This window comes from Rhizobium sp. G187 (genome assembly GCF_051549525.1).
In the GTDB taxonomy this organism is placed as follows: domain Bacteria; phylum Pseudomonadota; class Alphaproteobacteria; order Rhizobiales; family Rhizobiaceae; genus Allorhizobium.
Genome location: NZ_JBPUGM010000002.1, coordinates 729,087 through 934,932, shown reverse-complemented (window position 1 = coordinate 934,932; position 205,846 = coordinate 729,087). Strand labels below are relative to the sequence as shown.

Below are 205,846 nucleotides of genomic sequence, written 5' to 3'. Positions count from 1 at the left end.
GGCAATATCACTCCCAGCGAGTTCGCAATGAAAATGGCTATGGAAAAACAGGCCGCATGAGGCCAGATTGAAAATCCAAGACTCTCTCGAAAACTGGAGGGAAATTGGGTCTCAGGTCATTGAGGCACATCGATTTCTGGAATCTAACGAGCAGTTCGGAAAGATCGTGGTGAGCCTGTGACGGTTATTCACGATGTTGATGAATGAGCCTCTGTTACCGAAGCTCGGTTGGCTTGCACGGCAGCAAGCCATCTGGATTTCTGTATCTCATAAAGTGGTGCCCCAGACCCTCCATTCCGTTAGGCCCTACTCCAGCCGCGAACCTCGGGGCAGCTGATGTCCGCGACTGGCGCAAACCAGATACCAACACGCCTCACTCCGGCAACAACACACTCGCCAAATCCAGCGGCGCCGCGAAGGGCTCATACCCCGTGCCGCCCTCGCGCCGCAGCTTGCCGTCGATCATCAGATGCGCATGGCCGTGGATCTGGGACCAGACCAGTTGCTCGACGGACGCCCTGCCCTCCGGCGTATCCAGCTTCATGCGTTTTGCCACCGGAGCAGAGATTTCCTCCAGCACGGCGTGGGCGGCGTTGGCGGGCGGGCCCAGTGCTGGATCGTCCCAGTCGAGGCGGTTGGCGGTGAACATCAGACGGAAGAGATGCGGGCGGGACGTGGCGAAGGCGAGATAACCGCGAGAGGCAGCCCGCAATTGTTCGGCCGGATCATCAGGCACTGCCGCCATGGCGCTGCGCATCGAGGCGGCAAACAGGCGAAACCCCTCGACGGCAAAGGCTGTCATCAGGTGGCGCAACGACGGAAAGTGATGCTCGGGGGCGGCATGGGATACGCCCACGCGTGCCGCCAGCTTGCGCAGCGTCAGGCCCTCGAGGCCGCCCTCCTCTAGCATCGCGAGCCCGGTTTCGATCAGAGCCTGGCGCAAGTCGCCATGGTGATAGGATTTCTGTTTCGCCATACCCCTGCTTACCCCCTCCCGAACCTCTCTGTCAAAGCCATCTTGACATTGCCAAGTTTTCCTTCACTCTTAATCTTGTCACTGTCAGGATGAGGTTTTGATGTCCCACGATCAGGTATTTTCCCTGGCCAGCAGCACCGCCATGGTTGGCTGGCTCATGCTTATTCTCCTGCCCCGCTGGCCGGTGCTGATCGCCTTCCTCCGCTATGGCCTGATCGGCGCGTTATCGCTCACCTATGCCGTGCTGATCTTTGTCTATTTCTCCCGCGTCGAGGGCGGTGGCTTTGGGTCGATCGCCGAGGTGCGGGCGCTCTTCATGAGCGATCCCGTTCTGGTGGCCGGCTGGGTGCATTATCTCGCCTTCGATCTCTTCATCGGCACCTGGATTGCCGCTGAGGCCGACAAGCGCGGTTACAACAGGCTGCTGCAGGTGCCGGTGCTGATCGCCACCTTCATGTTCGGTCCGCTCGGCCTCCTGCTCTTTTGTCTCACCCGCGCCTTAGAGGCGGCGCTGACCCTGCGAAAGGTCTGATCGATGACCATGCTCTTCAATGACAGTGTTGCGCTGTCCCCAGCGCCGGACCTAACAACTGCCGAGCAAAGAACCCGCCGCGTGCTGGTGGTCGGGATTGGTTTGTCTGTGGCACTCGCCTTTCCCAGCCTGATCGCGCTTGGCCTCGACGACCGATTGATCAACGACATCACGGTATGGAGCAAGCCGCTGAAGTTCCAGGCCTCGCTCGCCATCATGCTCGCAACGCTGCTTCTCCTCCTACCGCTGATCAACGGACGGACGCGGGCCGGATGGGGCGTCTTTCTGGCAAGCCTCGTCGCTACGATCACGGCCAATGGTGAAGTCTTTTACATCACCCTGCAGGCAGCCCGCGGGCGGGCCTCGCATTTCAATGACGCAACGTCGCTTGAGGCCACGGCCTATAGCGTGATGGGTGTGGGGGCCGCGCTGCTTGTGCTGTCGAGCCTCGTGATCGGGGTCTACATTCTGCGCCGCCCGAACTCAGATGCGCCCGCCGGCCTGCGGCTCGGCGGTGGCTGGGGCCTCGTACTCGGCAGCCTCGCAACGCTCGTCACCGCCTTTGCGCTCGGCGGCGGTCAGATCGATGGTCCCGGCCATTGGGTGGGCGGCATCAAGACGGATCTCGGCGGCCTGCCGCTGTTCGGCTGGTCGCGCACGGGGGGTGATCTGCGCGTGCCGCATTTCTTTGCCACCCACATCATGCAGGCATTGCCGATCCTCGGTCTGGTCTTGGATCGGGTCGCGCCCCGCTTCGCCAGACTCGGCATCGCACTCGGCGCCGTTTTTTCCGTTGCGGTGGTCGTCGCCACCTTCGCGCAAGCGGTGCAGGGGCGACCGTTCCTCTAACGACGAATTCGGCGCGCGTGGCGGCCGGCGTCAATTTTGGCCTGTCGCCTGCGCGCAATCGGGACTAGAAGTCGGTGTCCGCGACGCCACCGACTCACACGCACGCCTCCGCCGCGGCCAGCAGGCCCCCATGCATGATATCCGCCCCCTCATTCCGCTGCTCGTCACCGCCGGCATTCTGATTGGCGGCAACGGCCTTCAGGGCACGTTCGTCTCCCTGCGCGGCATCGAGGAGGGTTTCAGCACCTCCGTGATCGGCATGGTCGGGACCGGTTATTTCCTCGGCTTCGTCATCGGCTGCGTCTATGTCACCAAGATCATGCGGGCGATCGGCCATATCCGCACCTTCTCGGCCCTGGCGGCGATCGCCTCGGCCGCATCGATCATGATGCTTTTGGTGATCGACCCGATTTCCTGGTTCCTCATGCGCCTCGCCCAAGGCATCTGTTTTGCCGGTCTCTTTGCGGTGGTCGAAAGCTGGCTGAATGCCCGCGTCGACAATTCGACGCGGGCGCGCACGCTCTCCGTCTACCGTTTCGTCGACCTTGGCTCAGTGACGGCCGCGCAGTACATGATCCCCCTTTTCGGGGTCAGCGGCGTCGATCTCTTCGCCATCATCGCCATGGCCCTATCGCTGTCGCTCGTGCCGATTTCCTTTGCCGACAAGTCGAGCCCGGCGCCACCCAAGGATGTGAAATTCGACATCCGGGTTCTCTGGTCCGTATCACCGCTCGCCACAGTTGGCTGCATCATCATCGGACTGACCAATTCGAGCTTCCGCTCGCTCGGGCCGATTTATGCAGATGGCATAGGCATGTCGGTGACCTCGATCGCCACCTTCATGAGCGTCGGCATCTTTGCCGGCATCGTGCTGCAATATCCGCTCGGGCATTATTCGGACAAGCTCGACCGACGCGTGATCATCCTTTTCGCCACGCTCGGCGCACTTCTCGCGTCCCTCTTCCTCGCTTTCTTTGCCGGCAATGGAGAGATCGCCAATTTCATCGGCATCTTCGCTTTTGGCGCCTTCGCGCTGCCGCTCTATTCGCTCTGTTCGGCCCATGCCAACGATCATGCCGCCCCCGGCCAGCATGCACTGGTGTCGGCCGGCACCCTGTTCTTCTGGTCTGTTGGTGCTGTGGTCGGCCCTCTGATCGCATCCTTCCTGATGGACGCCTTTGGGCCGCACGCTCTCTTCGCCTATGTCATCGTCGTCCTCGCCTTCTTCGCCGCCTATACCATCGCCCGCATCACCATCCGGGATGCCGTGCCGACGGAGAAGCGGCGGATGCGCTTCCGCAGTCTGCTGCGAACCTCCACCTATTTCAGCAGGCTTGCGACACCGCCCTCGGAGAAGGATGGCGACTGACCGCAGGCATCATGGCCGATGCCTGCGCTGCGACAGCATGACGCCAAACCTCTATTGTCGATGCGGCGCGTCAACTTTAAAAGCAGGCGATCGAAACAGAGGTCATGGCCGTGCCAACCATCTCCCGTCGCACGCTTCTCAAGTCAGCCGCCGTTCTCGGCACCTATGGGGCCGGGCTTGCGGCCATGCCGCGCCTGTCTCAGGCGCTCGCATCGACGCCGATCGGCCTTGAAGCCAGCATCGCCGATACGATGCTCGACGGCAAACAGCCGACCCGAAACGTCATGCGCTATGCCCTTTCCGGCGAGGCCACAGCCGATCCCTCCCCGCCGATCCTCAGGGTCAAACGTGGCGAAACCTTCCGGGCCAAGCTGATCAACCGGCTTGACGAGCCAACCACGGTGCATTGGCACGGTATCCGGCTGCCGAATGCGCAGGATGGCGTGCCCTTCGTGTCGCAGCCTTATGTCTATCCGGGCGATAGCTATGACTACGCGTTTGCTCCACCGGATGCCGGCACCTTCTGGTACCATCCGCATTGCAACACACTGACCCAGATGGGCAGCGGTCTAACCGGCATGATGGTGGTCGAGGATGATGCCGATCCTGTGTTTGACGCGGAACTTGCGCTCAACCTTCGCGATTTCCGGCTCGGCAGCGATGGACAATTCATCGCGCCGTTCAAGCCGCGCGATGCCGCAAAGACCGGGACCTTCGGGACACTGCGCACAGCAAACTGGACACCGGAACCGGTCTATGACGTTCCGGCCGGCGGGCTCGTCAGGCTGCGCATTCTCGCGTCCGATGTCACGCGCATCTACAATTTGCGGCTTTCCGGCGCCGATGCGGAGATCATCGCCATTGACGGACATCCGGTGCCCAGCCGCATGCCACTCGACATGACGGTGGTGGCACCCGGCCAGCGGCTCGATCTGGCGCTTCGGGTCGCAGACCAGGAGGGCGCCGTGATGGCTCTCGAGGATGTGCGTCCCTCGACGCCCAAGACGGTCGCAAGCCTGCGCGCTGTGGGCTCGTCACTCAAGAGAGATTTGAGAGACTTGGGGCCGCTGGCTGAAAATGCAGGCGTCGATATCGATGTGAAAACCGCAACCCAAATCCCGCTTCTGCTCAGCGCGACGGCCGAAAACACCGCACGGGATTCCATCTGCGGTTCCATCGGCTTTTCCTTCTGGGCGATCAACAAGGTGCCTTATCCCGGCGATACGCCCGATCCGACCGCCCCGATCGCCGAGTTGAAGCTGGGCCAAAGCTATATCCTCAATGTCGAGAACGTCACGCCGCATGCCCATCCGATCCATCTGCACGGGATGAACTTCAAGGCGATCGCCTCCAACAAACGGGAAGTCCCGCCGCTCGTCTCCGACACTTTCCTTGTGCTGCCGGACGAAAAGGTCCAGCTTGCGCTGGTGGCCGACAACCCGGGCGACTGGGTGTTTCACTGCCACATCATCGAACACCAGAAGACCGGCATGACCGGCTATTTCAGGGTCACATAATATGAGCCTTACCGAGACCATGCGCATCCATCAGCCCTATCCAGGCATTTTCGCCTATTATGACGGGCGGATTGCCGGCAAGCGCCTGCATTCGGACGCACCGAACTGGCTTGACGACGGCGCCTATGGGCTCGGTGTCGCGAGTTATGCCATCGTCTCCGGTGCCGAAGCGCTGGTTTATGACACCCATATCTCGCTGGACCACGCCCAGGCCATCCGCGATCATCTGGCAAGCCTTGGGGTGACCGCGATCCGCGTCGTGCTCAGCCACTGGCACACCGATCACGTCGCCGGCAATGCAGGCTTTGCCGATTGCCCGATCCTGTCGAACAAGCTGACCTTCGAAACGCTCCAACGGAAGCGCGCCGTGCTCGAAGCCAAGGATCCGCCGATCCGGCCAGTCATCATGCCGACGGAGACATTCGAGGGAGAGACGATGCTGACGGTGGGCGCCATCAATGTTCGCCTTCTGCAATTCGATATCCATAGCGCTGACGGCACCGTGCTCCTGCTGCCGCATCTCGGCGTGCTTCTGGCCGGCGATACGCTGGAAGACACCGTTACCTATATTTCCGAGCCCGAACATACAGGGCGGCACATCGCGGAACTCGACCGGCTCGCCACACTCAACGTGACGCGTATCCTGCCCAATCATGGCGCTGAAGATGTGATCGCTGCCGGCGGCTACCTGCCCTCGCTGATCACCGCCACCCGCGACTATCTCAAGCGCCTGCTTGCACGACTGAACGATCCGGCACTGTCCGACGAGAGCCTTGAAAGCTTCGTGGCGGCAGACATTGCCTCTGGAGCCATCCACTATTTCGCCCCCTATGAAACCGTCCACAGCCAGAACATCGCCGTGCTGCGGGGCGCTGAACCCGACGAATAAGGGGTATTTGGCCCTGGAAAGGCCGGGTTAGCGGCTCGTTTGCTGCGCCATCAACTTGACAAGGCAGATCAGAAGGGAAACTAAGGTTGATCGTAGTTTTTCCATGACCGAGCCGAAATGATCGAAACCACTGCCGCGCTTGAGGAGGCTTGCCGCCTTCTCGCACAATCCGATTTCATCACGATCGACACGGAATTCCTCCGCGAAACGACCTTCTGGCCTGAACTCTGCCTGATCCAGATGGCGAGTCCGGAGCATGAATTCATCGTCGACCCCATGGCCAAGGGCATCGAGCTCACCTCGTTCTTCGAGCTGATGGCCAATCCGGCGGTGGTCAAGGTGTTCCATGCCGCCCGCCAGGACATCGAAATCATCTTCCACCTCGGCAATCTGATCCCGCATCCGATCTTCGACACGCAGGTCGCCGCGATGGTTTGCGGTTTCGGGGACTCTGTCTCCTACGACCAGCTCGTGCAGAAGGTGAAGAACGTCCATATCGACAAGACATCGCGCTTTACCGACTGGAGCCGTCGTCCGCTGTCTGAAAAGCAGCTTGATTACGCGCTGGCAGACGTCACCCATTTGCGCGACGTCTATGCCAAGCTGAAGGCCCAGCTGGAAGCCGAAGGCCGAGCCGAGTGGCTGACCGAGGAAATGGCTGTCCTCGAATCGCGCGACACTTATGACCTGCATCCCGACCAGGCCTGGCAGCGACTGAAGATGCGGTTGCGCAAGCCGACGGAACTTGCCGTCATGCAATACGTTACCGCCTGGCGCGAACGCGAGGCGCGTTCGCGCAACGTGCCGCGCTCGCGCGTGCTGAAGGACGACGCGATCTATGAGATCGCCCAGCAGCAGCCGAAGGACACGGAAGCGCTCGGCCGCCTGCGCACCGTTCCGAAGGGGTGGGAGCGCTCGTCGTCGGGTGCCGCCATCGTTGAGCAGGTCAATGCCGCTCTCGCCTTGCCAAAGTCGGACATGCCCCATCTCCAACGCCATTCCCATGCCCCCGAAGGCACGCAGTCGGCCGTCGAGCTTCTCAAGGTGCTCTTGCGTCTCACTTCCGAAAAGCATGGTGTCGCGGCCAAGGTGATCGCCAATAGCGAGGATCTGGAAAAGATCGCAGCCGAAGGCGAGACAGCCGAAGTGGCTGCTCTCCAGGGCTGGCGCAAGGAGTTGTTCGGTGATCTGGCGCTGAAGCTGATCTCCGGCGGCGTCGGCCTTCGCTTCGTCGACAAGCGCGTCGAAGCCGTGGAGTTCTGATCCGTGCCGGCGCTCACCCTGCGCCGCGCGACGGAGGCGGATATTCCGTTCGTCATGGAGACGGAGCGGCTGCCGGGCTATGAGCGCTTCATCGGGCGCTACAGCTTCGCTGAGCACAATACCCAACTGGCGGATCCATCCTTTGCCTATCTGATCGGCGTCGGCGACAAGGGCGATCCTGTTGGATTCGTCATTCTGATGGATCTCTCAGGCCATGGTGGAAACGCTTGTGTGAAGCGGATTGCTGTCTCAAGTCCCGAGAAGGGCATCGGCTTCCCTCTTCTGAGCGGCGCTGTGGATTTTGCTTTCAACAACTCGGATGCTCACCGGCTCTGGCTCGATGTGATCAGCGGAAACGACCGCGCCGAGGCCGTCTATCGAAAAGTCGGCTTCCTCCGCGAAGGGGTCATGCGCGAAGCGGCTGTTCTTCCGGATGGGAGCCGTAAAGACTTCATCCTCATGTCCCTCCTCCGCCCGGAATGGGCCGCAAGAAATCTCTGAGGCTCTCCAATGGAACTGCCCGCCGCCCTCCGCGCCGCCGTCGATCAGGAGCTTTCGGGGGCGCCGCTGGAGACGCTTGCCAAGGCGAGTGCGCTGCTCTCCGACCGCTATCGCCGGGAAGTGCGCGACGGTCGTTTTCATATCGATGATGCGCTGGCAGCCAAGGCCTATCTCGCGACACGCATGCCGGCGACCTATGCGGCCGTGCGCGCCGCCCTTGCCATGGTCGAGGAGATCTGTCCGGACTTTCAGCCGGAAAGTCAGATCGATCTCGGCTCCGGTCCCGGTACTGCCCTTTGGGCAGCCGCTGACGCCTTTGACAGCCTGAAGACGGCCGAGATGATCGAGGCGAGCGGGGCCATTCGCAGCGTCGGGGAAAAACTGTCCAAGGCAAGCCCGGTCAAAAGCCGCTGGCAAAGTGGCGACGTCACGCTCAAGCTTCCAATGCTGCCGAAAGCCGATCTGGTGACGCTTGCCTATGTGCTGGACGAATTGCCGCCGGCAACGATTGCCGCCGTCACGGACAAGCTCTGGGCGCTGACCAATGGGATGCTGGTGATCGTTGAGCCCGGGACACCGGCCGGCTGGCAACGTATTCTTGCCGTCCGAGACAGGCTTCGGGCGCTCGGCGCGCATCTCGCTGCCCCTTGCACGCATGGGCAGGACTGTCCGATCGCAGCACCCGACTGGTGCCACTTCTCAAGACGTGTGGCACGCTCGCGTGTGCATCGGCTGGCCAAGGGTGCCGAAGTGCCATGGGAGGATGAAAAATACATCTTCATCGCGGCCTCGCGTGAACCGGTCGCGCATTCGAGTTCCCGGATCCTCGCCCCGCCGCGCGTCAACGGGGGCGTCGGACGGGCCAAGCTCTGTCGTCCGGGCGGAACTGTGGATGAAATCACGCTCAGCAAGCGCGACGGCGAGGCCTTCAAGCAATTGCGCCGGGCCGACTGGGGCGATCTTCTCGATGGAGGAGAGACGCCGTGACCTTGAACCTCACGCCAGACCTTGCCTCACGGTTCGCCCGGATCGCCCTTGGCCATGTCACGCGTGAATATCCGAACCATATCCTCCATGGTCTTGACGGTCCTGAGGACGCGCAAACACCGTCGCAGCTGCATCCGATCTTCTACGGCAGTTATGACTGGCACTCCTGCGTGCATGGCTACTGGATGCTGGCGCGGCTCATTCGTCTTTTCCCGTCGCTGCCGGAAGCCGACGCGGTGCGTCACCTTTTCAACCGGATGCTGGTCGCGGACAAGGTGGCGGGGGAATGCGCCTATTTCGACCGGCCGATGGCCCGCGGCTATGAACGGCCCTATGGCTGGGCTTGGTTGCTGAAGCTCGCGGCTGAACTTGACGGACATGAAACGGCAGACTGGAGCGCGGCACTCGCGCCCCTGACCGAACGGATCGTCGCGCGCTTTTGCGATTTTCTGCCGCTTGCCACCTATCCGGTCCGCACCGGCACGCATTACAATACGGCCTTCGCCCTGCGTCTGGCGGCGGACTATGCAAGTGCCACCGGCGATGCCGGTCTCTTCGAACTCCTGTTGCAGACGGCGCTTCGCTGGTATGGCGCCGACACACACTGCCCGGCATGGGGTGAGCCCTCAGGCGACGACTTCCTGTCGCCGGCCCTCATCGAGGCGGAAAGCATGCGCCGGCTGATGCCGCCCAAGGCCTTTACCGCGTGGTTCGATGCCTTCCTGCCGGATATCTCCCGGCATGAACCGCGTACCCTGTTTCACCCCGCCCGCGTCTCCGACCGTTCCGACGGCAAGATTGCCCATCTCGACGGGCTAAACCTCAGCCGTGCCTGGTGCTGGAAGGCGCTGGCCGATGCCCTGCCGGAGGGTGACGCCAGGCGAGGCCCCATGCTCGACGCCTCGGAGCACCATCTGGCGATCGGGCTTGATCACGTTTCAGGCGACTACATGGGCGAACACTGGCTTGCGAGCTTTGCGGTTCTGGCACTGACGGAGAAAAACGGATGAACGGACCAGTCGTCGACATATCCGGCCATGAGCTGGTTCCGGGTACTGCCGAGGGACCGCTTCTCTACAGCGATGTGCCCTTGAGCTTCTGGGGTGGCGTCGAGCCTGTTACCGGCGAAGTGATCGACCGGCATCATCCCTTGAGCGGGCGAAGATTGGCCGGACAGGTGCTGGCCATTCCCAGCAGCCGTGGCTCCTGTTCCGGCAGCGGCGTAATCCTCGAGCTCATCCTCAACGGACAGGGCCCGGCCGCCATCCTGCTGGAGCGCCCCGAAGCCATCATCACGCTTGGCGTCATTGTTGCGGAAGAGGTGTTTGGGCAGTCGATCCCGGTTCACTGTCTGGGCACAGAGGCGTTTCGCTCTCTGGCCGGCACGACGCATGTCCGGGTTCCTGGAACCACCGCCGCCCTGCCCGCCTTCACGACAAGCCAGATCACGCTGACGGACGGAGATCGCGCCATGCTTGATGGCAGGCATGGCGATGCGGCGCAGGTCGCGATGCGGATCGTGCTGCGGATGGCGGCGATTGAGGGCGCGAGCGAACTCATCGACATCAGCCAGGCCCATATAGACGGCTGCATCTACACTGGACCCGGCGGGCTCGCCTTTGCCGAACGGCTGCGTGACCTCGGTGGCAAGGTCGCCGTCCCGACGACGCTCAATGCGATCTCCGTCGACCAGAAGCGCTGGCGGGCCCAAGGGATCGAGACGGGTTTCGGCGAAGCGGCCAGCCGGTTGGCGGATGCCTATGTCAACATGGGTGCGGCCCCGAGTTTCACCTGCGCGCCTTACCTGCTAGAGACCGCGCCAAAGCGCGACGAACAGATCGTCTGGGCGGAATCGAACGCCGTGGTCTATGCCAACAGCGTGCTGGGTGCGCGCACGATGAAATATCCCGACTATCTGGATATCTGCATCGCACTCACGGGGCGTGCACCCAAAGCCGGCTGCCATCTCGACACCGAGCGGCAACCGAAGCTCCGCATCAGCCTGCCTCAGCTTCCGGCGGTCGATGACAGCTTCTATCCGCTTCTCGGCTATCTCACCGGCCTGCTTGCTGCCGACGACATCCCGGTCATCGACGGTATCGGCCATCTGGCACCCGACAGCGACGACTTGAAAGCCTATGGAGCCGCCTTCGCGACGACCTCAGGCGCGCCGATGTTTCACATCGCGGGCGTCACGCCTGAGGCAAAGGATGCGGAAGATTTCCGTTCGCTGGCACTTCGGGAAGTTGTCGTCACCCATGCCGAACTCCGGCAGGCCTGGGCTGAGTTGAACGGGGCTGATACCGGCCCGGTGGATCTGATCTCGCTCGGCAATCCGCATTTTTCGGTAACGGAAATCGCAAGTCTCGCCGGGCTCTGCACCGGCAGAACGAAGCATCCGGATGTGGCGATTATCGTGACCTGCGGCCGCTGGACCCTCGAAGCAGCGACCCGGGCCGGTCACGTGGCAGCGCTCGAAGGTTTCGGCGTGCAGTTCGTCACGGACACCTGCTGGTGCATGATTGTCGAGCCGCTGATCCCGCACCAGGTGAAGACAATCATGACCAATTCCGGCAAATATGCCCATTACGGCCCGGGGCTGACCGGCAGAAGTCTGCGCTTCGGCAGTCTTGCGGCCTGCGTCGAGGCGGCCGTCTCGGGACAGGACGCGGGGGCCATACCAGGCTGGATCACCTGACCGGTTGATCGTTACCGAAACGTCACCGAACGGAAATCTAGCCGACATGAACGAGGCTTAAAGGCCAGCGGGTTCCTCCTTCATCCAAGGTGCCCCGATGAAAAAATTGCTTCTGACTTCCGTATCCCTTTGCCTTCTCGCGTCCACATCTGCCATGGCCGAGGACAAGGCCTTTGCCGCCAAGCTCGTTTCGCACGCCATTTTGCCGGCCAACACGATCATCGCAGCGCCGGCCGATGTGCCCCAGCACCTGAAGACCGCTGGCAAGTTCACCACGCCGGACCGCAAGCGTACAGATGCACTCGGCACCGTTCCCGGCAAGGACGGCGTTCGCGAGACGGGCCTGAAGATGCCGTTCGACGGTCAGGCGATGCAGGGCTTTTCCGGCATCAAGACCATGGCAGACGGCACGTTCTGGAGCCTCTCCGACAACGGTTTCGGGTCTAAGGCCACATCCTCCGATTCCATGCTGATGCTGCATCATATCAAGTTCAATTGGGATGCCGGCAAGGTCGAGCCGATCACCACGCTCTTCCTCACCGACCCCGACAAGAAGGCTCCCTTCCCGATCGTCATGGAAGGCTCGGACCAGCGATACCTCACCGGCGCCGATTTCGATGTCGAGTCGATCCAGCCGGTTGCGGACGGTTTCTGGGTTGGTGAAGAATTCGGCCCCTATCTCCTGAAGTTCTCGATGGACGGCAAGCTGACCGACGTCATCGCCACCAAGGTCGGTGAGACCGAGGTCAAGTCGCCTGACAATGCAACGCTTGTCGTGCCCGCCAACCCGACCGCCAAGATGCCGGTTTTCAACCTCAAGCGCTCCGGCGGGTATGAAGGCCTTGCGCTGTCGAAGGATGGCAGCAAGCTTTACGGCCTGCTCGAAGGCCCGCTCTATCTCGAAGACGGCTCGGTCGAAAAAGCAGATGGCCTGACGGCCCTGCGCATCGTCGAACTGGATGTCGCGTCCAAGGCCTGGACCGGAAAGAGCTGGCTCTATCCGCTGTCGGAAGGCGGCGAGGCGATCGGCGATTTTAACATGATCGACGAGACGACGGCACTGGTCATCGAGCGCGACAATGGAGCCGGTACCGCAGACAAGGCTTGCGCCGATCCGAAGGCCCCGGCCCCCGACTGCTTTGCCGTCCCGGCCAAGCACAAGCGCATCTACAAGATCGAGATGACGCAAGAAAACGCGGGCAAGGCCGTTCGCAAGATCGGCTTCATCGATCTGATGAAGATCGAAGATCCCGACAACAAGAAGCGCCAGGGCGGCGGCGAAGGCTACTACGACATGCCTTTCGTCACGATCGAGAATGTCGATGTGATAGATGCCACGCATATCGTCGTCGGCAACGACAACAACCTGCCCTTCTCGGCCGGTCGCGCACTTGATAAGGCGGACGACAACGAGTTCGTTTTGCTCGAAGTGAGCGAGTTCCTCGCGGCTAAGTAAGCGAAGGCCTGAAGCGAAGAGAGCGGGCAGTGCCCGCTCTCCCAAACCAGCAATCCGAAAGATTGCAAGGCACCAGATAAACGCCCAAGGGTTGCTTCCGATCCAGTTCCTCCCTAGCATCCCGCTTCTCGCGATATCGGGATGGTTTGATGAAATGGCTGCTATTTGTCGGGATACTTTTCTTGAGCGCGTGTACGGCACGGGCGGAAGACACTCAGATCCTGGAGATTGCGGACCGCAGCAATCAGTGGGGCGTGCGATGGTCACTCAGGCGTTTTCCTGACTTCGCGGCGTGCCACGACAAAAGCTCTCCGAGGCAGAATGACCTCATCTGGAGAAAACTGATCTGGACGTCGGATTACTGGACCTGTTTTTATCATCTGATGACCCGGCTGGGTTCAGAAGAGAACCTCAGGGCCTGGCTTCTGCAATTCGATTTGAGCCTCAGTGTCTTTCCGGCACGATATTCTGCGCCAGATGAGAGAAGGTTATACTTCTCATGCCGACACCGAGAAAATAAATGCCCTCTGAATTGGCGGATCATTAATTTTCAGTTTTTTGGACTAGATGTCATCTACGCGATGGATGTCGATTACACCTATTTAGACAATAAGCTCAGCGAGCTGCGAATTGGCTACCTCATCAAATAAACGAGGCTATCTCGCTTTCGGCACGTCCATAGGGCAGAATGGCTCCGCCTTCCTCAGTGTCCCAAATCCAGCGTCACGCTCTATCCGCGCGCGGCGGACACCGCCATTGCCAGCGATACAAACAGCAAGACCTTCATCCGCCGCCCCTATTCCGCTGCCTTGACGAGCTCGACGCGGCGATTGAGAGCCCGTCCCGTCTCGGTCTCGTTGCTCGCCACCGGGGCTGCCATGCCCGCGCCGAATGCCTTCAACCGCCCGCTCGCAATGCCATATTCTTTCACCAGCACGGACACCACGGCTTCGGCCCGGCGTGTGGAGAGATCCACGTTATAGTCGAACCCGCCCTTGTAGTCGGTGTGCCCGGTGACGACGACGTTGAGCGCGCCACTGGCTTTCAGGAACTTGCCGATTTCGTCGAGTGTCGGGCGCGAATCTGGCCGGATGGTCGCCTTGTCGAAATCGAAGAGGATACCATAGAGCGCGACGCGGCCCTCCGTCTCGATCGCCTTCTGCATGGCCGACGCATCGATAAACACGATCTTGTCGCCCTCCATCGGCTGCGTCTCGACAACATCGACCAGAACCTCCGGCGTATCGCCGAACTGGCCGACATAGATACCTGCATAGACATCACCTTCCCCGCGCTTGAGGACGGCTGCCGTGTATACAACGTCTGAAGGGCCGGAGTGGATCTTGCCAGATCCCATCGGACTTTCGTCGTTCAGAGCGAAATAGAGCTCTGTACCGTTCATGTCGGAGCACTCACCAGCGCGGCACTGGAAAAGGATGTCAAACCCTTTGGACTTGATCGAATCCTGCAGGTTGCGGGCGACTTCCAGAGCTGCGCGGCCACGGGGAGCATCGTATTTCAGCCGGAAAGCCTTGCCGGAGACTTTGATCGTGTTTGCATCGTTGAGCCGCTTATTGCCAGACGCGCGGACATCCGCTCCCTTGATCGGCTTGGTAAGGAGGCGTTCCTCCTCGTATTCCTTCGTCAGATAGACCTGCAGGGTCGATCCCTCGTAGCGACCGATCAGGGGATGGTCCTGACCGCCAGCCACATCCTTCGCCAAGGCGATAGCGCCGAGTGGCATGGCCAGCAATGCGGCCATCATGACTGCCTTGATACCTGTCCAGAAAAACACGCGCGTATGTGTGCTTGCGATCGCCACGACCAATCTCCCCAACGAAAGCTCAGACTTGCTGGACTTTTGTAGCGAAGCATCTGACGGACGGCAATCGTCACGGATCACGCTTCATTGGGTGCAATCTATCCGCGCTTTCGGCCGTGAGCGGCGCCTCACTCGAATACAAACGCCAACCGTTTACCGGTGAGTTTGGAGAGCTGCATCAAGCGTCCGTCCAGGCGTTCGCCAGCGAAATCGTGATAGGCCTTCGGCACGACGAATTCGAGGTCGAGATCGGGATTGTCCGAGCGACGGAAGGTGAGGTTGTGGACCACGCCCGGCATCGAGGCCGAGAACAGATAGACGACACGCAGCATGCCGCCGACGAGCTTTGCGCGGTCGAGCAGGCGCTCCGTGGCAATTGTGGCCAGCGAGCCGGTCTGCCCGTCGTCATGCAGGCCTTCGAAACGGTAGTAGTTTGTCAGCGCGATAAAGGCGCGGCCCGGATGGGTGATGCCGACGAAGGAGGAGTGGGCGATCACGTTCAGCGCCTGCAGGCCCCGGTAATCGGGATGGGCGCGCCAGCTGATATCGGCAAGCAGGCAGGCGGCCTGGCGATAGCGGCTTTCCTCTTCCGTCTCGACGATATCGAAGAAGGGCATCATCCGGCCGGTCCAGTCGGCCAGTTCCCGGGCGTGCTCGGGCGAGCGCGCACGCAAAATTGCCAATTCGTCGGCTGCTTCGACCAGCGGATCGAGGGCCTGCTCTTCCTCGAGCAGCAGCGAGTAGAGATAGCCTTCGCGCACGCCTTGGGCGGAAAAGCAGACGCTCTTCGGCTTCATTGCCTCGATGACTTCGCGAAGGGCGACGGCACCATAGGGGATCAGACTGCGGCGGTTTTTCGAAATCGTCGACCAGGCGGGATCGCGGGCATTGGCGCCGGAAATGATCTCGTCGAGGAAGAAGGCAATCTCGTCGAAAGGCAGTTCATAGCCCTGCATCATGTGCAGCGGATATTTGCGGATTTCCATGTGCAGTTTGGCGATGTTGCGCCAGGTGCCGCCGACCGCATAGAAGGTGCGCCCCTCACCGTTTTTGAGCAGCGAGGCTCCGGCGACAAGCTTCTTTGCCAAAGTACGTGCCTTGGGCAGCGCACCTTCCGCCGTTTCGGAGAGCCGGATGCCGCCGAGCGGCATGGTGATGCCCTGGCCGAAGGACTTGCCCTTGATATCGATCAGTTCCAGCGAGCCCCCGCCGAGGTCACCGGCAATGCCGTCCGCGTCGTGGAAGCCGCTGATGATACCAAGCGCCGAATAGCGGGCCTCTTCCTCACCGGTCAGGACCAGAACCTCGTGGCCGAGGATCTTTTCTGCGCGGGCGATGAAATCGGGACCGTTGGAGGCCTCGCGTGCGGCAGCGGTGGCCAGCACATACATGCGGGTCGCCTGAGCCTGGTTGGAAAGGGCACGGAAGCGACGCAGGGCCACAAGCGCGCGCTCAACACCCTCCTCGTCCATGCGGCCGGTGGAGGCGACGCCCTTGCCGAGGCCACACAGGACCTTTTCATTGAAAAGGACGGTCGGCGCCCGCGACAGCCCCTCGTAGATCACCAGACGGATCGAGTTAGAACCGATATCGACAACGGAAACAGGGGCGATGCCGGGTAGGCGCCCCTGGGCTTCAGATCTTGTCATGAGGTACCAGTGTTATCTGTTTCTGCCGGAAATCAGACCGGCAATAAGTTTCGGTGCGCTGGACTTCAGGGCTTCTCCACGGCCGGACAGGCTGGGATTGGTCATGAAATACTGCTGCGCGTTGAAAGGTTCCTCACCTTGTCGCACTTCCATGCGGCGAGACGTGCCGTCGGCCAATATCTCGTAGCTCTGTTGATTGTCAATCAGGTTGCCGAGCATGATTTGTGAGAGCACCTGTTCATGCACCGTCGGATTGATCAGCGGTACCAGTGTCTCGACGCGGCGGTCGAGATTGCGCGGCATCATGTCGGCCGAGCCGATATAGACGAGCGCCTTTTCCGAAGGCAGGCGATGGCCGTTGCCAAAGCAGAAGATTCGGCTGTGCTCAAGGAAGCGACCGACAATGGACTTGACGCGAATATTGTCGGACAGGCCGGGAACGCGCGGGCGCAGACAGCAGATGCCGCGAATGACGAGGTCGATCTCGACCCCTGCCCGGCTTGCTTCATACAGGGCATCGATGATCTCGGGATCGACCAGCGAGTTCATCTTCATCCAGATGCCCGCCGGGCGACCAGCCTTGGCATGCTCGGTCTCCTCACGGATATGCTTAAGAATGCGCGGGCGCAGCGTATAGGGCGACACTGCGAGCTTCATGCTTTCTTCCGGCTCGCCATAGCCTGTGATGAAGTTGAAGACATTCGCCATGTCATGGGCGATCTTCGGGTTGCAGGTGAAGAAGGACAGGTCGGTATAGATCTTCGCGGTGACCGGGTGATAGTTGCCGGTGCCGAGATGGCAGTAGGTGCGAAGCTTGCCGTCCTCGCGCCGCACGACCATCGACATCTTGGCATGTGTCTTGAGCTCGATGAAGCCGAAGACGACCTGCACGCCGGCGCGTTCGAGGTCGCGTGCCCAGCGGATGTTGGCTTCCTCGTCGAAGCGTGCCTTAAGCTCAACAAGCGCGGTCACCGACTTGCCGGCTTCCGCCGCATCGATCAGGGCACGGACGATCGGGCTATCGTTCGACGTTCGGTAAAGCGTCTGCTTGATCGCCAGCACGTCCGGATCGCGAGCGGCCTGCAGCAGGAACTGCACGACGACGTCGAAGCTCTCATAGGGGTGGTGGACGATCATGTCCTTTTCGCGGATCGCGGCCAGGCAATCGCCCGCATGTTCGCGGACCCGCTCGGGGAAGCGGGCATTGTACTGCTCGAAGCGCAAATCGTCGCGCGGCGCCTTGGTAATTTCCGAGATCGTGTTGAGTGCGAGAAGACCCGGCAGCACGGCCACACGGTTGTCGGCGACGCCGAGTTCATGGACCACGAACTGGCGAAGCGCGAGCGGCATCTCGCTGTCTACCTCGATGCGGATCACCGAGCCACGGCGGCGGCGCTTCAAGGCCGTTTCGAAGAAGCGCACCAGATCTTCGGCTTCTTCTTCCACTTCGATATCGCTGTCGCGGATGATGCGGAAGGTGCCAAAGCCCTTCACCTCATAGCCGGGGTAAAGCCGGTTGATGAAGAGGCCGACGGCATCTTCCAGCGTGATGTAGCGGATCGTCGCGCCTTCGTCCGGCAGGCGAATGAAGCGATCGAGGGCCGGCGGCAGGCGCAGAAGAGCCGTCATCGGTTCGCCGGTGCGGCTGGAGCAGAGCTGCAGGCCCATGGAGAAGCCGAGGTTCGGAATAAAGGGGAACGGATGAGCCGGATCGATGGACAGCGGGGTGAGGACCGGGAAGATCGATTCCTCGAAAGTCGTCTCGAGCCAGGTCCGGTCAACGTCGGACAGGGCAGCCGGGCGAACAATCAGGATCTCTTCCTGCCCCAGATACTGTTGCAACACGGCCAGCGACGCCTGCTGCTCCATCTGCAGATTGTCGATTTCCTTCAGGATGTCGTCGAGCTGCTCAGCCGGCGTCTTGCCATCGGGGCTCTTGATGACGATGCCCTGGCGCACCTGTCCTTCGAGACCAGCAACGCGGACCATGAAGAATTCGTCGAGGTTGGCGGCCGAGATCGACAGGAAGCGAACCCGTTCCAGCAGAGGATGGGCGGTGTTCAGCGTTTCTTCGAGGACCCGGCGATTGAATTGCAGCCAGGAGAACTCGCGATTGATGAAGCGGGCTGGACTGAGCATCATGTCCTCGGCGGCCAACGCTTCCATGCCTGTTTCGCCGCTGGTGTCGATCGCCGACTGATCCATGATTCTCCGCCCCTTATTGTGTTTCCGCCGATTATAACAATTCGACGACAGATCTGTGACACTCACTCCCGGACTTGCGCCGTCTCCAGTGTCTCCAGCACTTCCGCTGCCAGCCCACGCGTGATCTTCACGCGCCGAGCCAGCGCCAGCTTGTCCATTCGATCAACCACGATCTGTGCCGCCGAGAAGGACCGTTCCATCCGCTGTACGATATAGCTGACAATCTTGTCGTCGATGTAAAGCTGCCGGTCGGCAAAAAGCTTCGTGATCAGCTGGCCGAGAAGATCCTCGTCCGGCGTGCCGATCTCGACGACGGTTGCCGCTTTCAGCCGGGAGGCCAGGTCTGGCAGAGCTACATTCCAGGATGGCGGGAAGCTGCGCGAGGTGATCAAAAGCGTCGTGCCGTGCTGGCGGACCGCATTGATGACGTGGAAGAGCTCCACCTCGTCGAAGCCGGCGCGGTCGGCATCCTCCAGCAGAACTGGGCCTTCCGCGGCCCGTTCGGAGGCGCCCTCGCCGGGCCGGGCGATGATGGTCGTGGCGTCCGCCGTATCGCGGTAAATCTGGGCCAGATGCGATTTTCCAGAGCCGGCGGGACCAGTCAGGATCACGACCGGCGAAGGCCAGGCCGGCCAGGCATCGACCAGCGACACGGCTGCTGCCAGGCGCTCCGACACCAAAAGATCGTCGCGGCCGCTGGCTGCACCATGCTCGAAAACGAGCGGCAGTTGTTCGGCGGCATTGCGCCGCCCGGCGATCTTCTTGGCCTCAGTCATTCACTTCTCGATGGCTTGGGATGGGATCTCACTGACAACGGGCTTCGTCGGCAAGGACAGATCGAGCGTCGTGCCGTAGTAGAGATCGCTGTCAAGATACCGCGATAGGGCAAAGCGCACAAGGACGCCGACGGCGGCTGCGGCCGGGACGGCGACAAGGACGCCGACAAAGCCGAAGAGGGCACCGAAGGCAAAGAGGGCAAACATCAGCCAGACCGGGTGCAGGCCAACGCTCTTGCCGACCAGCTTCGGCTGCAGGATGTTACCCTCCAGAAACTGACCGAGGAAGAAGATGCCGGCAATCACGCCGATCCAGATAAAATCGGGCCAGAACTGAACCAGAGCCACACCGACAGCGAGAAGCAGACCCACAGTCGAGCCGACATAGGGAATGAAGCTGATCATGCCGGTAAAGAAGCCGATCAAAAGACCGAAGTTGAGGCCGGCGACCGAGAGCGCGATTGCATAGAAGACGCCGAGGATAAGGCAGAGCGAGCCCTGACCGCGGACAAATCCAGCAATCGTGTTGTCGAGTTCCGTCGCCAGGCGGCGGACCGTTGCCAGCTGGTTGCGAGGAACCCAGCTGTCGACCTTCTCGATCATGCGGTCCCAATCGAGCAGCAGATAGAAGGCGACGACGGGCGTCACGACGAGCAGCGAGGCAATGTCGAGGAGCGCCTTGCCGGAATTCCAGATCTGCGCAATCAGCGTGCCGATGAAGCTGACGCCTTCGCTGATATAGCGCGAAAAATTCTGCCGGATCGTTTCCATCTGGCCATCCACCCAGTCGGGCAGCCATGCGGCATTCGAGGTCGCGATAAAGGTCTGCAGCTGCGAGACATAACCCGGCACGCGGATGATGAAATCGTTGAGCTGGCTGGCAAGGATCGGGATGATGATCATCAGCGAGAGCACGAAGACGATGATGAAGGAGGCGAGGATCAGGATCGTTGCCATCAATCGGCTGAGGCCCAGTCGCTCCAGCCGGTCCGCCACCGGATCCAGAAAATAGGCGAGCGCCATGCCCGCGATGAACGGCAGCAGCACCGAGCTGAACATCATCAGGAAGAGTACAAAGATGGCAAGGAAAGCAACCCAGAACAGCGCCTGGCGCCGAAGACCAATTGCACTGATATTGTGAGCCATGTCCGTCTCCGTCTTCCGTTTCGGGCTTTGCCAGATGCGCGGGCGCGACGCATGTCGCGGACTAGGAGATAGGTTACGCGCAAAGCCCAGGTCAAGAACGCGCGACGGTGCAATCGTGCGATGCACAATCAAAGACCGATATTGCCCGGGAAATCGTGGGGTTTGGCGGCTCCGCGCTTGCATATCGAGGCTCTTCATGCAATGGCCAGCCGAACTCTCTCAGGATCGGAGGCAGGCATGAGCCAGGCTGGCAAGAACGGGTTGACCTATAGCGATGCGGGCGTCGACATCGATGCCGGCAACCTGATGGTCGAGAAGATCAAGCCGGCTGTGAAGTCGACCCGTCGTCCCGGTGCGGATGGCGAGATCGGCGGCTTCGGCGGGCTCTTCGACCTCAAGGCTGCGGGCTTCAAGGATCCGATCCTGGTTGCCGCCAATGACGGCGTCGGCACCAAGCTGAAGATCGCCATCGACGCCGATATTCACGACACCGTCGGCATCGACCTTGTTGCCATGTGCGTCAACGATCTCGTGGTGCAGGGTGCCGAGCCCCTGCTCTTCCTCGACTATTTCGCCACTGGCAAGCTCGATCCCGACCAGGGTGCAGCGATCGTTCAGGGCATTGCTGCCGGCTGCCGCGAGGCGGGCTGCGCGCTGATCGGCGGCGAGACCGCGGAAATGCCGGGCATGTATTCCAAGGGTGACTACGATCTTGCAGGCTTTGCCGTGGGGGCTGCCGAGCGCGGCGAATTGCTGCCATCAGGCGATATCGCCGAAGGCGATGTGATCCTCGGGCTTTCCTCCTCCGGCGTTCATTCCAACGGCTTTTCGCTGGTGCGCAAGATTGTCGAGATCTCTGGCCTTGCCTGGGATGCACCGGCTCCGTTTGCCGAGGGACAGTCGCTCGGTGCAGCACTGCTGACCCCGACCCGCATCTACGTGAAGCCGCTTCTGAAGGCGATCAAGGAAACCAAGGCGTTGAAGGCGCTTGCCCATATCACCGGCGGCGGGTTTCCGGAAAACATTCCGCGCGTGCTGCCGAAGCATCTCGCCGCCGAGATCGATCTTTCGTCCTTCCAGGTTCCGGCCGTCTTTTCCTGGCTCGCCAAGACCGGCGGCGTTGCCCAGAACGAGATGCTGCGCACCTTCAACTGCGGCATCGGCATGATCGTCGTTGTTTCCGCCGAGAAGGTCGAAGAGGTGACGACGGCGCTCGAAGCCGAAGGTGAGACTGTTGCCCGCCTTGGCCGCATGATTGCCCGCGAAGAGGGTGACCATGGCGTAACCTACAAGGGCACGCTCGCCCTATGACGGCGCGGCGCAAACGCGTCGTCGCCTTTATCTCGGGCGGCGGATCGAACATGCTGGCGCTGGCGAGAGCCTGCGAGGCTGCCGGGTATCCGGCCGAAATCGTCGCCGTTTTCTCTGACAAGCCGGATGCCGGCGGGCTTGCCAAGGCAGCCGGTCTTGGCATTCCGACATTCGTGTTCGAACGCAAGGCCTATGGCTCGAAAGCCGAACATGAAGCCGCGATCCTGGATGCCCTCGCCGGCATTGCCCCCGACCTGATCTGTCTGGCCGGCTATATGCGGCTTCTCTCCGGCGATTTCATCCGCGCCCATGAGGGCAAGATCCTCAATATCCACCCTTCCCTTCTGCCGCTCTTTCCGGGGCTCCACACCCATCAGCGTGCACTGGACGCCGGCATGAAGGTTGCGGGCTGCACCGTGCATTTCGTAACGGAAGGCATGGACGAGGGTCCGGTGATTGCCCAGTCCGTGGTACCGGTGCTGATTGACGACACAGCAGATAGCCTTGCTGCGCGCGTGCTCACCGTCGAGCACAAGACCTATGCGCTGGCGCTGAAGTTGGTCGCTGCGGGGCATGTAACGATGCGCGCCGATGGCAGCGTCGAGCGGCTGGCCTCCGAGACAAATGCAGATGCCACACTGATCAGTGGCTGATGGATCGCCGATACTAAAAAACGACCTGCGCCACCGCCTGGCAGCGAAGTATTAACCATAAACATGCAACCGTGGCGATTATCGTCAAAAGCGGTTGAGCTCATGTCTTTGGTCAGAAAACAATTCCCCGGCGTCTTGGGCGCTGCCTTGCTGTTTGCCTCGCATTCCTCTTCCTCGGCCTTGGCCCAGGATGCGTTTTACGGCCAAAGCCCAGCGGCCGATTCCACAGTTCGCTTCTTTGCCGGTGTGGGCATGGCCAACATCAAGGCCGGCGAATATGTCTATGACGGCGACTACAAGGTCAGCCAACTTGACTGGAAAAGTAAGGGCGTCAAAACGGGCACAGTCGGTGCCGAACTCGACCTCGGCGATAACTGGCGGTTGAAGGGGCGGCTCGATATCGGGCTTGGCGGTGACGGCCACATGGTCGATCGCGACTGGATGGACACCAGCATTGACGACTGGACGCATCAGTCCATCCACCCGGATACGGGGCTCGACCGGTACGTCAACCTCCTGATTGAAGCCGACAGATCTCTTGTCGACACTGGCAGCACACAGCTTGCCCTCGGCGGCGGCCTTGGCTTTACCGATGTCAAATGGACGGCCCGCGGCGGCAGCTACATCTACACGACCGGCAGCTTGCACGACACGGTGGGCAATTTCCCGGATGGCGAAAAGGGCATCAGCTACGAACAGCGCATTCCGACGCTTTTCCTTTCGGCGAATGCCGAACAGAACCTCGGTCGTTTCACCCTCTCCGGCACCATGCGCGGCGGCGCCAGCATCGGCTTCAAGGGTATCGACGATCACTGGATGCGCGACCTGCGCTTTACCGACGAGATCCTGTTTGCACCGATGGTCGGCGCCACTGTCACCGCAGACTATCAGCTGCTGGCCAGCACCTCGCTCTATGTGTCAGGCGATTTCCAGAAGATCTTCACGGCACGCGGCGATACGACCGAACGGGACACCACGAATGGTGCCACGGCCGAATATGAAGGCGCAGCCAAGGCTGATTTTCAATCAGTCGCGGTCTCCGTCGGCGTCAAAGGCCACTTCTGACCTCAGCGAGGGACGTTCAGGGCCGTCCATTGCAACAGCATGATCGTCTTGGCATCGACGATCTTCCCGGCCTCGATCATCGCCACCGCATCGACAAAGGCGATCTCGACAATCTCGAGATCTTCCTTTTCCTCCTCCAGTCCGCCACCTGCAGCGACGCGGTCGGCATCGGTGACGGCCGCGTAGAAGCCATGCAGTTTTTCGGTGACGGAGCCGGGCGACATGAATGACGCGAAGGCGGGCCTGGCGGCAGCGATCCGGTAGCCGGTCTCTTCCATCGCCTCGCGGATCACGGCCTGCTCAGGCGTCTCGCCTGCATCAATGAAGCCAGCGGGTACTTCGAGCAGATAGGGATAGTCCCCCATGAGATGCACGGGTATGCGCAATTGGCGCACCAGCGTCACCGTGTTGCGCTCGGTATTGTGCAGAAGGATGCCGGCGGCCTCGCGGCGATCGAAAACTTCCCAGGACAGGCGATGGGGCGCCCTACCCTCGCGGAAGAAATCGAAGGTGATGCCGCGCAGGTGGCTCCATCCCTTGAATAGCGTCTTGTCTTCCAAGATCGCGATCCGGGCCTTGTCAAATATACTCATGTTTTAAGCTTTTCTCATCCAAACCGTGTTGTCGTGGAAGGCAGCACCGCCATGGGGCGCAGCCGGGTCGCCACCGGTCAGGACATTGATGCCTTCGCCATCGAGGTGGGACTTGTTCGGCCACAGACCTTCGGCGACGAGTACGCCCGGCTTCACGGCATCGGTGATCTTGGCGTGGATGCGCAGATCGCCGCGCGCATTGCCCAAGCGAACGATGTCGCCATCGGCGAGCCCAAGCTGGGTGGCATCGGCGGGGCTCACCATGACCTCCGGTCGACCTTCCTTATCCCGTGAGGTCTTGGTTTCGGCAAAGGTGGAGTTGAGGAAGTTGCGCGCCGGCGATGTGGCAAGCCGGAAGGGATGTTCGGCATCGGCGACCTCGATCAGATCGACCTGATCGGGATAGACCGGCAGGGATTTCACCGGGCCAAGCGAACCGAGCTTGGCTGGCGGCTTGTTCGGTGCTGGCGTATTCTCCCAGTCCGGCTTGAAGCGGAACTTTCCATCGGGATGGGCGAAGCCGTTGAGGTAGTGGGCATCCTCGAAAGCCGGCTGGCAGTCGAGCCACTTGTCCTCGATCAGCGTGTCGAAATCCGGCTTGCCGCTGATATAGAGCATGTGGTCGATATGCTGGCGCTCCGTCTTGCCGAAGCCTGGACGATCGGCAATGCCAAGGCGTTTCGCCAGTTCCTCGATAACGAAAAGATTGGTGCGTACCAAGGGCGGCGCATCGACGAGCTTCGGTCCGAGCAGGATATGGCTCTGGCCGCCGCCGCGATAGATGTCGTCGTGTTCGACAAACATGGTGGCGGGAAGGACGATGTCTGCAATGTCAGCCGTCTCGGTCATGAACTGCTCGTGCACGGCTACAAAAAGGTCATCGCGCAGAAAACCCCGTTTCACCAACCGCTGTTCGGGCGCGACATTCACTGGATTGGTGTTCTGGATGATCATCGCGGTGACGGGGCCGCGATGGCGCAGCGCCTCGGCGTCGCCTGTCAACACACGGCCGATCTGCGACTGGTCGAGCATGCGGATCTCAGGGTCGACCATGGCCGTACCCATTAGCTGCGCTTTGTTCAGCTGGAAGATATCGCTGTTCGAATGGAAGGCACCGCCGCCTTCATATTGCCAGGACCCGAGCACGGTGGCGAGCGACAGGGCCGCATGCATGGAGACCGCACCGTTGCGGCTGCGGGTAAAGCCATAACCGAGACGGAAGAACGTCTTCTTCGTCTGGCCGACGAGGCGAGCAAAAGCCTCGATCTCCTCGACAGACAGACCCGTGATGGAAGACGCCCATTCCGGCGTCTTGTCCTTCAGATGCGCTTCGAGCCCTGCCGGATCGTCTGAAAATTTCGCCATATAAGCGCGGTCGGCATAGCCATCCCGGAAGGCGACATGCATGGCGGCGCAGGCGAGCGCCGCATCCGTGCCGGGCTTGAGGATCAGGGCCATGTCGGCCTGCTTCATCGTCGGATTGTCATAGATGTCGACGACGACGATCTTTGCGCCACGGTCTTTCCGCGCCTTGATCGCATGGGTCATGACATTGACCTGGGTGGCCACCGCATTGGTGCCCCAGATCACGACGCAATCGGAGACCGCCATTTCGCGCGGGTCCGGGCCGCGCAGCGTGCCGGTGCCCATGACATAGCCGGTCCAGGCCATGTTGGTGCAGATCGTGCCGAAGAAGCCGGAGTATTTCTTGGCGTGGCGCAGACGCTCTATCGAGTCGCGCTGCACGAGGCCCATGGTGCCGGCATAGAAGTAGGGCCAGACGGCTTCAGAGCCATGGGCCTGTTCGGCCTTGACGAAGGCATCGGCAATCTCATCGAGGGCAGCTTCCCAGGTGACATCCTGCCACTGCCCCGCGCCCTTGGCCCCAGCGCGCCGTACCGGCTTCATCAGGCGATCCGGGTGGTAGAGCCGCTCGGCATAGCGCGCGACCTTGGCGCAGATGACGCCAGCGGTGTAGCTGTTCTCAGTCGCGCCGCGCATACGGCCAATGCGGCCGTCCTCGGTGAGTTCGACGTCGAGGGCGCAGGTGGATGGACAGTCATGCGGACAGGCCGTATGACCGACCGACCGGTTTCGGATGGGGCTCTGGATGTTCATGGCGCTTGTTATAGGCCATGGCCCTGAGGGTCAAAAGCCCCATTCGAACAAATCATCACTGCCATCGGATCCGCTCATGAATTATCGCCACATCTATCACGCGGGCAATTTTGCCGATGTCTTGAAGCATCTCGTGCTGTCGCGGCTGATCGTTTACCTGCAACAGAAGGACAAGGCGTTCCGCGTGCTCGATACCCATGCGGGGATCGGGCTCTACGACCTTTCCTCCGGCGAAGCACAGAAGACCGGCGAATGGCTGGAGGGCATCGCCAAGGTCATCGATGCGGAGCTGCCGGAAAAGGTCGCGCAGATCATGGCGCCCTATCTGGATGCCGTGAAGGCGCTGAACCCGGATCGCGCGCCCGGCGGCGCGATCACGCTCTATCCCGGCTCGCCGAAGCTTGCGCGCGACCTCTTCCGTCCGCAGGACAGGCTTTCGGCGATGGAACTGCATCCGGACGATTCGCGCGCGCTCTCGCGGCTGTTCGAAGGCGATTTCCAGGTGCGCGTGACCGAACTCGACGGCTGGCTGACCTTGAACGCGCATCTGCCGCCGAAGGAAAAGCGCGGCATCGTGCTCGTTGATCCGCCCTTCGAGAAGGAGGGCGAATATGAGCGGCTGGTGGATGGCCTTGCCAAGGCGCATCGCCGCTTCGGCAATGGTGTCTTCTGCCTTTGGTACCCGATCAAGAAGGGCGCGCCGATCAAGGAATTCCATGAGGCCCTGCAGGCGCTTGAGATCCCGAAGATGCTCTGCGCCGAATTGCATGTGAAAAGCGACCGTGATCAGACCGGCTTGTCCGGCACCGGCCTCATCGTGGTCAACCCGCCCTTCACTCTCAAGGACGAGATGCATCTGGCCTTGCCCGAGCTGAAGCGATTGATGGCGCAGGATCGCTATGCCTCGCATCGCTGCTTCTGGCTGCGCGGCGAAGACTGAAGTGGGGACACAGATGAGACGCTATGCCGGCTTCGTCGCCCTCGGACTGATGATGGTGATGGCACTGGCCTACAGCCTGTTTCCGACCGCCCCCAACTCGAACAGCGATCAAACAACAGCAGCGGCGCCGCGTCCAAATAGTCCTGCACCAACGGCAAACACGAATAGCAGCGCTGGAAACCCTTCGTCCCAGCCCAGTTCCCCGGCTTCGGCTTCGAGTTCGGATTTCGACTTCTATGTGTTGGCCCTGTCCTGGTCGCCGACATTTTGTCTCGGAGAGGCCGCCGGGCGTAATCGCGAGCAATGCGGAGAGGGCAAAAACTTCGGCTTTGTGGTCCATGGGCTTTGGCCGCAATATGAGCGCGGCTATCCGGAAAGCTGCCCGACCGACGAAGGAGACCGGGTCCCGACGTCGCTTGGTCGCACAGTGATGGACATCATGCCGAGCATGGGGCTGATCGGCCATCAATGGCGCAAACACGGGAGCTGCTCCGGCCTTCGCATGGAAGATTACTTCAAGCTCGTCCGGCAAGCCTCTGAGATTGTGAAGGTTCCCGCCCAATTTTCGCGTCCTGGCGTCCAGACTCGGCTCTCCCCGCAAACGGTCGAAACCGCCTTCATCCGCAGCAATCCGGGCCTCACCCGCTCGGCAGTCGCCGTGACCTGTGATAGGGACAGAATCGATGAAGTGCGGATCTGTCTCGATAGGTCTCTTGCCTTTCGCGCCTGCCAGGAAGTCGACCGAAACAGCTGTCGACGCGCTGATTTAACCGTGCCGCCCATTCGCTGATCCGCCTCGAGAGCCACAGGAACCCGATCATGAAGCTGCTCTTCGCGCCCGCCTCGCCCTACTCCTCCAAAGTTCGCATGGCCGCTCGCCATCTCGGCATCGACCTTGAGGAAATTCGGGTCAACACTGCAGACAATCCGCCGGAATTGGTGGACAACAATCCACTCGGCAAAATCCCGACCCTGATCACCGATGAAGGCCAGGCGATTTTCGATAGCCGAGCCATCATGCAATATCTGCACCGCCTGTCGGACAAGGGCCTCTATCCGAAGAAGGACGAGAAGCGGACGGAGGCAGACGTACTGGAAGCGCTCGCCGACGGGATCTGCGATTGCCTTCTCGCCATTGTGTACGAAAAGCGTTTTCGGCCGCCGGAATTGGTCAGCCAGGACGTGATCGACCGGCAATGGGCCAAGATCAATCGCGGCCTCGATCATCTCGACCGGAATCTCCCGAAACTGGGCAAGAAGCTCAATGGCGGCCACTTTGCGCTGGCCGCCATGCTTGGTTACCTGATGCTGCGCTTTCCCGGCGAATGGGAAAACGGCCGGACCGCGCTTACCGAATGGCCGGCGAAATTCGTCAAGCGTTTCGAGCCCTACCCTGCCCTTCGCCCGAAGGCCTGAGCATTTCTTCTGTCGAAAACGAAAAAAGCCGGGTTTAGAACCCGGCTTTGTTCATTTCGGTCGATCAATCAGATCAGAACTTTACGCCCATACCGACCTTGACGGAGTGGTCGTCGAAGCCCTTGGAGATGGTCGAGCCACCGAGGTTGAAGTCGCGCTTCTGGTAGTCGCTGTAGCGGTACTCCACGCGAGCCGTGATGTTGTCAGTGACGAAGGTTTCAACACCGGCGCCGACCGTGTAACCGGCTGCCAGCTTCTCGTCGTTGCTGCCGCCGCCTTCGAGTTCGTGGTTGGCAACAGCCACACCAGCCGTACCGTAGACGAGAACCGGGTTCAGGTCGTAACCAACGCGGCCGCGGACCGAGCCGTTGACGCCCTGGGTGCCCTTGAGGCTACCGACGCCAACTGCCGAACCAGCAGAACCATCTTCACCGGCGTAGCTGATGTCGGCTTCGCCACCGTAAACGATCGAACCGCTCTGCATGTTGTAACCGCCATAGACGGTGCCGCCGAGGCCATTGGCGTCGCGACCATCGTTCGAGCCGGTGAACTTGCCGAACTCATAAGTGGCAGCGCCACCGACATAGGCGCCGGACCAATCGCCTGCCGGAGCGGAATAGGATTCGGTTGCGGCCGGAGCTTCCGGAGCTTCGTAGATGGCGTCAGCGGCCTGGGCGCCCTGGAACGCTGCGAAAGTGGTTGCCGATGCCAGAAGCACGATCTTGAGAGTGCGCATTTTAGTCTCCTTATCAGTTCGCGGCCGCTCTTAATGCGAACCAACGGCGGCCTGAACGTTGATTGGTAATCCGGTCCGTTCGGATTGTAGATATGAACTCGAATTGAGGAATAGAAAGAGCATAATTGTGAAAACTTTGTGGCAAATTGAGTGCAAATTGAAGATGTTGTCATTTAGACACAAACTATTTGTTAACCTTAACGATTCCTTACTTTCTATACTATAGTTAGTTGGAAATATTACATCCAGCAGCTCCTCCCCTGAACAGAAGCCTCACAGGTGTTTCGATAGAGAATGCTTGCCGGTTCGCCATTGCTGCCCATATACGCCCAGCTGAACACGGAAATTTTCAAGGTTAACGCCATGCAGAAACCACCACACAGGACGGTCCTGGTCACCGGCGCCGCAAAACGACTTGGACGGGCCATTGCGGAAGACTTGGCGCATGCCGGCTTCTCTGTTGCACTGCACGCGAATGGATCGATCGGAGAAGCAGAGGTCGCTGCCCGGGACTTGCGGGCGGCAGGCTGCAATGCGATCGCACTGTCCGCCGATCTCAGTAACATTTCCGAGATCGACACCCTGGTCAGTGAGGCGGCGGCCCAACTTGGGCCGATCGGTGTGCTGGTCAACAATGCTTCGGTCTTCGAGGAAGATGATGCCTACAGCTTTGACGCCGAGCTTTTCGACCGGCACTTCGCCGTCCATGTGCGCGCACCGGCGGCGCTGGGTGCCGCCTTCATGCGGCAGATTGGCGAGGACGGCTCTGGCCTGATCGTCAATATCATCGACCAGCGCGTGCTGGCCCTGAAGCCGACCTTCTTTTCCTACACGCTTTCCAAATCGACGCTCTGGACGGCGACGCGCACAATGGCGCAGGCTTTCTCGCCCCGCGTCCGGGTCAATGCGATCGGCCCCGGACCCAGCCTCATTTCGGAGCGGCAGCGGCCGGAGGACTTTCAGGCGCAAGTCGACAGCCTGCCGCTGAAGCGGGGGCCTTCACTTGCGGAATTCGGGCAGACGATCCGCTTTCTTTTTGACACACCGTCGATCACCGGCCAAATGATCGCCCTAGATGGAGGCCAACATCTGATTTGGGCCGGTCAGGAGATCAATGAATGAGTGGAGGAAAGCTGCCGGATGGCGGCATACTCTATGATGGAACGGAAGAGGACGACGAGGACACAGTTCTCGACGTCGAGCCCGCGCGTGCCGGCATTGAAATCGACTGGCACGAGGACGGACTGGACGAAACGGGCCTGACGGGTGCCGACCTCATCGCCGAGTTCGTCAAACGCCTGCCGAATGCGCCTGGCGTATACCGCATGCTGAACAAGGATGGCGAAGTCATGTATGTCGGCAAGGCGCGCAGCCTGAAAAAACGCGTCAGCAATTATGCGCAAGGCCGGGTGCACTCCAACCGGCTGTCGCGCATGGTGCGCGATACCGTGCATATGGAGTTCGTCACGACCCGCACCGAGGTCGAAGCGCTGCTGCTTGAAGCCAATTTGATCAAGCGTCTGCGGCCCCGCTTCAATGTGCTTCTGCGTGACGACAAGAGCTTTCCCTATATCCTGATCACCGGTGACAGCCGGTCGCCGGCAATCTACAAGCATCGCGGCGCCCGCGCCCGCAAGGGCGATTACTTCGGCCCCTTCGCCTCGGCCAGCGCCGTCGGCCGCACGATCAATTCGCTGCAGCGCGCCTTTCTTCTGCGCACCTGCACCGACAGTGTGTTTGAAAGCCGCACCCGGCCCTGCTTGCTTTATCAAATCAAGCGTTGTTCCGGCCCCTGCACGCATGAAATCAGCGACCAGGACTATGCAGGCCTCGTGCGAGAGGCCAAGGACTTCCTTTCGGGCAAGAGCCAGAACGTCAAGGAAGCCATGGCGCGCACCATGAACGAAGCGGCAGAAGAGCTGGACTTCGAGCGCGCCGCCGTATTCCGCGACCGGCTTGCCGGCCTTTCCCATGTGCAGAGCCATCAGGGCATCAACCCGGCGGGCGTCGAAGAGGCGGATGTCTTTGCCATCCACCACGAGGGCGGACTGTCCTGCATTCAGGTCTTCTTCTTCCGCGCCAGCCAGAACTGGGGCAACCAAGCCTATTTCCCCAAGGCCGATCCCCAACTGACGGCGGCGGAAGTGCTCAATTCCTTCCTGGCGCAGTTCTATGACGACAAGCCGGTGCCACGGCTGATCCTGCTGTCAGAAGAGGTCGAGGAGCAGGAGTTGCTGGCGACGGCCTTGACCGAGAAGGCGGGTCACAAGGTTTCGATCTCCGTTCCGCAGCGCGGCGAGAAAAAGGACCTGCTCGATCACGTCAACGCCAATGCGCGCGAGGCGCATGGCCGCAAGCTGGCGGAAACCGCATCGCAATCGCGCCTGCTGGCAGGGCTCGCAGAGACCTTTGCCCTGCCCTATGTGCCGCGCCGGATCGAGATCTACGATAACTCGCATATCATGGGCACGAATGCCGTCGGCGGCATGGTGGTCGCGGGGCCGGAGGGCTTCGTGAAGGGGCAGTATCGCAAGTTCAACATCAAATCGACCGACATCACGCCCGGCGACGATTTTGGCATGATGCGGGAAGTCATGACACGGCGCTTCTCCCGCCTGCTCAAGGAAGAGGGCAAGCCGGATCGCAGTGTTACGCCTGACGATAGCGCCGATACTGCCTTCCCCGCCTGGCCAGATGTGATCCTGATCGATGGTGGCCAGGGGCAGATGTCCGCCGTGCGCAAGATCCTCGATGAACTCGACATCACCGACAGCGTGATTGCCATCGGTGTTGCCAAGGGCGTCGACCGTGATGCCGGGCGCGAGCGCTTTTTCGTCGCCGGCAAACCCGACTTCACGCTGCCGCCGCGCGATCCCGTGCTCTACTTCATCCAGCGCATGCGGGACGAGGCACACCGGTTTGCAATCGGCTCGCATCGGGCACGGCGCAAGAAGGAGATGGTGAAAAATCCGCTCGACGAGATTTCCGGCATCGGGCCTACGCGCAAGCGGGCGCTTTTGCAGCACTTCGGCACGGCGAAAGCCGTCTCCCGAGCCGCCATCAGCGATCTCATGGCGGTTGAGGGGATTTCGGAGGCCGTTGCCCGCCTGATCTACAACCATTTCCACGAGAACGCGTCGAATTGACGAAAATCCCCCGCCTCGATTCCTGACGTGATATCAGGGGATTTGCAAAACACGAGTTGACGACCCCGCCTATCACTCTCATCTAATGACAGGCAGTTCACAAAGACAGGTCACCATGGCTTCGCGCGCATACAACATTCCCAATCTGCTCACTTACGCCCGCATCCTCGCCGTGCCGTTGATCGTGCTGTGCTTCTTTATCGAGGGCCGGCTGGAATCCTCCGACTTCGCTCGTTGGGCAGGGCTTGCCATCTTCATCGTCGCCTCGATCACCGACTATCTCGACGGCTATCTGGCGCGGATCTGGAATCAGACCTCGAATATCGGCCGAATGCTCGACCCGATCGCCGACAAGTTGCTGATCGCCTCCGTCCTCTTGCTGATGGCGGCCGATGGCACGATCGCCGGCTGGTCGCTCTGGGCGGCCATCACCATTCTGTGCCGCGAGATCCTCGTCTCGGGTCTGCGCGAATATCTGGCGGCCCTCAAGGTCAGCGTACCGGTCACGCAGATCGCCAAGTGGAAGACGGCCGCGCAAATGTTCGCGCTCGCCTTCCTGCTGGCCGGTCCGGCGGGTGACAAGGTTCTGCCCTACACGACCGAGGTCGGCATGACACTGCTTTGGATTGCGGCGATCCTGACCATCTATACCGGCTATGATTACTTCCGCGCCGGCGCCAAGCATATGGTGGACTGAGATGGTGACGCTCGTCTATTTCGCCTGGGTCCGCGAGCGGATCGGCAAAGGCGAGGAGGACATCGACCTGCCCGACAGCGTGAAGACGGCGGGCGACCTGATCGCCCATCTCGCCACGCTCGGGGAAGACTATGCGGAGGCGTTGCGCGTGCCGAACGCCATTCGCGTGGCGGTCAACCAGGAACATGTCGAGCACCATGAGAGCATCGCCGGTGCCCGCGAGATCGGCATATTCCCGCCGATGACGGGCGGCTGAGCCGAACTTACGGGCCCGATCCGGGCGGAGACAGGTCGATGAACGCTGCCGAACCGATCATTCGCGTCCAGTCGGAGGATTTTGATCCGGCTGCGGAGAGCCTCGCACTCACATCGGGCCGGAAAGATATCGGCGCGCTCGTCTCCTTTGTCGGCCTCTGCCGTGATGAGGCAGGAACCCTTTCAGCGCTTGAGCTCGAGCATTATCCCGGGATGGCCGAGGCGGAAATGCGGCGGATCGCCGAGATTGCGATATCCCGCTTCTCGCTTCTTGGTCTCACCGCCATTCACCGCCACGGCCGCATCGAAGCCGGCGGGCAGATCGTGCTGGTTATTGCCGCTGCGCCCCATCGTCAGGCGGCCTTTGACGGGGCCAATTTCGTCATGGATTTTCTCAAGACATCCGCCCCCTTCTGGAAGAAGGAACACGGGCTGGACGGCCAGTCTCGCGACTGGGTCGCTGCCAAGGATGCCGACGACAGCGCAAGGGACCGATGGATCACGGAATGATCCGCTCGCGCCGCGTCACAACTAGCAGGACGACGAGACCCGAGAGCAGGACAGCGTCCCGCCAGATCATCGGGCCATAGGCGCTCCACAGCGTTTCGGCGAAGCCGACTGCCGCGCCGCCAGCTGCCGAACGCAGCGGTCGCGAATATCCGCCAACCGCGGCGACAAGAACAACCTTCAGCCCGAAGACCAGCCCCGCTCCAAAATCCATCGTACCGTAGAGGACTGTGGCGGAGAGACCGCCGACCGCTGCGATTGCAGTTGCTGCCATCAACGAGAGAACGAAGACCCGATCGACCGCGACGCCGCAAAGGCGTGCGGCCAGCGGGTCCTGGCTGACGGCCTGCCACAGCCGCCCTACCCGACTGGTTGACAGCATGACCTGTCCAAGCGCCAGAACGGCGAGCATGATGGCGACATGCAGGACCTGAAGATACGTCAGGCCGAGCGACGTCCCCTCCACCGCTCCGAGCGCGAACACGTCCTGTCCCAGCGGCGGCAGCCAGAGACTGCGCGTTTCAAGCGCCAGGCGCGCGCCTTCCGACAAAAGGATCATCACGGCAAGCGAGGCCACGATGATGGCGTTCGGTGACTGTCGGGAGAGCGGCCGAACGACATGCCGCGCAACCCATGCCCCGGCAAGCATGGCATAGAGGAAACCTGCGGCGAGACCGAGTGCGAGGGCCGCCGGCAGGATCAGGTAGAGGCGGTTCCATCCATAGTCGAAGAAGAGAAGGCAGATTTGCCCGGCAAAGGCAGTGAAGGCGCCGAAGGCTATATCGGGTCTATGGGTCACGCCAAAGGCCAACGCATAGCCAAAGGCCAGGCAGGCATAGAGGCTGGCAACCGGCAGCGCATTCAGAAGCTGTTGCAGCAGATAGGCCATCAATCCCTCCCTCGACTTTTATAACTGACAAAAGCGCTTTTACCAGTTATATTTGATCAATGACCTTCTCATGGACCCCTCACCGCTTCGCAGGCGGCGCGCTGGCGCTCGATGTGGCCAATAGCGTCATCCTGCGGCATGATCCGGGGGCGCGGCGCGATCGCTTCGCTGTGCCGACGCAACTTTCGGATTTTGCCGAGGCGGCAAGCCATCTCTGTGCCGAACACACCAGGTTCGGGCCCTTCCTGCCGCTTCTGGTCGGAAACGAGCCGCTCTTTCTGCATCTGCGCGAGGCGATCGACGCTTACTTCCGGTCGCGCATTCTGGAGGGCGAGGACCGGCAGAAGCTGGCGGCTCTGCTGGAGGCCATCGCTTCGGCGCTGCGTGCATCGCCAACAGACAGCCACCTTGACGCAGCGACAGCCCGATCGGCGCTCGGGCTGATCTGCGAACCCGAGCCGGAGCGTGTGAAAATCTGCGGCAATTGCGGCTGGTTGTTCATCGACCGCAGCAAGAACCGCAGCCGCAGCTGGTGCGACATGGCCGTCTGCGGCAACCGGGTCAAGGCCAACCGGCACTATCACCGCCGCAAAGGAGATGCTGCGCCATGAAGGCCGTGTGTGGGGGAATGCTCCTGATCGTGATGTTGACCGTCTTTCCGGCCTGTCAGCGGGAAGATGCAGTCGAACCGCTGAAGTTAAGCGGCAAGGTGTTCATCTTTAATTATCGGATCGCGCAGGCAACTTATGTCCTCACGCTCGCCCGCAATGGTCCGCTGCCCGATCCGAGCTATGTGGAGGCACGTTATGAAAACCCGGCTGGCGGCGCGGCGCTCATCACCCGCAGTCAGATTTTTCCCTTCTGGGACAAGATCTCGCTGGAAAGTCCCCCTGTGCATTGCGTGGTCAAGGGACGGCCTTATGCGGTATCGATCCGGGTGACCGACGGCCAGAACGTAACGCTGCAAGAGATCGAAACCACCCTCACCTCGACCCTCGACCAGAGCCTGCTTCCGGGCAAACCGCTGGTCATCGGGCCGGTCTATACGCCCAATCCGGAGGTCTATAATTCGGAAGGCGAAGCTGACTATGCACAGGAAGATTGCCGGACAGGCGCGCCTGCCAACAAGTGAAGCCTGTCAGCTCCTCGCGACACGGAACCTGCCGGGCATGAAAAAACCGGAGCCTTTCGACCCCGGTTCTTGTTATGCATCAGTCACTTGAGCCATCGGGCTCAAATCTTGATTCAGCCGACGATTTCGGTGTCGGAGAACCAGTACTTGATTTCTTCGGCAGCGGTTTCCGGAGCGTCCGAACCGTGAACCGAGTTCTCGCCGATGGAGAGAGCGTGGGTCTTGCGGATGGTGCCTTCCTCAGCGTTGGCCGGGTTGGTCGCGCCCATGATTTCGCGGTTCTTCAGGATGGCGTTTTCGCCTTCGAGAACCTGAACGACGGTCGGGCCCGACGTCATGCCTTCAACCAGTTCGCCGAAGAAAGGGCGATCCTTGTGGACTGCGTAGAAGCCTTCAGCTTCGCGGGTCGACATCCAGACGCGCTTGGAAGCAACGACCCGCAGGCCGGCGTCTTCAAGCATCTTGGTGATTGCGCCCGTGAGGTTGCGCTTCGTTGCATCCGGCTTGATCATCGAGAAGGTGCGTTCAATCGCCATCTGTCTCATCCTTGTTTGTGTCATCGGGAAAGTGGGCGGTATCTAACCGCCCCGAATCACGAAGACAAGAGGGGTCCGGCAATTTCACCGGGCCGTCACAAATGGGTCAGGCAATCTGGCGGGCAGCCTGATCGTGCAGATCGAGCAAGTGGCCGAACCAGATCGAGACCGGGTCATCGGATGCGAGATGGATCGACCCTGTCGTGATGCGCAGCCATTGCAGGGCGCCGAAGACGATGTAGTCGGCAAACAGGGGCGTGTCGCCGCCGATGAAGGGCTGATGGGCGAGCATATGGCGCAGGGGCTGGAGGTGTGCTGGCCAGGCCGCAATCGCCGTTTCGCGATCAGCTGCGAAATCCTCCAGCGTCCGTCCCAGTCGTTGCTCCCGGCTCTTTCGGAAATAGTCCTGATCGACGGGCGCCAGCATGGCGTGAATGTCGGGAAGTGCGATCCGCGTGATGGCCGGATGCACGATTTGCTGTGCATAGCCTTCAACCAGGCGGGCCGCTGCCCGGCCACCTTCCCCGCGAAACAGGCTCGGGGCCTCAGGATAGGCGTCTTCGAGATAGAGTGCGATCGCAAAGCTGTCGGAGACGAGGTGCTGGTCGTCGCGCAGGATCGGCACCGTGCGCGATACTCCCTCCTCTACAGCTGGGATGGCAGTGAACGCGAGCGGGCGCTCCTCGAAATCCAGGCCCTTGTGGCGCAGTGCCATCACCACCTTCCAGCAATGGGGTGAAAAGGGCCGCGTCTCGTCGACGCCGCAGAGGGAATAGAGGGTGATCGCCATATTTGGTCTCCGACTGGATCGAAAGCCGGATGATGGCCGAGAGAGCGGGCGGGGACAATTCAGGAGATTTGATGGATATCGCACTGAAACGCGCGGTCCAGCTGCCCGAGGTCTGCGCCAATGCTCACACCACAGACGACAACGGCCCCGACCGCTTGCGCAATCGGGGCCGTTCCAACAGGCAACGATCAGGCGACGCGAGCGAAGGTCTGCGTGCCGTTCGAGAGATTGAACATGGCCATCAGCTTTTCCAGCTGCTGCGCCTCGTTGGAGAGCTGCTGGGCTGCACCGGAGGATTCCTCAACCATGGCTGCGTTCTGCTGGGTGTTGCGGTCGATATGGCCGATTGCCGAGTCGATTTCGGTAAGACCCGTCGATTGGTCACGCGCACCGGCAACAATCTTGCCGACCTCTCCGCTGATCGAATTGACCTCGTCAGCGATGGTGCGCAGGGCCTCACCGGCCTGGTCGACAAGCGCCACACCGTGCTTTACCTGATCCGCCGAGGAATTGATCAGCTGCTTGATTTCCTTGGCTGCCTGCGCAGAGCGCTGAGCAAGCTCGCGGACTTCCTGAGCGACGACAGCAAAGCCCTTGCCCGCTTCACCAGCACGAGCAGCCTCGACACCAGCATTCAGCGCCAGAAGATTGGTCTGGAATGCAATCTCATCGATGACAGAGATGATCTGGCTGATTTCCTGAGACGACGATTCAATGCGGCTCATGGCCTCAACGGCATCGGTCACGATCGTACCCGACCGCTGCGCGCCCTGGCGCGCATGATCGACCAGTTTGCCAACATTGTCGGCGATACCAGCCGTATCGCGGACCGTCTTCATCATGATCGTCAGCGCACTCGCCGTTTCCTCGACAAAGGCGGCCTGGCGTTCTGTCCGTTCGGACAATTGACCGCTGGCTGACGTGATCTGGGCCGAGCCATGCTGCACAACATGCACCGCACCACGGACCTGGGACACGACGCGCTCAAGATTTTGCAGCGAGGCATTGAACGAGATACGCAACGCGTCGAGCGCGTCCGGGAAGGCGGTCTCGATCCGGCAGGATAGATCTCCTGCCGCGAGGCGAGCGAGGGCTGCATCAAGCGTCTGGACCACGACGCGCGTTGCTTCTGCCTGGCGTGCCTTTTCTTCTTCTCGCTTGTCCCGCTCCCGGGCCGCGGCCAGATCAGAGGCCCGAACCTGTTCAGACATCTCACGGGTCGAGCGCTCTGCAGCCGTCGCAGCGGCCACGGCCTCTTCCGATGCGACGAAGGCGGTAACAACCGCATGGACCAGTGCAATCAGCACTGCACTCTGCAGGATCAGGACGACCGCATGCAAAAGGACACGGCTGAAATCGGATTCCCCAGGGAAGACCGCTGCCGGCAACAGGAAGTAAATGACCGTGTGGTGGAGTGCGACCAGGCCCGCGTAGCCAACGATCGCACGCCAGTCGATCCAAATCGCGCAGATGGCCAAGGTTGCGAAGAAATACATGTGGATGTCGATCTGAAGCGGCGAGCCTTCGAAGGCCAGCACGAGCAACGCGACCATGGCTGCCTGCCCCATCGAGGTTACAAGGCGCGTCGTCGGCCCGGTCCGGTCACGCAGCCAGATCATGGTCGAGAGACCGACAATCGCTGCACCAGCAACGAGGGCCATAAGATCCATGCCAGCCTCGCGCAAACCCAGACGAGCGGCCAGCAGCGCCAGATTCACCCATAGGAGCGAGATGATGGCCGTTCCGGCCCAACCACGAAGTTTCGCCAGTGCATTCATTTCAGGTCTCCTTCGCGCAACCGAGCGCGAGTCGATGATTAAGAACAAGTATCGCCCCGGCCCCGCGCAGTCGCTCGGCGAAGGTCAATTCGGGGGAATAGGCAACGGATATCCAGGGCAAGCGTCCGCTCCAGACAAAGCTTCCCCCGGCTTGTGCGATCGTCTGCATGTTGGCTGCAGCGCCACCATCAGGCGATGTGATCACCATGACGAACCGCCCCGTGGGCCGCGCGTAAACTGTGGTCACAAGAGAGAAGAACAGGAGCAACGCCGCAAAAACGATCTTCAGATCGAGCGGAGATGCGTCGGGTCTATGTCCACAATCTGCCATGTCTGATGATCTGCGATGTCCGTTCCAGATGCCTGTGTAGCATCACTTTTATTTCATTTTTTCTAATTTATCGTTAAGTTGCAGGTCGATAAGCCAGATCAATAGAAACGAGCATCGAAGGAGTTATTCATTAACTGTCGAAGGGGAAATTGCGCATCAGCGGCAGTGGGTTAACCCGATTTCAAAGGCGATGTGATCATCATTGTCGCAAAGAGCAAAAAGGGATTTTCGAAGTATGACGCAGGAAGGCGCAACATCGCCGGTCGGAGGCGGACGGCAAGGCGGAGCAGACCGGCTACACCGTGTGGCCGGCTTCATGGCGAAACACCAGATCGAGGGCCTGCCGCGAAACTTCGAGCTCATTCATGAAGCCCTTTACGGCCGCAATCCGCCACTGGCGCGCGAACTTGCGGCACTGGGCAATACCATTACCCAGACAGCCCTCGACCAGATCGGCCTGAAGCATCATGTGCTCGGCCATTGCGGGCTTGCGGAGAAAAAGCTGCACAGCCAGGCGATCGCGACACTGCGGCGGATCGAGGAGAAAATCTCCCTCGGCATCATGCAGAAAATGGCCTATGCACGCGGACTGGAAACCATTCAGCATTCCGTGCGTGAAGATAGCGCTCGCAGTGTTTCCGAACTGATCGAAGAGCTGGAATTCCTTGAAGTCGCGACCCGCGACTTGCTGTCGGCCGAAACCGAGATCGAACAGGTGCTGCGCGGCGGTATCGAGGAACTCAACACCAACAACCGCACTGTCGAGGCTGCCCGCAGCCTCACCACACGCGACCGGCTGACGGGCCTGCCGAACCGGCTGTCGCTGGTCAACCGGCTTGAAGCGCTGTTCGAGACCGGTGTTGCCGGGGTCTCGACCGCTCTGATCCTCGTCGACATCAACGATTTTCGCCAGATCAACCAGCAATATGGCGAGGAAGCCGGAAACCGAATCCTGAAGCGCCTGGCGTCAATCTTCCGCAAGACGATCAAGAAGCATGATTTTGTCGCCCGTTCCGGTGGAGACGAATTCGCCTTCCTGTTCAGCGACGTCACGTCGAAAGACGCCTATGCGATTGCAGAGCGACTGCATGCCGCTGTCGAGGACAATCTCGTCTTTGCCGCCGAGCATAAGGGCGGACAGACATCGCTTGAGCTCTCGATCGGCTTTGCCATGAGTGACGACGCGGATTACGCCATGCAGATGATCGCCTGCGCGGAGGCAGCCCTTGCCGTGGCGCATGGTAATACGCGTCAGCCGATCGCCGGCTACAAGGGTGAGAAGAACAGCCAGGCGGCCAGACCCGCCGCCTGACGCCGCTGGAGCTCGAAGGAAGACATCCGGCGCAGAAGAGCCCTGATGAATTCACCGGTTTCAACCCCTATTGAATGTTCCGCCGGTTGAGCGAGCTCGCAAGAGGTCTCGCCCCTTGAAAGCGTCGCGGCTTTCGGCCAAAAGCCAGAGCCATGATCACCATCAACGATATCTCCGCCCGCATTGCCGGACGCCTCCTCATCGACCACGCGACCGTCTCGCTGCCGAGCGGCACCAAGGCAGGCCTCGTCGGCAAGAACGGGGCCGGCAAGTCGACCCTGTTCCGGATCATCACCGGCGACCTCTCCGCTGAGAGCGGCAATGTTGCGATCCCGAAGAATGCCCGGATCGGCCAGGTGGCTCAGGAAGCGCCGGGCACCGAGGACTCGCTGATCTCCATCGTGCTGGCGGCCGACAAGGAACGCGCCGCCCTGCTCGCTGAAGCGGAAACCGCGACCGATCCTAACCGCATCGCCGAGATCCAGACCCGGCTTGCCGATATCGGCGCCCATTCGGCAGAGGCGCGGGCGGCCACAATCCTGTCAGGCCTCGGCTTCGACCACGAGGCGCAGCTTCGTCCCGCCTCCTCCTTCTCCGGCGGCTGGCGCATGCGCGTGGCGCTGGCGGCCGTTCTGTTTTCCGAGCCAGACCTACTTCTGCTCGACGAACCGACCAACTATCTCGACCTTGAGGGCACGCTCTGGCTTGAAGATTACGTGCGCCGCTATCCTCATACCGTCATCATCATCAGCCATGACCGCGATCTGCTGAACACCGCCGTCAATTCGATCATCCATCTCGACCAGAAGAAGCTCACGCTTTATCGCGGCGGCTATGACAGCTTCGAGCGGCAAAAGGCCGAAAACGACGAGTTGCAGACCAAGGCCAAGGCGAAGAATGATGCGGCGCGCAAACATCTGCAGAGCTTCATCGACCGCTTCCGTGCCAAGGCGACCAAGGCCAAGCAGGCACAGAGCCGCATCAAGGCGCTGGAGCGCATGGGCACGGTTGCTGCGGTGATCGAAGACCACATCAATCCAATCACCTTCCCGAAGCCGGAAAAGCAGCCCGCCTCCCCTATCGTTGCGGTGTCGGGCGGCCTGGTCGGCTATGAACCGGGCAAACCCATCCTGAAGAATCTCAATCTGCGGATCGACAATGACGACCGGATCGCGCTTCTCGGCTCGAACGGCAATGGCAAGTCGACCTTCGCCAAATTCATCTCCGGACGCCTCGAAGCGCAAGGGGGACAGCTGAAGACGGCTTCGAGCCTGAAGATCGGCTTCTTCGCCCAGCACCAGCTGGATGACCTGATCCCGAACGAAAGCCCCGTCGACCACGTTCGTCGGCTGATGCCGCTGGAGCCGGAAGCCAAGGTGCGGGCCCGCGTCGCGCAAATGGGCTTGGCGACAGAGAAAATGGAGACAGCGGCCAAGGATCTCTCGGGTGGCGAAAAAGCCCGCCTTCTGATGGGCCTTGCGGCCTTCCACGCGCCGAACCTGCTCATCCTCGACGAGCCGACCAACCATCTCGATATCGACAGCCGCAAGGCACTCATCGAGGCGCTGAACGACTATGAAGGCGCCGTCATCCTGATCTCTCATGACCGCCACCTGATCGAAGCGACGGTCGACCGGCTGTGGCTGGTCAACAACGGCACGGTCACCAGCTTCGATGGTGACATGGAAGAGTATCGAAACCTGATCATCGCGTCGGCCAGGCGGCCGGTGGAAAAGAGCAAGGACGATGCAGGTGCCGAGACCGTCAACAAGGCAGAGCAACGTAAAGCTGCTGCCGAGAAGCGTGCCAGCTTCGCGCCACTGAAGAAAAAGATCAATGAAATCGAACTTTTGACGAAAAAGCTGGAGACATTGATTCAAGCGCTCGACAGGGAACTTGCCGATCCTGCCTTGTATGAGAAGGCCCCTGCCAAGGCCGCGGAGAAGGCGAAGCAGCGTGGCGAGGCTGCGGCCAAGCTCTCTGCTGCAGAGGAGCAATGGCTTGAGCTTTCCGCCGAGTATGAAGATGCGATGTCAGGGTGAAACCGTCTGGCTCGGCGAAATCAAGAAGCCTGAAAAAGCAACCAATACGCGATAACTTGTAAAGACCCCTGCGATAAATCCGCTGCGTCTCCGTCGTTTCTGCTGAATATCAGCAAGAAATATTGAATATTCATGGTATCTTTCGAAACCATGGCGAGCATTTTAGTAAAATTTTAAGTCCAGACCCACATCATCGACGCGAGTTTCTTCGTCGCTGCAATTCAGGGTTCGTTCAGGCGTGCGCAACAAAGCACGCCAACAATCCCATTCATTACTGCTCCAAGCCCCGACCGGACACCTGTTTTGGCGGTCTGGAAGCGCAAGCGAGTGAGCGACGAAGACAAAAGGATGCAAGCCGCCGTGGCAATGGAGCTACGGCTCTCGCTTACCGAGGCCAGCAACATGAGGTTGCCGCCCGTTTGATCGGAATACTCGGAATGTTGAAGAACTCCCTGTCCATCAAAGCCTCCCTTCTTGGCGCCTATCTTGCTCTCGTTTCTCTTCTCGTCATCCAGGGCGGGTTCGGGATCTGGTCAATGAACGGCGTGTTCTACAATGTCGAAGGCTTGGCAAAGACGTCGGTGCCGGCCATCGACATCACCAATCGCCTGAACATCTCGATTGCCAATCTGAGAGGTCTGCAGACTCGCCATATTCTCAGCACCACGCCGGAAGCCCTGAAGGCGGCCGATGAAGCCGTCGCCAAGGAAGTTTCGAAGCTGCAAACGCGGATGGCCCGCTATGAGGCGATGATCAGCCTGCCCGAGGAGCGCCCTGCATTCGAAGGGTTCAAGCGCAGCGCCGAAGCCTATATCGCAGCAGGAGATCGAATGCTCGCCCTTTCCCGCTCTGGCGACAAGGCGGCGGCGTCCGCTCTGCTCACCGGAGAGATGGTACTTGCCTATGACGAGATGGATGCGCATGCGGACACCTTCCGCGACGCGAATGTTGCCGCGGCCGATGCCATGTATGAAGCCAGCGCGTCGAGTTTCCATGTCTCGCTGCTCAGCAATGTCGCCTTGCTGTTTGCCGGTGTCATGGCAGGCATTGCCGCCATGGTGTTCGTCTCCCGCGATGTGACGAAGCCAATCGAGCGGATTACCCGGGTTATGGCGAAGCTCGCTCGGAGTGAGTTCGAGACCGACATCGCCTATCTCGACCGACAGAATGAAATCGGAGACATGGCGCGGGCCGTCGATGTCTTCAAACAGAACGGGCTCAGGGTGCGAGAGATGAACGCGCAGGAGCACCGTATGAAGCAGCGCTGCGACGAGTTGCAACAGAGCATTGGCGAAGTCTGCGCGGCGGCCATCGCCGGTGATTTCTCGCGGCGGATCGAGCGTGATTTCGAGTTTCCCGACCTCAACGCCTTTGCATCCTCGATGAACGAACTTGTTCGCTCCATAGGGTCGGGTCTCGCCGAAACCCGCAGGGTCGTCGCCTCCCTGTCCGAAGGGGATTTGACCGATGCCATGCGCGGTGATTTCCAGGGTGCGTTTGCCGAGCTGCAAGGGAACGTGAATGGCACGATGCAGGTGCTGAAGACGGTTGTCGCTGAAGTCCGGACGTCCATCGAACAAATTCAATCCGGCTCTGGCGAACTGCGTTTTGCATCCGACGATCTGGCCAAGCGGACCGAGCAACAGGCCGCAGCCCTTGAGGAAACCTCGTCGGCACTCGAAGAAATCACAGCAGCCGTCAAGCAATCAACGTCCACGGCACTGGAAGCCACCAGGATGGTGGACGAGGCACGACGCAGCTCCGAGCAATCGAGTGCGGTGGTGCAGGATGCGGTTGCCGCCATGGGCCGCATCGAGCAAGCCTCCGGCGAAATCGGCAAGATCATCAACGTGATCGACGAAATCGCTTTCCAGACCAACCTGCTTGCACTCAATGCAGGCGTCGAGGCCGCCCGTGCCGGCGAAGCGGGCAAAGGCTTTGCGGTCGTTGCTCAGGAGGTGCGCGAGCTTGCCCAGCGATCGGCGGGTGCGGCGAAGGATATCAAGTCTCTCGTGACACGGTCGGGAGAGGAAGTCGGGATCGGCGTTCGGCTCGTGACGGCCACAGGCGAGGCCTTGGCCAGCATCCGCGACCACGTGATGCACATCAACGAGTCCGTCTACCAGATCGCCGCAGCGGCCAAGGAGCAGTCCCACAAGCTTCAGGAAGTCAACACGGCGGTGGGGCAGATGGATCATGTGACACAGCGCAACGCCGCTATGGTCGAGGAGACCACCGCTGCCACCAACCGCCTTGCCGACGACGCCGTCAACCTTACCCGGTTGATTAGCCATTTCCACCTTGATCAGGCCGACAAGCGGGCGGCCTCACCAGGGCCTGGTTCTCGAAATATGACGCCCCCACGCGATGCGCAGCGAATGGCCTCCGTCGCCTGACGTTGTGAGACGTCAACCAAAAGGGGCTGCGCCCGGCGCAGCCCCTTTCCTTTGTCAGGCTTTTTTCTCCCACCGCCCTTCGGGCGACTGCTGCCAGTATGTGAGCTTGTGGCCCTCGCCTTTCAACTTCTTCCATTGCGCCCGGGCTGCATCCAGCTGAACCGCATCGTATCCGTCAAAGACAAAAACAACGCGCTCATAATCCAACGCCTCGGGTGGCTCGGCGCCATCGACGAGGAAACGGACCGTGGCACCGTTCGGATTGTCCTGTGAGACGGTGAGCAACACTGGCTGGCGGTCTGCCATCGCCCCCTCTTCCGTGCCATGCGGCAGGAAGCTGTCGTCGCGAAACGTCCACAAATGCGCATCCAGCGCATCGCGCCGCTCGATCTCACGGGTCTGCACCGCAACCTTCCAGCCACGCTCGACGCTCTTCTCCAAAAGCGGCGGAAGCGCGTCTTCGAGTTTCGACTCGGTCAAATGGTAGAAGAGGACTTCCGCCATGCAGCACTCCTCGCCCTGTCTCAGGCCTCGTAATTGGCACGCACGAGTTCGTCGAGAAGGCGCACGCCATAGCCTGAGCCCCAGGACTGGTTGATCTCGTCGCTTGGCGAGCCCATGGCTGTGCCGGCGATGTCGAGATGCGCCCAGGGCGTATCCTTGACGAAGCGCTTGAGGAACTGGGCAGCCGTGATCGAGCCGGCATGACGGCCGCCGGTGTTCTTCATGTCGGCGAACTTCGAGTCGATCATCTTGTCGTAGTCTTTGCCGAGCGGCATGCGCCAGAGACGTTCGTTTGTCGAAAGTCCCGCCGCAAGCAGCTTCTCGGATAGGGCATCGTCATTCGAAAACAGGCCGGCATGGAGATTGCCGAGGGCCACGAGAATGGCGCCGGTCAGCGTTGCCAGATCGATCATGAAGGCGGGTTCGAAGCGATCGTTGCAATACCAGAGCGCGTCGCAGAGCACGAGGCGACCCTCGGCATCGGTGTTGATGACCTCAATCGTCTGACCGGACATGGATGTCACGATGTCGCCGGGACGTTGGGCGTTTCCGTCCGGCATGTTTTCAACGAGGCCGATGATGCCAATCGCGTTGACCTTGGCCTTGCGGGCGGCAAGCACATGCATGAGGCCGGTGACCGCGGCAGCGCCACCCATATCACCCTTCATGTCTTCCATGCCGCCGGCCGGCTTGATCGAGATGCCGCCAGTGTCGAAGACGACGCCCTTGCCGATGAACGCCACCGGCTTTTCCTTGGCCTTGCCCCCCTTCCACTGCATGACCACCAGACGCGGCGGTCGCACCGATCCTTGCGAGACACCGAGAAGCGCCCCCATGCCGAGCTTCTTCATCTCCTTCTCGGTCAGGATCTCGATTTCGACACCGAGCTTTTCCAGTTCCTTGGCCTTCGCGGCGAACTCGACCGGTCCGAGCACATTGGCAGGCTCGTTGACGAGGTCACGGGCAATCACAACGCCTTCGGCGACGGCCTGGGCATCGGCAAAGGCCTTCTTGGCCGCCGACGCTTCTGCCGTCACGATCGTGACCTTGACGGTCTTGGCATCCTTCTTGTCGTCCTCATCCACCTTCTTGTCGGTCTTGTAGCGGTCGAACTTGTAGCTGCGCAGGATCATTCCAAGGGCAAAATCCGCAACTGCCTTGGGGGAAACCTCGGTGCCGGGGACATCAAGGAAGATCGTGACGGTGTCGGCGCGTTTCAGCTGAGCTGCCGCGGCGCCGCCAGCTTTCAGCCAGTCATGGCCCGACAAGGCTTCCGCCTTGCCAAGGCCAAGCACCAGAATGCGATCAGCCGGCGATCCATGCGGGGCGAGGATATCGAGGACTGCCATCGACTTTCCCGTAAATTTTGCGATCCCGGCTGCGCGGTCGTAGACATCGGCAGGGTCAACCTCGGCCAGGCCGGAGGGCTTGTCTTCACCCGAGCACTTCAGAAGAACGGCAAGCCCACCGGATACGGCGTGAGACTTTGCGAAGGACAGGGCGAGTTTGACAGACATAAGCTCTCCAATGAAACTGCAGATCATGCGGAACGTGGCGCGATCATGGCCTTTTCAGTGGCGATAGCAAGGCTCGGTCCGGTTTTCCACCGTAGCGTCGGCAGGTTGGAGGCCCTTCGATCCGCGATCGCCGCATTGCGGCAAGCGTCCGCCATACGAGATCAAAGCCCCTCTCGGCGCCATCCGGGAAGAGCATTCAAAGAGCGTGTCAGATTTATCGCGTTAAGCAAAAACTGTGCTGATCAATCACGAGAAAAAGGCTGCCACCGGTCGCCAAATCGCCGCAAGCATCGTAGAGAAGGACCAACCTCGAGCCCTCCCACCGGAGATCAGGCCGCCCGGGAAACTGTATGAAGATACTCGAAAAATACATTGTGAAGCGTGTCCTGCTGATGTTCCTCACGGCTCTTCTGCCGGTGCTGGCCATCATCTGGACGACGCAGGTTCTGCAGCGAATCAACCTCGTGACGGACAGCGGCCAATCAGTTGGCTCGTTCATGATCCTCGCGACGATGATCCTGCCGACCCTCGTCTCGACGGTTCTGCCATTCGCGCTGGTTATTGGCGTGACGCAGACCCTGACGACGATGAACAATGATTCCGAACTGGCCGTGATTGATGCGGCGGGCGCCCCGCGCAGCATCATCAACAGGCCGCTGATCACGCTCGGCGTGGTTCTCAGTGTCTTCACCTTCGGCATGGTCGGGTTTGTCGAACCGGCAATGCGCGTCAGCGTGCGCGACATGATCGCGACGGCCTATGCCGATCTTCTGTCCTCCGTCATCGAGGAACGCAGCTTTCGCCAGGTGGAGCCCGGGCTCTATGTGCAGATCACCGAACGCCAGGCCGGACGCGGACTGAAGGGTCTGTTGATCGCGGATTCTCGCGATCCGGAATCCGAACTGATTTATTACGCGCGGGAAGGCGCCGTCGAAGAAGACGGCAAGGCGCTCGTGATGCAGGATGGCGAAGTGCAGCGTAAGGCACCGAATGGCGATGTTACCGTCATTCGGTTCGATTCCTACGCTTTCGATCTATCTGAACTGTCCGAGGAACGTGGCCAGGCCCGTTACGGAGCCAAGGACCGCGATCTCGGCTTTCTGCTCGATCCGGACCCGCTGGATGAACAATATCGCCGCAAGCCGGGCGACTATCGGGCGGAACTGCACAGACGCCTAAGCAGCAGCCTGTTTCCGGCCGTCTTCATCCTGATCTCGCTGGTCATCTGTGGAGACGCGCGTTCGCATCGGGAAGCCCGATTGCATCCGATGGCGCTGACGCTGGTGCTCGCGCTGGGTGTCTTCTGGATGTCGAATTATGCGACGTCGCTCGCCGAAGATTCAGCCAGCTTCGTTCTGGTTCAGTACGCCATCCCGATTTCCGCCGGCATCATATCCTTCATCTTTCTCCGGCTGAACAAGAGACCGCAGCTGCCGCGCTTCCTCACGGAAGGCGTTGCCCGCGCCTTTGCATCGATGCGCAAACGCATCGACCCAGATGCGGGGCATGCGACATGATCCGGACCCTCGGCCTCTATTTCTTCCGTCGCTACATCACGATGATGGCCTGGTTCCTAGTCGGTGTGGTCTGCATCACGTTTCTGATCGACTTTACCGAGACGTCGTCGCGCTATGCCGATCTGCCCGGTTACACGGTCACAGGCGTGCTTTATCTCACGGCGCTTCGGCTGCCGCTGATCCTGCAGCAAACCATTCCCTTCATCGGCTTGTTTGTCGGCATGGCAACGCTGATCGGGCTGAACCGCAAGTCCGAACTCGTCGTGGCGCGTGCCGCCGGCATTTCAGTCTGGCAGTTCATGGCACCCTTCCTGATCGGCGCCATTCTGGTTGGTCTTGCGACCACACTGGTGATCAATCCGCTTGCGGCCTGGGGCAAGCGCCAGGGCACGGAAGTCGAGGCCAGCTGGCGTGAGACTGCCGGTCGAACCAAACCGGCACCGATTCCGTGGCTGCGACAATCGAGCGGGACGACAGATGTCGCCATCGGCGCCCGGTCCGTGCTTGAAGACGGCGCGCTTCTGGTTGAACCGGTGCTCCTGCACTTCGATCCGGATGGCCGGATTGCCCTGAGGCAGGACGCGCGGTCGGCAAAGTTGGAAGATGGTTACTGGAACCTTACCGACGTTCTCGAGACGCGGCCCGGCGAGATCCAGACGCGACTTCCCGAGGCGAAGGTTCCGACCAACCTCAATGCCGAGTTCGTACAGCAGCGACTGGTGCAGCCAGAGAGCGTTGCTTTTTATGATCTTTTTAACAAAATCGAAGTGGCTCGCTCCTTTGGCGTGTCCACTTATGCACTCGAAACGCAGTTTCATTCCCTTTTGTCACTGCCATTTCTGATGGTGGCAATGACACTCATCGCTGCAACCGTTTCGCTGAAATTTAGCCGTATCAACCAATCCCGGTCGGTTATTCTCGGTGGAATCCTGTCTGGCTTCGTGCTTTATGTTGTCACGGTGCTGGTCAGGGCATTCGGAAGCAGCGGTGTGATGCCGCCCTATATTGCAGCATGGGTACCAGTTGTCGTAGCCATGGCATTGGGGGCAACGATTCTGCTTCACAAGGAGGACGGTTAGTGGCGGTAAGTGACCGCAGGAATATCAGGCGGCTCTCGGTAGCCTTGCTGACCAGTGTTGCGGTGTGCGCCTTGTCGCTCACTGCCCCTGCAGCATTTGCCCAGACCGCTCAGCAGTCCCCTGTAAGTGCTGATGTTTCTGAAGATGCAAAGCTGCTTCTGGCAGCCAATGAACTCGTCTACGATCGCGACGCCGAGCGCGTGATCGCCAATGGCGCAGTGCAAATCAATTACGGCGGTTACCAGATGGTGGCGCGCCAGGTCGTTTACGACCAGAAGACCGGCCGAGTGACCGCGGCCGGGAATATCGAACTTGTCGAGCCGACGGGTAACCGCGTCTATGCGGATTCCCTCGATGTTACCGACAACTTCTCGGACGGATTCCTGCGCGCCCTGCGCATCGAAACCAATGACAATACCCGTCTCGTGGCGGAATCGGCCGAGCGCGTCGGCGGCACCCAGATGATCCTGCACAAGGGCGTCTACACAGCCTGCCTACCCTGCGCGGAAAATCCGTCGAAGCCGCCAATCTGGCAGGTCAAGGCCGAGCGCGTCATCCAGGATGGCGAGAAAAAAACGATCCGCCTGGAAAAGGCACGTTTCGAACTCTTCGGCCATTCGATCGCAACGCTGCCTTTCGTCGTGGTGCCGGATAATACGGTGAAGCGGAAGTCCGGCTTCCTGTTTCCTGAATTCCGCTCCGCTGAGAAACTCGGTTTCGGCATTGCGGTTCCCTACTATGTTGCCATTGCGCCCGACCGGGATGCGACGATCACGGCGACCGGTTACACCAGCCAGGGCGTATTGCTCGAAGGCGAGGTCCGTCAGCGCTTTGAGAAGGGCGATGCCAATATTCGTGTCGCCGGCATCAGCCAGATGGATACGGAAGGCTTTACCGCTGGCACCAGCGATGCCGACCAGGATTTCCGCGGCATGATCGCCACCAAGGGCGACTTCAAGATCAATTCGCGCTGGGCGTTTGGCTGGGACGTGATGTTCCAGTCGGACAACAATTTCGCACGTACATATGGCATCGAAGATCACAGCAGTTCGACCAATACCAACGTCGTCTATTTGACTGGTGTCGGCGAGCGGAATTTCTTCGACATGCGCGGCTACTATTTCGACATCCAGGATGCCGATCTGAACAGCGAAGCCGAAAAGAAGCAGGCAACGGTCCTGCCGACGATCGACTACAGCTACTACGCGCCTGAACTGGTTGCCGGCGGCCAGCTCTCCGGCACGCTCAACTTCACGTCGCTGTCGCGCTTCTCGTCCGCAGGGCTTTCCGGCCTCAAGGGCAATATGAACCGCCTGACGGGCGAAGTTGAATGGCAGCGGACCTATGACGCGCCGGGCGGCTTGCAGATCACGCCGCTGCTCGCCGCGCGCGGCGATGCCTACGGGCTTTCGATGGATGCGCCGGGCAGCTATTCCGGTGACTTCACCTCGAACGACGCCCCGACCCGGCACATGCTGACGGCCGGTGTTGAAGCACGCTATCCCTGGCTGATCACAGCCGGCAACAGCACCCATATCATCGAACCGATTGCGCAGATCTACATGCGCAATGACGAGGTTTTGGCCGGCGGCCTGCCGAACGAAGACGCACAAAGCATGGTCTTTGATGCGACCAATCTCTTCGATCGCGACAAGTTCTCGGGCTTCGACCGCGTCGAAGGTGGTACGCGTGCCAATGTCGGCATGCGCTACACCGGCAGCTTCGACAACGGCATCGGCCTGCGTGCCATTGTCGGTCAGTCCTATCATCTGGCGGGTCAGAACTCCTATGCGACGGACGACCTGGTTTATGCAGGCGCCTATTCGGGTCTGGAAACAGATGTCTCCGACTATGTCGCCATGGCCGGGATCGACCTTCCGATGGGAATTTCTGCCAGCGCAAGTGTCCGGCTGGACGAAAAGACACTCGAAGTCCAGCGCACAGATATCGGCGCGTCCTATTCGACGAACCGCATGACGACGAGCCTGACCTTTACCCAGGTTGCGGCCCAGCCTGACTATGGCTTCGATGAGGACAACCAGACCGTCAGCAGCAAGTCTACCGTGAAGCTGAACGAAACCTGGTCGGTGTTCGGCTCGGTCAATTACGATATCGACGCCAACAGCTTCAACCGCCGCAGCGTCGGCATTTCCTACGAAGACGAGTGCACGACATTCTCGATCGGTTACACCGACAAGTACGATCCGAATGCCGAAACCGCCAACGACTGGACCATCGGCGGCAAGCTGGTATTCCGGACGCTTGGCGAAATCAATTTGAGCGATACATCGTTCGAATGACCTCGTCCGCATCGTCGGGCCATTGTTTCGCCGCACGGATTGTGCAATCCGTGCGGCGGTTTTAATACTACGACATGACGACGTCCGCCGGCGCCACAGCCGGTCGAAGGGAGGATTTCAGATGGCTGAAGCAAAAAATGGCTCGCGTTCCGCACTCGCTGGACTGATCGCATTGGCCTTGCTGAGCGCACCGATTGCGGTTGAAGCGCCTGCTCTGGCCGCCACCTCCGTTGTCGCCGTTGTCAACAAGACGGCCATCACCAGTGGCGATGTGTCCCGCCGTGTGGCCTTCCTCAAGCTCCAGCGCCGCAATGGCAACCTGCAGAAGCTTGCAAAGGAGCAGCTCGTTGAGGAGGCGCTGAAGCGCGAAGAGATCGCCCGTATCGGCATGTCCGTTTCGACTGCCGAAGTGGATCAGTCCTTCGAGCGCTTCGCCTCGTCGAACAAGATGACGGCCAAGCAGCTGAACGGCATTCTCGACCAGGCGGGCGTCGGCGCTGCCCACTTCAAGTCCTTCATCGCCATTTCCATGAGCTGGCCAAGGCTGGTCAGTGCCCGTTATGGCGCCGGCTCGCGCGGCAAGATGTCGAACCAGGATCTCGTGACGCGCCTTCTGGAGAACAAGCAGAAGCCGGTGACGACAGAATACTTCCTGAAGCAGGTCATCTTCGTGGTACCGGCCTCCAAGAAGGGCATTGCCGGCAAGCGCAAGTCGGAGGCGGAAAAGTCCCGCGCGTCTTTCCCCGGTTGCGATCAGGCGATGGAATTTGCCAAGAACTACCGCGATGTCTCGATCCGCAATCTCGGCCGCGTGATGGAACCGGAACTGCCGCCGGAATGGAAGCCACTGATCGAAAAGGCGAATGGTGGCACGACCGGCACGCGCGTCACTGACCGTGGCGTCGAATATCTGGCCATCTGCAACCAGCGCCAGGTTTCCGACGACGTGGCGGCTGAAATGGTGTTCCGTGCCGAAGACCTCGGCAAGGAGGAACAGGGCGGCGAGAACCCGAACTCCAAGAAATATCTCGAAGAACTGCGCGCCAAAGCCCAGATCGTCCTGCAGTGATCGGGGGAATGTCCTCCGAATGAGCAACGCCCTTCCCCTCGCCCTCACCCAGGGTGACCCCGCAGGCATAGGGCCTGATGTAACGCTTCGTGCGTGGCAGAGGCGTAAGGAGCTTTCGCTTCCGCCCTTCATCGTAATTGGTGATCCTGAAGTGCTTCGCGTGCGCGCCCGCATGCTGGATATGGTCGTACCCGTCAGCGAGACGGATTTCGCCCATGCATCTGAAGTCTTTCAGTCAGCGCTTCCCGTGTTGCCGGTTCCGGCCGGTGTCGCGGTTCTCGCAGGAGAGCCGCATGTCGCTTATGCGCGGGGGACGATCGCATCCATCGAGAAGGCCGTTTCTGCCTGCTTCGATGGCGATGTGCGCGCAGTGGTGACCAATCCGATTGCCAAGTCGGTCCTCTACGAAGCCGGTTTCCAGTTCCCCGGACATACGGAGTTTCTCGCAGACCTCGCGGCTCGCAGAACAGGGAAACCCGTGGTGCCCGTGATGATGTTGGCGGGTCCGAAGTTGCGTGCCGTGCCCGTGACCATCCATATTCCGATCCGGGACGTACCGGCTGCCCTGTCAGCCGATCTGATTGTCCAGACATGCCGGATCGTCGCCAGGGACCTGAAGGACCGCTTTGGTCTTGCTGCACCCAGGCTGGCAGTTGCCGGGCTCAATCCGCATGCCGGCGAAGGCGGTGCGATCGGCTCCGAAGACGCGTCCATCATCCATCCTGCCATCCGACGCGTCCGCGACGAGGGCATCGATGCGTTTGGTCCGCTGCCGGCCGACACCATGTTCCACGACGACGCCCGCAGCCGATACGATGTGGCCATCTGCATGTATCACGATCAGGCCCTGATCCCTGCCAAGGCGCTGGGTTTCGACGACAGCGTCAATGTCACGCTTGGCCTGCCCTTCGTCAGGACTTCGCCGGATCACGGCACCGCTTTCGGCATTGCCGGGAGCGGGCTTGCCAAAGAAGACAGCCTCGTTGCGGCGCTGCGCATGGCCGACCAGATGACAACGCAGGCGGTGGAGACCTGATGGCCGCTCTTGATGGACTGCCGCCGCTGCGAGACGTGATCGCGCGTCATGGTCTGGACGCCAAAAAGGCGCTCGGCCAGAACTTCCTGCTCGACCTCAACCTGACGCAGAAGGTCGCCCGCACCGCCGGATCGCTTGAGGACACCGTTGTCTTCGAGGTCGGTCCCGGCCCTGGCGGTCTGACCCGCGCAATTCTCGCACTTGGCGCAAAGAAGGTCATCGCCGTCGAGCGCGATCCGCGCTGCCTGCCGGCACTGGCCGAGATCGAAGCACATTACCCCGGCCGCCTTGAAGTCATCGAGGGCGACGCGCTGAAGACCGACTTCGAAACGCTTGCCGAGGGTCGACCTGTCAAGATCATCGCCAACCTGCCATACAATGTCGGGACGCAACTGCTGGTGAACTGGCTCTCGCCCCGGCAATGGCCACCCTTCTGGCAATCGCTGACGCTGATGTTCCAGAAGGAAGTAGGCCAGAGGATCGTGGCTGGCGAGGATGACAATCATTATGGCCGCCTGGGCGTGCTCTGCGGCTGGCGCACCGAAGCCTATATGGCCTTCGACATCCCACCGCAGGCCTTCACCCCGCCGCCGAAGGTAACCTCAACGGTGGTCCATCTCGTGCCGCGGGCGACGCCAATGCCCTGCGATCAGGACAAGCTGGAGCGCATCACCCATGCCGCCTTCGGGCAGAGGCGAAAGATGCTCAGGCAAAGCCTGAAACCGGTTGGCGGCGAGGCGCTCCTGGCCAAGGCCGAAATTGATCCGCAGCGACGGGCCGAGACGCTCAGCGTCGAGGAATTCGTTCGGCTCGCCAACCTCATCTGACGGCAGTCTCCGAACGCTCATCCCGGCGCCAGCCGACCCCACTTTCGGCCTCCAACCAGCGCGCAAGCTGCGCCGTTGGCGACGATTCGTTCGCGGCAATCAACCAGTAGCCACGATCGGGAACCTCGACCTCAGCACCGGCCACGACCAGCAGACCGGCCTCGAGCAGTTGGTCGACGACACCCAGCCAGCCAAGCGCCACGCCCTGACCGCCGAGGGCTGCCTGGATCACCATGGAATAGGTATTGAACCGCAGGTCGCCGGCGGCATGCCCAAGGTTTCCACCAATCCCGCTTTCAGCCACATAGGCTGGCCAGTCGAGCCAGGGCGACGATGGGTCGGCGTCAAGGTGTATGCGCGGGACCATATCCAGGTCATCGGAAACACCTAGCTGCAGACGTGCCCTTATCGACGGGGCGCAGACCGGCACGACCTTTTCCGGCATCAGCAGCTTGGCGCCTTCCTCGAAAGTGGATCGGTGGCCGAAGGCAACGGCCACATCCGCCGTGTCGCGCCAGTGGCTACCCAGCCGTTGCGACGCAACGATCTGGAGGTCAACATCCGGATTCTGCGCCCGGAACGCCTGCATGCGCGGAATGAGCCACAATCCCGAGAAGGCATAGTCGGTGGTCAGGCGAACTGCCGGACGGCGGCGGGCCGCCTTGATCGCCCGCTCCAACCCGTCGACCTCTTCAACCGTCCGTATGGCGACAGCCAGCAAGCGGCGGCCATCTTCTGTGAAGCGGACACCCCGATGCAGACGCAACAAAAGGGCGCAACCGAAACGCTGCTCCAGCGTCCTGATCTGGTAACTCACAGCAGGCTGACTGAGGCCCATGGCCTCGGCTGCGGCCGACAAGGATCCACGCCGGTCCACTTCAACCAGCAACCGCATCCAGCCAAGATCGACAGGCGCATCAGACATAAGACTGACTTATACCAAGCATCAAAATTCTCCGACTTCACAGGTGATACCTTGCGAATTTCAATAAGCATAACCAATAGCATTAGAGAGGGGAACAGCATGACCGGGACAACAACAAGGCCAGCCACCTGGCTGACGGGCATTGTCGCCATCACCATGACGGCGCTGAGCAGCTCCGTCGCGCTGGCTGACGATGCTGCGAGCTGCAAGGCGATCCGCCTCTCCGATCCCGGCTGGACCGATATCACCGCCACCAATGCCGTTGCTGCAGTTCTGCTTGAAGCGCTCGGCTACGAGCCGGAGGTCAAGACGCTCTCAGTGCCAATCGGCTACCAGTCGATGAAAAACGGCGAGATCGATGTGTTCCTCGGCAACTGGATGCCGGCCCAGCAGGCCTTTATCGACGATCTCAACGCCGCCAAGGCTGTCGAGGTGGTGACGAAGAACCTTGTCGGCGCAAAGTTCACGCTCGCGGTTCCAACCGTGACGGCCGACAAGGGCATCAAGGACTTTGCCGATCTCGCGGCCCATGCAGACGAATTTGATTCCAAGATCTACGGCATCGAGCCCGGTGCTCCGGCCAATGCCAACATACAGAAGATGATCGATGCCGGCGAATTTGGGCTCAAGGGCTGGGAGCTGGTGGAGTCGGGTGAACAGGCCATGTTGGCCCAGGTGGAACGGGCTTCCAAGGAGGGCAAAGGCGTCGTCTTTCTCGCCTGGGCACCGCATCCGATGAACGAGCGCTTCAAGCTCACCTATCTTTCGGGCGGCGACGCCTATTTCGGCGCCAACTTCGGCGGTGCTGAAGTCTATACATTGGCGCGCACGGGCTGGAGCGAAAGCTGCCCGAATGCCGCGAGCCTGTTCAAACACTTGACCTTCGATGTCAGCATGGAAAATGTGCTGATGGGCGAGATCCTCGGCGGCAAGGATGCCAAGGAAGCTGCGTCCACCTGGCTGAAGGCCAATCCCGCCGTGCTCGACGGCTGGCTGAGCGGCGTGAAGACGCTTGACGGCCAGCCCGGCGAGGCAGCGGTCAAGACCGCCCTCGGGCTGTGAAAGGTAATCTCCCATGACACGTCCCAATATCCTGATCCTGATGGTGGACCAGTTCAACGGCACCCTCTTCCCGGATGGTCCGGCAGACTTTCTGCATGCGCCGCATCTTAAGGCCCTGGCGAAGCGTTCCGTGCGCTTTGCCAATACCTATACGGCAAGCCCGCTCTGCGCTCCTGCACGCGCATCCTTCATGTCGGGGCAGTTGCCGAGTCGCACGCGCGTCTATGACAACGCGGCGGAGTTCGCCTCCGACATTCCAACCTTTGCGCACCACCTGAGAGCCGCCGGTTACCAGACCAGCCTGTCCGGCAAGATGCATTTCGTCGGCCCGGATCAGCTGCACGGTTTCGAGGAGCGGTTGACCACGGACATCTATCCGGCCGATTTCGGCTGGACGCCGGACTATCGCAAGCCCGGCGAGCGCATCGACTGGTGGTATCACAATCTGGGCTCCGTCACCGGCGCAGGGGTAGCCGAGATCACCAACCAGATGGAGTATGATGACGAGGTCGCCTACAACGCCACCCGTCGGCTCTACGACCTGTCACGCGGCCAGGACGAGCGTCCGTGGTGCATGACGGTGAGTTTCACCCATCCGCACGACCCTTATGTCGCGCGGCGCAAATATTGGGATCTCTACGAGGACTGCCCGGCGCTTGAACCCTCTGTTCCCGCCATCCCCTATGATGAGCAGGATCCCCATTCGAAGCGCCTGATGGACGCCTGTGACCACACGGCATTCAACATTACCGACGAGAACATTCGCCGGGCCCGGCAGGGCTATTTCGCCAATGTTTCCTATGTCGACGACAAGATCGGCGAGATCCTCGACGTTCTCGAACGCACAAGAATGGCCGACAACACGGTAATCCTGTTCGTCTCCGATCATGGTGACATGCTGGGTGAGCGCGGATTGTGGTTCAAGATGAACTTCCTCGAAGGCTCGGCCCGCGTGCCGTTGTTGCTTTGTGTGCCGGGGCTCGAAGGCCGGTTGGTGACCACGCCGGTATCGACGCTCGATATCACGCCGACGGTTGCTGGCCTGGCCGGTATCGACATCACCACACTTGCACCATGGACCGATGGCGAGGACCTCATGCCGCTCGCCACGGGCACCGGCGGGCGCGGGATCGTGCCGATGGAATATGCGGCGGAAGGCACGGTCAGCCCGATGGTGGGCTTGCGGGACCAGCGTTACAAGCTGACGCTTTGCGAAGCCGATCCACCGATCCTGGTCGATCTCGAAGCCGACCCCTATGAGACGACCAATCTTGCAACCGATCCGGCCGCATTGCCGATCTTCGAACGCCTGTCCGATCTTGCCGCCGAACGCTGGAACCTCGCCCAGTTCGATGCTGCCGTACGGGAAAGCCAGGCGCGGCGTCATGTGGTCTACAAGGCGCTCAGAAATGGCGCCTACTTCCCCTGGGACTACCAGCCCCTGCAAAAGGCGTCGGAACGCTATATGCGCAACCACATGGATCTCAACGTGCTCGAAGAGAACCAGCGCTTCCCGCGGGGGGAATAGTTCGTGACAAAACAATCCCGCCGATCCACGATCGGCGGGATATTAGCATGCGAAGAGGCGCTGGGGATTTTACGCAGCAGACCGGATGCGCCGCGCTGGGCTTGCGCGGAACATATCGACCTGTTGGTTCAGGCGGTTTACCTCGACGCCCAGTGAATGCGTTGCAGCATTGGCCTCCTCAACCATGGCCGCATTCAGCTGTGTCATCTGATCCATCTGATCTATCGCGGTACTGATCTCGGTGATCGAGGTCGCCTGATCACGGGACGAGGAGACGATGGCGCTTACCTGATCCTTGATAGTCGAAACGTTCGCACCGATGGATTGAATAGCCTGACCCGTCTGGCCGACCAGTGCCACGCCGACCTGCACCTCCTGTGCAGAGCGTTGGATCAACGCCTTGATCTCGCGTGCTGCAGTCGCGGAGCGCTGAGCCAATTCGCGCACTTCCTGGGCAACAACCGCGAAGCCCTTTCCAGCCTCGCCAGCGCGGGCCGCTTCAACACCTGCGTTGAGGGCCAGCAAGTTCGTCTGGAAGGCGATCTCGTCGATAACGCCGATAATCTGACCTACCTGATCAGACGAACGCTCGATCTGCGTTATGGCCTCGACCGCATTGCTGACAACCGCTTCGGTTCGCTTTGCATCGGACATTGCAGTGTCGACGAGATTACCGACCGTCTCTGCCCGGACAACTGAATCCTTGAGCGTCGCCGAGACGCCGGCGAGCGATGCAGACGCCTCCTCCAGCGCTGCAGCCTGGCGCTCGGTTCGCTGAGCCAGATCGTCTGCAGCCTGACCAAGCTCATTCGAGCCGCTGTGAATGGCTTCCGAGCTGGAGCTGATCTCAGCCATGGCTGCGTGAAGTTTTTCCATAGAGTCATTGAAATCTGAACGGAGACGGTCGAGATCCCCGGCAAAGATCTGTTCGATCCGGTATGTCGTCTCACCACCAGCCAGAGCCGACAGGCCCTGCCCCAAGGCTTGCACCGCGGCGGCAATCTCGGCCGCACGCCGGGCCTGTTCGCGCTCCCCCTCGATCTCCGCCTCGCGGGCCGCCGCCTGCTTGCTCAGTTCCTGCTGGCGGTCGAACTCAGCTTTTTCCTGCGTATTGACGATGCATTGGTAGATCGCGCGGCCCATGCGGCCAATCTCGTCGCGCCCCCCAGATTGATCGAGACGAACATTCATATCGTTGGCAGCAAGGCGTTCCACAGTATCAGTGAGGATCTTCAGTGGGCGGGCGATGGTGTAGGACATTGAGCTGGCGAGAAGGGCAACGACGACAAGGCCGGCCAGGATCGAAGATGAGATCACGATCAAACTGTTTAGCTGCGTCCGTGCGGCCTCTGTTGCAGAGCTGACAATTTCGGCCAGCAATACATCTTCAACGCGCTTGAGCCGGTCGATGCGTTTCGTCGTTGCAGCAAACCAGTCCGGTGCGCTCAACGAAGTCAGGTCTGCACCTGCACCGCCTGAAATCAAGCCGTTGCGCATCTGTTCAATGACGGCGGGGTCATCGTCGTTCAAAATGCCGCTGAGCAGAATGCGATCGTCCTCCCGAACGAGCTTCAAGGCTTGCGACATGAGCGAGGACTGAGCTCCATGCATGCCGCTAAAAGCCAGGAATCGCTTTGGGTCACTTTTACCAGCGCTTATGAAACCATTTCCGGTGCCCCGCTCCTGCCCGGCCAATTCCTTGGCGTTGAGAAAAAGATTGTAAGCAACCAGCCGACCGGCATCACCTTCGGAGGCACTGCTCAGTGAGTGCGTACGGGATACGTCGATCAGGCCCGAGACCACACCCGTGAAATAGGAAAAGGAAGCCCGACCCTCAATTTTCAAGCCGTCAATATCCGCTCGGATCAGCGTGATTTTGCCAAGCGCATCCTTGGTCTGTGCAATCGAGGTCTGTTCCACTACTCCCCGAGACGAGACACCTGCCAATGCTTCCGGGAGCTTGGCACCCATCTCGTCCACCTTCATACGCGCCGCGCGGAGAGGCTCGGCGCCCCGCTGGCCCTTTGAGCCGAGGAAACCAGCAGAAAGTCCCCGCTCCACCTGCAAAGCGTGGATCAAATCACCCAATACACCGATGTCGCTTGCGACCTGCACCAATTGGTGGGCGGACACATATCGATCATGGGTGGCACTAATCTGAGTGGTTGCGAAAACGGCCACGGCCGCCAGCGGCGCCATCAGCGCAGCCATCAACCTCCACTTTACCGAGATATCTGTGATCCGCATTTCACCCCCACCGGCAGCAATCTTGAGTTACAAGAGAGCCAACGCTACAAGGAGGCGATTAATTTTAGCTAAAACTTAGTCATCTTATTGGTGCAGCGAAGCACGCTTCAACCATTCAGGCAATGAGCCCGTCGACGAAGTCGAACATGCCGTGGCGGCGGTCGCGCCTCAAGCGCTCGGCCTTCACAATCGACTGCACCGCATCAAAGGCCGAGTTCAGGTCGTCGTTGACGATGACGTAATCATATTCCCGCCAGTGCTGGATTTCAGAGCGCGAGTTATTGAGGCGGGTCTGGATGACCTCCTCGGTATCCTCGGCGCGCCGGTGCAGGCGCGACTGGAGTTCAGCCATGGTCGGCGGCAGGATGAATATCGAGACGACGTCGGCCGACATCTTTTCCTGCAATTGCTGGGCACCCTGCCAATCAATGTCGAAGAGCATGTCGCGGCCCTCGCCCATCGCGGTTTCAACCGCTTCCCGAGGCGTGCCATAGAAATTGCCGTGAACCTCAGCCCATTCCAGCAGCGAGTCGCTGTCCCGCAGGCGTTCGAACTCGCGCTGCGAGACGAAATGATAGTGCACACCCTCGATCTCGCTCTGGCGCCGCTGGCGCGTGGTAACGCTGACCGAAAGGCTGATCTCCGGATCTCTGTCCATCAGGGTCCTGGCAATCGTCGACTTGCCCGCACCGGAGGGCGAGGAGATGACCAGCATCAGGCCGCGTCTGGCGATGGTGACGCGCGAGGAAGTCGAAGGGGCCATGGACTACTCCAGATTCTGAACCTGTTCGCGGAACTGATCGATGACGACCTTCAACTCGATCCCGGCGGCCGTTACCGCAACCGAAGTCGATTTGGAACAGATAGTGTTTGCTTCGCGGTTAAATTCCTGCGCCAAGAAATCGAGTTTGCGCCCGATTGGCCCGCCTGCCGCGATCAAATCGCGAGCGGCGATGACATGCGCCTTCAGCCGGTCGATTTCCTCGCGCAGATCGGCCTTGGTCGCCAGAAGAGCGATTTCCTGATGCAGGCGATCACGGTCGAGGCCGGCCGCGCCATCCATCAGGCTTGCGACCTGCGCTTCAAGCCGGCGTCCGATCTCTTCTGGGCGTCGAGCCGGATCGGCCTCAATCTGCGAGGCCAATTCCTCGATCCGGCTGATGTGATCTGACAGGATACGACCAAGGGCAACACCTTCGCTCTGACGCATAGCCACCATGGCATCAGCGGCGGCCGAAAGTCCGCCCAGAATGTCTGCGTCACGGGCGGCAATTGCCTCGGCATCATCCGTTGCCTCTCGCAGATCCACCAGTCCACGAATGGAGAGGAGCGAGTCGAGGCGCATGGGCGCCGGATCGACAAGCTCGGGACCGAGCGTCTCGCGCAGGGCGAGGACGGCATCAAGCGCATCGCGGTTCAGAACCGCTTCGACGCGGTTCTCGCTGACAGTCACGGTCAGGCCGACCTGCAGATTTCCACGGCTCAACCCCGCGCCCAGAAGACGGCGAAGATCAGCCTCGAGATGTTCATGGCCCTGCGGCAGACGGGACCGGATATCAAGTCCCTTGCCGTTCACCGAACGCAGCTCCCAGGCCCAGCGGTAGCGACCCGACGAGCCTTCGACGCGGGCAAAGCCCGTCATGGATTGCAATGTCATGCCCCAGTCCCTTCCCCGGACCTTTAGTTGCTTGTGCCGGGATCGACCTCGGGTGCGACATCGAGCGTGGCTGGCGGCGTCTGCGCACGCTCGGCCTCCAGCTTGCGCCAGCGACGAACATTGGCATTGTGCTCTTCCAATGTCGACGCGAAAGCATGTCCACCGCTGCCATCGGCGACAAAATAGATGTCGTCGGTCTTCCACGGGTGAGCGACGGCTTCAAGGGCGGCGCGGCCGGGATTGGCGATCGGACCAGGCGGCAGGCCGCGGATCACATAGGTGTTGTACGGCGTTTCCTTCTTGATGTCGGACTGGTAGATCGGGCGATCGGCCGGTTTGCCTTCGCCGCCGAACAGCCCGTAGATGATCGTCGGATCGGATTGCAGGCGCATCTTCTTGTTCAGGCGATTGATGAAGACGGAAGCGACATGGGCGCGTTCGTCATCCTTGCCGGTCTCCTTCTCGACGATGGAGGCGAGCGTAACAAACTCCTCCTTTGTCTTCACCGGCAGGTCCGGATCGCGCTTCTCCCAGATCTGATCAATCAGCTTCTGTTGCGCTGCCTGCATCTGGGCGACGATCTCGGCGCGCTTGGTACCACGGCTGAACTTGTAGGTGTCGGGACGAAGGCTGCCTTCCGGCGGCATGGTCGCCGGCATTTCGCCCTCAAGAACAGGATCCTGGCTCAAGCGCTGGAACATCTGGTTGACGGTCAGGCCTTCCGGGAATGACACGGTGTAGAGGATGGACTTGCCGGATTCGAGCAGCTCGGTGATATCCTTCATCGAGGCCCCGGCTTTGATCTCATATTCACCGGCCTTCAGCGTCTGGCCTTCCTGAAGATAGGTGGCCGTGACGTATCGATAGACGCGGGCGTCGGAGACGATGCCGTTGCGCTCAAGATTGTTGGCAATCTCGGCGAGACCGGCACCGGTGCGCACGACAAAGCTGCTATTGGCCGTTGTCGGACCCGGGCGCTGATAGGCATCCATGGCGTAATAGAACACGGCCACGGCGACCACGAAAACGAAGACGACAATCGTCATCAGGAAGTTCAGGAAGATCACCAGCTGGCTCCGCGCCTTGCGGGAACGGCGCGGTGGCTGCGGCACCCGCTCCGGACGCAGAACGTCGGCCGGCGATTTCGGGATGAGAGGCCCTTTTGCGGCCTCGCCGTCTCGGCCGAAGGGGATACCTTGGTTCTGGCTGCTGCCATTCGGGATATTGTCGGTCACCGGCAATCCTACTTGATTTGGCTGTCGCGGCTGTTTCGGTCAGCAATGCGGCAAAAATCCGGGCCGGCACGTTCACACAAACGCCGGACGGAGACTGTTTTTCTAGCCGTAACAACGGGGGCCGGGCAAGTGCGCGGTGCCAAGCATCCAAAGCTCAGCACCCCGCCCCGGCCTATCCGTCAATCCTCGTAGCGCTTCAGGACCAGCGAGGCATTCGTGCCGCCAAATCCGAAGGAATTTGACAGGGCAACACGGATGTCACGCTTGCGCGCCGTATGCGGCACGAGGTCGATCTTGGTTTCGACATCCGGATTGTCGAGGTTCAGCGTCGGCGGTGCAACGCCGTCGCGGATCGCGAGGGCGGAGAAGATCGCTTCCACGGCTCCGGCAGCCCCGAGAAGGTGGCCGATGGCCGACTTGGTGGACGACATCGAAATCTTCGACGCGTGTTCACCGACCAGCCGTTCGACCGCACCGAGTTCGATCGTGTCGGCCATGGTCGAGGTGCCATGCGCGTTGATGTAGTCGATATCGCCTGCCGTCAGACCTGCGCGCTTCAGCGCCATGGTCATGCAGCGGAACGCACCGTCGCCATCTTCCGACGGGGCGGTGATGTGGAAGGCGTCGCCCGAGAGGCCGTAGCCGACGATTTCGGCATAGATCTTGGCGCCGCGCGCCTTGGCATGCTCGAGTTCTTCCAGAACGACAATACCGGCGCCCTCGCCCATGACGAAGCCGTCGCGATCCTTGTCATAGGGGCGCGATGCAGCGGTCGGATCGTCGTTGCGGGCAGTCGACAGCGCGCGGCAAGCGGCAAAACCGGCAAGCGAGATGCGGCTGATCGGGGATTCCGTGCCGCCTGCGACCATGACATCGGCATCGCCGAGGCCGATCAGGCGGGCCGCGTCACCAATGGCATGCGCGCCGGTCGAGCAGGCGGTGACGACGGAATGGTTCGGACCGCGCAGCTTGTGTCGGATCGACACCTGGCCGGAGGCAAGGTTGATCAGGCGGCCGGGAATGAAGAACGGCGACAGGCGGCGTGGGCCCTTGTCACGCAGGATATGACCCGCCTCGACAATGCCTTCAAGACCGCCGATGCCCGAGCCGATCAGAACGCCGGTGGCGCACTGGTCGTCATCGGTCTTCGGCTCCCAGCCAGCATCCTTGAGCGCCATGTCGGCAGCCGCGATCGCGTAGATGATGAAGGCATCGACCTTGCGCTGCTCCTTCAACTCCATCCAGTCGTCGGCGCTATAAGCGCCTTCGCCTTCGGTAGGGATGCGGCAGGCGATCTTTGCAGGCAGGTCGTCCACCTCGAACTCGGTGACGAGGCGGGCGCCGCTCTGACCAGCCAGCAAACGCTGCCAGGTCAGTTCCGTGCCACAGCCGAGAGGAGATACCATGCCGGTACCGGTGATAACGACACGTCTCATCGTTCGTAGCCCACCCTGCAGTTGTCGGCCTCGCTCGGCCGGTTCATATGGTCATTATACAAGAAGGCCCGCATGAAGCGGGCCCAAGCGGACAGGACGGGCAAAGCCCGCCTTCCACAAACTCTCGATCGATCAGGCCTGAGCCTTCTCGATGAACTTTACAGCGTCGCCGACGGTCAGGATCGAGTCAGCAGCGTCGTCCGGGATTTCAACGCCGAACTCTTCTTCGAAGGCCATGACCAGTTCGACCGTGTCGAGCGAATCCGCGCCCAGATCGTCGATGAAGCTCGCGCCTTCGACAACCTTTTCAGCGTCAACGCCGAGATGATCAACTACAATTTTCTTCACGCGTTCTGCGATATCGCTCATGTCGGTAACCTCGACCTTCTTAATCTCAGAGGGAGCCATAATGGCTGCCCTACCCTGCATTCAACCGGCGAACGTCAAGCGTCCCCACCAGCAAACCCGTTCAGCTCAACCTCAGAGCGGTTTATGCAAACAAAAGCATAAACTTCGGCTCATGCGATGGAGCGACTGCTCACAGTCATGGCCCGCTTAACACGGTTTAAGCGCGCCGCAAAGCCAGAAATTCAACCCGTCCCATTGGTCAACATCCTTCTGTGACAGGCGTCTTTCCGGCCTTGTGATCAGATCATCGCCATGCCGCCATTCACATGCAGCGTCTGGCCAGTAACATAACCCGCTTCGTCGGAGGCGAGATAGAGGACAGCGGCCGCAATATCCGATCCCGCGCCCATGCGCTTCATCGGAATTGCACCCATGATTGCATCCTTCTGCTTGTCGTTCAGCTTGCCGGTCATGGCGCTTTCGATAAAGCCCGGCGCCACGCAGTTGACCGTCACGTTGCGGGTGGCGATTTCCTGGGCGAGCGACTTGGAAAGACCGATCATGCCGGCCTTGGAGGCGCAGTAATTGGTCTGACCCGGATTGCCGGTGACGCCGACGATCGAGGTGATGTTGATGATGCGGCCATGACGGCGACGCATCATCGGATGGGTCAGTTCGCGCGTCAGGCGGAAAACCGACGTGAGGTTCACTTCGAGAACCGCATCCCAGTCCTCGTCCGACATACGGACGAACAGGCCGTCCTTGGTGATGCCAGCATTGTTGACGAGAATATCGACGCCGCCGAGTTCGGCCTCCGCCTTCTCGCCAAGCGCCTTGACTTCGGCGCGGTCAGCCAGGTTGGCCGGGAAGATGTGGACGCGGTCGCCGAGTTCGGCGGCCAGCGCTTCAAGCTTTTCGACGCGCGTGCCGTGCAGGCCGACGATGGCACCCTGCTTGTGCAGCAGGCGGGCGATCTCTTCACCGAGGCCTCCAGTGGCACCGGTCACGAGGGCCTTGCGGCCGGTCAGGTCAAACATGATGGTTTTCCTTGTTCAACGTTGGCGGCGTTCAGCCGTTCAGAGCGGCAATTGCCGCGTCGATATCGGCAGGGCCATTGACGGCCACGCCGGCGATATTCTTGTCGATGCGGCGGGCAAGCCCCGTCAGCACCTTGCCGGCCCCGATCTCGTAGAGGGTCGTGACGCCATTGGCACCGAACCACTCGACAGTTTCGCGCCAGCGCACCTGACCGGTCACCTGCTCGACGAGCAGATTGGCGATTTCGCTGGCGGAGGTCACAGGCTCGGCCCGCACATTGGCGATCAACGGCACGGTAGGATCGCGCTTCTCGACCGTGGAGAGAGCCTCGCGCATCGCGTCAGCGGCAGGGCCCATCAGCGCCGAATGGAACGGCGCAGAGACTGGCAGCATGATGGCGCGCTTGGCGCCCTTTTCGGTGGCGAGTGCTGCCGCCTTTTCGACGGCTGCCTTGCCGCCCGAAATCACCAGCTGGCCACCGCCATTGTCGTTGGCGATCTGGCAGGGACCGACGGCGGAGGCTTCAAGGCAGATTGCCTGGACGTCGCCGTGCTCCAGACCGATGATCGCCGCCATCGCGCCTTCACCGACCGGAACGGCCGCCTGCATGGCATTGCCACGGATGCGCAGGAGACGTGCGGTGTCAGCAATCGAGAAAGTGCCGGCGGCGCAGAGTGCCGAGTATTCGCCGAGCGAATGTCCTGCAACGAAGGAGACCTTGGACTTCAGATCGAGGCCCTTGGCTTCGAGAACGCGGATCACGGCCATCGACACGGCCATCAAGGCCGGCTGGGCGTTCGCGGTCAGTGTCAGCGTTTCCTCTGGGCCATTCCACATGATGTCCGAAAGCTTCTGGCCGAGGGCTGCGTCGACCTCTTCGAACACGGCGCGGGCCTCAGCGAAACTGTCGGCAAGATCCTTGCCCATGCCGACGGCCTGACTGCCCTGGCCGGGAAAAGTGAATGCAACTGTCATGGGATCATCGTCCTTCCCTAGCTTTTTCGTCTTCAAGTTCACGATCTGCAGCGGGAGTCAAGGGTTGCGACCGATGAAGCGCCGCCCCTTTCAACACCAAAATGAACCCGGCCCTGTCGCGGATCAGGCCGCCAAACGGGAACGAGCAACGGCCAGGAAACCACTGAGGCGTGCAAGTATGCCGTAAGCAATCGCACCGCCAAAGACCGCGATCAGCGCGACCGTCAGCAGGTCCGGTGACTGATGCGAGACCAGTGCCGACTTGATTCCATTGTCGCTCGGCTCTGTTGGCATATAGAGGATCTCAACAGCCGCATCGTCCAGCAACAAGGAACTGTCCGTAGGGTCCGTCATCGCCTCAAGTGCGGCGACTTCGATCGAGTCGTGACCATTCTGGATCTGGCCATCAGCCGTTTCGAAGCTGTAGTCGACTTCGGCCGACTTGGATGTGGTGAACCCATATTTCTTCCGTGACTTGGTGGTTGCCCCCGTCACTTCCGCAGTCACAGTCGTCCCTTCGGCAACGAGCTTTCGCGCATGCGCTGCGGTCTTGAGTTCGCCTTGATACATAAACGCCGCCCCTATCAGCGCCGCGACGGCGGAAATGCCGAGCTTGACCATCGTTGACGTCTTCATGAGATCCCTACTCCTTCAGCAATCCTATTTGCCCGCCGCATCACGGACGCGCTTTAGTTCATCGGCTTGCCAATTAAAGTACATCCGTCACAGTCGGTGGCTGCTTGGCCGCCGCCAGCAGGTAGGGCATCTCCAAAAATGTCTTCCTCGCGACTTGCGCCTCACCGAGACTTGCCTAAGTTTCCATCGCCTCCCCCATCAAGGACATTTTCATGAGACATACGAAACTCGGGCGCACGGATATTGACGTGTCGCAGATCTGCCTCGGCACCATGACATGGGGCTCGCAGAACACGCAGGACGAAGCCTTCGCGCAGATGGACTATGCGCTGGATCATGGCGTGAACTTCTTCGACACGGCCGAACTTTACCCCACCACCCCGCTTTCGGCCGAAACCTACACCCTGACGGAATCCATTATTGGCAACTGGATCGCAACGGGCGGCAAGCGTGACAAGATTGTGCTTGCCACCAAGATCGCCGGCTCCGGACGTCCCTATATTCGCGAAGGACAGCCGATTACAGCCAAGGCCGTTCATCAGGCCGTTGATGCCAGCCTCGCACGATTGAAGACCGACTACATCGACCTCTTCCAGATCCACTGGCCTAACCGCGGACACTATCACTTCCGCCAGGCCTGGAATTACGACCCAACCAAGCAGGATCGCAGCACGGCCGTCAGCGACATGGCGGAAAAGCTCGAAGCGCTGGGCGAATGCGTGAAGGCCGGTAAGATCCGCGCCATCGGCCTGTCGAACGAGACGACCTGGGGCACGCAGAAGTTCCTCTCCCTCGCGGAGGAGCGCGGATTGCCGCGTGTTGCCACCGTCCAGAACGAATACAATCTGCTTTACCGCACCCACGACCTCGACATGGCAGAACTGTCATACCATGAAGACGTCGGCCTTCTCGCCTATTCACCGCTTGCCGGCGGCATCCTGTCAGGCAAATATCTCGACGGCCGAAAGCCTGCCGGCTCACGCGGCACCATCAATGGCGACATCGGCGGACGTCTGGCGCCTCAGCAGCAGGCGCCGACACAGGCCTATGTCGATCTTGCCCACGCGCACGGCATAGATCCCTCTGCTCTCGCCATCGCATTTTGCCTGACCCGACCATTCATGGCAGCCGCCATCATCGGCGCCACGACGATGGAGCAGCTGAAGGTCAACATCGGCGCTGCCGACATCGTCCTGTCGGACGAGATCCTCAAGGAGATTGCGCGCATTCACCGCGACTATCCGATGCCGATCTGAACGAGCAGCGTCACCGATTTCATGATCATAGCGGGGTCGCGGGGAGAAATTCCCTTGCGGCCCTTGCTAAATCCGGGGAAGCGCGTATAAGCGCGCCGTTCACAACACCCGGTCTTCCGGCTGGTGGCTGAACGGAGGGCTGGCAGGTCGCTTGGCTTGCAGCAGGAACTATTAAGGGTTTCCGGCCTCCCGTGTCTCCGCTCTCGACCGTCTCGAACACACTACTTTTCTTGCCGCGGCTTTGCCGCACAGGAGCAGTCTGTGAGGCTTAGCGCCGGATCCGGGTGACGACAACCGCAAGAAAAGGCAAAGCTTACATGGCTCTTTACGAACACGTATTCCTTGCCCGGCAGGATATGTCCGCTCAGCAGGTTGATGCCCTCGTCGAACAGTACAAGGGTGTCCTCGAAGCTAACGGCGGCAAGGTCGGGCGCGTAGAAAACTGGGGCCTCAAGTCCCTGACCTACCGCATCAAGAAGAACCGCAAGGCTCACTACGCTCTCATGGACATCGATGCTCCGGCAGCCGCCGTCCATGAAATGGAGCGCCAGATGCGCATCAACGAAGACATTCTTCGTTACATGACCATCGCTGTTGAAGCCCACGAAGAAGGCCCGTCTGCCATGATGCAGAAGCGCGACCGTGACGACCGTCCGCGTCGTGACGGCGACGATCGTGGCCCGCGCCGCGACTTCGGCGATCGTGGCCCGCGTCCGGACCGTGGTCCGCGCGAAGGTGGCTTCGAGCGTCGTCCGCGCGAAGACCGCGCGTAATCTGAGCAATAGGAGAACACACAATGGCTGATGCATCCTCTTCTCAGGCACGTCGTCCCTTCCATCGTCGTCGCAAGACCTGCCCCTTCTCGGGCGCCAATGCTCCGAAGATCGACTACAAGGACGTTCGCCTCCTGCAGCGCTACATTTCCGAGCGTGGCAAGATCGTTCCTTCGCGTATCACCGCAGTTTCCCAGAAGAAGCAGCGCGAACTGGCCCAGGCCATCAAGCGCGCCCGCTTCCTCGGCCTGCTGCCTTACGTCGTAGCGTAATCTGATCCGAAGCCTGCCGACATCGTCGGCGGGCTTCATCCCTTCCGCGTTGGGCGCGGATCGGAACCGACTGCCAGATGGCGCTTGATGCGACATCCGGCGAAATCCCATGTTGGGGATGCTGAGGCGAGATCGCTTGAGCCCCTCCCCTAACTGCTAGAACCAGCAGGACAGCGACGTTGCAGAAACTGGATGTGAAATTGCTGACGACCGGCTTCCTGGCCGGTATTACCGCCGCCCTGCTCGTGCTGGGTGCTGCGGCGCAGCCAACGCTCGCCTCCATTCTCTATGCGGCTTCCGCCCTTCCCATTCTGATCGTCGGCCTTGGCTGGGGCAACACCGCCTCGGTCACCGCGATTGCCACGGCCGCTCTGCTCGGCACCATCGGTGTCTCGCCGATGTTCGCCTTCGGTATGGCCCTCTTCACGCTCGCACCGGCTGGCTGGATCGCGCATCTTGCAAGCCTTGCCCGCCCGGCTTCCGAAATTGGCGGTCCGGACAATCTGATCGCCTGGTACCCCCTGTCCGACATTCTGCTGCAGCTCTGCATTTTCGTTAGCGCAGCTGTTATCCTGCTCGGCTGGATCATCGGCTTCGGCCCCGAATTCACCAACCAGCTGATCGACGCCATGATGCAGGCGATGGTCAATCAGGACCCGACGATGGTGCCTGAGGCAGCCGCCCTTGAGCAGTTGAAGCGGACCATGGTCCTGCTCCTGCCGATCATCCAGGGCGGAACCTGGGTCATGCTGCTTCTGGCCATGTTCTACATCGCCATGCGCGTCGTGACAGCGTCAGCGCGCGGCCGTCGTCCGCGTGACGATTTCCCCTCGACGCTGCGGATGAGCCGCAACGCGCCGTTCATCTTTCTCGCCGGCATCGTCGCCTGCTTCATCGGCGGTGTACCGGCGATGATCGGGGCAACTGTCTGCGGAACCTTTGGCGCTGGCTTTCTCGTCTCGGGATTTGCAGCACTGCATTTTCGCACCCGTGGCAAGGACTGGCGCCTGCCGGCCCTGGTGCTCGCCTATCTCTCGACGATCATGCTCCTGCCGCTCGTCATACCCCTGATCATCGGTCTGTCCGACACACGGCGGACCGTTGCACTGACCCCGGCCCGCAAGGCCGAGACCGATCATACCGACAACACTGATTGAACAACGAAAGGAAGAGAATCATGCAAGTCATTCTCCTGGAACGCATCGCCAAGCTCGGCCAGATGGGCGAAACCGTAAAGGTTCGCGACGGCTTCGCTCGTAACTACCTGCTGCCGCTCGGCAAGGCGCTGCGCGCCAACGAAGCGAACAAGAAGCGCTTCGAAGCTGAGCGTGCAACGCTCGAAGCCCGTAACCTCGAGCGCAAGTCGGAAGCCCAGACGGTTGCTGACGCGCTTGCCGGCAAGAGCTTCATCGTCGTTCGTTCGGCTGGCGAAACCGGCCAGCTCTACGGTTCGGTTGCTGCTCGTGACGTCGTCGACATCCTGGCTGCCGAAGGCTTCAACATCGGCCGCAACCAGGTCGAACTGAACACCCCGATCAAGGCAATCGGCCTGCACGAAGTCACTCTGCACCTGCATGCAGAAGTCGAGCTGACCGTTGAGCTCAACGTTGCCCGTTCGGCTGAAGAAGCTGAGCGCCAGGCCAAGGGCGAAAGCCTGACCTCCGCCGACGCCATCTACGGCATCGACGAAGATGCGCTTCGTCCGGAAGACTTCTTCGATCCGGAAGCCGACATGGATGGCGACGACGACTAAGATTTGCCGCTTCGTGCAGCAACGAAACGCCCGGATTTTCCGGGCGTTTTTTTTGTTTTAGCCCGACACCATCAGGCCGGATCTGCACCCTTGTCGATCCGCACGACCACCGACATGCCGGGCGCCAGACGGGCGGCGGCTTCATCGCTTGGGTCGACCGAAATACGCACGCCCACCCGTTGCGCGATCTTGACGAAGTTACCGGTGGCGTTGTCGGCCTTGATGACTGCGAACTCCGAGCCGGTGGCTGGCGAGAAGCGCTCCAGCTTGCCCTTGAGGACGCGGCGATCCAGCGCATCGACGACGATGTCGACCGGCTGCCCCACAGCCATTCCGGAAAGCTGGGTTTCCTTGAAATTCGCGATGATCCAGACCTCCTGCGGCACCACCGCCATCATTTGGGTGCCAGTCGCAACATACTGGCCGACGCGCACGCCCACCTCGCCGAGGGTGCCTTTGCGCGGCGCGCGGATCTCCGTGTTGGCAAGGTCGATCCTGGCCAGTTCCACAGCTGCTTCGGCGTTGGCGACGGCCGCTTCGAGGGAGCCGCGATTGACAATGATGGTCTGCAGATCCTGCCGGGATACTTCAACGGCCGCCTTTGCCTGGGCCATGGCGGCTCGGGCCCGGTCAAGGGTCGCATGGGCCTGTTCCTGCGCACTGGTCGTCGCCACACCACTGCGGATCAGGCTGTCCTGGCGACTCGACTGGAGCACAGCCTGTTCCAGGTCCGCATCGGCGGCGTCGACGGCGGCCTCGCTGGATGCAATACGCGCCTTGGCCGCGGTCTCCTGTTGCCGCGAATTGTCGAGTGCCGCCTTTTGCGTTGCCAGTGCCGCCTCGGCCTGAGCCTGTTTCTGGCGGAAAATGCGGTCATCGATGCGGGCGAGAACCTGCCCTTCCTCCACGGCCTGATAGTCCTTGACCGGGACATCCACGACATAGCCACTGACCTGCGGGCTCATCATGGTGACCGCACCCCGCACATAGGCGTTGTCTGTCGTCTCGATGGAACTGGTGAAGGGCGGGAGCCGCCAGGCATACAGGACCAGCGAGATGCCAACGAGGCCGGCAAGTAGTGTCAGGATGGCGGCGGGCTTGATTGATGTGTTTGACATAGCGGTGGTCTCTGTTCGGCTCAAGATTGGTTAGATGTCTCGACGACGGCTGGCCGGCGGGTCTGCAGTCTCTGCCACGCGAGGTGGAAGAGCAGAGCGGCGAGCGCCAACGTCGTGACGACGGAAATCAGGAGGAAGGTGTCGTTGTAGGCCAGTACGTAGGCTTCACGGGTGACCTGCTGGGACAGCAACGCCAAACCTTCCGCGTTGAGGATGGACGGATCGGTGATGACTTTCCGGTAGGCAGCCGAAAGCTGGCTCACGCGCTGGGCGACATCGGGATCCGTCAGAAGGATGTTCTGCACGAGCGCATTCGAGTGGAATTTCTCCCGTAGCGTAACGAAGCTCCCGAGCAACCCGGTCATCAGCATTGAGCCGGTGATCTGGGTGAACAGGAAAATCGCGATGAAGTTCACCAGGTAGGGAGGCCCCTTCTGGATCGCAGCCGTGAAGCCCTTTGCCATCACGGGCGGCAGGAACATGGCCGCGCCAAAGGCGATCATGCCCTGGCTCAGATACATTTGCTCCGGCCGCGTCAGATTGCTTGCCATGCTGTCGAGATAGGCGCCCGTGGCAATCAGCAGAAGCGAAATGACATGCGCAGTCTCAAGATAGCGCGAGCTCATCAGCAGCATGCAAAACAGTCCACCGGCAATCGAGGCTGCAAGCACCACCCACCAGAGCACGAATTGCTGATCGTTGAGCAGCCCCATTTGCTGGAAGAAGCCGACAGCGGTCGAGGACTGTTCTGACGACACCGCGCGGAAGACCAGAAGGACGGCAGCCAGATGGAGATTGTCCCGCGAGAAGATCCAGGCAAAATCCAGCATAGGATTCTTCCGACGGATCTCGATCATGGCCGTCAATACGATGAAGACAATCGCGCCCGCCAGCAGAACACCGAGCCACCAGGTTTCGAACCACCAGTAGAAGCGTCCGAGCGTCAGGAAGACCGCGAGGCAACCGATGCCGACCGCCATCAGGAGATAGGACAGGATATCCAGCCTCTCGATGACATTGGCACGCGGCGGCGGTGTCAGTGGCAGCGCATAGGTGATCGCCATGGCAACCAGGGACAGCCCAAGTTCGAGCGTGTAGAGCGCATGCCAGCCATCGATCTGTAGCAAAGTGGGCGAGATCAAACGCGCCAGCGGGGCGGACAGCAATGTGCCCATCAGCGCCATGCTCAGCCCCTGATTGAGTTTCCGGTGCAGCGGGAAGGCTTCCAGCACGTAGAGGAAACCGAGCGAGGAGATCGGGGCGGCAGCACAGCCGCTGATGAAGCGGACGACCAGCGCCGAATGCAGATCGCTGACAAAAAGATTGAGGATCGAGGCAGCGACGAAGGCCAGAATGCTCCACTCGGCAAAGGGGCGTAGACCGTACTGCGTGCGGATCTTGAAGAGCGCGATCGACAGCGTCGCATAGGGCGCCATGTAGGCGGCCGAAAGCCAGGCGGCTTCAACGACCGTCACAGAGAACTCGCCCTGCAACTGGTAGAGATTGGCATTGACGATATTCATGCCCAGCCCCTGGGTGATGAACATCAGAAGGCCGGCTGCCACATAGATGACACCGAGCCACAAGGGCTTTGCCGCCGGTGCCGGGGTGGGCGTTGCGGAGGGTGGCATCACCCGCGCTGGCTCTGGGGATGCATCCTGACCGGCTGCCGCTATCGTTGATACGTCACGGCTCATGACCGCACTTTCGACAGGTCGAGGCCCTGAAGATTGGCCGTCAGGCGGCGAACCACCGAAAGGGCAACAAGGATATCCTCTGACGGAATGTCGGCAGCGATCTGCGCTCGAAGACCGGTCGCCAGCGTGTGCACGGATTGGTAGGCGACATGCCCGGCCGGCGTCATGTCGATCCGCTTGGCACGGCGGTCAGCAGCATCCTCACGACGCTGGATCAGGTCCTGTCGCTCCATACCGTCAAGCACACGCACCAAAGTCGGTGTTTCGATCTCCAATTCGTCCGCCAGTTCCTTCTGGGTGAGCGGTCCGCGACGAGACAGCGCAAAGAGCGCCCGCGCCCGCGCCAGCGTCAGCCCCTCCTCCCGCACCACCGCATCGAAAAAGGCCCGGAGCTTGCGGTTAAATCCAGACATCTCGTCGAACAGCTGTTCGTTTTCGGTCGCCCTGGTCATTCATTGCGCTCCACATAATTAGCAGCCTATTTGTATTCACACTAGTTATACCTCATATCGGTAATTTCAATGATCTTTGTCAGGATGGCTGCCATGCGCTAAATTGAGAGCTTGCACACGATTCGCCGGAAAAGACGTCAAGCGCAAATTTCCGCGCCTGTTGATTGCTGGGGACAAGACGAAAAAGTCCAGCGCATTCGAGACGCCGGTTGACTGTGCAGGCCTGGGTGGCCAAACCCAAGGCGAAGCCCCAACCGTGAAGAAGCTGTGACACCATGATCGAAGCCGTTCGTAACATCGCGCCGCAGCAAGCTGCCGAACCGCTGTATCGGGAAGCACCGAACAATATCGAGGCGGAACAGGCTCTGCTCGGCGCCATTCTCGTCAACAATGACGCCTATTACCGCGTTTCCGACTTCCTGAAGCCGGATCACCTCTATGAGCCGCTGCACCGGAAGATCTTCGAGGTTGCCTCCGAGATCATCCGCATGGGCAAGACGGCAAACCCGGTCACCATCAAAACCTTCCTGCCGGCAGACCAGCGGGTCGGCGATCTGACGGTCGCGCAATATCTCGCGCGTCTCGCGTCTGAAGCCGTCACCATCATCAATGCGGAAGACTATGGCCGCGCGATCTATGATCTGGCGCTGCGCCGCGCACTGATCCAGATCGGCGAAGATGTCGTCAACATCGCCTATGACGCGCCGCTCGACATGCCGCCGCAGACACAGATCGAGGATACCGAGCGCCGCCTGTTTGCGCTGGCCGAAAATGGCCGCAATGACGGCGGCTTCCAGTCCTTCTCTGACGCTGTTGCCCAGGCCGTTGACATGGCGGGCGCTGCCTTCGAGCGCGATGGCAACCTCTCGGGTATTTCCACCGGCATCAGCTCGCTCGATTCCAAGATGGGTGGCCTGCAGCGGTCTGACTTGATCGTTCTCGCCGGACGTCCGGGTATGGGTAAAACCTCGCTTGCGACCAACATCGCCTGGAACATCGCGGCGGCTTACGAGCCGGAAGTGATGCCGGACGGATCGTTGAAGGCGAAGAACGGCGGCGTCGTCGGTTTTTACTCGCTCGAAATGTCGGCCGAACAGCTCGCCACCCGTATCATGTCCGAGCAGACGGAAGTCTCCTCCTCCAAGATCCGTCGCGGTGACATTACCGAGCACGAGTTCGAAAAGCTCGTTGGTTTTTCCCAGACGATGCAGAAGGTGCCGCTCTTTATCGACCAGACCGGTGGTATCTCGATTGCCCAGCTCGCGGCCCGCGCCCGCCGCCTCAAGCGCCAGCGTGGCCTCGACTTCCTCGTCGTGGACTATATCCAGCTGATGACCGGCTCGGGCAAGTCGGGGGAAAACCGCGTTCAGGAAATCACCCAGATCACGACGGGCCTCAAATCGCTCGGCAAGGAACTGGCTGTGCCGATCGTCGCTCTTTCCCAGCTTTCGCGTCAGGTCGAAAGCCGCGAAGACAAGCGCCCGCAGCTCTCCGACCTTCGTGAATCGGGCTCGATCGAGCAGGACGCCGACGTGGTGCTCTTCGTGTTCCGTGAAGAATACTACGTGAAGAACCTTGAACCGCGTGATCTCGCGGACCCGAAGTATCCGGAATGGGAAGCGCATATGGAGAAGGTCAAGGGCACGGCCGACGTCATCATCGCCAAACAGCGTCACGGACCGACGGGTACCGTCAAGCTCGCCTTCCAGTCGGAGTTCACCCGCTTTGCGGATCTCGCCGACCCGACCTTCATCCAGTATGAAGAACCGTGAGATGCATCTGAAGCTATCCCGATCATGGCCGGCCTTGTGCCGGCCATTTTCTTTTCCGATGGCGAAGTGAGCAGACCGCGAAACACTGTGCATAGCAGCATAAATTTTGCCGTGTCTCTTACCGGCATCTGCAAAGATGCTAGGGTTCCTCAACCCTCACAGTTCCAGCCAACGGCATCCATGACAGACAGATTCTCGATCACCGACGCACCGGCGGAATTTCTCTCCGCCCCGCTCCGCCTGACCATCGATCTCGGCGCTATCGCCGACAACTGGCGTGACATGGCACGACGGTCGGGCAAGGCCCGGGCTGCGGCGGTGGTGAAAGCCGATGCCTATGGGCTCGGCATCGAGGATGTGGGGCAGACACTCTACCATGCCGGCGCACGGGATTTCTTCGTGGCAGTGCCGGCCGAGGGGGCAACGCTTCGGCCCTATGCGCCGGAAGCGCGGATTTTCGTTCTCTCCGGCATCTGGCCGGGGCAGGAAGACACTTTTTTCGACAACGACCTGGTACCCGTCATCGCCTCGGAAGAGCAGCTTGCCTTCTGGATGGCGCTCCTTTCGGAACGCGGCCCCTATCCGTGCGCGCTCCATGTCGACACGGGCTTCAATCGCCTTGGCCTGCCGCTTGCTGACGCGCTGGCGCTGGCGGACGACGTATCGCGGCCATCCAGCCTCGACCCGGTGCTGGTGATGAGCCACCTCGCCTGCGGCGATGATCCCACCTCGACGATGAACCGCCAGCAACTGGAGAAATTCCAAAAGGTTAGCGCAGCCTTTGAAGGCATTGATTGCAGTCTGTCTGCCTCGGCGGGGATCTTTCTTGGACCTGAATACCACTTCGACCTGACCCGTCCCGGCATCGCACTCTATGGCGGAGAAGCCGTCCATGGTGTGACGAACCCGATGCGCACCGTGATCAAGGCCGAAGCCCGCATTCTCCAGATCCGCGAGGCAAAGGGCGGCGAAAGCGTCAGTTATGGCGCGAGCCATGTCCTTGCCCGCGACAGCCGTCTGGCCGTGGCAAGCGTCGGTTATGCGGATGGCTATCTGCGCAATCTCTCCGGCCATGGCGTGGCCTTGAGACAAACCGGGCTCGCTGGCGCAAACGGGGTCATTGCCGGCCACCGGGTGCCTGCGCTTGGCCGTGTCACGATGGATCTTACCGTCTTCGACGTAACGGACCTCCCCGAAAATCAGGTGCGCAACGGCGACTATGTGGAACTCGTCGGACCCGCAATGCCACTGGACGAAGTCGCACGTGCGGCCGGTACGATTGGCTACGAAATGCTGACGGGGCTTGGGCTTCGCTACGAGCGGGTCTATCTCGACGGTGAGGTTTGAGGTCTGGCACAAACCAGAATGTTCTGCTATTGTTCTCACTCCGCCAGCTTATCTGAACCCAGGCAGGCATGACCGCATCGCGCCATGATCGGCGGCATCGATGCAAGAAATCTATCCACGACGACCTCCCCGAAAGCGACACCTGATTCATGGCCAAAGCGAAGACCCAATTCATCTGCCAGAACTGCGGAACCGTACACACCCGCTGGGCCGGCAAATGCGAGGGATGCGGCGAGTGGAACACCATCGTCGAAGAAGATCCGATGGGTGGCATTGGCGGTGGTCCGGGCAAGACGCCGAAGAAGGGGCGTGCAGTCACGCTGACCTCGCTCTCCGGCGAAATCGAAGAAGCCCCCCGCATTCCGACCGGGATGACGGAACTTGATCGCGCCACGGGCGGCGGTTTCGTGCGTGGCTCTGCCGTGTTGATCGGCGGCGATCCCGGGATCGGCAAATCAACACTCCTGATGCAGGCGGCAGCCGCCTTGTCCCGGCGCGGCCATAGGATCATCTATGTCTCCGGCGAAGAGGCCGTGGCACAGGTCCGGCTTCGCGCCCAGAGACTGGGTGCTGCCGATACCGACGTGCTGCTCGCCGCCGAAACCAATGTCGAGGATATTCTGGCGACGATCTCGGAAGGCAAGCGGCCGGATCTTGTCATCATCGATTCGATCCAGACCTTGTGGAGCGATACGGCCGACAGCGCGCCCGGCACGGTGACCCAGGTCAGGACCGGTGTGCAGGCGATGATCCGCTTTGCCAAACAAACGGGCGCAACCATGGTGCTTGTCGGCCACGTAACCAAGGAAGGCCAGATTGCCGGTCCGCGCGTGGTCGAGCACATGGTCGACGCCGTCCTCTATTTCGAGGGTGACCGCGGTCATCACTACCGGATCCTCAGAACCGTGAAGAACCGCTTCGGACCAACCGACGAGATCGGCGTGTTCGAAATGTCGGACCGTGGTCTGAGGGAAGTCTCCAATCCGTCGGAGCTCTTTCTTGGCGAGCGCAACGAGAAGGCGCCGGGAGCCGCGGTCTTTGCCGGGATCGAGGGCACGCGGCCCGTGCTGGTCGAGGTGCAGGCGCTTGTGGCGGCAACATCACTGGGTACACCCCGTCGGGCAGTTGTCGGCTGGGATTCCTCACGGCTCGCCATGATTTTGGCGGTTTTGGAAGCGCATTGCGGTGTGCGGTTGGGGCAACATGACGTCTATCTGAATGTTGCCGGCGGTTACAGGATCCGGGAGCCGGCAGCGGACATGGCGATTGCCGCGGCTCTGGTTTCGTCACTTGCCGGTCTTGCCCTTCCGGCCGATTGCGTCTATTTCGGCGAGGTCAGCCTGTCGGGGGCTGTAAGGCCTGTGGCCTATACCGGCCAAAGGCTCAAAGAAGCGGAAAAACTCGGTTTTTCCGCTGCGGTTTTCCCGGCTGCCTCTTCGGACCTGCCCAAGGGTTCGGCGGGCAAATGGACGGAAGTCGACAGCCTGCCCGATCTGGTGGCGCGCATCGCCGGTTCCCGGCTGAAGGCCCCAGCGGATCAGGAGGATGCTTGATCCGTTGCAGCGCATCATCCGATGCGTTTCAACGGTGTACGGTGACAATCATGTCGGCTTATGCCGGCGACGCTTGGAGTTGGTATTAAATGCCCATCACTATTTTCGACGGTATTGTCATCGGCGTCGTTCTCTTTTCGGCCGTGCTCGCCATGGTGCGCGGCTTTTCTCGCGAAGTGCTGTCGATCGCCAGCTGGGCCGGCTCGGTCGCGGCGGCCTATTATCTCTATCCGCTGCTGCTGCCGCTGGCGAAAAACTACACGGCAGATGACCGCATTGCGCTGGCTGGTTCGGCCGGCATCATCTTCTTCGTGTCCTTGATCGTGATCTCCTTCATCACGTCACGGATCGCGGATTTCATTATCGACAGCCGCATTGGTGCGCTCGACCGGACGCTCGGTTTCCTGTTTGGTGCAGCACGCGGCCTCCTTCTGCTGGTCGTCGCCGTTGCCTTCTGGAACTGGCTGATCGATGTGCGCCAGCGCCCGGACTGGGTCAATGAAGCCAAGACCAAGCCCTTCCTGGACGGTCTTGTGCTGAAGCTTGAAGCCGTCCTGCCGCAGGACATCGAGCCGCAGATCCGCGAACGCATCCTCGGACGCGAGGAAGAAGGTGCGGCCCCCGCCGAGCAAGCCCCGGCGGAACAGGCACCGGCGGAGAACAATTGACAGCGACGCGGACACTTCGCGACGCAACGAACGAGCCAAGACGCCGCCGGATCAGGACAGACCGGCGGCTTCCGTGTTAAAAGCCTACACCCCCGCATCTGTCCCCGGAGCAAAGGCAAATCGCCATGAAGCAGTTCAGCCATCCCCATGTCGTCTACGGTGGTCATGACGACAAGTTCCACGAGGAATGCGGGGTCTTCGGGATCCTTGGCCATCCGGACGCCTCGACGCTGACGGCGCTCGGCCTGCATGCGCTCCAGCATCGCGGCCAGGAAGCAGCCGGTATCGTCTCGTTCGACGGACGCCAGTTCTACACTGAAAAGCACATGGGCCTGGTCGGGGACCACTATACCAACCCTGTGACGCTGGCGAAGCTTCCGGGTCCGCAGGCCATCGGCCACACGCGCTATTCGACAACAGGAGAAGTGGCGCTTCGCAACGTGCAGCCGCTGTTTGCCGAACTCGAAGAGGGCGGCATTGCGATTGCCCATAACGGCAACTTCACCAATGGCTTGACACTACGTCGGCAGATCATTGCCACCGGCGCCATCTGCCAGTCGACCTCGGACACCGAGGTGGTTCTCCATCTCATCGCCCGCTCGCGCCACGCCTCGACCACGGACCGCTTCATCGACGCCATTCGCCAGATGGAGGGCGGCTATGCGATGATCGCGCTGACCCGCACCAAGCTGATCGCTGCTCGCGATCCGATCGGCATTCGGCCGCTCGTCATGGGCGATCTCGACGGCAAGCCGATCTTCTGTTCGGAAACCTGTGCGCTTGACATCATCGGTGCCAAATTCGTGCGCGACGTGAAGAACGGCGAAGTGATCATCTGTGAAACCCAGGCCGATGGCTCCGTGACGATCGAATCCCGCATGCCGGCGCGTCCGCAGCCGGAACGCGTCTGCCTGTTCGAATATGTATACTTCGCCCGCCCCGATTCCGTCGTCGCCGGCCGCAACGTCTACACCACCCGCAAGAATGCCGGCATGAACCTGGCGCTCGAAGCACCGCTTGAAGCCGACGTAGTCGTGCCGGTTCCCGATGGCGGCACGCCGGCAGCCCTTGGCTATGCGCAGCAGAGCGGAATTCCGTTCGAATACGGCATCATCCGCAACCATTACGTTGGCCGCACCTTCATTGAGCCGACCCAGCAGATCCGTGCCTTCGGCGTGAAGCTCAAGCATTCGGCCAACCGGGCGATGATCGAGGGCAAGCGCGTCGTGCTGGTCGACGATTCGATCGTCCGCGGCACGACCTCGCTGAAGATCGTCCAGATGATCCGTGATGCCGGGGCCAAGGAAGTCCATATCCGCGTGGCGAGCCCGATGATCTTCCATCCCGACTTCTATGGCATTGACACGCCGGACGCTGAGAAGCTGCTTGCCAACCAGTATCTCGGCATTGAGGCTATGGCGAAGTATATCGGTGCGGACTCGCTCGCCTTTCTGTCGATCGACGGCCTCTATAAGGCGGTTGGCGGCAAGCCGCGCGATCCTGCCAATCCGCAGTTCACCGATCACTATTTCACCGGCGACTATCCGACCCGCCTTCTCGACAAGGAAAGCGAAAAGCCGGGCCGTAAGGAATCGATGCTCGCTGCCAACGGCTGAGCGCAAGAGACAGGACTGACCATGACCACCGATCTCAAGGGCCGGCTCGCGCTGGTCACCGGCGCCTCTCGCGGCATCGGCTACTTCACCGCGCTTGAACTGGCCAAGGCCGGTGCGCACGTCATTGCCTGTGCGCGCACCGTGGGCGGCCTCGAAGAGCTTGATGACGCGATCAAGGCCGTCGGCGGCACGGCAACGCTCGTTCCCTTCGATCTCAACGACATGGCGATGATCGACCAGCTCGGTGGCCATATCTTCGACCGTTGGGGCAAGCTCGACATCGCCGTGTTCAATGCCGGCATTCTCGGTGTCATCGCGCCGATTGGCCATGTCGAGGCCAAGGTCTTCGACAAGGTGATGACAATCAACGTCACCGCCACCTGGCGCCTGATCCGCTCTCTGGAACCGTTGCTGGTCAAGTCCGACCAGGGCCGCGCGCTGATCCTGTCTTCAGGTGCCGCCCACAAGTGCCGGCCATTCTGGGGCCCCTACTCCGCCTCGAAGGCCGCGGTCGAAGCGCTTGCCCGCACATGGGCCGGAGAAACACAACGTCTGCCGCTGCGCATCCTCTCGGTCGATCCGGGTGCGACGCGTACGGCCATGCGCGCCCAGGCCATGCCAGGTGAAGATCCGGAAACCCTGCCGCATCCGTCAGAAATCGCCGCCAAGCTGCTGCCGCTTCTTGGCCCGGATCAGACGGAAACCGGCAAGCTGTATGTCCTGAGGGACGACAAGATCGTCGACTATCGCATGCCGGAATAATCGGGCACGCTCTTTCCTCTCAGGGTTAGGCCCAGGCCTGATCCCCACCGTCCCGGATTCCCCATGCGCCCCAGAGACATTGCCGTCTACACGTACCTCGCCTTCGCCTGGGGCCTGTCCTTCCTGCTACTGCTGCATGTGGTGGACGCCTTCGGCTGGATCGGCGCCGTCACCTTTCGCTGCTTCATCGCGGGTTTCCTGCTGTTCGCCCTGGCGAAAGTGTTCAGGCGGAAACTGGACTTCAGCGCCGGCTGGCTACACTTCGCCATGGTCGGTGCCACGACGGTCGCAGGCCAGCTGATCGGTCTTTCCTACGCCACCCCACTGATCGGAACGGCGATGGCGGCGATCTTCGTTGCGTCCATCCCCCTGTTCTCCATGGTTATCGCTCAGCTCTGGGGCCTCGAGCGCATCACGCCGGCACGCGTGCTGGGGCTCGTGCTCGGCACGATCGGGATCGTCATGCTGGTCGGTTTTCCGGCCGTACCCGTGACCAGCGCCTTTCTGGTCGGCTGTCTTGCCATGGTTGGCTCGACCTTCTCGGCCGCCTACGGCAGCAACTATGCTAGCCGCCATCTCGAAGGCACGGGCTCCTGGGAAGTCACCATCGGCTCGTTCTTCGCCGGCGGTGTACTCACACTCCCCCTCCTCTGGTTTGTACCGGTACCGGGAACGCCGGCGCCGATCGACTATCTCTATCTCGTCGCCCTGGCCGGCCTGATGAGTGCGCTGACCTATGTGCTGTATTTTGGCCTGGTCAAAAGCATTGGCGCCACGGCTGCAATCAGTGTCGAATTCGCGGTCACGGTCGTTGCCGTTCTAGTCGGTGCGCTTCTTCTCGATGAACCCCTGACACCCCTGCAGTTGCTGGGCGGCGGCGTGATCATGCTGGGTTGCGCCCTGGTTCTCGGGATTGTTCGGGTGCCACGCACGGCGCGCTGATCACCCACGCCCGCGGAATGAACGGGCGGTCGGATGCCGCTGAACCTCCGCAACCTCGTCCGCAGCGCCCGCCAGGCGCTCACCTGTAATCAACAGGAGTTCGGCCGGCTGGTACAGCCGCACGCAATTGCGGCCATCCGCCTTGGCGCGGTACAGAGCCGCATCGGCTGAGGCCAGCAAGTGGTCGAGCCGCATCGGCTTTTCCAACACTTCCGAAACGCCGATGCTGACGGTAATCTTCGCGTTGACTGCCGCCCCGATGCGGAGATCGGCAATGGCAGCCCGCAGGCTTTCAGCCACGTCCATGCCATGCTCTGCACTCACCGAGGGCATGAGGCAGGCGAATTCTTCTCCGCCGATCCGGGCAAACGGCCATTCCTTTGGCAAGCGTTGCTCGATCGCGCGCGAGAATGCGAGAAGCACCTCGTCACCCATGGCGTGGCCGTAAGTATCGTTGATCGCCTTGAAGTGATCGATATCGAAGAGCAACAGCGTCGCCCCCCGCTCCTCTTTTCGAAGGTGCCTCTCGGCCTCTGCCACAAATGTTCGCCGATTTGACAGGTTCGTCAGCGGATCGCGTTCCGAGGCAAGACGGTAGCGAAGTTCATCTCGTTCCTTGGCCATGATCAACAATGAGACCAGTGACAAAACGATCAACACGAGGTTGCCGAGCGTCACTGCGCCGAACCAGGAAGCGGCATTTCCGTCAAGATCGTAGGGCGCCCCGAACAGCAGTGTCAGCGGCACAAAGGCAAGCCAGATAAGACCGCGTATCGTATTGGCCAGAACGGCCAGCATGCGCGATGGGAGCGGCTCAGCGTGCCCGGCGACCAGAATCTCACGGGCCGTGAGGAAGCAATAGGCGCCAATCAGGACGCCGAACCCCATGCTTCTGGCTTCCACGCTCTCCCGAAATACGGGCACGATCCAGAGAAGGCCCCAGATGACCCCACCCGCAACAGCGCCAGGCAGTGAGGTTTTGCCGCCCTCAAAGGCCACCACCGCCTGCCAATAAAAGCCGACCGAGCAGGCTCCGAAGAAGAGCCCAAGGCCACCCACGAGCGGCAAGGGCAGTTCGGCGCGAAAGGCATGCAGGATCAGGGAAGCGCAGGCGCAAAACCCCGCGATCGCCAACATCGAAAGAACGGGCCCGCCACGATAGCGCCACCACATGTAGACCAAAAGCAGTGTCGATATCAGTGTGACCAGCGCATGGACGACCATGATGGTGGGCAAATGCAGGGCGTGGTCCATGCCGAAGATCATCTCCGAGGATGTAAGAGCGTCACCCCAGAAATGGTGTATTTATCTTGATAAACACTTAAGGTGATGAGATGACTTTATGGACAACTGAAAGGGGCCGTCGGCACGGGAACCACCCTTGACCAATGCTGGAAGCCGCGCCATAACAGCGCCCATGAAAACGAGCCTCTGCATCATTTGCGGGACCATTATTCGCTAGCGCTTCGCTGGCCTGGCCGTTTTCGTCTCCTGCATAGACCCAGATGACAAACGACCCGGTCCAGCCGGGTACATTCGTTCTGGGAGACTGACATGGCCGCCGGCCTCAAGCTTTACAACACGCTCACACGCGACAAGGTCGACTTCGAACCGATCGACCCCGACAATGTGCGCCTGTATGTCTGCGGCCCGACCGTCTACGACTTCGCCCATATCGGCAATGCGCGGCCCGTCATCGTCTTCGACGTACTCTACCGGTTGCTGCGCCACACCTATGGTGCCGACAAGGTCACCTATGTTCGCAACATCACCGACGTGGACGACAAGATCAACGCACGCGCCTTGCGCGACTTCGGCAGCCAAATCGCCGATGGCTCGATGAGCCTCAATGAGGCGATCCGGGCCGTGACCGGCAAGACCGAAACCCAGTTCCACGAAGACGTGGCTGCACTCGGCTGCCTGAAGCCAACGGTCGAGCCTCGCGCCACTGACAACATTCCCCAGATGATCACGATCATCCAGCGACTGCTCGACATGGGCCATGCCTATGTGGCGACCGGTTCGGAAGGTCACGAAGTGCTATTCTCCACCGCCTCGATGGCGGATTACGGCATGCTGTCGAAGCGAAAGCTGGAAGACCAGCAGGCGGGTGCCCGCGTCGCGGTCGAAAGCCACAAGATGAACCCGGCCGATTTCGTCTTGTGGAAGCAGTCAGCCGATACCGAACCCGGCTGGCCGGCAAGCTTTACCTTCGAAAAGACAACCACTGCAATCTACGGGCGTCCCGGCTGGCATATTGAATGCTCGGCCATGTCCGACCGCTATCTCTGGGAAGAGATCAAGGACCGTCTCTCTGCCAAGGCAAAGGCCAAGCCGCACCAGTTCGACATTCATGGCGGCGGTCTGGACCTGATCTTCCCGCACCACGAAAACGAGATCGCCCAGTCCTGCTGCGCCTTTGACAACGACCTGGTGGCGACCGTGTGGATGCATAACGGCTTCCTGCAGGTCGAGGGCCGCAAGATGTCGAAGTCGGAGGGCAATTTCGTCACGATCAATGAGCTGCTGGCGACCGAAACATTCGGCGGACGCAAGTGGCCGGGCGAAGTGCTGCGGCTGGCCATGCTCATGACGCATTATCGCGAGCCGATCGACTTTTCGGTGAAGCGGCTGGAGGAGGCAGAGCGGCTGCTGGCAAAGTGGCCCGCAGGCGATGCCGGCGAAGTGGCACCGGATGCTTCGGTCCTGGACGCCCTTGCAGACGATCTGAACACGGTTGCCGCCGTTCAGGCTCTGCATGCGCTGGCCCAGGCTGCGAATGGCGATCCATCGAAGCTTCCGCTTTTCGCCGCCTCTGCTGCTCTGCTTGGTGTTGCGCCTAAAAAAGCCCAGGTCAGCGACGACCTCTCAGCCGCCGTTCAGGCCCTCGTCGACATGCGGCTCGAAATGCTCAAGGCGAAGAATTTTGCCGAGGCTGACAGGATTCGTGACGACCTTGCGGCCAAGGGCATCCAGCTGAAGGATGGCAAGGACAAGGAGACGGGCGAGCGGGTGACGACCTGGGAGGTCAAGCGGTAGTTGTCGAAACGAAGAGCGTGGCATATGCTTCGGCATATGCCATCTTATAGAGGTGCGAATGGAACTGGAAAGGCATGTCCGGATCTTTAAGAACGGTCGCAATCGCGCCGTGCGCATTCCCGTGGAGTTCGACTTCCCCGGCGACGAGGTGATCATGCGCAAGGAAGGCGACAAGATCACAATGGAACCGGTGAAAACGAAGGGAGAAAGCGTTATCGAATGGCTGCGCAACCAGCCGCCGATTGAGGAAGACTTCGACTTCGACCTTCGCGAACCACCAGCGCGGGACGTCGATCTGTGAACCCACCTCCCTACATGCTGGACACCAACGTCATTTCGGACGTCATTCGCAACCCTTATGGAGCGGCTGCCGCCAAGGTCGAGCACGTGGGAGACGGGCAAGTCGCGATCAGTGCCATCGTCGCATCTGAATTGCGCTTTGGCATTCTGAAACGGAACTCCAAACGCCTCACCTTTGTTGTCGAGACCCTCCTCGAACGCATGACGATCCTCCCATACGAGGACAAGGAAGCCTCACACTTCGCCGAGATCCGCATGGACCTTGAACGCAACGGCACGCCAATCGGCACGACCGACCTCTTCATCGCCGCCCATGCCCGCTCTCTGGATGTGACGCTGGTGACCGCCAATATGAGGGAGTTCGGACGCGTGCCGGGTCTCAAAGTCGAGAATTGGGTGGGCATAAAGCCATGACCCAACCCAATCCCAATACCAAGATGCCGAAATGGCTGCTTTACGGGCTGATCGCCAAGGGCGCCCTGATTGCCGTTGTCATCATCGGCGTCACGATTTTCATGACGCTGCGATAAGGAGAGAGGCGTGAGCGAAGTTCATTCCGGCGGCTGCCAATGTGGCGCGATCCGGTTTCAGGCGTCCAGGCTTGGGCGGCCGTCGATCTGCCATTGCCGGATGTGCCAAAAGCAGTTCGGCTCGTTTTTCGGTGCCTTCGTCACCGCCGATCAGGCGCATCTGACCTGGACGCGCGGTCAGCCGATGCTCTATCGCTCCTCGGCCAAGGTGAAGCGTGGCTTCTGCAGCAAATGCGGCACGCCGCTTTCCTATCACCATCCGGCCGGCGTGGAACTCGCCATCGGCGCTTTCGACCATCCCGAAAATTTCGAGCCGCAGGTGCAGGTCAACCACCACAAGCGCCTCCCGTGGATCGATCAGCTGTTCGGAAAGCCCGCCTATTCCAGCCCCGAGATGGAGGCCTTCTTTGCCTCGATCGAAAGTTTTCAGCATCCAGACCATGACACGGCCGCTTGGCCGCCGGAGGATGATCAATGACCCGTCAAGTGCATTCCGGTGGCTGCCAATGCGGCGCGATCCGCTACAAGGTCGCCGGCGAACTCGGCTATCCGCATCTCTGTCATTGCCGGATGTGCCAGAAGGCGAGTGGCAACCTGTTCATGGCGCTTGCCGGTTCGCGTCAGGAGGACTTCCTGCTGATGCGCGGCGAGCCGAGCTGGTTCCAGTCGTCGGACCCATGCGGGCGCGGCTTCTGCAAAGACTGCGGAACGCCGCTTTTCTTCCGCACCAAGGGCTCGCCCTATATCAGCGTCACGATCGGCAGCCTCGACAAGCCGGAACAGGCCGAGCCCGTTTCACAGGACGGTGTGGAAAGCCGTCTGCCCTATTTCACAAAGTTATTTTCCCTGCCTGAGAACACCACGGACCGATCAGACCTTGCGGAGGGGGCTGCCGGCATTGCCGCCACCAGCCGACAGCATCCGGATCATGACACGGTGCTCTGGCCAGCCAAGAGGACATAAAATGACGACTGAATTGCGCGGTTTTTATCCCGAGATCGAACCTTTTGAGACCGGGATGCTGGATGTCGGTGACGGACACCAGATCTATTGGGAGCGTTTTGGCACGAAAGGCGCCAAGCCGGCAGTCTTCCTGCATGGCGGCCCGGGTGGTGCCACCAGCCCATCACATCGTCGTCTCTTCGATCCGGCTCTCTATGACGTCATCCTGTTCGACCAGCGCGGCTGCGGCAAGTCGACCCCGCATGCCTCGATTGAGGCCAACACCACCTGGCATCTGGTCGCCGACATCGAGCGCTTGCGCACAATGATCGGCGCGGAAAAATGGCTGGTCTTCGGTGGCTCATGGGGCTCAACGCTTGCGCTCGCCTATGCGGAAACCCATCCAGAGCACGTTTCCGAACTCGTGCTGCGCGGCATCTACACGCTGACAAAGGCCGAGCTTGACTGGTACTACCAGTTCGGTGTCTCCGAAATGTTTCCGGACAAGTTCGAGCGCTTCTGCGCGCCGATCCCGGAGGACGAACGCCATGAGATGATGGCCGCCTATCGCCGCCGGCTGGTCGGCACCGACCGCGAGGAGCAACTGCGCTGCGCGGTGGCCTGGAGCACCTGGGAAGGCGAAACGATCACCCTTCTGCCGAACCCTGATTATTCCGATCATTTCTACGACCCGGAATTTGCGCTCGCCTTTGCGCGCATCGAAAACCACTTCTTCGTCCATGCCGGCTGGATGGAAGAGGGTCAGCTGTTGCGCGATGCGCACAAGCTCGCAGACATTCCTGGGGTCATCATCCATGGTCGATATGACATGCCGTGCCCGGCGAAATATGCCTGGGCTTTGCACAAGGCCTGGCCAAAGGCGGATTTTCACCTGATCGAGGGTGCGGGACACGCCTATCTTGAGCCTGGCATTCTCGACCAGCTGATCCGCGCGACGGATCGGTTTGCCGGGAAGAGCTGAACTAGACTTTGCCCCTCACCCTACCCTCTCCCCGCAAGCGGGGAGAGGACGTGAGATCACCAAGTTGCCTGAGGACAACAGTATGACGCTTGAAAAGATCACCCTGTTCGACACGACACTGCGCGACGGCCAGCAGACGCCGGGCGTTGATTTTTCGGTCGAGGACAAGATCGCGATTGCGACCATGCTGGACGATTTCGGCATCGATTACGTCGAGGGCGGATATCCGGGTGCCAACCCGACCGATACGGCATTCTTTTCCAGGAAGCGCACGCACAAGGCCGGTTTCGTCGCCTTTGGCATGACCAAGCGTGCCGGCATCTCCGCCTCCAATGATCCGGGCCTCAGCCAGCTGATCCAGTCGAAAGCGGACGCCGTCTGTCTGGTGGCGAAGAGCTGGGACTATCACGTCAAGGTCGCGCTCGGCTGCACCAATGCCGAAAATCTCGAAAGCATCCGAGACAGCGTGCATGCCGTGGTCGCCGCGCAAAAGCTTGCCATGGTCGATTGCGAGCATTTCTTCGATGGCTACAAGGCGAATCCCGAGTATGCCATCGCCTGCGCGAAGGAAGCCTATGATGCCGGCGCCCGTTGGGTCGTGCTTTGCGACACCAATGGCGGCACGCAGCCGCCGGAGATCCGCGAGATCGTCTCAGCCGTGATCGCATCCGGCATCCCGGGGGCCTCGCTCGGCATCCATGCACATAACGATACGGGACAGGCCGTCGCCAATTCGCTGGCGGCCGTCGAAGCCGGTGTGCGCCAGATCCAGGGCACGCTGAACGGTATCGGCGAGCGCTGCGGCAATGCCGATCTCGTCACGATCATCCCGACGCTCTGTCTGAAGGAGACCTATGCGTCGCGCTTCGAGACATCGATCGACCGGGAAAAGCTTGTTGGCCTCACCCGCCTGTCGCGCGCCTTCGACGAGATGCTCAACCGCTCGCCGAACCACCAGTCGCCTTATGTCGGCGGCTCGGCCTTTGCCACAAAGGCCGGCATCCACGCCTCAGCGCTCTTGAAGGACCCGAAGACCTACGAACATGTCGAGCCGGAAAGCGTCGGGAATTTCCGCAAGGTCATGGTGTCGGACCAAGGCGGCAAGGCGAATTTCCTCAACGAACTCAAGCGCCGCGGCATTACGGTTGCCAAGGATGATCCAAAGCTCGACACGCTGATCTCCGTCGTCAAGGAGCGCGAGGCCTCGGGCTATGCCTATGAGGGTGCGGACGCAAGCTTCGAGCTTCTGGCGCTGAAGACGCTCGGCACCGTGCCGGATTTCTTCGCGGTCGACAGTTTCCGCGTCATGGTCGAACGCCGTTTCGATAGTCATGGCCGGCTGAAGACCGTGTCGGAAGCCGTGGTGCGGGTGCAGGTCGATGGCGAAATGATGATGTCGGTGGCCGAAGGCGATGGGCCGGTCAATGCACTCGACATTGCGCTGCGTAAGGATCTCGGCAAGTACCAGTCAGAGATCCTCGATCTTGAACTGGCGGACTACAAGGTGCGCATCCTGAATGGCGGCACGGAAGCCATCACCCGCGTATTGATCGAATCCACTGACGCCACCGGGGCCCGATGGTGGACGGTCGGCGTGTCGGAAAACATCATCGACGCCTCGTTCCAGGCGCTGATGGACTCGATCATCTACAAGCTGATGAAGAACCGCGCACTGGCGGGGAAGATCGCCGCTGAGTGATCCATTGCGCGCCAATGATCGCCTGACGTGAACGATCCATCACTGAAATGCGTTTGCGCCTGCAACCTTGCGGGCGTAATCCCGTTTCAAAAGCATAACAAATGTCAGGAAACACTATGGCCGACGTCTCTGCCCCCGCCGAGAACAAGGACAGCCTAAACGGCTTCCTGTTTGCACTCTCGGCCTATCTGCTCTGGGGCTTCCTGCCGCTCTACATGAAGGCGCTGTCGCATATTTCGCCAGCAGAAGTGATCGCACATCGTATCCTGTGGTCGATCCCGGTCGCGGGGCTTCTGCTGATCGTGCTCAAGCGCACAGAGGATCTCAAGAAAGCGATCCGCAATCCGAGAATGCTCGGCATGGCCGCTGTCACCGCAACGCTGATCAGCGTCAACTGGGGCATCTATGTCTGGGCGATCGGGGCAGGCCACGCGCTCGACACGGCGCTCGGCTATTTCATCAATCCGCTATTCTCCATCCTGCTCGGCGCAGTGATGCTGAAGGAAAGACTGCAGCGGACCCAGATTGCGGCACTGGCCCTGGTGGTCATTGCCGTGGTCATCCTGACCGTTGAAGCGGGCCGCCTGCCGATCGTGGCGTTGGCGCTGACCTTTTCCTGGGGTTTCTACGCCTTTTTCCGCAAGACGCTGCCGATCGGGCCGAACCAGGGCTTTCTCCTCGAAGTCCTGCTGCTGTCGCCGATTGCGCTCGGCTATCTCGTCTACCTCAACCTCTTTGGCGAGGGGCACTTCCTCATGGGCAACATGACGGACACGGTCCTGCTTGCATCCGCAGGGCTGGTGACGGCCGTGCCGCTGATCCTCTATGCCAATGGTGCCAAACTCTTGCGCCTGTCGACGATCGGGATCATGCAATATATCGCACCGTCGATGATCTTCATCACGGCCGTCTTCGTGTTCCACGAACCGTTCAGCCCGGCCAAGGCTGTCGCCTTCCCGCTGATCTGGGTGGCGCTGGTGATCTACACACTGCCGATGCTTCGACGCCGCTGACGCTCCGCATGGCCCTCAGAGCTTGGCGATCGTCTCCGGGTCGCCTACCGGTATTTCTGCCTCGGCCCAACGGCCAGCGATGGCGGGCACAATGTCCTCGATCCGGTCTATGACCAACGGGCGAACCTTGTGTGCCGTGTGAATGAAGCCCGATTCCGACATGTGATCAATGAGTTCCAGCATGGGCTTCCAGAACTGGTTGATATTGGCAAAGACCATCGGCTTGGTGTGGCGACCGAGCTGACCCCATGTCATGATCTCGACGATCTCCTCCAGCGTGCCGATACCGCCGGGCAGTGTCACGAAGGCATCCGAGCGCTCGAACATCGCGTGCTTGCGCTCATGCATGTCCTTGGTGATGATCAACTCGTTGAGCTGACCGAGCGAGTGACGGGTCGCTTCCATGTCGACAAGGAAGTCTGGGATGATGCCGGTCACGTGGCCACCGGCCGACAAGACGCCTGACGCCACCGCACCCATAATACCCTTGGTGCCGCCGCCATAGACGAGGCGGAGGTTGTTTTCGGCAAGGGCGCGGCCGAACTGACGTCCGGCTTCCATGAAGGCCGGATCACGGCCGGGCTGGGAACCACAATAGACGCAGACGGATCGAATCGGGGAATTTTGCTTGCTCATGCGGGTCAAAAAACAGGCTGCCGATGGCAACGTCAACAAAATTGGCAGAAAACACGTCTCTTGCCGGCTTGAAGTGTGCTGCGACGCTTGTCGTTGCCAAAGCTAGACGCTAGCAATTTGAAGATACAGTGGCGGATCGTCTGCCGGGAGACTTGAGAAATGAAGAACCGTGCCCTCTGGGTGGTCCTGTTCGTGCTTGCCATCGTCAGCCTGTTGATGGTGTTTGTCATCATGCCGCGCCTTCATCTGTCCGACAGCGATGCGCCAACTGTGACGGCGGAGACGACGCCCGCCGCAACCCAGCCGCCAGCAACGCCCTCCACGGAAACCGCGAACCAGAAGATGGACCGGCTGAAGACGGAGGCTGTCGCAGCGGTAGACCGGATGACCGCCCTCTTCGACGAGGGACGCACGCCTGGGATCGAGGCCTATTCGGCCGCCCGCACCCTCGCGCAGGGCGCTGTTGCAGCCCTTGCCTCTCTCGACATTCCGACGGACCTTGACGCGAAGCTCGCAGACGCCATGCGCAAAGTCCGTGCCGATGCAGCAAAGGCACTTGCCATGATCGAGCAGCTGCCCGCCGACCCTGCCCGTGCGACAGCGATGATCGTGGCCGTGAAAAACGCCTTGCTCGGTGCTCCCGTCGAGGCCGTCGCCCCGCCAGAGGTTTCGCTTGCGCCACGCTTCGATATCCTGCGGGTCGAGCCCGATGGCTCGACGGTGATTGCCGGCAATGCCCCGGCTGGCGCCAAGGTCGAGATCATCAGCGGCGATAAGGTCATTTCCTCACAAACCGTCGATGGCACCGGCGATTTTGCCGCCGTCCTCGATAATCCGCTCGCACCCGGCGACCACTCGCTACAGATCCGGGCGACTGGCACCGACGGCAAGGTCGTGACATCGGAAGAGATCGCGACGATCTCGGTTCCCGACAAGGGCAAGGGTGAGCTGCTCGCCATGGTCTCCAAGCCCGGCGAAGCCAGTCGGCTGATCACACTTCCCGGCCAGGAAGCCGCACCGACGGCGCCGCCGGCCGACGCCGCTGCCAATCCAGCCGCGGCGGCCGCAGCAACGACCGAGACCGCTGCCAACACCATGCCCGCCATGCCGGACCTTCCGGCCGCGTCCAGCACATTGGCCTCTGCCCCGCCAGCCATGCCGGGCACGACTGACGGCCAGACAGTGGCCGCCGCGAAACCCGCAGACGCCTCCAGCACAAGCCAACCGACGACCCTTGCGGAAGTTCAGGTGACGGCCGTCGAGATCGAGGGTCGCAAGATCTTCGTTGCGGGGCGTGCGCCTGCCGGTGCCATGGTTCGGGGCTATGCTGACAAGGCCGCGATCGGCGAGACGCGCAGCGATACGACGGGCAATTTCGTCATCGAGGGCGACATCGAGCTTTCTGTCGGCAATCACCTGATCGAGGTCGAACTTCTCGATGCGAATGGCCGTGTTCTCGTGCGCGCAGCTGTTCCCTTCGATCGTCCGGCCGGCGAACAGGTATCCGTCGTTGCTCCGGGGACAGCTGCAGCCGATGCAAGCAAAGGCACGCCGGAAGAGGCAGACTTCGAGCGGCTTCGGATCGCACTCTCAAAGTCGATGGCCATCCTGCAGAACCTTTATGCCGGTGGGCAGTCCCCTGCCATGGATCAGGTCGCGGCAGCGCGTTCCTCGGTCGAGATCGCGCTCCAGTCCATCGCCGGATTGCGCGTCCCGGCCGATGCCACGGACCAGTTTGTCCTGACGGCAGCGACCCACACTGCAAAGGCCAAGGATGCGTTGAAGCTGTTGCAGTCCGTTCCGGCCGGTGACGTCAAGGCGATGGGCGAGGCACTGCCGAAGCTTGCTTCCATGCTCGCCGATCTCATGCAGCCGGATGCCCCGGACACCGCGTCCCAGGCCCCGGCGGCTAATGCTGCGGCAAGTGGTGCATCGGCCGATGCCGGCTCCACCGAGCCACGCACCATCCAGCAGGCACCGCTGGCACAGAGCGACAACAGCGTCATCATCCGACGCGGCGACACGCTTTGGCAGATCTCCCGCCGCGTCTATGGGCAGGGCGTCCGCTACACGACGATCTATCTCGCCAATTCGAAGGAGATCACCAACCCGGACTTCATCGAGCCGGGCCAGATCTTCACGGTTCCGAAAGATGCCCTGCCGAATGCCGAGGAAATCCATCGCAAGCGTTTGCAGGACAAGGCAGTGAACTGACCTTTCGGTATTCGGTCATTGTATTCACGAAACCGAGACCCTAAGTGAACACGGGCGGCGGTCCATACGGATCGCCGCCTTTTTCTATGAACGATCAGGGGCCGGGGATGGCGGACATCAAGAAGAAAACGGTATCGGCCGACGACGGCAATCCGATGCGCACACTCGTGAACCTCTGGCCCTATATGTGGCCGGCGGATCGAATGGACCTGAAGATGCGGGTCGTCTGGGCATCGGTCTTTCTGATCATCTCGAAATTCATCCTGATCCTTGTGCCCTATTTCTTCAAATGGGCGACCGATGCGCTGGATGGCCAGCTGGACATGGGCGGCCTTCTGCCGACCTTCCTGCTTGGTGCCGTGGCGCTGGTGATCTTCTACAACGTCACCCGGATCGCCCAAGTCGGTCTCAACCAGCTGCGTGATGCGCTGTTTGCCAGCGTCGGCCAGCATGCCGTTCGACAACTCGCCTACAGAACCTTCGTGCATATGCACCAGCTGTCCTTGCGCTTCCATCTCGAGCGCAAGACCGGCGGGTTGTCGCGGATCATCGAGCGCGGCACGAAGGGCATCGAGACGATCGTACGCTTCACGATCCTCAACTCCATCCCGACGCTGATCGAATTCGTGCTGACCGCCGCGATCTTCTGGTGGACCTACGGCTTTTCCTATCTCGGCGTCACCGCCTTTACCGTCTGGGCCTATATCTGGTTCACAATCCGCGCCTCCGACTGGCGCATCGGCATTCGCCGGGCGATGAACGACAGCGACACCGACGCCAATACCAAGGCGATCGACTCGCTGCTCAACTTCGAGACGGTCAAATATTTTGGCAATGAGGAGATGGAAGCCAAGCGCTTCGATGCTTCAATGGCGAAGTACGAAAAGTCTGCGACCCAGGTCTGGACCTCGCTCGGCTGGCTGAACTTCGGTCAGGGTGTCATCTTCGGTGTTGGCACCGCGATCATCATGGTGATGTCGGCCATGGCCGTTCAGCGTGGCGAGCAGACGATCGGCGACTTCGTTTTCGTCAATGCGATGCTGATGCAGTTGTCGATCCCGCTCAATTTCATCGGTTTCGTCTATCGCGAAATCCGCCAGGGTCTAACCGATATCGAACAGATGTTCGATCTTCTCGAAGTCCAGGCGGAAGTCGTCGACTGTCCTGACGCGGTGCCACTGGTCATCGGCCAGGGCGCGATCGCCTTCAAGGACGTGCATTTCCACTATGACCCCGACCGCCCCATCCTGAAGGGCGTCTCCTTCGAGGTCCCGGCCGGCAAGACGGTCGCGGTTGTCGGCCCATCGGGTGCCGGCAAGTCGACCATTTCACGTCTGCTCTATCGATTCTACGACGTGCAGCAGGGATCGATCACAATCGATGGCCAGGATGTGCGCGCCGTAACGCAGAAATCGCTGCGCTCGGCGATCGGTATGGTGCCGCAGGATACCGTCCTATTCAACGATACCATCGCCTACAACATCCGCTACGGTCGCCCCGGCGCATCCGATGCCGAGATCCTGCAGGCGGCCGAGGTGGCGCAGATTGGCCATTTCATCCAGGAACTGCCCGAGGGTTTCAACACCAAGGTCGGTGAACGCGGATTGAAGCTCTCGGGCGGTGAAAAACAGCGCGTGGCGATTGCCCGCACCGTGCTCAAGGCACCACCGATCCTGATCCTCGACGAAGCGACGTCCGCGCTGGATACGACGACCGAACACGAGATCCAGTCGGCTCTCGACATTGTGTCGCAGAACCGCACGACACTGGTCATCGCCCACCGGCTCTCGACCGTCGTCGACGCCGATGAGATCATCGTCTTGAAGGGTGGCGAGATCGCGGAGCGCGGGAGCCATGCGGCCTTGCTGGACCAGAATGGTCTCTATGCGTCGATGTGGAACCGCCAGCGCGAAGCGACACAGGCGGAAGAACGCCTTCGTCAGGTTCAGGAAAACGACGAACTCGGCGTTGTCGTGCGCCGCCCGCCGGCCATCTGACCTTGCGACCTTTTGGCAGGGCGTTTCGCGCCCTGCCGCCTTTCCGCGGAGCCGCCGCGATTATTGGCCTGCATTTCGGGTCTGTCGCGCTGTTTGAAAAGCCCGGCATCGTGGCTGATGTGCGCCCCGCCATTGCCCCTTGGTCGCATTCGGGGTAGTCACGGACAAATCAACGACTTCAGACAGAGGTACCGATGGATCTGTTGGAAACCATCCGCAAGACGATCGTCCCCATCCACAAGGAAGGCTATCCCTTCATTGCGGCCTTCTTCGTCGCCTCCCTTATCCTCGGCTGGATCTGGGATCCGCTGTTCTGGATCGGGATGGTGCTGACGCTGTGGTGCGCCTATTTCTTTCGTGATCCGGAACGCGTCACGCCGCAGGACGACGACCTGGTGATCAGCCCGGCCGACGGCCGCGTGTCGTCCGTGCAGATGTCTGTTCCGCCGGAAGAGCTCAACCTCGGCTCGGAGCCGATGCTGCGCATCACCGTGTTCATGAACGTATTCAACTGCCATGTGAACCGCGCCCCCGTGCGTGGCCGCGTGACAACCATCGCCTATAAGGAAGGCCAGTTCCTCAATGCCGAGCTGGACAAGGCTTCGACCGACAACGAGCGCAATGGTCTCGTCATCGAATCGCGCCATGGTAACGTCGGCGTGGTGCAGATTGCCGGGCTTGTTGCCCGTCGCATCGTTTGCTGGACCAATCCGAACGAGCCGCTCGATGCCGGCGAGCGCTTCGGCCTTATTCGCTTCGGCTCGCGTCTCGACGTCTTCCTGCCTGCCGGTGCTGAACCGCGCGTCGCGCTTGGCCAGACCGCAATCGCGGGTGAAACCGTGCTCGCAGAGTTCGGCTCGAGCAAGGGGCCGGTCATCAGCCGCCGCAGCTGAGGAGAACGCACACGATGGAACCGACCAAACTGAGCATTGATAACCGCCCGAACGGCCAGAAGGACGACAACGCCCGAGGGCCGCGCCTTCGGGAAATTCCGCTCAGGCTGGTCGTTCCCAACCTGATCACGGTGCTGGCAATCTGCGCCGGGCTTACCGGCATCCGCCTGGCCTTCGAAGGTCGCTACGAGCTTGCGGTCGCCATGGTTCTGGCCGCCGCCTTCCTCGACGGCATCGACGGCCGTGTTGCCCGCATGATGAAGGCAACGTCGAAATTCGGCGCACAGATGGATTCGCTTGCCGACATCATCAATTTCGGCGTGGCACCAGCGCTTGTCCTCTATGTTTATGTCCTCGACCAGGCCCGCTCCTTCGGCTGGATCGCCGCGCTGATCTATGTGATTGCCGCCGGCCTCCGCCTCGCCCGGTTCAACGTGATGGCCGAGCGCGAAACAAAGGCTCCCTGGCAGTCGGAATTCTTCGTCGGGGTGCCGGCCCCGGCTGGCGCCGCACTCGTGCTGCTGCCGGTCTATATCGGTTTCATCGGCTTTGCGCCCGTCGATATCTTTGCCTATGTCAGCGCCGGCTATACGATGCTGATTGCCGGATTGCTGGTCAGCCGCCTCCCCGTCTGGTCGGGCAAGTCAGAAACCACGCGCATTCGCCGCGACCTCGTGTTCCCGATGATCCTCGGCGTGGTGCTCTATGTCGCTCTTCTGATGAGTTACACGTGGCAGGTTCTGATCGTGTCGGTCGTGCTTTATCTCTGCTCATTGCCGCTCGGCGCGCGGAACTGGCATAACCGCTATGGCACACTGACGATTGGCGAAGAGAGTGCCGAACACGGATTTTCAGAAATAGACCGCGGCGTCTGACCTTTCGTCACTGCCGGGCACCATCAAGAGCGCCGTCCCCTGGGGCGGCGCTCTCGCTTTATGTTAGTATTTTCTTCTAATTTGATTTGATCAAAAGTTTCCGCCACGCTTTTGTCATGATCTCCGCAGAGAGAGCCGCCAACGATAAAACGGGTCAGGACACTTCCGAGGGACATGACGATGACGACCGAGATCAAGACCGAGCAGCAGCCACAACAGCAGCAGCAGCCGGCAGTTCAGACCCTGGCCGCGCACTACCGCCCGATCGGGCTCAAGGCCGTCGTTGCGGCCGCCTTGATGCTGAAGCGCAAGCCAGCAGCCAAGATCGCCTGAAGTCCTGGCCGCAAAGAGCTCAAAACAGGCTCATCTGCCCGTCGCCCGTTGGCTTTCCGGGCGACTTGAGCTGGCGTGACGGAATGACAGGTGTCTGCAGCTCCGGCCCGACATTGGCGACCTTGTTGACGAGGTCGGAGACGGGAATCATCTCGAATAGGTCTTCCTGAGCCGGACGCAGCAGATCCGCGACATCGCGAGGTTCGCCTGCGCGGCAGTCCAGCCAGCGGGTAAAATCTTCCGGAGCGATGACAACTGGCATGCGGTCATGCACGGCGCCGACGGTCTCATTCGCTGAGACTGTCAGAATGCAGCCGGTGTCGATTTCCGAGCCGTCCTTCGACAGATAGCTTTCCATCAGACCCGCGAAGCAGACAATGCCGCCTGCCTTCGGACGGATCCAGTAGGCCTGAGACTTTTCGCCGCTTTCCTTGGAGGGTCGGTGCCATTCGTAAAAGCCGGAGGCCGGCACCAGAATGCGATGATGGCGCATCGCGCCGCGAAAGGATGCCTTCTCGGCAGCGGTTTCGGATCGCGCGTTGACGAGCAGCGTGAATTCCTTCGGATCCTTGACCCAGGAGGGAATGAGACCCCAGCGCACAAGCAAGGCCTTACGGTCGGGCCGGTTCGATCCAGGTGCGGAGGGCGGCGTGGCAATGGCAACCAGGATGGGCTGCGTCGGCGCAATATTGTAGCGCGCCGGAAAGCCATCCAGTTCGAGGAGACCCAGCAATTCGCGAACTTCTTCCGGGCTCGCGGTCAAAGCGAAACGTCCACACATAGGGAAATGCATGGCAGCCGGGCCAGAACAGGTCAAGCCATGGGTGAAACTTGCAGTGTCGGAAGTTAGACGTGATAATCGCACCGCATGTCGCCTTCTTCGGCGACGGGAAAGGACATCCGACCTGCATGCCCATGACTGAACCGCGACTCGCCTCATCCGCCATCGTCCATCGCGACGGACGCTATCTGCTCGTGCGCCGCGCCAATCCGCCCGCCGCAGACCTCTTCGCCTTTCCCGGCGGACGGGCCGAGGCAGGCGAGACCGCAGCCGACACTGCGCTTCGTGAACTGCTGGAGGAGACCGGGATCGCCGGCTCCAATCCCCGCCTGTTCGAGACCGTCGAGCTTCTGCCGGAACCCGGCCTTGCCGGCAGCCACTATATCCTGTCCGTCTTCCTCGTTGACGCCGCCGCCGATTCGCTGGCCTGCGCGGATAGCGACGCGCTCGAAGCGGGGTGGTATCTTCCGGAAGAGGCTCTCGCCATGCCGATCCCGGACAGCGTTCGGGCCTGCCTTCTGCGGCTGGCGCCAAACAGTCTTGAGGTCATCGCATGAGCCAGCACCTCAACAGAGCCAAAACCCTTGCGATCGCTGCACTGGCGCTGGGCGTCGCCCTCGTTTCTCCAGCCATGGCGCAGACCGAGGCCGTGCCGCAGGCCGGCGGCAGCGAAGCTGCGGGCTCCGAGAAGGCTGCCCCTTACGACGATCGCCTCACCCGTTTGTCCGAGGTGGTCGGTGCCGTGCACTACCTGCGCAATCTGTGCAATTCTGCAGCCGAGCCGGAATGGCGCCAGTCACTATCGGATCTGATGGAAAACGAGACCAAGGCCGAGCCGAAGCGCCGGGCACGGCTGACCGCCGCTTACAATCGCGGTTATCGGTCATTCGCATCGGTTTACACGACTTGCACAGCCGCCGCAGTTCGTGCAGAGGAGAATTACCGTAACGAAGGCGCAACACTGGCGGCGGAAATTACCGCACGCTACGGAAATTAACGAATAATTCACCTCTTCCGATCTTGCCCCGTGTCGTTTTGGCAAAACCCTGATAGGGTCATTAACGACTGAGTAAGAGTGCTTCGAGGAATGCCCATGGATCCGCGCCGAAACGAAATCGACGATATGATCGTGCATGAAAAAATGCAGGCGGCGCTGGAATATCAGAACGAGGCCTGGGCAGACGGCATGGCAGACGGCATCGAGCCGGAGATCATCGCCGATGCTGCCTTTGCGCTCGCCATGCGCGAAACCATCCGCATTCACGGTGAGCATGGCGCCGAAGCCATTCTCGACGCACTGAAGTCGAGGCTCCTGGCGGGAGAGTTTTCGCCCGAGCGGCAACTGCAGTAACCTTCATCGAGGACTGACATGACGATGTTATCGCGGGTCCGGCTCATTTGCCTGGCTGCCGCAGTTGGGCTTTCGGCCGCCCCTCTTCCGTATTTCTCGAGCCCCGCGCTCGCGCTTTCGGACATACGCGACATCACGCCGAGCGAACCGGACACATCACCTGCGACATCGGACGATACGGTGGAGCCCATCGATCCTCCGGTCGTGGAAGACACTATCCCGGTCATTCCAGATCCCGACCCACTCATCCGCGACGACGAGGCGGAGGCGGCAGATGATCTGGCCGCCGAGCCGCCTGCAGAAGTCTTCTATGATCTCGAAAAAGCGCCTGAGCCTGTGCGCCGGATGCGCCGCCTGATCATGGAAGCGGCGCTCACCGGCGATATCGCGCGTTTGAAGCCGCTGCTGAACCCCGGCCCGGAGCAGACGCAGCTTTCGGCTCTGAATCCAGACCAGGACATCCTTCAGACTCTCAAGAGCATGTCGGGAGACGCAGACGGGCTTGAGGTTCTGGCGATCATGCTCGACATCCTCTCGACCGGCTATGTCGTTCAGGACAAGGGCACACCGGACGAGGCCTATGTCTGGCCCTATTTCGCCGGCAAGGCCATCGGACTGCTGACGCCTGCCGAAAAAGTGGAGCTGTTGCGGATCGTGACCGCCGGCGACGTCGCCGAAATGCAGGAATACGGCAATTACAACTTCTTCCGCCTCGGCATCACGCCCGATGGCCGCTGGAAATTCTTCACCGTCGGCGACTGATCCCAACTGTGGGCTGTTGAAGGGCGGGCTTGTCGGGTAGACTGCGAGCGCCTAACTGTCCGGCAACAGCAATCATTTGGTGACTCGCAATGCCTTCAGCCTTCCTGCCAGACCGGACCTTCCTTCGGATCGGCGGTCCGGATGCAGAGCATTTCCTGCAGAACCTGATCACCACCGATCTCGGTCAGGTGCCCGCTGGCGAAGCCTGGCCTGGCGCACTGCTGACGCCTCAGGGCAAGATCCTCTTCGATTTCCTCGTCTGGCGTGGCGAGGATCATCTCATTCTCGAAACGACGATAGATCAGGCAGACGCGCTTGTCCGCCGCTTGACCATGTACAAGCTGCGCGCGGCCGTCACGATCGAGATCCTGGAGGCAAAGGGCACGACCGTCCACTTCGGTGAAGCAACCACGGCCGGTATCGTCGATCATCGATTTGCAGTCGCGGGCGTCAGCGTCCACCGAAACATGGGCCCCACCGATCCTGTCGAGGATCAGGCTGCCTTTGATGCGCTCCGAATTGCCTGCGGCATCCCGGAATCGGGCTCGGACTTCGCCCTTCAGGATGCGTTTCCGCACGACGTCCTGTTCGACAAAATCGGTGGCGTTTCCTTCCGCAAGGGATGCTATGTCGGCCAGGAAGTGGTGTCGCGCATGCAGCATCGCTCGACGGCGCGTCGCCGCCTGGTGATTGTCACTAGTGACACTGCTCTGCCATCCGGCAGCGTGGAGATGACCGTCGGACAAAAATCCATTGGCACGCTCGGTTCGGTTTACGAGAACAAGGGGCTCGCCATCCTTCGTATCGACAAGGCCGGCGAGGCCATGGCGCAAGGGCAGACAATCTTGGCTGGCTCGGTGCCGGTGACCCTGACGCTTCCCCAGTGGAGCGGCCTCGACTTTCCCGTTGCATCCGAGGAAGGCTGACCCATGGCCTCGTCGACTGTTTCGTCCAACCGTGCCTGGCAGCGCATGCTGTCCGGCCGCCGTCTCGACCTGCTTGATCCTTCGCCGCTTGATGTGGAAATCACCGATATCGCCCATGGCCTGGCGCGTGTGGCGCGCTGGAATGGCCAGACATTCGGTGAGCACGCCTTTTCGGTGGCGCAGCACAGCCTGATTGTCGAGGATGTGTTTCGTCGTTCAAATCCGAAGGCAAGCTCCAACGACCTCATGTTGGCGCTTTTGCATGACGCCCCGGAATATGTGATTGGCGACATGATTTCGCCGTTCAAGGCCGTGGTCGGCGGTGGATACAAGGTGGTTGAGAAACGTCTGGAAGCGGCCATCCATCTGCGCTTTGGCCTTCCCGCCCATCCAACGGCCGCCCTGAAGGGTCTGATCAAGAAGGCCGACATGATCTCCGCCTATTTCGAGGCCACCGTCCTTGCCGGATTTTCGGAAGTGGAGGCGCGCAAGTTCTTTGGCCAGCCGAAGGGATTTGAGCGCGACACGATCCTGATCGAGCCACTGCCGACCTTTCAGGCGCAGGCGAAATTCATCGAGCGGTTTGAGGCGATCGAAGCCGAGCGCCAATCGTCAAACAGAGCTCGGGCATGAGCCTGATTGTTGTGTCGCCACTCGCCCGGATTGCCGAAATGGCGGTGCGCCACAAGGCGCGCGAGATGATCAGCCTGCTGGCCGCCAACCAGGATTTTCACCGGCCAGCGGTGATCCAGGCGTCGCGACACCTGAAGCTCGGGATGAACGACATCACCTTTGCCGGCACCGGCGACCTGATTGCCCCGCAAGAAGCGCATGTCGCCGAGATCATCGCGTTTGCACGGAGCTGGGACCAGACGGCGCCACTTGTCGTGCATTGCTGGATGGGCGTTTCCCGTTCGCCGGCGGCCGCGATGATCGTCAGCCTTGCGGTTGCCCCTGACGATGATGACGAAGCCTTGGCACTAAGACTGCGAGAGGCCTCACCCTTCGCCACCCCGAACAGCCGCCTGATCGAGATTGCCGATGGCATGCTCGGCCGCGAGGGGCAGCTGATCAAGGCCGTGAAGGCGATCGGGCGCGGGGCGGATACGGACGGCAATGCGCCCTTTGCGCTTGCCCTGCCCGACATGGGACAGGCCGGACAATGACGACACCTGCCGGGATCGAGATCGGCCTTAATGCGGCGATCGTCGCGATGATCGATCAAGGTCCCCAGCTCCTCGTCGTCGCCGACACGCAGCATACCCTTGACGCCCTGCCCTTCGGACCTTTCGATCCCGTGCGCCACAGCACGATGGAGCGATCGCTGCGCGGCACCGTCGAGGCGCAGACGGCGCTTGAACTGGGCTATATCGAACAGCTCTACACCTTCGGTGATCGCGGACGCCACAAGATGCCGGGTGATCTCGGGCCGCATGTCGTATCCGTCGGCTATCTGGCTCTGACGCGAACGGATGCCGCCAAGACGGCGCGCCTTGAGGCGGCCGGGGCCGTCTGGCGGGACTGGTACAGTTTCCTGCCCTGGGAGGACTGGCGAAACGGGCGGCCAGCGGTGATCGACCGGGTCATCCTGCCGGCCCTTCGGGCTTGGGCAGCAGAGCCCAGTGGCAGTATGGGCTCGGCCCCAGTCCCGTCGCGCCCGTCGCGGCTCAAGCTTGCCTTTGGCCAGGATGACTTCCCGTTTGACGAAGAACGCGTGCTGGAGCGCTATGAACTGCTCTATGAGGCCGGCCTGCTCGATGAGGCGGTGCTGGACGGTCGTGTGGCCGAACGATCTGTTGCGCATGCGCTCGGACGCCCGATGCGGCACGATCACCGGCGGATCGCGGCGACGGCGCTGGCGAGATTGCGCAGCAAGATCAAGTATCGGCCTGTCATCTTCGAGCTGATGGCGCCCGAATTTACGCTCACCGAACTGCAGGTGACGGTCGAAGCGATTGCCGGCAGGCATGTTCACAAGCAGAATTTTCGACGCCTGGTCGAGGGGGCTGAACTCGTCGAACCGACCGGGCACAGCAAGGCTGCAACCGGCGGACGGCCGGCAGCCCTTTTCCGCTTCCGGCGCCAGATCCTCGAAGAGCGACCGGCACCGGGCCTTCGGCTCGGCGGCCGGTCAACAGGCCAACCCGGCGGTTGACCTTACAGCTCCCAGCGCATCGCGGCTTGCGCAATCATGCCGCACGGGGACATACGGCTTCAATCAGTGAACCGCGATGTCGAGGCCGATATCGAGCGTTGGCGCCGCCATGGTGATCTTCGAGGTGGAGATGTAGTCGACGCCGGTCTCGGCAATGGCGCGGATCGTGTCAAGACGGACATTTCCGGAGGCCTCCAGGACCACGCGGGATGGCGTCGTTGCATAGTCTTCCGCGCCGAGACCGTGATGCAGACGATTGATCGCGACCGCCTCGCGCAAGAGATCCGGCCCCATATTGTCGAGCAGGATCACGTCAGGCCTGACCGAGAGCGCCTCGCGCATCTGATCAAGGCCATCAACCTCGACCTCCAGCTTGACGAGGTGCCCGGCATAGGCACGGGCCGCCTGGATCGCTTGCGCGACACCGCCGGCAACCGCGATATGGTTGTCCTTGATCAGGATCGCATCATCGAGACCGAAGCGATGGTTCGACCCGCCACCGAGCCGGACGGCATATTTCTCGACGGCCCTCAGGCCCGGCAGGGTCTTGCGTGTGCAGGTCACTTTTGCCGACGTTCCCGCGATCGCCTCGGCGAAGCGCGCCGTGTAGCTTGCGACGCCCGACAGGTGCATGAGGAAGTTCAGTGCCACCCGTTCGGCCGAAAGCACCGCCCGCGCTGGCCCTGTGACACGGGCAAGCGCCTGACCGGGTGAGACCCGGTCGCCATCTGTTGTCAGCCGCTCGAAGCGGACTGCCGGATCGATCAGCCGGAAGGCGGCCTCGGCCAGGGGGAGCCCAGCCACAACCCCGCTCTCGCGGCTGTTCATTGCGGCCGTCGCCTGTTTTTCCGGCCCGATCGTTGCATAGGTGGTGATATCCCCAGCCCGACCGAGATCTTCGGTCAAGGCCATGCGGACGAGATCCTCGACCATCAAGGGCGACAATTGCGGCAACAGGGAAGTGGTCATGACAGTCCTCTCAGCCGGCAATGTCGGCAATGATCCGGTCAGCGGTCTTCAGGGTCAGATAGGTGCGGTGACGCTGGCTCTCGACCGGCAATGGATGGTCGGCGCGCATATGGGCACCACGGCTTTCGGTGCGCAGCAAGGCGCCGACCGCGATCAGCTTGGCGGCCGCGCAGATGTTGGAGAAGCGCACACGTGACCGGGCGCGGTCCAGCGCTGCCAGTTCCCGGATCAGGACCTTCAGCCCCTCCTCGTCGCGGATCACGCCGGCATGGGCGCTCATCAGCTGACGCAGTCGCTTGAGTTCAGCGCTGTCTTCGACCGTCACCAGATCGTCGTTCTCGCCGGCCGAGGTCGGCCATTCGTAGAGCGTCGATTCCGGCAGCATGCCCTTGATGCTGTCGGCAATGCGCCCGGCAAAGACGACCGCCTCCAGAAGCGAATTCGAGGCCAGCCGGTTGGCGCCATGGACGCCGCTGGAGGTCACTTCGCCGGCGGCCCAGAGGCCATCGAGCGAGGTTCGCCCATCGGCATCCACCGCGACGCCGCCCATGTGATAGTGCACTGCCGGTACGACCGGGATGCCCTGCGTGACCGGATCGATGCCGGCCGCCATGCAGGAGGCGTAAACCGTCGAAAAATGGGTGGCGAAGTCCCGACCGATGGCTTTCGTGCAGTCGAGAAAGGCACCCCGCCCGGCGACCACTTCGGCAAAGACGCCGCGTGCCACGATATCGCGCGGCGCAAGTTCGGCGTCCGGATGCAGGTCGAGCATGAAGCGATGGCCGGCACGGTTGACCAGGGTTGCGCCATCGCCGCGCAAGGCTTCCGTGGCTAGAGGCGCCGGATCCTGTCCGACATCGATGGCGGTCGGATGGTACTGGACGAATTCGGGATCCGCAATCACGGCCCCTGCGCGGGCGGCCATGCCAAGACCGGTGCCCCGAGCCTCGGCCGGATTGGTCGTCACCTGATAGAGATGGCCGATACCACCGGAGCACAAGACAACGGCGCGGGCCGGAAAGGCGACACGCTTCTTCGACTGCCCCGCATCGGGACGAGCAATAACTCCGGAGACGAAGCGCCCCTCGGCAATCAGCTCCTCGACCACATAGCCTTCCATGACACGGATCGAGGGCGTGCGGCGGACGGCTGCGACCAGCGCTTCCATGATCGCGCCGCCGGCCTTGTCACCCGCAACCCGGACGATGCGGCGCTCGGAATGGGCTGCCTCGCGCGACAAAAGCAAATGGCCTTCGAGATCACGGTCAAAGGGCACGCCATAGGCGAGCAAATCGTGAATACGATCCGGCCCCTCTGATATCATCAGCCGGGCGACCTTCTCCTCGACCAGACCGGCACCGGCTGCAACCGTGTCGGCCAGATGCTTGTCGAAGCTATCGCCCGGGCTCATCGCAGCCGCAATGCCGCCTTGCGCCCAGGCAGAGGACGCCCCCTGCCCGATCGGGGCTGCTGCCAGCACGGTCACAGGCCGTGGCGCAAGCTTCAGCGCGCAAAACAGCCCCGCCAACCCGCCACCGACAATGACGATATCATCGATGCCCTGCCAGGATTGCGGCCGCATCGCCTCCAGATTGATAGCCATTTTTCCTCCCCCGAGGTCCTTATGCGCGGTATCACCGCTCAATTCTTCAGGTTGATCATCCGTTCCACTGCCAGTCGCGCGCGGTCGGCAATGGCGGGATCGACGGTCACTTCCTCGGTCATGAAGAGCAGGCTGTCGAGGATCTTCGGCAGCGTGATCCGCTTCATGTGCGGACAGAGATTGCAGGGTTTGACGAAGTCGACCTCGGGGACTTCGACCTGGATGTTCGAGGCCATGGAGCATTCGGTGACCAGCAGAACACGCTGCGGCCGCTTCGTCTTGACGTAGTCGATCATGCCCTTGGTCGAGCCGGCATAATCGGACACCGCCAGCACACTTGGATGGCATTCGGGATGGGCGACGATCTCGATGCGCGGATCGGCGCGCTTGTATTCCAGCAATTCGTCTGCCGTGAAGCGCTCATGCACTTCGCAGTGGCCCTTCCAGGTGAGGATCTTTTTCGTCGTCTGGTTGGCAACGTTCATGGCCAGATATTCGTCGGGGATGCAGAGCACGGTGTCGCTGTCGAAGCTGTTGACCACATCCACGGCATTGGCAGAGGTGCAGCAGATATCGGTCTCGGCCTTCACGTCGGCCGAGGTGTTCACATAGGTGACCACAGGCACGCCGGGATAGCGCTCTCTCAACAGGCGCACATCGGCGCCGGTGATCGATTCCGACAGGGAACAGCCGGCGCGGCCATCGGGGATCAGAACCGTCTTTTGCGGGTTGAGCAGCTTTGACGTCTCGGCCATGAAATGCACACCGCATTGAATGATGATCTCGGCATCGACCCGGGTGGCATCACGGGCAAGCTGCAGCGAATCGCCCTTGATGTCAGCGACGCAATGAAAGATCTCCGGCGTCTGATAATTATGGGCAAGGATGACCGCACCGCGTTCCTTTTTCAGCCGGTTGATCGCATGGATATAGGGGGCAAAGACCGGCCATTCGATCGCCGGTATGAAGTCGCGCACGCGCTCGTAGAGATGCTCGGTTTCCTTGGCGACAGCGGGCGTGTAGCTCAGCTCCGGCCTCTCGAGGATGCCGTGACGCGCGGCTGCGGAAATGGGTTTCGAGACCCCGTTGAAGACGGTTGCGGTTTCCATGGCGGCCTACTCCTCCCGAATTATACTCACATTGAGCATAACTGAACGCTAAGAAAACCGGCGGTTGCCGGTGGCATGGATTTAGAAAGTTTCATGACGGTTTGCAAGGCCCGGCGTGAAGACTTCAGTCGTTCCTGCCGTTGCGTGACACTCCGCGCTTTCTTCCACACAGAAAGGCGCTAAGACTGGGATTAAGGCACAATTGCGAGACGTCCATGCTTCTGACCCTGATGATTATCCAGTTCGTTATTCTCGTTTCCATTATCAGGGGAACAGGAAAACGCGTTTCATCTCTCGAACAAGAGGTCGGAACCTTGCGCGAGCGTCTGCTCAAGCTTGATCAGACGGACAAAGCACCCTCGACCATCTCGACTGAAGTAGCTTCGGATGACGCTGCGCAACATATGTTGGCAGAACCTGACAGACCGATGGCCCCTGAGATCTCGGAGGCTGTAACGGAAGAGGCAGACCTCGAACCTCCCGTCATCGCCGCACGCGCGGAAACCACGGCCGATGGCGTCAGTGAGGCGGCGGAACCCGCCATCACGCTCTCGACCGAACCTGTTCCTCTCACGGCTCCGCGCACTGCGTCGGCCTCGGAGGACAGCCTGGAAAATCTGCTCGGCGCACGCTGGGCGGTCTGGGCCGGCGGGCTGGCGCTGGCGCTTGGCGGCATTTTCCTCGTGCGTTACTCGATCGAAAGCGGCCTTCTTGGCCCCGGTGTCCGGCTATCGCTCGCAGCCCTTTTCGGTCTACTCCTGATCGGCGGCGCAGAGCTGATCCGGCGCAAGGCGCTGCCGAAGGCTGCAGCGCTCTATGAAAACGCCATGATCCCCGGCATCCTGACGGCCGCTGGTGCCGTCTCGATCTTCGGATCCATCTATGCGGCCCATGGCATTTACGAATTCATCGGCCCGACGCCGGCCTTCCTCCTGCTGGCGCTCACGGCCTTTGCCGTTCTCGGTCTATCGCTCCTCCACGGACAGGCTCTTGCAGGCCTCGGTCTCGCCGGATCGATGATCACTCCGGCGCTGATCGCCAGCACGGGTCCACGCCCTTGGACGCTGTTCGGCTTCCTGGCCGTCGTCCAGGTCGCCACCTCGGCCGCATCCCGCATCAGGGGTTGGCATCTGGTGCCCGGACTTGCCCATCTGGCACTCGGCTTCTGGGTGATCGCCTACCTCGCCTTTTCGGACTATACCGAGCTCACGCCGGTCGCGCTGGCGCTGATCGCAATGATCGCCTCGTGGGCGCTGGTCTGGCCCGGCCGTATCCGGGAGGATGATGGCGCAACGGATCAGGCCGTGATCGTTGATAGCGTCTCCCGGCAGCTGGGCCGAGGGCCCATCTGGCTCGACATTTCGATGGCGATCGCAATTCTTTTGCCGGCGCTCGCCATGCTTGGTCTTGATGGGGATACGGACCTCTTTCCCTCCTATGTCTTCGCCACATTGATTGCCACGCTTGCGGCCGCCGGCAGCCAGAACAAGGGTGCCATCTGGCCCTCCATGCTTGCCGGTTTTGGCGCGGTGATTGGCGCATTGTTCGACGGTTCGATGGTGACGCAACTCGTCAACGACCTGATCGATGCCCAAGGCTCCAGCGCGGTCCTGACCGACTTCGACGGTCCGCTGGTCCTGGTTCTGCTCGGGCTCGGTGCGATTTTCCTGATGCTCGGTGTGGCCTTCCTGGCACGCTCCGGTCGCCAAGCGCCCGTAATGGCCACCGTCTGGGCCAGCCTTGCAGCTGCCATGCCGATCCTTCTCGCAACGATCAGTTTTCTGTTCTACGGGATCTACGCCTTCGATCTGACCCATGGCCTTTATGCGGTCGGGGTGGGTGCCGCCCTGATCGTCGCGGCGGAGCTCCTGCATCGCGGGCGGTTCGGCATGATTGACGGACCGGCGCGCGACATTCTCGTGTCGGGTGGCTTTGCGGCCTTTGCCTTGGCCCTGCACGTCATGACGGATGGGCTGGTCACGACGCTTGCCCTTGCCGTCCTCGGTTTCGGCTTCCTCGTGGCAACCCGGCTGCGCAGCTGGGCGAGCCTGCCCTGGATGATGGTCGCAGCGCTGGCCGGCGTCATGCTCCGGATCGGTTCCGATCCGACACTGGTCGGGCCGGATGCGCTGAGCCGCACGCCGTTCTTCAACCAGCTGCTGCCCGGTTATGGCATTCCGGCACTGCTGGCCATTAGCGCCGCCTATGAGCTGCGCAACTGGCCCGGCGAGCGGGTTCGCAACGCGCTGCAGGGTATTGCCGCACTGATGAGCCTGCTCACCATCGCCATTCTGGTCCGCCACGCCATGAATGGTGGCGTGCTTGATTCCAGCACGCCGACGCTTGGCGAGCAGTCGATCTACACGCTGCTTGTCATAGGCATGTCCGGCATCCTGATGACGCTCGACCGGAAATCGCCGAGCCATGTTTTCCGTTACGGCTCGATGATCGCGGGCGCGCTGTCGATACTGCAGATCCTCAGCCTGCATCTCGGCGCCCTCAATCCGTATTTCAGCGGCGAAAGCACCGGGGACTGGCCGTTGGTCAACCTCCTCCTGATCGGCTATCTGATCCCGGGCCTGAGCTATGCAGGCCTTGCCGTTTATGCCCGCGGCAAGCGCCCGCTGCCTTACGTCACCATGCTCGCACTCTCCGGCGCGATCCTCGGCTTTTCCTGGGTGACGCTCAGCGTTCGGCGCTTCTGGCAGGGCGAATACATCGCCTACTGGAAGGGCTTCGAACAGGCGGAAACCTACAGCTATTCAGTGGCCTGGCTTGTGATTGGCGTTGGCCTTCTGGTGCTTGGCTCGCGCTTCGATGCAAGAAGCCTGCGCATTACTTCGGCCGTCATCGTCATGCTCTCCGTCGCCAAGGCCTTCCTTGTCGACATGAGCCACCTCGAAGGCGTGCTCAGAGCCCTCTCCTTCATCGGCCTCGGCTTTGTGCTGATCGGCATCGGACTTTTCTACCAACGCATTCTGGCGCGCAAATCCTCAACGCCTGACGATGGCGGAGATGCGCCGGGAGAGGTTCTGGAGGGGTAGACGACGGGATCGACGGGACAGCCCCAAATTGGTCCGTTGAACCCAGCATGCCGCCCGTCAATTCTTGTGCAGCGCACTGGACGGGCGGACATTCCTCCGTAAAAATGCGTGGCATATGCCCTGTTGCCAGGGCGTCCCTGACGGGATTGTCCGCCATTCATTCTTTAGACCCATTCCGCCCCCGCCTTTGAAGTCCTCCCCAAATCTCAAGTGTGGTACTCCATGTCGCTCAAGAAGATCCTCGTCGTTGGCGGAGCCGGCTATATCGGCTCGCATACCTGCCTGCTTCTCGCCGAACGCGGCTATCAGCCGGTGGTTTACGACAACCTGTCGAACGGCCATGCGGAATTCGTCAAATGGGGGCCGTTGGAACAGGGAGACATCCGCGACCGTGCCCGGCTGGCGGACGTCTTTGCAACGCACCAACCGGATGCGGTCCTGCATTTCGCCGCGCTGATTGAAGTCGGGCAGTCGGTCAAGGACCCCGTCGCCTTCTACGATAACAACGTGATCGGCGCTCTGACGCTGCTGTCCGTTGCCATGGAGGCCGGAGTCGAGGCCTTCGTCTTTTCGTCGACCTGCGCGACCTACGGCCTGCCGGAGACAGTGCCGATGGACGAAAGCCACCCGCAAGCGCCGATCAATCCCTACGGACGGACGAAATACATTATTGAGCAGGCGCTGAAGGACTTCGGCACCTATAAGAACTTGCGTTCGGTGATGTTGCGCTATTTCAACGCCGCCGGCGCCGATTTCGAGGGCCGGATCGGCGAATGGCATACGCCGGAAACCCATGCGATCCCCTTGGCGATCGAGGCGGCCCTTGGTCGGCGCGAGGGCTTCAAGGTTTTCGGTACCGACTATGACACACGCGATGGCACCTGCGTGCGCGACTATATCCATGTGCTGGATCTGGCAGATGCACATGTACGGGCGGTTGATTATCTCCTCGGCGGTGGCGAGACCGTTGAGATCAATCTCGGCACCGGCCATGGCACGACGGTCAAGGAGCTACTGGGCGCAATTTCCGAAGTCTCGGGCCGCCCCTTCCCGGTGGAATATGGCCCAAGGCGCGAAGGGGATTCCACCTCGCTGGTCGCCAACAACGCCAAGGCTCGTGAAGTTCTGGGCTGGGAACCCCGCTTCGGGCTGTCCGACATCATCCGTTCCGCCTGGGACTGGCATGCCAGAAGCAATCATATTGCCTAAAATCAGGGCTTGGAGCACAGCCGGCGAATATGAAGCGCCCTCAGTGCCCTAGCTGTCTTTTTTAACCCATTCCCAACGCCAGGCCACTTCCTAGGCGTAGTGAAATTGCCTTCGGCTCAGCGCACCGCATCCTGTCATTCGGTGGGGCTTGCAGCCTTGCGCTGGTAGACGTGGATGTAGTCGACATAGAGATAGGACGGGTTTGGCGTCTCATCGATCGGCCAGCCGGCGCCCAGCGCCAGATTGACCAGCGGGAAGAAGGGCATATGAAACTCCGGCGGGGTGTCGAAGCCCCAGACCGGCTTGCGATCAAAGTAGATCGTCGTGCGATCCGCTTTGATCTCCACGCCCCAAGTGTGAAAATCGCTGCTCAGGCTGCCCTCGGGCACTGCCGTCCAGAAGCCATCGTTCTGGTTCTTGCCGCCATGGCTTTCGCGCCAAATGTGGTAGCCGCTGGAGAATTCGTAGGGTGCCCGCCCGTAATATTCCAACACGTCGATTTCGGCGGTAAAGCCGGAGCGGTCAAGGCCGATGAGCCAGAAGGCAGGCCAGACGCCCTTGCCTGGCGGCAGCTTCATTCGCGCTTCGAAATAGCCGAATTTCTGCGAGAAGCCCTCGCCGCGCGGATTGGTCGAGGAGAGAAGTCCGGCGCGCCAGTTTCCATCGTCGCCCTTGCGCGCTTCGATGCGCAGGATGCCGTCCTTGGTGGTGAAGGGAAAACCGTCGAGCGGATCGCTGAAACGGGCCGCGCCGAAATCCCCATTCCACGGCGTATGGGCAATCCAGCGCGTCGATCGCTCCCCCCATGGTGAGACGCTCAATGTATCGAAATTCTCCTCGAAGGTCAGGTCGAAATCGTCAAGGTTTAAGGGCGCATCCTCGGCCAGGCTGCCCGTATACGGGACCAAGGCAGCCAGTGCTCCCAAGATCACGATGCTGACCGCAGCGGCCCGCAGCTTCCATTTCGATGTGGTCCTCATGGGCCTTGCTCCAACGCGACGGAAAACCGCTGCCGACCAGCGCGCAGTTTCTCGATGACAATCTTTTCCAATCCAGCCGGCCGGTCCGTCAGGATCCACAAGAGGAGCGCGCACAGCCAGAATAGTGCCATGGCGCCCGCACTCGCGGCAGAGAGCGCAACAAACAGCAAGATACCTGCCGGGAGAGCCGCAAGGTTCGGCTCGATCCACCAGAGGGCGAGCGCCATGGGGAGTGCTGGCAGCAGCGCCTTGGCGAAAACGGCAACCTGCCGGCGCAGCGACAGGCCGATCAGATGCCGGACGATGAGAATGCAGGTGAGATAGGCGACGAGCACGCCGACGAGACGAGCACCGATCGCGCCAGCAAGGCCAAACTGGATCACGGCGGCAATGGTAACGGGGATGCGGACGGCAAACTCGATCGCCATACGTAAGGCGACGAGGCTCGTTCTGTCACGAACCATGGCGAGCGGCGGCATGATTGCCGATGGCAGCGTGATGATGCTGACGATGCACAGCCCCTGGAAGATCGGTGCGGCAAAAACCCACTTGTCTCCGACAGCGAGCCGTAGCACCGGCTCGGCAAGCACCGTCAGAATGATCAAAACGGGTGCCGCCGTCAGCACGATGGCATGGGTTGCCTTGAGATAGGCCTCGATCCGTTTGCTGGCATCGGAGACATGGGTGAAACCGGCAATCAGTGGTCGCAGCAGCGGCCCGACAAAGACCTGATGCGGGATGCCGGCGATGCTATCCGATACGCTGAAGGCACCGAGGGCCGAGAGGCTGGCAAAACGCGGCAAGAGCAGCCGATCGAGCTGCCAGTTGAACGACATCAGCACCTGCGCCACGCTGTTCCAGCCGATGATGTCTCGAAAGGCGTGCCACTCGCACAGGGTCAGACGCGGCCGCATCGGGGCGAAAACATAGGACAGAATGCCGCCCAGGATCGGCCCGGTGATTGCGCCGATCGCCAGTCCCCAATAGCTGCCGGTTGCAAAGGCGACCCCGACGGCAGCAATGAGCGAGGCGAATTTGACCGCGAGATCCATGACGAATTCGCGCTTGAAATCAAAGTCGCGCATGAAGATTACCAGCCGTGGACTGACGATGCTGCGCATCGCAGGTGCCACCGCCAGCACAGCCATCAGCGGCACCAGGCGCGGATCGTCATAAAAGTGGCCGACTGGCCAGGCGAGCGCAACCAGCAGCAGCGCCATGACACCACCCCGGATCAGGCTGAGGGTGAAGGCGGTATCGATCAGGTCGTTCGTCAGTTCCTCGTGGCGCAACAAGGCTTGGGTCAGCGGCAATTCGAGCACCGTCTCGACAATCACGAGGATCGAGACGGCGATTGCGACCAGACCGAAATCCTCCGGCGTCAGAAGGCGTGCGAGACACAGGAGGCTGGCAAAGTCGATCAGGCGGGCGACAAGTTTGCCAGCCACACTCCAGAGGCTGGCATTGGCGATCCGATGACTGATACCGGTCATATCGCCCACTCCCGCACATTGGTCGACAAGGGGATGCGCGCAGGGCACTCTGCCTCACGTTCACCCCTGGCTCCCGCCGTCAACCAGGCTCGGAAAAGGCCAGACCCCGGATGCGTCACGCCGAACTCCCTGCCTGGGTGTCGACACCGGGCATCGCGCGGCTGGTCAGCAAGTCCTCAACCAGCGTCCGGAAACGGGAGCGAAAGACCTCCGATGAAAAGCGCTCGGCGTGGCGACGGATCACCGCCGGGTCGAATTCACTCTCACGCGCCTCAAAGGCATTGATCGCCTCTAGCATTCCCTCCACGGTTTGCTCCGCAAAGCGCAGACCGACATCCGGGGACGAGACGGTTTCGCGCGCACCGCCGGCATCAAAGGCAATCACAGGCCTGCCGCTTGCCATGGCCTCGACCGGCAGAATGCCGAAATCCTCCGTTCCGGGAAACAGCAGCGCCCGGCAGCGCGACAGATGCTCCGCCAGAACAGGGAATGGCTGATGGCCGAGAAAGGTCACGGAGGGACCAGCAATTGCGCGCAGATGCGCCGTTTGTTCCCCCTCGCCGATCACCACCAGTCGCCGCCCGCTTTCGGTGCAGGCGCGCACCGCGAGATCGGCGCGCTTATAGCCGGTCAACTGGCCGGCATAGAGGTAGAACTCGCCCTGGCCGGTGCCGAGCTTGAAATCATCGACGGCCACCGGCGGGTGGATCACTGTCGCATCCCGATTGTAGAAGCGCCGGATGCGGCTGCCGATATAGGCAGAATTAGCGACAAAAGTATCGACCCGTGCTGCCGTCGTTACGTCCCAGACGCGCAGGATGGGCGCTGTCAGCGACATCATCACACGGCCGATCCAGGGCAAGCCCTTCCGATACAGGTGGAACTGGTCCCAGATGTAACGCATCGGCGAATGGCAGTAGCAGACATGCAAGGCATCCGGCCGCGTCACGATCGCCTTGGCGGGACCAGATTCGCTGGAAATGACCAGATCATAGTCCTGCAGGTCGAAATGCTCGAGCGCGAATGGCATGAGCGGCAGCATCTTGGTGTAGTGGCGGCGGGCACCCGGGATTTTCTGCAGGAAGGATGTCGTGATGCGGTGCTGACGCAGGCGCGCACTCAGCCTGCTTTCATCACAAACCAGCGTAAAGATGTCGGCTTGCGGAAACAGCTGGCAAAGTTCCTCGATCACCTTCTCGCCGCCGCGCATGGAGACCAGCCAATAATGCACGATTGCGACGCGCAGAGGCTTTTTTGGTGTTCCCCCGACGACGGGAGCGTCCGGGAGTTTCGGTGCATGCCGTGGCAGGGCTGCGAGGCTTGTCAGTGTATCCATGGTCTTGAAGCCAGCCCTTTCGTCAGATCGGCGATTGTTCGGTGAAATCCGTGGACCGCACGACCTGCGCGGCAGCGGGGCTCAGCATCGCGGCATAGGCCGCGACCAGCGCATCCCGCCAATCCTCCGGCCGGTTGAACAGTGAGGGGGCGGAGGCAAAAGCCTGCTCGCTCATCACTCTCACATCCTCAGAGGGCATGCGGTCGAGTGCCTGCAAGGCGCTGACCATGCTCTGCTGGTTCGCGCCATCGAAGGACAAAGCGAAGCCAAGCTCGGTCATTTCTTCGGCCAGGAAAGCGCTGGCCGGCAGGATCACGGGGACACCGCTCGCAGCCGCCTCGACAGCCACGAGGCCGAACGGCTCCGGGTAGCGCGACGGCATGATGACCGCCCGCGCCGACTTGATGGCGTCGGCGATCTCGGCATGGGAACGCCAGCCGAGGAAACGGACGTGATCACCCGCCTTTTCAAGCTCCGCCCGCAAAGGGCCATCGCCGATGATGCAGAGCCGAACCCCCGCTCGGCCAGCGGCAGCGACCGCGTCCGCGACACCTTTTTCAGGATCGAGCCGCCCGATGAAGAAGAATTCGCTGTTATCTTCGGCGCGCACCCGCTCGCGCGTATAAGGAGCCGCCGGATTGCGGATCGTCACAAGCCGATCGGCATCATAGCCGGAACGCTCGAAATAGGCGGTCATCTTGTCATGCAGCATCACCAGCCGGCCGAACGCCTGGCGGCGGCGCAGCTGAAGGAAGAGATTGGCGCCGCGCACCGACCGCCAGATCTTGTGGGTATAGCTGCGCTTGTCACAGGCCGTCTTCAGGCAATCAAACCCGAGTGGCGTGCGCGTGCAGGTTTCCTGCCGGGTGTAATCGTAAAATGCGCCGTTCGGACAGGCCGAGAAGAAGTCATGGGCATGGACCAGGCACCGACTGGCGACCGGAGACAGGGCCTCAAACACCGAAGGCGACAGGATCTTCGACCATCCGTGTACATGATAAAGCGTGGCTGGACTGTCATTTTTGGCGATCCAGGCAGAGATTGCGGCAGCGGCCGGGCGATTGTGCACTCCGTTCAGCACAGCTTTCACGCGATCGGCGTTGAGGAGGTCGGCACCACCGAGCGCCACGAGCTCGATGCCACTGGCCGCAAGAGCTCCCTCATCGCCCTTGTCACCGCAGATATAGGTGACCCGAAGGCCCGCATCGGCGAGCAATTGCGCCGCCCGAACTGCGAGGGCTGTCGCGCCGCCTCTTGCAACAGAATAGTCGTCGATCACGACCACCCGATCAATGGTAGAAAGCCCGGTCGTCGGTGCCCTGGCCTCTTGTGCCCCCGCCGCCAATGACGTGTTCGGGGATCGCAGTGATGCCCCCCAATGCGCCATGTTCATGCTATCCATCCACACACCCCGCGGCTCCAGCTCGTCTTTCACGCTGCGGGTCGGAGACAGAACCAGCAGCAAACATATCGTCGGGACTCTGGCGACACCCGCTGCCCAAACCGCAAGAAGTCTCGCCAGTCCCACCTGATTGGACCAACGCGCGTTGCCGACGCGCCAGTCAATTCAGGTGTCCAGCGAGTCAGGCCAAGGCGCCACCGCTGCGCGCGTGGTTTTCCAATGCCGGCCGATTGAGGATGCGGATCGTTCCATGCGTCCCGTCGATCACCTTGCTTTCACGCAAACGGCGCAGACACTGGTTCACCTTCTCCCGCGATGCCGGGAGCGTGGCCGCCAATTCATGCTGGGAGATCGTCACCTCATCGCCATCCGTGCCGTCAATGCCGTAGACCGCCGAAAGCCGAAGCAGGGTCTGGGCCAGCCGGGAGATCAAACTGCCGCCGGCATTTGCGATGATCCGCAGTTCGAGTTCCGTGATCCTGGCCAGGGCGCGCGACAACAACTGGAACTGGAAATTCGGATCCTTCGCGCACATTTCGCGGAGCAGCCGACCGTCATAGAAATGCAGTTCGCAATCGGAAACAGCCTTGTATTCCAGGTTCATCGGCTGCCGGCGCAGCACCTCGATTTCGCCGACAACACTGCCCTTCGGCATGATCTCGACAATGAACTCCCGGCCGTCGGACAACAGGGCGTTGGCTCCGACCAGTCCACGCTGTATCCGTGCGAACATGTCGCCACTTACGCCGGCGCCAGCAATAACATCGCCACGCCGGAAGTTACGAATAGTATAGCGATACTGCGGGAAATGCTGAGCCCAGTTAGCAAGCAACCCATCGTCGCCTCCGCAAATGAACGGAGACGAGACCTTGCCCGCTCGCAAAGCGCGTATCTTCTCGCCCGCAAGCGGGCTCGTCACTGCTCCATTCATTGCATCAACTCCCTACGCACTCAAATATGACGCACTGCACAATTTCTGGTCTGCCAAGAGGAATTCTGATCTGATCGCAGTCAAATTTGATCCAAATTTCCCAGTAAAAACTGAGGGTATTTCAGATCATTCGAAAGCACAATTCGAATGCATATGCGCATTCGATAAGCATTTTTGATTGCCTTAACGCCTAGAGACAACATTCGAGACGTCAATATTATGGATCTAAACTATGCTTATAGAGTTTTGAAAATTGAGTCGAGAAAGTTGCATGAACGCGATGAGATACCTCCAAAATTGGTCTGATTAGAATTTCGCAATGGAGAGATCAGTATCATGAATAAATTATTAATGTTTGTAACCGGGGTCACAGACAGCAACATTGCGACGCAACAATCTGAGGGTCGAGCGCAAAGGCGAAGTGCGACGCGCCCCGGAGATGTAGATGACGACCGAATTTCAGGGTCTGGATGGTACCGACTCTTGGATCAGCTTGAAACCCGAAGACGCTGATATCCGCCATCTAGGCGTGTATCGCCTTCCATTGAGAAGCAATATTGTCAAGCGTGTGCTAGACATCACTATTTCCTTGATTGCGATCATCGCTCTGCTTCCCATGGCACTGCTGGTCGCCCTGCTGATCAAAGCCTCCGATGGCGGCACGGTGTTCTATTCGCACCGTCGAGTGGGCTGGCGTGGCCGGGATTTTGGCTGTCTGAAGTTCCGAACCATGCGGACGGATGCTGCGGCACAGCTTGCGGCCCTTCTGAAGGACAATCCCGAGGCTCGTGCCGAGTGGGAAGAGACGCGCAAGCTGCGAAACGATCCGCGGATCACGGTTGTCGGGGAAGTGCTGCGCAAGTCCAGCCTGGATGAACTTCCACAACTTCTCAATGTACTTGCCGGTCACATGAGTATCGTGGGACCGCGCCCCGTCACCCGCGAAGAACTGATTCGCTATGGCGACCATGTCGATCTCTACACCGCCGCGCGGCCTGGCCTGACCGGGCACTGGCAGACGAGCGGCAGGAGCAACACCTGTTTCGAACACCGTGTGGCGCTTGACGTGGAGTATGTCACGCGGTGGTCGCTCTCCTGGGATCTCTGGATCATGGCAAAAACCGTACCTGTCCTGTTCTCACGCGAAGGCGCCTACTGACGCCAAGCATATGCCGGCACTTTGTCACCTGTGCACCCAAAGGGTTCTCAAGATGCCGGAAGAAGTTTCAAGTATTGGGGAAGAGTGTGTCGACCAATCAGAGTTTCCAGCGAGTGCCTGCACTTTCGATGTTTCCGCAATCGGAAAAGGAAGAGCCGTTTTCGCTCGCCGACGTCACGTTCTTTGTCCGCCGTCGGTTTCGGATCATCGCCAGCGTCCCGCTTGTGACGGTCGGCCTGACCCTCATCTATCTCCTCATGGCTGAACCGTCCTATGTGGCATCGACCCAGCTGCTCGTCTCGCCGCAAATCAATAGCGGAGATGCGGCCCGGGCGCTGGCTGAAGACACGTTCATTGAGGGTGAGATCGAGATTGCCCGCGCCAGCGACGTGCTGCGCAGCGCAGCGATCAACCTCAACCTGACCAGTGATCCGCAATTCACGAACACGACCTCCCTGCGCGACCAGATCAAGTCAGCACTGCTCAATCTTGTGTCCCCTTCCGGGCAGCCAGATGGCGCGTCCGCCGGCACAGACCAGGAAGCGATGCTGGACCTCGTCGTCGCGAAACTGCGCAATGTCACATGGGCCAGGCGGATTGGCCGTTCGATGGTTGTCGAAATCTCGGCCTCGGCAAACAGCCGGGAGCGATCCGCCGAGATCGCGGACATGCTCGCGCGGGCCTACATCGCCAAAAACCTCGAAATGAAATCGCAGTCGGCACAGCAATACAGCAACTGGCTGGAACGGCTGGTGGATGAGCAGCAGGGCGGCCTGACAAAGGCGGCAAACGACCTCGCCGCGTTCCGTGCCAATCCGAAAGACCAATATCGCCTCGCCGAACTCGAAAGTCAGGCTCAGGCGCGGCGCAACCTGTTCGAAAGCACGCTGACTGCCTTTACGGAAGCCAAGCAACGCGTCTCTTCGCCCGTCTCCGATGCGACGATCGTCTCCCCGGCAACGCCACCGCTCTCAAAAGCAAGCCCGCGTTCTACCCTGCTCCTGGCTTTCAGCCTGCTCGTTGGCCTCGGTCTCGGCTTGATGATCGCCATGCTGGCGCATGCTGCCGACCGGCGGATCACCCGGCGCTCGCCGATTGCAGACGTGGCCGGCGTGTCTGTTCTTGCCCGCATCCGTCGGCTGCCAATCCGCAGCCTCGCGCCTTGCCAGACCGGAGGGGACCCCGAAGTTCCGCCATCGGACAAGGTGGTGCTGCGGCGCATGCAGGAGCTGGAGGTGTTGACGCCGCTGCTGCTCAACCTGCGCCGAAAGCGCAAGACGGCGATCGGTGTTATCGGCATCGGCCCGGGCTGCGGGGCATCCACGATCGCGCGAGAAATGGCGCTGCAGTCGGCGGCCTCCGGCGCGCGGACGCTGCTTGTCGATACCGTTGGCGGCAAGGCATCGCTGAGCCGTCTTCTCAACCATGATGGATCAAAAGGGCTGATCAAGGCTCTCTCCAGCACCGCGCCACTTGCTGACCTTACGGTGGACCTGAACCCGAACCTTCACTTCCTGCCTTGCGGGCAGAGAGACGGCGTATCGCCCGCGGTTCGGCTGGGTTCGCGGACGACGAAGCTGACCCTTGCAACGATGAAGGCAGACTACGATACAATCATCTTCGACATCGCCGCGGTCGAGGAAGCACCCGATGCCAACGCGCTTTCACCGGAACTGGACACAGTCCTTCTGGTGGCGATCGAGGGGCAGACCACGCTGGATGCGCTGGCGAAGGCGACTGGCGACCTGCGGCTGGTTGGCGCAGACGTCGCGGGCGCCATCATCAACAAGAGTCGGCAGGACTGAGAGGATGGCGCAGTATCCATCGCAACTCGGCCGACTTGCGCACGTAGAGCAGAGCAAGGAACGACCGCAATGCACGGAAGGGCAAGCCACCCTTCCGCGCCTGGCGATCGGTATTGCCTCGGCTGGCCGGGCGGAGACGCTCGCGGCAACCGTCGCCTATCTGCTATCCCCTGCCATGCCGGACATACCGCTTATTGTCTGCGTTCCCGCGCCTGACCATGCAGCAGGGCTTGCCGCATGCGATCGGGTGCAATTGCTGACAGGCCCCAGCGGGCTGACACGCCAGCGCAACGCGATCCTCTCGGCCTGCGCCGACAAGGCAGATCTCGTGCTGTTCTTTGACGATGATTTTGTGCCTCATCCGCAGTTCGCCGCTCACATGCAGCAGGCCTTTGCTGCGGATCCGGACATCGCGATTGCCACAGGTCGCGTGATTGCCGACGGCATCCTCGGTTCGGCGATCGGCCTTGCAGAGGCCGTCTCTCAGCTCGACACCAGCGAACCGCAGGCGGCTTCGGGCACTGTTCGCGACATCTACAACGCTTACGGTTGCAACATGGCGGTCAAGCTTGCGACCGCGCGCGATCACGGCATCCGGTTCGACGAATCACTGCCGCTCTATGGATGGCTCGAAGACGTTGATTTCAGCCGGGCACTTGCCCGTCACGGCCGCTGCGTCGAAGTCCCCGGTGCCCTTGGTGTGCATCTCGGGGTTCGCTCCGGACGCCAGCCGGGCCGTCGGCTGGGTTATTCGCAAGTCGCCAATCCCTGGCGGATGATGCGCAAGGGCACGCTTTCACCACTGCGTGGTTTCCGACAGATCGGGCGCAACATCACGGCCAATTTCATCGGCACGCTCTTCAAGACAACGGAAGTGGATCGCCGTGGCCGCTTCCTCGGCAATCTCATGGCGATGGGTGATCTCCTTCGGCGCAGACTCGATCCCGCACGGATCCTTGAAATCGATCTGCAGCCGAGTGCCCGAAGCCCAATCCCCTCACCTGCAACGCAAGGATCTCGACCATGATGGTTCATCGGATCTCACGTTTGGCCCTTGGCCTGTCCCTCATCACCAGCCTCTTTACAAGCGCGCCTGCGGCGGCGGAAAGCCAACGGCTCGTCGTTGAGGACCAGATCCGGCTTCGCGTGGTCGAATGGCGCTCTGCAGATGGACGCTATGCCAGCTGGGAAGCCTTGGAAGGCGTCTACACGATCAACGAAGCGGGCGAAATCGCGGTCCCCGTCATCGGCACCGTGCCAGCAAGCGGCAAGACCACCCAGGAACTGGCTGAGACCCTGGCCGTGACGCTCGCCGAGCGGGCCGGTCTGCCAACGCCGCCTTCCGTTGCCATCGAAGTCGAGGAACATGCCCCGATCTTCGTTGTCGGGTCTGTCCAGAGCCCGGGGCGCTATCCTTTCCAGGCCGGCATGACGACGATGAAGGCGGTGAGCGTCGCCGGCGGCTTCCTGCGGTCCCGCGGAGACAATGCCTATCTGCTGCGGGACCAGATCCAGGCAGCGGGCGCCTATCGCACGGCCGTTGTCGGCCAGCGCGAACTGCTCTTGCGCCGTGCGCGCCTGACCGCAGAAATCGAGGGCCGAGACGATTTCGACATCCCGGCGGAACTCGTCGGCACGGCCAATATCGAAGCGGCGAAAGCAGACGAACTGAACCTGCTGCAGTTGCGTCGGGTCCAACTGTCTAGCCGGATCGCGGCAGCGGACGACCTGGTGACGCTTTATGGTCAGGAGATCCAGTCCCTGGATGCCAAGATCAAGTCCCAGAAACAGCAGATCGACCGTGCGAGAAAGGAACTGGAGACGGCCACTAGCCTGGTGACCAAGGGCGCAATCACGAACAGCCGCCAGCTGGCCATCGACCGTGACCTTGCGACCCTGCAGAGCAATCTTCTCGACCTCGAGATCGCGCTTACCCGGGCCCGCCAGGCGGTGAGCGAAAGCGATCGCGAGAAGGCGAACCTGGTCTATCAGCGCAATGCGGAAAACCAGCAGGAACTCAACACAATCGACGCAGCCCTGTCGCGGGCCTCGATCGAAATGCAGGTGGCGCAACTCCTTGGACAACAGGCCGGGTACAACGAACAGCTGGCGCAGCTGGAAGCGGCAGCGGACGAAACGAGGAGCGAACAGAGAACCTACCGCATCATTCGCCGCAATGCCGACGGCAGCACAACGGTGATTCCAGGGGACGAAGCGACTTTGCTCGTACCGCATGATCTGGTCGAGATCGGCATCAGCACGTCGCGGGCCGGTGCCCAGGGCATTGGCAAGTCAACCAGCCTGATGCCAGCCGGCAACAACGCAAAGATCGCGCTGGACACAACAGCTGCTGGCATACTGCCCCCCGGCACGCTGCAAGTCGGACCGTAAAGGATGCGAATGTGAGCCTTTTGGACGTCTGCGTATTTCAGTCGAAGGCACAGGATCCCATTCGCCCAAAGGCGGGCGGGGCTGCTGCCCTGCCGCTTCTTTACGCCCCGCCAAAGCCGGGATCACCATCGTGTCGCTAGAAATCATCGGTCTTCTGACAATACTGCTCGGCGCCGTCGGGGTCTATCTCGGGCCGCGCTGGAGCGCGGCGATCCTTGCCATGTCACTGTTGTTCGGTGCGGCGGCGGCCATCCAGCTCCCGGCGCTCGGCGGCAATAGTGTGCAGCCCAGCCATTTGCTGCTCTTGTTTCTGTTCATCAGTGTTGCCGTGCGTCCTGCGCATCTGCATGCGAGCCTGGCAAGCCTGGCTCACCCCGGGCCGGGCTACTGGTTTGCGGCCTATATCATGTTTTCTGTCGCAACCGCCTATTTCCTGCCGAGGATCTTTGCCGATGCAAGCCTCGTCTATTCCTCTGCGCGCGGCGCGAACTCCATGATGTCGACCCTCGCCTCGCCGCTTCGGCCCGGCTCATCGAACTTCACCCAATCTGTCTATCTGCTGGCCGATCTCGCCTGCTTCGCCATCGTCGCGGCTCTGGCGCGCAACGGTCACGCACGCTTTCTGACCCATGCAGTAATCGCGACGGCTGCGACCTGCTGCCTCTTCGCGCTGCTTGATGTCACGACCTATTACGCAGGCGTGCCGCAGGCGCTGGATGTCATTCGCAATGCCAACTACACCATGCATACGACGGACACATTTGCCGGGTTCAAGCGCATCGTCGGATCGTTTCCTGAAGCAAGTTCCTTTGGCGCCATCGCGCTCTCCCTCTTCGTCTTCACGCTCATCCTCTGGCTCGAGCGCTATCCCGTGCGTTGGCTTGGACCGATCACCTGCGTGACGGGCATCTCCCTTCTGCTGTGCACATCAACCACGGCCTATGCGGCGGGTGCGGTCATGACAGCCGTCTGCGTGCTGTTTTGTCTTGTCCGGGTCTGGCGAGGCCGTGCACGCACGTCGCATGCCACATTCCTGCTGCTGTTCGTTCTTGTCCTGCCATGCCTCTTGCTGGGACTGATGCTGATGCCTGCGATCTGGCAGATGATTACAGATGTTGGCGTCGAAGCCTTTTCCAACAAGCTCGGTTCCCAATCGGGAGAGGAGCGGACCGCCTGGAACACACTGGCCCTGATTTCTTTCCTCGATACCGTCGGCATGGGGGCCGGTTTGGGCTCCGTGCGCGCATCAAGCTTCGTTGTGGCGCTGCTGTCGAATGTCGGCATCATCGGAACTTTGCTGTTTCTGCTTTTTCTCTACAGGCTTCTGCGCGCCACACGGCGACTGGATTCGAAACACTCTTACGATTTCGCCATCGGAATGGCTGCCCTCATGTCTTCGCTAAGCCAGATCGTCGCGGCCGCCTTGGCCGGCACCAGCACCGATCTCGGGCTCTTGTTCAGCCTGATCGCGGGGCTCGCAGCGGGCATCAGCGCGCCGAGGGCGAGGACCAGTCAGGCCGTGCTCGCATCCGACGATGCAGGACCGGCCGCCTTTCCGGAAGGAGTCCGTCTTGTCTGACAAGACCTGTGCGCCCGGACGGGGTGTGGCAAGCCGTTTTGCGCCGGTATCGCGGGCCCGACAGTCGCCATTTGTGCGTGCTGTTTCCTCTGCGCTTGCAGGCGATACCGGAGAGCAAACCAAACGCCTCCGTCAGAAGCGTGTTCATACCGTCATGGCCTATGAAGGGTTTGATGTCTCGACCCGTTCAAGAGGGCGGCGGCTCGCCGCCCATCCGGCTCCTGTCGCTCAGGGGGCGACCTTTCCGGCGACGGACAATCTGGCTGACAAAATGGCTGACGAAAAGCCCCAGCACATAACTGGTCTGCATGAGCACCAGCAACTTCAGGCCGAGGATCAGACTGCGGAACAGAGGCTCTCCTTGAAAGAGGAGCACGACAAGGACGGCAAGGACGACTCCCAGGGATGTCAGTGCAAAGGCCCAGGCACGAAGTACCGTACCGGCAAGGGAAGACACTGCGAAAACCAGAAGTGCGGCGCTCGACATTCCGACGTTACCTCTGCCCATGATCCGCTCCCTGGAGCAATGTCCCGTCGGACACCAATACGAATCAAGAAAAATACCTGCGTCAGCAGCATAGTAATGCGTTTCTTCGCTAAGTATTCAGTAAAAACAGGAATGGGGAAAATTTATGGTTCGCCAGGCGATCAATGATGGCAACACAACCAATGGTGAGGCCCAGGGCAACCCAAAGCCCGAATCGGCGCAAGCCCTCAACACCCAGTGTGTGGTCTATGTGACCGATGGGGAATACGCCTTTCCGACGATCATGTCGGCGCTGCAGGCCCGCAAGCAAAGCTCTCACAGCACGGATATCTGCGTCCTGCTCTCCGAGGCAATCCCTGACTTTGCGGCGTTGAGGGAACTGCTGGCAGCCAAGGGCGTGATCCTTCTCGACGTCTCTGAGGCGCTGGCGAGCTCACTTGGACGGCTGGATCTCGGGCATTTCCAGGGTCGAATCAGCGTCAGCACCATGGCGAAGCTGATTCTTCCGCAAATATTACCGAAACACTATACACAGATCATCTATCTTGACGGCGACACCCAGGTCATTCGCCCGCTCGAAGACCTTGAGAAACTGGTGGCGCCGCCAGGAAAGTTCTACGCCGCACGCGACTATCTGGCGCTGCGCGATCTTCTCGCGCATGGCAGGGACAGCCATTATTTCAACGCCGGCGTTTTGAAGTTCAATCGGGAAGGCTGGATTGGCGAAGAGGCGTTCAATCTGTTCCTGACCAATCCTGAGGCCTGCGATGGAAAACACGACCAGGGCGCCCTCAATCACGTTGCCGGCCAGTCGCTGATCCTGATTTCCAACAAGTGGAATTTCCCCAAGCAGTTCCTGCACATGGTCGACATGCGCTCGCTCAGCATTGTGCATTACATGGCGCATCCGAAGCCATGGCATGGAACCTACTTTCCCTGGACGGATGCCGAGAGCAGGATCTATCGCGAACTGCGGCGTGAAGACCCGCTATTCGCCCGCCTCTATCGTGGCATCTCACTCGACCGCAAGCTCGTCTATACGTTACGGTCGATGCGGGAGCGGACGCTTCATGCCCTTGCAGGCGGACGCAAACGCAATCCGCTTGAATATGCCTTGACCGGAAATTACCCCGCTTGAGCCGCCAACTGGGAAAATCCGCGTGACAGACAGAGCTACATCCTTCTTGCCCCGGAACCGCCCGAGGACCAAGGGTCGCAACAGCGATCCTCTCAGGCCAGAATGGAGGCGCACAGCATGACATTTGCCTCACCGGCAACCGCAAGCGCCCTGCATTATTCCAAGGCCCGGCTTCGCCGCCTGATCAAATCGCGCCAGCTGCGCTATACGCTGAACGAGGCCGCCTTATCTGCCGCGCAGCATGTCGTGGTTTGCGTGGTCCGCAATGAGGGGCACCGTCTGGCCTTCTTTCTCGACTACTACCGGCGGCTCGGCTTCGAGCATTTCATCTTTATCGACAACCAGTCGAGCGACAGCACGGCCGATATTCTGGCTGGGCAGGCCGACATCTCGGTTGTGTCGGCAACCGGCTCCTACAAGGCGGCCCGCTTCGGCAATGACTGGGTAAATGAGGTGATCAACCGCCTCTGCCGCGAAAAATGGGTGCTTTATGTGGATGCGGACGAGTTCCTCGTCTTTCCACATGACGACCGCCGGGGGATCAGCGACCTGACGGCCCATCTTGCCCGGCACGGACTTCGGTCACTCCGGGCAATCATGGTCGATATGTATGGCCGCGGTCGACTGTCAGACAATGTCTGCGAACCTGGTCGCGACCCCCTCGACATCTGCCCGCTTTTCGATCGCTCCGGCTATGTTCGCCATCATGATCCACGCGAGAATACAACCTGGATCAAGGGGGGCGTGCGCGGCCGGATCTATTTTCGTGAACGCCTATGGGACGGGCCGGCGCTGAACAAGATCCCGCTCGTGCATGTCTGCGGCGAACGGCTCTATCTAAAATCGTCACACCAGATCTGGCCTCTCGCCCTCAACCTGTCCGATCCCGTCGGCATCCCGCCAGTGACCGGCGCTCTCTTGCATTTCAAGTTTCTGTCGACCTTTGTCGAGAAGGTCACGGACCAGTCCAACCTGTCCGAACATACGGCAGAGTATGCGGCCTATACAGCCGGTGCGGGGAATGAAGTCTTTCTCGGCGCGGAAAGCCAGCCTTATACCGGCTGGCGCGATCTTTTCGATAACGGACTGATCGATGGCGGGGGATGGGACCAGTCAATGTGACGCCAAACGCGCTCTATTTCATCATAGAGCGCGTTCTCATCTCCCAGAGGTGATCTCGGCCCAAACCGGGTCGCGCTCATTGGGGATTATCATCCCTGCCCAACATCTTCAGCGGCGCCAGCCCCTCATTTCACGGCCACGGTTGCGGAGGGCGCGGTACCCGGAAGACCGAGCCTGCGCCTAAACCGCAAACGCCTGGACAGCTCGAGCCAGCGCTCTTCCAACGCCATCACAACCCTTCTCAGCTTCAAGGCTGGCTTCTCGACGAAATGCCAAGACATGGCGGCAAAACCGGCGGCCAAAACGGTGGCAAGCAGGCCATTCACGAACCAGTTCTGCCCCGCGGGTCCGAGTGCATAGAGCGCCTGCTGAATCGGATATCCATAGAGAAAGATACCGTAGGAATAGTCGGCGCCCTTGAGAATGCCGATCTTTCGCGGCGAACAGAGCCCGAGGAAAATGGTGATGTAGGCAAGCCCCGGCAGAGCCAGAAAATCGCCCATTGAGGTGTACCAGTAGCTGAACAGCACTGACGCACAGGACAGGCCGAAAAGGCGTCGATCCCAGAGGATGCGATCGCGATACAGATAGAAGACGACGCCAAGCAGGAAACCGCAGATCAGGAGGTTGCCCGACATGACAGTCGGAAAACTCGCCCATTCCGGACCATGCTTGGCGTAGCGGATCAGCCCATAGGTAATCGTGCAGCCAACGACCGCCAGAATCGAGAGAATGCGATAACGCACCACACCAACCAGAAAGAGGATGGCAATCGCGGCGTAGCATTCGAGTTCGTAAGGCACCGTCCAGAGCTGGATATTGGCGGTTCCGCCGTCCGGATTGGTTTCGAACACGCCGGGCAGCGTGAAATGGATATGGCCGGTGACGTTGAACAGATAGCGGAAGAATTCCGGATCGGTGAAATAGGCGCTTGGGCTAAGGCTGGTGAACAAGACGCCCAGCAGAAGCGCCGAGAGGAAGACTTCAACCGCCAGAGCCGGGTAGATGCGGATGAAGCGATTGCCGAGGAACGAAACCAGCGTTCGCGCACGCCCCAAGCTTCCGGCAACTAGAAAACCGCTCAGAATGAAGAACATCGGCAAAACAGACTTCAGGAATGGCCGAGCAGCCGATTCCCAAATGAACAGATCATCCCCCGTTGTCACACGGGCCGTATGAATCCACACCACCAAGATTGACAGGATAATTCGCATGTAGTCGAAGCCGGTCGGACGACCGCCAGACAAACCCAGTTTTTCTTCGAGAAGCATGAAAACACCTTGCAGATTACCTTGACGCAGGCATCAAAAACCTGTTGCCTCGCCCCCATGTTAGATTGCGCATCATCGGGCTGTCAGTGACCATGGCAACACTGCCTATAATTTTAAGCATGTTTCGAAACTCGGAAGAGACCGCAGCATCCGGCGGCGCCACGTTCCTCAATCAGTACAGACATGCCACCTCGATTGCGGAGCCCCTGCCGTGACCTTGTTCTGTCGTCTTCTTTGCGGTGTCCTCCTCCTGGCCGGAATTGGCCTTTTGGCTGGCGGGGCCTGGCTCGTTGCCCTGGGGGGCTCCCCCTATTACGCGCTGGTCGGCATCGCCTATGTCGCAGCGGCAATCCTTCTCTATTCAGGTCGGGCCACAGGCCTGATGATTGTCGTAGCGGTTGCGATCATCACCCTGCCCTGGGCGATCTGGGAAGCGGGTCTCGACTTCTGGGCGCTTTTCCCCCGGCTGCTTTCGCCGCTCGTCATCGCCTGCCTTGCCTTTCTGGTCAGCTTGCGTCTCTGCCCGACCATCAGCAGGCGCAGCGGCCTTGCCGGCGCGGTGGCCACGGCCCTGCCGCTCGTGGCAATCCTTTCGCTCGCCTTCGCTGAACATGGCGCGATCCGGCCGACGGATGCGACGACCGCCTACAGACAAGTCGCAGGTGACAATCGACCAAGCGACTGGACGTCCTATGGCAAGACGACCTCGGGCCTGCGCTATTCGACCTTCGACCAGATCAATCGCGATACCGTCGGGCAGCTTGAACCCGTCTGGACGTATCGGACCGGCAAGACGGTTGGCGTTGACCAGAACACACCGCTTCTCATCGGCGATACGCTGTATTCCTGCACGCCCAGCAATGTCGTCGCGGCGCTCGATGTCGATAGCGGCGCGCCGCGCTGGACTTTTGATCCGAAGGCGGAAGCGCCGATGTGGCAGCGTTGTCGAGGTCTCGGTTATTTCAAAATGTCAGCCCCCGCGCCAGAGCCTGCCGCTCCCTGCCACGAGCGCCTGATCATGACGACGATCGATGCCCGACTGATGGCGCTCGACACCAAAACCGGCACGCCCTGCCCGGATTTCGGCAGTAACGGTACGGTGTCGCTCGCCGTCGGCATGGGCGAGCTGAAGGCTGGCTACTATTTCCAGACATCGGCACCGCTCGTTGCCCGCGACCGGATCATCATCGGCGGCTGGGTGAAGGACAATCAGGAAACCGGTGAACCCTCCGGCGTCATCAGGGCGTTCAACGCCATCACCGGCGAGTTGGAATGGGCTTGGGATCTCGCAGATCCCTCGATCACCCGATTGCCGCCCGAGGGCAAGAGCTACAGTCGGGGAACGCCCAATATGTGGACGACCGCGGCCTTCGACGAAAAGCTCGGCCTCATCTATGCGCCGCTCGGCAATGCGACGCCCGACTATTACGGCGCCGAGCGGCCCGCGCACGCCGATGCCTACAATGCCACGCTGGTGGCGCTGGACGTGACCACCGGCCGGGAGCGCTGGAGGTTCCGCACGGTCAATCATGACATCTGGGACTATGACCTGCCGTCACAACCAGCGCTGATCGACCTGCCGGACGGCAAGGGTAGCACGATTGCGGCCGTGCTGCAGACGACCAAGCGCGGACAGATTTTCCTGCTCGATCGGGCAAGTGGCGAACCGATCAGCCGCGTCGAAGAAAGGCCGGTGCCGCAATCGGGCGCTGCGCCTGAGGAAAAGCTGGCATCCACACAGCCTTACTCGATCGACATGCCGGTGATTGGTGCGGACAGACTGTCGGAAGAGAAGGCCTGGGGCCTGACCATGTTCGATCAGCTCGCCTGCCGGATCGCCTTCCGCAAGCTGCGTTACGACGGGGACTTCACCCCGATCGGGCTTCAGCCCGCCCTGCAGCAACCCGGCAATCTCGGCGGGATGAACTGGGGCAGTGTTTCCGTCGACGTCCCGAACAACCGCGTGTTCCTGAACGATATCCGCGTTCCAAGCGTATTCAGGCTCATCTCCCGTGCAGAGTATGCCGACCAGTTCAGCGATGCGGCCGGCCACGGCCCCGCGCCGCAATTCGGCACGCCTTACGGCATGGAAACCGAAATGTGGGAATCGCCGATCGGCGTGCCGTGCAACCAGCCGCCTTTCGGCACGATTACGGCCATAGACCTCACGACGAAGACGATCGCCTGGCAGGTGCCAGCCGGCACCGCAGAAGAGCTTGGACCGTTGCGCCTCAAGCTCAGCATGCCGATGCCGCTTGGCCTGCCGACCTATGCCGGCAGCATGACAACCGCCGGCGGCCTGGTATTCTTTGCAGGTTTCCAGGATCATTACATCCGCGCCTATGACGCCGAGGACGGGACGATGCTCTGGCAATATCCCCTGCCGGTGAGCGCCAGCGCCACGCCGATGACCTATGTCTCGCCGAAGACAGGGCGGCAATATGTGGTTGTGTCTGTCGGTGGCGCGCCCTTCTCAGAGGAAAGTGGCGATTACCTGATAGCCTTCGCTCTTCCAGGAAAGGCGAGCGGCTCCTGATTTGGACGCTGCCCTGGGCTTCGCTGCGGGATAAGCTGTCAGTTTGGCACTTTCCGGGTGGACGACGCTGAAAAGCGTCGTAAACCTCTCTCCTTCCAAGCGCGCCCCGGCGGGTGGGCCGACCGACAAGGGAGACATCGTGACCGATCAGCTGACTGCGGCCGACTTCACGCCACATGCGGGCCTTGCCGCCAATCTTCTGCCCCATGCCACCGAAGGCGATGATGGGTCGCACGATCTTGCCCATATCCACCGCGTCTTTCGCAATGCCATGCGCATCCACGCGGAGGAAGGTGGCGATGGTGCGGTCCTCGCTGCCGCCGTGCTGTTGCATGATTGCGTGGCAGTCGAAAAGAACTCGCCGCTAAGGGCGGAAGCTTCGCGGCTTGCGGCGGACAAGGCATCCGGCATTCTCGCGGCCCTCGGCTGGGAAAGAATAGAGATTGCAGCCGTCGCCCATGCGATCCTGACGCACAGCTATTCTGCGGGCATCCCTCCGGAAAGCCTTGAAGCGAAGATTCTCCAGGATGCCGACAGGCTGGATGCGATCGGCATGGTGGGTGTGGCACGCTGCTTCTACATCGCCGGCCGCATGGGATCGGCGCTCTATCACGCCGGTGACCCGGATGCCGACAACCGGTCGCTCGACGACCGGCGTTATGCGATCGACCATTTTCCGGCGAAGCTGCTCAAGCTTTCTGCCGGTTTCCAGACCGAGGCCGGCCGCAAACTGGCCACCGAGCGCCACAGGCGACTGGTCGAGTTTCTCACTCTTTTCCGCGATGAAATCTGAGGCACGCCATGCAGATCACTGAACTCGTCGTCTACCCCTTCAAGAGTGCGCGCGGGATCGCTGTGCCGAAGGCTCGCATTGAGGCCATGGGCCTTGCCGGTGACCGGCGGATGATGCTGACCGATCCCGACGGGCACTTCATTACCCAGCGCGAATTACCGGCCCTTGCAGGGCTGACCGCCATTCCCGGTGCCGCCTATGTCACCCTAAAGCTAGACGATGGCCGCGAGATGATGGTGGCGCCGCCGCAACCGGACCATCGGCAAAAGGTGGCCATCTGGAGGTCGATCGTCGATGCCGCCGTGGCCGATGACAGCGTCAATGCCAAACTCTCAGACTGGTTCGGTCGGCCGGTTCGGCTCGCGTTCATCGATGGCGAAAGCCGGCGGGAAGCAAGCCCCGAATGGGCGGGTCAGGGCACACCGATGGGATTTGCCGATGGCTATCAGATCCTCGTTACCACGACCGGCTCGCTCGCGGCCCTCAATGCGGACATGGAGCAGCATGGCGAAGGCGCAGTCGGCATGAACAGGTTCCGGCCCAATATCGTGCTCGACTGCGACGAGCCCTGGGCGGAAGATCGTTGGGCTGGCATCGAGATCGGCGGCATTCAGTTCGACTTCGTCAAGCCCTGCCCGCGCTGCATCATGACAACGCAGGACCAGAAGAACGGCTCACGCGATGGCGCCAATCCGATGCCGGCCATGGGCCGGATCCGCATGTCGGCCGACCGACGTGTTCCCGGCCCTTTGTTCGGCTGGAATGCCGTACCGCGCGGCGAAGGGACAGTTCAGGTCGGCGACAGCGTGATAGTTACAGGAGAACGCGAGGTCTGGGCGATCAAGCAGCGCTGAACACGCGCCCGCCGGACCACCTGACGCCTATCAATTCTACTGATGAGGGCTTCATCAAAAGGCGTTTTTCGTCGTGGCAATCGTGATCTATGGTCTGCGCGACACAGGAGAGTCCCATGACCAAAGCCGCCAGCCGTCCTGCCATGCCCTGGCTGATCATCCTTGCCGGATCGCTGATCGCGGTGATGACCTTCGGACCGCGCTCTGCCATGGGCTTCTTCCAACTGCCAATGCTCGCCGATCGCGGCTGGGATCGCTCCACATTCGGACTTGCCATGGCTTTTCAGAACCTGTTCTGGGGCCTGAGCCAGCCCTTCTTCGGCGCACTGGCTGACAAGTATGGCACCGGGCGTGTGCTGGCGAGTTCCGGTGTGCTCTACGCGGCCGGCCTCGTGATGATGGCCAATGCGACGGCCCCGATCTGGCTGCATATCGGCGGCGGCGTGCTGGTCGGCACGGCCATCGGCGCCGGCTCATTCAGCGTCATACTCTCGGCTTTCGCCCGCAATGTGACACCAGAACAGCGCTCCATGGCGTTTGGTATCGGCACGGCTGCGGGTTCTGCCGGCATGTTTCTCTTTGCGCCGCTCAGCCAGGGCTTCATTTCCACTTATGGCTGGTCGGACAGTCTCGTCATCCTCGCCGTAATGATGCTTGTCATCCCCCTGCTCGCCTTTCCGCTGCGCGGCAATGCGCAGTCGGGCACGCAGTCGGGCAACCAGTATCAACAGACGGTGCTTGACGCCTTGAAGGAAGCGCTGACACACAGAAGCTACCTGCTGCTGACCACCGGCTTCTTCGTCTGCGGCTTCCAGGTGGCTTTCATCACGGCGCATTTCCCTGCCTATCTCGGGGATATCGGCATTGAGCCGCGTTATGCGGTGATTGCCATGGCGCTGATCGGTTTCTTCAACATCATAGGCTCGCTTGCAGCCGGCTATATCGGCCAGCGGTACTCGAAAGCCTATTTCCTGGCGCTGATCTATATCGGCCGCTCGATCATCGTGACACTCTTCCTGCTGCTGCCGCAGACACCGCTTTCGGTCGTCATCTTCGCCGCCGTCATGGGCCTTCTCTGGCTGTCGACCGTGCCGCCAACCAATGGACTCGTGGCCGTGATGTTCGGCACGCGCCATCTTGGCCTTCTTGGTGGATTGGTCTTCCTGTCGCACCAGATCGGCTCCTTCCTCGGCGTCTGGCTCGGCGGTTTTCTCTACGACCGCCTCGGCAGCTACGACCAAGTCTGGTGGCTGGGTGTGGCGCTTGGCCTCTTCGCGGCTATCGTGCATTGGCCGATCCGGGAGGCCGCCGTGGCCCGTCCCGCCCCCAGCCCGGCATAATTTGGCCCAAACTGAGATTATTTTTCGACAATTCACTCTTGCCGGATCTTTATTCCGCATGATGCGCCGCACAACGACTGTCACAGAAAATTATTTTATTTTTTATGGGCACCCCGTTGACGGATTCGCATCTGACACCTACCTTGTGGCCGCTGGTTGAGATTACCGGCACACAACCTTTCAATGGTCGCAAGAAGCGTGACCACAGCCAAAGATGGAGGACAGCGAAATGCAAATCGTATTTCAAAATGCCGCCCGATCCTGGCCGTCTGCCCCGCGCCTGGTGATGGCGAAGCGCCATTACTGCCACGCCTGTCGAATGTGACGCTGAACAAGCTCTGACATCAACAATCGGCATTATCTGAAGCTCCGTGCGCAAACCGTACGGGCGGGGAATTACGTTATGAAAAAGCAAGTTATTGAATATGCCGGTGTTCCGGTCGGCATCACTGTTCCCGATGGGAACCGGATCAAGTTCATCGCCGTCAAATATCCCGTCATCGATCTCGATGGCGGCAGCTATGACAGCGTCCGCGACCTGCAGGCCGCCATTCACGAGCATGTATCGAAATCAGCCGAGGAAGATCAGGCTGTGTTTGTGGGTGCAGCCAATGATGTGGCGTCCAACGAGGCACGCAGCGTCTTCAACGCCGCCTGACAGAAGCCTTCGCGTGCCGCGCCCGGTTCCAGACCGCGCGGCACGTAAACATGTCGATCAAGGAAAAAAGCCGTTAGCTTGAACGCCTCTATGAGGCTTTCCGGATCCGCACCACGCCGCGTGCCCGGCGCAAGAAAACCGGGCAAGGCGAGCATCTTGTCAGCCCAGGGCGCCCCTGCATCGCGACTGACTGCGCGACCCGATTTCGGGGACACGAACGCCAGATCATCGCGCAGGCCAGTGGCTGCGCATTCTTCCAGGTCCAGCCCAAAACCGAGATCATTCAACAGCGCCAGCTCGAAGCGGACGAAGAGCTCGCCCGCCGTTGCCGGTTCCTGAAGGTGATCCAGAATGACGTCCAGCGCTTCAAACAGATGCGGATGCGGATCGCGCTCCGGCAGCAGGCGTAGCAGGGCGGCGAGCGCCTGCACACCATAGACTGCCGTTGCGCTCTCCATCAGCCGCCCTGCGCGCAAGACGAGCGGCTCGACACGATATTCCCCGATATGCTCGTCGAGGCGGGCACGCCAGGTGACTTCCAGCCGGTTGCCCGGCTGCAGCACCGGCTGCATGTTGCGCGACCGACCAGAACGCACCATGCCCAGATGGCGGCCACGCTCACGGGTCATCATTTCGGCGATGACGCTGGTTTCGCCATGTCGCCGCACACCAAGCAGAATTGCTTCATCGGTCCATTGCATGGGATGGAGTCTACCTGAAATCGCCTGGAAACGACAGCCCGTTACGCGGGCTCCCCCAACCGGGCGAGATAGTGGCGAACCCAGCCGCGCCACTGCTCAAGCGCCTCGCTCTTGGACGGATATCGTTTTTCTTCATGCAGTTGCGCCAGCGACTTCATGGCCTGAAGCAGGACAATAGCGACAGGCTGAGCCTCCTCCTCTGTCCAACCAGGACGCCAGGTCAGCAAGATCTTCGCAATCTCGCGGCGCAAGCTCTCGCGCAGCACGCCAGGGCGAACACCGGGTTGCTCCCAGCGCGCATCGAGAAGACTAAGGGCGAGGCTGCGCTCGGCTGAATGCGACACCAGAACGTCGAGCAAGCGATCGGCGAGGCGCTGTCCGTCCAGCTGATCCGCCTCCGCCCGGATCCGCTCAAGTGCTGCCTCCACATGCTCGCCGTAACGGGCCACAAGGGCATCGGCCAGAACATCCTTGTTGGGGAAGAACTGGTAAAGCGAACCGATCGGCGCGCCGGCGCGAGCAGCTATCTCGGTCATGGTTGCAGCCTTGTAGCCCTGCTCCGCAAAGACGGCCGCGCCGGCATCAAGCAGTTTCGCGACACGGGCAATGCCCCGCTTGCGCTTCGGCTCCTTGGCTGTTGGCTGCGTCGGTGAACTTGACTTATGCGAGGTCATTCTCATAAAACTCGTTTTGTGAGGGTGATCTCATTTATTCGATCAAATGCCGCCAGCGTCCAGTGTTTTCGAAACGCACGGCCTCAGACGAAAGACGCAGACGGGCATGGCTGAAGACGAGCGCATGGAATCAAAACCCCAGGGCACGTCCCCTGTCACGCCCTTGGCCACGTCTTTGCCCGAACAGCCTGCCACCCCGCCTCCGGGTCTGCTGACCTCCCTTCCCTCACAGCTGCGTTGGCTGATTCTGCTCGTTGTCTCTGTAGCCATTTCAGCCTTGCTCCATTTCGCGCAGATTCCGGGCGCGCTGCTGATCGGGCCGATGGCATCAGCAATCCTTGTGGCGACCAATGGCGCTCGACTTTCCGTGCATCGCTATCCCTATATCTTCGCGCATTCGCTTCTCGGCTGCATCATCGCACGCGCGCTCGATGTCGAGACGCTGAAAGCCGTCGCGCTCGACTGGCCGGTCTTCCTCGCCATCGTGATCGCCGTGATCTCCGCAAGCAGTCTTCTTGGCTATCTGATTGCCCGGGCAGATATCCTGCCAGGCACGACGGCCGTCTGGGGTACATCTGCGGGCGCGGCCTCCGCCATGGTGCTGATGGCCGAAGCGCATGGGGCCGATGCGCGGCTCGTCGCCTTCATGCAGTATCTGCGGGTGGTGTTCGTCGCGACGGGTGCAGCAATGATGGCAGCCTTCGTTTTCAACGTTGAAGGCGGCGTGGCGCGGGAGACGGTGTGGTTTCCGGAGACAGACTGGCTTGATCTCGGCATCACCCTCATCGTCGCCGTGCTTGCGGCATCCGTGGGCGCGCGGCTGAAGATACCGGCCGGCACGATGCTGTTGCCGCTGGCGGCCACCACGATCCTGCATGTCCTGGGATATATAACGCTCAACCTGCCCGCCTGGCTGCTGACGCTTGCTTACGGCATTATCGGCTGGCGGGTCGGCCTGAGTTTCACCCGGCGCATTCTGCGCCATGCGGCGAGCGCCCTGCCCCAGATCGTCGGCTCCATCCTGGTGCTGATGACCTTCTGTGGGGGGCTTGCATTTCTGTTGTGGCGGGTCATGGGTATAGACCCCCTGACGGCCTATCTGGCGACAAGCCCCGGCGGTCTCGATTCGATCGCAATCATTGCGGCGACGACCGATGTCGACATGTCTTTTGTCATGGCCCTGCAGACCATGCGGCTGATCATCATCATTTTGATCGGGCCGCAGATCTCCAGTTTCGTTGCCAGCCGCATTATGCCAAAAGACCAACGCGGCTGACGATCATCAGTCGCGCGGGAATTCAAGACCCATTTCGCGGAAGCGTTCCGGGTCATTGCCCCAGTTTTCGCGCACCTTGACGAACAGGAAGAGGTGAACCGTCTGCTCGAGAATCTCCGACATTTCCTTGCGGGATGCGGTCGAGATGGCCTTGATCGCATCGCCGTTCTTGCCGAGCACGATCTTCTTCTGGCTGTCGCGCTCGACATAGATGACCTGCTCGATCCGGACAGAGCCATCCTTTCGCTCTTCCCACTTCTCCGTCTCGACATGGGAAGAATAGGGAAGCTCCTGATGCAGGCGCAGGAACAGCTTCTCGCGGGTGATTTCGGCCGCCAGCTGGCGCATCGGCAGGTCGGAAATCTGGTCTTCCGGATAATACCACGGGCCCTCCGGGAAGGTATCCGCCAGATAATCCATGATATCGTCGCAACCAGAGCCCGTTGTCGCGGAAATCATGAAGGTGCGGTCGAACTTGACGGCCTCGTTGGCGGTGGTTGCCAGCTTCAGCAGCGCTTCGCGCTCGACGCGGTCGATCTTGTTCAAGACCAGGATCTTCGGCTGCGGCACATCCTTCAGCGCTTCCAGAATCGCTTCGGCGTCGCCGCGCAGGCCTCGTTCGCTGTCGATCAGCAACAGGATGATATCGGCATCCTTTGCCCCACCCCAAGCCGAAGTGACCATGGCACGGTCGAGCTTGCGGCGCGGCTTGAAGATGCCGGGCGTGTCCATGAAGACGATCTGGGCGTTCTTGTGAATCGCAATGCCGCGCATGACGGCGCGCGTCGTCTGCACCTTGTGGCTGACGATTGACACCTTGGCACCCACGAAGCGGTTGACGAGGGTCGACTTGCCAGCATTTGTCGGGCCGATCAGGGCAACGAAGCCGGATCGGGTCGGGGTGTTGACGATGGCTTCGCCGCCGTCCGGGGTCTCTGTTTCGGTCATAGTGTCCAATCAGTTGGCGTTCGAGGCTTTGGCCCAGACGCCTTCGCGTTCGAGTATCTTTGTGGCGGCGACCTGTTCGGCGGCCCGCTTGGATCGGTCTATGCCGGTCTCCGGCTGGATGCCGGGGATCTCGACGATCACCGTGAAGCGGGGATCATGATCCGGTCCGGAGCGATCGGCAACCTTGTATGTAGGCGGCACGCCAAACTTGGCATGCGTCCATTCCTGCAATTCGGTCTTGGCATCACGCCGCGCACCCTCTGCACGCTTGGCGCGCTCCGTCCAGTATCGCAGGATGAAGCTGCGCGCGGCTTCGAGGCCGGCATCGAGATAGATCGCAGCAATCAGGCTTTCGACGACATCGGCGCGAACGTTGAGCATGTTCTTGGCCGTGATCGCCTTAACGTCGGCACCGGTGCGGATAAACCGATGGAGCTGCATCTCATCAGCAACGGACGCGCAGGCTTCGGCACTGACCAGCTGATTGAAGCGGACCGACAACTCCCCCTCCGTCGCATTGCGGAAGGTGGTGAAGAGAAGTTCGGCAATACAGAACCCGAGGACGCGGTCGCCGAGAAACTCCAGCCTTTCGTAGTCGCCACCGCTTTTCGACGACTGCACGCTTGCATGGGTCAGCGCGCGGGCCAGGCGGTCGCGATCGGCAAACTTGTGGCCGACCGCGTCCTCCATCATAGACCACTGCTCTTCGCTGAGGCCCTTTTTCCGGTTCATTCGACAACCTTGAACAGACGATCCCAACGCATGTTGGCCGGCCACTTCCAGACTTCGCGGAACGAGATGTCGTTACCGAGCGAGAAGAAGATCAGCGAGGCCTTGCCGACAAGATTTTCAGCCGGCACGAAACCGACGTCGAAGCGGCTGTCGAGCGAATTGTCCCGGTTGTCGCCCATCATGAAATAATGGCCGGCGGGCACGACGAATTCGCGGGTGTTGTCGCCACGAGTATTCTGCGCCTGGTCAAGCGTGTCGAAGCTTACACCATTGTCGAGCGTTTCGCGGAAGACGGGCACGTCGGTACCCGGATCCATGCGGTAATCCGAGGTGAAGACGCCGTCCTCGACCTTGGGAACCGGCTTGCCATTGACGTTCAGAATGCCGTTGATCACCTGGATACGATCACCCGGAAGGCCGATGACGCGCTTGATGTAATCAATGCTCGGATTGGGCGGGAAGCGGAAGACGGCGATGTCGCCACGCTCCGGTTCGCTGCCAAAGACGCGACCCTCGAACAGGTCCGGCGAAAACGGCAGAGAATACTTCGAATAGCCGTAGGAGAACTTGTTGACGAAGATGTAATCGCCAACCAAGAGCGTCGGCATCATCGATCCGGAAGGAATCGTAAAGGGCTGGAAGAAAACGGTTCGGATAACGACCGCCAGCAGAAGAGCCTGAATGATGACCTTGATGTTTTCCCAAAGGGCGCTTTGTGTCTTTTCTTCGCTCACGCGGATCGGTTCCTTCTTGCGAAAATCCTGCTCTCTCTAGTCCGTTCGCGTGGCTGCGGCAACCGTGAAGCCAAGCTTTCGGCCGGCGTCAGGTCACGGCTGCGCGACCGGACGGGCTTCGATCACGACGAAAGCCTGGGCATAGGGATATTCATCGGTGATCGTCAGGTGGACGTAAGGGACATGCCCTTGCGGCAGGAGCGTGGCAAGAAGCTCCGCGGCACGCCCGGTCAACTCCATGGTTGGCGAGCCGGATGGCTGATTGACCACCCCCATCTCCGCCCAGAAGACGCCACGCGCGATACCCGTGCCGAGTGCCTTGGCAGTCGCCTCCTTGGCGGCGAAGCGCTTGGCATAGGAGGCTGCCCGGTCCTTGCGGCCTTCGGAGCGCGCCTGCTCGGCCTCTGTAAAACAGCGGGCGGTGAAACGCGCACCAAAGCGCTCGATGGACTTTTCCACCCGGCGGATGTCGATGAGGTCGCTGCCGATACCGATGATCATTCAAACACTCTGCTCTTCAAAGGCATGGGCCATGTGCGCGCGGGCGCGGTCTGCCAGACGCTCGCGCCTGCGGCGCTGAAACGTCGCCACCATCTTGTAGGTTACCGGATAAATGATGATGCCGGAGACAATCGCAAGCGGCACAGCACCGACCAGCATCGGCTTCAGCAGCGGCTCCCAAAGCTTTGCGGCCCCAACAGTCGTGAACAGGCTTTCGAGATCGACCCTGCCACCGCCCGACGTCTCGCCGCCAAGAATGTGATGACCAACTTCCCAGGTGACTGCCCAGATGAAGGGAAAGGTCAGCGGATTGCCAAAGGCCGTCCCCAGGGCAGCGGCGATCAAGTTCCCAGCCAGGAGATAGGCAACGGCGAAGGCGAGCAGGAAGTGCAGGCCGATGAAGGGCGTCCAGGAAATGGCGATGCCGGCTGCGAAGCCTGCAGCCACCGCATGTGGCGTGGCTGTCAGTCGCAGCACGCGTCGGCGGACATAGTGAAACGGCCGGGAAAAGCCCTTCCTCGGCCAGAACAGCTCTTGCAGCTTGGCCTTGAGCGGCAAGCGTGTGCGACGACGAAACAGCATGGTGATCATGTAATGGATCGACCATGGGTCCTGCAAGTCTGGGCCATCGGTTCGATGCCACCGAAAACGCAAAACGCCGGCAAAGGCCGGCGTTCCATCCTTCAAACTCTGTCTGCCGGGCCGTGTTCAGCCGCGACGGAAGAGGCCACGATCGATTTCGCGCTGGCGGTATTCCAGATCGACCATGTCGCGCGCACCGTTGAGGTACATCATTTCACGCTCTGCAACGCTGGGAACGCGGAGGGCACGGGCAAATCTGCGGATCGGAGTAAACATTGTTCAGTCCTCGTTTTGCTGTCTTCATTTGTTGAGCTGAACATAATGTTGCGACGCACACGGCACCAGCGCCAAATACCCGCATCAGCCATGCGCCAAGCGCATGGCGAACTAACCAAGGTTTACTATTTGGGCAATTCTGTGCTGAAAAAGCAGGCTTTTTACGTCCAACTGGACATTCATGCGCCAGATGCTGCGGCGCACCAACGCCGCAGCATCCAAAGTGCTTAGTCGTAGACGCGCTTGACCGTCGAAATGCAGTCGAGCTGCTTCAGCTCGCCAATCATCTGATTGAGCTGCCGCAGGTCCCAGACCTCCAGATCAAGCCCCATCTCGGTAAAATCGGTCGCTACGCGGATCATGTTGAGCATCCGGATATTGATGTCGAGGCGAGCGACGCACTGCGCCACCGTCGCCAGTGTGCCCGGCTCGTTCAGCGCATTGATCAGGATGCGGGCGACAAAACGCGACTTGTTCGCCTCGTCGAGATCCCAGCGCACATCGATCCAGCGCTCCGGCTCGTTTTCGAAGCGCTGAAGGGCCGAGGCCTGGATCGGATAGATGGTGATTCCCTTTCCATCCTGCACGATGCCGACGATGCGGTCGCCCGGCACGGCGCCGGCCGGCGAGAAATGCACTTCCGAATTGCCAGACATGCCGCGGATCGGCAGAGGCTCCGGCCCGTCGCCGGCAGTGGGCACGATACCCTTGGGGTGGGCCGCACCCGGGATCTTGAAGACCATGCCATTGGCGCTGTTCATGGCAAACCAGCCCTCGTCCGAGGACGGTTTCACCGTGACCCGCTCATCCTGATAGTCGGGATAGACGGCACGCAAGACGTCGAGCGAGGAGGTCTCGCCACGTCCGACAGAGGCAATCGCGTCCTCGACCTCGCGCTGGCCCAGCCGATGCAGGACCGGTTTCAGCACTTCCCGCGAGAACACCTTGCCGGCGCGCTCGAATGTGCGCTCGAGAATACGCTGGCCAAGGCCGGCATATTGCTTGCGGATCGCCATACGGGTGGCGCGACGGATGGCAGAGCGGGCCTTTCCGGTGACGACGATCTCCTCCCAGGCCGCCGGAGGCACCTGAATGCCGGAGCGGATGATCTCGACCTCGTCACCGTTCGACAGGCGGGTCACCAGCGGCATGATCGAGCCGTTGATCTTCGCACCGACGCAGGTATCGCCGACATTGGTGTGCACGGCATAGGCAAAGTCGATCGGCGTCGCACCGCGCGGCAGCGCGATCAGCTTGCCCTTCGGCGTGAAGCAGAAGACCTGGTCCTGGAACAGCTCAAGCTTGGTGTGCTCCAGGAATTCTTCCGGGTTGTCGCCCTCGGCCAGCGCCTCGATCGTGTGGCGCAGCCAGGAATAGGCGTTGCTCTCGCGCGACAGCAGCTCGCCAGCCTCGCCGCCCTCCCCGTCCTTGTAGAGACTGTGGGCGGCGATGCCGAATTCGGCGATGTCATGCATGCGGCGCGTGCGAATCTGCAGTTCGATTCGCTGGCGCGACGGACCGACGATCGTGGTGTGGATCGAGCGGTAGTCGTTCTGCTTCGGCGTCGAGATGTAATCCTTGAAGCGCCCCGGCACGACGCGCCAGCGCGTGTGCACGATGCCAAGCGCCCGGTAACAGCCCGGGATGTCATCGACGAGAATGCGGAAACCATAAACATCGGAAAGCTGCTCGAAGGAGAGCGACTTCGACTGCATTTTCCGGAAGACGGAATAAGGCTTCTTCTGCCGTCCCTTGACGGAGGTGTTGAGAAGGCCGTTGGCGACGAGAAGGTCGCGCAACTCGTCCTCGATCTTGGTAATCAGCCCTTCGTTGCGGGTCGAAAGTTCCGACAGGCGGTCGGTCACCGTCTCATAGGCTTCGGGGTTCATGTAGCGGAAAGACAGGTCTTCCAGCTCGTCGCGCATATCCTGCATACCCATGCGGCCGGCGAGCGGCGCATAAATATCCATCGTCTCCTCGGAGATGCGGGCGCGCTTGTCGTCGCGCATATGCTCAAGGGTACGCATGTTGTGCAGGCGATCGGCGAGCTTCACCAGGAGAACGCGGACGTCGTCGGAGATGGCGAGCAAGAGCTTGCGCAGGTTTTCAGCCTGCTTGGCCTTCTTGGTGACGAGATCGAGTTTCTTGATCTTCGTCAGTCCCTCGACGAGGCGACCAATGTCTTCACCGAACAGTTCGTCGATCTCGGCGCGGGTCGCCGAGGTGTCCTCGATCGTGTCATGCAGGAGGGCGACGGCGATCGTTGACTCATCAAGATGCATGTCGGTGAGGATGGCGGCAACCTCAAGCGGATGGGAGATATAGGGGTCTCCACTGGCGCGCGTCTGCTTGCCGTGCTTCTGCATGGCATAGACATAGGCCTTGTTGAGGAGAGCTTCGTTGGCGTCGGGCTTGTACTTCTGAACCCGCTCAACAAGCTCGTATTGCCGCATCATTCAAGCGTCCCCCGGAAACGAAAAGCGCGCCAGCCGACATGACTGGCGCACACAATCCAACTGCTCCCGACAGACTTACGTCCGACCGGTTGACGATTAGTAATCGTCGCTCTTTTCTGGCGGCACAAGCCCTTCGATGCCAGCCAGAAGATCTTCTTCCGACATCTGGTCGAAGGTGAGCGTCTCGGGCAGTTCGTCCTCTTCGTCGCCCTTGCCGGCCGTACCGGTATTGGCGAGCATCGAGCTCGGCTCCTGCTCCGGCTCGTCGACTTCGACGTGCTTCTGCAGCGAATGGATGAGGTCTTCCTTCAGATCATCCGGCGACAGGGTCTCGTCCGCGATTTCGCGCAGCGCCACGACCGGGTTCTTGTCCTTGTCGCGATCGATGGTGATCGGCGCCCCTTGCGAAATCTGCCGAGCGCGATGGCTGGCGAGCAGCACGAGCTCGAAGCGGTTTTCGACTTTGTCGATGCAATCTTCAACGGTGACGCGGGCCATAGCCTGTCCTTTACGGTCGTGAATGTATGGAATTGAGGGTTGCGATACAATCAATGGACAGGAAATTCAAGTTTTTCGTGCTCGCCCGCCTCTCACGGTCCTGTTGACCCCAAAAAGATCACGGATACAACCGGTTTCAACCACAAGCTGCTTGGAATACCCCGGGCAGCACACTAAATAGTCATTATATGATCACTTCATAATTTACAGGAGTGTTCATAAGTGGAGGGGCAACGTCTTGTTTTTCATTGCCTTTAGCCATATTGCCTCTATTGGATTTAAGGATATCGGGGATGTTCGACCCACGCGAAAAAATCGCTCTCTTTATTGACGGCGCCAATCTCTATGCCGCTTCCAAGAGCCTCGGCTTCGATATCGACTATCGCAAGCTTTTGAAGGCATTCCAGAAGCGCGGCTATCTGCTCCGCGCCTATTACTACACGGCGCTGATCGAAGATCAGGAATATTCGTCCATCCGTCCGCTGATCGACTGGCTTGACTATAACGGCTACAAGGTTGTGACCAAGCCTGCCAAGGAGTTCACGGACTCCATGGGCCGCCGCAAGGTCAAGGGCAATATGGACATCGAACTGGCGATCGATGCCATGGAACAGTCCGAAACGGTCGACCATCTGGTGCTGTTTTCCGGCGACGGCGATTTCACGACGCTGGTCGAAGCCCTGCAGCGCAAGGGCCGCAAGGTTTCGGTGGTCTCGACCATGTCGACCCAGCCGCCGATGATCGCAGATGACCTGCGCCGACAGTCCGACCATTTCATCGACCTGATGACGCTGAAGGCGGAAATCGGCCGCGATCCGAGCGAACGCGGCGCACCGCGTGTGGCAGAACCGGTGTCGAGCCACGAAGAAGAGCACTGAGGGCTCGCCCTCCGATTTCAGAAAAAAATCCCCTCCCCACAAGGGGGAGGGGCTTTCGCGTCGCATACATCTTTGTCGATATAGCAAGCGGTTTGCCGGCACCTCATCGTGTGGAGAGGACGCGCGGCTTCCCTGCCCTACCTGCAATCGACGTCCGCTTCGCTGAGCCGCAGACGGCGAGGCCGCGTTATGCCCTCCCCCTTATGGGGAGGGTTTGAGATGGGAAGGGTTTGGGAGAGGACTTTCTTTACTTACATCGCCTCGAAAGCGATATCCTGCGCGCCCTGCCACAAGACCTGTTTGCCCATGGCCTCCAGCTGCTCCATGCCCTTTGTCACCGTCAGGAAATGGTTGCCGGAAAGCACGCCCATCTTGCTGGCAAATTGCGAGCTGCCATAGGCAAAGAGAAGTTCCGTCTCGCTGAAGCCGCCGGGATAGAGCAGAATATCGCCGCGCGACGGATGGGCGGTGTGGTTTTCAAAGCCGGCACCGAACTGGAAATCGCCGAGCGGCACCCAGACTGCCTCGCCCGACCAGCGCGAATGGATGGCCTGATTGTGAAACGGCAGGAAGTTCTGGAAAATCCGGCAGGTTTCCGGCGCCTTTTCCAGCTCGAACCGGGCTTCGAAAACGAAGGGGCCGACCGTGACCTTCAAATGTGTGGCTGGCATGCTCATCAACCCGTCTTCATGATCCGCTGCTTCTGGCGATTCCAATCGCGCTCCTTCTCGGTCTCGCGCTTGTCATGCAGCTTCTTGCCCTTGGCAAGCGCCAGCTCCAGCTTCGCCCTGCCCTTCTCGTTGAAATAGATCTTGAGCGGCACAAGCGTCATGCCCTCGCGATTGATCGAGGAGCGCAGACGGTTGATCTCGCGCTTGGACAAAAGCAGCTTGCGACGGCGGCGCGGCTCGTGATTGAAGCGGTTGGCCTGCAGATATTCCGGCAGATGCGAATTGATCAGCCAGATCTCCTCGCCCTCATCGGAAGCATAGGATTCGGCAATATTGGCCTTGCCTTCCCGCAGCGACTTGACCTCCGTGCCGGTCAAAACAAGACCCGCCTCGTAGGTGTCGACGATCTCATAATTGAAGCGCGCCTTGCGGTTTTCCGCGACGATCTTGTTGACGGTGCGCTGTGAGCCTTTGGGGGCCATGGTTCAATCTTCCGTTTCGCCCGGGATTTTGTCGTGGAGTTCGCCATGCGCGGGCGGGGCGTGGCGGGTATGGGAGGTATGTAATGGAGGATGGGGGGGAAATAAAGGTGGAGGTGGAGAGGCGTCGGCATTGCGCCTTCAGATCTCTAACTCTCCGCCTCTACTCGGCTTCTGAAAACCGAAGTACCTCTACCAGGTCGACAATGAAGCTACCGCAGTTTGTGTGATGGAATCGATAATTCGTCTCAAACATCGCCATCCTGCACCGGTTCACCAGTGGGCATTTCATCACCGTAGTCGCCGACATCCGCCTTTCGAGCGGCTTCCTCCCCGCGTCGCGCAGCTACGTCGCGAACCTCTTCGTAGACCCCCATGACTAGCAGGGAGTGAATGATCAAATCGCAAACCTGCCAATTCGCATAGGACGAGGAGGCAAGTCCGTGTGCCACAAGGTTCCTAAGATTGGTACCGCGCGCGTCTGCGAAGATCGATTTGATTTGCAGGATGATATCAGGACCCATGGCCTTCTGGACCGATTCCATGGCGAGGAAATCACCGAGGTTGGAGGACACCTCCCAACCCGGCGCGCCGCGTTTGGCCTTGGTCGTGACCTCTCCCAGATTTCTCGCCAACTTCCGGAACCCTGTCTCAATCAGAGGAACGAGCGTGAACAGCGCTTTGATATAGTCCCCGTGCATCCAAGCCTTGATGCCTTCTCGCATTAGGTGGAAGTCATCGAATAATTCGGACTGAAAAATGAAACTTGATATTTCCTCCGGCGACAAACGATGGAAATCCACAGCCTCGTCAAGCGCCCTCGCAAGAAACTGTCTGTTGAGTTGTTGACCGGTATTCAGACGTCGAATGAGATTCCCTTCTTTGTCATCTTCAGTCGACCCAACGGTCGCGGCCTTATGATCTTCAGCGAGAATAGATGAAGAGAACATCGCCATGAGCGGCGCAGCTCTCGCTTCGCGTTGCAAGGAACCCCAGAGCCTCTCCCTAGGTTCGGTGAATTCTACTGCAATATTAAACAGAGCCTGCTGCCAGCTATTTTTGTCGACGACAGTAGAAAGGAATTCGTCCAATTCCTCCTTGTCGATTGTCATCGTCGTTGTGAAAGACTGCATTTCCTCGTGACTATTGCGGATAGCTTGCTCACGTTCGAGCCTGACTGCCCTCGCATGGTCCTTGTCTCCGGCCGTTGACATGTATTCGACGGCGGTCTCTAGCCAGCCCATCGCCTGCATGGCGCTCCCAGCGCGCGAAATATAGATGAAAGCGTCGGCTATCCCTTTGGCGACACGCTCAACCTCGGAAGTCGCCCCCGCCTTGCGGTAGTAATCGATGAGACGAACGCCAACGTTCTCGGCGTGATGGGGATCGAAGCTGTCGGAGCCTGGTGCAGTATATCCAGCGAACAAGGTCTCCCAACCAGTTCGCAAGCGCTCCCGGTCGTCTTCGCTCAACGCGATCTTTCGATTCTGCAGCAGTTCGTCGGAGACCGCCCACCACCATGCCTTCTCAGCTACCGCCTTGTCGAAAGCAATAAGAAGCTGGCCCTTTGTACCCCTAATGCGTTCCACGTCGTTTATGAGGGCTGCAAGGCGGGCTGCGCGTTTGAGCACAACTATATTGTCATGTTGATCCGGCCGCATGTCGTTCGTCACCGAGGCCAGATAGCTGTCGATAGCGATGCGAGCAAATTCAGGATCGCCCCGCGTCTTCGACACGGGACTGCTGAACTCCCATACAAGATCTGCGTAGCGGCCTCTTAGAACCGGATGGCCAAGGGTTTTCGCTCGTGCTTTCCAATGCTCAATTACTTCAGGTGTCAGTTCCCGAACATCAGGCCCATACCAATCCGAGCCATCTGCCTTAGTGCCTGAACTCCATGCTCCGAAATAAGTGTTCCACGGTCCCATGTTCTCGGCTTCACGCTGTAGAGCGAAGGCCATGGCATCAGGCCATGCGTCACGGAATGCATCTGAGTTGCCCGCAAGTTTCATGCGAGCAGGGCTTAAGGCAGCCGATATTACGTTGGCCCCCAGCTTTTCTTCAGACTGCTCGAAGCCTTGGATAATGACCTCAATCTCTGTGGGCACGTCGATCACGCGTCGATCCTCCACATCCTGTATCTCAAATGACTATTTCAGCACGGTCGACTTCAAGTAGTCATTCTCGTTCTTCAGTCCGTCGCAGCTCAACCTTTCGAAGACGTCCCAGGTTATCAGATTAAATCGCTTCGCTCCATTTTTGGTGGACTATCCAAGGACAGGTAGATTAACGAATGAAGAGTTGCGGCCATCATCCGTATTTCGAATTCACCCCTGAGCCTCACTTCACCCAACAAAAAAGCCGGCGTTTCCGCCGGCCTTTTGTCTCAATTCATCAGTCCCGCATGCTTCAGCGCCGCGTCGATCGCGGCTTCCGTCGAAGCCTCCAGCGTGCCCAAGAGCGGCAGGCGGACATTGCGGCTCATACGGCCGAGGCGGTTGAGGGCGTATTTGGCGCCACAGAGGCCGGGCTCCAGGAAGATGGCCTTGTGCAGCGGCATTAGGCGGTCCTGCAGGCCAAGGGCCTTGGCATAGTCGCCAGCGAGGGTCGCGGCCTGGAATTCCGCACAGAGGCGCGGCGCGACATTGGCGGTGACGGAAATGCAGCCCACGCCGCCATGGGCGTTGAAGCCGAGCGCCGTGGCGTCCTCGCCCGAGAGCTGGACGAAATCCGTGCCGCAGGTGATGCGCTGTTCGGAGACGCGCTCGATCTTGCCGGTCGCATCCTTCACGCCGACGATGTTCTTATGGGCTTTCGCAAGCGCGCCCATGGTCTCCGGCGTCATGTCGATCACCGAACGGCCGGGGATGTTGTAGATGATGATCGGCAGCGAGACGGCCTCGGCGATCGCCTTGTAATGGGCGATCAGGCCCTTCTGGGTCGGCTTGTTGTAATAGGGTGTGACTACGAGCAGCGCGTCTGCGCCGACGGCTTCGGCGTGCTGGGCAAGCTCGATCGCTTCCACCGTATTGTTGGAGCCGGCACCGGCAATGACGGGCACGCGCTTGGCCGCCGCCTGCACACAGAGCTCGACGACCCTTTTGTGTTCGGCATGGGAGAGCGTCGGGGATTCGCCCGTGGTGCCGACCGGGACCAGGCCGGTTGAGCCTTCCGCGATCTGCCATTCGACATGGGCGAGAAAGGCTTGCTCGTCGACGGCCCCCGTATCGGTGAAGGGCGTGACGAGTGCGGGAATGGATCCCTGGAACATGCAATGAACTCCCACGGGCCGACATTCACGCTTCGGCCGCATTCCTGAATTAAATCGGCTGCACATTACTTCGCACCTTTTGGTGCGACAAGCGCATGTTCAACGGTTTTGTGACGGAATCCGCAAGGATTGGCCAGGCCGCCTTTTCCGGGTTCGACAAGATTTCGTTAACCTTTAGACCCGCCTATTGGCAATATGGTCGCAAGTCTCGGGTGTGTGGATGAAAAGAGCCGTCCTGTTCGCTTCCATCGTCAGCTGTGGCGTTCTCGCCGCGGGTGGGATGGACCTCGCGCGAGCATTGTCGGACATGCCCTCCTTGCCAGAGGATGTGCCCGTGCCGCTGAGCAAGCCGCTGGGATTTGCGCCGACCAAAGCCATGCCGCCCTCCTTTGACCTGCCGTCTGCCGAGACCACCGGCACCATTCCGCGAACGAACCGGCTTCCCGCCGTCAACCCGGATCTGAAGGCGGGGCTGGATGCGCTTTCCGCCAGAGATGGGGCGGGTGCGGTTGCCATCCGCAACCGGATGGCCAGCGGGCTGGATCGGCACATGCTGACCTGGTCGATTGCCATGTCCGGCCTGCCGGAGATTGCCGCGGAAGAGATTGCAGCGGCAAGCCGCGAGCTTGAGGGCTGGCCCGGTGCCAAGACATTTCGTTCGAATTCCGAGCGCGCGCTTTTCAAGGCGAAGCCTTCGGCAAGCCTTGTCCTGTCTGCCTTCGGAACGACAGCGCCGGAAACGACCGAGGGGCAGTTGCTGCTGGCCCGTGCCCATGCCGATACCGGCAATGCGGCCGCGGCCAAACGCATTATCCAGCATCTCTGGCATGATGAAGTGCTCGAAACCTTTTGGGAAGACCGGATTCTGGCCGATTTCGGCGGCATGCTGGACAAGGCCGATCACCGCCTGCGCATGGAGCGCCTGCTTTACAAGGACCGCGCCAGCCAGGCGAAACGCTTTGCTGCACTTGCGGAAGCAGACCCACTGTACACGGCCTGGGCCGCGCTGATTGCGGGATCGGCCAATGCCGGCGATCTGATCGGCAAGCTCGAGCCCGCATGGGCCAAGGAGCCTGCGGCTCTCTTTATACGCATCGAAAACCTGCGCAAGCAGCAGAAATACGAAGAAGCAGCCACGCTCTTTGCCCGCATGCCGAGAGAACGCGAGCGGCTGGTCGATGCGGGTGCCTGGTGGAACGAGCAGCGGATCATTGCCCGGGGGCTTGCCGATCTCGGGAAAACGCGCGAGGCCTATCAGATTGTCGCCAATCATGTTGCGACCGATCCGGCTGACGTTGTCGATGCCGAGTTCCATGCCGGCTGGTATGCGCTGCGGTCGCTTCATAACCCGACGCTGGCTCGGCCTCACTTCGAGCGGATCCTGGCGGCATCCGACCGCCCGCTTTCTCAGTCGCGTGCCTATTACTGGCTCGGCCGTACGGCGGAAGCAGCCGGCGACAAGGCGCGGGCCGACACTCAATTTGCCCAGGCTGCGCGTCACGTCAGCACATTTTATGGACAGCTCGCGGCCGCTCGCCGTGGCGCGTCCGGTCTGACCATCCCCTATCCGGCGCCAAGCGACACCGAACGGGAACGCTTTGCCGGTCGCGAAGCGGTGCGCGCCATCGCGCGTTACGAGGCGGCTGGACATGGCAGGCGGGCGCAGGGACTTTACAAGATGCTGGCGGAACAGCTGGACAGTCCGGGGGAACTTGCGCTTCTGGCGGCGCGGGCGGAAAAATCCGAGGGCGGCCATCATCTGGCGCTGCAGATCGGCAAGACGGCTTATGGCCGAGGGATCGATGTGCCGGCGCTTGCCTTCCCGGTCGGTGTCATTCCCGATGCTGCGGATATTGCCGGCTCCGGCAAGGCGCTTGCCTATGCGATTGCGCGGCAGGAAAGCTCGTTCAATCCCGGGGCCGTGTCGCCCGCCAATGCGCAAGGGCTGCTCCAGCTGATGCCGGGCACGGCGCGGGGCGTCGCAAAACGCCACGGCATTGCCTATGCGCCCGAAAAACTGACACGCGATGCCGGCTTCAACGCCACGCTCGGCGCTCATTATCTCGGTGAGCAGATCGACGCCTTTGGCGGTTCCTACATCCTGACCTTCATTGCCTATAATGCGGGCCCGCGCAAAGTGCCGGAATGGATTGGCCGCTATGGCGACCCGCGCGGGAAGGCGATCGACGAGGTCGTCGACTGGATCGAGCGCATCCCCTTCCCCGAGACGCGCAACTATGTGCAGCGGGTTATGGAGAACTATCAGGTCTACAAGACAAGGCTTGGCCAGAAGACCGACATCGTGCACGATCTGCGCTTCGGGCGCTGAGTGAAGTTCTGTCGCCTTCCAATCTTCCGCCATCTGCGCCGGCAAAATCGCTTCGCAGTCTTGCTGGAATTGCACTAGCATTGTCCCCATCCGGTTTCGAATGCTGTCAGCAATCGGTATCACAGAGGGGAGATGGCCTGCATGGTGGATGTCGAGGATCGCTTCATCACGGGTGCGGACGGTTTGCGCCTGCATCTTCGGCTTTATGGTGTGTCCAATGGCGGGACCCCGGTTGTGTGCCTGCCGGGACTGACCCGCAACCTTCTCGATTTTGACGGGCTGGCGCATATTCTCGCCGCCTCCCCGCATGGACGTCAGGTCATTTCGATCTCGTCGCGCGGACGGGGGCGATCGGATCGTGATCCGGACCCGACCCGTTATACGGTACCGGTGGAAGCCAGCGATGTTATCGCGGTGATGGATGCGCTTTCACTGAACCAAGCCGCCTTTATCGGCACCTCGCGCGGCGGCCTGATCCTGCATATGCTCGCGATGACACATCCAGAGCGGATCGACCGGGCCGTTCTCAACGACATTGGTCCTGTGCTGGAGGCGGACGGGCTCCGGACGATCCAGACGCAACTGGCGGCCCGAGATACGCCAGGCACAATCGATGAGGCCGTCGCAGCCCTGCGTCAGGCCTATGGCGCGGAATTTCCGCGACTCACCGAGCAAGACTGGCGCGACATGGCGGGAGCGCTGTTCCGGGAACAGGATGGCAGACTATCATCCGATTACGACCCGGCCATCGCTGCTCAAATCAGTGCGATCGACCTCAATGCGCCCTTACCCACACTCTGGGAGGCTTATGAAGGTCTGGCGAAAAAGCCATTGATGGTGATCCGCGGAGAAAACTCGCAGCTTCTGTCGCATCAGACTGTGCAGGCCATGGCTGCCCGCAAACCGGATCTCGTTTTCATCGAGGCCGAGGGCCAAGGCCATGCACCGATCCTGCACCTCGCACCGCTCCCCGAGCAAATTGCGGCGTTTCTTACCGCCTGAGCGGCATACGCACCGGCCATGCTGACGCAGGCTCTGAGGCGCTCAAACGGAAAAAGCCCGGCTAAAAGCCGGGCTTTCCCTATCCGATCCTAAGATCGAATTAGAACGAGCGGGTCAGACGGACGAAGCCGGTCCAAGCTTCCGAGCTGTCGTCGGCGTCGAAGTAGTCGACGGTCGCAGCAGCCTTCAGGCCAGTTGCGATCTGGTATTCAGCCAGAAGGCCGACGCCCCATGCGTCTACGCCGCTGTCGAAGCCAACGTCGCCCCAGTAGTTAGCCGACGGGGTGATGGTGAGCTTTTCGGTAGCCTTGAAGCCGTAAGCTGCGCCAACGGTCCACTCAGCAACCTGTGCGTAGGTGGATTCGCCAGAAGCGTAACCAGCGTAGAGTTCGAACGTACCCGGGCCAACTTCAGCCGAGACTTCGCCAACAACGAGGCCTTCTTCAGCGTCGAAGTCGTATGCGCCCCAAGCAGAGATCGTGGCTGCGCCGAGCGAAGCCGAAGCGAAGCCCTGTACGCCGAGGTCGTCGAAGCCGTCGTTCGACAGCTCGTCAACGCCGAGACCAACGGTGAAGGAGTCGGTTGCGTAGGTGTAGGAAACAGAGTCGAACTTTGCGTTGGTGATGAAGGCGTCGCCTTCAGCAGCCGTGCCAACGTCGTCGAGCCAGGTCAGGAAGTAACCGGCCTTGAAGCCGCCAACAGTGATGTAGGCCTGATCAAGGAACAGGTTAGAACCGAGCGTGTAATCGTCGCCATCAACGTCAGTTACGGTGACTTCGTCGTCGCTGGTGCCAGAGATACGGATGTAGGAACCGATGGTGCCGACTTCCGAGTCATTCTTGGCTTCAAAAACTACGCGACCACGGGTCTGGAAGTCGCCGCCGAAATCTTCGCCGTCAACCTTGGCCCAGTCGTAAGAGAAGCGAACTTCGCCGCCGATCTTGAGGCAGGTCTCGGTGCCGGGGATGTAGAAGTAGCCGGTGCCGAAAGCGTCGCAAACGCGAACGTATTCCATGGGCTCAGGCTCGGCAGCAACGATGGCGTCGGCAGCCTGGGCGCCGGAAACTACAGCGAGAGCTGCAGCGGAGCCGATGAGAAGGCTCTTGATGTTCATTATTGACCTCCAGTCAAGTTTCGTATGGGTCTGGGTTATTTGGCTGAAGGACAGCGTTCCCTGCCCCATCCCCGTCGGTTTCAGAAGACGGACGATCCACCGCCTCGCTTCCGATGTTGAAAATACAAAACATCTCCGGTCATGCAATCACCAAAGAGAGGAATGGGGGGATCGCCACCCCCCTTACCGAAATCCTGTTGCCGAAAGGTCACAAAACCGCGATCCAGGACCCGAAGTCATTTACCTTTCGTTAAGAAAGGCGAATGGAATCCGACAGTTAGAGGAGCTTCCTTTCTATATATAGGGGGGCTCCACTATCCGGAGCACATCCGATTTGGGACAGTTTGCCCTTGTTATAAGGGGATTCCCGTGCCGGCGGTGACCGGTGCTGGATTGAAGGACGTCTTGCCGATACGCGTTTGGCGCGGCCCTCACCGTTCAATTCATGCAGAGGAGGGCCAGAATCGACCAGGCGATTCCCTGGCTGATTCCCATTTTGCCCTGATTCCCTTGTGATTCTGGCGTTAGGCGTCTGTTGAGGCCTCTGGCGCGCAGCGGGCGGCGCTCTTCAGCGGGTCATCTGCGCGGTAAAATGTGCGAGACGGATAAAAGGCCTTGCATTCGACGATTCAAGACAATAATCAGGCCGGACCGGAGAGGTGGCCGAGTGGTCGAAGGCGCTCCCCTGCTAAGGGAGTATACGTCAAAAGCGTATCGTGGGTTCGAATCCCATCCTCTCCGCCATTTGGCCCGAGCGGCTTTTCTCATCTTTCATCGCAAATACCTCGCTTTACCGCGTCGCAGCTGTGCTGCGTGATTTTCGGATCACCCTGGACGCCTTCCTGACTGCGCGTGCACGGTTTTGTTGGCTGGCTCGGTACGAGCAGATACCCGCACATCCAGCCTATCCTATTGATATATAATATTTATTCCGCGAGACGCCTAAGCGTGACCTCTATAATTGACTGGAGGTCAATAATGAACATCAAGAGCCTTCTCATCGGCTCCGCTGCAGCTCTCGCTGTAGTTTCCGGCGCCCAGGCTGCCGACGCCATCGTTGCTGCCGAGCCTGAGCCCATGGAATACGTTCGCGTTTGCGACGCTTTCGGCACCGGCTACTTCTACATCCCCGGCACCGAGACCTGCCTCAAGATCGGCGGCGAAGTCCGTGCGACCCTGTCGTTTGATGACAGCGCTGCTGACGACTTCGAAACTGAAGTTCGCGCTCGCGTGGCGTTCGAAGCCAAGAACGACTCGGAAATTGGCACGATCGGTTCCTACATCCGCCTTCAGGCAACTCAGGGTGCAGAACTCTCCCGCGCTGACGTCGGCCTGGATCAGGCCTACATCACCGTTGGCGGCTTCAAGGTCGGTCGCGCTCTGACTTGGGCTGACGATTGGGGTCTGGCTGGTGAGTCCGACGACTACTTCGGCAACGCGCGCTTCAACACCGTTTCCTACACCTACACTTCGGATGCGTTCTCCGTCGGTCTCGGCGTTGACGACCTGTCGGGCGTGTATGTAGAGGACGCAACTGGTGCCGTTCTCGCTGACTACGGCAACGAAGTTGGTGCCGAGGCTTTTGTATCGGCAGCATTCGGTCCTGCATCTATCGTCGTAAATGGCGCTTACGACTTCGAAGCTGAAGAAGGCGCAATCGCTGCTGTAGTCTCGGCTGACCTCGGCCCGGGTACGCTCGGCATTGCTGGTGCCTACGCAACTGGCTACTCCTACGGCTACGACTTCCAGTCTGAGTGGACCATCGGAGCTGCTTACACCTTCAACGCAACCGAGAAGCTGGCCATCACTGCGCAGGCTAACTACTACGGCGACGTAGCTGACGGTGGCGTATTCACCTCGGCTGACGCCTGGGCTGCTGACCTGTTCGTTGAATACAAGCTCGCTGCTGGCCTCACGGCTTCGGCTGACGTCCAGTACATCGACGCTGACGGCGCTGACGACAACTTCAACGGCTTCGTTCGCCTGACCCGTTCGTTCTAATCCACAACGGATTAGCGAATAGCTAGAGGGTCCGGCTTCTTTTGGAGCCGGGCCCTTTTGCTCAAGCGGCAGTTCACCTGACTATTGTTGTAATTCAATATCTTGCCCGCCCTTCCCTGCAGAAGGGCTACCAATCCAGGAGACACAAATCGAAAGCATGACAGGGGCTCGCATCGAGCCGATCACAAAAGTTTGTGCCGTTTTGCCCTATACTTTTTATATCTTATAACAATTATGCCGCTCGCGGGGAAACGAGCGACGTGCTCGTTCGCGCGTGTGAATGAGATGTGGGGACATATGCAAGTGGAACTGCCGGCCGGTACGGGTTTCGACAGCTTTGTCGAGGTACCCAATTACTCCGTCCATTATCAGTACAGTACCGGCAATATCCTGCACGAGGTGCGGGAAACCTCCCTGCGTGAGATGTTCGCCAAATATGGCGACCTGCTGTGGATGAATGGCAGCCACAAATACAATGTCACCAATTTTATCGGAGAGCTTCACGATCTCCTTGATATTCCGAGCTTTGCGACCTTCTCGCAGTCGATGCTCGACGAACTTATCGGCAAATTGCGCAAACGCGGTAATAGCAACGCCACCATCAATCGAAAGATGGCGGCCCTCAGCAAGCTACTGCGAAAGGCCTACAAGATGGGAGACGTCCACAGTCTGCCCGAATTCAAGCGGCAAAAGGAAAAAGCCGGGCGAATTCGATTCCTCGATCGCGACGAGGAGGACCTGCTGTTCTCCGAAATTCGCGCCCATTCCGAACTTTACTACCGATTCTGCATGTTCCTCGTCGATACGGGCGCCCGCTTGAGCGAGGGCCTCGATCTGCGTTGGGGCGATATCAATGCGCATCGTGTCACTTTCTGGGTGACCAAGTCGGGTCGTTCGCGCTCCGTCCCCCTCACCCAGCGGGCGGCGGCTGCCATTGCGGCATCTGACAGGCGCCACTCCGGCCCCTTTGCCGAAATCGATCAGCAGCGCTTCCGGATTGCCTGGCACAATGCCAAGGACAAGATCGGATTTGCGGACGACAAGGATGTCGTGCCGCACGTTCTTCGCCACACCTGCGCCTCGCGCCTGGTTCAGGGCGGCATCGATATCCGTCGAGTGCAGATGTGGCTTGGACACCAGACGCTGACCATGACCATGCGCTATGCGCATCTTGCCTCGCATGACCTCGATATGTGCGTCCCCGTTCTCGAACGGGCTGCTGCATGCTGATTGCATCACTTTTTTTTGAAAGTGATGTGATAGCGCTACCATCACTTTGAAAAGATTGAGCTTTTAGGTTTATGCGATAACTATTCTACAAACAAATAAAGGGTCCGGCTAGCGCCGGACCCTTTCTTATTGTCTTCAGAGGAGCGCGGACAGGACCCCCGCTTCACGCTTTCACAGCAACTGTTTGAGATCGGCCGCTGGGTCGGCAAGCACAGCCTTGTCAACGGCCTTTGCCGTTTCCAGAAGTTTCTTGCCGGTCACATAGGCCTTGGCATCGTTGATCGCGTCGACCGCAACCAGCTGGCCCATGCGGAAATACCAGACCGAGGCGCTGCCCTCCCGGCTACCCGGACGCACCAGTGTTTCATCATATCCAAGATTGAAGCCCGCTATCTGCAGCTTGACCTCATATTGATCCGACCAGAACCATGGCTTCGGCTGATAGGCCGCAGTGCCACCGACGAGCTGGGCCGCGACAGCCTCCGCCTGGTCTACGGCATTCTGAACCGATTCCAGCCGAACTCTCTCACCGTTCCAGGTTTGCAAGGCGCAGTCGCCCACGGCGAAAATGGCAGGATCGGCAGTGCGGGCGTGATCGTCGACGACGATACCGTTCATGGTTTCAAGACCGGCGTCAGAGGCCAGCTGGTCATTCGACAGAACACCGATGCCGACAATGGCCATATCGATGTCGAGAACGGTGCCATCGGAGAGTTCGGCAGCCGTCACCCGGCCCCCATCCTCGATCAACCGCACGAGTCCGGTCCTCTCCCTGATATCCACGCCTTCCGCACTATGAATGGCCCGCATGATCTCGGCCGTCTCCTTCGCCGCGACACGCGCGAGGATCCGATCCGCCATTTCGATGAGCGTGACCGAAAGACCGAGCTTGCGGGCGACGGCGGCGGCCTCAAGACCGATATAGCCACCGCCAATGATCAGCACGTGCCGACCGGCTTTCATTTCCACGGCCAGCTTGTCCGCATCGGCTTTGTCGCGAACCGTGTAGACGCCTTCAAGATTGCCGCCAATCGCATCCGGCAGCCGGCGGGGCGATGCCCCTGTCGCGAATACGAGCGTCTCGTAGTCGATGCTGCTGCCGTCGAACAGGCGGACAAGCCGCGCTTCCCGATCGATCATCTCGACCGATGTCGAAAGCCTGAGCTCGACATTGTTCTCGACATACCATTCCTCCGGGCGAAACAGGAGGCGGTCAAAGCTCATCTCGCCCAGAAGATACTTCTTCGACAGTGGAGGACGCTGATAGGGGGCGACAGGCTCCGCACCAAGAATGGTGATCGGGCGTTGATCGCCCAGGGTCCGCATTTTGGCCGCGAGCGCAAACCCCGCCTGCCCCGCTCCGATGATCACCAGTCTGCCCGTCACGATCACTGCCTCTTCCAAAAATTCACTTTGCACTGCCCGGTTGAGCCGGCACAGCCGAGCTAGGCGTATCTTCGTGGCCCTTTGTGGTCAACAATCGATCGCGTGTCCCGCATCGGGACCAAAATGCAAAGTCCGGTAGAATTTTATCGAATGATTGCAGCATGGATACAGAAAGTTGCGCTAGTTTAAGATCAGGCAACTCGTTGAGGAGCGCGACATGCCGCTACAGTCGATACCAGATGTCAAAGCCCCCATCCCGCGGGACCAGATCTTCGAGAAATTCAAGATCGACCGGCCGGGCAAGATCGTTTTCGTCGGCCATCATCTGAGCACGGCGACAAGCCTGCGCTGCGTGATCCGGACAATATCGCTCTATGGGGCCGAGCTCGACGTGTCGCCACATGTTGCCGTACCGAGCAATTTCTTTCTCGAGATCCTGGGCATCCATGATCATATCGGATGCACCGTGATCCGACGTGAGGCGGAGAAGCTGACGATTGGCTTCAACATGCTGATCGACGCAGAGTTTCTCCATCATGTCGTTCGGCTTAACTTTGAGCTTAGCCACTGAACCGGATTGCTCTGTCGCAGGACAATATCAGAGCTTCCTAAATGTTGAATCATCTTATTGATCCAATTGAAAAGCTTCACCTCTAGCGTCGTGTCGAGTGGGAAAAGGGAACACGCTGCGATGGCCATGGAAAATTCGACACATCTGGCGGGCGTGACCTCGGAAATGTACGAGCGCAAGTGGGAACGCTTTTATGTCCGTCGGCCGGCCAAGGTCATGGCCGTCAATCCGGGATTGACCGGCATCACCATCCGCAGCTGCCAGGTCGTCGACATTTCCCGTGGCGGGGCCGCGATCGAAGTCACGACGGCCATGGGCCTCTCCTCCCATTATTATCTGCAGATCATCGGCCTTGCGGCCCGGATCGGTTGCGCCGAGGTCTATCGGAGCGCCAACAGGGTCGGTGTGAAGTTCATCGCGCCCATCTCCGAAGCCCTGCTGCATCAGATCGTGCGGGCGGACTTCATGCTCGGCGAAAAGCTGGATGCACCATTGAAACCGTTCCAGAACGGCAGCGGCGCACGCCTCGGACGCTGATACACGCCAACCCAGCGCCGACCTGAATTTCCCCGCGAAGATCGCCAGCCAACCGAACCAGATGCTGTCCCAAAGGGCTTGTCTTTAAACAGGCCCGACCTATCCTGCGCACCCTCACCAATGCCAGGACGTCTCCCGCATGACTGCATTTTCGCGCTTCACACCGCTTGCCATCAGCCTTCCCGCGACCGTTCCCTTCGTCGGACCGGAAGCCATTGAACGCCTCAAGGGACAAACCGTCCGGGCCCGGATCGGCGCCAATGAAAGCGGCTTCGGCCCTGCCCCTTCCGTACTTCAGGCCATCTGCGAGAAAGCCGGCGAGATCTGGAAATACAATGATCCGGAAAACCATGCGCTCAAGGCCGCTCTTGCCAGCCATTTGAATCTGCTGCCGGAGAATTTTGTCATCGGCGAAGGGATCGACGATCTCCTGGGGCTGATCGTTCGGCTGGTGATCGAGCCCGGCATGCCCGTGGTGACTTCGCTCGGTGCCTATCCGACCTTCAACTTTCATGTGAACGGTTTTGGCGGGCGTCTGGTAACAGCACCCTACCGGGATGACCGAGAAGACCTTGAGGCGCTTCTTACACTGGTGAACCAGGAAAATGCGCCGCTTGTCTATTTCGCCAATCCTGACAACCCGATGGGGAGCTGGTGGGATGCAAACGATGTCGTGGCTTTCGCCCGCGCATTGCCCTCCACGACGCTCCTTATCCTTGACGAAGCCTATTGCGAGACGGCACCTGAAGGCTCCATTCCGGCTTCAGACGCGCTGATCGACCTGCCAAACGTTATCCGCACGCGGACGTTCTCCAAAGCGTATGGATTGGCCGGTGCACGTGTCGGCTATGGCATCGGTACGGCGGGCACCGTGTCTGCCTTCGACAAGATCCGCAATCACTTCGGCATGCCGCGCCTGTCGACGGAAGCCGCCCTCGCGGCTCTTGCCGATCAGGCTTATCTCACCGCTGTCGTCAATCGGATCAAGGCAGCGCGGGAGCGGATTGCCACGATCGCACGCGCCAATGGGCTCACGCCGCTTGCTTCGGCAACCAATTTCGTTGCGATCGACACCGGGCGGGACGGTGTCTATGCCCGTGCGATCGTCGACGGCCTGATGGAGCACGGCGTCTTCATCCGGATGCCGGGTGTTGCTCCGCTCAATCGCTGCATCCGCGTGTCGACAGGATTGCCCGCCGATCTCGATCTCTTCGAGCAGGCCCTGCCCCAGGTCCTGAAGGCAATCGGATAAACAATCGCGCATGAAAAAGACCGCGCCGGCCTTGTTCCTGCCGGTCACGGTCTTGAAAAGTGTTGGCCTTGGCCCCGTCCAAAGGTCCCCGCCACGTTCCCCAATCGGGTTGTTGTCTTGACGCCGCCGGCCACGCTTGGTGGCCGGGACCGTATCAGTGCATCGTCATCCATTCGCGGGCGGCACGAAGCGCCTCGGCGAGCTCGGACTTGCTCATGGTGTGGGCGAGATCCGCGCGCAGCTCGGCGGCGCGGTCGCAACCCTTGATCGCTGCGATGTTCAGCCACTTGTGTGCCGAGACCAGGTCGATCGGGCAACCGCGACCGGTCGCATACATCAGACCCATGTCGCGGAAGACGTCGGCCCGGGTTTCGCCACCCATGGTGGCATTTTCAGAATTGTGCATTTCAAAGCGTGCCATTGGTTTTGTCCCTGTTTGCCTAGTGGTTTAAACGTCCCTGTCTTTCCCTTTCGGGCCCTTCCCTCACGGCGCCGGCTCGTTGTCCGGTCATTCTCGCTTGGGTCGGGTATCGGCTGGGTTTGTCCCTGCTCGTTTGATGGGTCCAATATGCAGGAAGGCTTTTGAAAGTCGCTTAAAATGCATCCTTAATTTGCTGAAAACAAAGTACAAAAGCTTCGTAAACTTGAGTTTCTGTTAAGTATCGCAAGGCCTGCGAAACAAGAGATTTGCACGGATATTTACGAAAACTTCAGATCCCAAAATCAACCGATCATTCACCACGAACGACGAAGGGCTTCGCAGTGCATCCGCTGAAATGCCGAATTCCCACGGGAGGGGCACCTCCGGAATGCTGCGGATTGCATTTTACCTTTACGTGTGCGTAAGATTATTTTTAACCGTTGCGCTCGCCTGGAAGAGGATCCAGGCAAGGGTATCGGCCAGGCATCACCATCTCGGGAGGAGACAACAGACCATGCGGACCATCATCATTGCGGCGGCGCTCGCCTTTTCGGCCATCACGGCACAGGCGGCCGAGCCGATCGAGGGCAACTGGAAGACAGCATCTGGCGCCACGGCGCAGATCGCGCCCTGCGGCGGCGCCTTTTGCGTGACGCTGAAGAGCGGCAAGCACAACGGCAAGCAGATCGGCAAGATGTCCGGGAGCGGTGACAGCTATTCGGGCGAGATCACCGATCCGGAAAACGATAAAACCTATTCGGGCTCCGGGACCGTCTCCGGCAATTCCTTGAAAATGAAGGGCTGCGTTCTGGCCGTTCTGTGCAAGAGCCAGACCTGGTCCCGCCTCTAAGGCGAACAATCTCTCCAATCAAAGGGCGCCGGCATCAACCGGCGCCCTTCTCATTCATGGCCTGCCGTCTCAGATAGGCTCGCCCACATCGATGCGGTTCCCATCAGGATCCTCGAAGACGAAGGCCCTGAGACCATAGTCCTTGGCCTGGAGGCGTTTGATCACCCTCAATCCGTGCTGCTGGATGAGATCGTGCAGCCGATCGATGTTCTCAACCATCATGTGCGCGATATTGAAATCGGTTGCCTTGTGGTTCTTCTGAAGGCTGAGATGAATTTCGGCATGGTCCCGCTTGAGGATCACGAACCCGACGGGATCGCCGTTTTCGAACACTTTCTCGAACCCAAGCAGGTCTACATAGAAATCACATGCCCTTGCCATGTCCTTGACCGGCACGGTCGTTGCGACACGTCCGAAACGGAGGGGCATTTCAGTCTTTTTGCTCATGGATGACACCATGTTGCCGGGCGGCGAGGCAGCCTGGGGACGGTGCCCTGTACTGCCTGCGCGCCCGAAGGATGCATTGGGCGAGACGGTGCTCGCCAGCAGTCGTCATGATTATCCCCTCCGAAAACGAAAGGGAAGGCTGCGGACACACGGCTCCCAAACCCGGCCAACACTTCGCCCGCTGTCATGCCTCGCCTCTGCCGTCGTGGCGCTCCTTGCACCACCACGTATTAGAAACTGTTCATTCTTGTGAATGCAGGATGAACCGGCATCTCAGCCTTCATTCAGTCCGGGCCCGCTAGAACCGTAAACAGGGAAAAGGACAGATAGGGAGTTCTGGACATGGCCGATCTGGCGAAACGCATGACGATCCTCACGCTCACCATGGCGGTGTTTGCCGTGGCCTTCAGCCATCTGGTCATTCACAATGCGCCGACACGGCGCGAGGTGTCGACCGGTCTTGTTGCCAGCTGTGCGCCGACAGGCCTCAACACCTGCCGCCCGACGTTCTAATTGGCGCAGTCCGGACCTCAAGCCGGCCCTCACAACTCTATAGCGGAAAACTTGTCGTCGGCCCCGAGACGTCGTTTGCTTGTCAAGTTTCGTCTCCTATAATGTGCCATGAAAACACGAATCTCATCCTCCGCCGCCCTTCCCTCGTTCAGCCCGGAGCCCTTCAAGGCTCAAGTCTTTACCGACGCCACGGCCGCCGTGGATGCGCTGACGGTGCTCTATGAGCGAAACACCAATTTCCTGATCGACGCCTTTTCAAAGCTTGCTCAGGGTGGAGCCATTGAGGGCCGATACCGCGCCTTCTATCCGCAGGTCAGCATTGAGACGACGAGTTTCGGCCATGTCGACAGCCGCCTGTCCTATGGACATGTGACATCCCCCGGCATCTACACGACCACGATCACACGCCCGCAGCTCTTCCGTCATTATCTGAAGGAACAGCTGGCGCTTCTGATGCGCAATCACCAGATGCCGATCACGCTGTCGGAATCGACAACACCGATCCCGCTGCATTTCGCCTTTGGCGAAGGCGCGCATGTCGAGGCCTCGGCCGGCGGACTTGCCGACATGCAGCTGCGCGACATTTTCGATACGCCGGATCTGACCGTCACGGATGACGAAATCGCCAATGGCGAATACGAGCCGAAGCCCGGCGAACCGCATCCTCTGGCGCCGTTCACGGCCCAGCGCATCGACTATTCGCTGGCACGGCTATCGCATTACACGGCAACGGGTGCCAAGCATTTTCAGAACTTCGTGCTGTTCACCAACTACCAGTTCTATGTCGACGAATTCTGCGCCTATGCCCGCAAGCTGATGGCGGATGGCGGTGGGGACTACACGGCCTTCGTCGAGCCCGGCAACATCATCACACCGGCCGGTCATTCCGAGCCCACCGAGGGCGTCGCCATCGGCCGCCTGCCACAAATGCCGGCCTATCACCTGAAGAAGAAGGGGCATGGCGGCATCACCGTGATCAATATCGGCGTTGGTCCCTCGAACGCCAAAACGATTACCGACCATGTCGCCGTGCTGCGCCCGCATGCCTGGCTGATGCTTGGCCACTGCGCAGGCCTGCGGAACAGCCAGCGTCTGGGCGATTACGTTTTGGCCCATGCCTATATGCGCGAAGACCACGTGCTTGACGACGACCTGCCTGCCTGGGTGCCGATCCCGGCACTTTCCGAGGTGCAGCTTGCGCTGGAAGACGCGGTCGAGGAGGTCACCGGCTACGAGGGCTTTGAGCTCAAACGCATCATGCGCACCGGCACGGTCGCCACCATCGACAATCGCAACTGGGAACTTCGTGACCAGCGCGGTCCGGTAAAACGCCTGTCTCAGGCCCGAGCCATCGCACTCGACATGGAATCGGCGACGATCGCTGCCAATGGCTTCCGCTTCCGCGTGCCGTACGGCACTTTGCTCTGCGTTTCGGACAAGCCGCTGCATGGCGAATTGAAGCTGCCGGGCATGGCGACCGCGTTTTACAAGACACAGGTGAGCCAGCATCTGCAAATCGGCATCCGGGCGCTGGAAAAGCTCGGCGCCATGCCGCCGGAAAAGCTGCACTCCCGCAAGCTGCGCAGCTTCTTCGAGACAGCGTTCCAGTGACCAGACACGGGCAGCCCTGCGCGCGCCGCCCTCTCTTTTCAGGCCCGTGGCCAGCTCTTCACCTTTCGCCCGCGAAACAGCACTTTTGACGGCATGTGGAAGATGAAGTCAGGGTTGAGCACCGGCAGTGCGCTTGCTTGTTCAACGCTTTCACGCTGGTCGGACGACAGAACCAGATCCAGCGAGACCGGGTTCTGCGCCAACTGGTCCGGCTTGCTGGCCCCGATCAGGACAGAGGAGACACCCGGCCTCTGAACCACCCAGGCAAGCGCGGCCAAGCTGCTGGCATGCTGGCACAAATTCCAGCTTCACCGCCCGAACAATCAGCGAATAACCATATTGCGGCCCGGTCGGCCTGGGAGGCGTCACCGCTTGCGCGGCGCGATCAGAACGGCCAGCGCGGTGCCGACGAAGGCAGAGACCAGGATGAGGAGATGAGCATTGACCGCCGCCTTGCCGAGGCTTTCCAGACTGTCCCTGGCTGCAGACGCCCCGAACGACACGCTGCCAGCGACGATGCCTGCGGGATAGGTTCCAACGCCACCCGGCGCGTGGACGGGTAGAACGGACGACAGTTCCCCGCCCAGCGCGCCGCCGAAGCTCGCCGCGATCGGTGTTACGTCCATCAAGGCCAGAACCCAGGCGAGAACCAGAACCTTGACGCCCCAGTTGATCAGCGTAGCGGCCCAGGCGCGCAGAAAAGCGGCTGGCCCCGCCGGAAGGCCGCGCTCGATCTCCGCCACGAGGGTCTCGAGCTTTGTCGGAAGTTTCTTTGCAAGCCGAAGGATCGGGCGCTTAAGGGCAAAGGCGGGCAATGGCGCGAGCACGAAGGCGAGCCAGGCAAACACCGCCCAAACTGCCCAGTCCTGCCTGATGACGAGGCCGACCCCGGCTGCGGCCAGAAGAGCATGGAGGTCGAGGAGCCGCATCACCAGCAGCGCGGCCGTCGTGCGCGCCAGCGGCATGGCGAACTCGGAGCGCATCAGAAGCGGAAAACTCGTCTCGCCGGTCCGCATCGGCAACATGATGTTCAACAGATTATGCACGAGCGTCAGACGCAGCAGCCGGCGAAACTGTCCGCGCGTTTCCTCAGGGAAATAGTCGGCGATCCGCCAACAGCGAAGCGCATAGGTCGACACGAGAAGGATCAGCGCCACTGCGAGCGGGAGAACGCCGATCGCCTGGAAACGGTCGGCGAGTTCACCGAGGCCAAAGGCCCAGTGCAGGAAGAGCGCGTAGGCCAGAAGTGCGGCAAATGTCACGAGGCCCATGCGGTTCCGCATGATCCATGTCTGGCCGCTTTCTTCCGCATTCGATTTCATATAGTCAAGCACCCGACGACGGTTACAGGCGCCTCTACCACGATTGCACTGCCTGAGGCCATCCGGACGACATGGAGTTTTTCAGTGAGTGCGATGATTGAAGCGGGCCTGCCCTTTTCACCCGAAGTGACGGGCCTCGAGCTTTCCCTCGTGGTGCCGGTCTTCAATGAAGAAGAGAGTGTCGGGCCGCTGATCGAACGGATTGTCGATGCCATGTCCGCCTACGGCGCGCGCTGGGAACTGGTTCTGGTCGACGACGGCAGCGCCGACCGCACGCTTTTGAACGCGCGGAGCTATCTGGCGCGGCCCGGCCTTGATCTCAAAATCGTTGAGCTTCAGCGCAATTTCGGCCAGACGGCCGCGATGCAGGCCGGCATCGACACGGCGCGCGGACGGTTGATCGCAACACTTGACGGCGATCTGCAGAACGACCCGAAAGACATTCCGGCCATGGTGGCAGCCCTTGAGGAGCGGGAACTTGATCTGCTGGTCGGTTGGCGCAAGAACCGCAAGGACGGGCTAGTGCTGCGCAAAATTCCGTCGTGGTGCGCCAATTACCTGATCGGCCGCATTACCGGCGTGAAATTGCACGACTACGGCTGCAGCCTGAAAATATACCGCGCTTCCGTCATCAAGCAGGTGAAGCTGATGGGCGAGATGCATCGCTTCATCCCGGCCTGGGTCGCCGGCGTCGTGCCAAGCTCGCGCATCGGCGAGATGGAAGTGACCCACCATGCCCGCCAGCACGGCACCTCGAAGTACGGCATATCCCGCACCTTCCGGGTGATCCTCGACCTGCTCTCGGTGATGTTCTTCATGCGCTACAAGGCGCGTCCGGGCCACTTTTTCGGCTCGCTCGGCCTCGGCACCGGCTTTCTTAGTGCAGTCATCCTGTTCTGGCTTTTCGTCCAGAAGGTCGCCTTCGGCGAGGACATCGGCGGCCGTCCGATGCTGATCCTCGGCTTCATGCTCTTCCTGTCATCGGTCCAGCTGATCACAACTGGCATCCTCGCCGAGATGATCGCCCGGACCTATTACCGCGACGACGCCTCGCCGAACTATATCGTGCGGACGATCTTCGGGGCGGAGACGGATGCGTAATCTGATTATCCGTCGGCCCGACAGCATCCTTCTCCTGCTGGCTGGCTACTTCGCCCTGCAATTTGTCGTGCGGCTGATCATGCCGGATGCGATGCGCTATGATGAGGCGCAGCAGGCCTTCTTTTCACAATGGATGGTGCAAGGCTACGATTCGCAGCCGCCACTCTACAACTGGATCCAGTCCGCCTTCGTCTCCGTGTTTGGCCTGTCGATGGCCTCGATCGCCTTCGTCAAGGCCGTGGCGCTTGTCTTGCTTTATGCCAGCCACTATCGCCTGGCGCGCGAACTCCTGACCGACAAACTCTTTGCCGCCCTGTCGACCCTCTCGCTGATGACCATTCCCCAGATCTTCTGGGAGGCGCAACGGGATCTCACGCATTCGGTCGCGCTCGTCATCTGCATCAATCTCTTTTTGCTGGCGGCCATTCGGACCATTAAGGCGCCCAGCACCTTTCTCTATGCCATGCTCGGCCTGACCGCCGGACTCGGCATGATCTCGAAGTATAATTTTGCGCTGGTCTTTTTCGGTACCTTCGTCGCAGTTGCGCTCAATCCAGATTGGCGCAGTCGGCTTTTCGACCGCCGAATTCTGATCTCCGCGCTGGTGGGTATCCTCGTCGTCCTGCCCCATGGCTTGTGGCTGATCGACAATCTTTCGATCGCATCGGGCAAGACACTGTCGATCATGGCGCAGGAGGCTCCAGAGAATGCATTGGCGAAACTTCTCCAGGGACCACTCCGGTTCCTGCGTATCGTGCTTGTGATTCTCGCTCCCCTCGTTGCCGTCTATGTCTTTGCCTTCCGGCAAGAACTCGTCCGCAGCCTGCGGCAATCGACCCAGTGGACGCGTTTTTTCGAGCACTTCTTCCTGACGGTCATTCTGACGATCCTTCTGCTGATCCTCACCATCGGCATGACGGCGCTTCGGGACCGCTGGCTGATGCCTTTCGTCGCGCTGGTGCCAATCTGGCTTTGCCTCAAGCTCCAGGCTTCTGCGGTGCGACCGAGCGACTACGCCCAACGCTTGCTGATCGTTCCCCTGATCGTCATGTGCCTCGCGCCGATCGCGCTCGTGCTTCGGACGAATGCACCGCAGCTATTCGGCTCCTATCAGGCGTATAACATGCCATACGGCGATTTCCTTGAACACGTCACCGCCGAGGAAGGCCGCAGGCCGGGGCTCATGCTTGCCGACAACTGGCTAACGGCCGGCAACCTGCATCTTCAAATGCCAGACGTGCCCGCGATGGCCATCGTCTACGATCATTTGAATGCGGCCTATCAATGGACGGCGGAGAAGCCGATCCTGCTGGTCTGGCTCGGCAGTGACGGCTCTGCGGTTCCCAAGAGCCTGACTACCTGGCTCGACCAGAAGGGAACCGCCTACCGGCTCGGCGAGGTACGGCTGCTTGACCTTCCCTACCAGCATTCGTTCAATGAGGAAAAAGCCCGTTTCGGCTATGCCTGGGTCTATACGCGCTAACGGGTTTACAAAGCCTCAGACCTCTATGATTTCCGGCTCGCAGCGGACAGGGAAATTTACCGAATTGGCGATGAAGCATTTTTCATGCGCGTCTTCGTGCAATTCGCGGGCGATGTCTGGGAATGTGCCGCGCTTGATGGTTACGCGGGGCTTCAGGACGATTTCTGTAAAGCGACCGCCGCCGCTTTCATCCATTTCCATCACGCCTTGCGCATTGTCCTCATAGGCCGTGACAATCACGCCCGAGACGGCGCAGAAATGCAGATACCACAGCTTGTGGCAGGCCGAGACGGAAGCCACCAGAAGGTCTTCCGGGTTCCAGCGGGCTGGATCACCGAGAAAATGCGGGTCGGCTGAGCCTGGAATATCCGGCTTGCCAGCCACGGAAATCGTGTGATCGCGGCCATAGGCCCGATAACCGGATGTTCCCGTTCCGCGATCCCCCTGCCAGGTGATCTTCACCGCATATTCGTGCCGATGCTCAGACATTGCCGTCCCTTTCGTTTTGCCCTGACCATAGGGCAAGGCGGCCAGCTCATCCAAGGTCTGCCGCACCGCTCCACCAATTTTTAAAAGAGCCCCTTGCATAAACCGATCTAAGATATATCTTAGATGCACTTCAGACATAAATAACGGAGCTTATGATGAGACACGGACACAGAGACCACAGACATTCAGGTGACGGCTGCGGCCGGGGCATACATCGCATGATGGCGATGGCCCGACGCGGCGGCCCCTTCGACGGACCGGAGGGAGGTCCACGCGGTCGCGGCGAACGGCGGCGCATGTTTGACGGCGGCGAATTGCGGCTCGTACTGCTGAAACTGATCGGCGAGCAGCCGCGCCACGGCTATGACCTGATCCGCGAGATCGAAACGCTGTCGGGCGGCGCATATGCCCCCTCGCCCGGCGTCGTCTATCCGACGATGACTTTGCTTCTCGACATGGGGCTTGCAGAAGAACAGGCAAGCGAAGGTCCGCGCAAGCTGCTTGCGATCACGGAGGCGGGTCAGCAGCATCTTGCCGAACGCGCCGACGAAGTCGCCATCGCCATCGGCCGGTTGACGGCTCTGGCCAAGGTTAGCGAGCGGACCGATGCGGCTCCCGTTCGCCGGGCCATGCACAATCTCAAGACTGCCCTGCATGACTGCCTGTCGCGCGAAGGTGCTACCCGCGAAACCCAATTGGAAGTCGCCCGCATTCTCGACGAAGCGGTCGGCAAGATCGAAAGGCTTTGACAATGAAAACAGCAAAAGCGGTGATCCCTACCGAAAACGGCTGGAAATACGTGCAGCAACTTTGCAAGCACTGGGCCCACAAACTCGACGTCGAGCTTGGAGAGCAAAAGGGTATCGTGCGGTTTGCCGAAGCGACGGCCGTCATGACATGCGACGCCTCGTCCCTGACCGTGGACATCGAGGCCGCGTCAGACGACGTGCTGGAACGAATGAAAGGCGTGGTGGCGAGCCATCTCGACCGCTTCGCCTTCCGCGAGGCGCCGCTGCCGTTTGACTGGACACCGGCCTGATCCTTCCTGGAACACGGACGTCGAAGCGGATTCAGGTTGCCTCTGGCTGTTAAAACCTGAATCCGAGCCCCTCGTGATTTGATCGATGGTGACAGGACCCGAGCCTGCAGCCAGGTTCGCGCTCGAACACTTCCGATCTTTCATCATGACAGACGGCTCAGGACGAGCCACGGCCCATGCGCAACCCCAGAACAGGTCGGCCATAAATCAGTCTCGTTTCAGAGCCTGAACCAGGTGCTGGACGCGCGAGAACTATATCCTCACCAAAGCCCAATCTTCCCAAGATAAGATCTTTCGCCCATGGCAAAAGTTGCTAGAAAGCCTCCTGGGTAAACAAGGGCGCTTAATAGTGGGGGCTGCCATGAATTTGGTAACAAAAACATCAACATCTTGGTTTTCACGTCTGGGCGGGGCGCTGACGGGTGCATTGTTCGGTTTGGTTCTACTCATCGTGGCAATTGTCGCGCTGTTCTGGAATGAAAGTCGATCGATCGAGACCTATAAGTCTCTGGAGGAAGGATTATCGATCGTCGTTACGACCGATGCGTCACGGATCGACCCGGCGCTTGATCGCAAACTGGTTCACATCGAAAGCGATGTTGTGCCGACCGCAGATGTGGTCGATCCTGAGACGGGGATCAGCGTCTCCGGGGCGATTGGCCTGGCGCGCAAGGTGGAGATGTACCAATGGGTCGAGGAAAAAAGCAGCACGACCGAGAAAAAGCTCGGCGGCGGCGAAGAAACCGTGACGACCTATAGCTATTCCAAGGAATGGAGCGAGAAGGCCCAGGATTCATCGGAGTTCAAGGAGCCTGCGGGGCACGAGAACCCGGATTTCTGGCTGCCATCGTCCGAAACTCTGGTGGACACGGCGCAATTGGGGGCCTTTAGCGTCGCCGGTTCGCAGATCGCCTCGGTTGGCGCGCGCGTCGCCTTGCCGATCACCAATGAAACAGCCGCTGAAGCCTCGGAGGCCCTCGGTTATCCTGGTGAAGGCCGTGCCGTGATGCAGGCGCTCTATTTCGGCGCCGATGAAAAGGCACCGCAGATCGGCGACACCAAGGTTCGCTTTGAAAAGATCATGCTCCCGGAAGTGAGCATCGTCGGCATGCAGCACGGTGACCGTCTGACGGAATACACCACGCAGAACGGGTACACTCTGTTCCTGTTGGCCGCAGGCCGGGAACCCTTCGCCAAGATGTTCGCCGACAGCCAGGCCGAAAATGTTGTGCTGACCTGGGCCATTCGCCTGGCGGGGATTTTTGCGTTGTTCGTCGGCTTTGCGTTGATCCTGCGGATATTCAGCGTGATCGGTGACGTTATCCCGTTTGTCGGCTCCTTGATTGCCTTCGGGACGGGGCTGGTTTCCTTCGTCATGGCGCTCGCCGTTGGCGTGACTGTCATCGCAATCGGCTGGTTTGCCGTCCGGCCTCTCCTGTCGATTGGGCTCATTGTGGTCGTTGCAGCCGTTGTATGGGCCTATTCAAAATATGGTCGGAAGAAGCCAGTCGCGCCTGCCGCGTGACCGCGGGACGCTGGAGCACGGGAGGCGACCTGGTTCTTGCCTGAACTGCGCTCGGTCATAGTGAACCAACATGGATGAGACCGGCCTTGCCAAATGACGGCAGGGCCGGTCTAACTTTTTCCGACACGAGGAGGACATCACCATGACGACACTCACCATCCCCGATCTCGCCGGCAAGGCCGTGCTGATCACCGGCGCATCGAGTGGGATCGGCGAAGCCCTCGCCCGGGCCTTCGCAGCACAGGGCGCGCTGGTCGGCCTGCACTACAATTCCAATGTGGAAGCCGCACATGCCATTGCCCGCGACATCGAAGCGGCCGGGGGCTCCGTGTTTGCCGTGCGGGCGGATGCCACGGATTCGGACGCAATGGCAACAGCGGTCGAAGAGGTTGCCAGGACCTTCGGTCGGCTGGACGGGTTGATCAACAATGCCGGCAGCATGATCGCCAGACTGACCTATGAAGAGATGACCGACGCCCATTACGACAAGGTGATGGACGTCAATGGCCGGTCCGTGCTGTCGACCGTGCATGCAGCACTGCCCCACATCAAGAAGCAGGGCGGCTTCATCATCAACACGACCTCTGTCGCCGCGCGCAGTGGCGGAACCGCAGGTTCCGGCGTCTATGGCTCATCCAAGGCTTTCGTCGCGGCTGTCACCAAGGGCATGGCGCTGGAATTCGGCAAATACGATATCCGCGTCAATGCGGTGGCACCCGGCGTTATCACCACACCTTTCCAGGAGAAATATGCGCTTCCCGGCCAGCTCGATCAGGTCGCCGGCAGCGTGCCGCTGAAGCGCACGGGCACCCCGCAGGATTGTGTCGGTGCTTACCTGTTTCTCGCTTCCCCCATGCTTTCGGGCTACATCACGGGGCAGACGATCGACGTAAATGGCGGACAGCTGATGCCGTGAGCGGCCAGTATCTCTGGAGCCAAAGGCGGCGGAGAATGGAGTGCTTGCCGAACCATATCATCCGGGAATTTGGGAGAGCCGCAGGCTGCGGCTCCTCGCAAGCAGCTTCGCGCGCTGCCTTTTGCTGTTTTGCCCGATCGACGAGCGCCTGAACGAGAGCGGCTTCCAGAATATGCATAACCTGATCCTCCGGTTGATGTAACCTCTGGTCGCACCGGCGATCCTCCATTCGACAAAGCGGATTTCTTTTTTCTGCACGCCGCTCGCCTGTCGAATTCGCCACCGGCCGTTCGACAAGATCCGTGTCTGCGATAGGATCAGCAGACGGAACGGAGGATCCCATGAAGTATCTTTGCCAGGTCTGGCTCGACGAAACCGTGATGCAAGCCTTAAGCGATGCCGAGCGACGCGAGCTGGATCGACAGTCGCTCGCTTATGATCTCGCCCTCGCAGAACGCGGGCACCTCGTCATGGCCTCACCGCTCACCGCCCCGGAAACGGCTCTTACGCTCAGCGTCAGGCAGGGCAATGTGCTGACCACAGATGGCCCGTTTACCGAGAGCCGGGAACATCTCGGCGGCTTTCTCCTCATTGAAGCGCGGGATCTGAGCGAAGTGACGGAGATTGTCGCCCGTGTTCCGATCGCCCGGTATGGCAGTATCGAAATCCGTGCGCTCTGTGATATTCCTGTTCATGACGCGGAGCCTGCCTGATGCGCTTCGTCTGCTTCATCCACACCAACCCGGCCGACATCGACGCGATTTCCGAGGCGGATCACCGCCGGATCGTCTCGGAACACTTTGCCTTTGACGCCGCGGTCACGGCATCCGGGCATCACATCGTCTCCGAAGCGCTGGACGAACCGGAGCATGCCGTCACGATCAGGCGCTCGGCAAACGGGCCTGTGGTCCATGACGGCCCGTTTGCCGAAAGCCGCGAACATATTGGCGGCTTTTACCTCCTGGAGGCGGCAACACTGAACGAGGCAATCGACATCGCCAGCCGCATCCCGTCCCTTCAGCACAGCAGCATCGAGATCCGGCCCGTCCGCACCCTCACCCTGTCATCCGGCTAGGAGGGGCCGAATGGCAGATCCGGTCCACCAACAGATCGAAGGCATCTATCGCCAGTCTGCACCGCGTATCCGTGCCACGCTCATCCGTCTGCTCGGCAGTTTCGAGCTGGCCGACGAGGCCCTGCACGATGCCTTCCTGCAAGCCTCGATGGTCTGGCCATCAAAGGGCGTACCGCGCAATCCGGAACCCTGGCTCGTTTCGGCGGGCCGGTACCGGACCATTGATCGGCTGCGAAAGCGGGCACTTGCCGACCGACACCAGGACGACCTCGCCTATCTCGCCGAGATCGAGGGGCGTGCGGAGGACGATCCCATGATGATCGAAGACGACATGCTGCGGCTGATCTTCACCTGTTGCCATCCGGCCCTGCCGGAGGAGGGACGGATGGCCATGGCACTGCGTGAGGTCTGCGGCCTGACCACGGAAGAAATTGCACGGGCCTTCCTGACTCTTCCGGCGACCATTGCCCAACGGATCGTGCGGGCGAAGGCGAAGATACGCGCTCAGCGCATTCCCTATGCCATACCCGAAATGCAAGACCTGCCCGAGCGGATCGAGACAGTTCTTACCGTCGTCTACCTGCTGTTCAATGAGGGGCATGGCCGTGCTGGACCATCTGAGCGCCTGTCGGATGACGCCATCCATCTCGGAAGGCTGATCGCCGGCATGATCGCCGATACCGAATGTCTGGGGCTCCTCGCTTTGATGCTGTTCCAGCAATCGCGGAAATCGGCCCGCCTCGACAAAGCAGGTGCACTTGTGTTGCTCACGGACCAAAACAGAGACCTGTGGGACGCGGGCATGATTGCAGAGGGCGAAACGCTGTTAAGCCGTATTCATGCGACCGGAGAGATCGGCGCCTATGGCCTCCAGGCATCGATTGCCGCCTGCCACGCCCGAGCAAGGTCCGCTGAGGACACGGACTGGCACCGTATCCTTGCGCTCTATGACATGCTCCTCGAAGCGAGCCCCTCGCCCGTCGTCGCCCTCAATCGCGCCGTCGCACTCGCCGAAGTCGACGGGGAAAGCACCGCCCTGGCCGTGGTCGATGGCCTCCTGCTGGACCCTGCGATGAAACGCTATCATGCGGCATACAGCGTGAAGGCTGACCTGGAACGCCGGCTGGGCCACGTGAAAGATGCCCGCGCCAGCTATGTCACCGCCCTGGCGCTTGCAAGCCACGCCCATGAGCGAGGCTTCATCGAGGCCAGACTGAAAGAACTGGCGTGATCACCCCTCGCCTCTGTTGTCCTTCAGCCAATCCAGACCGTTGCGCAGCGTATCCACCGCCTGATCGATCTCAGTGCGGGAGATGATCAGCGGCGGCGAGAAGAGCATGCGGTCGCCGGTGGCGCGCAGCACGACGCCTGCGTCAACGCATTGGTTGCGCACCGCAGTCCCCGTATCGTCAGGCTTCTTGAAGCGGCGGCGAGTGGCCTTGTCGGCGGTGATCTGGACGGCGCCCATCAAACCGACGCTAACGGCTTCGCCGACCAGTTCGTGGTCCGTCAGCGAGGCAAGGGCGGCAGCGAGGTAAGGGCCGGTGTCGTCCCGGACGCGCTCCACCAGTCCCTCATCCTCGATGATGCGGATGTTCTCAAGGGCTGCGGCAGCGGCCACCGGGTGACCGGAATAGGTGTAGCCGTGGTAGAAATCGCCGAGTTCGTTGACCATGACTTCGGCCACACGGTCGGAGACGAGAACGCCACCGATCGGCAGATAGCCAGATGACAGACCCTTGGCGATCGGGGCGAGATCCGGCTCGAAATCATAATGCTGGTGGCCGAACCAGGAGCCGAGGCGACCGAAGCCCGAGATCACTTCGTCGGCGACGAGCAGGATCTGGTACTTGGCGCAGATGCGCTTGATTTCTGGCCAATAGGTCGATGGCGGCACGATGACGCCGCCGGCCCCCTGGATCGGCTCGGCGACGAAGGCCGCGACATTCTCCTCGCCGAGTTCAATGATCTTCTCTTCCAGTTCGCGCGCCACCTTGACGCCGAAGTCTTCGGGCGAAAGATCGCCACCTTCGGCATACCAGTAGGGCTGGTTGATGTGGTGGATGCCCTCGATCGGCAGGTTGCCCTGCTCGTGCATCCACTTCATGCCGCCGAGCGAGGCGCCGGCGACCGTCGAGCCATGATAGGCGTTCTTGCGGGCAATGACCTGCGTCTTCGTCTCATGGCCGAGCGCCTTCCAGTAGACGCGCGCCATGCGGAACCAGGTGTCGGAGGCTTCCGAGCCCGAATTGGAGAAGAAGACGCGGTTGATCGTCGGGCCGGTCTTTTCGGCGATCTTCTGGGCGAGCAGCGTGGTCGGCGGCGTCGTGGTGCCGAAGAAGGTGTTGTAATAGGGCAGTTCGAGCATCTGGGCATGCACGACATCAGCAATCGACTTGCGGCCATAGCCAACATTGACGCACCAGAGGCCGGCAAAGGCATCGAGATACTGCTTACCCGTCGCATCCCAGATATGCACGCCTTCCGCCCGGGTGATGATCTTGGTGCCGGCAGCATTCAGCTTCTTCATGTCCGAGAAGGGATGAAGATGATGGGCAGCGTCGATGGCACCGAGATTGGAGACGGCGGAAAACGGCTTGTTCATGGACATGTCCTCGGCGGGCCGCAGTCGTCCATCGCGGCCAAACAAGGTCCGTTCCGGCGCCCGCCCACGCATTGAAAGGTGGAACTTTATCGGCTACGAACATGGCCTTCCGACGCGCATTTGGCAAGGCAGCGATCGCCGCGTTTCTCCGGCCAAATCCGTACACAGCCAGAGAAAGTTATCTGCCATGACCGCATTGTCTGAGGCCGCCGATCTCAATGCAGCCGACCCTTCCGCGCGCATTGAAGTCCTGCTCGTCGGCATGAACGGCGACCTGCGTGGCAAGATGATCCCACTCTCGGCCGAGGACAAGGTCTGGAAAAACACCGTCCGCCTGCCGGCCTCCACGCAATCGCTCGACATCTGGGGCGATGACAATGACGACATCACCAAGATCTCGCTGACGCTGGGCGATCCTGACGGTATCTGTGTGCCGTCGAAGAATTCGCTGACCACACTGCCCTGGGGACCAAAGGGATCCAAGCAGGTGCTGGCAACGATGCACACGCTCTCAGGCGAACCGCATTATGTCTGCCCGCGCGCCATCCTCGCCAATGTGCTCAAGCGCTTCGAGGAACGGGGCCTCACGCCGGTTGTGGCGACAGAACTCGAATTCTATGTGATGGAGCCGGATTTCCGCGAAACCGGTGTGCCGATGCCGCCGAAAGCGCTCGTCATGAATGGCGAGGTCGAGGGGTACCAGCTCTATGACATGCGCGCGACGGCCGCGATGGAAGACTTTCTTGCCACCGTGCGCGCCTATTGCGACCACATGGGCCTGCCGGCGGATGCGACCACCGCCGAGTTCGGCCCTGGCCAGTTCGAGGTCAACCTCTTGCACAAGCCGGACGCGATGGCGGCAGCGGACGACTGCATCTATCTGAAGCGCGTCGTTGATTTTGCCGCCCGCAAACATGGTTTCAAGGCAACCTGCATGGCGAAGCCCTATGGTGACCATGCCGGCTCCGGCCTGCATGTGCATGCATCGATCATCGACAAGGACGGCCGCAACATTCTCGACGCCAAGGGCGGCGATCCGGTGAAGCTCAAGTCGATCACCGCGGGCATGCTGAAGTCGATGCAGGAAGCGCAACTCATCTTTGCGCCTTTTGCCAATTCCTATCGCCGTTTCCAGCCGGGCTCGTTTGCACCCGACAAGATCGATTGGGGTTTTGGCAATCGTGGCACGGCCATCCGCATTCCGGACAAGGACGGCCCGGCCGCCCGGATCGAGCATCGCGTGGCCGGTGCCGATGCCCATCCGCATCTGCTGCTCGCAGCCATCCTCGGCGGCATCCTCCTCGGTCTCGATGAAGACCTTGATCCGGGCCAGGTTACCACGCCGGACAGTGCGCCTGAGAATCCGGATATGCTGACCTACGACTTCCTGACTGCCGTCGAGCGCTTCCGGACATCCCCCTTCATCACCGATATCTTCGGGGCCGAATACCAGCGCATCTATGGCGACACGAAGCGCAAGGAAGCCATGGCCTATCTGCGGACCGTCTCAAGCTTCGACTACCAGACCTATCTGCCGCGGATCTAGGCAACCCCAGGAGGCGTCATAAAATTGCCAAGGACCGTCCGTTTGCGCAATTTCTTGTCGAATCCAAAACAATTATGAGAAAAAACCTCCTCAAAATTGGGGTATGGACGACAAATTAACTTGCCGAGGTCCGGTGAATGACTTCATGTCCCGTGTTCGTAAATAACGAACTGGGAGTTTTTAACCTATGACCATCCAGACGCGCCGCATTCTCGGCACCTCTCTGTTGCTCGGCTCGCTCTTCCTCGGCGCAAGCCAGGCGCTGGCCGAAGCGGTTCTGCATCGCGGCAATGCCGGCGAGCCGCAGACGCTTGATTATGCCCATATCTCGATCGACATCGAGGGCTTCGTGGTCCGCGATCTGTTTGAAGGCCTCACCATTTTCGACGCCAATGGCAAGATCGTACCCGGCACGGCAGAAAGCTGGACGATTTCGGAAGACGAGACCGTCTACACTTTCAAGATCCGCGAAAACGCCAACTGGTCGGACGGCTCGCCGGTAACCGCTGAAGACTTCGTCTTCGCCATGCGCCGCCTCGAAGACCCGAAGACCGCCGCCGAATACGCCAACATCCTTTACCCGATCAAGAATGCCGAAAAGGCGAACAAGGGCGAAGTTCCGATCGACCAGCTCGGCATCAAGGCGATCGACGCCAAGACCGTCGAAATCACGCTTGAGCGCCCGACCCCGTTCTTCCTGCAGCTTCTCGCCCACTACACCGCGCTGCCGATCAGCAAGGCGAACTTTGAAAAGTTCGGCGACCAGTTCGTCAAGCCAGGCAATATGGTCTCAAACGGCGCCTTCGTGCTTCAGGCCCATGTGCCGAACGACACGCTGACCGTGGTCAAGAACGAAAAGTATTGGGACGCCGCCAACGTCAAGCTCGACAAGGTCGTCTTCTACCCGGTCGACGACGATGCCGCTTCGGTTCGCCGTTTCGAAGCCAAGGAAATGGACCTCGTCTACAACTTCTCGGCTGACCAGATCAAACGCCTGCGCGAAAGCTATGGCGATCAGGTTCACGTGACCCCGGGCCTCGCCACTTATTACTACGTCTTCGACAATCGCGAGCCGCCGTACAACGACGTCAACGTTCGCCGTGCGCTGTCGATGTCCATCGACCGCGATTTCCTTGCCCAGGAAATCTATGCCGGCGCACAGCTGCCAGCCTATAATCTGGTCCCGCCGGGTCTCGAAGGCTATGGCCAGGGCCCGCAGCCTGATTTCGCCTCGATGTCGCAGATCGACCGCGAAGACAAGGCTGTCGAGCTGATGAAGGCTGCCGGTTACGGCGAAGGTGGCAAGCCGCTCGAAATCGAGATTCGCTACAACACCAATGCCAACCACGAGCGCGTCGCAACCGCTGTCGCCGACATGTGGAAGAACACCTTCGGCGCCAAGGTGACGATGACGAACCTCGACGTTGCCTCGCACTACGCCTACCTGCAGGAAGGCGGCAAGTTCAATGTTGCGCGCGCCGGCTGGAACGCCGACTACGCCGACCCGGAAAACTTCCTCGCCCTCAATGTCAGCACGAATGTCACGTTCAACTACGGCAAGTACAAGAACGCCGACTATGATGCGCTGATGAAGGCCTCCTATGAAGAGCGCGATCCGGCCAAGCGCATGGAAGAGCTCAAGAAGGCGGAAGCCCTTCTGATGAACGACCAGGCGATTGCACCGCTGATGAACACCGCCAACCTGTGGCTGGTCTCGTCGCGCGTCTCCGGCTGGGGCGACAATCCGGTGAATGAACACCTGTCGAAGTTCCTCAGCGTTTCCGAATAACCAAACTCAGGGAATGGCGCGCGGCAGCATGAGGCTGTCGCGCGTCATCTTTTTTCACCATGATGTCATTTGTCCTGCGCCGACTGATGAGCGCCGTCCCCACGGTCCTTCTCGTCGTGACGATCTCCTTCTTCCTGATGCGCTTTGCGCCTGGCGGTCCGTTCAATCTCGAACGTCCGCTGCCCCCACAGACGATGGAAAACATCCTGGCGACCTACAAGCTCGACCAGCCTCTGTGGCAGCAGTACATCAACTATCTCGGCAATGCCGTGCGCGGCGACTTCGGCCCCAGTTTCATCTATAAGGACAACACCGTCTCCGAGCTGATCGGCAAGGCCCTGCCCTATTCGATCGAGCTTGGTCTCTATGCCATCCTGATCGCGTTGATCGGCGGCGTCACGCTCGGCACGATCGCAGCTCTTCGCCAGAACAGCGTGCTGGATTTCGGCCTGATGGCCTTTGCCACCGTCGGTGTCACCGTTCCCAATTTCGTTGTCGGCCCGGTTCTTACGCTGGTCTTCGCCGTCTTCCTGTCCTGGCTTCCGGCTGGCGGCTGGGGTGATGGTTCTGTTCGCAACCTCATCCTGCCGATGACGGCGCTCGCGCTGCCACAGCTTGCGGTCTTTGCCCGGCTCACGCGCGGCTCGATGATCGAGGCGCTCAACACCGACCATATCCGGACTGCACGCGCCTACGGGCTTCCCTCGCGCGTCGTCGTCGTGACGCATGCCATGCGTGGTGCGATGTTGCCGATCATCTCCTATCTCGCTCCTTGCGCGGCAGCCCTTCTCACCGGTTCCGCCGTGGTTGAGAGCATCTTCACCATCCCCGGCGTTGGTCGCTACTTCGTGCTTGGCGCCCTCAATCGCGATTACCCGCTTGTCATGGGCACCGTCATTCTGGTGGCCATATTCGTGATCTTCTTCAACCTGTTGGTCGACATCGCCTACGGCCTGCTCGATCCGAGGGTTCGCAATGACTGATACCACCCTGACCCAGACGCCGGAAATTGCCGGCCGCAGCCTCGCCCAGCTCGCCTGGCTCCGTTTCAAGCGCAACAAGGCTGCAATCTCGGGCTGCATCATGCTGCTGCTGATCGGCCTCTTCTCCTTCGCGGGACCGTTCTTTGCTCCGCATACCTATGACCAGGTCTTCCCGTCCTATGTCTCGATCCCGCCAAGCCTCGCGCCTCGGCCCGATCCGCAGTCCCTGCAAGAGGTGGCGGACAGCACGGCCAAACGCGCGCGTTTGACGCTTGAAAGCTTCGAGATCGAAAACGGCGTGTTCACCGCCAAAGTGACGTCGACCCGCCCGATCGATCCGCGCTCGGTGCGCTATTTCGACCGCGTCAACGAGTTCAAGAACACGACCGTCGCCGAAACCTCTGCCGACCAGCTGGCCATGACCCTCACGGGCTCAGTGGATCAGCAGTATTTCCTGTTCGGCACCGACAGCAATGGTCGTGACCTTCTGGTCCGCGTCATGCTGGGCGGCCAGATTTCGATTGCTGTTGGTCTGGCAGCCAGCCTTGTCTCGCTTGGCATCGGTGTCGTCTATGGCGCGACCTCCGGCTATCTTGGCGGTCGCGTCGACAATGTCATGATGCGCCTTGTCGAAATTCTCTACTCTCTGCCCTTCGTTTTCCTTGTCGTGGTTCTCGTCGTCTTCTTCGGGCGCTCGGTGGTTCTCATCTTCCTGGTGATCGGCGCAGTGGAATGGCTGGAAATGGCCCGCATCGTGCGCGGCCAGACACTGTCGCTGAAGCGCCGTGAATTCGTCGGAGCTGCAGAGGCGCTTGGCCTCACCGACTGGCAGATCATCCGTCGCCACATCATTCCGAACACGATCGGCCCGGTCATCGTCTTCGTCACCGTTGTCGTCCCGAAGGTGATCCTCCTCGAAAGCTTCCTCTCCTTCCTTGGCCTCGGCGTTCAGGCGCCGCTTGCCAGCTGGGGGACGCTGATCTCGGAAGGCACGAAGAACATGCAGAGTGCCCCATGGCTTCTGATCTTCCCGGCGATCTTCTTCGTAACGACGCTGTTTTCGCTGAATTTCGTAGGCGATGGCCTGCGTGATGCACTGGATCCGAAGGACCGATGAGCATGGACGACAAGACAAACAACGAAACCGTGCTCGACGTTTCCGACCTCAAGGTGACGTTCGCGACACCTGACGGCACTGTGGAAGCGGTCAAGGGCATCAGCTTTTCGGTGAAGAAGGGCGAGACGCTTGCCATCGTCGGCGAGTCTGGTTCCGGCAAGAGCCAGACCATGATGGGCATCATGGGCCTGCTCGCCAAGAATGGCGACGTCACCGGACAGGCCGTCTATGGCGGTCAGAACCTCGTTGGCCAGCCGCTTGCCAGCCTCAACAAGGTTCGCGGCTCGAAGATCACCATGATCTTCCAGGAACCGATGACCTCGCTTGATCCGCTCTACCGGATCGGCAAGCAGATCGCAGAGCCGCTCATCCATCACCGTGGAATGAGCAAGGCACAGGCGCGTGCCCGCGTGCTCGAATTGCTCAAGCTCGTCGGCATCCCCGATCCCGAGCGTCGCATCGACAGCTATCCTTACGAAATGTCGGGCGGGCAGCGCCAGCGCGTGATGATCGCGATGGCTTTGGCCAACGAGCCGGATCTCTTGATCGCCGATGAACCGACGACGGCGCTTGACGTCACCATCCAGGCGCAGATCCTCGACCTTCTCGCTGATCTGCAGAAGCGCTTCGGCATGGCGATCGTCTTGATCACCCATGACCTCGGCGTGGTCAAACATGTTGCAGATCGCGTCGCCGTGATGCGCAAGGGCGAGATTGTCGAGACGGGCAGCCGCGACGCCATCTTCGGCAATCCCCAGCATGACTACACGAAGATGCTGCTCGCGGCGGAGCCCACCGGCACCAAGCCGGCACCGGCGGCGGACGCGCCCGTCATGCTCGAAGGTCGCAATGTGGTTGTCGATTTCGACATTGGCCGCAGTGGACTGTTCGGCCCGTCGCGCACCTTCCGCGCGGTCGATGATGTCAGCATCCGCCTGCAACAGGGCCAGACCATCGGCATTGTCGGCGAGTCGGGTTCCGGCAAATCGACCCTTGGCCGGGCGCTTCTGAAGCTCCTGGCTGCCGATGGCGCCTTCCGCTTCGAGAGCAATGACCTCTCAGGTCTCGACCGTGGTGGCATGCGACCCTTCCGCAAGCAGCTGCAGCTGGTGTTCCAGGACCCCTACGGCTCGCTTTCGCCCCGCCAGACGGTGGGCGAGATCATCACCGAAGGCCTCTATGTGCACGAACCGCAGCTGTCTCGCGCAGAACGCGACACCCGCGCCATCGCCGCTCTGAAGGAAGTCGGGCTCGATCCGGCAGCCCGCAACCGCTATCCGCACGAGTTCTCCGGCGGGCAGCGTCAGCGCATCGCGATTGCCCGATCGATGATCCTGAAGCCGAAGGTGGTCATTCTCGACGAGCCGACATCGGCGCTCGATCGCTCCGTTCAGCGGCAGGTGATCGAACTCCTGCGCGACCTGCAGGAGAAGCACGGTCTGTCCTATATCTTCATCAGCCACGATCTCTCCGTCATCAAGGCGATGTCGGACCATGTGGTTGTCATGAAGAACGGCAAGATCGTTGAGCAGGGTGCGACGGAGGACATCTTCGAGCACCCGAAGCAAGACTATACCAAGGCCCTGATTGCGGCTGCCTTCAGCCACTGACGACAAAAGGCCCCGGTGATTGAACTGACCCGCGAAAGTTAGACCTCCAACCTCGGGGGGCAGTTCAAGATCATCGGGGCCTTTTTCAATTCTGCAGACCGCAAGACCATTGCCTCAGATCGACAGCGCATCCTTCAGTGTCATCGCTTCGATCTCGCGCAAGTCGAGATCGGCTTCGATATGGCCGATATGATGCAGCATGGAGGCAGTGGCCGCCTCCACGTCGCCGCGCTCCAGCGCATCAAGGATCTCGGTGTGGTCGTCATGGCCACAGCTCGACACGCCGGTCCGGCCATAAAGCGCAATCACCAGCGACGAGCGCGCCACCAGTTCCTGCATGAATTTTTCCAGGATCGCATTGCCGGCGACGCGTGCCAGCAGCAGATGGAAATCGCCGGACGCCTTGATCTCGGCACGCCTTGCACTCGCCCCCCGCTCGCCCTTGTGCCGCGCCTCTTCTTCCAGATGGGCGCGAAAGCCGGCGATCTCGTCCGGGGTCAGGCGGTCTGCGGCGGCAGCAACGATGGCGGGCTCGATCAGACGCCGCGACTCGAAGATCTGTCGCGCCTCGTCCGGTGACGGATTGGAAACAAAGGCGCCGCGATTGCGCTCCGTCGTCACCAGACCTTCAAAGGCCAACATCTGCAGCGCATCCCGCACAACCGTGCGGCTGACATCGAACAGTGTGCCGACCTCCGCCTCCGACAGTTTCGTACCGGGCGCGAGGCGTCGGTCGACGATCGCATCGCGAAGACTGTCACGGATCGCGCGGGCGCGGTCCTCCTGCTGACCTTCGGGGACGAGAACGGCTTTGGCAATCGACTTCATCTTGCTCTCCAGATTGCCTGTTCTACCGCCGCTTGCTTGGCAAGGCAAATGCGTTGCGTACACACGCTTACAAATAATGCGATCAAAGATGATGCAAGATTGTATGCAATGTTTAAATTCTGTGCATACAGCCGAACCACCTCACTGACGGCGATTACATCCTCAGCCACAAAGCCAGTGAAGTCAGCCACTTAGTTTGCACCGCAGCAAACTGGCACGCGTCATGCATCACTTCTGGCAGAGAAGGATTGCATCATGACGAAAAACGCCGATATCGAACTTGCAGCCGTATCCAAGGCCTATGGGCCGACCATCGCCGTCCATCCTGTCAGCCTGAAGATTCCCGCATCGACCTATTGCTGCCTGCTTGGTCCTTCCGGCTGCGGCAAGACCTCGACCCTTCGGATGATCGCCGGCCATGAGGCCGTCACATCCGGCGACATTCTGCTCGGCAATGCCAATGTCACCGACCTGCCGCCGGCAGCTCGCGGTACGGCGATGATGTTCCAGTCCTACGCGCTCTTCCCGCATCTCGATCTCGTCGACAACGTCGCCTTCAGCCTGAAGATGAAGGGCGTCGACAAGGATACCCGCCGCCGCGAGGCGCTGGAGATGCTGTCGCTGATGCAACTCGATCCCTATGCCAACCGCCGTCCGGCCCAGCTGTCCGGGGGCCAGCAGCAGCGCGTGGCGCTTGCCCGCGCCCTGATCACCAAGCCGGAAGCGCTGCTGCTCGATGAACCCCTCTCGGCGCTTGACCCCTTCCTCAAGATCCGTATGCGGGCGGAACTGAAGAAGCTGCAGACGTCGCTCGGCATCAGCTTCATCCACGTCACCCATAGCCAGGAAGAGGCGATGGCGCTGGCGGATCTGATCGTTGTGATGAATGCCGGGCGCATCGAGCAGGCGGCCTCCCCTCGCCAGGTCTTCGAACAGCCGGCCACCGCCTTTGTTGCCCGCTTCATGGGCGATCACAATGTCATCTCGGGCCGCGTGGTGGAGAGCAGCGCGGATGAAACCGTAATCGAGACCTCAGCCGGCACCCGGTTCAAGGCACCTGCCTCGCCTGTGCCAGTGGGGCAAATCCTTGATCTCGCCTTGCGCACAGACCGGGTGGCGATTGGTGGCGAGACAGAACCGATGCTTGGCTTCAACGGCGTGGTGGCCGGCGTCGAATATCTCGGCGCGACGGTCAAGATCGCAGTCGCCGGTGCGGGGATCGAGGAGTTCACCATCGTCACCAGCGATGCCGCTTATTTCGCCATGCCCGTCAAAACGGGCGATGCCGTGCCGCTCTCTTGGGGGCCACGGGACGTGATCGTGCTGGGCAAGCCCGACGCCTGACACAAGAGCCGAAGTTCAAACCACAATAATCCAGAGGAGAATGAGCATGACTGTGAAGACCACATCCGAAAAGAAGGGCCTGACACGCCGCAACCTGTTGAAGACCGCGTCTGCAGCCGCCGGCCTTGCCGCCGGTTCCGGCGTGATCACCGGCTTCCCGACCATCTGGGCGCAGAACCCGATCACGCTGCGCCAGTTCGGCACCGGCGTGTCGAACATCAATGCCATCGCCGAGAAGTGCAAAGCCGATCTCGGCATCACGCTTGAGATGACCGCAACGGATTCCGATGCGGCTGCCCAGCGCGCCGTCACTCAGCCGATGTCCTATGATATCGCCGACATCGAATACTGGATCCTGAAGAAGGTCTATCCGACCGGCGTCATCCAGCCGATGGAAACATCGAAGCTCAAGTATTACGACAAGGTCGTGCCGCTGTTCAAAACCGGCAAGCTGCTGCCGGACAGCGTCATTGCTCAGGGTACCGCCCCGCACACCGTCGGCTATGTCGAGAGCAAGGATGCCAAGACCTTCGCGTCCGGCGAAACCGAACTCTTCACCATGATGCCGACGATCTACAATGCCGACACGCTGGGCATCCGTCCCGACCTCGTTGGCCGTGAGATCTCGTCCTGGGCCGACATCATGGACCCGGCCTTCAAGGGCAAGGCCTCGATCCTGAACATCCCGTCGATCGGCATCATGGATGCCGCGATGATCTGCGAAGCCATGGGCATCATCAAATATGCCGACAAGGGCAATATGACGAAGGCCGAGATCGACACGACGATCGACTTCCTGATCAAGGCCAAGCAGGACGGTCAGTTCCGCGCCTTCTGGAAGTCCTTCGACGAAAGTGTCAACCTGATGGCCTCCGGCGAAGTCGTCATCCAGTCCATGTGGTCGCCGGCGGTTGCCGCCGTGCGCTCCAAGGGCATCGCCTGCAAGTATCAGCCACTCAAGGAAGGTTACCGCTCATGGGGCGGCGGTCTCGGCCTGGCAGCCCACCTCACCGGCGCCCAGCTCGATGCAGCCTATGAATACATCAACTGGTACACATCCGGCTGGGTGGGCGGCTATCTCAACCGCCAGGGCTACTACTCGGCCTGCATGGAAACCGCCAAGGAACACATGTCGGCGGATGAATGGGGCTACTGGATCGAAGGCAAGGCCGCGACTGGCGACATCATGTCTCCGGAAGGCAAGGTCATGGAAAAGGCCGGTGCGGTCCGCGACGGCGGTTCCTTCGAGGAGCGCATGGGCAAGGTCGCCTGCTGGAACTCCGTCATGGACGAGGACCGCTACATGGTCCGCCGCTGGAACGAATTCATCGCGGCCTGATAACCAACCGAGGCTGTTCGCCCCTCATCCGGCTGCCACCACCTTCTCCCCGCAAGCGGGGAGAAGGCCGATAGGGCCGCCGCTCTGCCTCTTCTCCCCGCTTGCGGGGAGAAGGTCCCGGCAGGGGGATGAGGGGCAAACTTCCCAGCAGGCATTACTGCAGCGACAGGAGACGAAACGACATGACCACAGTGCGATTTCTAGGCGTCGGCGAGGAAAAGCCGAAACGCGAAATCCGGGTGCCGGCATGGCTTGCCTCCTATCTGCAGGCGCTGCCGCTGACGCTCATCCTTGGCTTCTTCCTGCTCCTGCCGATCCTCCTGATCGCCGTCGTCAGTTTCTGGGATTATGACTTCGCCCAGATGTATCCGGACTTCGTCACGTTCAACTACGAGGAGACGCTCGGCTCCTGGGTCACCTGGAAGACCTATCTCAACACCCTGAAATACGCCGTGATGGTCTGGGCGATCACCCTCGTCATCGGCTTTTGGGTTGCCTATTTCCTCGCCTTCCATATCCGAAGTGCGGCCATGCAGAGCGTGCTTTTCCTCGTCTGCACCGTGCCCTTCCTCACCTCGAACATCATCCGCATGATCTCCTGGATTCCGGTGCTCGGCCGCAATGGGCTGGTCAACACCACGCTTGTCAGTTCCGGCCTCATCAGCCAGCCGATCGAATGGTTGCTCTATTCGGATTTCGCCGTGGTGCTTGCCATGGTGCACCTCTACACGCTGTTCATGGTCACCCCGATCTTCAACACGATGATGCGCATTGATCGCTCACTGGTCGAAGCCGCGCGCGATGCCGGTGCGTCCGGTCTGCAGATCCTGACCAATGTCATCATCCCGCTGGCCAAGCCCGGCATGGCGATCGGCACGATCTTCGTCGTGACGCTGGTCATGGCCGATTTTTCGACCGTGCAGGTCATGTCCGGCGGCCAGAGCGCCTCGGTCGCGCTGATGATGAAAAACCAGATGTCGCTGCTGCAATATCCCGCCGCCGCCGCCAATGCCGTGGTGCTGCTGGCGCTGGTCCTCTTGATGGTGGCCGCGATCCTGCGCGTCGTCGACATTCGCAAGGAGCTTTGAGATGAATTCGGAAAAACGCTCGCGCGAATTCTACGTGCTCGCCGTCTTCTTCGCACTCTTCGTGGTCTTCCTCTATGGCCCCTTGTCGGCCATCGTGATCCTCTCCTTCCAGGGCGAAAATGGCGGCCTCACCTTCCCGCTCAATGGTGTCTCCTTGCACTGGTTCGCCAACCTCTTCGAACAGCAGGCGGTCGGTGATTTCGGCGGCTCGTTCCGGCGCTCCTTCGCGCTCGGTCTGATGGTCATGGTGGTCACGGTTGTCGTCTCGCTGCTCGCGGGCCTTGCCTTCCGCCGCAAGTTCTGGGGCGCTACACCGCTCTTCTATCTCGCGGTTGCAAGCCTCGTCGTGCCCTCGATCATCGTCTCGCTCGGCATCGGCGTGCTGTTCTCACAGCTCGGCCTGCAGCCGGCCTGGTATACGTCCGGTTTCGGCGCGCATCTGACCTGGACCCTTCCCTTCGGCGTCTTGATCATGTTTGCCGTTTTCAACCGCTTCTCGCCGGCTTACGAGGAGGCCGCCCGCGATCTCGGCGCCTCCTCCTGGCAGAGCTTTCGCCATGTGGTTCTGCCGATCATCCTGCCCAGTCTGATCGGCGTTGGCCTGTTCGGCTTCACGCTCTCCTATGACGAATTCGCCCGCACCCTGATGACCTCAGGCACCTACAACACCCTGCCGCTCGAAATCTACGGCATGACCACCAATGTCACGACGCCGGTTCTTTATGCGCTCGGCACCGTCACCACGGTCTTCTCGCTGATCGTCATTGGCGGGACGCTGGCACTCATTGTCGGCCTCAACCGTCGCCATATCAGGGGCTGAGGCTTCATGAAAATTGCCGTCATCAATCCCAACACCACCGCCAGCATGACCGCGACCATTGCGGATGCTGCAAGGCGGGTGGCGCAGCCGGACACCACCATCGACGCCGTCACCTCCAGCATGGGGCCAGCCTCGATCGAAGGGTATTATGACGAGGCGCTGGCCCTGCCCGGCCTGCTCATCGAAATCGCCCGCGCCGAGCGGGAGGGTGCCTCTGCCGCCGTGATCGCCTGTTTCGACGATACCGGGCTCGACGCTTGCCGAGCCCTTGCCGCCATCCCCGTTCTCGGCATCTGCGAGGCAGCTCTCTCGGTGGCAAGCTTCATTGCCCAGCGCATCACCGTGGTCACCACGATGGAGCGCTCGCGCCTGCCAATCGAACATCTCGTCCATCGCTATGGCAAATCCGCCATGGTGAAGGTGCGGGCCGCCGACATCCCCGTGCTCTCGCTCGAAGACCCGCATTCAAACGCCCGTGACCGGTTGCGAGCGGAAATCACTGCTGCCCTTCGCGAGGACGGGGCCGAAGCCATCGTGCTCGGCTGCGCCGGCATGGCGGATCTTGCACATCAGCTCTCTCAGGAATTCGGCGTGCCGGTGATCGATGGCGTGGCGGCAGCGGTCAAGCAGGCGGAAGGGCTTGTGGCGCTCGGCCTCACCACTGCCAAATCCCGCGCCTATGCGGCTCCGGTCGAAAAGCGTTTTACCGGCATGCTCGAAGCCTTTGCTCCATCGCGCATCGGAGCCGCCTGAGATGAGCGCGCCGGCCATTCGTCCCCTGACACGCAAAGAGCTCGATATTCTGATTGACTGGGCTGGGGACGAAGGCTGGAATCCTGGCCTCACCGATGCGGACGCGTTCTACGCCGCGGATCCCCAAGGCTTTCTCGGCTGTTTCGTGGAGGGAGAGCTGGTAGCCGGCATATCGGCCGTCGCCTATGACGAGCATTTCGGCTTCATCGGTCTTTACATCTGCCATCCACGCTTTCGCGGGCAAGGCTATGGCCGCAAGGTTTGGGATGCCGGCATGGCTCATCTGGGCAACCGACGTATCGGCCTTGATGGCGTGCCCGAGCAACAGGCCAATTATGCGGCCATGGGTTTTGCTCCGCTCTATGAAAGCATCCGATGGAGTGGTCCCGGCGGCACGGCATCGCCGTCGCCCCCAGCGCCGGCGGCCACGGCTCGCCCTCTCACGGCAATGGACCTACCGGCTCTCGCCGTCTTCGACAGACGCCACTTCCCCGCCCCGCGTCCGAATTTCCTGTCCCACTGGCTCGGCGGCGCGCATGACGCCTTTGTCTCGATGGAGGATGGCGCCATGACTGGCTATGCTGTGCTTCGCCGTTGCCGGCAAGGTCGCAAAATCGGCCCGATCTTTGCCGTAGATGACGGAGCGGCGGAAAACCTACTCAGCGCCTGCGTGCAGGCAGCCGCGGGTGGCGAGGTCCATCTCGACGTGCCGGATCATCAGGTCAGTCTGACCGAAACACTCAGACGACGCGGGTTTCAGCCGGGATTCACGACAGCCCGAATGTATCGCGGTGGCCCGCCCGTTCTCGCGCTTGCCGGCGTCTATGCCATCACCACGCTTGAACTTGGTTAGGGGCTGCCGCGTCACGCCGCCTTCGGCACGAGTACCTTCAGTTCTCCGGCGTGCATCTTGATCTCGACATCTGCCGGCATCCGCAGCAATTCGCCATCCAGCACACACGCAGCCCCCTTGCGATGTTTGGGGAAATGCAGATGCACGTGTTTTGCCGTCGAGGCGGTCACAGCTTCATTTTCCTTGAAACGCCCGCGCACGATGTCGAAGGCGAGAGCGCCGACGCCGGTCGGCTCCAGAGGATCGGCGAGGTAGACGCCAAGCTGGCCGGTATTCACTTCATCGGCGAAGAACAGCGAATTATTGCCGAGCGGGTTGTTGGAGACGGAAATGGCCGAGACCGGACGCTCATCACTGCGGCCGTCGCCATCGATGTCGAACATTACCTCGAAGCGGGGCGGATCGAGCATGACGCCAAAGGCAGCACTGGTGCTGGCGCGGATCTTGCCGAGCCGCGATGCAAAATTCATCTGATTGCGCATGCGCACCATTCGCGCATGCAGACCGGCTGAGAACTGGTGCACGAAGGGGCGGCCATTGGCCGTTGCGATATCGACATCGGCAACGGTCGCATCGGCCAGTACGTCGAGCACCTTCCAGATGTCGAGCGGCAGCTTCAGCGAGCGTGCAAAGAGGTTCATGGTGCCGGCTGGCACGACGCCGAGCGGCAGGCCGGATTTCCAGGCAATGCCGGCTGCAGCCGAGATCGTGCCATCGCCGCCGCCTGCAATGACCGCATCATAGCCTCCGTCGTCAGCAACACGCTGCAACGTCTCGACGATCTCATCGCCACTGACCACGGCACAATCAAGCTCATGCCCCTTTGCAGCGAAGGCGCGGGTTGCACTTGCGCAATAGGCTTCCATATCGGTGGTCTTGAAGGTGCCGCCGTCGCGATTGAGTACCGCTTTAATCTTCATGGGGTCCTTTCGCGGCTCAAGGTTCGAGCCGTGCTCTCAAACGTGCCGCGCCATCAAAAGTTTCCAGAGGAGACAGAAATCGATAGCCGTCGCGCAAATTTCAAGTGCATCTGCGAAAGCCTTTGCCGCAGTGCATATAGATATGATAGATATCAATCTTGTTCCCGCTGTGATTTCACGATCCTTCCATTATTTTCCGGCCTCCCACGGAACGCAGCTGCGCCTCGGCACTGGCCCGAGCGCTGCCGACCTCTGGTTGCCGAGCTATTTGCCCAGGTGCCCGCATGACTGATTGCTCCGCCCTTGATCGCCCCCTTGAAGACGACAGACAGACCACGATCGGGCTGACGGCCACGACGATCCTGTTGATTGAGATCGCGCTGGCGGCCGGCGGCTTTGGGATCGGGACCGGCGAGTTCGTGATCATGGGCTTGCTGCCCGAAGTGGCGAGCACCTATGGCGTCAGCGTGCCGGATGCCGGGCATGTCATCAGCGCCTATGCGCTCGGCGTTGTGATCGGCGCGCCGATCATCGCAGCCCTCGCCGCAAAACTGCCCCGCCGGACCCTGCTGCTTGCGCTGATGGGTGTGTTCGCAGCCGGCAATCTGGCGAGTGCGCTCGCCACCGACTTCTGGTCCTTCACACTTCTGCGCTTCATCACGGGTTTGCCGCATGGCGCCTATTTTGGCGTTGCTGCCCTTGTTGCCGCCTCCATGGCCGAACCGCATCGGCGTGTGCGCGCCGTTGGTCGCGTCATGCTCGGCCTGACCATTGCCACGCTGGTCGGCACGCCGATCGCCACCTTCCTCGGCCAGTTGATGAACTGGCGGGCGGCCTTCCTGCTGGTCGCCGGCATCGGTGCGCTCACGGTTGCGCTGATCGCGCTTTATCTGCCCAAGGACAAGGTCGCCGAAGGTGCCAGCATCCGGCGCGAACTCTCGGCCTTCGGACGGCTTCAGGTCTGGCTGTCGTTTGGTGTCGCAGCCGTCGGCTTCGGCGGCATGTTCGCGATCTTCAGCTATATCGCCAAGACCGTCACGGACACGGCCGGCATGCCCGTGAGCATGGTCGCGGTCGTGCTCGCGCTCTTCGGGATCGGCATGAATGTTGGCAACATCGTTGGCAGCCGCATGGCCGACTATTCCCTAAACGGCACAATTGGCGGCATGCTGGCCTTCAACATCATCCTGATGTCGATCTTCTCGTTGACGGCACACAATCCCGTCATGCTCTGCGTCTGTGTCTTCCTCACCGGATGCGGCTTTGCCGCCTGCCCGGCCGTGCAGACACGGCTCATGGATGTCGCCGCCGACGCGCAGACGCTCGCCGCCGCCACCAACCACTCCGCCTTCAACATTGCCAATGCGCTCGGGGCATGGCTCGGTGGCGTCGTGATCGCGGCTGGCTATGGTTACGGCGCGACCGGCTATGTGGGTTCCGTGCTCTCGGCTCTCGGTCTTGTCATTTTCCTGATCTCGGTTGCTCTCGACAGGAAGCCGTCACGCGGCTGAGGCTTCGTCCTCTCGGCTGTCCGGCTCGATCATCCGTCGCACACCATTCTTGCATTCGACATGGCGGCTGCCCCACTGCTCCAGCACCATGATCACGGGACGCAGGCTCTGGCCGAGCGGAGTCAGGGCGTAGTCGACCCGCGGCGGCACGACCGGGTAAACGGTTCGCGACACAAGCCCCTGCTCTTCCAGTTCGCGCAGCTGCTTGGTCAGCATGCGTTGCGTCACGGCCTGCAAACGCCGTCGCAACTCGCTGAAGCGCAGCGTGCCCGCGGTCAGCAGGTGAAACAGGATGACGCCCTTCCATTTCCCGTCGAGGAAACTCAAGGTCGTTTCGACCGGGCAGCCCGGAAAACTATTGGTCATCTTGGCGCGCGGCTTGGACATTGGACAGTATCCTTCTTGATACCGAGGTTCAGTTCTGTGCCTACAGACACAAAATGTGCATTCTTGCGATATGCAATTCTATGTCCTTAATGGGCAGCGTTGTAAACGCGAGACAGGAGACCCGCATGCGCGCCATCGGATTTTACACACCCCAGCCCATCACCTCGGAGACTGCTCTTGTCGATCTCGATATCGCCATGCCCCAGGCAAGCGGCCGGGATCTTCTGGTGGAGATCAGGGCGGTATCGGTGAACCCGGTCGATACCAAGGTGCGACGCAATCATCAGCCGGCACCTGGAGACACACGGATCCTCGGTTATGATGCGGCCGGAGTGGTGAAGGCCGTCGGCCCGGATGTGACCCTCTTCAAGCCCGGTGACGAAGTCTACTATGCCGGAGCGATCGGGCGCCCGGGAACCAATGCCGAGTATCATCTGGTCGATGAACGAATTGTTGGCAGCAAGCCGAAGAGCCTTGGCTTTGCCGAAGCCGCCGCCCTGCCCCTGACGGCGATCACCGCCTATGAGGCACTCTTCCATCGCATCCGCGTCGATCAGCCGGTCGTTGGCGCTGCGCCCGCAATTCTGATCACCGGCGGAGCCGGGGGCGTCGGTTCGATCGCGATCCAACTGGTCAAGACACTGACAAATCTTTCCGTCATCGCGACGGCATCCCGGCCGGAAACCGCTGCCTGGGCAAAATCACTCGGCGCGGACCACGTGATCGACCACAGCAAGCCGCTGGCGCCTGAATATGCGGCTCTTGGTATCGGGGCGCCCGGCTTCATCTTCTCCGTGACGCACAGCAGCCAGCACCGCCTCGACCTCGCCGAGATCATTGCCCCGGCCGGACGGATCTGCCTGATTGACGACTTCCCGGAAGGCTTCGACATCATGGCCTTCAAAGGCAAGGCGGTCTCGCTGCATTGGGAGATGATGTTCTCGCGTCCGATGTTCGAAACGCCTGACATGATCGAGCAGCACAAATTGCTGAACCACGTGGCTGGCCTGATCGACGAGGGGAAGATCCGAACCACGCTCGACACGGTCGTCGGGCAGATCACGGCGGAAAACCTGAGGAAGGCGCATGCCCTGATCGAGAGCGGTCGGGCACGCGGCAAGCTGGTTCTCGAAGGCTTTCCGAGCTGACGTCAGCTGCCGGCAACCGCCAGACCTTGCCGGGCCGGCGCACTTGGCGCCATCATGCGGCAGAGCGCATGATGGCAGCACTGCCGAGCGGCTTGGTGTTGGGTTTCAGGGCCGAGCCTTCAACGGATACGAGATTTTCCTGCCCCCAGCGCCCGAGTGCGAGAATGACCGGCTGAAGGCTGCGGCCGAGTGGTGTCAACGCATATTCCACCCTCGGCGGCACAACCGGATAGACAGTGCGGGCCACGAGGCCGGCGAGTTCCATTTCACGCAGCTGCTTGGACAGCATGCGGTGCGTAATGCTCGACATGCGCTTGGCCAGTTCGTTGAAACGCAGCACCTCGTCCTTCAGCAGATTGTGGAGGATGACTCCCTTCCATTTGCCGTCCAGAAGCTGCAGCGTTGCCTCGATCTGGCAACCGCCGACTTGCGTGGTCGTGGAGTTCCTGTCGTCAGCCATGCCTTATCCTTCTCGCAAATTCCGACATGCCCGGAGACCCGTTCATGTCTGTTCCCTGATATGTCAGGCCGCGCGCAGCGCCAAGGCTGCGGGCGGCCAAGATCGGTCGACACTGCGTCAACACTTACGTGACGTTCCGTCGGCGGTCTGAGTTTCAGTGATGAGGAAATGGGGCGAAGTTGGGCGGGGAAAAGGAGCTTCGCGGCAACGTGACCGGCGCGAGCGAGAGGCTCACGGCGTGTTGATAACCCAACGCAGCCAGATGCCGGGACCGTGATCGATGGCCGCAGTTCGCCAGGTCAAGCCTGCAGAACGATGACCTTCGTTCCAACCGGGACGCGAGCATGCAGATCGATGACGTCATGGTTCATCATGCGCACGCAACCGGACGACATGGCCTGTCCGATCGACCAGGGCTGGTTGGTGCCGTGGATGCGGAACATGGTGTCGTTGCCGCCGCGATAGAGATACATGGCGCGGGCACCCAGCGGATTGTTTGCGCCGCCCGGCATGCCGCCTGCGTATTTCCGGTTCTTTTCCGGATCGCGTCGGATCATGTTCGGCGTCGGCGTCCAGGTCGGCCATTCGGCCTTGCGACCGACATAGGCATTGCCGGCCAGGGCAAGCCCGGCGCGGCCGACGCCGATGCCATACCGCATGGCCCGGCCATTGCCGAGGACGTAGTAGAGCCGGCGGGCGGGCGTATCGACCACGACCGTGCCAGCTGGATGGACCGTTTCATAGGCCACTTCCTGACGACGCAGTTCCGGCTTGATCTTCTCCAGCGGCACCTTCTTCAGTGGAAAGGGCTCATCTGGCAGATCGCCATAGAGAGCCTGCTGGTTCGGCATGGATTGGCAACCGGCCAGGAGAAGCGGCAGGCCGATCAGGAGGCCTCGGCGCGAAATGGTCATGGATTGAAGGTCCTCGGAGATGATTCTTCTACTGAGGAGCCTAGGAAATTTATGGTTAATGACCGGTTAAATCAGCAGGCGCTTGTTAAACTTGATGGCGAAATCGTGATCCTGTTCGCACCCGGAACCGGATGCAGAGATCTGTCGGCAAATGCACAAGCAGATCCCAAAATGGAAAGGGCGGCCTCTCGACCGCCCTGCTCACTCCCATGTTCGGATAAACCGGCCCTTCGCCGGCGATGTCGCAGCGGCGGTCCGTGCGGCCCGGCCTCCCGAACATTTACATGTTCGGATAAACCGGCCCTTCGCCGGCGATATCGCAGCGGCGGTCCGTGCGGCCCGGTCTCCCGAACATTTACATGTTCGGATAAACCGGCCCTTCGCCGCCTTGTGGCGGCACCCAGTTGATGTTCTGGTTCGGGTCCTTGATATCGCAGGTCTTGCAGTGGACGCAGTTCTGCGCGTTGATGACGAAGGTTTCTTCGCCCTCCTTTTCCACCCATTCATAGACGCCGGCCGGACAGTAGCGGGTCGACGGGCCGGCATAGATGCCAAGCTCGGACCGCTTCTGCAGGTCCATGTCCTTCACCTTCAGATGGACAGGCTGGTCTTCCTCGTGGTTGGTGTTGGACAGGAAAACCGAAGACAGGCGGTCGAAGGTCAAAACGCCATCCGGCTTCGGATAGGCGATCGGCTTGTGCTTGGCCGCCGGCTCCAGCGACTGGGCGTCAGTCTTGCCGTGCTTCAGCGTGCCGAAGAAGGAGAAGCCGAAGAGCTGGTTGGTCCACATGTCGAGACCGCCGAGCGCGACGCCGAGCGCCGTACCGAGCTTCGACCAGAGCGGCTTGACGTTGCGCACGCGCTTCAGGTCCTTGCCGATGTCGGTCGAGCGCCATTCGTTTTCGATCTCGATCGGCTCGTCATTGGCGCGACCAGCAGCAATCGCTTCGGCAATCTTGTCGGCTGCCAACATGCCGGAGAGCACCGCGTTGTGGCTGCCCTTGATGCGCGGCACGTTGACGAGACCGGCGGAACAGCCGATCAGCGCGCCGCCCGGGAAGGAAAGCTTCGGCACCGACTGGTATCCACCCTCGGTGATCGCACGAGCGCCATAGGACAGACGCTTGCCGCCCTCGAAGGTGTCGCGGATGGCCGGATGGGTCTTGAAGCGCTGGAATTCCTCGAACGGATAGAGATAGGGGTTCTTGTAGTTCAGGTGCACGACGAAACCGACTGCCACCATGTTGTCTTCGAGGTGGTAGAGGAAGGAACCGCCGCCAGTCTTCATGCCGAGCGGCCAGCCGAAGGAGTGCTGCACCAGGCCCTGCTTGTGATGCTCGGGCTTGACCTGCCAGAGCTCCTTGATGCCGATGCCAAATTTCTGCACGTCGCTGTCGCGGGAGAGATCGAACTTGGCGATCAACTGCTTGGCAAGCGACCCGCGCACGCCTTCGCCGATCAGCACGTATTTGCCCAGCAGTTCCATGCCGCGGGTGAAGTTCGGACCCGGCTCGCCGTTCTTCTCGATGCCCATGTCGCCGGTCGCGACACCGATCACGGCACCCTGGTCATTGTAGAGCACTTCGGCGGCGGCGAAGCCCGGATAGATCTCGACACCCAGCGCTTCGGCATGAGCACCCAGCCAGCGACAGACATTGCCGAGCGAGACGATGTAATTGCCGTGATTGCTCATCAGCGGCGGCATGGCAAAGTTCGGCAGGCGCACCGAGCCGGCAGGCCCGAGGAAGAGGAACTGGTCGTCCTTCACTTCCGTCTTGAACGGATGATCGGCTTCCTCACGCCAGCCCGGGATGAGGCGGTCAATGCCGATGGGATCAACCACGGCGCCGGAGAGGATATGCGCGCCAACTTCTGCGCCCTTTTCAAGCACGACCACCGTCAGGTCCGGATTGACCTGTTTCAACCGGATCGCGGCAGACAGGCCCGCAGGCCCTGCGCCGACGATCACCACGTCGAATTCCATGCTTTCGCGTTCCGGCAGTTCCATTTCGGTGCTCATGGTCATTTCCTTATCAGGCGGTCCCGTCCGCCCTCCTCCTTGACAAAACCCAACCCGATTGTCGAGCCGAAGCGCGACGCTGGGCGACGCAAATTCCGGCACGGTCATATGAGTTTCAAGAATATCTTACGTGCACGTAAGCGTCAATGCGACGATTTTACGGCTGCGTCCTTGCCGCTTGCCAACGTCTCTTCGTCCGATCCCTCAGAACAGGTTTAGGGCAAAACGAACTTGCCAACCGGTCGGTTGCCCCGCAAGTGAGTGCGTGACATTTGCCGCCGGAAGCGAAAGACCATGATCGATTATACCCCCGCCGCCCTGACCGAGGCTCTCACCGGCCTTCATGCCGACTTGCGCGTTCTTGGACCCGAGGCACTGGCCGGGCGACATCCGGGCGAACATGAACACAATCTCGGCGCAGGCGTCATGGCACAACCGGCCAGCACAGAGGCGGCAGCGGCGCTGATTGCCTGGTGCCGAGAGAATCGGGTCGCCATCGTGCCTCAGGGCGGATCGAGTGGACTGGTCGGCGGTGGGGTCAGCCGGGCGGGAGAGGTAATCCTGTCTTCTGCGCGGCTGAACTCCATCCTCGCCATCAGACCCGACGAATCGACCGTCGAAGTCGAGGCGGGAGTGACGCTCGAAGCTTTGCAGGCCGCACTTCGCCCGCACGGCCTTACCACGGGCATCGATCTCGGCTCACGCGGCAGCGCCACGATCGGCGGCATGCTGGCCACCAATGCCGGCGGCATTCTCGCCTTCCGTAATGGCGTCATGCGCCACCAGATCCTCGGTCTGGAAGCCGTGCTCCCCTCTGGCGAGATCTTCTCCGACATGACGCGGGTGGTGAAGGTCTCGGCCGGACCGGATCTGAAACAACTCTTCATTGGCGGCGAAGGTGCCTTCGGCTTCGTCACACGCGTGGTCATGACCGTCGAACGCCTGCGGCCGCACAGGGCGACCGCCCTTCTCGGCGTCGTGGACGCCGCCTCGGCGCTCTCAGTCGCAGCGCATCTGAACCAGCTTGGCGGCGTTACACTCGAAGCGGCGGAAATGATGTGGCCTCGGTATGTCCAGGATCACGCGGCGCTGAAGGCCTTCGACCTCGACTGGCTCGACGAAGGTGCCGCCATGCTCTTGGTCGAGGTCTCGGCCGAGACGCAGGAGAGAGCCACACTTGCGCTGGAAGAGGCGCTGGCCGAACTCTGGGAGCCCGCCGGTCTGCGCGGCGGCATCCTGGCCCAATCCTCCGAACAGGCGCGCCGCTTCTGGGACCTGCGTGAGGATTCCGGCTTCTATTTCGGCGAGTTCCCAAACGCCCCCTCCTTCGACATCTCGGTGCCGCCATCCGAGCTCGACGACTATGTGGCCGGTCTTCTTGGAGGGCTGCGCCAGATCGGCAGCGGTTACGATGCCTATGTGTACGGCCATGTGGCGGATGGAAACCTGCATATCGCCCTTGCCACAGCCGGCCCTCTGCCGACCGAGATCAAGCACGCAGTTGAACACGTGGTCTATGCAGGCGTGACTGCACGCGGCGGCAGTTTTTCCGCCGAACACGGCGTCGGCCTCGAGAAACGCGATGCCTATGAAGAACATGTGCCAGCCGCGAAACGGCTGCTTGCGCGGCAGATCAAGGCCCTGCTCGATCCGCAGGGCCTGTTCAATCCGGGCAAGGTCCCGTTCTGAAGCGCATTTCCGGATTTCCCGCATAACCCCGGAAAAGTCGCGTCTGCCTGTTCTCTTCGCGCCAAATCCCGTCGCACGTCAAAATCTGCCTTTGAACGTCTGCGCGCTTTGTCGCAGTCTCTGCCAAAACGTCAGCAGGGGAACGCGACATGGCACTGACATATGGTTTCATCGGGCTTGGTCATCTCGGCCGCCATCTGGCCGGCAGCCTCGTGCGGGCAGGCTTTAGTGTCGTCGTCAACGACCTCGATCCCAAGAATGCCGAAGAGCTGGTTGCGGCCGGCGCCCGGTTCGCGGCCGACCCGCAAGCCGTGGCGGAAGCCGTCGATGCCGTCATCACCTGCCTGCCCTCGCCCAAGATCAGCGAGCGCGTGCTCACCGGAGAGCGCGGCATTCTGAAGGGGCTGAAGCCCGGTTCGACCTGGATCGAAATGAGCACGCTCGATGAGCAGGAAGTCTTGCGGCTGGGCAAGATCGCCGCAGACGCTGGCATCCGCATGCTCGAATCCCCGGTCACCGGCGGCGTGCATCTGGCAGCGTCAGGCGAAATCACCGTGATCATCGGCGGCGACAGCGATCTTTACGACCTGCATCTGCCCGCCTTCCAGGCCATGGGCAAACAGATCTTTCGCGCTGGCCCGCTCGGCAAGGCGGCGGTGATCAAGGTGATCACCAACATGCTGGCCTTCATCCACCTGATCGCCACCGGCGAAGCCCTGATGCTCGCGAAGAAGGGCGGCATAGACCTCACCGATGCCTTCAACATCATCAAGGCCTCCTCCGGCAACAGTTTCGTGCACGAGACCGAGGGCCAGGTGATCCTGAACGGCAGCTACAACATCAATTTCACCATGGACCTCGCCGTCAAGGATCTGGGCTTCGCGCTGGGCTTTGGCCGCGAGTTCGGCGTGCCCCTCGACCTCGCCTCCCATGCACTGCAGACCTTCATCCGTGCACGCGCCGCTTATGGCGGCGATGCCTGGTCGTCGCAGGTCGTGAAGCTCCTGGAGGACGCGACCGGCACAGACCTGCGCGCGCCGGGCTTTCCCGCCGAGCTTTGAGACGGACAGGCGGAGAAGCGCGGTCATGGCACCGCCAACACGGCCGTCAGACTGTGACATTCAGCACAATCTGTCAGACAGGTGACGCCAATTGACGAAACCAAGCTAGCAATAGGTCGCGAGCGCCTGCGTTGCCGGGCTTTTGGCGACTTTCTGCACTGCAAGGCCGGGTGTCTTGCGCAACCCAAACTTCACCGCACCGCGAAAGCCGCATCCCGGAACACCTAAAACGAGCAAAAATCACGCTTTTCCGGATAGTTGGCCTTACGAAACAACTTACTCCATTAACCTGTCCTAAACGGGGCTTGCCTAAGGTTGCGCTAACGTGAGCAGCAGTCGGTCCTGCACGGTATTTGCGCCGTTCGCCCGGACCTGAAACATGATCGGGTGACACCTTGCGCGAAATTCTCAACCTTCTCAGAACCGTTCGGGTCGCCTTCTTGACCGCTGTTGGTTCCTCCGGGATGGCTGCCCTTCTCGCCCTGGTCGCGCTCATCATGACGCCTCCGACGGAAGAATTTGTCAGACAGCTGATGATGGCCGCAGCGGTCGGCAGTGCGGCCGCCAGCATCGCCCTGATTTCGCATCTCGGCCCGGTCTCGGCCGTGTGGCGTGTGCTGAGCACGCGGACCCGACGGGTCGAGCGCCGCGCCAATGTGGACGAAATGACCGGCTGCTGGAACCGCCGCCGCTTCATGGAAATCCTCAACAACAAGCTTGCAGACATTGAGGCTGCGAAGGAAGCCGGTCGTGCTTACGAGGAAGTCACCATGCTCCTCCTCGATGTCGACCACTTCAAGATGATCAACGACACCTTCGGTCACGCCAATGGCGACGAAGTGCTGCGCATGCTTGGCCAGTGCGCCCGCGAAGACCAGAACTGGATCGTCGGTCGCCTCGGTGGTGACGAATTCGCCATTCTCGTGCCGGGGAGCGATCCGCGTCTGCTGGACCAGGAAGCCCGCCGCTTTGCAGAACGGCTCTCCGCCCTCCTGCGTAACAACGACAAGGCTCGCGGCTTCCAGGGGATTTCGATTGGCGTCGCCAGCGCACCCCAGGATGCCGCACGCTCGCAGGATCTGATGCACAAGGCCGATGTCGCCCTTTATGCGGGCAAGCGCAACGGCCGTGGTAAGATCACCTTCTACCATCGCGACATGGAGCATGAGGAAGCGGAAGAGCGTCAGATCGCCCACGATCTGCATGCCGCGCTGCTGCTCGATCAGCTCGAACTGCATTACCAGCCGATTATCGACCTGAATGGCGACATTTGCTCGGCAGAGGCCCTGCTGCGCTGGCGCAACCGTGGACGTGGTTATGTGCCGCCGGATAAGTTCGTCCGCGTCGCCGAAAAATCGGAAATGATCCACCGGCTCGGCGAGTGGGTGTTCAAGCGCGCCTGTCGCGACTTGCGGGCGAGCGGCTATCCGCGCTTTTCCGTCAACGTCTCCGGTGCGCAATTCAAGAATGACGGCATGGTCGAGATGTTCCGCCGCGTGCTGCGCGAAAGCGGTTGCGAGGCCAGCCAGTTCACCCTTGAGATCACCGAAACCGTGGTCCTGAGCGCGACCCCTGCCGTCCAGCGCGCCCTGAAGGAATTGCGCGAGATGGGCTTCAAGATCGCGCTCGACGACTTCGGCACCGGCAACAATTCCTTTGCTCTGCTGCGCGACCTGCCGGTCGATTTCATCAAGATCGACAAGAGCTACACGCAGCGCCTCGAGACCGACAAGATCGCCCAGATCTTCGTTACGGCGATTGGCGAGATTGCCAAGGAACTCGACATGATCGTGGTTGCCGAAGGCATCGAAACCGAGGAACAGCATACGTGTTCACGGATCGCGGGTGCCGTCCGCTTCCAGGGTTATCTGCATGGCCGGCCCGAGCCGATCCGCGGCCAGCAGCGTCAGCCGGTTCTTCTGGAACAGGTCGCGTCCTGAGCTTGCCTTTGCCCCTTCCCCGCCGCGCCGCTCCTTGCTAGTTTCGCCTGATACTTATTTCATCAGGAAGGACGTAACCCATGGATCTCGGCATCTCCGGAAAACGCGCGCTCGTGCTCGCTGCCTCGCGCGGCCTCGGCCTCGGCATCGCCAAGGCGCTTGCAGCAGAAGGCGTGCATGTGCTGATCTGCGGCCGGACTGAAGCGAAACTGAAAACCAATGTCGAAGAGATCCGGGCCTCAGGCGGCAAGGCAGACTATGTTGTTGCCGATCTCGCCGATGCCCATTTCGTCGACCAGATGCTGGCAGCCGTGCACCATACGCTGGGTGGTATCGACATCCTCGTGAACAACACCGGCGGACCGGTGCCAGGCACCGTCGAGGACATGGATGCGGAAAAGCTCTACACCTTCTTCCAGTCCATGGTCGTTCGCGTGATCACCTTGACCAATGCGCTTGTGCCCCTGATGAAAACCCAGGGTTTTGGCCGCATTCTGACCGTCGCCTCCTCCGGCGTCTTCGAACCGATCGGCAATCTCGCGCTCTCCAACACGCTGCGTGGCGCGCTTGTCGGCTGGAACAAGACACTGTCGAGCGAGGTCGCGTCCTACGGCGTCACCGCTAATATGATCTTGCCCGGCCGCATCCATACCGACCGCATCGACGAACTCGACGGCGCCAACGCAAAGCGCCAGGGCACGTCGGTCGAGGACGTGCGCGCCAATTCGATCAAGTCGATTCCGGCCGGCCGTCTTGGCAAGGTCGAGGAATTCGGCGCGGCCGCCGCGTTCCTGTGCTCGGTTCCGGCAAGTTACATCAGCGGCACCATGCTCAGGGTGGATGGCGGCGCGGCCAAGTCGATCTGAAGGCGGCTCGGAGCCAGGCGGCAGTTAGCCGCCTCGGCAACCATCCAATTCGAGATCGTTTATTTAGTTATCACTAAATTTCTAGTGACTGCATCAACGACATGGCAAGGACAGGGGGCGTAATCATGCCTTCGCACTCCTTGCCATGAAGGTATTTGATATGCTCCCCGCCGGACATGATGACCGGTTTCCGTCACTTTTCGACGCGTCACCCCTCGATGATCCTGGCGATGAGACCGGGATTGCGTCATTGCGCGCATCACGCCCCCTGATCTTCATGCCCCGACTGTTTGTCCAGGGTAGGATTATCGGCCATCTCCTGCCGATGATTGCGACCACGGAAGAGGCGCATCTGGGAAAGGCGTCCCGCACCCTGCTCGCCCATGCCTATGACGAGATGTAAGGAAACCCCTAATATTTGAGTGGATGTTGATTTAAAGCCCGCAATCGAAACTGACAGTGCCTCAAGAATTTCCGCGTATGTCCACAAGCCAATGCTAATTTTTGGACCTACGATTGATGCTTCTCCCGA

190 protein-coding genes, 1 tRNA gene and 1 pseudogene are annotated in these 205,846 nt (G+C 60.7%); 124 read left to right on the top strand and 68 right to left on the bottom strand.

The window, feature by feature from the left end; genetic code table 11:
• Positions 1 to 373: 373 nt before the first annotated feature.
• Positions 374 to 976 (bottom strand): TetR/AcrR family transcriptional regulator, encoded by a 603-nt coding sequence (locus ACSV9I_RS09315; protein WP_438328513.1) that lies wholly within the window; start codon positions 974 to 976, stop codon positions 374 to 376.
• 100 nt (positions 977 to 1,076) lie between these two features.
• Between ACSV9I_RS09315 and ACSV9I_RS09310 the strand changes: the two genes are divergently transcribed.
• The 12 genes from ACSV9I_RS09310 (at position 1,077) to ACSV9I_RS09255 (ending at position 13,687) form a co-directional block, all read left to right on the top strand.
• On the top strand, positions 1,077 to 1,508 hold the full coding sequence (locus ACSV9I_RS09310) for an ABA4-like family protein (RefSeq protein ID WP_438328512.1): 432 nt from the start codon (positions 1,077 to 1,079) through the stop codon (positions 1,506 to 1,508).
• 3 nt (positions 1,509 to 1,511) lie between these two features.
• Complete coding sequence (locus ACSV9I_RS09305) at positions 1,512 to 2,357, top strand: hypothetical protein (protein WP_438328511.1); 846 nt, start codon at positions 1,512 to 1,514, stop codon at positions 2,355 to 2,357.
• 130 nt (positions 2,358 to 2,487) lie between these two features.
• Positions 2,488 to 3,726, top strand: coding sequence for an MFS transporter (locus tag ACSV9I_RS09300; RefSeq protein ID WP_438328510.1), 1,239 nt, complete (start codon positions 2,488 to 2,490; stop codon positions 3,724 to 3,726).
• 110 nt (positions 3,727 to 3,836) lie between these two features.
• Positions 3,837 to 5,243, top strand: a complete 1,407-nt coding sequence (locus ACSV9I_RS09295) for a multicopper oxidase family protein (RefSeq protein WP_438328556.1) — start codon at positions 3,837 to 3,839, stop codon at positions 5,241 to 5,243.
• Position 5,244: 1 nt separating this feature from the next.
• Complete coding sequence (locus ACSV9I_RS09290; protein ID WP_438328508.1) at positions 5,245 to 6,132, top strand: MBL fold metallo-hydrolase; 888 nt, start codon at positions 5,245 to 5,247, stop codon at positions 6,130 to 6,132.
• Between the two features lie 117 nt (positions 6,133 to 6,249).
• On the top strand, positions 6,250 to 7,395 hold the full coding sequence (rnd, locus tag ACSV9I_RS09285) for a ribonuclease D (protein ID WP_438328507.1): 1,146 nt from the start codon (positions 6,250 to 6,252) through the stop codon (positions 7,393 to 7,395).
• 3 nt (positions 7,396 to 7,398) lie between these two features.
• Positions 7,399 to 7,896: a GNAT family N-acetyltransferase gene (locus ACSV9I_RS09280; RefSeq protein ID WP_438328506.1), complete on the top strand. Its 498-nt coding sequence runs from the start codon at positions 7,399 to 7,401 to the stop codon at positions 7,894 to 7,896.
• 9 nt (positions 7,897 to 7,905) lie between these two features.
• Positions 7,906 to 8,883, top strand: a complete 978-nt coding sequence (locus tag ACSV9I_RS09275) for a small ribosomal subunit Rsm22 family protein (RefSeq protein WP_438328505.1) — start codon at positions 7,906 to 7,908, stop codon at positions 8,881 to 8,883.
• Entirely contained in the window at positions 8,880 to 9,893 is a 1,014-nt protein-coding gene (locus ACSV9I_RS09270) for a DUF2891 domain-containing protein (RefSeq protein ID WP_438328504.1), read from the top strand. Before ACSV9I_RS09275 ends, ACSV9I_RS09270 begins: the two co-directional genes overlap by 4 nt.
• Positions 9,890 to 11,581, top strand: coding sequence for a cis-3-hydroxy-L-proline dehydratase (gene lhpI / locus ACSV9I_RS09265; protein ID WP_438328503.1), 1,692 nt, complete (start codon positions 9,890 to 9,892; stop codon positions 11,579 to 11,581). Before ACSV9I_RS09270 ends, lhpI begins: the two co-directional genes overlap by 4 nt.
• Before the next feature lie 97 nt (positions 11,582 to 11,678).
• Positions 11,679 to 13,037, top strand: a complete 1,359-nt coding sequence (locus tag ACSV9I_RS09260) for an esterase-like activity of phytase family protein (protein WP_438328501.1) — start codon at positions 11,679 to 11,681, stop codon at positions 13,035 to 13,037.
• A 149-nt stretch (positions 13,038 to 13,186) separates the two neighbouring features.
• Positions 13,187 to 13,687: a hypothetical protein gene (locus tag ACSV9I_RS09255; protein WP_438328500.1), complete on the top strand. Its 501-nt coding sequence runs from the start codon at positions 13,187 to 13,189 to the stop codon at positions 13,685 to 13,687.
• A gap of 146 nt (positions 13,688 to 13,833) precedes the next feature.
• Here the strand turns inward: ACSV9I_RS09255 and ACSV9I_RS09250 are convergent, their stop codons facing one another.
• The 5 genes from ACSV9I_RS09250 to ACSV9I_RS09230 form a co-directional block, all read right to left on the bottom strand.
• On the bottom strand, positions 13,834 to 14,859 hold the full coding sequence (locus tag ACSV9I_RS09250) for an OmpA family protein (RefSeq protein ID WP_438328499.1): 1,026 nt from the start codon (positions 14,857 to 14,859) through the stop codon (positions 13,834 to 13,836).
• Positions 14,860 to 14,987: 128 nt separating this feature from the next.
• Complete coding sequence (ppx, locus tag ACSV9I_RS09245; protein ID WP_438328498.1) at positions 14,988 to 16,508, bottom strand: exopolyphosphatase; 1,521 nt, start codon at positions 16,506 to 16,508, stop codon at positions 14,988 to 14,990.
• Positions 16,509 to 16,520: 12 nt separating this feature from the next.
• Positions 16,521 to 18,713, bottom strand: coding sequence for an RNA degradosome polyphosphate kinase (locus ACSV9I_RS09240; RefSeq protein WP_438328497.1), 2,193 nt, complete (start codon positions 18,711 to 18,713; stop codon positions 16,521 to 16,523).
• 62 nt (positions 18,714 to 18,775) lie between these two features.
• Positions 18,776 to 19,489, bottom strand: a complete 714-nt coding sequence (hdaA, locus tag ACSV9I_RS09235) for a DnaA regulatory inactivator HdaA (RefSeq protein WP_438328496.1) — start codon at positions 19,487 to 19,489, stop codon at positions 18,776 to 18,778.
• The gene (locus tag ACSV9I_RS09230) at positions 19,490 to 20,635 is read right to left on the bottom strand and encodes an AI-2E family transporter (protein WP_438328495.1); all 1,146 of its coding nucleotides are present in this window, start codon (positions 20,633 to 20,635) and stop codon (positions 19,490 to 19,492) included.
• A gap of 237 nt (positions 20,636 to 20,872) precedes the next feature.
• Between ACSV9I_RS09230 and purM the strand changes: the two genes are divergently transcribed.
• From purM to ACSV9I_RS09215, 3 genes are all read left to right on the top strand, one after another.
• Positions 20,873 to 21,946, top strand: a complete 1,074-nt coding sequence (gene purM / locus ACSV9I_RS09225) for a phosphoribosylformylglycinamidine cyclo-ligase (RefSeq protein WP_438328494.1) — start codon at positions 20,873 to 20,875, stop codon at positions 21,944 to 21,946.
• Positions 21,943 to 22,599 carry a phosphoribosylglycinamide formyltransferase gene (purN, locus tag ACSV9I_RS09220; RefSeq protein WP_438328493.1) on the top strand — a complete coding sequence of 219 codons (657 nt, stop codon included), beginning with the start codon at positions 21,943 to 21,945 and terminating at the stop codon, positions 22,597 to 22,599. The genes purM and purN overlap by 4 nt, the downstream gene beginning before the upstream one ends.
• A gap of 102 nt (positions 22,600 to 22,701) precedes the next feature.
• Positions 22,702 to 23,664: an omptin family outer membrane protease gene (locus tag ACSV9I_RS09215; RefSeq protein WP_438328492.1), complete on the top strand. Its 963-nt coding sequence runs from the start codon at positions 22,702 to 22,704 to the stop codon at positions 23,662 to 23,664.
• A gap of 2 nt (positions 23,665 to 23,666) precedes the next feature.
• Here ACSV9I_RS09215 and ACSV9I_RS09210 read toward each other — a convergent pair whose 3' ends face one another.
• Both ACSV9I_RS09210 and ACSV9I_RS09205 read right to left on the bottom strand, forming a co-directional pair.
• Positions 23,667 to 24,257, bottom strand: a complete 591-nt coding sequence (locus tag ACSV9I_RS09210; protein ID WP_438328491.1) for an NUDIX domain-containing protein — start codon at positions 24,255 to 24,257, stop codon at positions 23,667 to 23,669.
• Positions 24,258 to 24,260: 3 nt separating this feature from the next.
• Positions 24,261 to 26,375 carry a molybdopterin-containing oxidoreductase family protein gene (locus ACSV9I_RS09205; RefSeq protein WP_438328489.1) on the bottom strand — a complete coding sequence of 705 codons (2,115 nt, stop codon included), beginning with the start codon at positions 26,373 to 26,375 and terminating at the stop codon, positions 24,261 to 24,263.
• 76 nt (positions 26,376 to 26,451) lie between these two features.
• Between ACSV9I_RS09205 and ACSV9I_RS09200 the strand changes: the two genes are divergently transcribed.
• The 3 genes from ACSV9I_RS09200 to ACSV9I_RS09190 are packed head-to-tail and all read left to right on the top strand — an operon-like array spanning position 26,452 to position 28,731.
• Entirely contained in the window at positions 26,452 to 27,315 is an 864-nt protein-coding gene (locus tag ACSV9I_RS09200) for a 23S rRNA (adenine(2030)-N(6))-methyltransferase RlmJ (protein WP_054159907.1), read from the top strand.
• A gap of 13 nt (positions 27,316 to 27,328) precedes the next feature.
• Positions 27,329 to 28,105 (top strand): ribonuclease T2 family protein, encoded by a 777-nt coding sequence (locus ACSV9I_RS09195; protein WP_438328488.1) that lies wholly within the window; start codon positions 27,329 to 27,331, stop codon positions 28,103 to 28,105.
• Between the two features lie 29 nt (positions 28,106 to 28,134).
• Positions 28,135 to 28,731 carry a glutathione S-transferase family protein gene (locus ACSV9I_RS09190; protein WP_054159871.1) on the top strand — a complete coding sequence of 199 codons (597 nt, stop codon included), beginning with the start codon at positions 28,135 to 28,137 and terminating at the stop codon, positions 28,729 to 28,731.
• Positions 28,732 to 28,804: 73 nt separating this feature from the next.
• Here ACSV9I_RS09190 and ACSV9I_RS09185 read toward each other — a convergent pair whose 3' ends face one another.
• Entirely contained in the window at positions 28,805 to 29,467 is a 663-nt protein-coding gene (locus tag ACSV9I_RS09185; RefSeq protein WP_054159870.1) for an outer membrane protein, read from the bottom strand.
• A gap of 363 nt (positions 29,468 to 29,830) precedes the next feature.
• Between ACSV9I_RS09185 and ACSV9I_RS09180 the strand changes: the two genes are divergently transcribed.
• The 5 genes from ACSV9I_RS09180 (at position 29,831) to ACSV9I_RS09160 (ending at position 34,075) form a co-directional block, all read left to right on the top strand.
• Positions 29,831 to 30,589 carry an SDR family oxidoreductase gene (locus ACSV9I_RS09180; protein ID WP_438328487.1) on the top strand — a complete coding sequence of 253 codons (759 nt, stop codon included), beginning with the start codon at positions 29,831 to 29,833 and terminating at the stop codon, positions 30,587 to 30,589.
• Positions 30,586 to 32,613 carry an excinuclease ABC subunit UvrC gene (uvrC, locus tag ACSV9I_RS09175; protein ID WP_438328486.1) on the top strand — a complete coding sequence of 676 codons (2,028 nt, stop codon included), beginning with the start codon at positions 30,586 to 30,588 and terminating at the stop codon, positions 32,611 to 32,613. The genes ACSV9I_RS09180 and uvrC overlap by 4 nt, the downstream gene beginning before the upstream one ends.
• Before the next feature lie 115 nt (positions 32,614 to 32,728).
• Positions 32,729 to 33,310: a CDP-diacylglycerol--glycerol-3-phosphate 3-phosphatidyltransferase gene (pgsA, locus tag ACSV9I_RS09170; protein WP_054159868.1), complete on the top strand. Its 582-nt coding sequence runs from the start codon at positions 32,729 to 32,731 to the stop codon at positions 33,308 to 33,310.
• 1 nt (position 33,311) lies between these two features.
• Positions 33,312 to 33,566 (top strand): molybdopterin converting factor subunit 1, encoded by a 255-nt coding sequence (gene moaD / locus ACSV9I_RS09165; RefSeq protein WP_438328484.1) that lies wholly within the window; start codon positions 33,312 to 33,314, stop codon positions 33,564 to 33,566.
• Between the two features lie 38 nt (positions 33,567 to 33,604).
• The gene (locus ACSV9I_RS09160) at positions 33,605 to 34,075 is read left to right on the top strand and encodes a molybdenum cofactor biosynthesis protein MoaE (RefSeq protein WP_438328482.1); all 471 of its coding nucleotides are present in this window, start codon (positions 33,605 to 33,607) and stop codon (positions 34,073 to 34,075) included.
• Here the strand turns inward: ACSV9I_RS09160 and ACSV9I_RS09155 are convergent.
• Positions 34,065 to 34,961 (bottom strand): branched-chain amino acid ABC transporter permease, encoded by an 897-nt coding sequence (locus tag ACSV9I_RS09155; RefSeq protein WP_438328481.1) that lies wholly within the window; start codon positions 34,959 to 34,961, stop codon positions 34,065 to 34,067. The two genes, ACSV9I_RS09160 and ACSV9I_RS09155, sit on opposite strands and share 11 nt — an antisense overlap.
• 59 nt (positions 34,962 to 35,020) lie before the next feature.
• On the opposite strand from ACSV9I_RS09155, the gene ACSV9I_RS09150 reads away from it, so the two are divergent.
• Together ACSV9I_RS09150 and ACSV9I_RS09145 are read left to right on the top strand one after the other, a co-directional pair.
• A complete protein-coding gene (locus tag ACSV9I_RS09150; protein WP_438328479.1) occupies positions 35,021 to 35,572 on the top strand; it encodes a CGNR zinc finger domain-containing protein in 552 nt (183 codons plus the stop codon).
• Complete coding sequence (locus tag ACSV9I_RS09145; RefSeq protein ID WP_438328478.1) at positions 35,569 to 36,093, top strand: hypothetical protein; 525 nt, start codon at positions 35,569 to 35,571, stop codon at positions 36,091 to 36,093. The genes ACSV9I_RS09150 and ACSV9I_RS09145 overlap by 4 nt, the downstream gene beginning before the upstream one ends.
• A 113-nt stretch (positions 36,094 to 36,206) precedes the next feature.
• Here ACSV9I_RS09145 and ndk read toward each other — a convergent pair whose 3' ends face one another.
• From ndk to ACSV9I_RS09130, 3 genes are all read right to left on the bottom strand, one after another.
• A complete protein-coding gene (ndk, locus tag ACSV9I_RS09140) occupies positions 36,207 to 36,629 on the bottom strand; it encodes a nucleoside-diphosphate kinase (protein ID WP_438328477.1) in 423 nt (140 codons plus the stop codon).
• 106 nt (positions 36,630 to 36,735) lie between these two features.
• A complete protein-coding gene (locus ACSV9I_RS09135; protein ID WP_438328476.1) occupies positions 36,736 to 37,419 on the bottom strand; it encodes a glutathione S-transferase family protein in 684 nt (227 codons plus the stop codon).
• A 188-nt stretch (positions 37,420 to 37,607) separates the two neighbouring features.
• Positions 37,608 to 39,197, bottom strand: a complete 1,590-nt coding sequence (locus ACSV9I_RS09130) for a methyl-accepting chemotaxis protein (RefSeq protein ID WP_438328475.1) — start codon at positions 39,195 to 39,197, stop codon at positions 37,608 to 37,610.
• A gap of 566 nt (positions 39,198 to 39,763) precedes the next feature.
• Here ACSV9I_RS09130 and ACSV9I_RS09125 point away from each other — a divergent pair.
• The 3 genes from ACSV9I_RS09125 to ACSV9I_RS09115 all read left to right on the top strand — a co-directional run bounded on the left by ACSV9I_RS09125 (position 39,764) and on the right by ACSV9I_RS09115 (position 45,278).
• Positions 39,764 to 40,840, top strand: a complete 1,077-nt coding sequence (locus ACSV9I_RS09125) for a GGDEF domain-containing protein (protein WP_438328474.1) — start codon at positions 39,764 to 39,766, stop codon at positions 40,838 to 40,840.
• 152 nt (positions 40,841 to 40,992) lie between these two features.
• The gene (locus tag ACSV9I_RS09120; protein ID WP_438328473.1) at positions 40,993 to 42,882 is read left to right on the top strand and encodes an ABC-F family ATP-binding cassette domain-containing protein; all 1,890 of its coding nucleotides are present in this window, start codon (positions 40,993 to 40,995) and stop codon (positions 42,880 to 42,882) included.
• Between the two features lie 437 nt (positions 42,883 to 43,319).
• On the top strand, positions 43,320 to 45,278 hold the full coding sequence (locus ACSV9I_RS09115; protein WP_438328472.1) for a HAMP domain-containing methyl-accepting chemotaxis protein: 1,959 nt from the start codon (positions 43,320 to 43,322) through the stop codon (positions 45,276 to 45,278).
• A 54-nt stretch (positions 45,279 to 45,332) separates the two neighbouring features.
• On the opposite strand, the gene ACSV9I_RS09110 is transcribed toward ACSV9I_RS09115, so the two are convergent.
• Together ACSV9I_RS09110 and ACSV9I_RS09105 are read right to left on the bottom strand one after the other, a co-directional pair.
• A complete protein-coding gene (locus tag ACSV9I_RS09110; RefSeq protein WP_054159855.1) occupies positions 45,333 to 45,782 on the bottom strand; it encodes a DNA polymerase III subunit chi in 450 nt (149 codons plus the stop codon).
• A gap of 20 nt (positions 45,783 to 45,802) precedes the next feature.
• Entirely contained in the window at positions 45,803 to 47,299 is a 1,497-nt protein-coding gene (locus tag ACSV9I_RS09105; protein ID WP_438328471.1) for a leucyl aminopeptidase, read from the bottom strand.
• A gap of 350 nt (positions 47,300 to 47,649) precedes the next feature.
• Between ACSV9I_RS09105 and ACSV9I_RS09100 the strand changes: the two genes are divergently transcribed.
• The 6 genes from ACSV9I_RS09100 to rsmA all read left to right on the top strand — a co-directional run bounded on the left by ACSV9I_RS09100 (position 47,650) and on the right by rsmA (position 55,127).
• Complete coding sequence (locus ACSV9I_RS09100; RefSeq protein WP_054159853.1) at positions 47,650 to 48,816, top strand: LptF/LptG family permease; 1,167 nt, start codon at positions 47,650 to 47,652, stop codon at positions 48,814 to 48,816.
• On the top strand, positions 48,813 to 49,895 hold the full coding sequence (gene lptG / locus ACSV9I_RS09095; RefSeq protein ID WP_438328470.1) for an LPS export ABC transporter permease LptG: 1,083 nt from the start codon (positions 48,813 to 48,815) through the stop codon (positions 49,893 to 49,895). The genes ACSV9I_RS09100 and lptG overlap by 4 nt, the downstream gene beginning before the upstream one ends.
• Entirely contained in the window at positions 49,895 to 52,195 is a 2,301-nt protein-coding gene (locus ACSV9I_RS09090; RefSeq protein ID WP_438328469.1) for an LPS-assembly protein LptD, read from the top strand. The genes lptG and ACSV9I_RS09090 overlap by 1 nt, the downstream gene beginning before the upstream one ends.
• A 121-nt stretch (positions 52,196 to 52,316) precedes the next feature.
• A complete protein-coding gene (locus ACSV9I_RS09085) occupies positions 52,317 to 53,264 on the top strand; it encodes a SurA N-terminal domain-containing protein (protein ID WP_438328468.1) in 948 nt (315 codons plus the stop codon).
• 19 nt (positions 53,265 to 53,283) lie between these two features.
• A complete protein-coding gene (pdxA, locus tag ACSV9I_RS09080) occupies positions 53,284 to 54,300 on the top strand; it encodes a 4-hydroxythreonine-4-phosphate dehydrogenase PdxA (RefSeq protein WP_438328467.1) in 1,017 nt (338 codons plus the stop codon).
• Positions 54,300 to 55,127, top strand: a complete 828-nt coding sequence (gene rsmA / locus ACSV9I_RS09075; RefSeq protein ID WP_054159848.1) for a 16S rRNA (adenine(1518)-N(6)/adenine(1519)-N(6))-dimethyltransferase RsmA — start codon at positions 54,300 to 54,302, stop codon at positions 55,125 to 55,127. Before pdxA ends, rsmA begins: the two co-directional genes overlap by 1 nt.
• On the opposite strand, the gene ACSV9I_RS09070 is transcribed toward rsmA, so the two are convergent.
• Entirely contained in the window at positions 55,120 to 56,052 is a 933-nt protein-coding gene (locus ACSV9I_RS09070) for a LysR family transcriptional regulator (protein WP_438328465.1), read from the bottom strand. The two genes, rsmA and ACSV9I_RS09070, sit on opposite strands and share 8 nt — an antisense overlap.
• A 156-nt stretch (positions 56,053 to 56,208) precedes the next feature.
• Between ACSV9I_RS09070 and ACSV9I_RS09065 the strand changes: the two genes are divergently transcribed.
• Positions 56,209 to 57,114: a choline ABC transporter substrate-binding protein gene (locus ACSV9I_RS09065; protein ID WP_438328555.1), complete on the top strand. Its 906-nt coding sequence runs from the start codon at positions 56,209 to 56,211 to the stop codon at positions 57,112 to 57,114.
• Positions 57,115 to 57,127: 13 nt separating this feature from the next.
• Complete coding sequence (gene betC, locus ACSV9I_RS09060; protein ID WP_438328464.1) at positions 57,128 to 58,642, top strand: choline-sulfatase; 1,515 nt, start codon at positions 57,128 to 57,130, stop codon at positions 58,640 to 58,642.
• Positions 58,643 to 58,711: 69 nt separating this feature from the next.
• On the opposite strand, the gene ACSV9I_RS09055 is transcribed toward betC, so the two are convergent.
• From ACSV9I_RS09055 to ACSV9I_RS09015, 9 genes are all read right to left on the bottom strand, one after another.
• The gene (locus ACSV9I_RS09055) at positions 58,712 to 60,853 is read right to left on the bottom strand and encodes a methyl-accepting chemotaxis protein (RefSeq protein WP_438328463.1); all 2,142 of its coding nucleotides are present in this window, start codon (positions 60,851 to 60,853) and stop codon (positions 58,712 to 58,714) included.
• Positions 60,854 to 61,004: 151 nt separating this feature from the next.
• A complete protein-coding gene (gmk, locus tag ACSV9I_RS09050) occupies positions 61,005 to 61,652 on the bottom strand; it encodes a guanylate kinase (RefSeq protein ID WP_054159843.1) in 648 nt (215 codons plus the stop codon).
• Between the two features lie 3 nt (positions 61,653 to 61,655).
• A complete protein-coding gene (locus tag ACSV9I_RS09045; RefSeq protein ID WP_438328462.1) occupies positions 61,656 to 62,546 on the bottom strand; it encodes a YicC/YloC family endoribonuclease in 891 nt (296 codons plus the stop codon).
• A 23-nt stretch (positions 62,547 to 62,569) separates the two neighbouring features.
• A complete protein-coding gene (gene mltG, locus ACSV9I_RS09040) occupies positions 62,570 to 63,769 on the bottom strand; it encodes an endolytic transglycosylase MltG (RefSeq protein WP_082352628.1) in 1,200 nt (399 codons plus the stop codon).
• 191 nt (positions 63,770 to 63,960) lie between these two features.
• On the bottom strand, positions 63,961 to 65,217 hold the full coding sequence (fabF, locus tag ACSV9I_RS09035) for a beta-ketoacyl-ACP synthase II (protein ID WP_438328461.1): 1,257 nt from the start codon (positions 65,215 to 65,217) through the stop codon (positions 63,961 to 63,963).
• Positions 65,218 to 65,349: 132 nt separating this feature from the next.
• Positions 65,350 to 65,586 carry an acyl carrier protein gene (locus ACSV9I_RS09030; protein ID WP_006727438.1) on the bottom strand — a complete coding sequence of 79 codons (237 nt, stop codon included), beginning with the start codon at positions 65,584 to 65,586 and terminating at the stop codon, positions 65,350 to 65,352.
• Between the two features lie 278 nt (positions 65,587 to 65,864).
• The gene (gene fabG / locus ACSV9I_RS09025) at positions 65,865 to 66,602 is read right to left on the bottom strand and encodes a 3-oxoacyl-[acyl-carrier-protein] reductase (RefSeq protein ID WP_438328460.1); all 738 of its coding nucleotides are present in this window, start codon (positions 66,600 to 66,602) and stop codon (positions 65,865 to 65,867) included.
• Between the two features lie 31 nt (positions 66,603 to 66,633).
• On the bottom strand, positions 66,634 to 67,578 hold the full coding sequence (gene fabD / locus ACSV9I_RS09020) for an ACP S-malonyltransferase (protein WP_438328459.1): 945 nt from the start codon (positions 67,576 to 67,578) through the stop codon (positions 66,634 to 66,636).
• Positions 67,579 to 67,701: 123 nt separating this feature from the next.
• Positions 67,702 to 68,214, bottom strand: a complete 513-nt coding sequence (locus ACSV9I_RS09015; protein ID WP_438328458.1) for a hypothetical protein — start codon at positions 68,212 to 68,214, stop codon at positions 67,702 to 67,704.
• A 212-nt stretch (positions 68,215 to 68,426) separates the two neighbouring features.
• On the opposite strand from ACSV9I_RS09015, the gene ACSV9I_RS09010 reads away from it, so the two are divergent.
• From ACSV9I_RS09010 to rplI, 5 genes are all read left to right on the top strand, one after another.
• Entirely contained in the window at positions 68,427 to 69,470 is a 1,044-nt protein-coding gene (locus tag ACSV9I_RS09010; protein WP_438328457.1) for an aldo/keto reductase, read from the top strand.
• A 317-nt stretch (positions 69,471 to 69,787) separates the two neighbouring features.
• Positions 69,788 to 70,243 (top strand): 30S ribosomal protein S6, encoded by a 456-nt coding sequence (rpsF, locus tag ACSV9I_RS09005; RefSeq protein ID WP_054159836.1) that lies wholly within the window; start codon positions 69,788 to 69,790, stop codon positions 70,241 to 70,243.
• A 23-nt stretch (positions 70,244 to 70,266) separates the two neighbouring features.
• The gene (gene rpsR, locus ACSV9I_RS09000) at positions 70,267 to 70,515 is read left to right on the top strand and encodes a 30S ribosomal protein S18 (RefSeq protein WP_003502063.1); all 249 of its coding nucleotides are present in this window, start codon (positions 70,267 to 70,269) and stop codon (positions 70,513 to 70,515) included.
• A 179-nt stretch (positions 70,516 to 70,694) separates the two neighbouring features.
• Positions 70,695 to 71,672: a DUF2232 domain-containing protein gene (locus tag ACSV9I_RS08995; protein WP_438328454.1), complete on the top strand. Its 978-nt coding sequence runs from the start codon at positions 70,695 to 70,697 to the stop codon at positions 71,670 to 71,672.
• 20 nt (positions 71,673 to 71,692) lie between these two features.
• Positions 71,693 to 72,268 carry a 50S ribosomal protein L9 gene (rplI, locus tag ACSV9I_RS08990; protein ID WP_054159834.1) on the top strand — a complete coding sequence of 192 codons (576 nt, stop codon included), beginning with the start codon at positions 71,693 to 71,695 and terminating at the stop codon, positions 72,266 to 72,268.
• Positions 72,269 to 72,339: 71 nt separating this feature from the next.
• Here rplI and ACSV9I_RS08985 read toward each other — a convergent pair whose 3' ends face one another.
• The 3 genes from ACSV9I_RS08985 to ACSV9I_RS08975 are packed head-to-tail and all read right to left on the bottom strand — an operon-like array spanning position 72,340 to position 75,535.
• Positions 72,340 to 73,386, bottom strand: a complete 1,047-nt coding sequence (locus ACSV9I_RS08985; RefSeq protein ID WP_438328452.1) for an HlyD family secretion protein — start codon at positions 73,384 to 73,386, stop codon at positions 72,340 to 72,342.
• Positions 73,387 to 73,406: 20 nt separating this feature from the next.
• Positions 73,407 to 75,083, bottom strand: a complete 1,677-nt coding sequence (locus ACSV9I_RS08980) for an MFS transporter (protein WP_438328450.1) — start codon at positions 75,081 to 75,083, stop codon at positions 73,407 to 73,409.
• Complete coding sequence (locus ACSV9I_RS08975; protein ID WP_438328449.1) at positions 75,080 to 75,535, bottom strand: MarR family winged helix-turn-helix transcriptional regulator; 456 nt, start codon at positions 75,533 to 75,535, stop codon at positions 75,080 to 75,082. Before ACSV9I_RS08975 ends, ACSV9I_RS08980 begins: the two co-directional genes overlap by 4 nt.
• Before the next feature lie 275 nt (positions 75,536 to 75,810).
• Here ACSV9I_RS08975 and ACSV9I_RS08970 point away from each other — a divergent pair, with 275 nt between their 5' ends.
• The 7 genes from ACSV9I_RS08970 (at position 75,811) to ACSV9I_RS08940 (ending at position 84,195) form a co-directional block, all read left to right on the top strand.
• Positions 75,811 to 77,307, top strand: a complete 1,497-nt coding sequence (locus ACSV9I_RS08970; RefSeq protein ID WP_054159830.1) for a replicative DNA helicase — start codon at positions 75,811 to 75,813, stop codon at positions 77,305 to 77,307.
• Between the two features lie 180 nt (positions 77,308 to 77,487).
• Positions 77,488 to 78,654: an alanine racemase gene (alr, locus tag ACSV9I_RS08965; RefSeq protein ID WP_438328447.1), complete on the top strand. Its 1,167-nt coding sequence runs from the start codon at positions 77,488 to 77,490 to the stop codon at positions 78,652 to 78,654.
• A gap of 149 nt (positions 78,655 to 78,803) precedes the next feature.
• Positions 78,804 to 80,207 (top strand): DNA repair protein RadA, encoded by a 1,404-nt coding sequence (gene radA, locus ACSV9I_RS08960; protein ID WP_438328446.1) that lies wholly within the window; start codon positions 78,804 to 78,806, stop codon positions 80,205 to 80,207.
• An 89-nt stretch (positions 80,208 to 80,296) separates the two neighbouring features.
• The gene (locus tag ACSV9I_RS08955) at positions 80,297 to 80,875 is read left to right on the top strand and encodes a CvpA family protein (protein ID WP_054159827.1); all 579 of its coding nucleotides are present in this window, start codon (positions 80,297 to 80,299) and stop codon (positions 80,873 to 80,875) included.
• 125 nt (positions 80,876 to 81,000) lie between these two features.
• The gene (purF, locus tag ACSV9I_RS08950; protein ID WP_054159826.1) at positions 81,001 to 82,491 is read left to right on the top strand and encodes an amidophosphoribosyltransferase; all 1,491 of its coding nucleotides are present in this window, start codon (positions 81,001 to 81,003) and stop codon (positions 82,489 to 82,491) included.
• A 21-nt stretch (positions 82,492 to 82,512) separates the two neighbouring features.
• Positions 82,513 to 83,253 carry an SDR family NAD(P)-dependent oxidoreductase gene (locus tag ACSV9I_RS08945; protein ID WP_438328444.1) on the top strand — a complete coding sequence of 247 codons (741 nt, stop codon included), beginning with the start codon at positions 82,513 to 82,515 and terminating at the stop codon, positions 83,251 to 83,253.
• Between the two features lie 63 nt (positions 83,254 to 83,316).
• A complete protein-coding gene (locus tag ACSV9I_RS08940; protein ID WP_438328443.1) occupies positions 83,317 to 84,195 on the top strand; it encodes a DMT family transporter in 879 nt (292 codons plus the stop codon).
• On the opposite strand, the gene ACSV9I_RS08935 is transcribed toward ACSV9I_RS08940, so the two are convergent.
• Complete coding sequence (locus ACSV9I_RS08935; RefSeq protein ID WP_438328442.1) at positions 84,196 to 85,449, bottom strand: GGDEF domain-containing protein; 1,254 nt, start codon at positions 85,447 to 85,449, stop codon at positions 84,196 to 84,198.
• Positions 85,450 to 85,749: 300 nt separating this feature from the next.
• Here ACSV9I_RS08935 and cysS point away from each other — a divergent pair, with 300 nt between their 5' ends.
• The 8 genes from cysS to rarD all read left to right on the top strand — a co-directional run bounded on the left by cysS (position 85,750) and on the right by rarD (position 92,700).
• The gene (cysS, locus tag ACSV9I_RS08930; protein ID WP_438328441.1) at positions 85,750 to 87,234 is read left to right on the top strand and encodes a cysteine--tRNA ligase; all 1,485 of its coding nucleotides are present in this window, start codon (positions 85,750 to 85,752) and stop codon (positions 87,232 to 87,234) included.
• A gap of 58 nt (positions 87,235 to 87,292) precedes the next feature.
• A complete protein-coding gene (locus ACSV9I_RS08925; protein ID WP_438328439.1) occupies positions 87,293 to 87,535 on the top strand; it encodes an antitoxin in 243 nt (80 codons plus the stop codon).
• A 14-nt stretch (positions 87,536 to 87,549) separates the two neighbouring features.
• Positions 87,550 to 87,948 carry a type II toxin-antitoxin system VapC family toxin gene (locus tag ACSV9I_RS08920; protein ID WP_438328554.1) on the top strand — a complete coding sequence of 133 codons (399 nt, stop codon included), beginning with the start codon at positions 87,550 to 87,552 and terminating at the stop codon, positions 87,946 to 87,948.
• Between the two features lie 126 nt (positions 87,949 to 88,074).
• Positions 88,075 to 88,542 (top strand): GFA family protein, encoded by a 468-nt coding sequence (locus ACSV9I_RS08915; RefSeq protein WP_438328438.1) that lies wholly within the window; start codon positions 88,075 to 88,077, stop codon positions 88,540 to 88,542.
• A complete protein-coding gene (locus ACSV9I_RS08910; protein WP_438328436.1) occupies positions 88,539 to 89,027 on the top strand; it encodes a GFA family protein in 489 nt (162 codons plus the stop codon). Before ACSV9I_RS08915 ends, ACSV9I_RS08910 begins: the two co-directional genes overlap by 4 nt.
• A 1-nt stretch (position 89,028) precedes the next feature.
• On the top strand, positions 89,029 to 89,988 hold the full coding sequence (gene pip / locus ACSV9I_RS08905; protein WP_438328434.1) for a prolyl aminopeptidase: 960 nt from the start codon (positions 89,029 to 89,031) through the stop codon (positions 89,986 to 89,988).
• Positions 89,989 to 90,070: 82 nt separating this feature from the next.
• Positions 90,071 to 91,687 carry a citramalate synthase gene (gene cimA, locus ACSV9I_RS08900; RefSeq protein WP_438328433.1) on the top strand — a complete coding sequence of 539 codons (1,617 nt, stop codon included), beginning with the start codon at positions 90,071 to 90,073 and terminating at the stop codon, positions 91,685 to 91,687.
• 116 nt (positions 91,688 to 91,803) lie between these two features.
• A complete protein-coding gene (gene rarD, locus ACSV9I_RS08895) occupies positions 91,804 to 92,700 on the top strand; it encodes an EamA family transporter RarD (protein WP_054159816.1) in 897 nt (298 codons plus the stop codon).
• A gap of 15 nt (positions 92,701 to 92,715) precedes the next feature.
• Here rarD and ACSV9I_RS08890 read toward each other — a convergent pair whose 3' ends face one another.
• The gene (locus tag ACSV9I_RS08890) at positions 92,716 to 93,336 is read right to left on the bottom strand and encodes a TIGR00730 family Rossman fold protein (RefSeq protein ID WP_438328430.1); all 621 of its coding nucleotides are present in this window, start codon (positions 93,334 to 93,336) and stop codon (positions 92,716 to 92,718) included.
• 159 nt (positions 93,337 to 93,495) lie between these two features.
• Between ACSV9I_RS08890 and ACSV9I_RS08885 the strand changes: the two genes are divergently transcribed.
• The 5 genes and pseudogenes from ACSV9I_RS08885 (at position 93,496) to ACSV9I_RS08865 (ending at position 99,648) form a co-directional block, all read left to right on the top strand.
• On the top strand, positions 93,496 to 95,550 hold the full coding sequence (locus ACSV9I_RS08885; protein ID WP_438328428.1) for a LysM peptidoglycan-binding domain-containing protein: 2,055 nt from the start codon (positions 93,496 to 93,498) through the stop codon (positions 95,548 to 95,550).
• A 107-nt stretch (positions 95,551 to 95,657) separates the two neighbouring features.
• Positions 95,658 to 97,547 (top strand): ABCB family ABC transporter ATP-binding protein/permease, encoded by a 1,890-nt coding sequence (locus tag ACSV9I_RS08880; protein WP_054159813.1) that lies wholly within the window; start codon positions 95,658 to 95,660, stop codon positions 97,545 to 97,547.
• A 191-nt stretch (positions 97,548 to 97,738) separates the two neighbouring features.
• Positions 97,739 to 98,440 (top strand): annotated as a pseudogene (locus tag ACSV9I_RS08875) (phosphatidylserine decarboxylase); the annotation flags it as partial.
• 14 nt (positions 98,441 to 98,454) lie between these two features.
• Entirely contained in the window at positions 98,455 to 99,315 is an 861-nt protein-coding gene (gene pssA / locus ACSV9I_RS08870; protein WP_054159811.1) for a CDP-diacylglycerol--serine O-phosphatidyltransferase, read from the top strand.
• 180 nt (positions 99,316 to 99,495) lie between these two features.
• On the top strand, positions 99,496 to 99,648 hold the full coding sequence (locus ACSV9I_RS08865; protein ID WP_438328426.1) for a hypothetical protein: 153 nt from the start codon (positions 99,496 to 99,498) through the stop codon (positions 99,646 to 99,648).
• A 19-nt stretch (positions 99,649 to 99,667) separates the two neighbouring features.
• Here ACSV9I_RS08865 and ACSV9I_RS08860 read toward each other — a convergent pair whose 3' ends face one another.
• On the bottom strand, positions 99,668 to 100,429 hold the full coding sequence (locus ACSV9I_RS08860) for an SOS response-associated peptidase (protein WP_438328425.1): 762 nt from the start codon (positions 100,427 to 100,429) through the stop codon (positions 99,668 to 99,670).
• A 128-nt stretch (positions 100,430 to 100,557) separates the two neighbouring features.
• Between ACSV9I_RS08860 and ACSV9I_RS08855 the strand changes: the two genes are divergently transcribed.
• The 8 genes from ACSV9I_RS08855 (at position 100,558) to ACSV9I_RS08820 (ending at position 105,623) form a co-directional block, all read left to right on the top strand.
• A complete protein-coding gene (locus ACSV9I_RS08855; RefSeq protein WP_082352626.1) occupies positions 100,558 to 100,986 on the top strand; it encodes an NUDIX hydrolase in 429 nt (142 codons plus the stop codon).
• Positions 100,983 to 101,426 carry a TIGR02301 family protein gene (locus tag ACSV9I_RS08850; protein ID WP_438328424.1) on the top strand — a complete coding sequence of 148 codons (444 nt, stop codon included), beginning with the start codon at positions 100,983 to 100,985 and terminating at the stop codon, positions 101,424 to 101,426. The genes ACSV9I_RS08855 and ACSV9I_RS08850 overlap by 4 nt, the downstream gene beginning before the upstream one ends.
• A gap of 96 nt (positions 101,427 to 101,522) precedes the next feature.
• Positions 101,523 to 101,780: a hypothetical protein gene (locus ACSV9I_RS08845; RefSeq protein ID WP_054159808.1), complete on the top strand. Its 258-nt coding sequence runs from the start codon at positions 101,523 to 101,525 to the stop codon at positions 101,778 to 101,780.
• 18 nt (positions 101,781 to 101,798) lie between these two features.
• The gene (locus ACSV9I_RS08840) at positions 101,799 to 102,542 is read left to right on the top strand and encodes a hypothetical protein (RefSeq protein ID WP_438328423.1); all 744 of its coding nucleotides are present in this window, start codon (positions 101,799 to 101,801) and stop codon (positions 102,540 to 102,542) included.
• Positions 102,543 to 102,631: 89 nt separating this feature from the next.
• Positions 102,632 to 103,468, top strand: a complete 837-nt coding sequence (gene ygfZ, locus ACSV9I_RS08835) for a CAF17-like 4Fe-4S cluster assembly/insertion protein YgfZ (protein WP_438328422.1) — start codon at positions 102,632 to 102,634, stop codon at positions 103,466 to 103,468.
• Positions 103,469 to 103,471: 3 nt separating this feature from the next.
• Complete coding sequence (locus tag ACSV9I_RS08830) at positions 103,472 to 104,101, top strand: YfbR-like 5'-deoxynucleotidase (protein ID WP_438328421.1); 630 nt, start codon at positions 103,472 to 103,474, stop codon at positions 104,099 to 104,101.
• A complete protein-coding gene (locus ACSV9I_RS08825; protein WP_438328420.1) occupies positions 104,098 to 104,634 on the top strand; it encodes a tyrosine phosphatase family protein in 537 nt (178 codons plus the stop codon). The genes ACSV9I_RS08830 and ACSV9I_RS08825 overlap by 4 nt, the downstream gene beginning before the upstream one ends.
• Entirely contained in the window at positions 104,631 to 105,623 is a 993-nt protein-coding gene (locus ACSV9I_RS08820; RefSeq protein WP_438328419.1) for an NUDIX hydrolase, read from the top strand. Before ACSV9I_RS08825 ends, ACSV9I_RS08820 begins: the two co-directional genes overlap by 4 nt.
• 63 nt (positions 105,624 to 105,686) lie before the next feature.
• Here ACSV9I_RS08820 and nadC read toward each other — a convergent pair whose 3' ends face one another.
• The 3 genes from nadC to nadA are packed head-to-tail and all read right to left on the bottom strand — an operon-like array spanning position 105,687 to position 109,304.
• Positions 105,687 to 106,592, bottom strand: coding sequence for a carboxylating nicotinate-nucleotide diphosphorylase (nadC, locus tag ACSV9I_RS08815; RefSeq protein ID WP_438328418.1), 906 nt, complete (start codon positions 106,590 to 106,592; stop codon positions 105,687 to 105,689).
• 10 nt (positions 106,593 to 106,602) lie between these two features.
• Positions 106,603 to 108,195, bottom strand: coding sequence for an L-aspartate oxidase (locus ACSV9I_RS08810; protein WP_438328417.1), 1,593 nt, complete (start codon positions 108,193 to 108,195; stop codon positions 106,603 to 106,605).
• A gap of 38 nt (positions 108,196 to 108,233) precedes the next feature.
• On the bottom strand, positions 108,234 to 109,304 hold the full coding sequence (nadA, locus tag ACSV9I_RS08805) for a quinolinate synthase NadA (RefSeq protein ID WP_438328416.1): 1,071 nt from the start codon (positions 109,302 to 109,304) through the stop codon (positions 108,234 to 108,236).
• A gap of 215 nt (positions 109,305 to 109,519) precedes the next feature.
• Here nadA and ACSV9I_RS08800 point away from each other — a divergent pair, with 215 nt between their 5' ends.
• Both ACSV9I_RS08800 and galE read left to right on the top strand, forming a co-directional pair.
• Complete coding sequence (locus tag ACSV9I_RS08800) at positions 109,520 to 112,348, top strand: DUF2339 domain-containing protein (RefSeq protein ID WP_438328415.1); 2,829 nt, start codon at positions 109,520 to 109,522, stop codon at positions 112,346 to 112,348.
• 222 nt (positions 112,349 to 112,570) lie between these two features.
• Positions 112,571 to 113,557, top strand: coding sequence for a UDP-glucose 4-epimerase GalE (gene galE, locus ACSV9I_RS08795; protein WP_438328414.1), 987 nt, complete (start codon positions 112,571 to 112,573; stop codon positions 113,555 to 113,557).
• Positions 113,558 to 113,691: 134 nt separating this feature from the next.
• Here galE and ACSV9I_RS08790 read toward each other — a convergent pair whose 3' ends face one another.
• The 5 genes from ACSV9I_RS08790 to ACSV9I_RS08770 form a co-directional block, all read right to left on the bottom strand.
• Positions 113,692 to 114,537 (bottom strand): glycoside hydrolase family 16 protein, encoded by an 846-nt coding sequence (locus ACSV9I_RS08790; protein ID WP_438328413.1) that lies wholly within the window; start codon positions 114,535 to 114,537, stop codon positions 113,692 to 113,694.
• Positions 114,534 to 116,030 (bottom strand): lipopolysaccharide biosynthesis protein, encoded by a 1,497-nt coding sequence (locus ACSV9I_RS08785; RefSeq protein WP_438328412.1) that lies wholly within the window; start codon positions 116,028 to 116,030, stop codon positions 114,534 to 114,536. Before ACSV9I_RS08785 ends, ACSV9I_RS08790 begins: the two co-directional genes overlap by 4 nt.
• Before the next feature lie 115 nt (positions 116,031 to 116,145).
• On the bottom strand, positions 116,146 to 117,366 hold the full coding sequence (locus ACSV9I_RS08780; protein ID WP_438328411.1) for a glycosyltransferase family 4 protein: 1,221 nt from the start codon (positions 117,364 to 117,366) through the stop codon (positions 116,146 to 116,148).
• Between the two features lie 22 nt (positions 117,367 to 117,388).
• Positions 117,389 to 118,759 carry a glycosyltransferase family 4 protein gene (locus ACSV9I_RS08775; RefSeq protein WP_438328410.1) on the bottom strand — a complete coding sequence of 457 codons (1,371 nt, stop codon included), beginning with the start codon at positions 118,757 to 118,759 and terminating at the stop codon, positions 117,389 to 117,391.
• Between the two features lie 190 nt (positions 118,760 to 118,949).
• On the bottom strand, positions 118,950 to 119,699 hold the full coding sequence (locus tag ACSV9I_RS08770) for a Crp/Fnr family transcriptional regulator (protein ID WP_054159796.1): 750 nt from the start codon (positions 119,697 to 119,699) through the stop codon (positions 118,950 to 118,952).
• Between the two features lie 445 nt (positions 119,700 to 120,144).
• On the opposite strand from ACSV9I_RS08770, the gene ACSV9I_RS08765 reads away from it, so the two are divergent.
• The 8 genes from ACSV9I_RS08765 to ACSV9I_RS08730 all read left to right on the top strand — a co-directional run bounded on the left by ACSV9I_RS08765 (position 120,145) and on the right by ACSV9I_RS08730 (position 129,380).
• Positions 120,145 to 120,858 carry a sugar transferase gene (locus ACSV9I_RS08765; RefSeq protein ID WP_054159795.1) on the top strand — a complete coding sequence of 238 codons (714 nt, stop codon included), beginning with the start codon at positions 120,145 to 120,147 and terminating at the stop codon, positions 120,856 to 120,858.
• A gap of 86 nt (positions 120,859 to 120,944) precedes the next feature.
• The gene (locus ACSV9I_RS08760; RefSeq protein ID WP_438328409.1) at positions 120,945 to 122,663 is read left to right on the top strand and encodes a Wzz/FepE/Etk N-terminal domain-containing protein; all 1,719 of its coding nucleotides are present in this window, start codon (positions 120,945 to 120,947) and stop codon (positions 122,661 to 122,663) included.
• A gap of 4 nt (positions 122,664 to 122,667) precedes the next feature.
• Positions 122,668 to 123,690 (top strand): glycosyltransferase family 2 protein, encoded by a 1,023-nt coding sequence (locus ACSV9I_RS08755; protein WP_438328408.1) that lies wholly within the window; start codon positions 122,668 to 122,670, stop codon positions 123,688 to 123,690.
• A complete protein-coding gene (locus ACSV9I_RS08750) occupies positions 123,687 to 125,054 on the top strand; it encodes a polysaccharide biosynthesis/export family protein (protein ID WP_438328406.1) in 1,368 nt (455 codons plus the stop codon). The genes ACSV9I_RS08755 and ACSV9I_RS08750 overlap by 4 nt, the downstream gene beginning before the upstream one ends.
• Positions 125,055 to 125,184: 130 nt before the next feature.
• Entirely contained in the window at positions 125,185 to 126,633 is a 1,449-nt protein-coding gene (locus ACSV9I_RS08745) for a hypothetical protein (RefSeq protein WP_054159793.1), read from the top strand.
• The gene (locus ACSV9I_RS08740) at positions 126,626 to 127,288 is read left to right on the top strand and encodes a hypothetical protein (protein ID WP_438328405.1); all 663 of its coding nucleotides are present in this window, start codon (positions 126,626 to 126,628) and stop codon (positions 127,286 to 127,288) included. The genes ACSV9I_RS08745 and ACSV9I_RS08740 overlap by 8 nt, the downstream gene beginning before the upstream one ends.
• The gene (locus ACSV9I_RS08735) at positions 127,266 to 128,258 is read left to right on the top strand and encodes a glycosyltransferase family 8 protein (RefSeq protein WP_438328404.1); all 993 of its coding nucleotides are present in this window, start codon (positions 127,266 to 127,268) and stop codon (positions 128,256 to 128,258) included. The genes ACSV9I_RS08740 and ACSV9I_RS08735 overlap by 23 nt, the downstream gene beginning before the upstream one ends.
• Positions 128,259 to 128,375: 117 nt before the next feature.
• Positions 128,376 to 129,380, top strand: a complete 1,005-nt coding sequence (locus tag ACSV9I_RS08730; RefSeq protein WP_054159895.1) for a glycosyltransferase family 2 protein — start codon at positions 128,376 to 128,378, stop codon at positions 129,378 to 129,380.
• A gap of 125 nt (positions 129,381 to 129,505) precedes the next feature.
• Here ACSV9I_RS08730 and ACSV9I_RS08725 read toward each other — a convergent pair whose 3' ends face one another.
• On the bottom strand, positions 129,506 to 130,651 hold the full coding sequence (locus ACSV9I_RS08725) for an acyltransferase family protein (protein WP_438328402.1): 1,146 nt from the start codon (positions 130,649 to 130,651) through the stop codon (positions 129,506 to 129,508).
• Between the two features lie 211 nt (positions 130,652 to 130,862).
• Between ACSV9I_RS08725 and ACSV9I_RS08720 the strand changes: the two genes are divergently transcribed.
• From ACSV9I_RS08720 to ACSV9I_RS08700, 5 genes are all read left to right on the top strand, one after another.
• Entirely contained in the window at positions 130,863 to 133,187 is a 2,325-nt protein-coding gene (locus ACSV9I_RS08720; protein ID WP_438328401.1) for a membrane-bound PQQ-dependent dehydrogenase, glucose/quinate/shikimate family, read from the top strand.
• Positions 133,188 to 133,326: 139 nt separating this feature from the next.
• Positions 133,327 to 133,980: an HD domain-containing protein gene (locus ACSV9I_RS08715; RefSeq protein WP_438328552.1), complete on the top strand. Its 654-nt coding sequence runs from the start codon at positions 133,327 to 133,329 to the stop codon at positions 133,978 to 133,980.
• Positions 133,981 to 133,988: 8 nt separating this feature from the next.
• Complete coding sequence (locus tag ACSV9I_RS08710; protein ID WP_438328399.1) at positions 133,989 to 134,834, top strand: MOSC domain-containing protein; 846 nt, start codon at positions 133,989 to 133,991, stop codon at positions 134,832 to 134,834.
• 116 nt (positions 134,835 to 134,950) lie between these two features.
• The gene (locus ACSV9I_RS08705; protein ID WP_438328398.1) at positions 134,951 to 136,174 is read left to right on the top strand and encodes an MFS transporter; all 1,224 of its coding nucleotides are present in this window, start codon (positions 134,951 to 134,953) and stop codon (positions 136,172 to 136,174) included.
• Between the two features lie 403 nt (positions 136,175 to 136,577).
• Complete coding sequence (locus tag ACSV9I_RS08700) at positions 136,578 to 136,832, top strand: hypothetical protein (RefSeq protein ID WP_438328560.1); 255 nt, start codon at positions 136,578 to 136,580, stop codon at positions 136,830 to 136,832.
• Here the strand turns inward: ACSV9I_RS08700 and recO are convergent.
• Entirely contained in the window at positions 136,760 to 137,533 is a 774-nt protein-coding gene (gene recO, locus ACSV9I_RS08695; protein ID WP_438328397.1) for a DNA repair protein RecO, read from the bottom strand. The two genes, ACSV9I_RS08700 and recO, sit on opposite strands and share 73 nt — an antisense overlap.
• Positions 137,534 to 137,574: 41 nt before the next feature.
• On the bottom strand, positions 137,575 to 138,207 hold the full coding sequence (locus ACSV9I_RS08690) for a TetR/AcrR family transcriptional regulator (RefSeq protein WP_438328395.1): 633 nt from the start codon (positions 138,205 to 138,207) through the stop codon (positions 137,575 to 137,577).
• Between the two features lie 124 nt (positions 138,208 to 138,331).
• Between ACSV9I_RS08690 and ACSV9I_RS08685 the strand changes: the two genes are divergently transcribed.
• A complete protein-coding gene (locus tag ACSV9I_RS08685; RefSeq protein WP_438328394.1) occupies positions 138,332 to 139,483 on the top strand; it encodes an AbrB family transcriptional regulator in 1,152 nt (383 codons plus the stop codon).
• 6 nt (positions 139,484 to 139,489) lie between these two features.
• Here the strand turns inward: ACSV9I_RS08685 and era are convergent, their stop codons facing one another.
• The 8 genes from era to rpoZ all read right to left on the bottom strand — a co-directional run bounded on the left by era (position 139,490) and on the right by rpoZ (position 146,210).
• Positions 139,490 to 140,431, bottom strand: coding sequence for a GTPase Era (era, locus tag ACSV9I_RS08680; RefSeq protein ID WP_054159784.1), 942 nt, complete (start codon positions 140,429 to 140,431; stop codon positions 139,490 to 139,492).
• Between the two features lie 9 nt (positions 140,432 to 140,440).
• Positions 140,441 to 141,163 (bottom strand): ribonuclease III, encoded by a 723-nt coding sequence (rnc, locus tag ACSV9I_RS08675; protein WP_054159783.1) that lies wholly within the window; start codon positions 141,161 to 141,163, stop codon positions 140,441 to 140,443.
• Complete coding sequence (gene lepB / locus ACSV9I_RS08670) at positions 141,160 to 141,897, bottom strand: signal peptidase I (RefSeq protein ID WP_438328392.1); 738 nt, start codon at positions 141,895 to 141,897, stop codon at positions 141,160 to 141,162. The genes rnc and lepB overlap by 4 nt, the downstream gene beginning before the upstream one ends.
• A gap of 93 nt (positions 141,898 to 141,990) precedes the next feature.
• Positions 141,991 to 142,398, bottom strand: a complete 408-nt coding sequence (gene acpS, locus ACSV9I_RS08665) for a holo-ACP synthase (protein WP_054159781.1) — start codon at positions 142,396 to 142,398, stop codon at positions 141,991 to 141,993.
• The gene (locus tag ACSV9I_RS08660; protein WP_438328550.1) at positions 142,399 to 142,980 is read right to left on the bottom strand and encodes a DUF2062 domain-containing protein; all 582 of its coding nucleotides are present in this window, start codon (positions 142,978 to 142,980) and stop codon (positions 142,399 to 142,401) included. It abuts the gene before it with no gap.
• A gap of 126 nt (positions 142,981 to 143,106) precedes the next feature.
• The gene (locus tag ACSV9I_RS08655; protein WP_082352613.1) at positions 143,107 to 143,256 is read right to left on the bottom strand and encodes a DUF3563 family protein; all 150 of its coding nucleotides are present in this window, start codon (positions 143,254 to 143,256) and stop codon (positions 143,107 to 143,109) included.
• A 227-nt stretch (positions 143,257 to 143,483) separates the two neighbouring features.
• Entirely contained in the window at positions 143,484 to 145,712 is a 2,229-nt protein-coding gene (locus tag ACSV9I_RS08650; protein ID WP_054159780.1) for a RelA/SpoT family protein, read from the bottom strand.
• Between the two features lie 96 nt (positions 145,713 to 145,808).
• A complete protein-coding gene (rpoZ, locus tag ACSV9I_RS08645) occupies positions 145,809 to 146,210 on the bottom strand; it encodes a DNA-directed RNA polymerase subunit omega (protein WP_054159779.1) in 402 nt (133 codons plus the stop codon).
• A 293-nt stretch (positions 146,211 to 146,503) separates the two neighbouring features.
• Between rpoZ and ACSV9I_RS08640 the strand changes: the two genes are divergently transcribed.
• A complete protein-coding gene (locus ACSV9I_RS08640; RefSeq protein ID WP_438328391.1) occupies positions 146,504 to 147,088 on the top strand; it encodes a LabA-like NYN domain-containing protein in 585 nt (194 codons plus the stop codon).
• A 251-nt stretch (positions 147,089 to 147,339) separates the two neighbouring features.
• On the opposite strand, the gene ACSV9I_RS08635 is transcribed toward ACSV9I_RS08640, so the two are convergent.
• From ACSV9I_RS08635 to dapA, 4 genes are all read right to left on the bottom strand, one after another.
• A complete protein-coding gene (locus ACSV9I_RS08635) occupies positions 147,340 to 147,759 on the bottom strand; it encodes a DUF3830 family protein (protein ID WP_438328549.1) in 420 nt (139 codons plus the stop codon).
• Positions 147,760 to 147,764: 5 nt separating this feature from the next.
• A complete protein-coding gene (smpB, locus tag ACSV9I_RS08630) occupies positions 147,765 to 148,241 on the bottom strand; it encodes an SsrA-binding protein SmpB (RefSeq protein ID WP_438328389.1) in 477 nt (158 codons plus the stop codon).
• Between the two features lie 245 nt (positions 148,242 to 148,486).
• Positions 148,487 to 150,355 (bottom strand): DUF4209 domain-containing protein, encoded by a 1,869-nt coding sequence (locus ACSV9I_RS08625; RefSeq protein WP_438328388.1) that lies wholly within the window; start codon positions 150,353 to 150,355, stop codon positions 148,487 to 148,489.
• A 269-nt stretch (positions 150,356 to 150,624) separates the two neighbouring features.
• On the bottom strand, positions 150,625 to 151,509 hold the full coding sequence (gene dapA, locus ACSV9I_RS08620; protein WP_438328386.1) for a 4-hydroxy-tetrahydrodipicolinate synthase: 885 nt from the start codon (positions 151,507 to 151,509) through the stop codon (positions 150,625 to 150,627).
• Between the two features lie 220 nt (positions 151,510 to 151,729).
• Here dapA and ACSV9I_RS08615 point away from each other — a divergent pair, with 220 nt between their 5' ends.
• Positions 151,730 to 153,838 carry a transglycosylase SLT domain-containing protein gene (locus ACSV9I_RS08615; RefSeq protein ID WP_438328385.1) on the top strand — a complete coding sequence of 703 codons (2,109 nt, stop codon included), beginning with the start codon at positions 151,730 to 151,732 and terminating at the stop codon, positions 153,836 to 153,838.
• Positions 153,839 to 153,979: 141 nt separating this feature from the next.
• Complete coding sequence (locus ACSV9I_RS08610; protein ID WP_438328383.1) at positions 153,980 to 154,840, top strand: alpha/beta fold hydrolase; 861 nt, start codon at positions 153,980 to 153,982, stop codon at positions 154,838 to 154,840.
• Between the two features lie 100 nt (positions 154,841 to 154,940).
• Here ACSV9I_RS08610 and ACSV9I_RS08605 read toward each other — a convergent pair whose 3' ends face one another.
• Entirely contained in the window at positions 154,941 to 155,954 is a 1,014-nt protein-coding gene (locus tag ACSV9I_RS08605; protein WP_438328382.1) for a porin, read from the bottom strand.
• Positions 155,955 to 156,607: 653 nt separating this feature from the next.
• Between ACSV9I_RS08605 and ACSV9I_RS08600 the strand changes: the two genes are divergently transcribed.
• The 3 genes from ACSV9I_RS08600 (at position 156,608) to ACSV9I_RS08590 (ending at position 159,185) form a co-directional block, all read left to right on the top strand.
• A tRNA-Ser gene (locus tag ACSV9I_RS08600) sits at positions 156,608 to 156,698 on the top strand.
• 234 nt (positions 156,699 to 156,932) lie between these two features.
• Complete coding sequence (locus ACSV9I_RS08595; RefSeq protein WP_438328380.1) at positions 156,933 to 157,955, top strand: porin; 1,023 nt, start codon at positions 156,933 to 156,935, stop codon at positions 157,953 to 157,955.
• A gap of 297 nt (positions 157,956 to 158,252) precedes the next feature.
• Complete coding sequence (locus ACSV9I_RS08590) at positions 158,253 to 159,185, top strand: tyrosine-type recombinase/integrase (protein WP_438328379.1); 933 nt, start codon at positions 158,253 to 158,255, stop codon at positions 159,183 to 159,185.
• A gap of 171 nt (positions 159,186 to 159,356) precedes the next feature.
• Here the strand turns inward: ACSV9I_RS08590 and ACSV9I_RS08585 are convergent, their stop codons facing one another.
• Complete coding sequence (locus tag ACSV9I_RS08585; RefSeq protein WP_438328378.1) at positions 159,357 to 160,571, bottom strand: NAD(P)/FAD-dependent oxidoreductase; 1,215 nt, start codon at positions 160,569 to 160,571, stop codon at positions 159,357 to 159,359.
• A 217-nt stretch (positions 160,572 to 160,788) separates the two neighbouring features.
• Here ACSV9I_RS08585 and ACSV9I_RS08580 point away from each other — a divergent pair, with 217 nt between their 5' ends.
• The 3 genes from ACSV9I_RS08580 (at position 160,789) to ACSV9I_RS08570 (ending at position 162,931) form a co-directional block, all read left to right on the top strand.
• A complete protein-coding gene (locus ACSV9I_RS08580; RefSeq protein ID WP_054160501.1) occupies positions 160,789 to 161,142 on the top strand; it encodes a hypothetical protein in 354 nt (117 codons plus the stop codon).
• 120 nt (positions 161,143 to 161,262) lie between these two features.
• A complete protein-coding gene (locus tag ACSV9I_RS08575) occupies positions 161,263 to 161,679 on the top strand; it encodes a PilZ domain-containing protein (RefSeq protein ID WP_438328377.1) in 417 nt (138 codons plus the stop codon).
• A 139-nt stretch (positions 161,680 to 161,818) separates the two neighbouring features.
• Positions 161,819 to 162,931: a pyridoxal phosphate-dependent aminotransferase gene (locus tag ACSV9I_RS08570; RefSeq protein WP_438328376.1), complete on the top strand. Its 1,113-nt coding sequence runs from the start codon at positions 161,819 to 161,821 to the stop codon at positions 162,929 to 162,931.
• Between the two features lie 154 nt (positions 162,932 to 163,085).
• Here ACSV9I_RS08570 and ACSV9I_RS08565 read toward each other — a convergent pair whose 3' ends face one another.
• The gene (locus ACSV9I_RS08565; protein WP_054160498.1) at positions 163,086 to 163,352 is read right to left on the bottom strand and encodes an SEL1-like repeat protein; all 267 of its coding nucleotides are present in this window, start codon (positions 163,350 to 163,352) and stop codon (positions 163,086 to 163,088) included.
• A gap of 514 nt (positions 163,353 to 163,866) precedes the next feature.
• Between ACSV9I_RS08565 and ACSV9I_RS08560 the strand changes: the two genes are divergently transcribed.
• A complete protein-coding gene (locus ACSV9I_RS08560) occupies positions 163,867 to 164,202 on the top strand; it encodes a DUF2147 domain-containing protein (RefSeq protein WP_054160497.1) in 336 nt (111 codons plus the stop codon).
• A 69-nt stretch (positions 164,203 to 164,271) separates the two neighbouring features.
• Here ACSV9I_RS08560 and ACSV9I_RS08555 read toward each other — a convergent pair whose 3' ends face one another.
• The gene (locus tag ACSV9I_RS08555) at positions 164,272 to 164,649 is read right to left on the bottom strand and encodes a glyoxalase superfamily protein (RefSeq protein WP_438328375.1); all 378 of its coding nucleotides are present in this window, start codon (positions 164,647 to 164,649) and stop codon (positions 164,272 to 164,274) included.
• Between the two features lie 342 nt (positions 164,650 to 164,991).
• Between ACSV9I_RS08555 and ACSV9I_RS08550 the strand changes: the two genes are divergently transcribed.
• Together ACSV9I_RS08550 and ACSV9I_RS08545 are read left to right on the top strand one after the other, a co-directional pair.
• Positions 164,992 to 165,162: a hypothetical protein gene (locus ACSV9I_RS08550; protein WP_156318699.1), complete on the top strand. Its 171-nt coding sequence runs from the start codon at positions 164,992 to 164,994 to the stop codon at positions 165,160 to 165,162.
• A gap of 108 nt (positions 165,163 to 165,270) precedes the next feature.
• On the top strand, positions 165,271 to 166,773 hold the full coding sequence (locus tag ACSV9I_RS08545) for an AMP nucleosidase (protein WP_054160495.1): 1,503 nt from the start codon (positions 165,271 to 165,273) through the stop codon (positions 166,771 to 166,773).
• A 38-nt stretch (positions 166,774 to 166,811) separates the two neighbouring features.
• Here ACSV9I_RS08545 and ACSV9I_RS08540 read toward each other — a convergent pair whose 3' ends face one another.
• Both ACSV9I_RS08540 and ACSV9I_RS08535 read right to left on the bottom strand, forming a co-directional pair.
• Complete coding sequence (locus ACSV9I_RS08540; protein ID WP_438328373.1) at positions 166,812 to 167,051, bottom strand: aldo/keto reductase; 240 nt, start codon at positions 167,049 to 167,051, stop codon at positions 166,812 to 166,814.
• A gap of 87 nt (positions 167,052 to 167,138) precedes the next feature.
• Positions 167,139 to 168,095 (bottom strand): lysylphosphatidylglycerol synthase domain-containing protein, encoded by a 957-nt coding sequence (locus ACSV9I_RS08535; protein ID WP_438328371.1) that lies wholly within the window; start codon positions 168,093 to 168,095, stop codon positions 167,139 to 167,141.
• A gap of 93 nt (positions 168,096 to 168,188) precedes the next feature.
• On the opposite strand from ACSV9I_RS08535, the gene ACSV9I_RS08530 reads away from it, so the two are divergent.
• A complete protein-coding gene (locus tag ACSV9I_RS08530) occupies positions 168,189 to 169,196 on the top strand; it encodes a glycosyltransferase family 2 protein (RefSeq protein ID WP_438328548.1) in 1,008 nt (335 codons plus the stop codon).
• Entirely contained in the window at positions 169,189 to 170,679 is a 1,491-nt protein-coding gene (locus ACSV9I_RS08525) for an ArnT family glycosyltransferase (protein ID WP_438328369.1), read from the top strand. Before ACSV9I_RS08530 ends, ACSV9I_RS08525 begins: the two co-directional genes overlap by 8 nt.
• Before the next feature lie 15 nt (positions 170,680 to 170,694).
• Here the strand turns inward: ACSV9I_RS08525 and ACSV9I_RS08520 are convergent, their stop codons facing one another.
• Positions 170,695 to 171,168: an OsmC family protein gene (locus ACSV9I_RS08520; protein WP_438328368.1), complete on the bottom strand. Its 474-nt coding sequence runs from the start codon at positions 171,166 to 171,168 to the stop codon at positions 170,695 to 170,697.
• A 218-nt stretch (positions 171,169 to 171,386) separates the two neighbouring features.
• Between ACSV9I_RS08520 and ACSV9I_RS08515 the strand changes: the two genes are divergently transcribed.
• The 7 genes from ACSV9I_RS08515 to ACSV9I_RS08485 all read left to right on the top strand — a co-directional run bounded on the left by ACSV9I_RS08515 (position 171,387) and on the right by ACSV9I_RS08485 (position 176,954).
• The gene (locus ACSV9I_RS08515) at positions 171,387 to 171,917 is read left to right on the top strand and encodes a PadR family transcriptional regulator (protein ID WP_438328367.1); all 531 of its coding nucleotides are present in this window, start codon (positions 171,387 to 171,389) and stop codon (positions 171,915 to 171,917) included.
• 2 nt (positions 171,918 to 171,919) lie between these two features.
• Positions 171,920 to 172,207 (top strand): DUF2218 domain-containing protein, encoded by a 288-nt coding sequence (locus ACSV9I_RS08510; RefSeq protein WP_438328365.1) that lies wholly within the window; start codon positions 171,920 to 171,922, stop codon positions 172,205 to 172,207.
• A 361-nt stretch (positions 172,208 to 172,568) separates the two neighbouring features.
• Positions 172,569 to 173,732: a TMEM43 family protein gene (locus ACSV9I_RS08505; RefSeq protein WP_438328364.1), complete on the top strand. Its 1,164-nt coding sequence runs from the start codon at positions 172,569 to 172,571 to the stop codon at positions 173,730 to 173,732.
• A gap of 142 nt (positions 173,733 to 173,874) precedes the next feature.
• Positions 173,875 to 174,648: an SDR family NAD(P)-dependent oxidoreductase gene (locus ACSV9I_RS08500; protein ID WP_438328362.1), complete on the top strand. Its 774-nt coding sequence runs from the start codon at positions 173,875 to 173,877 to the stop codon at positions 174,646 to 174,648.
• Positions 174,649 to 174,989: 341 nt separating this feature from the next.
• Positions 174,990 to 175,361, top strand: coding sequence for a YciI family protein (locus ACSV9I_RS08495; RefSeq protein ID WP_438328361.1), 372 nt, complete (start codon positions 174,990 to 174,992; stop codon positions 175,359 to 175,361).
• Positions 175,361 to 175,723 carry a YciI family protein gene (locus ACSV9I_RS08490; protein WP_438328360.1) on the top strand — a complete coding sequence of 121 codons (363 nt, stop codon included), beginning with the start codon at positions 175,361 to 175,363 and terminating at the stop codon, positions 175,721 to 175,723. The genes ACSV9I_RS08495 and ACSV9I_RS08490 overlap by 1 nt, the downstream gene beginning before the upstream one ends.
• 10 nt (positions 175,724 to 175,733) lie before the next feature.
• Entirely contained in the window at positions 175,734 to 176,954 is a 1,221-nt protein-coding gene (locus tag ACSV9I_RS08485; protein ID WP_438328359.1) for an RNA polymerase sigma factor, read from the top strand.
• Here ACSV9I_RS08485 and ACSV9I_RS08480 read toward each other — a convergent pair whose 3' ends face one another.
• On the bottom strand, positions 176,955 to 178,328 hold the full coding sequence (locus tag ACSV9I_RS08480) for an aspartate aminotransferase family protein (protein ID WP_438328358.1): 1,374 nt from the start codon (positions 178,326 to 178,328) through the stop codon (positions 176,955 to 176,957). It lies immediately after the preceding gene.
• A 187-nt stretch (positions 178,329 to 178,515) separates the two neighbouring features.
• Here ACSV9I_RS08480 and ACSV9I_RS08475 point away from each other — a divergent pair, with 187 nt between their 5' ends.
• The 5 genes from ACSV9I_RS08475 (at position 178,516) to ACSV9I_RS08455 (ending at position 185,373) form a co-directional block, all read left to right on the top strand.
• The gene (locus tag ACSV9I_RS08475) at positions 178,516 to 179,874 is read left to right on the top strand and encodes a glutamine synthetase family protein (protein ID WP_438328357.1); all 1,359 of its coding nucleotides are present in this window, start codon (positions 178,516 to 178,518) and stop codon (positions 179,872 to 179,874) included.
• A 187-nt stretch (positions 179,875 to 180,061) separates the two neighbouring features.
• Positions 180,062 to 181,663, top strand: a complete 1,602-nt coding sequence (locus ACSV9I_RS08470; RefSeq protein ID WP_438328356.1) for a peptide ABC transporter substrate-binding protein — start codon at positions 180,062 to 180,064, stop codon at positions 181,661 to 181,663.
• A gap of 59 nt (positions 181,664 to 181,722) precedes the next feature.
• On the top strand, positions 181,723 to 182,646 hold the full coding sequence (oppB, locus tag ACSV9I_RS08465) for an oligopeptide ABC transporter permease OppB (protein ID WP_054160482.1): 924 nt from the start codon (positions 181,723 to 181,725) through the stop codon (positions 182,644 to 182,646).
• Positions 182,639 to 183,763 (top strand): ABC transporter permease, encoded by a 1,125-nt coding sequence (locus ACSV9I_RS08460; protein ID WP_438328355.1) that lies wholly within the window; start codon positions 182,639 to 182,641, stop codon positions 183,761 to 183,763. Before oppB ends, ACSV9I_RS08460 begins: the two co-directional genes overlap by 8 nt.
• Before the next feature lie 2 nt (positions 183,764 to 183,765).
• Positions 183,766 to 185,373 (top strand): ABC transporter ATP-binding protein, encoded by a 1,608-nt coding sequence (locus ACSV9I_RS08455; protein WP_438328354.1) that lies wholly within the window; start codon positions 183,766 to 183,768, stop codon positions 185,371 to 185,373.
• A gap of 114 nt (positions 185,374 to 185,487) precedes the next feature.
• On the opposite strand, the gene ACSV9I_RS08450 is transcribed toward ACSV9I_RS08455, so the two are convergent.
• A complete protein-coding gene (locus ACSV9I_RS08450; protein ID WP_438328353.1) occupies positions 185,488 to 186,201 on the bottom strand; it encodes a GntR family transcriptional regulator in 714 nt (237 codons plus the stop codon).
• Between the two features lie 255 nt (positions 186,202 to 186,456).
• Here ACSV9I_RS08450 and ACSV9I_RS08445 point away from each other — a divergent pair, with 255 nt between their 5' ends.
• The 6 genes from ACSV9I_RS08445 to ACSV9I_RS08420 all read left to right on the top strand — a co-directional run bounded on the left by ACSV9I_RS08445 (position 186,457) and on the right by ACSV9I_RS08420 (position 192,398).
• Positions 186,457 to 187,545 carry an ABC transporter ATP-binding protein gene (locus tag ACSV9I_RS08445; RefSeq protein WP_438328352.1) on the top strand — a complete coding sequence of 363 codons (1,089 nt, stop codon included), beginning with the start codon at positions 186,457 to 186,459 and terminating at the stop codon, positions 187,543 to 187,545.
• A 40-nt stretch (positions 187,546 to 187,585) separates the two neighbouring features.
• Positions 187,586 to 188,884 carry an ABC transporter substrate-binding protein gene (locus ACSV9I_RS08440; protein ID WP_438328351.1) on the top strand — a complete coding sequence of 433 codons (1,299 nt, stop codon included), beginning with the start codon at positions 187,586 to 187,588 and terminating at the stop codon, positions 188,882 to 188,884.
• A gap of 182 nt (positions 188,885 to 189,066) precedes the next feature.
• Positions 189,067 to 189,972, top strand: coding sequence for an ABC transporter permease (locus ACSV9I_RS08435; RefSeq protein WP_438328350.1), 906 nt, complete (start codon positions 189,067 to 189,069; stop codon positions 189,970 to 189,972).
• A 1-nt stretch (position 189,973) separates the two neighbouring features.
• Complete coding sequence (locus ACSV9I_RS08430; protein WP_438328349.1) at positions 189,974 to 190,792, top strand: ABC transporter permease; 819 nt, start codon at positions 189,974 to 189,976, stop codon at positions 190,790 to 190,792.
• A gap of 6 nt (positions 190,793 to 190,798) precedes the next feature.
• Positions 190,799 to 191,545, top strand: coding sequence for an aspartate/glutamate racemase family protein (locus ACSV9I_RS08425; protein ID WP_438328348.1), 747 nt, complete (start codon positions 190,799 to 190,801; stop codon positions 191,543 to 191,545).
• A gap of 1 nt (position 191,546) precedes the next feature.
• Positions 191,547 to 192,398 (top strand): GNAT family N-acetyltransferase, encoded by an 852-nt coding sequence (locus ACSV9I_RS08420; RefSeq protein WP_438328346.1) that lies wholly within the window; start codon positions 191,547 to 191,549, stop codon positions 192,396 to 192,398.
• 11 nt (positions 192,399 to 192,409) lie between these two features.
• Here ACSV9I_RS08420 and ACSV9I_RS08415 read toward each other — a convergent pair whose 3' ends face one another.
• Complete coding sequence (locus ACSV9I_RS08415; RefSeq protein WP_054160472.1) at positions 192,410 to 193,318, bottom strand: diacylglycerol/lipid kinase family protein; 909 nt, start codon at positions 193,316 to 193,318, stop codon at positions 192,410 to 192,412.
• A 284-nt stretch (positions 193,319 to 193,602) separates the two neighbouring features.
• Between ACSV9I_RS08415 and ACSV9I_RS08410 the strand changes: the two genes are divergently transcribed.
• Positions 193,603 to 194,829 carry an MFS transporter gene (locus ACSV9I_RS08410; RefSeq protein ID WP_438328345.1) on the top strand — a complete coding sequence of 409 codons (1,227 nt, stop codon included), beginning with the start codon at positions 193,603 to 193,605 and terminating at the stop codon, positions 194,827 to 194,829.
• Here the strand turns inward: ACSV9I_RS08410 and ACSV9I_RS08405 are convergent.
• The gene (locus tag ACSV9I_RS08405; RefSeq protein WP_438328343.1) at positions 194,818 to 195,216 is read right to left on the bottom strand and encodes a winged helix-turn-helix transcriptional regulator; all 399 of its coding nucleotides are present in this window, start codon (positions 195,214 to 195,216) and stop codon (positions 194,818 to 194,820) included. The two genes, ACSV9I_RS08410 and ACSV9I_RS08405, sit on opposite strands and share 12 nt — an antisense overlap.
• 125 nt (positions 195,217 to 195,341) lie before the next feature.
• Here ACSV9I_RS08405 and ACSV9I_RS08400 point away from each other — a divergent pair, with 125 nt between their 5' ends.
• Positions 195,342 to 196,364: a zinc-binding alcohol dehydrogenase family protein gene (locus ACSV9I_RS08400; protein ID WP_438328342.1), complete on the top strand. Its 1,023-nt coding sequence runs from the start codon at positions 195,342 to 195,344 to the stop codon at positions 196,362 to 196,364.
• Positions 196,365 to 196,416: 52 nt separating this feature from the next.
• Here ACSV9I_RS08400 and ACSV9I_RS08395 read toward each other — a convergent pair whose 3' ends face one another.
• The 3 genes from ACSV9I_RS08395 to ACSV9I_RS08385 all read right to left on the bottom strand — a co-directional run bounded on the left by ACSV9I_RS08395 (position 196,417) and on the right by ACSV9I_RS08385 (position 199,758).
• A complete protein-coding gene (locus tag ACSV9I_RS08395; protein ID WP_438328341.1) occupies positions 196,417 to 196,824 on the bottom strand; it encodes a winged helix-turn-helix transcriptional regulator in 408 nt (135 codons plus the stop codon).
• A 299-nt stretch (positions 196,825 to 197,123) separates the two neighbouring features.
• Complete coding sequence (locus tag ACSV9I_RS08390) at positions 197,124 to 197,738, bottom strand: L,D-transpeptidase (RefSeq protein ID WP_438328340.1); 615 nt, start codon at positions 197,736 to 197,738, stop codon at positions 197,124 to 197,126.
• 355 nt (positions 197,739 to 198,093) lie between these two features.
• On the bottom strand, positions 198,094 to 199,758 hold the full coding sequence (locus tag ACSV9I_RS08385; protein ID WP_438328339.1) for an electron transfer flavoprotein-ubiquinone oxidoreductase: 1,665 nt from the start codon (positions 199,756 to 199,758) through the stop codon (positions 198,094 to 198,096).
• 294 nt (positions 199,759 to 200,052) lie between these two features.
• Here ACSV9I_RS08385 and ACSV9I_RS08380 point away from each other — a divergent pair, with 294 nt between their 5' ends.
• The 5 genes from ACSV9I_RS08380 to ACSV9I_RS08360 all read left to right on the top strand — a co-directional run bounded on the left by ACSV9I_RS08380 (position 200,053) and on the right by ACSV9I_RS08360 (position 205,717).
• Positions 200,053 to 201,447 (top strand): FAD-binding oxidoreductase, encoded by a 1,395-nt coding sequence (locus ACSV9I_RS08380; RefSeq protein WP_438328338.1) that lies wholly within the window; start codon positions 200,053 to 200,055, stop codon positions 201,445 to 201,447.
• Positions 201,448 to 201,596: 149 nt separating this feature from the next.
• Positions 201,597 to 202,508, top strand: a complete 912-nt coding sequence (locus ACSV9I_RS08375) for an NAD(P)-dependent oxidoreductase (protein WP_438328337.1) — start codon at positions 201,597 to 201,599, stop codon at positions 202,506 to 202,508.
• A gap of 395 nt (positions 202,509 to 202,903) precedes the next feature.
• Complete coding sequence (locus ACSV9I_RS08370; RefSeq protein WP_054160465.1) at positions 202,904 to 204,448, top strand: putative bifunctional diguanylate cyclase/phosphodiesterase; 1,545 nt, start codon at positions 202,904 to 202,906, stop codon at positions 204,446 to 204,448.
• A gap of 80 nt (positions 204,449 to 204,528) precedes the next feature.
• Positions 204,529 to 205,314: an SDR family oxidoreductase gene (locus ACSV9I_RS08365; RefSeq protein WP_438328336.1), complete on the top strand. Its 786-nt coding sequence runs from the start codon at positions 204,529 to 204,531 to the stop codon at positions 205,312 to 205,314.
• A gap of 145 nt (positions 205,315 to 205,459) precedes the next feature.
• On the top strand, positions 205,460 to 205,717 hold the full coding sequence (locus ACSV9I_RS08360) for a hypothetical protein (protein ID WP_156318697.1): 258 nt from the start codon (positions 205,460 to 205,462) through the stop codon (positions 205,715 to 205,717).
• Positions 205,718 to 205,846 lie beyond the last annotated feature (129 nt).

Coding starts and splice junctions, on each gene's coding strand:
- ACSV9I_RS08450 (WP_438328353.1), bottom strand. CDS start 186,201: ATGAAGTCGATTGCCAAAGCCGTTCTCGTCCCCGAAGGTCAGCAGGAG.
- ACSV9I_RS08980 (WP_438328450.1), bottom strand. CDS start 75,083: ATGAGCCGTGACGTATCAACGATAGCGGCAGCCGGTCAGGATGCATCC.
- ACSV9I_RS08635 (WP_438328549.1), bottom strand. CDS start 147,759: ATGCCAGCCACACATTTGAAGGTCACGGTCGGCCCCTTCGTTTTCGAA.
- pdxA (WP_438328467.1), top strand. CDS start 53,284: ATGAGCAACGCCCTTCCCCTCGCCCTCACCCAGGGTGACCCCGCAGGC.
- ACSV9I_RS08750 (WP_438328406.1), top strand. CDS start 123,687: ATGATGGTTCATCGGATCTCACGTTTGGCCCTTGGCCTGTCCCTCATC.
- ACSV9I_RS08845 (WP_054159808.1), top strand. CDS start 101,523: ATGGATCCGCGCCGAAACGAAATCGACGATATGATCGTGCATGAAAAA.
- ACSV9I_RS08935 (WP_438328442.1), bottom strand. CDS start 85,449: ATGGACCACGCCCTGCATTTGCCCACCATCATGGTCGTCCATGCGCTG.
- ACSV9I_RS08525 (WP_438328369.1), top strand. CDS start 169,189: ATGCGTAATCTGATTATCCGTCGGCCCGACAGCATCCTTCTCCTGCTG.
- ACSV9I_RS09230 (WP_438328495.1), bottom strand. CDS start 20,635: ATGGCTCACAATATCAGTGCAATTGGTCTTCGGCGCCAGGCGCTGTTC.
- ACSV9I_RS09045 (WP_438328462.1), bottom strand. CDS start 62,546: ATGACATTGCAATCCATGACGGGCTTTGCCCGCGTCGAAGGCTCGTCG.
- ACSV9I_RS08605 (WP_438328382.1), bottom strand. CDS start 155,954: ATGAACATCAAGAGCCTTCTCATCGGCTCCGCTGCAGCTCTCGCTGTA.
- ACSV9I_RS08660 (WP_438328550.1), bottom strand. CDS start 142,980: ATGCTGTTTCGTCGTCGCACACGCTTGCCGCTCAAGGCCAAGCTGCAA.
- ACSV9I_RS08830 (WP_438328421.1), top strand. CDS start 103,472: ATGGCCTCGTCGACTGTTTCGTCCAACCGTGCCTGGCAGCGCATGCTG.
- gmk (WP_054159843.1), bottom strand. CDS start 61,652: ATGGCCCCTTCGACTTCCTCGCGCGTCACCATCGCCAGACGCGGCCTG.
- ACSV9I_RS08415 (WP_054160472.1), bottom strand. CDS start 193,318: ATGAAGATTAAAGCGGTACTCAATCGCGACGGCGGCACCTTCAAGACC.
- ACSV9I_RS08560 (WP_054160497.1), top strand. CDS start 163,867: ATGCGGACCATCATCATTGCGGCGGCGCTCGCCTTTTCGGCCATCACG.
- ACSV9I_RS08765 (WP_054159795.1), top strand. CDS start 120,145: ATGACGACCGAATTTCAGGGTCTGGATGGTACCGACTCTTGGATCAGC.
- ACSV9I_RS08650 (WP_054159780.1), bottom strand. CDS start 145,712: ATGATGCGGCAATACGAGCTTGTTGAGCGGGTTCAGAAGTACAAGCCC.
- ACSV9I_RS08800 (WP_438328415.1), top strand. CDS start 109,520: ATGCTTCTGACCCTGATGATTATCCAGTTCGTTATTCTCGTTTCCATT.
- ACSV9I_RS09290 (WP_438328508.1), top strand. CDS start 5,245: ATGAGCCTTACCGAGACCATGCGCATCCATCAGCCCTATCCAGGCATT.
- ACSV9I_RS08500 (WP_438328362.1), top strand. CDS start 173,875: ATGACGACACTCACCATCCCCGATCTCGCCGGCAAGGCCGTGCTGATC.
- ACSV9I_RS08430 (WP_438328349.1), top strand. CDS start 189,974: ATGAATTCGGAAAAACGCTCGCGCGAATTCTACGTGCTCGCCGTCTTC.
- ACSV9I_RS09100 (WP_054159853.1), top strand. CDS start 47,650: ATGAAGATACTCGAAAAATACATTGTGAAGCGTGTCCTGCTGATGTTC.
- ACSV9I_RS09130 (WP_438328475.1), bottom strand. CDS start 39,197: ATGAATGCACTGGCGAAACTTCGTGGTTGGGCCGGAACGGCCATCATC.
- hdaA (WP_438328496.1), bottom strand. CDS start 19,489: ATGACTGAGGCCAAGAAGATCGCCGGGCGGCGCAATGCCGCCGAACAA.
- ACSV9I_RS08690 (WP_438328395.1), bottom strand. CDS start 138,207: ATGACCTCGCATAAGTCAAGTTCACCGACGCAGCCAACAGCCAAGGAG.
- alr (WP_438328447.1), top strand. CDS start 77,488: ATGACAGACAGATTCTCGATCACCGACGCACCGGCGGAATTTCTCTCC.
- ACSV9I_RS08565 (WP_054160498.1), bottom strand. CDS start 163,352: ATGGCACGCTTTGAAATGCACAATTCTGAAAATGCCACCATGGGTGGC.
- ACSV9I_RS08955 (WP_054159827.1), top strand. CDS start 80,297: ATGCCCATCACTATTTTCGACGGTATTGTCATCGGCGTCGTTCTCTTT.
- ACSV9I_RS09160 (WP_438328482.1), top strand. CDS start 33,605: ATGAACGCTGCCGAACCGATCATTCGCGTCCAGTCGGAGGATTTTGAT.
- lptG (WP_438328470.1), top strand. CDS start 48,813: ATGATCCGGACCCTCGGCCTCTATTTCTTCCGTCGCTACATCACGATG.
- ACSV9I_RS08705 (WP_438328398.1), top strand. CDS start 134,951: ATGACCAAAGCCGCCAGCCGTCCTGCCATGCCCTGGCTGATCATCCTT.
- nadC (WP_438328418.1), bottom strand. CDS start 106,592: ATGACCACTTCCCTGTTGCCGCAATTGTCGCCCTTGATGGTCGAGGAT.
- cysS (WP_438328441.1), top strand. CDS start 85,750: ATGGCCGCCGGCCTCAAGCTTTACAACACGCTCACACGCGACAAGGTC.
- ACSV9I_RS09115 (WP_438328472.1), top strand. CDS start 43,320: ATGTTGAAGAACTCCCTGTCCATCAAAGCCTCCCTTCTTGGCGCCTAT.
- ACSV9I_RS09015 (WP_438328458.1), bottom strand. CDS start 68,214: ATGAAGACGTCAACGATGGTCAAGCTCGGCATTTCCGCCGTCGCGGCG.
- pip (WP_438328434.1), top strand. CDS start 89,029: ATGACGACTGAATTGCGCGGTTTTTATCCCGAGATCGAACCTTTTGAG.
- rnd (WP_438328507.1), top strand. CDS start 6,250: ATGATCGAAACCACTGCCGCGCTTGAGGAGGCTTGCCGCCTTCTCGCA.
- ACSV9I_RS09255 (WP_438328500.1), top strand. CDS start 13,187: ATGAAATGGCTGCTATTTGTCGGGATACTTTTCTTGAGCGCGTGTACG.
- cimA (WP_438328433.1), top strand. CDS start 90,071: ATGACGCTTGAAAAGATCACCCTGTTCGACACGACACTGCGCGACGGC.
- ACSV9I_RS08850 (WP_438328424.1), top strand. CDS start 100,983: ATGAGCCAGCACCTCAACAGAGCCAAAACCCTTGCGATCGCTGCACTG.
- ACSV9I_RS09185 (WP_054159870.1), bottom strand. CDS start 29,467: ATGCGCACTCTCAAGATCGTGCTTCTGGCATCGGCAACCACTTTCGCA.
- fabF (WP_438328461.1), bottom strand. CDS start 65,217: ATGAGACGTGTCGTTATCACCGGTACCGGCATGGTATCTCCTCTCGGC.
- ACSV9I_RS09155 (WP_438328481.1), bottom strand. CDS start 34,961: ATGGCCTATCTGCTGCAACAGCTTCTGAATGCGCTGCCGGTTGCCAGC.
- ACSV9I_RS08755 (WP_438328408.1), top strand. CDS start 122,668: ATGGCGCAGTATCCATCGCAACTCGGCCGACTTGCGCACGTAGAGCAG.
- rarD (WP_054159816.1), top strand. CDS start 91,804: ATGGCCGACGTCTCTGCCCCCGCCGAGAACAAGGACAGCCTAAACGGC.
- ACSV9I_RS08820 (WP_438328419.1), top strand. CDS start 104,631: ATGACGACACCTGCCGGGATCGAGATCGGCCTTAATGCGGCGATCGTC.
- era (WP_054159784.1), bottom strand. CDS start 140,431: ATGACCGAAACAGAGACCCCGGACGGCGGCGAAGCCATCGTCAACACC.
- ACSV9I_RS08700 (WP_438328560.1), top strand. CDS start 136,578: ATGAAAAAGCAAGTTATTGAATATGCCGGTGTTCCGGTCGGCATCACT.
- ACSV9I_RS08940 (WP_438328443.1), top strand. CDS start 83,317: ATGCGCCCCAGAGACATTGCCGTCTACACGTACCTCGCCTTCGCCTGG.
- rpoZ (WP_054159779.1), bottom strand. CDS start 146,210: ATGGCCCGCGTCACCGTTGAAGATTGCATCGACAAAGTCGAAAACCGC.
- ACSV9I_RS08535 (WP_438328371.1), bottom strand. CDS start 168,095: ATGAAATCGAATGCGGAAGAAAGCGGCCAGACATGGATCATGCGGAAC.
- ACSV9I_RS08775 (WP_438328410.1), bottom strand. CDS start 118,759: ATGAACATGGCGCATTGGGGGGCATCACTGCGATCCCCGAACACGTCA.
- ACSV9I_RS09105 (WP_438328471.1), bottom strand. CDS start 47,299: ATGTCTGTCAAACTCGCCCTGTCCTTCGCAAAGTCTCACGCCGTATCC.
- ACSV9I_RS09260 (WP_438328501.1), top strand. CDS start 11,679: ATGAAAAAATTGCTTCTGACTTCCGTATCCCTTTGCCTTCTCGCGTCC.
- ACSV9I_RS08865 (WP_438328426.1), top strand. CDS start 99,496: ATGACGACCGAGATCAAGACCGAGCAGCAGCCACAACAGCAGCAGCAG.
- recO (WP_438328397.1), bottom strand. CDS start 137,533: ATGCAATGGACCGATGAAGCAATTCTGCTTGGTGTGCGGCGACATGGC.
- fabD (WP_438328459.1), bottom strand. CDS start 67,578: ATGACAGTTGCATTCACTTTTCCCGGCCAGGGCAGTCAGGCCGTCGGC.
- ACSV9I_RS09135 (WP_438328476.1), bottom strand. CDS start 37,419: ATGGCGATCACCCTCTATTCCCTCTGCGGCGTCGACGAGACGCGGCCC.
- rplI (WP_054159834.1), top strand. CDS start 71,693: ATGCAAGTCATTCTCCTGGAACGCATCGCCAAGCTCGGCCAGATGGGC.
- ACSV9I_RS09085 (WP_438328468.1), top strand. CDS start 52,317: ATGGCTGAAGCAAAAAATGGCTCGCGTTCCGCACTCGCTGGACTGATC.
- ACSV9I_RS08490 (WP_438328360.1), top strand. CDS start 175,361: ATGCGCTTCGTCTGCTTCATCCACACCAACCCGGCCGACATCGACGCG.
- lhpI (WP_438328503.1), top strand. CDS start 9,890: ATGAACGGACCAGTCGTCGACATATCCGGCCATGAGCTGGTTCCGGGT.
- ACSV9I_RS08735 (WP_438328404.1), top strand. CDS start 127,266: ATGGTTCGCCAGGCGATCAATGATGGCAACACAACCAATGGTGAGGCC.
- ACSV9I_RS08360 (WP_156318697.1), top strand. CDS start 205,460: ATGAAGGTATTTGATATGCTCCCCGCCGGACATGATGACCGGTTTCCG.
- ACSV9I_RS08530 (WP_438328548.1), top strand. CDS start 168,189: ATGATTGAAGCGGGCCTGCCCTTTTCACCCGAAGTGACGGGCCTCGAG.
- ACSV9I_RS08440 (WP_438328351.1), top strand. CDS start 187,586: ATGAGCATGACTGTGAAGACCACATCCGAAAAGAAGGGCCTGACACGC.
- ACSV9I_RS08785 (WP_438328412.1), bottom strand. CDS start 116,030: ATGACCGGTATCAGTCATCGGATCGCCAATGCCAGCCTCTGGAGTGTG.
- ACSV9I_RS08420 (WP_438328346.1), top strand. CDS start 191,547: ATGAGCGCGCCGGCCATTCGTCCCCTGACACGCAAAGAGCTCGATATT.
- pssA (WP_054159811.1), top strand. CDS start 98,455: ATGGAACCGACCAAACTGAGCATTGATAACCGCCCGAACGGCCAGAAG.
- rsmA (WP_054159848.1), top strand. CDS start 54,300: ATGGCCGCTCTTGATGGACTGCCGCCGCTGCGAGACGTGATCGCGCGT.
- ACSV9I_RS08390 (WP_438328340.1), bottom strand. CDS start 197,738: ATGACCATTTCGCGCCGAGGCCTCCTGATCGGCCTGCCGCTTCTCCTG.
- ACSV9I_RS08435 (WP_438328350.1), top strand. CDS start 189,067: ATGACCACAGTGCGATTTCTAGGCGTCGGCGAGGAAAAGCCGAAACGC.
- ACSV9I_RS08555 (WP_438328375.1), bottom strand. CDS start 164,649: ATGAGCAAAAAGACTGAAATGCCCCTCCGTTTCGGACGTGTCGCAACG.
- ACSV9I_RS09275 (WP_438328505.1), top strand. CDS start 7,906: ATGGAACTGCCCGCCGCCCTCCGCGCCGCCGTCGATCAGGAGCTTTCG.
- ACSV9I_RS08380 (WP_438328338.1), top strand. CDS start 200,053: ATGATCGATTATACCCCCGCCGCCCTGACCGAGGCTCTCACCGGCCTT.
- ACSV9I_RS08885 (WP_438328428.1), top strand. CDS start 93,496: ATGAAGAACCGTGCCCTCTGGGTGGTCCTGTTCGTGCTTGCCATCGTC.
- ACSV9I_RS08770 (WP_054159796.1), bottom strand. CDS start 119,699: ATGAATGGAGCAGTGACGAGCCCGCTTGCGGGCGAGAAGATACGCGCT.
- ACSV9I_RS08575 (WP_438328377.1), top strand. CDS start 161,263: ATGGCCATGGAAAATTCGACACATCTGGCGGGCGTGACCTCGGAAATG.
- ACSV9I_RS08825 (WP_438328420.1), top strand. CDS start 104,098: ATGAGCCTGATTGTTGTGTCGCCACTCGCCCGGATTGCCGAAATGGCG.
- ACSV9I_RS09215 (WP_438328492.1), top strand. CDS start 22,702: ATGTCTTTGGTCAGAAAACAATTCCCCGGCGTCTTGGGCGCTGCCTTG.
- ACSV9I_RS09030 (WP_006727438.1), bottom strand. CDS start 65,586: ATGAGCGATATCGCAGAACGCGTGAAGAAAATTGTAGTTGATCATCTC.
- purM (WP_438328494.1), top strand. CDS start 20,873: ATGAGCCAGGCTGGCAAGAACGGGTTGACCTATAGCGATGCGGGCGTC.
- ACSV9I_RS08375 (WP_438328337.1), top strand. CDS start 201,597: ATGGCACTGACATATGGTTTCATCGGGCTTGGTCATCTCGGCCGCCAT.
- ACSV9I_RS08725 (WP_438328402.1), bottom strand. CDS start 130,651: ATGCTTCTCGAAGAAAAACTGGGTTTGTCTGGCGGTCGTCCGACCGGC.
- ACSV9I_RS08780 (WP_438328411.1), bottom strand. CDS start 117,366: ATGGATACACTGACAAGCCTCGCAGCCCTGCCACGGCATGCACCGAAA.
- ACSV9I_RS08520 (WP_438328368.1), bottom strand. CDS start 171,168: ATGTCTGAGCATCGGCACGAATATGCGGTGAAGATCACCTGGCAGGGG.
- ACSV9I_RS08400 (WP_438328342.1), top strand. CDS start 195,342: ATGCGCGCCATCGGATTTTACACACCCCAGCCCATCACCTCGGAGACT.
- ACSV9I_RS08365 (WP_438328336.1), top strand. CDS start 204,529: ATGGATCTCGGCATCTCCGGAAAACGCGCGCTCGTGCTCGCTGCCTCG.
- ACSV9I_RS09195 (WP_438328488.1), top strand. CDS start 27,329: ATGAGACGCTATGCCGGCTTCGTCGCCCTCGGACTGATGATGGTGATG.
- ACSV9I_RS08460 (WP_438328355.1), top strand. CDS start 182,639: ATGACTGATACCACCCTGACCCAGACGCCGGAAATTGCCGGCCGCAGC.
- ACSV9I_RS09150 (WP_438328479.1), top strand. CDS start 35,021: ATGACCTTCTCATGGACCCCTCACCGCTTCGCAGGCGGCGCGCTGGCG.
- moaD (WP_438328484.1), top strand. CDS start 33,312: ATGGTGACGCTCGTCTATTTCGCCTGGGTCCGCGAGCGGATCGGCAAA.
- ACSV9I_RS08730 (WP_054159895.1), top strand. CDS start 128,376: ATGACATTTGCCTCACCGGCAACCGCAAGCGCCCTGCATTATTCCAAG.
- uvrC (WP_438328486.1), top strand. CDS start 30,586: ATGAGTGGAGGAAAGCTGCCGGATGGCGGCATACTCTATGATGGAACG.
- ACSV9I_RS08985 (WP_438328452.1), bottom strand. CDS start 73,386: ATGTCAAACACATCAATCAAGCCCGCCGCCATCCTGACACTACTTGCC.
- galE (WP_438328414.1), top strand. CDS start 112,571: ATGTCGCTCAAGAAGATCCTCGTCGTTGGCGGAGCCGGCTATATCGGC.
- ACSV9I_RS08595 (WP_438328380.1), top strand. CDS start 156,933: ATGAACATCAAGAGCCTTCTCATCGGCTCCGCTGCAGCTCTCGCTGTA.
- smpB (WP_438328389.1), bottom strand. CDS start 148,241: ATGGCCCCCAAAGGCTCACAGCGCACCGTCAACAAGATCGTCGCGGAA.
- ACSV9I_RS09205 (WP_438328489.1), bottom strand. CDS start 26,375: ATGAACATCCAGAGCCCCATCCGAAACCGGTCGGTCGGTCATACGGCC.
- ppx (WP_438328498.1), bottom strand. CDS start 16,508: ATGACAAGATCTGAAGCCCAGGGGCGCCTACCCGGCATCGCCCCTGTT.
- ACSV9I_RS09055 (WP_438328463.1), bottom strand. CDS start 60,853: ATGGCTGCGCTGATGGCGCCGCTGGCGGCCGTGGCCGTTTTCGCAACC.
- ACSV9I_RS08860 (WP_438328425.1), bottom strand. CDS start 100,429: ATGTGTGGACGTTTCGCTTTGACCGCGAGCCCGGAAGAAGTTCGCGAA.
- purN (WP_438328493.1), top strand. CDS start 21,943: ATGACGGCGCGGCGCAAACGCGTCGTCGCCTTTATCTCGGGCGGCGGA.
- ACSV9I_RS09070 (WP_438328465.1), bottom strand. CDS start 56,052: ATGTCTGATGCGCCTGTCGATCTTGGCTGGATGCGGTTGCTGGTTGAA.
- ACSV9I_RS08470 (WP_438328356.1), top strand. CDS start 180,062: ATGACCATCCAGACGCGCCGCATTCTCGGCACCTCTCTGTTGCTCGGC.
- ndk (WP_438328477.1), bottom strand. CDS start 36,629: ATGGCGATTGAACGCACCTTCTCGATGATCAAGCCGGATGCAACGAAG.
- ACSV9I_RS09110 (WP_054159855.1), bottom strand. CDS start 45,782: ATGGCGGAAGTCCTCTTCTACCATTTGACCGAGTCGAAACTCGAAGAC.
- nadA (WP_438328416.1), bottom strand. CDS start 109,304: ATGGAAACCGCAACCGTCTTCAACGGGGTCTCGAAACCCATTTCCGCA.
- ACSV9I_RS08510 (WP_438328365.1), top strand. CDS start 171,920: ATGAAAACAGCAAAAGCGGTGATCCCTACCGAAAACGGCTGGAAATAC.
- ACSV9I_RS08385 (WP_438328339.1), bottom strand. CDS start 199,758: ATGAGCACCGAAATGGAACTGCCGGAACGCGAAAGCATGGAATTCGAC.
- ACSV9I_RS08610 (WP_438328383.1), top strand. CDS start 153,980: ATGGTGGATGTCGAGGATCGCTTCATCACGGGTGCGGACGGTTTGCGC.
- ACSV9I_RS08395 (WP_438328341.1), bottom strand. CDS start 196,824: ATGGCTGACGACAGGAACTCCACGACCACGCAAGTCGGCGGTTGCCAG.
- betC (WP_438328464.1), top strand. CDS start 57,128: ATGACACGTCCCAATATCCTGATCCTGATGGTGGACCAGTTCAACGGC.
- ACSV9I_RS09065 (WP_438328555.1), top strand. CDS start 56,209: ATGACGGCGCTGAGCAGCTCCGTCGCGCTGGCTGACGATGCTGCGAGC.
- acpS (WP_054159781.1), bottom strand. CDS start 142,398: ATGATCATCGGTATCGGCAGCGACCTCATCGACATCCGCCGGGTGGAA.
- ACSV9I_RS08455 (WP_438328354.1), top strand. CDS start 183,766: ATGGACGACAAGACAAACAACGAAACCGTGCTCGACGTTTCCGACCTC.
- ACSV9I_RS09315 (WP_438328513.1), bottom strand. CDS start 976: ATGGCGAAACAGAAATCCTATCACCATGGCGACTTGCGCCAGGCTCTG.
- ACSV9I_RS08970 (WP_054159830.1), top strand. CDS start 75,811: ATGATCGAAGCCGTTCGTAACATCGCGCCGCAGCAAGCTGCCGAACCG.
- rpsR (WP_003502063.1), top strand. CDS start 70,267: ATGGCTGATGCATCCTCTTCTCAGGCACGTCGTCCCTTCCATCGTCGT.
- dapA (WP_438328386.1), bottom strand. CDS start 151,509: ATGTTCCAGGGATCCATTCCCGCACTCGTCACGCCCTTCACCGATACG.
- ACSV9I_RS08410 (WP_438328345.1), top strand. CDS start 193,603: ATGACTGATTGCTCCGCCCTTGATCGCCCCCTTGAAGACGACAGACAG.
- ACSV9I_RS09240 (WP_438328497.1), bottom strand. CDS start 18,713: ATGGATCAGTCGGCGATCGACACCAGCGGCGAAACAGGCATGGAAGCG.
- ACSV9I_RS09010 (WP_438328457.1), top strand. CDS start 68,427: ATGAGACATACGAAACTCGGGCGCACGGATATTGACGTGTCGCAGATC.
- ACSV9I_RS08550 (WP_156318699.1), top strand. CDS start 164,992: ATGGCCGATCTGGCGAAACGCATGACGATCCTCACGCTCACCATGGCG.
- ACSV9I_RS08475 (WP_438328357.1), top strand. CDS start 178,516: ATGACCGCATTGTCTGAGGCCGCCGATCTCAATGCAGCCGACCCTTCC.
- ACSV9I_RS08615 (WP_438328385.1), top strand. CDS start 151,730: ATGAAAAGAGCCGTCCTGTTCGCTTCCATCGTCAGCTGTGGCGTTCTC.
- ACSV9I_RS08590 (WP_438328379.1), top strand. CDS start 158,253: ATGCAAGTGGAACTGCCGGCCGGTACGGGTTTCGACAGCTTTGTCGAG.
- ACSV9I_RS08975 (WP_438328449.1), bottom strand. CDS start 75,535: ATGACCAGGGCGACCGAAAACGAACAGCTGTTCGACGAGATGTCTGGA.
- ACSV9I_RS08405 (WP_438328343.1), bottom strand. CDS start 195,216: ATGTCCAAGCCGCGCGCCAAGATGACCAATAGTTTTCCGGGCTGCCCG.
- rpsF (WP_054159836.1), top strand. CDS start 69,788: ATGGCTCTTTACGAACACGTATTCCTTGCCCGGCAGGATATGTCCGCT.
- ACSV9I_RS08495 (WP_438328361.1), top strand. CDS start 174,990: ATGAAGTATCTTTGCCAGGTCTGGCTCGACGAAACCGTGATGCAAGCC.
- ACSV9I_RS08485 (WP_438328359.1), top strand. CDS start 175,734: ATGGCAGATCCGGTCCACCAACAGATCGAAGGCATCTATCGCCAGTCT.
- ACSV9I_RS08505 (WP_438328364.1), top strand. CDS start 172,569: ATGAATTTGGTAACAAAAACATCAACATCTTGGTTTTCACGTCTGGGC.
- ACSV9I_RS08480 (WP_438328358.1), bottom strand. CDS start 178,328: ATGAACAAGCCGTTTTCCGCCGTCTCCAATCTCGGTGCCATCGACGCT.
- ACSV9I_RS09200 (WP_054159907.1), top strand. CDS start 26,452: ATGAATTATCGCCACATCTATCACGCGGGCAATTTTGCCGATGTCTTG.
- ACSV9I_RS09125 (WP_438328474.1), top strand. CDS start 39,764: ATGACGCAGGAAGGCGCAACATCGCCGGTCGGAGGCGGACGGCAAGGC.
- ACSV9I_RS09180 (WP_438328487.1), top strand. CDS start 29,831: ATGCAGAAACCACCACACAGGACGGTCCTGGTCACCGGCGCCGCAAAA.
- ACSV9I_RS08640 (WP_438328391.1), top strand. CDS start 146,504: ATGTTCGACCCACGCGAAAAAATCGCTCTCTTTATTGACGGCGCCAAT.
- ACSV9I_RS09310 (WP_438328512.1), top strand. CDS start 1,077: ATGTCCCACGATCAGGTATTTTCCCTGGCCAGCAGCACCGCCATGGTT.
- ACSV9I_RS08880 (WP_054159813.1), top strand. CDS start 95,658: ATGGCGGACATCAAGAAGAAAACGGTATCGGCCGACGACGGCAATCCG.
- ygfZ (WP_438328422.1), top strand. CDS start 102,632: ATGCCTTCAGCCTTCCTGCCAGACCGGACCTTCCTTCGGATCGGCGGT.
- ACSV9I_RS09305 (WP_438328511.1), top strand. CDS start 1,512: ATGACCATGCTCTTCAATGACAGTGTTGCGCTGTCCCCAGCGCCGGAC.
- ACSV9I_RS09210 (WP_438328491.1), bottom strand. CDS start 24,257: ATGAGTATATTTGACAAGGCCCGGATCGCGATCTTGGAAGACAAGACG.
- ACSV9I_RS08515 (WP_438328367.1), top strand. CDS start 171,387: ATGATGGCGATGGCCCGACGCGGCGGCCCCTTCGACGGACCGGAGGGA.
- ACSV9I_RS08810 (WP_438328417.1), bottom strand. CDS start 108,195: ATGGCTATCAATCTGGAGGCGATGCGGCCGCAATCCTGGCAGGGCATC.
- ACSV9I_RS08945 (WP_438328444.1), top strand. CDS start 82,513: ATGACCACCGATCTCAAGGGCCGGCTCGCGCTGGTCACCGGCGCCTCT.
- ACSV9I_RS09190 (WP_054159871.1), top strand. CDS start 28,135: ATGAAGCTGCTCTTCGCGCCCGCCTCGCCCTACTCCTCCAAAGTTCGC.
- ACSV9I_RS09120 (WP_438328473.1), top strand. CDS start 40,993: ATGATCACCATCAACGATATCTCCGCCCGCATTGCCGGACGCCTCCTC.
- ACSV9I_RS08855 (WP_082352626.1), top strand. CDS start 100,558: ATGCCCATGACTGAACCGCGACTCGCCTCATCCGCCATCGTCCATCGC.
- ACSV9I_RS08710 (WP_438328399.1), top strand. CDS start 133,989: ATGCAGATCACTGAACTCGTCGTCTACCCCTTCAAGAGTGCGCGCGGG.
- ACSV9I_RS08890 (WP_438328430.1), bottom strand. CDS start 93,336: ATGAGCAAGCAAAATTCCCCGATTCGATCCGTCTGCGTCTATTGTGGT.
- ACSV9I_RS08840 (WP_438328423.1), top strand. CDS start 101,799: ATGACGATGTTATCGCGGGTCCGGCTCATTTGCCTGGCTGCCGCAGTT.
- ACSV9I_RS08925 (WP_438328439.1), top strand. CDS start 87,293: ATGGAACTGGAAAGGCATGTCCGGATCTTTAAGAACGGTCGCAATCGC.
- ACSV9I_RS09145 (WP_438328478.1), top strand. CDS start 35,569: ATGAAGGCCGTGTGTGGGGGAATGCTCCTGATCGTGATGTTGACCGTC.
- ACSV9I_RS08580 (WP_054160501.1), top strand. CDS start 160,789: ATGCCGCTACAGTCGATACCAGATGTCAAAGCCCCCATCCCGCGGGAC.
- pgsA (WP_054159868.1), top strand. CDS start 32,729: ATGGCTTCGCGCGCATACAACATTCCCAATCTGCTCACTTACGCCCGC.
- ACSV9I_RS08920 (WP_438328554.1), top strand. CDS start 87,550: ATGCTGGACACCAACGTCATTTCGGACGTCATTCGCAACCCTTATGGA.
- ACSV9I_RS08570 (WP_438328376.1), top strand. CDS start 161,819: ATGACTGCATTTTCGCGCTTCACACCGCTTGCCATCAGCCTTCCCGCG.
- ACSV9I_RS08910 (WP_438328436.1), top strand. CDS start 88,539: ATGACCCGTCAAGTGCATTCCGGTGGCTGCCAATGCGGCGCGATCCGC.
- ACSV9I_RS08685 (WP_438328394.1), top strand. CDS start 138,332: ATGGAATCAAAACCCCAGGGCACGTCCCCTGTCACGCCCTTGGCCACG.
- purF (WP_054159826.1), top strand. CDS start 81,001: ATGAAGCAGTTCAGCCATCCCCATGTCGTCTACGGTGGTCATGACGAC.
- ACSV9I_RS08655 (WP_082352613.1), bottom strand. CDS start 143,256: ATGTTTACTCCGATCCGCAGATTTGCCCGTGCCCTCCGCGTTCCCAGC.
- ACSV9I_RS08790 (WP_438328413.1), bottom strand. CDS start 114,537: ATGAGGACCACATCGAAATGGAAGCTGCGGGCCGCTGCGGTCAGCATC.
- rnc (WP_054159783.1), bottom strand. CDS start 141,163: ATGAACCGGAAAAAGGGCCTCAGCGAAGAGCAGTGGTCTATGATGGAG.
- ACSV9I_RS08545 (WP_054160495.1), top strand. CDS start 165,271: ATGAAAACACGAATCTCATCCTCCGCCGCCCTTCCCTCGTTCAGCCCG.
- fabG (WP_438328460.1), bottom strand. CDS start 66,602: ATGTTTGACCTGACCGGCCGCAAGGCCCTCGTGACCGGTGCCACTGGA.
- oppB (WP_054160482.1), top strand. CDS start 181,723: ATGATGTCATTTGTCCTGCGCCGACTGATGAGCGCCGTCCCCACGGTC.
- radA (WP_438328446.1), top strand. CDS start 78,804: ATGGCCAAAGCGAAGACCCAATTCATCTGCCAGAACTGCGGAACCGTA.
- ACSV9I_RS08445 (WP_438328352.1), top strand. CDS start 186,457: ATGACGAAAAACGCCGATATCGAACTTGCAGCCGTATCCAAGGCCTAT.
- ACSV9I_RS08425 (WP_438328348.1), top strand. CDS start 190,799: ATGAAAATTGCCGTCATCAATCCCAACACCACCGCCAGCATGACCGCG.
- ACSV9I_RS09300 (WP_438328510.1), top strand. CDS start 2,488: ATGCATGATATCCGCCCCCTCATTCCGCTGCTCGTCACCGCCGGCATT.